This window comes from Phenylobacterium sp. (assembly GCF_041916435.1).
Taxonomy (GTDB): domain Bacteria; phylum Pseudomonadota; class Alphaproteobacteria; order Caulobacterales; family Caulobacteraceae; genus Phenylobacterium.
The window spans coordinates 487,010-716,531 of record NZ_JAYRZM010000002.1 but is presented as its reverse complement, the minus strand read 5'-3'; the positions used below and the strand labels follow the sequence as shown (position 1 = coordinate 716,531).

Below are 229,522 nucleotides of genomic sequence, written 5' to 3'. Positions count from 1 at the left end.
GGTCGGCCACGGCCTGACGGATATGCGGATGGTTGTAGCCGTGGCAGGCGGTCCACCAGCTGGCGATCCCGTCCACAAGTTCGCGGCCGTCCGTCAGGACGATGCGCGCGCCCTCGGTGCGGGCCACGGCCAGGGGCGCGGGCGCAGTCTTCATCTGACAATAGGGCCGCCAGACATGCGCAGCGCCAGCGTCGAACCAATCGGGAGTCTCGATCATGGCCCCCTCTACCAGACTGCCGCTGCGGCGCCTTTTACCTAAGGTAAAGTTAGGGCATATCCCCTGCGTGCAAGCCTCCGACACCCTCACCGCCTTCGCCCGGACCAAGCTGACTGGCCTGGAAGCCCAGAGCCTCCGGCGCCGCCTGATCTCGACCCACAGGCAGGATGGGCTCTGGGTCGAGCGCGAGGGCCGACGGCTGCTGTCCTTCTCCTGCAACGACTATCTGAACCTCTCGCATCATCCGGCCGTGAAAGCCGCGGCCCAGGCCGCCATCGCAGCCCATGGAACCGGCGCCGGGGCGTCTCGGCTGGTGACCGGAGACCATCCGCTGTTCGCGGCGCTGGAGGCGCGGCTGGCCACGCTCAAGGGCGCCGAGGCAGCCTGCGTGTTCGGCTCCGGCTATCTCGCCAACAGCGGGATCATTCCCACCTTCATGCGGGAGGGCGACCTGATCCTGGCCGACGAGTTGGCCCATGCCTGCATCTGGTCCGGAGCCCGTCTCTCCGGCGCCAAGACGGACGCCTTCCGGCACAACGACATGGCCGACCTGGCCGCCAAGCTGTCCACCCGGCCCCGAGGCGGTCGGATCCTCATCGCCACCGACGGGGTCTTCTCCATGGATGGCGACGTGGCGCCCCTGGACGAGATCAGTGCACTGGCCCGGACCCATGACGCCTGGCTGCTCGTCGACGATGCGCACGGCCTGGGCGTGCTGGGTCCCGAGGGGCGCGGCGCGGCCTCCCTGTTCCCTGACGCCCGGGTCGACCTGTCCATGGGCACCCTGTCCAAGGCGATCGGCGGCTATGGCGCCTATGTCTGCGCCACCCGGCCGGTCATCGACCTCCTCAAGACCCGCGCGCGGACCCTGGTCTATTCCACGGGCCTGCCGCCGGCCAATGCCGCGGCCGCCCTGGCCGCCCTCGACGTGATCGCCGCCGAGCCCGAGCGTGTGGCGGCCCCCCTCGCCCGCGCGCGGCGCCTGACCTGCGCCCTGGGCCTGCCCGAAGCCCGAAGCGCCGTGGTCCCTGTCGTGCTGGGCGAGGCCGACCGCGCGCTCGCCGCCGCCCGCGCCCTGGAAGACCAGGGCTTCCTCGCCGTCGCCATCCGCCCCCCGACTGTGCCCGCCGGAACGGCGCGCCTGCGCCTGGCCTTCACCGCGGGCCACACGGAGGCCGATGTCGATCGCCTGGCCCAGGCCCTTCGTCCCCTGTTGGCCGCATGAGCCCCGCCCTCTTCGTCGCCGGCGCCCATACCGACGTGGGCAAGACCTTCTGCGCCTGCGCGCTGATCCACGCGGCGCGGGTCCGGGGCTTCGCGGTCGACGCCCTGAAGCCCGTGGTCAGCGGCTTCGACCCCGGCGACTGGAGCCAAAGCGATCCCGGCCGGCTGCTGACCGCCCTGGGCCGCCCCCTGACGGACCGCACCCTCGACGCCATTTCGCCCCTTCGGTTCCGCGCGCCGCTCTCTCCGCCCATGGCGGCTCGCCTGGAACGCCGAACCCTGTCCCTGGCGCAGTTGGAAGCCTTCTGCCGGGCCGGCCTCGCCCACTCCGCCGCCGACCTGGTGCTGGTGGAGGGGGTCGGCGGGGTCATGAGCCCCATCGCCGAGGACGCGACGGGCCTGGACCTTATGGTGACGCTCGGCCTGCCCTGCCTGCTGGTGGGCGGGTCCTATCTCGGCGCCATCAGCCATACCCTGACCGCGCTGGAGACCCTGCGGTCCCGCGCCGTGCCGGTGACGGCCCTGGTGATCAGCCAGGACGCCGATCCGGCGGCCCCGGACTTCCGCGAGACCGTGGCCAGCATCGCGGCCTTCGCCGGGGAGACCCCGGTGCTGGCGGCGCCCCGGGGCGAGCCGCAGAGTTGGCCGAGCCTGGTGCTGCGATGACCTGGCGTCCCCAGACCCGGCGGGCCTGACCCTGGACCTGCGCGCCCCCTTCGTTCTTCTCGAGGACCGCCTGTCCCCCGCCGCCGGCGGCCGCCTCTATCGCCACCCCGTCGATCTCGTCCGCTGCGACCATCCCGACCAGCTCGACGCCGCCCTGGCCCGTCTGGAGGAGGCCGGCCGCCGCGGCCTGCACGCCGCAGGCTACCTTGCCTACGAGGCCGGCCACGCTATGGAGCCGCGGCTCCAGGGCAGCGCGCGCGCCGATCCCGGCAGGCCGCTGCTGCTGTTCGGTCTGTTCCGGGACGTTTCAGCCCTGTCTGGCCCCGAGCTCGACGCGGCCCTGGCCGGGATCGGCCCGCCGCCGCCGCTCGAGGACCTCCGCCAAGGTCACGACGCCCAGACCCACGGAGCCAAGGTCCGGACAATCCTCGACCTGATCCGGGCCGGCGAGGTCTATCAGGTTAACCTCACCTTCCCCCTAGAGTTCCAATTTACGGGCAATCCTCTGTCGCTCTATGCGGCGCTCCGAACCCGCCAGCCGGTCGCCCATGGAGGCGTCGTGGCTCTGGGCGAGACCACCGTGCTCTCGGTCTCCCCGGAGCTGTTCGTCGAGATCGCCGGCGATTTGGCCACCACGCGGCCGATGAAAGGCACAACCGGGCGAGGCGCCGATCCGGCCGGCGACCGCGACGCCGCACGGGACCTCGCGGCCGACCCCAAGCAGCGGGCAGAGAACCTGATGATCGTCGACCTGCTGCGCAACGACCTGGCGCGCATCTGCAAGCCAGGCTCCGTCAGGACGCCGGCGCGGTTCACGGTGGAGACCTATCCCGGCTTCCACGCGCTGACCTCCACCGTGACCGGGCGCCTGCGGCCGGGGACCGGCCTTCGAGAACGCCTTGCGGCACTATTCCCCTGTGGGTCCGTGGTCGGTGCTCCAAAGATCCGGGCGGCCGAGATCATCGCAGAGATCGAGGAGGCCCCGCGCGGCCCATACACGGGCTCCATAGGTTGGATCTCACCGGGCGGCGACATGGCCTTCAACGTGGCGATCCGCACCGCCGTGATCGGGCCCGACGGCTTCGGCGTCTACGGGGTCGGCGGCGGGATCGTTGCCGACTCCGACCCCGCCCAGGAATATGCTGAAGCCCTGCTCAAGGGTCGGGTCCTCACGGACCTGGCCGCGCCCTACAGCCTGATCGAGACCCTGCGCTGGACCCCGGAGGCGGGCTTCGTCCGCCTCGAACGCCACCTCGACCGGCTTAGGACCTCCGCGCGCCAGCTGGGCTTCCCCTGCGACCCGCCGGAGATCGCGGCGGAGCTCTCGCGCCGGGTGTCGAGCTGGAGGCCGGCGGACCAGCGCGTCCGCGTCCAACTCGCCCGCGACGGCGAGTTGCACATCACCGCCGTCCCTCTGGAGCCACCCCTCGACCGGGTTCTGAGGATTGGCCTCGCCACCGAGACTTTGGACGCCGCGGACCCATTCCTGCGCCACAAGACCACCGTCCGGGCAAGCCATGAACGGGCCATGGTGTCAGCGACGTCGACCGGGCTCGACGAGGTCATCCTGCTGAACCGTTCCGGACGCGTGGCGGACGCTGCCCGCCACACGGTCTTCCTCGCCCGGGACGGCCGCCTGCTGACCCCGCCCGTGACCTCGGGCGCTCTGCCCGGCGTCCTGCGCGCGACCCTGCTCGCCTCAGGCGAGGCCCTGGAAGCCGACTTGTCCGCCGACGATCTGGTCACGGGACAGGTTTATCTCGGCAACAGCCTGCGCGGCATGCAGCCTGCCCAGCTGCGGGACCGATGATCGCAATCTCAGTTTGAGAAGGTCCCAATCCAGCATCACGAATGCGCCATTTGCTGACATTGGGGCCGGGTCGCACAACCGACCTTCGGCCGGTTGTCCAGCCAACGCCCCGGCCTTGCATCGACAAGCAGTGCAGTTCGCCCGTCGGCAATCGCGCTCCGCCGTTGAACGCTGCCGCAACGTAATGTATCTGTTCTGGGTTCGTACCGATTCTCCCCAATCGGCCCTGGAGCACACCCGTTGAAGCATCCCACTTGGTCGGACGCTGAACTTCTACACCACGACTTCGATATCCTCGGACGCCCGGACATCGATCCGGGGCTGAGCAAATCCAAGCCGCACCCCGAGACAGAATTCCGCTTCACACAGTCATACAACATCACCCCGCCTCGGGACCTTCCGAACCGGTTGAAGGTCCAACCCTACGTCTGGTGCTCTCTTTGTCAGGAGGCCACTCACTGGAAAGGGTGGCGCGCCGAGTACGTGGTCGGTGGGCAGACCCGCAGCTGCCTAGTCGGCCAGGACTGCGCTCGCCGGCAAGGCGGCGAAGTGATCAAGATCGCCGCAAATGACTTCGACGCGCGAAAAGCTCGCGCGCTGGTGTTGCGGGACCGGGAGGCGTTGTTGCCAGTGTTGCCTACGGTGCGGGCCGCCCTTGCGTCCTGGAACCAGAGCCCCGGCGTTGCCGCCGTCATGACATGGCGGAATGCGCTCAAGTCGATCGCTGACGGGTTCGCCGCAGACCTGGCTCGGGCCGCTGCCTTGTCGCCTCCGGTAATGATGATCGAGCAGCAGGTACGGGACCTTGCCGCCGAGGAGCGCCGTGACAGGCGTTCCAACAGCCGTCGCGAGGCCGATCCTATCTACCGGGTCGAGCACAAGGTGCTGGCCAGGATTGATGGCGCAGCCCTCTACGCCGGCCCAAACCCCAACGCCCGGATAGCCATGCTCATCGACAAATTGGACATGGCCCATGCGGTCCTGCGCGGACCGAGCGAAGGTAAGCGCACGAAGGAGCTGCGCGATGCGGTGCGTCAGCTGCGCGAGGTGGCCGAGGGCGCGAACGAACTCGCCGGCATCTACAAAGGCGCGGAAAAGGGTCTCGAGGACCGGGCCCTCGACCAGCTTGTCGTCTGGTACAACCATTCTGGCCGCGCGAATGGGTTTCTGACGGGCAAAGGCGGCCTGGCTCGGGTGGGCCGGCAGCTGGTGCTGCGTGTCTTGTACGACGCGTCGCACAAGATCCACGCTCCCGACCCGGCGCCGATCGAACGCCCGGCGATCTTGGGCGCTCTGGAGAGTGCGCTGATGGGCAGAAGCTCCACCATCGGGACTGAACACCTAGCCTGCTGCGCGGACGCTTCAGACTCCTCTTCAGACAGCGGCGGGCAACAATGCCAGTGTTGAGATTTGTCGCTCGCGGCAAGGACGGCTGACGGCGCACGGCGCTCTCGGTCAGCGATGGTTTAGCGCCAACGGCGGACATTCGAATCTGGCCCGGAAGCGGACCTCTAAGCTCCCTGCATCAGCTTGCCGCCGGGCACCTCGGGGGCAAGCGTCAGGTGTGTAGGCTGCGAACGAGGTAACCGCCCAGTGCGGGTCAATGGTCGAGCTTGTAATGGGCCCGCCCGCGTTGGCCCGTCAGGTCCTGGCAAAGGCCGGCATTAGCCGGACAAACATGCCGATCGTCAGCAGTGCGTGGGTATTGCAGAAGCTCTCGAGCTGAAATTCGCACGCCTCGCGATTTGAATTGCTGAGAACTTCCATTGCGTCGAACACCGGCCCCTTCTTTTTGTGGGTGGCGTTTCGTTCAATCAGGGCAAAGGCGGCTTCCGGAGTGACGTGCCCGAACTTTTCGCGGAAAGCGCGGGACCGGATGAAATAGCGGATCGGATCGCCGTTATCGCCTGAGCCGATTTCCGGGTAGCGCGGGTGGGCGGTCACCATGCCGAACACCGCTGCATTGGGATCGCGGTCTTCGATCATGCGCCAGAACGTCGTCGTGAGGGTGTTACCAAACCGCTTTGCAAGCCCGGAGATGGCTTTGAATCCAAGAGCGCTGTCGCGGGCTTCTTGCGCGAACCGGTTCTGCAGGAACAGCATCTGTGCAGCACCGAAGTTGGCCTCAGCTTCGATCGCCGCGTGGCAGGCGGGATCAAGCGTGAACTCGTTGTCCCCGAACAGGAATTGGCGGTGCCATGGGATGAGGCTGTGCCCCACCTCGTGACCCTCGATCCACCGGTGCTTGGGCTTCGGCACCGTCTCGTCGATCAGGATCCGTTTGGTGTCCGGCACCCAGAGCGCCGACAGCTTGGCCTTCGTCACGGCTTCAACCAGCAGCATGGGCCGCGCGAGGATCTGCTTGCCGGCGACGGTCAGCCTAGCGGCGACATCCTGCAGCAGGGTGGTGTTGGCGGTGCTGTAGTAGCCTAGATTGAGGCCGAGCAGGGCGCGGACCTCGGGGAGCTTGAGAGGCGGCTCCGGATTGCCAAGGTCGCTGAGGATGCGTGACACGATCTTGCGGATATCTTCCGCCTCGTAGTCACCCACCCCCTCCCCGCTCATGAGTCAGTTCGCCTGCTTGGTGAGGTACTTTACGTACTCGTTCAGGACGCGCTGCTCCTCGCGACTGAGCTTCGACATGTCGTCGGACTTGGCCGCGAAGCGCATCGCCTCCTCCGCAAAACCCTCATCCCGCGTGACGGCCGCCCCGGACAGCTTGAGAAGCGACCGCTCCGGCACCTTCATCACCGCAGCGAGCTGGTGCACGACTCGAGGCCGAGGCGGCGCTTGAGGGTTCCGCTCAATCTGACGGAGGTCTTCGACGTCGACCCGCGCCCGCCGGGATAGTTCTTCGATCGTCCACTGCTGCTGTCGACGAAACTGGCGGACGAACACGCCAAACGCCGCCAGCAACGCGGGCGCCTGCGGGGCGGCCGTGGCGATGTCCGGGGGAAGGAACATCCCGATCGACTCCAATGCATGGATGAAGGGGCCAGCCTCTGCATCCATGTCTGGATCTGACTCAACCTTGCGGCGGAGCCAGTCTTGAGAAATCAACATTTTCATCATCGCTCCTCTCGCTAGCTGACAAACGCCTGGGCCTGGGCCGAGGTCATTTCAAAATATCGCATGGTGGTCCCGTCGATGCCGAGGTCGGTCATACCGCAGACATCGCGATACCAGGACTCGGCTTGGGGCAAGGCGTGCAGGCCGATCCGGCCCTCGAATTCTTGGTCGAAGCTCAAGCTGATCGCGGCCGCCATGAGAAGCCGCCCGATCCCCTTGAACTGCGGCTGAGCCACGAGACGAAACCGATTCCAGGGCGCCGTCGCCAGCAGATCGATCTCAACCAGGAACTTGCCGCGACCGCTCGCTTCTCGGGCCGTCGTGTCCATGCGGACGAACATCAAGCCCTGCGTCACGTCCTCGGCTTCCACGGCGAAGGAGGTCCAGGACATCATGTCCTGGCGATCCAGCCGCTTCTGCGCCCACTCCCAGTGCGCGTCCTGAAGATTGTGCTCGCCGACCACCTCGAGCGTCAGGTCGCCCTTTGCCCGCAGCTCCGCGAGGCGCGCGTCGAACATCGGCTTCCACTTTTGGGCGAAGTCTTCGACGTGCCGTTCGTCAAGCGACTGCCAGAGCGACACCTCAACCTCCCGCCCTTTCAGGCGGTCCATGAGGAGGTAGGTTCCGAGCCGGTCAGACATGACTCAGCTCAGCACCATCAGCTCGGCTTTCTCCTTGGTGGTCGGGTGCTCGACGAACACCTTCTCGCCGTTCTCTAGCCGCGTGGAGATGGATTGGTAGAGCCGCAGGGCCTGGCGCACCAAGGCGGTCTTCGACAACCCTTTCTCGTCGGCTAGCCGCTCAACCACGTCCATCTCGTGGGCGCTGAGGTTCAGCGTCATCGTTCGTTTCTCATTCATCGGAATCACCAGGGCAAGGAGGCCTCGTAAATGGCGCCGACCACCGCGCCTGTCAACAGAAAATAGCCACGTAATAGCTATTGACTCCATATTTTTTAGCTACTATTTCCACAATCACACTCCCCGAAATAGAGGATCGTTATGGAACCCCAAGCTCCCTCCCGCCCCCCGAACGGCAAAGTCGCCGAGGTCATCATCCACGAGACTGCTCACGTGGAAGCGACCGAACACGACGGCGAAATCGTCATCGACGAGGTCGTCGACATCGAGGTCTACGTCCGCGAGCAGAAGACCGTGCCCCTGGCCCGGGCCTACCGCATCCGGATCGACAAGCCCTACTATGTGGTCGAGGTCCCGAAGATGACGGGCCGCCAGATCCTGGAACTGGCCGGCAAGAATCCGCCGGAGGACTACGTCCTGCGCCAGATCATCCACGGCCAGCCCGTGAAGGTGGAACACAACGCTGTCGTCGACTTCCGCACCCCCGGCGTCGAGAAGTTCAAGACCATGCTCAAGACCGCGCAGGACGGCACCCTCTGATGGCGCGCCGCGACTTCCGACTGCCGGCCGCCGACGAAGCTTTCCTGGACAGCTTGGGGGTCGCTTGGGACGCGGTCCAGGAAGGCGGCGTTCAATGGACCATCCTGCGCCAATACCGGCTCCCGCCGGGCTACATGCCCGAACAGGTCGACGTCGCCATCCAGATCAGCGCCGGCTACCCGGACGCCGCCTTGGACATGGCGTTTTTCCTGCCCCATATCCGGCGGGTCGACGGTCGGCCGATCCCTGCCACCGATGGGCGGGTCGCCGTGCTCGGTGCCGCCTGGCAGCAGTGGTCGCGCCACCGCACCGGGGCCAATCCCTGGATCCCAGGCGAAGACGATCTGGCCAGCCATGTCCACTACATGGACGCTTGGCTCGCCGCCGAATTCGAAAGGGTGCGGTAATGACCAACCGCCTTCGGCTGACCGGCGGCCAGGTCCGCCGCCTCCACGCCCATCTCTTCCAGGACGGAAAGGAAGCGGTCGCCATCGCGCTTTGCGGCCAGCGCCGCGGCGCCGGCCACCAACTGCTGGTCCACAAGCTGATCCTGATCCCGCATGACGATTGTGATCTCAGGACGCCAACGACGGTCGCCTGGTCGACCGACCTGATCATCCCTGCGCTCATCGAGGCCAACCAGCGCGGCTGGAGCGTGGTCAAATTCCACAGTCACCCGGGCGGTTACAACGCCTTCTCCGAACAGGACGACAAGTCGGACGCGGCGCTCTTCCCGTCGATCGCGGGCTGGATCGATCATGACGTTCGCCACGCCAGCGTGGTCATGCTGCCGGACGGCGCCATGTTCGGTCGCACCGTTGACGACCTCGGGCAGTTCCAGCCGATCGAGGCGATCGTGGTGGCCGGCGAGGTCCTGCAGGTCTGGCGCTACGCCGACGTCACTGGCGACGGCCTGATCGTTCCCACCCCGACCTACGCCCTACGTCACGCCCAGGCGTTTGGCGCACTCACCACGCGTCGGCTCGGCGGCTTGACGGTCGCGGTCATCGGGTGCTCGGGCACGGGCAGCATCGTGATCGAACAGCTCTACCGGCTGGGCGTCGGTCGCCTCGTGATCATCGACCCTGACGTGGTCAAGGACCATAACCTCAACCGTATCCTCAACACCACTACGGCCGACGCCCAGGCAAAGCGCCCCAAGGTCCAGGTGATCCACGATGTCCTGGTGAAGGTCGGCCTTGGCCCGGAGGTCTTGCCGATCGCCCGGAGCCTCTACTCGGCCGAGGCCATCCGGGCGGTCGCCGAATGCGACATCGTCTTCGGCTGTGTGGATTCCGCCGAGGCCCGCTACCTGATGAACCGCATCGCGGCTTTCTACGTCCTGCCGTACTTCGACGTCGGCGTGGCCCTGGACGCCGACGACGCCGGCTTGATCACTCAGGTCTGCGGCTACATCCACTACGTCCAACCCGACCTCTCCAGCATGGTCAGCCGCGGCGCGGTATCGATGGAGGACGTGCGGGCTGAGGGCGAGCGGCGGCGTAATCCAGAGCACTATGCTGAGCTACGGCGCGCCGGCTACATCCGGAACGTGAAGGAAGATCGGCCGGCGGTGATCAGCGTCAACACGGTCTTCTCGGGGCTGATCGTCAATGAGTTCCTCGCCCGGCTACACGACTTCCGAGACGACCCGGGCGACCTCTACGCCACCGTGGGCTTCAGCCTGAGCCAGATGGCGCTCTACCCTGAGCCCGAGACCGGAGTCCCTTGCCGGCTGTTCGCGCGTCATGTCGGGCGAGGCGATACCGAGTTGCTGCTCGACATGCCCGAGTTCAGCGCTGAGGCCGACGCGTGATCGGGTTTGCCCGACATCTTGGCCGCCAGGTGTTGGAGCTCTGGCGGGCGTTTCGACCGGCGCTTCCGTGGAGCCGTCGCTATAGGACGCTATTCGTCGAGGACCTGCCCGATCATCTAGAGCGCAAAAGTCTCTACGTTGTCGGGGCGCCGCCCTGCCCGCACTACGCGGCCATGGCCTGCCCGTATCGGCGATGCGCCACGGTCCTGACCATGAACCTATTGCCAGACGACCACCCGCAATGGCGGCTGGCCGTGAACCAGCAAGGTCTACCGACGCTTGCGCCCTCCGTATGGCGCCAGACCGAATGCGGCTGTCATTTCTTCCTTCGCGAGGGACGCATTGACTGGTGTTGACCAGGCGGGCCACCCCCGTCCGTCGAGCACCGGATCTTCCCAAGGTCGCCTACGAGTCAGCGACAGCTGGTCGGGTTCGACTCCCCTAGGAAGTCGAACTTCGCGCACTAGTGCAGACCTTCCCAAGTTCCCTGATGAGCCAGGCCCTGTCACTAAGCCGGCCCGGATCCGCCGCGCGAGTGCTGCGGTGCCAACCTGCTCGGAAACGGACCTCCCCAAGGTCTCCGAAGAGCCCGTCCCCGTCATTCTCAGAAAGTTCGAGCTAGATGCTTGGAAGCGGACTTCTCAATGGACCTCTTTGAGCCCAATCACCACACGAGCAACCGCCGCACGCGGGTAGATGCCGCTGTGCGCCTAGCCGCGATCCGGGGCTGCAGGTAATCTTGGAACGCGGGCGCCGTCGGATGGGCGCCGCTCCGATGCGCCGGGGGCCGTCCCTGGACGGCGGCGGGGGGCGGTGCCGACGCCGCGGGCCTCTGTTCGCACGAGGTTTCCAACGCCCGCCCCCATTCGCAGCCGGACGATCCTCGGCTTGCGGGATCGGCGCGGTTGAGCGAGGATTCCCCCTGCCGGCGCGGTTGCGTCGGCAGGGGCGTGGAAACCCCTGTGCGAATTCGTTGGCTTGTCGCGCCCGATCTGCGGGACCTTCTGGTCGTGCGTCGGCGTCACATCCCGGCCTGACGGCCGGGACGGTGCGCGGCTTTGCGCAGGCTTCCCGCGCGGGGCGGTCCGCCCACTCGCCCCTTCCTTGCGGACCGGGAGCGACGCGATGGCGCGCGCGCAGGACGACGGTGACGGGCCTTCGGGCTCGCTGGAGGGGCTCTATCGGCGTTATTCGGCCTGGCTGGGCCGCAAGCTCCGGCGCCGGTTCGGACAGGCCCTCGGCGAGGAGGCCGAAGATCTCGTCCAGGAGGCCTATCTGCGGATCGCGCCCTACGAGGCGGCCGGCGTGGTGCGCCATCCCAAGGCGCTCTTGCTGCGCGTCGCCAACAACCTGGCGCTCAACCATCTGCGGCGGGTCGGCCGGGCGGGCGGCGCGGCTCTGCGCATTGAAGAAGTCACAGAAAGCGACGAACATGGCCTCGCCGCCAGCCAGGACGAAGCGGTGCTGCTTCAGCAGATCGTTTCGGCCCTGCCGCCGCCCTTGAGGGATGTGTTCGTCTTGAGCCGCTTCGCCGGAATGACCAACCAGGACATCGCCGAGGCCTGCGGCCTTTCGGTGAAGACGGTCGAGTGGCGGATGACCCGGGCGCTGGCGATCGTCACCTTGCGATTGCGCGACTAGGGCCTCGGCCATGTCCTCACCCAATCCGATCCCCGATGAGCGCGCCGTCAAGGAGGCCGCCGCCTGGTTTTCGCGGCTCAACACCCGCTCCGTATCATCGGAAACGCTCGAGGGGTTTCGGCTCTGGCGCCAGGGAGCGGGGAACCGCGAAGCCTATGCGGAAGTGGAGCGCGCCTGGCGACGCTCCACCGCCCTGGAGGGCGGGGCCGAGACGGACGCGGCGGTCGCCGACGCGTTGGCGCGGGGACGCAGCCGCCGCACGGAGGCGACGGCGCGCCGGTGGCGGAGCGCAGCCATGCTCGGCCTGACCCTGGCGCTGGCCGCCACCTTGGGCCTGGGCGTTGCCTGGCAGGCTGGCGCCTTCGGCGAGCGGTACGGCGCCGGCGTCGGCGAACAACGCCTCATCCAGCTCGCCGACGGCTCGCGCATCCGCCTCGACACCAACACCCAGCTCGTCGTGCATCTCTCCGCCCACCTGCGACGGATCGAACTGAAGCAGGGCCAGGCGTTGTTCGAGGTCGCCCATGATGCGAGCCGTCCCTTCGTCGTCGAGGCAGGCGCCGCGAAGGTTCGAGCGCTCGGCACGCAGTTTGACGTGCGGCGCGACGCCACCCACGTTCAGGTCACCCTCCTGGAGGGGCGGGTCGAAGTCAGGCCGGGCCGCCAGCCGGACAATCAAGTCGTGGTCCTGCGCCCGGGCGAGCAGGTGGTCGCCGACGGCGGCCTAGGCGCGCCCAGGTCGATCGACACCGCCGCCACGACGAGCTGGACCGATGGGCGGCTGCTCTTCCACGCCATTCCCCTGCGCCAGGCCATCGCTGAAATGAACCGCTACAGCCGCCGCCAGATCGTGCTCGAGGCGCCTGGGCTCGCCGAGGAATCCGTCTCGGGCGCCTTCGACACCGGCAACATCGACGGTTTCGTGTCGGCGGTGGGCGACCTCCACGGTCTGCGCGCCGAAACCGACGACACGGAAATCCGGCTCGTTCCAGGCAAATCCTAGGCCTCGGAAGAATTTCTCGAACACCTCCAGGGTTAGCCGGGGGTTCCGGTGTCTACCCCTCAGACGCCGAACAACGCATCATCCTGCCCGTCTCCAAGTCGGGCGCGTCGGTGTCTTGAGGGGGAACCACCGACGATCATGTCCCATCGCTTCCGCAATCACCTGTTCGCCTCGCTCGCGGCGCCCGCCCTTTGCCTGTCGCCGATCGCCGCGTCGGCCGCGCAGGCCCAACCGCCCACGACGGCCCCTGCTGCAGCCGAAGCGCTCGTCGCCTTCGACATCCGGGCCGGCGCCCTGGACGCCTCCCTGGTGGCCTTCATGCGCCAAGCCCATGTCCAGCTCATCTACACCGCCCAATCCGTCCGCGGCCGGCGCGCCGCCGCCGTCCAGGGTCGCCTCAGCGCCTCAAGCGCCCTCTCCCGCCTGCTCGCCGGGACCGACCTGGAGGCCCAGCAGGCGTCACCGGGCGTCCTGGTCCTCAAGCCTCGCCCGGCCTCCATATCCTCCGCGCCGGGCTGGGCCGCCCCGCCGCCCGACCCCACCGCTGGCGGCGGGGCGGTGAGCCTCGCCGCAGCGACGTCGTCGGCGCCGGTCGGCGGCTCGGCGCCGCCCAAGACCGAACCGGCTGTGCTCAGCGAGCTCGTGGTCACCGGCAGCTTGATCCACGGCGCGGGGCCCAGCGCGTCCCCCATCGTGACGATCTCGCGTGACGACCTCGATCGCTCGGGGCGCGCGACCCTGGCCGACTACCTGGCCACCCTGCCCCAGAACTTCTCGGGCGCCGTGACGCCCAGCAGCTTCCTCGCGGGCACGGACCGGCTCGGCACCAACAGCATCGTCGCCCAGGGCGTCAACCTGCGCGCGCTGGGCCCATCGGCGACGCTCGTCCTGGTGGGCGGCCGGCGCATGGCCGGCGCCGGCCTCAAGGGCGACTTCGCCGACGTCTCCGCGATCCCCACGGCCGCGATCGCCCGTGTCGAGATCCTGCTCGACGGCGCCTCGGCGCTCTATGGGTCCGACGCCGTGGGCGGCGTGATCAATGTGATCCTGCGCGATGACTTCGACGGCGTGGAGACCCGCGCCCGGGTGGGCGGCGCCGACGACGGCGGGGCCGAGCGGCAGGTCGGCCAGACCTTCGGCCGAACCTGGTCAGGCGGCCACGCGCTCCTGACCTATGAATACTATCACCAAGACCCGCTGGCCTCTTCGGCGAGGCCTTTCACCGCCGACGCCGACCTGCGTTCGCTGGGCGGGACCGACCATCGGCAATTCTACAGCCACCCCGGCAACATCATGCAGCTCGATCCGCTCAGCGGCGTCTATGTGCCCGGCTGGGCCATCCCGCCGGGCCAGGCCGGCACGGGGCTGACGCCAGCAAGCTTCCTGGCCGGCCAGGTCAACCTCGAGAACCAGCGCCAGCGGACGGACATCCTTCCCGACCAGACGCGCCACAGCGTCTACGCCAGCGTCGGACAGGCGCTCGGCGAACACCTCGACTTCAATGCCGACGCCCGTTTCAGCAACCGTGACTTCGCCTACGACCTGCCCGGCGCGGTCAGCCTGCTGACGATCAAGACCAACAACCCCTACTTCGTCTCGCCCAACGGCGCGACCTCGAACCAGATCGCCTACGACTTCACCGATGAACTCGGCCCACTGCACCAGACAGGCTCGTCCAAGAGCCTGGGCCTGACCGCGGGGCTCGACGCCCACCTCGGACGCACCTGGACGCTGGAAGCCTACGGCGCCTACGCCGACGAACTCTCCCGGCGGGCCACGGACCACCGCCTCAACACCCGGTTCCTGTCGGAGGCCCTGGGGACCATCGCCGACGATCCGACCACCCCCTTCAGCACCGCGCGCGATGGCTACTTCAATCCCTACGGCGCGAGCGGCGCGAACTCGGCTGCGGTCCTGAGCTTCATCGGCAGCGGCTGGAATCATACCCGGTTCGAAAGCCAGGTCACGTCAGCGAACTTCAAGGCGGACGGAACCTGGCTCGCCCTGCCGGGCGGCGACCTCAAGGTCGCGGTCGGCGGCCAGGTGCGGTGGGAACGCTTCCAGACCCGGACCGAAAGCCTCGTGTCGAAGGCGACGCCGACGACCACGCTCGAAGGGCCCTACGACCGCACGGTGAGCGCCGCCTTCCTGGAGCTGCGCGCGCCGCTGGTGGGTCCCGGCAACGCCCTGCCGGGCGTCGAGCGGCTGGAGCTGTCGCTCGCCGGCCGCATCGAACGCTACAGCGACGTCGGGGTCACTCGCAATCCCAAGATCGGCGTGCTCTGGGCGCCGGCGGACGGTTGGTCGCTACGGGCCAGCTACGGGACCTCCTTCCGCGCGCCTGCCCTCTCCGACATCTACGAGCTGCAGGACGCCGGCCCGGGCCTCTTGCCCTTTGGCGGGACGAGCAAGCTCGTGCTCCTGCGGGTCGGCGGCAACCTCAATCTCAAGCCCGAAACCGCCAAGTCCTGGACCATCGGCCTCGACGTGGCCCCGCCGCGGGTTCCGGGCCTGAAGGTCAGCCTGACCGGCTTCGACACCCGCTTCGTCGGCCGGATCGCCCAGCCGGTCGCGGACGATATCTACAACGCCCTCTCCAACCCGGTCTATGCGCCGTTCATCCACGCCGTGAACCCTGCAAACCCCGCCGACCTGGCCCTGGTCACCCAACTCCTCGCCCAATCGACTTCGTCCGCGGCGGGCCTCTTCCCGGCCAGCGCCTACACTGCGATCGTCGATGCGCGCTTCCTCAACACCGGGGGCCTGCACGTGAGGGGGCTCGACGCCTCCGTCTACTGGGGCTTCGACGCCGGCCCGGAGCGTTTCGATCTCACCGGCAGCGCCACCTGGCTCGCCGACTACGAGCGGCAGGTCACGCCGACGGCGGCCTGGGTCGAGCTGGCGGGCACAGCGGGCCAGCCCGCGCGGGTCCGCGCCCAGACAGCCGCGACCTGGACCCACCAGGCCTTCGCCACCACCGTCGGCCTGAACTTCGCGGACGGGTCGCGGGATGCGAGCGGCAAACAGGTCGGCGCCTGGACGACCGCGGACCTGCAACTCGCCTGGCGATCCCCGGCCGAGACGGGCTTGACGCACGACCTCGCCCTGATGCTTTCGATCCGCAACCTCTTCGACGCCGATCCGCCCTTCTACGACTCTCCCCAAGGCATCGGCTACGACCCAGCCAACGCCGACCCGCTGCGGCGCGTGATCAGCTTCCAAGTCGCCAAGCGCTGGTAGTCTCATGCCCGGCCGCAGTCTTTCCCGCACCCTTCACCTGGGTCTGGCGGCGCTCGCCATCTTCGGCGCTACGCCCGCCCTGTCGCGTCCTTTCACCCTCGACGACCTCCTGTCGCTGGAGCGCCTGGACCAGGCCCAGTTCACACCGGACGGCCGCAAGCTGGTGATCCAGACCGAGGCCGCCTACGACACGGCCGCGCGGTTCGATTTTGACCAGTTCAGCGCGCCCCTGCTCGGCCGCCTCAAGATCGCCGATGTCGGGTCGGGGCGCCCCGCCCACGACCTGATCGCGCCCGAGCCGGGCGCCGGCTATCTCGCCGGACCGATCTCACCGTCCGGCCGGTCCATGGCTGTTCAGCGCCTCAAGGGCGGCGACTGGGATACGGGTGTCGTCGATCTCGCCACCGGGCAGGCGCGCTGGCTGAAGGTCCCGGCCGAGACCGCCGTCTGGGGGCGCAGCCTCCAGTGGCGCTCGGAGACCCGGCTTATCGCCCTGGCCCTGGCGCCGGGCCAGATGCCGCTGCGGCTGCGGACCATCCGCCAGACGACCGGCCAATTGACAGCCTTGTGGCGGGCGGCGGCGCTGGGCGGGGCGACCACTCGCGAGATCGGAAGCGGCCGCGACCTTAGGGTATGGCCCAAGCCGGTCCAGGTCCGGCTCGCGGAGATCGACGTCACCACGGGCGTTGTCCACGACCTCGCCCGGGGCGCCTTCATCGACTTCGAGCTGTCCCCCGACGGCCGCTATGCCGCCGTTCTCGCCAACACCGAGCCGGAACAGCCTGGCCCCGACGATCTCGTCCGGGTCGGGACACCGGGACGGCGCCGCGTCCTGCAGCTCGTCGACCTCGTGACCGGCGCGGTGAGCGCGCCCCTCCCCGATCGCGACCTCCTCAGCCACCTCCTCGCCTGGTCACCCCGCGGCGATCGCCTCCTGGTCTTCGGGCGCAAGGCCGGCGCCGCCTGGTCGGAGGGAGATTTCCTGACCGTGGACGCCCCCTCCGGCGCGGTGGCGACGCCAGCCCTTGGACGCGCCAGCGCGCAAGTCGACGTCCCCAACGCCGGCGGCGTCAGCGTCGCGCGGGGCGCCTGGATGGGCGATGCGCCTGTCGTGTACGGACACCTGGCCGGCGCGGCGTCCGAGCGGGCCGACTGGATCCGCCTCGGTCACACCCGCGCCGTCAACCTGACCGCTAGCCTTCCGACGGTCCCAGCGCATCTCGCCAGCGCCAACGAGCATCACCTCGACCTGGTCGCGGACGGCGCCCTCTTTCGGATCGACGCGTCCGGCCACGCCGCACGTCTGCTCAAGTCGCCAGGCCTGAAGGAGGTGGCGAGCCCGAAGTTCGGCGACGGGGACCGCCTCGACATCAACGCCCCGCCGGGCGCTGGCGGGTTCTGGGTCCAGGACGGCGCCGTCGCGCGTCACGTCCTCGCCGCCCAAGTCGACCCACCCCTGGCCCTCGGACCAGGCCAACAGCTCATCGCCTCCAGCGATGTCGCCCTGGGGCTGAAGGCGCGCGACGCGCAAGGCGTCACCGAAGTCTCCATCCGCACCTCAACGGGCCTTTGGACGGTCGCGGCGGTCAATTCCCGCCTCGCCGAGGTCGATCCGACCCCCGTCCTGCCGATCCGGCACAACAGCCCCGGCGGTCGCGCCGTCACCAGCTGGCTCTACCTGCCGCCGCCTTTGTCCACGGTGGGCCGCAAGCCACCGCTGATCGTCCTGCCCTACCCGGGCGCCGCCTATGACACGCCGCCTGGACGCTACGCCCCCGACGCCCTCGTCTTCACGCCCAACGCTCGCCTCCTCGCGGCGCACGGTTTTGCGGTGCTGGCGCCGAGCCTGCCGGCGGATCATGCGCCGGGCGAGCCCGCCGAGGGCCTCGCCGATCAAGTCCTCGCCGAGGTCGACGCGGTGCTCGCCCAGGGCCTCGCCGATCGCGACCGGCTGGCCCTTTGGGGCCACAGCTACGGCGGCTATGGCGCGTTGGTGATCGGCGCCGAGACCAATCGGTTCAAAGCGATCATCGCCCAGGCCGCCAAGACAGACCTCGCCGCGGGGTGGGGAGTGATCTCGCCGTTCTTCCGCGCCAATCCGGACGAGGGCCCAATGCTGAATGGCGATATCGGCTGGACGGAGTCCGGTCAGGGCGGCCTCGGGGTCCCACCTTGGCGTGACCCTGACCGCTATCGCCGCAACAGCCCCTTCTTCCTGGCCGACAGGATCCAAACGCCGGTCCTGTTGATCCAAGGTGACCAGGACTTCGTGGCGCTCTCCCAGGCCGAGGCGATGTTCGCCGCCCTCTACCGGCAAGGCCGCGACGCGCGCCTGATGACCCTGTTCGGCGAAGGCCACGTCATCGGCAGTCCGGCCAATGTGCGCGCGATCTACGAGACCGCGCTGCCCTGGCTGGATCGGGCGCTCAATGGGCCGGCCGGTCTCGATGGGGCGCCAAGCAGCGCGCCTAGGGCCAGCGCCGCGCCCATATCTCCATCACCATGAGCTGTTGGATCGCGGCGTAGGCGCCAACGCTGATCAGTTGCTCGGCGGTCAGAGCCGCCTCCAGGGCGGCGCCGTCGAGAAGGCCCGCTTTGGCCAGCCGTCCGTCCAGCAGGAACGGACGCAAGGCGGCCAGGCTTCGGCCGATCGCGCGGCCGTAATGGGCGGTCAGGTCGCCCTTGGCGCGCCGCTCGAGAATGGCCCGAGGCAATCGCTCGCTGAAGGCGCTTCTGGCGAGCGCCCGCCCGCGGCCGCCGGCGGTCAGGACGCTCACCGGCAAGGCCAGGCAAGTCTCCAGGAGCGGCTGAGCCAGCAAGGGGTGCAACTGGTCCGCACGGCGCGCCCGCAAACTCCCCCCATGCGCCGCTTGGGCGTAGGCCAGGGCGCGGATGTGCAAGGCCTTGGCGGGCGGTACGTCGTCGAGGTCCTCCAGCCAGGCGTGACGCGGGCGCCTTGCCGGTGCGCGAAGCGACTTCGCCAACAACGACGAGCCGACCGGCCGCTCCGCGGCGAAGCCGCCGAGCGCCGCGCGGCGCGCCACCGACCAGACCGACTGGCGCGAACCGCGCGCGATCGCCAGCGCCTCGCCCAGCCACCGGCCAGGCCCCGACAAGGCGGCGGAGCCGTCGCACAGGGCCAGGGGCGTCACCATCTGCAGAAAGACCGCATCGCCCCCCTGCCCGGTCATCAGGCTGTCGACGCCGAGTTCGCCGATCAACGCGGCCATGGCGGCGTCATGGGCATGGTCCAAGGCGCTGAGGCTAGGACGCCAATCCAAGGGCTGCGCCGCCAGCGCCTCCAGAGCGTAGGCGAAATCGGACTTCGCCATCTCCGTCACGGCTAAGCCGAGCCACGAGGCGACGCACCGGGCCATCGGCCGCTCATCGCTCTCCGGCTCCGCCGCACGGACGTTGATCCAGGCCGCGACGTCGACGTCGCCATCGCCCGCGCGCGTAAGGGCCGAGGCCACGATCGCGGAGTCCAGCCCACCGGAAAGCTCGGCCGCCAAACGCCCGCTGGCGCGTCCCATCGCGCCGACGCAGCCGTCGACTACGGCCGCCAGCTCGGCGCCATCGTCAATCCTTGGGCGCCCGTCTCGTCGGGCGTCGCGAACCACCTTCGCCGGCGTCCAGAGGCGCAAGGGCGTCCTAGTCGCGGGCCAGAGCGTTCCTGCGGATGTGGCGGCCACCCCCTTCAGCGCCAGGGTGTCGTGGGCTCGAAGCGGCTCCTGCAGCTGGTGCGCCACCTCCTCCCAATCGATGGCGATCGGCGCCGCCAAGCCCTCCGCCCAGGGGCCCGCCCGCGTCGAGGCCACGACATCGACACCCCAGGCGCGCCACCGCACGGCCTCGAGCGCGCCCCCGGGGTCGCGCGCGACGGAGAGGCGATCACCCGCCCGCCATAGGGCGACGTAGCGCCCCCAATAGCAGTCGAAGAGAAGCTCCGTCGCAGCCCGCTCATCACCCGGAAGGCTCAGTTCGCCAGCCGCCGTCCGGAAGGTCGAAGTTTCATAGAGATCGCCAATGACCCAGCCGGGCCTTCCCAGGATCGGGCGGACGGCCAGCGGCCTCGGCGTCTCCAGCGCCAGCATCAAGCCCGGCATGGGTTCCAGGAGTCGCCACGTCGGCGCGCGCCGGGCTTGCTGGCGCACCGCCTCCAGTTTGGACGCCGCCAAGGCGTTGGCGGGATCCCAGGCGAGAACGCCGTAACGCTTCATCGTCACACGACCAGGATCGGGGTGAAGGCGCGAACTCGTTCGCAAGCGTCGTCGAGAACCTCGTCGCCGGCCTGCAACCAGCAATGCGCCTGGAAGGGCCAGGTGCTCACACCAAAGACCCAATGCGCGTCGAAGCCGTCCGCACGCAGGAAGGCCAGCAGCAAGAAGCACCGGTAGAGACACTCCCCCTGGAACGGGATCCAAGGCAACAGGCGCTGGAATTCGGAGACCCGGACCGCGCAGGCTTGGCGATCCGGATTCGGCGCCGGAATGCGCGCCTCTTCGGCGAACCTGACCAAGTGGCGCATCCGCCGGCCCCAAAAGTGAAGCGCGACCACGACGAGCGCGCGCGCCATCAGAACCAGGGCCTTCGCGCTCAAAGGCGCCGGCGCTTCGGCGAGGAGGGTCCGCGTCGGGATCTCAATCGTGTCGGCCCGAGGATCCGCCGGTCCTGTCGAGACCTCGAAGAGGTTCGCTTCCACCAACGCCTCGCCGATTTCACGGTCGGCGGGCTCGAATGACCCGCAGGCCAGACGAACAGCAACCGCGGCGAGGTCCGGAAGGCAGACATAGTCTCCGGTCGGCAGGTCCAGCACCACGAGGTCCGAACCGACCTCGGCGAGGTGGACCTTCGTGAGCGGGCGGTAGGTCATGGCGTTCATCCGGGCTCGACGGGAGACCACCGGCGCCGGCCGGAGCCAGCGCCGGATCGCTTCAGCCCTGCTCGCGGGTGAAATTCGCCAGCTCTAGGCCGACGCCGTCGATGCCCCGCGTGAGGCGCTTGGCGGAGCCGACGCGGATCAGCTTGAACGTCGTGGTCTTGGTCATCTCGATCTCCTTCCTTCGGAGCCGCGATGTCGCGGCCACAAGATGGAGCGCCGCGCGGAACGGACATTCAAACTATATTTTCAATATATTTCTGGTGGTTATGGCCGCCTTCTAAGAGTGGCGCACACGTCGTTCGCGACCGAACAGCGGCGTCTGTGGAAGCGGCGCAACTCCCCGCGCAACTCGCCCCAATCCCCAGCGTCCAACAGCGCGGCCAAGCGCCGAATTTCCGGCTCAACGCCAGCCAGCACCCGAGCTTCGACCCGCCGCGCCGGGCCCAGGCGCGTGGCCAAGGCTTGATGCCACGATCGAAGCGCCATGCGCCCGCTCGCCTTGATGATGCGATCGAGCACCATCTCGGCAGCCGTCGCCAGGTCCGCCATCGACTCTTCCGCCGGATTTTGAGGCGACAATGATGCAACGTCGGCCGTCTTCCCCTTCCGCTCCGCCGTGGCCAAGGAGACTACGGCGAACCCGAGCTGCAGGTGCTCGAGATCATAGAGTTCGGCCAAGTCGTTGGCGTCCAGCCGCGCGCTGAAGAACCCGCGCCCCCGGCGGTCCTCGATGAGACCCTCACCCACCAGGCGCGCCAGCGCCTCGCGCACCGGCGTTGGACTAAGGTCGAGGTCTCTCGCAATGTCGACGATCGCCAGAGGTTGGCCTTGGCCGAAGACTCCGGCCCGCAACCGCTCGCGTAGACTCGCCAGCGCACGTCCGAATGGATCGCCATCCCTGATCAAGCCGTCACCGCAATCACGTGTTGATGTTGACGGGTCAAAAAGTCCGCATCAACGGAAAGCGATCAACAAGAAAAACGCAGAAGTTGGAATTTTTCTTTGAGCATCCAGATCACCTTCGCTTTAATGAATGATTATTGCGTGACCAGCGCAACCTTCTTGCGCTTTCAATATTTGCTTGTGCTCAAAATTTCGCGGGGAGACACTTTCTCTTGCAGATCAACAGGGGTGAAGCGCCTCGACTCAGGATTCTGCCACCAAGGCATTGATCCATCGTCGCGCGCCAGCGAGGTTGCGCCCTTAGACCGGTGCTACCTTTACGCGTTGAGCCCATGTCCCAAGAGCGTCCCCCGGAATCTGCGCGGCGAACCTTCATCGGTCAGGTCCTACGGATGATCCGCCAGGCACGGCGCCTGCGCACACGCGACGTGGGCGCCGCGATGGGTATCGGCCAGCGCACCTACGAGTACCTGGAAGCGGGCAAAACCCAAGCCACCCTCGAACGCCTCAGGCTCTTCGCCGCTGCAACGGGAAGCGACATCAATGGAATAATGGCCGCATACGGAATCGGCTCGGTCGCCTTCGGTCTCCGCGCGGCGGACAACAAGCTCGTCACCGCCTTCCTCATCAGACTCCAGGAATTCGACCAGGACCTGGGCGATGACGTCGCAATTCTCGATGCGGCGTCATGCATCGCCGCCTTCGACGAAGCGTTCCAGCAATTGACCGAGGAGGTGCGCCGGCGGACCGCGGCGCGAGACGCCTTGCGCAAGTTGAATGGTGAATGGCGCGAAGGAGACGACGAAAGCTAGCCGCCCCAGACGCCCCGATCTTAGAGACAAGACTTCGAGCGCCCTCACCAAACCCTGGTCGGCGGCGCGCCCGTACGGCGATCCGATTTGCACGCGCTCACCGCCGCAAATTCGCCGCGCAAAGCGCGCGCCTTCACACCCGAGCTTCGCCCAGTCATTCCTTGGCGGCCTGCCGCCAGCGCGGACGGCAACGCCCGCCAGCGATCGCTCGCCGACTCCGCCGGGCCGATGAACAAGGTTCCGATCTCATGAACACGGCCTTCCTGCTCATGGCCCAATATGATGGTGCGGCTGTCATTCCGGTCCAGTTGGTCTGCCGCGACTACTTTTCTCACCTGACGCCAGCCAAGCTGGTGGCGAAGATTTCGGCCGGGGACATCCCTCTGCCCTTGGTTAGAATCGAAGCCAGCCAGAAGAGCGCCAAGGGCGTCCATCTCCTGGATCTGGCCGCCTACCTGGACCGGCGTGCGGACGCGGCCCGCAAGGAGTTGCGTGATCTCACTCGCTAGTCGCGGCGCGCCTTGACGCGCCGCGCGATGGGGGCTCACGCGCTTGGCGGTTGGGCGCTGTCCGCTTGGACGTTCGCACCGCCTGTCTGGCGCATCGAGGTGGGCCTCGCCGGTCTTCGCGCGCCCGGCGAGGCGGATTGGATCAGCGGCTGTTGGCTGCGCGATGCGCAAGGAAGTCCGCCATCGCCGCCTTCGGCTCACCCCCCTGGGCCGCGGCTTCGAAGGCATCGATCCCAGCAGCGATCGCGGCCCGTAGCGGCAGATCTTCCCAAGAGCGGATAAGGCGCTTCTGAAGGCGCACAGCCTTCGGCGTGCAAGCACCGAGCTGCTCCAGCCACCTGTCGATCACCGCGTCCAAGCCGCCTGGCGGGGCGATGCGTTCGACAAATCCCCAAGCCTGCGCCTCGGCGGCTGTGAACGTATCGCCGAACAGCAGCAGTTCTCGGGTGCGCCCCCACCCGATCAGCTTGGGAAGAAGCGCAGCCTCGACCACCGAAGGAATGCCAAGTCGGACCTCCGGCATGCCGAACACCGCCGTATCGACCGCGGCGCGCACATCGCAGGCGGCCGCAACCTCGAGCCCGCCTCCGAACGTGTAGCCGTTGATGCGCGCAATTGTCGGCGCCGGCAGGTCACGCAGGGCCTCGCAGCAGCGGTGCACGCGCTTGATGAACTGGCGAGCCTCCACCGGGTCCGTGAACCTGGCCATCTCATCGATGTCGGCGCCGCCGATGAACGCCTTCTCCCCGGCGCCTGTCAGCACAAGGGCGCGTAGATCCCCGTCTGCAGCCAAGGCCTCCACGGCCCCGGCAAGGGCCTCCATCAGCGGCGTGTTCATTGCATTGAGCTTTTCGGGACGGTTGATCGTGATCCAAGCCACCCGCCCCGGCGCGTGAGAGATGACATCGACCTGAACAAGATCCTTCGACACGTTCTACGCTCCCGACTTCCTGTCCAACGCGCACGCCACAGTTCGCCGCGTCGCGTCTTCACCTGTGACGCGCCAATCCAACTTTGCGCCCCAGGCAACCGACGTGCTTGCTTCGGCCTCTTCGGCGGCGCCCCTGCCTGAATCCACACCCAGACCCGTAGGTGTTCGCGCGCGCCTCGTTTAGAGGACGCCGGCGAGGCGCCCCCTGATGATCGCCTCCGCCTCGCCGATAATCCGGTCAAGGAGTTGCTGGACGGTCGGAAGGTCGTGGATCAGGCCGACGACCATCCCGCAACTCCAGCCTCCAGCGTCCATCTCGCCGTCCTTCATCACTCGCGGGTAGACCCCAGCCACTTCCGGCGCGATGTCCTGGAAGGTGATGTTCGTCCCCAGGTCCCGCTCCTTTTCGAGCAGGCGCTCCACCCCCGCATTGACCAGCACGCGCTCGGTGTTGCGCAGTGGACGCATGATCAGACGGGTGTCCAGCTCGGTCGCGGCGAGGATGGCCTCCTTCACACGGATGTGGACGGGCGCTTCCTGGGTGGCGATGAACCGAGTGCCCATATTGATGCCGTCAGCCCCCATGGCGAGCGCCGCCACCAGGCCGCGGGCGTCAGCCAGACCCCCGGACGCCACAAAGGGAATCTTCAGCTCGTCAGCCGCACGGGGCAGCAGAATGAAGTTTGGAACATCGTCCTCCCCTGGGTGACCGCCGCACTCGAAGCCGTCGATGCTCAGGGCGTCGACGCCGACGGCCTCCGCCTTGAGCGCATGGCGAACGGAGGTGCACTTGTGGATCACCTTGACGCCCGCCGCCTTAAGCGGAGGCATCCATTTCTGAGGGTTGTTTCCAGCCGTCTCGACGATCTTAATTCCGCCATCGATGATGGCCTGGACGTACCCTGGGTAGTCCGGCGGGTTGACGGACGGCAGGAACGTCAGATTCACGCCGAACGGCTTGTCCGTCAGCGTCCGGCACTTACGAATTTCGGCCGCCAGATGGGCCGGTGTGGGTTGGGTGAGCGAGGTGATCAGGCCAAGGCCGCCGGCGTTCGCGACCGCCGCAGCCAGCTCCGCGAATCCCACGTAATGCATGCCCCCTTGGATGATCGGTCGCTCAATCCCGAACAGTTCCGTGATGCGTGTCTTCAAGCGCCCGCCCTCCCTCTCGCGGCAGCCGGCGCCGCTGCGGGGGCTCCGACGCCGGAACCCTGAACCGCACAAATCAGGATGTCGATCGACATGCTGATTGTCAATTCGGACTTCCGCGGTCGACGACCTGCGCCCCTTGCCCTCAGCTTCAAGGCTCGGCGGTCGAGCTATCCGTCAGCGTTGCGGCCTTCGCGGACCTGGCGCTCGAGGGACAGGATCGACCGACGGGCCTGCTTGAGGATCGCGTCGCTTTGCGCCGTCCCGCGGAAGACCCGTGAAAGCACGAGTGCGCCAACCATGGTGCTCCATGCGGCCAGGGCGGCGTTCTCTGCCTCCAGGCCGCCGCCGAAGGCGTCCGACATGTGCTTGAAGGCAATCTCGGCCCGCTGGCTCATCAAAGCGCGGACCTTGGGGTCATCGGAGCGCGCGACATCTGCTGCGAGCGCGGCAATGGCGCAACCGCCTCCGGTGCGGTCACGGTGCGCCGGGCTAAGATAGGGATTGACGATCGCCTTCACCGATCCGGCCCCGTCTTGAGTGGGGCGGGCATGGTACTCAGCCTCGCCAAGCTCGAGCGCCCGGTCCAAGGCCGCGGCGATAAGATCCGCTCGCGACGGAAAATGGCCGTAGAAGGCGCCATGCGTAAGCTGCGCCGCCCTCATCAATTCGGAGATGCTGACGCTATCGAAGCCGCCTTCGCGCACTTGCGTTGCGGCTGCATCCAGGATGCGTTCTCGGCTTTGAGCCTTCTCGAGCTGTGAGTGTCCCACCGAACTCTCTCCCAATAAGACGGCTTGACATTAGCATGATGACTATCATGTTAATGTTTCTGCATGATAAATAACATGCTGATGTGAATCGATGAAATCGGCCTGCGCCGCCGAAAGTCGCGCAGGTCGCGCACCCCGCCCACTCCGCTTCGTCGGCGCGGCGGTGTAAGCAGGACGAGGGAGATGAATGATGTCGGCCGATGAAGACGCCGCCCCGCAGGGCGGCCGGATCTCCGCTACGCGCGAAGGCCACGTCGAGCGTCTCACCATCTCCAACCCCGGACGGAAGAACGCCCTGACCCAGGTGATGTATCGCGATCTGGCCGATGCGTTACTGGCCGCAGCAAGAACCCCCGAAGTCGCCGTCGTCGTCATCGAAGGGCGCGGCGGCGTCTTCACCAGCGGCAATGACGTTTCCGACTTTAGCGCCGGCCCCAGCGACGGCCCCACTGGGGTGGCGATGTTCCTTGACGCGATCATCGCCTACCCGAAGCCGATCATCGCCAAGGTCGAAGGCCTAGCGATCGGCATCGGCACGACCATGTTGCTCCACTGCGACCTCGTCTATGCGGCCGAGGATGCCCGCTTCCAGCTGCCGTTCGTCAATCTCGGACTGGTGCCGGAGGCGGCCTCCTCCTACCTCTTGCCGCGGCTGATGGGCCAAGCCCGCGCCGCTGAACTCCTGATGTTCGGAGAGATGTTCTCGGCCCAGACCGCGCTTGAACTAGGCGTGGTAACGAGCGTCCACCCGGCTGACGATCTCGCCCGCCATGTCTGCGCGCGCGCCGCCGCCCTTGCGACGAAAGCCCCGAACGCCCTTGAGCGGACGAAGGCGCTACTGCGCAGCCTGCCAGAGGGCGGCGTGCGTGGGCGGATGGCGGAGGAGGCGGCCGCATTTGCGACCTGCCTTGCCGGCTCGGAATTCAAGGAAGCAATCACCGCCTTCCGGGAGAAGCGGGCGCCCGTATTCGCTTCGGTTTGATCTACACTCACCGCCTCGAGATTGGGCGCACAAGCGTCCTGCGCCGATCCTGGAGCCCGACATATGTCTGACCTCGACGCTATGATCGTCTCGCACTACGGACCGGCGCCGCTGGCGACGAGGCCGGCGGATACTGGCGATGCGGATAGCTCTGGCGTTCCAATCGCCGGGGCGGACGAGTTTCACCTGGGAGGCCGCCAAGCGACAGCTGCGGTCGGAGAGGCCCTGGAGTTGGGGCCGGACCATCGCCTTCTCGACATCGGCTGCGGCTTTGGCGGACCCGCGCGCCACTTCTGTGCGAGGTTCGGCTGCGAGGTGGTCGGGCTGGACCTGACGCCCAGCTTTGTCGAGGCCGCGGTGGCGCTTACTCAGCGCGCCGGACTGGCGGGGCGGGTGTCCTTCCATTTGGGAAGCGCTCTGGACCTACCGTTCGAACCTGAAACGTTCGACCGCGTGGTGATGCTCCATGTCGGGATGAACATCGCCGACAAGGTGGGCCTCGCGCACCAGATTCGCCGCGTTTTGGCGCCGGGCGGACGTTTCGCGATCTATGATGTAATGCGCACGGGCGAAGGCGAGGTCGACTATCCCGTCGCCTGGGCGTCGGACGCTCGCATGTCATTTGTCGCGACACCCACGGAGTACAGGCAGGCCTGCGGCGAAGCCGGGCTGACAGTCGTCGACGAACGCTCGCTGCGCGACCAGGTTCTGGCGCAGCTGAAAGCTGGCGCCGTGTCCGCCAGCGTCCCGCCAGGGCCGTTTGGTCCGTCCTTGTTGATGGGCGAGTCTGCGCCACTGAAGCTTCAGAACATGCGCAAGGCGATCGAGGCGGAAATCCTCGCGCCGATCCTGTTGGTCGGGCATGGCGGCTGAAGGCTATCGCGCCGATGCGGCTCGCCACGGCGAACGTCCGATGCGGCTCCAGCGCGCCCTTCCATTGCGGTAGACCCCGCCAACCCGTCGCCTTGAGTTCGGCCTAGCCGGGGGCGAGAGCGCCGATCTCCCCCAAGGCTGGAGAAGCCTCAGCCCGCCTGCGCTTGAATATGGGTTCAACATCGATTGAATGGCGCAGACCGAGCGCGGCGCGGCCGTGCAAGACTCGCCTCTGATCGCAGCGATTGACGACGTGTCGAGTTCTTCGGTCTTGGTCGACAGTCAGACGCGGACGCTGCCGATTTCGTTTGCAGAAATGATCGCGAGCGCAAGTGCGAGGGTGCGTCCGTATCGCTCGAGACTCAAGCCGACCAGCGGTCCAACAACAGTGGATGATCGGCGCAGAAGCGCTCGAACCGCTCCTTGGCCAGAGTTTTGAGCACCTCGGTCGATGCATCGTTCGCCTTGTCGAGCGCCACGCGCTTCTGCTCCTGGGCGTTCAGCTCAACGTCTGCGCGGAAGATTCGGTCGGCCCCCAACACCAAGTCGGCCTGACGGCCAGCAAGGGACATCTGAGCCCGCATGGTTGTGGTCAACAACCGCTTGTCCTTCAGCCAGTCGCGCAGGCCCCAGGCGTTTCCCACCAGATGACCGGGAAGCCGAGCACTGACTTGGGTCGAACCGACCACCAGCATCGTCACCTTGTCACGGGGCCATCCGCGGCCATGAACGGCCTCGACCGCCGCCAACGATTCGGGTGAGTTGGCGATCAGGCCTCCATCTGCATAGAGCCGATGATCGGCGACCTGGGGCGGCAGGAACCAAGGCGCCGCGGAGGTGGCCAGCGCAGCTTCGCGGACGGTCTGTGTCCGTGTCGGATTATTGGGCCCGTTTCCGAACAGGTAGGCTTCGCCGCCCGTCACATTGACCGCCGGGACCAGAACCTGGTGCTGCAGAGTCGACAGCGTCGCATCGCCGAAGATCTGCTTCAGCTTGGCTGCAAGTGGGGCGACGTCGTGCTTGGGCTTTAGGAGGCCAAACCCCGGCCGGCCGAACAGCTGAGGACCAAGCTCGGTCAGCAACTGAGGCAGGTCGGCGGCGTTCATCCCCTTGGCTAGCCCCAGAGCCAGCAGTCCGCCAATAGACGTCCCGGCGATCAGGTCAAAACGCTGGCCAAGCTGGCCGCCGCCGAGACGCGTCTCTAGCCGCGCCAGGAACTCCGCCGCAAATAGGCCAGCGTATCCCCCGCCGCAGATCGCCAGCACCCGACGGTCGGGCTGCTCTAGGTCGGGTAGCTCTTCGCGGTCCATACGTCGTGCTGTCGAAGGCCGGTGACCTGATCGTGCCAAGCTTCGCGCGGAGCAATGTAGTCGAGGTTCTTTTCCAAGGCGACGGCGACGACCGTGAGGTCGTAGGGATTGATACCGGCCGGCAACGCCTTTCCAAGGCTTGCGCGCACCGCGCTCCAGCGTCTGGCCGCCGGCAAGTCGTAGCTATGTAGCCGCGGGCCGAAATCGGCGGGGACCTCCGAGGTGAGCACCTCCACCCAGCGCCGGCGCTGTTGCACATCGACCTTAGCCTCGGCCTGAGCCAGGACTTCACCGATGCTCATCGCAGTCACGTGCAGATGATCCTCGTCTTCACGCCGAGCAAGCCAGTCATGCAGCACAGCATCCTTGGCGATGAATCCACGCAGGGCCTTCGTCCCAAGCAGCAGCTCGCTCACTCCGTTCCGAGCTCCGGCAAGTCATCGAGGCCCGGCAGGGATCCATGCTGCAGGATTGGCATGTCCGTGTCAGAAAGGTTCATAGCAAGGTAGCGCTGCGACAGGCCTTTCGCAGAGGTCGGATCCACGGTCTCCTGGAGGTAGCGGCGTGAAACCACGACCAAGTCATCGCCGTCGCGTTGGACGACCTGCGGTCGCTCACGAGCATCTTCCAGCAAAGTCTTGAAGTGACTGCGCGCCCGGCTGCTCACCCATCGGTCCGGCGTGGAATCGATTATGTGCAACAGGCTCAACGAGGGGCCAAAGTCCGCCGCCCGTCCATGCCATCTGAAGCTCTTGAGTAGCGAGGAATGGGGAACTAGCGGCGCAGGCTCCAGGCTCTCGAACACCCGGGTGATGATCATGGGGCGAAGCTTATTGAGCTTCACCTCCATAATCGCCGACAGGTGCTCGAGCTCTGCGAGCGGCTCGAAATAGTTGATGAGGTCACCCACCTCGCCGCGGTCGACAGCGCAGACATCGAGCCAGTGCAGGTGGCGGCGGCGCTCGCGGGCGATCACGACGACCTTGTACATGCTCCTGGCGGTGCCAAGGACATGGACGCGGTTATGCGTGTGCGAACCCTTGTCCGTGTCCTCGTGCAAACGCACCCACTCGGCCAGGGTCTGGATGAAGTCCTCGGTGACTTCGTCACCGCCCCGCCCAAGGATCTCGAGCGGTTGGCGCTGGAAGGCGATGGTGGGATCGGACATCAGATCCTAGGCGTGGAAGGACAAACGAAGCGTACAAGCTCTTGTGCATATTGTACAACACCGACCCTTCATCAAGGGTTTCCGCTGGCCAGGGATCCGCGCCCTTCGATTCGGCCAATCCGCCCGCGGCATGCGCGCCCTGAAGCGCCCAGGAAAGCCCAGGCGGTCTATCGCGAGCAGGTCCGACCACGGACTGGCTCCAGCCTGCGGGTTCATTTCTCTTTCTGGCGCCGACCAGACGTCACCCGACGAGGCCGTGATTCCTTCTGACCAGCACGAAGGCTCTCCCAGACGACGCTCGCGCCGCACCTTTCCCCTCGTGGGCTCGATCCTTTAGAGCCGAGCTAGTGGACCGTGACGGCTCGACCCGACCTCGGCGCCGACCAGGCGCGCCACAACGTCTCCGCCATCAGACGCTTCGGCGGCGCGCCGCGTCCACCAAGGGCGTGCAGTTCGTTGGGCTCTACGGTCGCCGCCCACGCGGCGGCCAAAACGCCCGGGATCAACCCCGTCTCGTCCGGACTTGCGGGATCGCTCGACCAGTCAAAGGCGATCTCGAACTGTCCAGGCTTGCGTTGGCGAAGGGCGACGTCCGCCGATCGTGACAAGCATTCGACAAAGGCCTCGCCGGCCGCCCAGCCCGCAGGAGGACGCAGCCCCACGCGGATGGCCTTCAGGACCTCCGATTCCAGGGCCGGCTCGCATGCTGCGATCGCGACCAGACCGACCACGGCGTCGAACATGCGCATCGGCGTCGGCCGGGCAAGCAAGGGGATGTAACGATCAGCCAAGTCCGGACCGAAGGCGACGGTCATGCGCGCGCCCACCGCCGTCATCCACAAGGTCCGCTCGCGAACGCACGAAAAGGATGGAGTCCATTCCGGCGAAGGCAGGGTGATCGCCATCTCCCGCATCCACCGCGTCGAAGGTGCGCTGGCCGCCATAAGCGACAGCTGTCCAAGCGAACTCGCCAGGCGCCAGTAGTCGGTGAGCGGCTCCAAGTTCGCCGTCGCGCGCCGAACTGTAAGGCCAGGGCGGATCTCATCGACAAGCATGACAGTCCGCGCCGCAGCGAGATAGGCTGACCGGCTCGCGACGTCAGCGTGAGCGGCGATCGCGGCGAAGTCATTTTGGCCCGACGTCAGCGCCTCAATGCGACGCAATCGGTCCCGCGTCTCAACCTGTCGCGCGCGCGTCCACGCGACCAGAACCGTGTCGCGCGCCAAGCTCTCCGCAAGCGATCCGGACCGGACGCCCGCCGGGGCTCCCGGCGCCGCCGTGAGGGGCGTATCGGGCGCCAACCTGAAGTAGGATCCATCTCGCTCGAACCTTACGACGATGGCTTCTCCGCGGCGTGCGCCAAGCTGGCGGAGGACACGTCGTCGAAAACCGCCGTCGCCTCTCAGCCCCGCCGCAAATCCCACGTAGAGCGCGAGCACCTCAAGGTCATTTTCACGTGCCGCACGGAGCTTCTGCGCGCTGTCTCGGCCGTCCATGTTCTTCGCCCGCCGTCGAATTGAAATGATAATGATCATTTAATGGCTAGGCAGAACACAATCCAGCCTCGGCGGCGACCTAGGCGGTGAGGCGTCGGCAGAAGAAATCAATTGCAAGGCTGACGCGGCGTGGCAGGTGTTCGCGAGCCGGATAGAGCAACCATGCTGCGGTGTCGAAGCTCGCCGGGGCCACCTGGTGCTCGGGGAACAGATCGATCAGCCTTCCACTGGCCACATCCTCTCCGATGAGCCAATCGCCCAGGAGGGCCGGTCCCAGGCCGTCCAGCGCCGCGCGGCGCATCGCTGGGGCCGACGATATGATGAGCGGGCCCTGGACGGGCGCCACGTCAATCGCCCCGTCACTCCGCCGAAACGACCACCGTTGGCGAAAATTTGCGTATGGAAAGAGGATGCAGGCTCGGTCGGCGAGCTCTTTCGGGGAGGCAAGCGCTCCTTCACGATCAACATAGCCAGGGCTTGCGACCACTCGATAGCGCGTCGCGAACAACTTCACGCCGACGACATCGGCCCGGGGGCTGGGCGCCAGGCGCAGGGCGACATCTACGCGGTCGGCGACCAAATCGAGGTTCGCATCCGTAAGCAGCAGCTCCAGTTCAAGTCTCGGAAAGGCTTCGCGAAACTCACGTAGGAGCGGAATGACCCGCGCTTCTCCGAACGCGACCGACGCGGTCACTCGCACACGGCCCACAGGGTCCGATCGGGACGAGCGCACCTCGTCAGCGGCGCGCTCGAGCCCGGCGATGAGGGGGGCGATCCGGGCCAGATAAAGCTCGCCTGCCTGGCTCAAGGCGAGACGTCGCGTGGTTCGGTCGAACAGGCGCACGCCCAGTTCGGCTTCCAGCGCCCCGATGCCGCGCGACACGCTCGAGGGGTCGGCGCTGCGCCTACGCGCGGCGGCGGCGAAGCCGCCAGCCTCGGCCACCTCGGCGAACAGCTTCAGAAGCGAAAGGTCCATTCGCCCACACGTCGCATGAATATCCCTCCCCCTCCACAATTTTCGGGACATATGGCGCGGCGTTCGCATCCATTGATGCGAATTTCACATGACTGGACTGCCGGATCGAGCGTTTTTCCGGTCCATGAAGTTCGCCAGAGAGGGGGTCTCCCCTACGAAAGGACCATGTAGTGTTCACCCTCTACTTCCATACCTCACCGAACCCGATGAAGGTCGCACTCATGCTCGAGGAGCTGGGAACGGGCTACGAGGTCGCACCCGTCGACACGCGGCGCGGCGAACAGCACTCGCCCGACTATCTGGCCATCAACCCAAACGGCAAGACGCCCGCCCTACGCGACGGAGCCGTCACTGTCTTCGACTCCAACGCGATCCTACTCTACCTCAGCGAGAAGACGGGACGGTTCGGCGGGCCGGCCGAGGCGCGTAGCGAGCTGCTGTCCTGGCTCATGTTCGTCGCCACTGGCGTCGGCCCCTTCGGCGGCCAGGCGTTCCATTTCAAGCACGTCGCGCCGCAGAACGACTACGCCACAAACCGTTATGTCCGCGAGTTCCAGCGTCACCTCGAGGTGCTCGACTACAGGCTCTCTGACCGCGAGTATATCGTGGGCGGGGAGTACACGATTGTCGACATGGCCGCCTGGGGCTGGATTCGACTGACCGATTTCGTACTGGACGAAGGGTCGCTGGCGCGCTTCACGAACCTTCAGGCGTGGTTCGACCAGGTTGAGCAGCGCAGCGCGGTCCAGCGCGCCAAGGCCCTCGAGACCCAGTTCAAATTCAAGCAGGAAATGGATGAAGAGAGCCTGCGCGCCCTCTTCCCGCAAAACTACGCCGGTCAAGCCGCGTAAAGATCGCCCGGACTACGCCGAATGCTCCAGGACCAACTTCGCGCCCTTGGAGCGGCCGCAACGGATGTCCCCTTCGCCCGCCAGCCGGCGGGCGAAGGGCCACAATTTTCGCGAGACCGTTCACTCGAGGGTGCTGCGAAACGCACGGTCTGGCGCGGAATCGTTCCGTTCCTGGATCATTCGAGCACGGCAGGCCTCTCTGGAAATCCTGCGACTGTGTCCGCCCTAGGGGAATAATGGCGTATCGAGCCCCCGCCGCACTCAAAAACTCGCGAACTGAACGCGCTGATTGACGGCGACGCTTGGAAGCGGCTGGGCTCACTCGACCTTGGCTTCCCCGTCAAGGTCTGTTGACACCCATCTGCGTCCCTCTTCGAGAAGTCGCGCCGCGGCCGCGTCGTCGAGCAACCGCGAGGTCATCAAGATGCCGGCCATCGCCGCCAGCCGTAGCATCGCATGAGTGTCCGCCTGCTCCTGATCCGGCCCATCATCCCGAAAGACCCTCGCCAAGCGGCGTAGTTCTTGCGGCAGGCCCTGTTGGACCTCAGCAGATGTTCGCGGGAGTTCGCCGCCAAGCGCAGCGAGCGGGCAGCCATGGCCCGGGTCGCGGCGATGAACCATTGCGAGGTACCGAGCGATCCGCTCCTGGAGGTTCGGCGGACGATCGCTCGGGGTCGCCGGCTCGAGCAGGCGGGCGGCGAGCTCGTCAAACGCCGCGTCGAGGGCCGCGGCGAACACCTCGTCCTTGCTCGCGAAATGACGATAGAACCCGCCGTGAGTCATTCCCGCCGCGCCCATGATCTCAGCGATACCGACGTCACCGGCGCCGCCCTTGCGGAAAGCGACCGCCGCCGCGTCAATGATCCGCCGGCGGCTCTCGGCCGCAGCCTCCTTTGAACGTCGCATCAATGACCTCCTGACCGCCTTGACATTTAGATGATGACCAACATCTATCAAGATGTCGATCATCATCTAAATGGAGATATCACATGACCAAACCCTTTCTCGTAACCGGCGCGACCGGCGACACGGGTCGAGAGGTGACACGGTTGCTGCTGGAGCATGGACACGCCGTGCGCGCCCTGGCGCACAAGCACGACGCGCGCTCGGAGGCCCTGACCGCCCTCGGCGCGGAAGTGGTCACGGGCGACCTCCTCGACCTCGACGCCGTCGCCGCGGCCATGGAGGGCGTCGCCGGCGCCTACTTCGTCTACCCCATCCGGCCAGGGATTATCGAGGCGTCGGCCTACTTCGCCCAAGCCGCCAGGGAGGCCGAGGTCGACGCAATTGTGAACATGTCGCAGATTTCCTCGCGTAGGGATTCGCTCAGCGCAGCCGCTCGCAACCACTGGATCGCCGAGCGCGTGTTCGATTGGTCCGGCGTGGGCGTCACTCATATCCGCCCCACCTTCTTCGCCGAATGGTTGCTCTATATTGCGCCGCTCATTCGCAGCGGGGACATGGTGATGCCGCTTGGCGGGCCCCAAGCTCGCCACGCTCCAATCGCTGCCGAAGACCAAGCAAAAGTGATCGTGGCGATCCTGGAAAATCCGGCCGCGCACCGGGGCCAGATCTATCCGCTTTTCGGGCCCGAGGAACTTACCCCCGATCAGATCGCCGAGAAGGTCAGCACGACCCTTGGGCGGCCGGTTACCTATCGCAAGGCCGAGGTCAAGGCCTTCGTGCAAGGGTTCAGACTTGCGCGCGGCGGGGATCCGAACGCACCGATGGACGAGGGCCTGCTCTATCTCATGCAGCACCTGACGGAGGTGGCGAAAGATCACGCCAACGGCCTGTTCGCCGGCCACAATGATGTCATCGAGCGCCTAACCGGCAGCCCGCCGCTGAGCGTCGAGGCCTTCGTCGAAAAGAACCGCGCGGCGTTCGCCTAGAGCGCCGTCGACGCCGTCCGCGCGCGGCCGGGCCACGCGTGGGCGGCGTCTTGCCCGCCGCTAGGGGCCAGCCCCGCGGAAGTCGGTCGCACGCAGCCGCGCTAGAAGGTGACGGTAGACCCTCTGTCGCGGATCGTCGCGTCGCAGGCCGCCCCGCCGCAGGATCATGATTTCCGACATCAGCCCGCTTTGCGCGACAACCTGGCGCCAACCCTCCGCCCGACCGATGAAGGCCGGCAACGCCGCCCGCCCCCCTGCCCTGCGCAAGACGTTTACGGCGCTGGAGACACTGTCGCAGGCCACCGTCGGCGCTTCAGCCCCCTCAAGCTGCGAGCGCGACCAGGCTCCAACGGGCGTATCCGCCATAGCGCCGACATAGCGCACCATCCGGTTTGAGCCTGGCGCATCAAAAAGCCCATAGGCGAAGCTGCCGGCCGACCGCCCCACAAGCGGATCAGCCCCCTTCTGACCGAGGCGCAGAACAATATCCGCCTCGCCGAACCGGGGATCGACAAGCGAAAAGTCGGACCGGATGTCAAGATCCACATCCGGGACTTCCGCAGCCAACGGCTCGACCTGGCCTGGAAGCCAGAACACCGCCAAGCTCTCGACGGTATTGACCCTGACCACGGGCCGGCGAGCCCCATCCGCGGCGCACAGCGCGCCCAGCGCGTCGTCGAGCGCGGCCGCCGGCGCCTGAAGCAAACGAACCGCCTCGCGGCCGAATTCGCTTAAACGATAGCCGCGCCCGTGCCGCACAAGCAGCGGCGCGCCGAGGAAACGCTCGAGCTCGGCGATCTTGCGCGAGACCGTCGCGGGACTGGCGTTGAGCGCCCGCGATGCTGCGCCCAGGCGCTCCGCCTCAGCCACCGCCAAGAACCACCTGGCCAAATCCCAGTCCATCACGCGCCTCACAGCCCCCCTGCAAGGAAGCCCATCACCACTAGAACTGCAAGACTGCCTTGCAGACTTTGCGGATGTCCGCCAGCGCCCCGTCTGCGTTCTATGCCGCCAATAGAAAGCCAGCGCTCGGCCCCAGGGACCGGCCGGCGCGACCGTGGAAGGAACGACAAGATGGGCGATCGGGTGACATTTCAGCTCTCAGGCTCCGTGGCGGTCATCACGCTCGACGATCCGCCCCTCAACCTTTTCGGTGCGGAGCTTATGGCCGACCTCGCCAAGGCGGTTGACGCGGCCTTGGCCTCAAACTGTCGGGCCGCGGTGATCGCAGCGACAGGGCAGACATTCTCTGGCGGCGCGAATGTCCGCATCTTCCAGGGTCGAAACGCCGACCAGGCTCGCGAGATGTTCGCGACCTACCTGCCGGTGGTGCACCGTATCGAGGCCGCGCCATTCCCCTTTGTGGCTGCCGTTCAGGGCCTGTGCCTCGCCGCAGGGCTCGAGTTGGCTTTGGCCTGCGATATGATCATCGCCGCGCAGGGCGCCCGTTTCTCCCAGGTCGAGGCGCTCATCGGCGCGACGACCTTCCTCGGCGGGGCGCAGCGCCTAGCCCTTCGCTGCGGCGATGCGCGCGCCAGGGAGATTGTCTACACGGCCGACGTCTATGACGCGGCGACGTTCGAGCGCTGGAACATCGTCAACCGGATCGTTCCCGACGAGATTCTGATCCAAGAGGCGCTCGAATTCGCAGAGCGGCTGGCGGCCGGTCCCACCCGCGCTCACGCCGTCACCAAGAAGATGCTGCGCGCATTTTGCCGGGAAGGTCTGGCGGCCGCGGACGAGGTCATTCTCACCGACAGCGTGATGCTGTTCGAGAGCGAGGACATGCAGTCCGGTGTCTCTCGCATTCTGGAGCAGGGCGCGCGGAACGCGCGCTATGGCAAGAAGACCTTCAAAGGCGCCTAACATGAACATGCCATCGGAGGCGCCCGGCACTGTCCGCGACCTGATCCTGGCGCGCGCGCGCGAAGCGCCGGACTTCGAGGCCTTTGTCGACCTGGGCCGCAACATTGAAGACCCGGAGACTTGGCGATCATTCACCTGGGCCGAGATCGTCGGCCAGGCCCAAGCCCTTGCAGCCCGCCTGCAATCGGCCGGCCTGCAGCCCGGCGATCGGATCTGCATCTTGGCAGGCGTACGTGTCGAACACGTCGTCGCAGACTACGCCGCCCAACTGATGGGCGGCGTCTCGATCAGCCTCTACGAGACCTTCTCGGACGACCAGCTTCGCGCAGTTCTGGCGATCGCCGCACCGCAGGCGTTTCTCTGCGAGACGCATGATCAACTGCGACGCCTTCACAGCCTGGCGACGGCGCCAGTGACCATCGCACTGGTCATGGACGACGACGCCTGGACGAGCGCCTGCGGGCGCAGCGGCGAGCAATGCGACGCACCGGAGATCACTGCCGATTCGCCATCGACCATCCTCTTCACGTCGGGCACGACCGGACAGCCGAAGGGCGTCGTTCTAAGTCACGGAAACCTGACACATGGCGCGTTGGCGACCGCCCAGGTGCCCGGCTTGTACCCCGACCCGGATTTGTACCTCGCCTACCTGCCGCTGGCGCACATCGCCGAGCGGGGCTGGTCGTTCTACGCCCCGCTGGCGACGCCACGCACAGTGTTTCTCCTGCGTGACATGGCCTGGCTGCCCGCGGCTATGAAGCATGTGCGCCCCACCTTCTTCTTCGGCACGCCTCGGGTTTGGGAGAAGCTCGCCGAGAGTTTGCTGGCGGCGCTGCGCGATCCGGCCGTCGCCGCGCCGCTCCGCCCTGTCGTCGATCGTACGGAGCGCCGTGTGGCGAACGGCGTGGAGCCCGTCGCAACAGACATCAGGGCGCTGGCCCCGCTGCGCACCGCGATCGGCCTCGACCGCTGCGCCGCAAGGGCGTGCGGCGCGGCCCGGCTTGATCCTCGGGTGGGTCGCTTCTTCGCCGCTCTGGGGCTCGGCGTGACCGAGGGCTACGGTCTTTCCGAGACGGCAGGCGTCGCAACGGTTGGGGAGCCCGGCAAAGCGTCGCTGGGGGCTGTCGGCCGTCCGATCCCGGGCGTGGAGCTCCGCTTCGCCTTGGACGGGGAAGTCCTCGTGCGCGGCCCGACCCTGACGCCCGGCTATTTTCGAGACCCTGGCGCGACAGAAGCCCTCTTCGATGCAGAAGGCTGGTTGCGGACCGGCGATCTGGGCGCGCTGGCCGCGGACGGGCAACTGCTGATCACGGGGCGCAAGAAGGAGCTCATCATCACGGCCAGCGGCAAGAACATCCCGCCTGAGCCCATTGAGAGCGAAATCAAGAACCACCCCTACGTCGAACATGCGCTCTTGATCGGCGAGGGCCGCCCTTTCCTCACGGCCCTGATCGTTCTGAGCGACGCCGCCGGCGCCGTCTCGCTCGACGGTGCTGCCGAGGCGCTGCAGGACCATGTTCACCGCATCAATCTGCGCCTGGCCCGCATCGAGCAGGTGAAGCGTTTCGAGATCGTCGTCGGCGCCTGGAGCGTGAAGGGCGGAGAACTCACGCCCACGCTCAAACTCAGGCGGAGCGTCATCGCCGATCGCCACGCGGCGATCATCGAGCGTCTTTATGGAGAACACGTCGCATGAGTGAGCTTTTCAGTGTGTCCGGGAAAGTCGCCCTTGTCACAGGCGGATCCCGCGGCATCGGCGCGATGATTGCGCGCGGTCTCGTGGAGGCGGGCGCCCGCGTCTATATCAGCTCTCGAGATGAGGCCGCCTGCACAGCCATGGCGGCCGAACTTGGCGGCCCCGACCACTGCCGCGCCCTGCCAGCCGACCTCTCCAAGGTCTCAGAGATCGAGCGCATCGCCGAGGCGTTCGGCCGACAGGAAGACGCCCTGAACATCCTCGTCAACAACGCTGGCGCCGTCTGGGGCGCGAGCCTTGAGTCCTTTCCGGAAGCCGGCTTTGACAAAATCATGGCCCTGAACCTGAAGAGCGCCTTCTTCACGGTGCAGAAGCTGCTCCCCTTTCTTCGCAAGGCCGCCCAAAACGACGACCCGGCCCGCATCATCAATATCGGATCGGTCGAAGGCCTGCATGTCCCCACCACGGACACGTTTTCCTATTCGGCCAGCAAGGCGGGCGTCCAGCACCTCACGCGACACCTGGCCGCGCGCCTGGGCCGGGAGGACATCACGGCGAACGCCATCGCCCCTGGCCCCTTCCCGACGCGAATGACCGCCAACATGCCGGAGTTCGACGAGATCGTCGCCGGCCAGGTCCCCCTGCGGCGAGCCGGTCGCCCCGACGACATCGTCGGGACCGTACTCTACCTCAGCTCGCGGGCCGGGGCGTATGTGAACGCCGTAACGCTTCCGCTCGACGGCGGCTGGACAGGCGCGCTCTGAACCGCCGCGCCCCTATCAGAGACACCCCCTATGAACGAAGACCTCATCAGCTTTCAGCTGGACGGCGGCGTAGCGCGCCTGACTCTCAACCGTCCAAGCGCAGCCAACGCCATGAATGTCGCCCTGTGCCAGGCGCTCTGCGACGCGGCGATCCGCTGCGACGAAGATCCACAGGTGCGGGCTGTCCATCTCACTGGCGCGGGCCGCATGTTCAGCGCAGGCGGCGACTTGAGGGCGTTCGCGGAAGACGGGGACGCTGTCGGCGCGTCCTTGAAGCGCATGACCACGTACCTGCACTCGGCTCTGTCGCGTCTCGCACGGATGCGCGCGCCTCTGGTGGTCGCGGTGAACGGGCCCGCCGCGGGCGCTGGACTTTCCCTGGCCATGTTGGGAGACCTCGTCATCTGCGCTCATTCGGCATCCTTCGTGATGGCCTACACGGCCGCCGGGCTGACGCCCGATGGCGGTTCGACCTATCTGCTCCCTAGGCTCGTCGGTCTGCGGCGCGCCCAGGAACTGATCCTAACGAACCGAAAGTTGTCCGCCGAGGAAGCTGTGGCGTGGGGCCTAGCGACGCAGACGGTCGAGGACGAGGCGCTCGCCGACGTTTCTTTGACGGCCGCGCGCCGGCTGGCCGACGGGCCGACCAACGCGTTCGGGGCCGCACGCGCCCTCCTCATGGCAGGCGCCGCAGCCGGCTACGAAAGCCAAATGGAGCTCGAGGCGCGCGCCATCGCCGCAGCGTCAGGGTCCGCAGACGGCCGTGAGGGCATCACCGCGTTCCTGGCGCGACGCACACCGACATTCACTGGACGATAGGGACCACCCCGATGATTGAACGCCTGGAGAAGACCTTCTTGACCGTGGAAGGTCGCAGAATGGCCTGCCATATCCGCGGCGAAGGCAGGCCCATCGTGTTCCTGCATGGAAATCCCACCTCATCCTACCTGTGGCGCGACGTTCTACCGCCCCTCGAGGGCAAGGGTCGTCTCATCGCGCCCGACCTGATCGGCATGGGCGACTCTGAGAAGCTGCCCGACCCTGGACCCGGCGCCTACGACTTCGCCACTCACCGAAAGCACCTCTGGGCGTTGCTGGATCAGGTCGTACGCCCGAGCGAGCCGGTGGTCCTGGTGCTGCACGATTGGGGCTCTGCCCTGGGCTTCGACTGGGCGAACCATCATCGCGACCAGGTAGCGGGCATCGCCTATATGGAGGCGATCGTTCGTCCCTTCGAAGGGTGGCATGAATGGAGCGAGGCGGCCGCGCCCATCTTCCAGGGGTTTCGCTCCGACAAGGGCGAATCCATGATCCTTGACCGAAACCTCTTCATCGAGCGCGTCCTGCCTGGCTCAGTCATGCGCCCATTGGGTCCGGCCGAAATGGAAGAGTATCGACGCCCCTTCGTGCGGCCCGAAGACCGGTGGCCCACCCTGACCTGGCCGCGGCAGTTGCCGATCGCCGGCGAGCCCGCCGATGTCGTGGCCATCGTGGCGGACTATGCCGAGTGGCTGTCCAGGACCGCCGTTCCCAAGCTGTTCGTCAATGCCGAACCAGGCGCCATCCTGACCGGGCCGACACGCGAGTTCTGCCGCACCTGGAAGAACCAGACCGAAGTCACGGTGAAGGGCACGCACTTCATCCAAGAAGACTCAGGGCCCGAGATTGGCAAGGCGATCGAGGGGTGGCTGGACCGGCTGTCAATCTGACCCCAGGCGGCCTGCAAGAGCACGCTGAAGAAGACGCTGGCGCCACGTGCCGCCGAGGGGTTGACTTATGGAATGATCATTATCATTTCATGCGCGAAGCTGATGGAAGAGGCAGACAATGGCGACCTTGGAACTGTATTTTGATTTTCTGAGCCCCTACACATACTTGGCCAGCACTCAGGTCGAAGCGATCGCCTCGCGAACGACGGCCAAGGTGGAATTTACGCCCTTCCAGATCCTTGAGCTGATGAAGCGCGTCGGCAATCGCCCCACGACCCTCGAGTCCGCGAACAAGCATCGATACGCGACGGCGGATCTCCAGCGTTGGGCCGAGCGCTACGGCGTTCCGCTCAACCCCCACCCCAGATTGCGAACGTTCGACTACGATCTTCTGCTGCGTGGTGCGGTGGCGGCCGACGAAGCCGGGATGGCCAGCGACTATGTTCGCGGCGTCTTGCGGGCGATCTGGGGCGAGCCCCGCGACCTTGACAACCTTGAGACGTTTGTCAGCCTACTTGACGAACTAGGTTTGAGCGGCGCTCGGATCGTGGAGCGGGCCTCCGAGGCGGAGGTGGCCGAGCGCTTGGCGAAGAACACCGAACGCGCCGCCGAACGCGGCGCCTTCGGGTCCCCGACCTGGTATGTCGGCGATCAGATGTTCTTTGGAAACGATCGCCTCGACTTCGTCGAGCACGCCCTGGCGACTGCGTAGGAATCGGCGATGACTCAACCCGTCTGCATCATCACGGGCGTCGGTCCTGGCACAGGAACGGCCCTGGCTCGGAGGTTCGCCGCTGGCGGCTATCGCGTGGCGCTCCTTGCGCGCGACGCAGAGCGTCTGGACACGCTGGCCTCGGAAATCGAGGGCGCCAAGGCCTATGTCTGCGACGTCGCCGACGAGGAGCAAGTCGACCGGACGCTCGCCGCCGTCGCGAAAGACTTGGGCCCGGCGAGCGTCCTGATCCACAACGCGGTCAGCGGCGCGTTCGGTTCGTTCCTCGAGCTTGAGCCTTCCGTGCTGGAGCGAAACTTCCAGGTCAATGTCATGGGACTTCTGCACCTGGCGCGCCGCCTGGCTCCGGCAATGACGCAGGCCGGATCGGGCGCGATCATCGTGACCGGAAATACGGCTGCCTATCGGGGCAAGCCGTGGTTCGCACATTTCGCCCCCACCAAGGCGGCCCAGCGCATTCTTTCGGAAGCCATGGCCCGCGAGCTCGGTCCGCAGGGGGTCCACGTGGCCTACATGATGATCGACGCCGTGATAGACGTTCCGTGGACCCGAGAACGGTTCCCCGACAAGCCGGACACATTCTTCATCTCGCCGAGCGCCATCGCAGAGGAGGCATGGCGCATCGTCTTGCAGGATCGATCCGCCTGGTCGTTCAATGTCGAGCTGAGGCCGTTCGGCGAGGCCTGGTAGACGTACTGGTGGAAAGCCGGACTATGACGTCCGTGATTTTGCGGCGGTGGAATGCGGCCTGACGCGCCGTGCTTGATCCATCAAGTACGGTCCGCGCCAGCCCCTTCCCCGGCCGGACAAGACCCCTGGCTGGGGAGCCGCTAGGGCGCCCCACTTGCACGCAGAAGCAGGCTCGAGCGTCCAGTCGCGCAGAGCCGGCCTCTGGCGTCCACTAAGGTCGCCTCCGCGAACGCCAGGCGCGCGCCCAGTGTGACAATCCAACCTTCCGCGCGGACACGCCCTCGCCCAGGGCTTAAGGGCCTGTGGTAGGCCACCTGCAACTCAACCGTTCCATAGCCGCGGCCCTCGTCGAGCCGGGTCTGCAACGCGCATCCCATGGCCGAATCCAGCAGGGCCGCCGCGTAGCCCCCGTGGACCGAACCCAATGGGTTCGTGTGATCCACGGTTGGCTCGCCTTCGAACACCACCCGTCCCGGGTCCGCTGCCACAAGGCGAAATCCAAGGGTCGCGCCCAGGCCTGGGCGGCCAGAGGGCCGCGCAAGGGCAGCCCGCAATCTCGCAAGGCCGGACGTTTCCTCCGGCGCGCCTGCACCCGTCACCCCCTGGCCCTCCTCGACCATCACGCCGGCGCCGGGAAACGCCGCAAGCTCGCCTCCACCTGATCGGCGCGCCGCAGTCTCGCCGCGTGCAGCTCAGCGTCGGGACCAAGATAAGCGAAGTAGAAGTGGGCCTCGGCGGCCTTCGCCTCAGGGTCCAACCCGGCCGGCGGATCGTCCCGAAGGGCGGCAAGGACCCGCAGCCAGAGCACCGCCAGCCATGCGTGCGCGAGCAGCCACAGATAGTCCTTCGCCGCCTGCAGGGCGCTGAAGGGCGCCGTTGTCAGCCGGCCGGCGAGATCCTGCGTGGCCGTCCTCGCCAAGGCGAGCGTCGTCGAAGCCGTCTCAAGACAAGCTGGGTCCAACCCGAGCGTTCGATAGAACTCTAACTCCGCCTCGAGCTCCAAGAGCAGTTCGTCAAGCAGCTTCCCAGAGCCCGCCGGAATCCGCCGCAGCACCAGATCGAGCGCCTGAATGTCGTTGGTGCCCTCATAGATCGGCAGCACCTGGACATCCCTCAGCAGGCCCTCAACTAGGTTGTCACGCATGTAGCCGTGCCCCCCGAGCGTTCGCATCGCGGTCGTGGCGACCTCTACGGCGATCTCGCTGCAAATGGCCTTGGAGATGGGCATCAGCACAGACAGCTTCTGTTCGGCGGCCGCAGCCCGGCGCGCATCAGCGTGATCACAGGCGTCGAGCGCTGTTGCTGCAAGCAATGCAAACATTCGCGCGCTCGAGGTCAGCACGCGCATCCGCAAGAGGTCGCGCCGCACGTTCGGATGCCGGTAGATCGGAACCGGGGCCCTCGCGCCCTCGCCGGTCACATCACGCCCCTGCCGACGTTCGCCCGCGTAGGCCGTGGCGATTTGCGCGGCCATCTCGGCGGCGCCAATCGCCTGGAACGGCGTCCCCACCCGAGCCATTTTCATCATCTGGAACATGCCAGCTAGTCCCTGGCCTGGCGCGGCCACCATCCAGGCCTCGGCCTCGTCAAACACGAGCTCAGCCGTCGCTGACGCATGGAGACCGAGCTTGTCTTCAAGCCTCGCGCATCGAACACCGTTGGGTCGCGACCAGTTCCCAGCCGCGTCCACCGAAAACTTTGGCGCCACGAACAGCCCCAGGCCAGCCAGGCCTGGCGGCCCGCCCGCAACGCGGGCCAGCACGAGGTGGACGATGTTGTCGGTCAGATCGTGGTCGCCGCCCGAAATGAACACTTTCACGCCCGAGAGACGGTAGGTTCCGCCGGCCGCTGGCGTGGCGCTCGTATGGATGAGCGACAGGTCGGTGCCGCAATGCGGCTCCGTCAGGCACATCGTGCCAGCCCAAGCGCCGCTCGCAAGCTTGGCGCGGAAGATGGGATCCAGGCCGGTCTCGGGAAGCGCCCGAAGGACACGGTACACACCGAGACTCAGAATGCCGTAGAGCGCAAAGCCGATGCCGCCGCTGCTCAGGATGTCGTCGGCCGCGAAGGTGAGGCTGATCGGCAGGCCCTGGCCGCCGTCCTCGGTCGCCACGTGAAGCCCGCCCCAGCCCTGCTCCATCAGAGCCTGGTGGGCCTCGCGCAGACCCGGACTGGTGCGGACCTGCCCATTTTCCAGCCAGCATCCTCTCGCATCAGCGGTCCTCGCCAGCGGCGCAACCTGGTCCACCGCAAAGCGCCCCATGCCGTTCAGGACGGCGGCTATGGTGTCGATGTCCAAGATCTGCGATCCCGGCGTCTCCCGGAACTCCTCATGAAGCACCCGGTCAAACAAGAAGAGATAGTCGGCCACCGGCGGCGCGAATTCAGCCATCATTTCCTCCCACACGGCAGGCGATCTCAACGCCCCCGAGTCCGGTCCAAAACGTCGGGTGACGGCCCCACCACCTCCGTCCCCAGGCATATTTGCCTGTCCCTCATCATTTCATGCGGCCGCTGCGGCGACGGCGTGTCGGCCGCACGTCCACACCCGTTCAATCGGAACTATTCGATGCTGGCAAGCGTATTGTGATGATAATCATCATGTTACTGTCGGGAGAACTTGTCCGTGACACCAGGTGGACTGGAGAGCAACGCCTGGACCGTCGCGTGGGCGGCGTGGAGCACGGCCGCCCGCTGGTCCGGATCATGGCAAGCGCGCGCCAGAACGGCCGCACCCAACAGTTCGGCGACGACGCCATAACCGCGCTCACGCCCGTCGGCTCCGCCGAACTCCGCCGCCGCCGCCTGAGCATAACCGCCAATCAGCGCCGAGAAGGCTTCACACGCGAGCCCCCCTTGTCGCGCCAGGTCGGCGGCCGCCAACAGCAGAGGGGTTCGATCCGGGTCCCGCGCCTCCTCAAGGACCTCACGCGCGAAACGCTCCAAGGTCCCAACTGAACCATTGCCGCCAAGGGGGCCGCCTGCGGCTGCAACAACCGCAGCCTCCGCACGCGCGAGAAGCTCGGCTTTGGAACGGAAGTAGGCGTAAAACGCCCCATGGGTCAGACCAACCGATCGCATGAGCGATCCCAGCCTAATCGCCCTCCGCCCTTCGATCAGCGCATCGATCGCCGCTGAAAGGATGCGCTCCCGGGTCCGTTGTTTGTGGTCAGACTCAGAGGGCATCTGCGCCTATCGTCCGGCGCCTTCGACGGCGGAAGATCCGCACATCCGCACGACCCACATCCCGATGCGGCGCGCGCCCTGGCAGGCATGACAGCTCACAATAACACGCCCCTCCCCGCCGCCTTGTCGGCCAGCCTCATTGACATGATAACAATACTTTCATGTCGCCGATCAGACAAGACGGCATCGCCGTCAGTGACAGCGAAGCCGGGTCCTCGCACCGCGCTCGCGATCGTGGTACATACAATGGTGTTCATAATCCAATAGAGGCTTCCATGCGCTACACTCACGAGCACAAGGAGCGGTCCCGGGCCCGAATTCTGCGCGAGGCGTCGCAGGCGTTGCGCCTTGGCGGCCCCGATCGTGTCGTCGTGGCCGACATCATGGCGGCGGCGGGCATGACCCACGGGGGCTTCTACGTTCACTTCAAATCCAAGGACGAGCTCATCGCTCTGGCGATCCAGGACGGCTTTGAGCAGGTCAGCGAACGGTTCGACGCCCTTACCAAGGATCGGGGGCCAGCCGCCGCCTTAGGGGCCTATATCGACGCCTACCTGTCGCAGCAGCATCGCGATCAGCGCGACCAGGGCTGCCCGGCCGCCGCGCTGGCTGGGGACGCCCCGCGACTGAAAGAAGATGCGCGCGGCGCGTTCCAGGCAGGCTTCGAACGTTCGACCATACGGATCTCGCGCTGGCTGGCCGATCTGGGACACGACCAGCCTGACGAGCTCGCGATCTCTGTGATGACCGAAATGATCGGGGCGCTCATGGCGGCGCGCGCCTGTGTCGACGCGCGCGCCTCAGGTCGCATTCTGCGGATTAGCCGACAGGCGCTGCGCGGGCGGCTCGGCTTGATGACGGCCGCCTAGGGCGGCCGTCATCACCGCGCCGCGGCCTAATACTCGGCGCGCAGCGTAACCCCGTAGGCCCTCGGCGCGCCAAGGAAGCCGTCAATGCTCCCCGGCTGCAGCGGCGCGTCATAGAGAACTTGATAATAGTCCTTGTCGAAGAGGTTGTCCGCCCAGAGCTCAACTCCCCATCGACGATCGGTTCGCATGAGCGACACCCTGGCGTTGACGACGGCGAAGCCCTTCTGGATCTTGAGCGGATTGAGATCGGACCCAGTATTGTACTCAGAGAGGTACTTCGCCTCAATCGAAGCCCGGCCCTGGTAGGTCCCGATGGAACGCTCATAGGACCCGGACAGCGCGCCCGAGTAACGCGGCGCCCCGGAAATTCGGGCGCCGGGAAGACGCGTGAAGCCCGGTACGGCGTCCTTGCCGTATTGGCTCACCGCCCAGGTCAGCCCGCCCTGCGCGCTAAGGCCATCCACCGGCGTGTGCCAGAGGAAGTCGAAGTCCGCGCCATAGGATGTGACCTGAGGTATGGACTTCACCACGTAGCTGGCTTGAACGAAGCTGTTGAGCTGGAAGTCTTCGAACTTCGAGTAGAAGCCCGTCAGATTCAGCAGAAGGCTGCGATCGAGCAACGTGTTTTTGGCGCCGACCTCGTAGGTGTCGACGGTCTCAGCCGGAAAGGCGGTGGAGGCGGCCGGGGTGATCGGCAAGGGGCTGGACACCGAAGCCCCCTGGGCGCGGTCCAGATTGTAGCCGCCCGCCTTAAATCCTCGCGCGTACGACGCGTAGACGAGAGTCTCCGGTGATAAGCGGTAGGCGAGCTTCGCCGAGCCCGTCCACTCCTTGTCGCTGCGGCTTTCGCGAACCTGCCGATCGACGAACGCCGGGTTGGACCAGGGCAAGCACAAGTTAGCCAACACCACCCCCGCGTTGCTGGCGCCCACAATGCCGGCGATTTGGCTGCTGCGCCTGAGCGCCGTGGCGCAGCCCACGCCGCCATCGGTGGTGTCCTGGAAGCTGTCCAAGCTCTTGCGCTCGTCGGTGTAGCGCACGCCCAAGGTCAGTTGCAGGGCGTCGCTAATGTGGAGCGTGTTGTTCGTGAACACCGCATAGGACTTGGATTTCTGGTCGTAGCGGTCGGATTGGCCGCCGCCGCCGGCGAAGCTGGCGCCTGGCGCCAGGCCGGTCAGGACCGACACGAAGTTGGCGACGCCGAGCGGCTGAGCGCCGCTCCGCGACAGAACACGACCGAGGTACTGTTCGTAGTCCGCGCCATAGAACCAATTGGAGCTGTAACGCAGTTGCTCGTCAGCGTAGAACGCACCAACCAGGTAGTCCAAACGGGACTGACGACCGGCGAGCCGTAGTTCGTGCGTGTAGGTGGTGAAGCGCGTGGCCGTGCTCCCGTCATCTGGCCGGTGCAAGATGTCTGCGGTCGTGAAGTCGATATCGTTGGCGTTGCGGCTCACCCATTTGCGCCCTGAGCCCACGTAGGTCAGGTCGCCCCAATTGGTCGCGACGTCGGCCTGCAGGGACACGCCGTAATCCTCGGTGTCCTGCGAGGTGGAGCGGTTCAGAAAGGCAACCCGCGAGAAAGGATCCGCCGGCGCCAGAACCGACGGCCGAACGGGGTTGACTGCGTCCAGCAGCGGCTGGGTCGGACCATTGAGAACCTGCACCCCGGCGCAGCAGGATTCATTGCGCTTGGCGTAGTCGCCGATCAGGCGCAGGCGCGTCGTCCCTGGCGTCGCCAGAAGTTGGCCGCGAACCGCATAGTAGTCGCGATCCACGTCGTCGCCCTTGGTCCGCGGGCCTTGTCCGGTGACGACATCGACAAAACCGTCCCGCTTGCCGGCCGCGACCATCAGACTGCCGGCCACGAGGTCCTGCTTGAGCGGCCCTTCCACGAGGAGACGGCCTGTCCGCTCTGAAAAATTGCCAAAGCCCGCCTCCGCACGAGCGCCGAAACTGAACGCAGGCGCGCGCGTGATGACATTGATCAGACCTGCGGTCGCGTTCTTGCCGAAGACCGTCCCCTGGGGCCCTTTTAGGACTTCCACGCGTTCCAGATCGCCCAAGTCGCCGAAGGCCACGCCATTGCGCGGCCGATAGACCCCGTCCACGACGACGCCGACCGACGATTCGAGCCCGGGGTTGTCGCCGACGGTTCCGACGCCGCGAATTCGCGCCACCGTCGCTTGCTCGCCCGAGGTGGCGATGACCTGCAGCCCTGGCGTGAGAACCTGCAACCCCTTGATGTCGGTCACACCCGCATCGCGAAGAACCCGCGACGGCAGGGCCGTCACCACGATGGGCACATCCTGAAGATTTTCGCTGCGCTTCTGAGCCGTGACCACGAGCTCGTCGATAGTCGGCTGGTCTGACGCCGGCTGCGCGTAGGCCGCCGGCGCGATCGCCAGTCCCAGGGCGACCGCCGTTCCGGCCGATTTCAACGTCCTGTCCAAATTCCCCTCCCTCTTTATCGTGGGAGCGCTTTGGTATGATGTTCCTCATGTCATGGTCAAGTCGCAGCGCATTCTCAGCAAATTGTATGTTTCACCCAATTGTTTTAACGCACTTTTTTGATGCACCACCGACGCCAGGTGCAGCCGTAGAATGATGCTTGACATTTCTTTGAAAGCGCGCGACCGCTCAAAATGCCGGACCGGCAGAATTATTGACAATTTCGCCGATTAACCTGACGAATGAAATTGTCGATAATTCTTCGACGTAAACACGATGCGGGAAGACGCCATGTCGAGCCCGCGCAACACGGGAGGCATCCATGAAGTCCAAAGATCGGCGCCGCTTTCGCCATCTGCTCGGCGCATCAGCCGCGTTGGGCGCCCTGCTCTCGGCCGCTACGGCGAACGCAGACGCGACCGCCGCCGCCGCCGCCGCCGCGGGGCCAGCCTGCACCAGCGCGCAGCCATTCTATTGGGAAATCGGCGGGGCGAACGGCGCCCCGCTCGCGTCCGGCCAGGTCGGCGGCAACACCTATGGACGAACCACCGTGGTCGATATCGCCTCAGCGTCGAAGTGGGTTTTCGGGGCGTATGTGCTGCAGCGTTTTGGCGGCGTCCCAAGCGATCCGACCTACGCCAAGGCGTTGGCGATGCAGACGGGCTACAACAATTTCAAAGAAGTGTTGTGCACGAGCTTCCAGACGGTGAACCGGTGCTTCACCATCCTGAACAACGATGCTCACGACGCTAACGCCGACGGGGTCTTCTACTACGCTGGCGGCAACAGCCAGTACCTCGCCGCAACCCCAGGCCTGCTGAATCTGGGGGGCGACACAAGCGGCCCCCTCCTCTCCGACATCAGCGCCTACCTGCAACTCGGGCCAAGCATGTCCTACGGGGCGCCGGCCCTGGCGGGCGGAATGAAGTCCAACGCCCAGGACTACGCCGCCTTCCTGCAACGCCTGATGCCCGGCGCTGCGAACGGCTACGTCATGAAGGACTACCTGACCTATCAGCCGGTCAGCACGACACCCTGCCCTGCCAACGAACAGAACTGCAGCCCGATGGGTACGGTCGCCTGGCACTACACCCTCAATCACTGGGTCGAGGACAATAGCGTCGCGGGGATGACGCCCGACGGGACTGTGATCGGCCCTGGAGACGGCGCGATCTCAAGTCCTGGAGCCTACGGATTCTATCCCTGGCTGCGACAAGGCCCTGGCGGCGCCTGGTACTACGGCATCGTCTCGCGCAAGGGCGCAGCAACGGGTTACCAGCAGAGCGTTCCCTGCGGACAGGCCATTCGCGCCGCGTTCTTCAGCTAGGTCGAATGGCCAATAGCGCAGGGAGTGGCGGCTCAGACCGCCCCAACAAGATCCGGGCCGGCAGCCCGGATAGGGCGGCCCCCGATCGGCGGCCGGCCTTCGTTCCTACCCAAACGCCTGGAGCTCGGACCCATAGGGTCCGAGCTCCCTTTTTGGCGGCGGTCGGTGTGGCGACCTTAATGAGCGCCCCCGTCCACGCCGCATCGCTGGCGGCCCCAGCGCCCGCCCTCTCCCCATCGTCGGTAGAGCTGCGCCTTCAGCGATCCCCGACGGCGGCGGCCGTGACCTCTCTTCTGGCTCTAGACAACGGCGCGACCGTGGAGATCGACCCAAGGGTCGGCGGCGCTGTCACCTTCCTGCCCGGCGGTCAGATCTCACCTCGTGAACTTCCTGCACTGCTCCGGGACGCCCTCCGAGCGGTTCATCTCGACCTTGCAGGTACAACCCACGGCTTCCGTCTGACCCCCGTCGAAAGCGGCGCGGCCGTAGGTCAGCCTGCGCAGGACATCGCCATTGTCGGTCTCGGCCACGCTGGCGCCGATCAGGTGATCGCCCTTATCGCGCCCCTTCTGCGCGGTCACGCCGCAATCTGGCGACCGGCGGGCGCATCAGTTGTGATATTGGCCGGCCACCCCGACGCCGTGACCCGTCTCGCTGAGACGGTCAAGACGCTCGACGCCGAGTGGCTGCAAGGCATGGCGCTCTCGATCATTCCCGTCGACGGTCAGGATCCAGACGCTGTCGTGGCGCGCCTGCGCCAGGCGCATGGCGCCCAAGCCGGACCCATCGGCCTTGAGGTGGAGGCGGTGTCACTCAAGAGCGCCGAGGCTGTTCTTGCGGTCAGCCGAGACCCCCTCATGCTCGATCGCGTCCGGCTCTGGATCGCCCAGCAGCCCCCCCCGCCTCCGCCCGACCTCGGGCGCATCCGAGTGATCCCGCTGCTCAACGCCGACGCAGTCGGCCTGGCCGAGACGGTTCGCAAGCTCATCCGCACGACCCCTGTCTACACTCAGAGCTCACAAGCCCAGATCACGCCTATCCAGCCCACCCCGCCGCCATACGGCACGCCGTACTATCCGCCGCCTGCGCCGGTCGCACAGGTACAAATCAATCAAGCGCAAGCGGCGACGGCCGCGGAAGTGACCGCCGATGCGACGCACAACGCACTGATCGTACGCGCCGACTCGGCCACCTTCGCCGACATCCGCGCCATGGTCGAAGCGCTCGATGCGCCGGTGGATCAGGTCGCCATTGAAGCCACGATCGCCGAGGTCACCCTAAACAACGACTTCAGGTTTGGCGTGCAATGGAACTTCGACGCCGGGCGCAACAGCTTTACACTCGCCGAAACGGGGAGCGGCCAGCCCAGCGCGCTGTTTCCCGGCTTCTCGTGGGCGAATATCGGGCCCTCGGCGCTCTCGACCCTGAACAGCCTAGCCTCCCGAACGAACGTCGAGGTGATCTCCTCGCCGATCATCGTGACCCTCAACAACAAGGAAGCCAGCCTGCAGATTGGTAATCAGGTGCCGATCATCACCCAATCGACCGCCAACGTCACCACCCCGAACGCCAGCGTGGTCAACAGCGTACAGTACCGGGACACGGGCATTACGCTCAAGGTGACCCCACGAATCGGCGCCGGCGAGACCGTCACTCTGGAAATCGCGCAGGAGGCCAGTCAGGTCGCCGCAACCACGACCTCTGGGATCGACTCGCCGACGATCCAGCAACGAAGCTTTCGCAGCACCGTTTCGATTGTGAACGGTCAGACTGTCGCCCTGGGCGGCCTGATCAGCGCCGACCGCACACGCAGCAAGGCAGGAGTGCCCGTCGTTTCCGCCATCCCAGTGCTAGGCGAGCTCTTCGGCCATCGCGCGACCAGCGTACACAGGACTGAACTCATCGTGTTCCTGACGCCACGGATCCTGCGCGGCGAAGGCGACACGGTCGCGATCAGCGAAGAATTGAAGGGGCGACTTGATAGCCTGCGTGCCTCCGACTTCATCCAGGCGCGGACGCCCGGCAAGTGACGCCTTGGGCCGCAGATCACCTTCGCCGAACAAGGCCGTCGAACTCGGCCATGTCTGGCCCCGGAATCTTGGGGGCCCCGTCCAGGTCCAGTAGACGATGCTCGTATCGCGCGAGCCAAGCCGCGCGCTCAGCCGCGTCGATCCGGTTAGGCGCATACACGACAAACGGCTCGACGACCTCCAGTCCGGTGAACGCGAACACGCCGCGATGCAAGGGGTATAGGATGTTCTTGATCGCGCCATAGACGCCACGATCCGAATAGACGTCAGCGCCCCCGCCAACTGTAACCGCGCACATGGCGCGCTTGCCTTTGAGCCGACCCCGGTCGAACCATCGGCCTCCGCCGTAGGCCACGCCGACGGCGAAAACCCTATCGATCCACCCCTTAAGTATGGCCGGCGGTCCCAGCCACCAGATCGGAAACTGCAGGATCAGAACATCGCACCAATCGAGCTTTTCGATCTCCGCCGCGAGCTCGGGCGCAAATCCACCCTCAGCGCTGGCGAGCGCCTCCTCGGCCTGCTGTTTGAGGACGGCTGCGTCGGCGACAGTAGTGAAGTTGCGCCGGTCGGACACAGGATCGAAACCCTGAGCGTAGAGATCGGAGACGACCACTTCATGGCCCGCGGCGCGCAATGTGCGGACGGCCGTGTCGGTCATGGCGGCGTTGAAGCTCTTCGGCTCGTGATGAGCGTGGACGATCAAGACTCGCATGGCCGCCTCAGGCTGCCGCGCCGGGGCGCGCTGCAACACCGCTTGGCGCCGCCAAGATTCGTATCCCGCGCTGCACCGCCGCACGCGCCGCGACGCGATCGAACCAGGCTTTAAGGCGCGCACGCTCATCGATCGCAAACCCCGCCGCCACCGAGGCGTTCAGCCAGCCGAAGATGGAGATGTCCACGATCGAGTACTCGCCTGCGAAATAGTCGCGCCCCGTCAGCATCTCGTCCATCACCGCCTCCAGCCGCGCGCCTTCCGCGGTGAAGCGCTCTACGACGGTCGGCGGTCGCTCCGGCGCGACTTTCGTGAAGTGCGCGCGCTGGCCGAACATTGGGCCGATCGAAGCGGCCTGGAAGAAGAGAAGCTGCAACGCTTCGATTCGCGCATCTGGCGTGCGCGGCATCAGCATGTCCGCCTTCTCCGAGAGGTAGAGAAGGATGGCGTTGGACTCATAGACGACTTGCTGACCATCGCGATCGACGATGACAGGGATCTTGCCGTTGGGATTGAGGCTTCGAAACTCCGCCGAGGCGAGATCTCCCGGCGCCATGCGGCGCACCTCATATGGCAACGCCATCTCCTCGAGCGCGATAGAGATTTTGTGGCCGTTCGGCGTGTTTGCGGCAAAGAGTGTGATCACGCTGAGCTCCATGAAAGGCAGGCGGTAGATATTTATAGAACGATCTGTCCACAAGTGGTCAATCGCTTTGGCGCCATACCGTTCACCCCGAATAATCGACTGCGTTTGGAAACGCTGGCGCAGGACGACCATTTATGGAACGATGCCGTATATGTTGAGAGGCCGCCCGCGCGAATTCGATCCTGACCAGGCGCTTGCCGCCGCTATGCGGCTCTTCTGGGAGAAGGGGTTTGAGGCGACCTCAATGCAAGACGTCGTCGACACTCTCGGGCTGAGCCGGCAGAGCCTCTACAACGCCTTCGGCGACAAGGAAGCCCTGTTTCTGAAGGCGTTGGACCGGTACGACGCCGATATGGGCGGTCAGCTGGTTGCGATCCTGCGCGCCGGCAAAGACCCCGTGGACGCCATCACAGCGATGTTCGCCCGCATCCTGGCGCGGCTCGACGACCCTGCGCTGCCGCGAGGTTGCCTGCTGGTCAATACGACCCTGGAGTGTCCGCTGGGCTCACCGGCGATCACCCAACGGGTTGCGCGCAGCCTCTCGGCTCTGGAGGCCGCGCTTTACGACGTCCTTCGTCAGGGCGATCTTGAGGGGCGATTGAGGCCAGGACAGGACCCCCGCGCACTCGCCCGCTTCTTTGTTGGGCTCACACAGGGAATGGCGGTCATGGCGAAGGTCGCCGGAGATCCGGCTGGGCCCCGTGACGTCGCGTCGAGCGCCCTAAGCCTTCTTCGCTCGGTTGCGCAATAAGTCGAGAAGAGTCGCTTCCATCCCGATCAATTATCGATAATTCTTGCGTCGCGCCAGGAGGGCGCAGTCTCGGGGCGGCCCATGGACAGACGCAGATTCCTTTCCCTTTGCGCGGCTGCCGCCGCGCCTTCAGGACGACTGAGCCCTGCAGGGCTACGCGCTGCGGCGCGTGACGCCTGGCTCTACGCCCTGCCCCTCGTGGAGATCGGCGCGTTCCGTTCCCGGCAATTTGAGCGCGGCGTCACGCCGAACCGGCTCGCGCCGCAAAGACGCCTTTCCACCCCCGCGAGCCGCGACGTGACCACGCCAAACGTCGACACGCTCTACAGCGGCGCCCTCCTGGACCTGCGAAAGGGGCCGATCGCGATCACCTTGCCCGCAACCGGGGCCCGCTACGTCTCCCTGGCGCTCCTTGACATGTACAGCAACAATTTCGCTGTCCTGGGATCGCGGACCACCGGGCCCAACGGCGCCCGCGTCCTGCTCGTCGGTCCGGAACAGCCAGCGCCGGCAGGCGCCCTGCGCTCGCCGACCCCCTGGGTTTGGGCGTTAATCCGCGTGTTCGTCGACGGACCCGACGACCTGGCGGCCGCGCACCAGGTTCAGGATGCCTTCGGCCTTGAGGCTGCCTCAGGCCCGCCGGACTGCGTTTCGGTGGAGCCGAACCTGCGCTCCGGCCCCTGGACGGCCTATTTCCAAGCCGCCCAGGCGCTCATCCTCGAAAATCCGCCACCGGTCACAGACGCCGCCTTTTTCGAGCAGACCGCCTCACTGGGGCTCTCGCCACAGGGCGGCTTCGACGCAGCAAGGTTCACCCCGGCCGAAGCACGTGAGATTGAAGCGGGCGTCGAGGAGGCTCGCGCCCTTTGTCGGAATCCGAGCCTCGGCGTCACACCGATCGCCGGATGGTCCTATCAAGCCGCGAATACTGGCGCCTTCGGCCAAGACTACCGCTATCGCGCGCGCATCGCCCTGTCCGGCCTTGCAGCACTGCCGCAGGCTGAGGCCATGTACATGGCCGCCGTCGCGCCCGACGGCCAAAGCTCATTCGATGCGGCTTCGCGATGGCGGCTAAGTTTCGCGCCAGGCGCAACCCCGCCCGTCGACGCCTTCTGGTCGCTCACCCTCTACGGCCTGACCGCGGACGGCCAAGCGTTCCTGGTGGACAATCCCGCCAGCCGATACGCGATCGGCGGCAGCACGCCCGGATTGACCTTCAACGGCGATGGCTCTCTGGACCTTTGGATTCAGAGCGATGCGCCCCCCCCGGCGCGACGATCGAACTGGCTCCCGGCGCCATCGGCCGGGCGCTTCGGTCTACTCATGCGCGCCTATCTGCCTACAGCGGAGTTTCAGGCGCGCGCCTACGTCATGCCCCCGGTGCGCCGGGCCTAGCCGATCGCTCGACAAATCGTTGACAATTTCGAGCAAGCAGGGGCATACAAAAATTATTGATAATCTGGCGCGGACACGAACCGACGCCGACTTGGGGAAGCGCTACCACGCCGGATGCGTCACATCGACGTCGACCGGAAGCGCGCCCTCGAGATCCATCGCACCGGACCCGAGAGGTCAGAGGGGGGAAGAGACCTATGCCGCTGAATCACCATTCTTATTCGCGCGGCCTGTTGCTCGCAGGCGTCGCGCTCGCTGGCTTGTGCGCCGCCGACGCCGCGGCGGCGGCCGAGGCGCCCGTCCAGATCGAAGAGCTGGTCGTCACCGCTCAAAAGCGCGAGCAAAGCCTGTTGGACGTCGATCTGACGGTGAAGGCGGCGGGCGCTGAGGAGCTGCGGGCCCGACGCGTCGAACAGGTCAAGGATCTGGTTGGGTTCACCGCCAACGTCGACATCAAGGAGAACGCTCCAGGATCGCTGCCCGTCGTCACCATACGGGGGGTGGGACTGAACGACTTCAGCGCCACGAACAATCCGAGCGCCGGGATCTATGTGGACGAAGTCTATCTATCGTCGCTCAGTGTCATGTCCTTCGATCTCTACGACCTTGAACGCATCGAGGTGCTGAAGGGTCCGCAAGGCACGCTCTACGGCCGCAACTCAACAGCTGGCGCGATCAACTTCATCTCGGCGAAGCCAAAGCTCGGCGAGGCGAGCGGTTGGATCACGGGCGATCTCGGAAATTACCAGACCGGCCAGCTCGAGGCGGTGGCGAACCTGCCGATCGGCCAGGACCTTGCGGTGCGCGTCAGCGCCAAGACCATCCAGCAAGACCGCGGATACTGGTTCAATCGCGTGAGCGGCCATGACATCGGTGAGCGCAACATCGCAATGGGCCGGCTCCAGGTGCGCTGGAATCCCGGCCCCCAGGCCGACGTGACTTTCAAGCTCGATGGGCTGGCCTCCAATTCTGAAGCCGGTCAGGGCGCCTTCTTCGGGGCCAAGGACTTCAGCCAGCCGCCGCCCAGGGCGTGCGCGGCGCTTGCGCAGGGGCGTATCGATCCAAATTGCACAGACAACTTCGGCTATCGCGACACCGATAGCGACCCGTTCACCGGCGACTGGTCTGTCAACCCCTACAGCGACATCGCCCAGTACGCCTCCACGCTGCATGGTCAGTTCGACCTGGGCGCCGTGAAGCTGACATCGGTGACCGGCCTGCTGCATTCTGACCGTAAGTCCTTCGTCGACACCGATGCGGGTCCACGCGCCCAATCGGACTTCGCGTCCGACAACAAGGTCGATCAATTCTCGCAGGAAGCCCGCCTCGCCGGCGACGCCGGACGTCTGCAATGGGTGGCCGGCGCCTTTGTCTCGCACGACCACATCCGCGTCTACTCAAACGGCTACCTCGACGCGCTCTTCCGCACCCGTAGTTACGGCCTGGCTGACCAGAAGACCGACTCGGCCGCCGCATTCGCCAACGGAGAATGGGCGCTCTCCGATCAGCTCAAGCTCGTCACCGGCCTGCGGTACACCTGGGAAGAAAAGAGCTATCGCGGCGGCACGACCGACCTCAATCCCTTTGGCACAAGCTGCCTTCTGAGCCGAACCTGCACACCCGGGCCGACCGCGCCGGTGGCGCTGACCAACCAGGACACCAAGATCCGCGACACGAACTGGTCCTGGAAGGTCGCACTCGACTGGAAGCCGGATCCGCTGACCCTCGTCTACGTCAGCGCTTCTCAAGGTGTGAAGTCCGGCGGCTTCTTCTCCGGTTTCACGACGGCGAACTCGTCGCTGGCGCCCTACCGGCCTGAGACCTTGATCGCCTACGAGCTGGGGGTCAAACGCCGAACGGACGATCACCAGCTGCAAGTGAACGCCAGCACCTTCTACTACGACTATAGCGACATCCAGACGTTCGTCCGCGACACGGCTAGCGCCATCGCCGCACAGCGCCTGGGCAATGTCGACACGGCAAAGGTCTATGGCCTGGACCTCGACGCCGAATGGCGTCCGCCCGCCGTCTCCGGCCTGACGTTGGACCTTGGCGTCGGGCTCCTTCATTCGCGACTGGGCGCCTTCGCCAGTTCGGGAGCCCCTGTTCCAGCAGGCAATGAGCTGCCGAACGCGCCGGAGTTCTCCGCCAATTGGTCCGTCCGCTACGAAAGGCCGCTCACAGAGGCGCTCACTGGCAGCGTCCAGGTGGACGGGCGATATTCGGACGCCACGTACAAGGACGCGCTCAACGACCCGCTCATCGCCGCACCCAGCTACAGCGTGTGGAACGCCCGGGTTGCAGTTCAAGGCGGCGCTTGGACGGCGGCGGTCTGGGGCCAGAACATTTTCGACGAGCTCTATGTGACCAGCGGGGTGAACCTCTCCGGTCTTGGCTACGGCTACCGCCTCTATGGCGCGCCTCGCACCTGGGGGGTCAGTCTCACCCGGCGGTTTTAGATCGCCGGCCGCGGGGCGCTTCTGGCAGGAGGGACCATCTAATGCTTCGACGTGATTTTCATCTGACCGCGGGCGCGGCTCTCCTGGCCGCGCCCGCGGCCGCCGCACCAGCGCGCGGCCGGCCAACCCCTCCTGGGGCCCCACGACTTGACCGAAATCGGATGGCTCACCTCGAATCGCGGATCACGGGGCTCGTCGACGCCGGCGCCTTGCCGTGCGCAGCGCTTGTCGTGGTCCAGGATGGCCAGCCGGCGCTGCGGATCGAGCACGGTTTTGCAGACCTAGGGGACAGGCGCGCTATCGGACCGCAAACGCTCTACAGAATCTTCTCGATGACCAAGCCCGTGACGGCGGTCGCCGCGATGCTCCTGGTGCAGGACGGACGGCTGTTGCTCGACGATCACGTTGAACGGCACGTGCCGGAGTTCGCACGGCTACAGGTCGCAAGGCCAGATGGTTCGCTGGAGCCAGCACGGCCGATGACCGTGGAGCACTTGCTCACCCATACTTCGGGCCTGAGCTATAGCTTCAATCCCGACTCCCACGCGGCGCCGTTCTACCGCAAGGCCGGGCTGGAGGGCGGAGCCTGGTCTTCCGCCCCGGACATGACCGGCCTTGACGTGCTGGCCCAGCGCCTCGCAACCATTCCACTCGACTTCCAGCCTGGCACGCGCTGGCAGTACAGCATGGGCCCCGACATCCTAGGACTGATCATTGAAAGGGTCGCTGGGATGTCCTTTGATCGCTTTCTGGCCGAGCGGGTGTTCACACCGCTAGGTATGAGCGACACCGCCTTCGCCATACCCCAAGGAAAGCGTGACCGTATCGCGTCGCTCTACACGCCCGGCCCAAGCGGCCTTAGCAAGCTCCCAGGCGCTGTCGCATCAGTTCCAGAGCGCCCGCCGCTCGCGCCTTCCGGAGGCGGCGGCTTGATCTCAAGCCTCGACGATTATCTGCGCTTCGCACAGATGTTGTGCGACGATGGTGGGGGTCTCCTCGGTCGACCGATCGTCGACCTAATGACCGCAAACCACCTGCGCCCAGACCAGACGGCGGGCCTGGAAGCTGCGGCGCGGTTCGGATACGGCGGATCCGGGGCAGGCTTGGGCTTCGGCCTGGGCGGGGCGGTCGTCGCCGATGTCGCGCAAAGCCATAGCCCAGGCGTGGTCGGGGAATATGGATGGGGCGGCGCCGCAAGCACGACCTTCTGGGTGGACCGGGTCAACCGTATCGTCGTTGTGTTCATGACCCAACTTCTGCCGTCCGGCGCGATCCCCGTTCGCGACCTCCTGAAGGCCATGGTGTACGGGGCGCTCCCAGCCAACTGAACCTGTCGCGCAAAGAGGAGGAGGAATGGTCCACGCCAATAGACGCCAGCTCATGGCGGCGGGACTTGGCGCGAGCGCCGCCAGCAGACCCGGGGCGGCCAAGGCGGACTCATCATCTCTGCGGGCCGGCCTTGAACACTATGTCTCACTTGGATCGAAGGCCTCAGGCGGCCCGGGAGACGAGGCGGCCGGCGCCTGGCTGCAGACGCGGCTGGACCGCCTTGGCTTTTCTACCGAGCGTCGGCTGATCGAAGCGCCTGCTTTCGAGCCGGAGATGGCGAGCCTCTCGCGCGGCTCTTGGCAAGCGCCGATCATCCCCTTGGCGATCGTCCAGCCTACAGGACCGGAAGGCGTGATCGCACCGATCGTCGTAGCGCCGCCCTGGGCGAATGGTGAAAGCTTGGCCGGGCGGATCGCCCTTGTCGTGCTCCCGCACGCTCGGTGGTCAAGCGCCGCCGCCGGGGCCGTTCGGCAACCGATCAAGTCCGCCATCGACGCCGGCGCGGTCGCCGTCGCCCTCGTCACGACCGGCCCCACCGGAGAAGCGATCGCGCTGAACACGGACGGTCGCGAGCCGTTATTCGACAGGCCTGTCGCCAGCCTTGCGCCGCGCGACGCCGCGCCCTTCCTGGCCCCCTCGCCCGAGCCCGGGCGTTTGCTGATCACAGGCCGCAGGTTTCGGCGCCCGGCGTTCAATCTCATCGCCCGTCTGGATCGCGGCCGGTCCTCGTGGCTGGTCGTCTCCACGCCTCGGTCGGGGTGGTTCACCTGCGGTGGCGAACGGGGCCCCGGCGTGGCCGCATGGCTCGCCTTGGCCGAATGGGCGAGCCGGGCCCGGCTAGGCGTCAATCTCGCCTTTATTTGCACGAGTGGTCACGAATACGAAAACCTCGGCGTCGCCAAGCTCCTGGAAGGGGGCGCGCCAGCGCCCTCGCAAACCGCCCTATGGGCCCACCTGGGGGCCAACCTCGCCGCCCGGGACTGGCACGAGACCGCCGCGGGTCTAACACCGCTGCCCAGCCCCGACCCCCAGCGCTTTCTCGTCGGCAGTCCCGAACTTCTGGAGGCGTGCCGTCGCGCCTTCTTAGGGCAGGCCGGCCTCGAACGCCCCTATGCGACGAACGTCGGATCCGCCGGCGAACTCACACAAATCCTGGCAAGCGGCTACGCACGCGTCGTTGGCGTTTTCGGCGCCCACCGGTTCCACCATGTGGCGTCGGACGACCTCAGATGCGTCGACGCGCGCCTGGTGGCGCAGGCCGTTGAGGGTTTCAAGCGACTGATCCGTGCGGCGGTCGCGCAGAGTTAGGTCGACTCTTCAGGGGTTCCGTCCGGTCCGGCTCGTCGACGGCGGGATGACTTCGGCTGCGGCAAGGGCGTCTGAGCCTCGATCGCGGCGCTCACATGGGTCTGGGTGAATCCGATCAATTCACGCGCCGCCCGCTCCGCATCGTCGGGCCGTCCGGCCTTGATAGCCTCCACAGCGACCCTGTAGAGGGCGGCGGAGCTGAGGCCGAGCCCTGGCTGCAGCCGGCTCATGGTCTCGTGCCTGGCGAGATGGTGGAGCCAACGCGCAAGGCGCGCCACCTTCAGCAACATCTCCTGGGCCAAAGGGCTACCGCATTGATCGGAGATGAACTGGCCAAGGACCAGCGAGACGCGCAGGTGTTCGACGGTGTCGTTCGTCTCCCGCACGACCCGTTCATAGCGGCTGGCGAGGGCCTCGAGCCTGACATGAGCCTCAGGCGCGATCCGCTCGGCCGTCAGCCGGCAGACTGCGCCAAATAGCGCCTTCCAAAGTTCATAGACGTCGTGGACGGCATGGAGCTCGACATCGATAACGCGCGCGCCGCGCCAAGGCACCACTTCAACGAAGCCCGCGCGACTGAGATGTCGAAACGCCTCGCGAACCGGACCGTGTGAAACCTCAAAGCGTTCAGCGATCTTGCGCTCGCGAATCCAGGCGCCAGGCTCGAACCGCCAAGCGATGATGTCCTCGATGAGCGCATCGGCGATCTTGCGGTCCAGGGTCGGCCCTTCAGGCCCGTTCTGCGCTTGCACGTGTGTGGAACCAACCTTTGGGATTCGGTGTCAGAAACAAGCAAACACACAAATTATCAATAACACAACGTCCGCAAGCCCTTGCGCGGAGATCGGGCCTGAGTCACTCTGATAATCAGAGTCACATGGAGCCGCGACTATGAGCATCGAAGATCATCCGACGGTTCGACGGATGCGCGCCGCACCCTCCCCCGCCGGGCCGAGCCAATTGTCTGCTGAATGGCTCAAGGCGCTCGCACGGGCGGTCGGCGCAGACGATGTCGGGCTCGTGGAGGTCGAACGACCTGAACTCGCCGATCAGTTGAGCTACATTCGCCAAGTCTATCCTGATACGCGCGCGCTCCTGTCGTTTGTCGTGCGCATGAACCGCCAGCCTGTGCGCTCGCCGGTCCGTTCCGTCGCCAATCAGGAATTCCACGCCGTCTACGACGAAGTGAACGAGGTCGCACGAGAACTGGTGCGTGAGCTGGATGCCGCTGGTGTCGCCGCCTGTAACGCCGTCGCGGCCTTCCCAATGGAAGTCCAGTTGCCCGGTCGGGGGTGGATGGTCGCGCACAAGCCGGTGGCCGTGGCCGCCGGCCTAGGACGCATTGGCGTCCACCGAAGCGTGATCCACCCCAAGTTTGGAAGCTTCGTCCTCCTCGGGACCGTGTTGCTGGGCGTTCCGGTGGACACCTACGATCAGCCCATCGACTACAATCCCTGCCTGGGCTGTAAGCTATGTGTCGCCGCCTGCCCCGTGGGGGCCCTCAAGCCCGATGGCGGTTTTGATTTCGTCACCTGCTACACCCACAACTATCGGGAGTTCCTCGGCAACTTCTCCGACTGGGTGGGCGCGATGGTGGAGTCGAAGGATATGAAGGCCTATCGCGAACGTTTCTCCGACGGAGAAACCTCCTCGATGTGGCAATCCCTGTCCTTCAAACCCGGATACAAAGCCGCCTATTGCATAGCCGTCTGCCCGGCGGGCGAAGAGGTCATCAACCCCTTCCTCGAAGATCGGCCTGGGTATGTCGAAAAGGTCGTGAAGCCGTTGACCGACAAGGTGGAGACCCTCTACGTCCTCCCGGGCTCGGACGCAGAGAGCCATGCCGCCGACCGTTTCCCACACAAGACGGTCAAGCGCGTGGGGCGCACGCTGCGAACGACTTCGGTCGCTTCATTCGTCGCTCAGTTGCCGCTGGCGTTCCAGCGCGGCCGTGCGAAAGGTCTCAGCGCGACCTACCACTGGACCTTTTCCGGCAAGGAGACGGCTTTGGCCACGGTTCAAATCGACAAGCAGCGCATCACCGTCCAGCCGGGTCATCATGGAGAGGCCGATGTTCGCGTCACCGCCGATTCCGAGACTTGGCTGCGGATCATGAACCGCGAATACAAAATCATCACCGCGATCATTCTCCGAAAAGTGCGCGTTAAGGGCGACATGGCGCTCTTTCGCGCCTTTGGACGCTGCTTCCCCGGGTGACAGGCCATGCGTACGAAGAGCTTCAGCGGTATGTCCTGCTCCATCGCCGGCGCGCTCGAAGCGATCGGCGAGCGTTGGGCCTTCCTGATCATTCGGGATCTGTGTCTTGGGTTGAGGCGCTACGACGACCTGCAGGCCTCCACCGGCATCTCCAACAGCAGTCTGACGGACCGACTGACTCACCTTGAGACGCAGGGTCTCGTAGAACGGCGGCTCTACCAGGAGCGGCCTCGCCGGTTCGAGTATCACCTCACGCCAAAGGGGCGCGACCTTTCGGTGGTGATGCTGGCGCTGGCGGCCTGGGGAGACCGTTGGGACGCAGCCGGCAAGGGCGCAGCGCCTGTCGAGTTCTTCGACGTCGAAACGGGCGGCGCGGTGCAGATCAAGGTGGTCGAAGCGGCAAGCGGCGAGCCGGTGCCCACCCATCGGGTGGCGGCGCGGCCTGGCCCAGGCGCAGACGAGCGCGTGCGTTGGCGCATTGAAAGAGGACTGCAGGCCCACCAAGCGCGTTAGGAGCGGCAACAGCAATCTTGCACGTCTCCTCGCTCCAAATTATCAATAATTCATAGTGCAAATCTGGAGTCCGCATGCGCACGCGCCGCCTTGGGGTCGCCCTCGCCATCGCCCTCACACCCCTAGCCGGCCCTTTGCAGGCCGAACCCCTGGGGCTTGGCATGATAGCGCGCACACCGCCGTCATTCGGGGGCGCGCCGCCACCGTCGCCCGACTACAAGGACCCAGCCGCCTGGGCCGCACGACCAGAGACGGCGGACGGCGCAGATGTGACACCGCCGGACGCGGGCGCGGTCAATCGGCAGGCCACGGCCCGGGTCGATGTCTTCTTCATACATCCCACCACGTATCTATCCTCAGATAGCTGGAATGCGCCCTTCGACGCTTCCGGCCGCACCGGCCGCCAGGTTGATGAAGGGGTCCTGCGATTTCAGGCCTCGGCCTTTAACGGAGCCGGAAGGGTGTTTGCGCCGCGCTACCGACAGGCCTCGATCACCGCCTTCACCCACCCCGGCGCCGACAGCGAAGCTGCAATCGACCTCGCCTACCAGGACGTGCGACGCGCCTTCGACGCCTACATCGCCCACGACAACCACGGTCGGCCGTTCATCCTTGCCGGTCACAGCCAGGGTTCGCTTCACGCTATGCGCCTGCTGCAGGAACGCATCGCCGGCACCGCGCTGCAACGCCAGTTGGTGGCGGCCTATCTCGTTGGCTCGTCGTTGCCGGAAGCGATCGAACAGGCCGGGATACCTATCTGCCGCCAACCCGCTCAGACGGGCTGCGTCATCAACTGGAATAGCGTTCGGGCCGGCGCGGGCGATGCGCGCCGTCGTGGCCAAGCTCTGATTTGGCTGGAAGGTCGCTACCAGCCGATCGGGGGGCGACCGCTCGTCTGCGTCAATCCGCTTTCGTGGCGAAAGGACGGCGAGGCGCCGGCCGCGCTCAACTTGGGGGCCCTTCCTGTCCACGGGCCGGGCCAGCCCCTAGAGCACCCGAAGCCTGGGCTGACCGGCGCCCGCTGCCGCGACGGCCTTACTGAGGTGACAATACCCTTGCGCGAACGCGCTGGCTTCTCCGACGCCCTGACCCGCATCGGCAGCTACCACGTCTTCGACTATAATCTCTTCTACATGAACGTCCGGCAGAACGCCGAACTCAGGACCGCTGCGTATCTGCGCCGACAGGCGGCTGGTTCCGGCGGACCCTAGGGTCCGCCGGGAGGGCCTTCACCAGCGATAACGCGCTTGCGCGCCCCACAGGCGCGGCTGGTTAAGACGCCGCGTCGTGGTGAGATCCTGGTAGGTGAAGTAGGTCACATCCGTCGCATTGTTGACATAGAATGACAGCTCGACGTTCTTGAATTCGGCCCCCACTCGCAGGTTGACCAGCTGGAAATCGTCGACCGCAGGGCTTGGACGCGCAAGCTCCTGCACGCCACCCCACTGGGCAGAATAGTCAGCGTGCGCAAAGAGCTGCGCCTGTTGTACGGGAAAGCGATAGTCCAGGCTCGCCGACGCGATCCAGGCCGGAATCTGAGGCAGCGAATATCCCTTGAGCGCGCCACTCTTGACCTCGCCCCCTTGCCGTGAGCCGCCAATTTGAGAGCGGAGGACCCCGGGGCCAAGCGCGAAGCGCCCCGACGCCTCAAGCTCGACGCCCCAGGTCACGCCATCGCCCGCGTTGGTGAGGAAGGTCGTCGGCACCACCGGACAGACTGGATTGGTCGCCCGGCAGCCGTTGTCGGTCTGCACAATGAGGTTCGAGGACTCGTTGCGGTAGCCAGCGAGCGCCACATAGACCGACCTTAAGACAACGCCCTTCAGACCGACCTCGTAGGAGGTGGTGTCCTCCTGATCGTACGACGCAGGGACCGTGACGGGCTGGCGCGGGTCGCCCAGATTGCTGTTGAAGCCGCCGGCCCGATAGCTGCTCCCGGCCTTCGCGTAGAGCTGTAGTTGCGGCTGAAAACGCCAGGCCGCGGTGAGATTGTAGGAGAAGTTGTCGGGCGACTGAGAAGCGTTGAAGTTGAAGGCGGGGCCACCGGCCAACGCGCCGGTCAGGAGGTTGTAGCGGGACGCATCCGCAGTCTTGTGATCGCTGGTGTATCGGCCTTCGCCAGTCACCGTGAGATGCGGTGTCAATTGGAAGCCGAGCGAGCCGTATGCGGCGTAGGACCGGTAGTCGACCACTAGAGGCGATCCGGCCGCCGTCAGGCTGGTGCGGGTGACGGAGTAGCCGTTGCTGCGCTGCCAGAGCAGCTCTGCGCCCGCAAGCCAATCCAACCGCGAATCCAAGGCCGCGCCTGCGAGATGGACATCCTGGCTGATGCTGCGAGTCCTGTCGTTGACGTTGGAGCTGGCGTTCGGGTCCAAGGCTCCCACCACGGTTCCACTCCTGATCAAGGTCAGGGCAAGGTCCGGGTTCACGCCGTCCAGATCGACGAGATAGCTGGTCTTGCGTTCGCGCACCGCGCTGGTCGAGACCAGTCGAGCCCAGCCCATGTCATAGGCCAGGGTCGCAGTCAGATTGTTCAACTGTTGCTTTGAAAAGGGTCCCGCGTTCCACGGATACTCGCGTTCGGGTTGGATGTAGCCCTTCGGAAATCGGGCGCTCGGCAGGATGTAGACTTCATAGGCGATGGCCGGCAGTCGCATCTGCTGGTGTTCGTAGAGCACCGTGGCGTCGACGGGGCCATCGTGCAAACGCAGCTGCGCGCGCGCGCCATAGCCTTGCTGATCATCGAAGTAGACGTGGTTGTAGGGATTGTAAAAGAACCCCTTGTCCTGATCCGTGTAGTCGACGCCAAAGCGCGCGGCGACCTTGTCGCTCAACGCCACATTCGCAACGGCTTGCACCTGGGCGTTGCGATTCTCGACGCCATATTTCACGTCGACATACCCGGTGTCTGCAAACACCGGTTGCGCGGAAACGATGTTAACCGCCCCACCCACGGCGTTGCGACCGTAAAGGGCGCCTTGGGTGCCGCGCAGCACTTCCACCCGCCCGACGTCGAACAAGTCGAGCCGTGTGAAGCTGCGCCCGCCGAGCAGGCCACCGCCGACATAAACCCCGTCCCGATAAAGACCCACGCTCGGGTCGGCGTTGGTCGCGCGCGCGGTGGCGGAGCCGCGAATGGAGACCTCCGAGTTGACCGGAGACGTGGTATTGAAGAACCGCACGCTAGGCTGCCCGGCGAGCAGTTCGGCCGTCGAAGTCGCACCGCCTCTGTCAGAAAGCAGCTGCGCGTCGATGACCGAAGCGGCCGCCGGCACATCGACCAGGCGCTCGTCACGCCGGCGCGCCGTAACCACCACCTCGGCCACAGCCACGCCGGCGCCCTGGTCGGTCGACGGCGTCGCGGTGGCGGCCCAGGCTACGTCGGATCCGGCCAGGATCCCAACCGCGCTCGCCGAGGCGAGCAGTATGCGTGAGTGTGACACGATGTCCCCTCCTGTCTTTTTTATCAATAATTTTGGCTTCATCGTATGAACCGACGACGCGGTCAAGCTCGAAGCTTACGTCTAGCGGTCGCAAATTTTTCAGACTTTAATTGGGGATAGATTCGCTCTCGGGTGGGTGGAAGGGCAGGCGCCGGCGGCGCAAGCCGCGTCACAAATTATCAATCATCCTCAACCACAGCCCCTCGCGCACCTCAGGATCGACCAATAGGCTGATAATTATCATCTTATCGTCAGTGACTTTGGATTCGCCAGCTCGCGCGCGCCCCTCAGAGGAGCCCCACTTCGTGTCGACAGGCCACCCGGAGCATCAGGGCGGCGGCTTCTGCGGCCGGAACCGCTTCGCCCTCAATGGGCCGCTGACGATGGCGCTCAACTGCCATTGTCGAACCTGCCACAAGGCCAAAGCCGCCGCATTGCCAACAGGCGCCCACCCCAGCTGCGGCGACTTCCGCCGGCGATCCGTCAAGGACGATGCTCGCCGCTACGAAAGCTCCGCTGGGGCGGCCCAAACGTTCGGCGCTATCTGTGGCGCACGCCTGATATGGGGGTTCGCGTCCGATCTAGGCGCCTCCGGATTTCCGCTCGCCCTCTCCGATGAGGGACCGGGTGAGCGCCTGCAGATGCAAATGCGCGTGCCTTCAAAGGCGTTGTTGCACGCCATCTGCGACGGGTCTCCCCAGCACGTCGGGCCGCCGCCATCAGATCCCCGACCGCGCGCCCCCGCGACAGCCCGCCCCAATGGACGTGAGGGATCACAGACGTCAGTCGGCGATCTGCCGGGCGCTTGCAAGCACGACCCAGACCACGGCGCCGACGACGTTGACGCCTGCCGCCAGCAGGAAGGCGGAATTGTAGCTGCCCGACACATCGATCAGCCAGCCCGTCACTGCAACGCAGACAAACCCTGGCAGCTGACCGGCGGTGTTGGTCAGCCCCATCAGAACGCCAGCATGCCGCGGCGCCAAGTCGAGGTGGTTGCTGGAATACCCCGCAGTGGTGAGCCCCACGGTCGCCATGAAGGCGCAGAAGAGGCTGACAACGGCCACCGTCGAGTCAGCGTGCGGAAGCGCCAGCAAGACGATCGCGCCGCTCACAAGGCCCGAGACCTGCATAAGTTTGCGCACGAAGGTGAGATTGACGTTGCGCCCTACGAGCAGGTCGGACAGCCAAGCGCCTGCGTGGACAGCCAGAACCATGGCTATCCAAGGCAACGCCGACAGTGCGCCGGCCGCCTCAAGGCCCAGGTGGCGCGTGTCGCGCAGATAGCTCGGCAACCAAGCCAGCACGAGATAGAGCCCCCAGTTGCTACAGAAGTGGTTGAGTACAAGCGCCCACACGGCGGGCGAGGCCAGAAACAGTCCCCACGGCGGTTTGCCTACAGCTGTTGCGGCGCCTGCGACCGGCTCTGGAGGCGAGGCCGGAGCAAACCGCCACCAGGCCAGCACCCAGCCAAGGCCAAGGGCGCCGAACAGGAAGAAGACGCTTTGCCAACCGGCGAGCCCAACAAGCGCGCCCGTTGTCGCCAGTCCGATCAAGGTGCCTATCGGCACGCCGCTCAAGAGGACGGCGACGGCGCGCGATCTTTCCGAAGCGGGTATCCATTGGCCGAAGAGCCGGTAGGCGCTCGGAAACATGGCCCCCTCTCCAAGGCCAAGGGCGACCCGCGCTATCAACAGCACCGGCACAGAGATCGCGGCCGCCGCAGGCGTGAGAAGGGTGACGCTCGACCAGAGGAGCACCGCCATCCCCAGCACGGCGCGGCCGCCGTAGCGACTTGCAAGCCACCCCCCCGGAATTTGAGCCAACGTGTAGCCAATTCCGAAGGCCGCCAAGACGAGCCCCTTCGTCGCAGCGGACCAGCCCAGGCGGTCTTGCATGGAGATGGCGGCCACGGAGATGTTTACACGGTCCAGATATCCAATCACCGCGGCCAAGAAGCAGAAGCCGACAACCGTGAAGCGTTGCGGCCAAACCCTGGCGCGCTTCACGCCCTGCCCGTCGCGCTCGCCAAGCGCAGCCATCACGCGGTCTCGCCCCCGCGCACGAGGCCCAATTTCGCTCCGTTCGCATGAGGCTGGAGCACCCGGACCTCGCTCGCCGCAAGCATGCCGCCCGCCTCACGCATCAACGCGGCCGAGTACGCCGACCGCAGGTGGGCGCGCATCGTGCCGACAGACGCCCACCGCTCGACGGCGAGGAAGCTGTCCGCGCCGAGCGGCGTCTGGATTGGCCCAGCCTCAGACGCGTCGGTGGTCAGTACGATGTCCAAGCAACCTGGCTCGCTCAGGAACGCCTGCACATAGCGGCCGAAGACCTCCAGGAGCTCATTCCTTCGGCCGCTGACCGCTGTGATGGTCGCCACGACAAAGATCACCGCACGCCCCTCCGCTTTTCTGGAGGCTTGATGGAGCAGCGGCCTCCCCACTCTGTCAATCCAAAATTGACTTTGAAGTCATTTAATTTACATCTCACGTCATCCTCGCGCGCCATACGGCCGCGGGCGCGTCGACCTCGGGCATCCGGCGTCGAGCCGTCTCACCAACACAGGAGTCTCGCCGCATGCCGGCCCAGAATTTCAATGGCGTCTTCGAAGGCGTTTCAGTTCTCTGTCTGGCCGAGCAGTACCCCGGCCCGTTCGCCACCATGCTTCTCGCCGACCTCGGCGCTGACGTAGTCCTCGTGGAACGGCCGCGGAGCGGCGATCCGGCGCGCGCCTTCCCGGCGTTCTTCGCAGCCATGGGCCGCAACAAGCGCAGCATTTGCTTGAACTTGAAATCTGAGAGCGGCCAGGCCCAGTTTCTGCAGCTCGCACGCCGCGCCGATGTCCTTCTCGAAGGCTATCGTCCGGGAGTGATGGAACGCCTTGGGCTCGGCTACCCGGCGCTGGCGAAAGTGAACCCGCGCCTCGTCTACGCTTCGATCTCAGGCTTCGGGCAGACCGGCCCCTATAGAGACAGAGTAGCGCATGACCTGTCCTATCAAGCCATCGCGGGGCTTCTGTTCGACAAGGTCGACCGTACGCCGTCGCCGCCCGCAACATCTCTCGGCGATCTGGCAGGCGCGATGTTCGCCGCTTTCGGGATTGCATCGGCTCTCTTCGCACGAGAACGGACCGGGTCAGGTACTTTCATCGACGTCTCGATGACTGACGGACTGGTGTCCTGGATGACGGCCTACCTAGGGCCGGCGCTCAATGGAGAACGCCCATTTGAGATCTTGTCGGAGCCGGCGTACGGCGCGTTCGTGTGCGCCGACGGCAAGGTCCTGACCCTTAGCATCGCGCACGAGGACCATTTCTGGCGCCAGCTCTGCGAACTCTTGGGTCTTGACCATTTGGCGGACCTACAGGGAACCGAGCGGATTGCTCGCGGGATCGAGCTTCGCGGCGTCATCGGAGCGTGGATCGCTAAGCGCCCCCTCGCCAAATGGGCCGAACTCTTCGACAAATATGGGATTCCGTGGTCACCGTTGCATCGCATTGAGGACGTGATCCGCGACCCGCATTTTACGGAACGGGGACTGTTCGTGACCTCGCCCGGGTCGGAAACTCGCGCCGCGCGTCATGTGCGCCAACCCCTCGCCTTCAGCCACTATAGGAGCGTCGTCAATCGTCCCGCCCCTCGTATCGGCGAACATACCGACGAAGTGATAGCGGAATGGCGCAAAAAGCCTGGCGACGGCCCGTACTAGGAATTGACTTCAAAGTCATTTCTTTATATCTCGTCGTCACCTCGAATGACGATGAAAAGGACAGAAGATCTCCACATGGGCGACATCTTGGACCTGAAGGGGCGGAACGCGCTTGTCACCGGCGCTGGGCAGGGCGTAGGCCGGCAAGTGGCGCTGCAATTCGCGGCGCACAATGCGGGCGTTGTGGTCGTAAACGACTTCTACGCCGAGCGTGCGCAAGCGGTCGCCGCCGAAGTCCAGGCTCTCGGGGCGCGCGCGATCGCCGCTCCCTGCGACGTGACCGACTATGACGCCGTGCAGCGGATGTTCACCGACATCAGCGCCCAGATCGGCGCGATCGATCTGCTGGTGAACAACGCCGGGAACGCCGGTCCCACTCAAAGCCCTGCCGAATCAAAGCCGTTCTGGGAGACGGGCCCGCAGGAGTGGAGCAACTGGATGGGGACCAACTTCTACGGCGTGCTCAACTGCTGCCGCGCCGCAACGCCAGGGATGATGGCGCGCAAGTACGGCCGCATCATCACAGTGATCTCTGACGCCGGTCGCGTTGGCGAGCCTCATTTGGCGGTCTATTCCGGGGCGAAAGCCGGCGCCGCGGGCTTCATGCGCGCCCTGGCCAAAGCGGTGGGCCGCGGTCAGATTACAGCAAACTGCGTTGCGCTCGCCGGCGTGAACACACCCGGGGTCGCCGACCTCATGCCGGACGCCGAACACATCAAGCAGATGTTGAAAGCGTACGTGATCCGCCGGTTCGGTGAACCCGACGACGCCGCCAATATGATCCTGTTCTTGGCCTCCGACGCGGCCAGCTGGATCACCGCGCAGACCTATCCCGTAAACGGCGGATATTCAGTCTCGTCCTGAACACAGCATCGCCTAGGACCAAACAATCTAAGCAGGGGAACAACGCTATGGGACGTGTTGAGGGGAAGGTCGCGCTCGTCACGGGCGGTGCGTCGGGCATTGGCGCGGCCAGCGCCATGGCGCTTGCTGGTGAGGGTTCGGCGGTCGTGATCGCCGATGTTGACGTCAAAGGCGGCGAGGCGCTCGTCGCCGAACTCGCCGCGCAAGGCCATGTCAGCGCCTTTGTTCGCCTGGACGTCACCGATGAGGAGAGTTGGCGCACGGCGGTTGAGCAGATTGAGCGACGGTTCCACCGGCTCGACGTACTGGTGGCCAACGCCGGCATCGCGATCTTTGGCCCCACTGAGCAGATGTCGCTGGCCGATTGGAGACGTCAGAACGCCATCAACCTCGATGGTGTGTTCCTATCTGTGAAGAGCTGCGTCGGTCTGATGCGACGCGGCGGTGGCGGCAGCGTGGTCATCATCTCGTCCGTGGCGGGCCTGCAGGGATCGCCTGGCGCCGCCGGATACTGCGCCTCCAAGGGGGGCGTGCGGCTCTTTAGCCGGTCCGTCGCCCTCGAGTACTCCGATCAGCCTGTAGTTCGGGTCAACAGCGTCCATCCCGGTGTCGTCGACACCCCCCTCTGGGACGGCCTCCTGCGGCGGCCGGACACAAACGGCGCCCGCACGGCAAACGTCAACCGCATCGGCGCGCGAGACGCGCCAATGGGGCGCGCTGGGCGCGCCGAGGAAATCGCAGAAGTGGTGTTGTTTCTAGCCTCAGACGCGTCCAGCTACATGACGGGGGCTGAACTTGCCGTAGATGGGGGGATCACCGCCGGTTACCAGCCACGTCGTCCCGCAGCAGCGACCGGATCCTAGCGTCTCGACACCAAGGTCAAGCGAACTGGGGCGAACCTAAAGGGGCCGAGCTCATCCGTCTCATCAAGTTGTTGGCGTCCAGGCGGTCGTCCACATCATCACGTCACATTGAGTCGAACGCTTCTAGCGAGGCACGACTCAAGTGCGCGCATATTGTCTGGGCGACCATTCGCATCAACGTCGCCTGGTTTGGCGCGACTTGGTCGTCAAGCATACCTGCTCACCTTCAGCATCGCGATCAGGCGCCTGATCCCGTATTTCGTCGCACCTTAAGTGGACTGGGCCAGCGTCAGCGTCTTGCACGGGGTAATGGTTACGCCCAACTTCCCGCACCCCCACTTCTATTGGGACTGGCCAACATCACAACGGCCCGGCGCTCAAGCCTCCACCAAAGCCATCAAGCTGGCGGGTTGTAGAGGCTCACCGTTCGCCTCAACTCTCGTCACGGGCGGTTTGGCGCCCATTCGGCGAGCGGCTTTGAAGCCAAGCCGCAACCCCCGCCTCCCGATCGCCGTTGAGCGTGCAAGTGAGTAGGTTCAGCGTCGCGATCTCGATCGCGGCGTCATAGTTTCGCTCGTAACAAGTGTAGAGAGCGCGCTTCATGAGGCCGATCGACCGAGTCGGCCGCCGAGAAAGCAGCTCCGTCCACCCCGCGAGCCGATCGTTCAATTCCTCCATCGTGTAGGCGCTCTCGGTCGCGAGCCCGTAGGCGACAGCCTCCGTTCCAGCGATCGGTTCTCCCGAGAACAGCATGGCAGTTGCCTTGGTGAGGCCGACCAACCGGGGCAACTGATAGCAGCCCCCGGCCAGCCCAAGCTTAATGAACGGGATGCCCAGCTTGGCCTCGGCATGGACTAGTCGAATGTCACCGGCCATAAAGACTTCGAGCCCAGCTCCCAGAACAAAGCCGTGCCCCACGGTGACGACAGGCACGTCGAGGGCTCGCAGATTGCGTACGATTGAGACATAACTCGCCTCGCGCATCCGCATTAGCGGGTCTGTCTTGTACGCCGTCGCACCCATGCCTTTGATGTTGTCGCCGGCACTGAATGCATCACCTTCGCCGCAGAGCACGAGACATTTCGTCGAGCCATCTGCGGCGCAGATCCCGATCGCCCTATTGATCTCGGCGATCATGGGAAAGGTAAGGGCGTTGAGGCGCTCTGGCCGCCTAAGGCTTATCGTTGCAACGCCTTGATCAACCGTCAGGGAAATGTCGTCGAAGCCTTCCTGGGTCATACGCGCGGCCTTGCATTTGGCGTTCGCGCCGCGGCGCCCAGGGCGACCAGCGCGTCGATTTCTGTTGTAGATAGGCCTAGCAGGCTCGCCAAAACTTCATCTGTGTGTTCGGCGAACCGGGGCGCGGGGCGACGAATCCTCCCAGGTGTCTGGTGTAGCCGGTAGGGCAGTCCGGGATACTCCCGCACACCAGCATCTGGGTGTCGAAGCGCCTGTATAAAGCCGCTAGTGCGCAGGGCGGGATCACGGAAGACATCGCCGCCGGAATTCACCGGGGCCGCTGGGACGCCTGCGGCCTGGAGCGTGAAGGCGAGATCATGCTTGTCGAAGTTTTGGGTCCACGACGAGAGCGCTTCAGCTATTGAAGATGATTGGGCGATGCGGCCTTCCAGCGTGTCGAACGCTGGGTCGGCGAGCGCAGCGAGTCGAGTAAGATCGACGAGCGAGCGCCACTGCCGATCCGAGAGAACCGCGATTGCAATCCACTGATCATTTCCAGCACAGGGGAATGCGCCGTGAGGGAATACGCCCTCCCGCGAATTCCCCGAAGGCTGGAACGTTTCGCCGTCCGCGGCCGCCTGCAAGATGTACTCTCCGATCCAATGCATCGCCGCCTCGACCTGGGCGACCTCCACATAGAGCCCCTTGCCCGTGCGATTGCGCTGCGCCAGAGCGGTCAGCACCGCCGCAGCTCCGTGCAGGCCGCCAATCGGATCGAGATAAGCCGGGCCAGTCAGGATCGGCTCGCCATCGCCGTAGCCGATCAGGCTCGCCATGCCGGCGGCCGCCTCCATGGTCTTGCCCATCCCGACATGCGAGGACCACGGACCGGTGTTTCCGAAGGCCGGCATCTCTACCATCACCAGTTGCGGGTTAGCCTTCGAGAGGTCGCCATAGCCCAGCCCGAGTCGGTCAAGCGTACGCGGTGAGAAATTGGCCACCACCACATCGCAGCATTCCGCAAGCCGGCGAGCTATCTCCTGACCCTTGGGATGCTTGAGATTGAGTGAAATTGAGCGTTTGTCATGGTTCTGGGTGTTGAACCACGAATGACGATCATACGGTTTCTGTCCTCCGACACGATCGGGATAGACATTGGGATCGGCGATCTCGCTCGCAGGTCCACGCCAGGAATCCAGCTGAAGCGCATTCTCGATCTTAATGACGTCAGCGCCGAGGAAAGCTAGCGAGCGTGTCGCCATCGGTCCCGCCCAGGCTAGCGTGAAATCCAGCACGCGAATGCCCGAAAGGGGAGCGGCGGATTTTAAGCCCGGGCTGGGCGCCGCTGGACGGGCGGTTGCAGGTGGCCAGTCCATGGCCGCGGCGCTGCCGATCGTTGGCGCCGGCCGGATTTCCGCCTCAGTCGCGACACGGAAGATGGGCCCCAATGCAAATTCGGTTCCGTCTCCGGAGCGGATCTGGCGCCAAAACTTCCTTGCTCGATAATGCTCACATGTGAGGAGATCGGGCAGCGAAAGCGCGCAAGCGGAACTGATCTTGGCTGCCTGCAGCTGATCGACAAGCTCGTGCGCTGACGCCGCCTGCGCCCTCGGCGCCAGCAGCGCGATCGCCGCAGACCAATTCCGTCGCAGCGCGCTTACGCTCGAGAAACGCGGATCGTTTGCGGCTTCAGGTATCCCGAACGTCTCGCAGATGTGTCGCCAGCCTCGTAGCGCGAAAAGGACCAGCCAGCCATCTCGACATTGCAGCTGCGCTAACATGCCCGGATAGCGCTGCCGTGTCGCATAGGTCGTACTGTACGAATACTGGGAGACGAGATTCTGGCCCATTGAAGCGGCCGTCTCAGCGACGCTGACCTCAACACGCTGCCCACTTCCGGTGCTGTCGCGAGCCTGGATGGCCGCCAGGCACGTGATGTAGGCGCTCACGCCTGCGGCGTAGGCGCTCCTGTTCCCGACCCCGTATAGCGGGTAGCCGTCGGGTCGGCCGGTGACGTCCATCACTCCACTCAGGGCCTGATGTATGATCTCCGTCCCGATCCAGTCCCGATAGGGGCCGGCTTCGCCGAAATCCGAAATCGCGCAGACCACGGCGTGGTCGAGCGAAATCGTTGAAACGAAGTCAGATTGCCTAGCGCCGTCCAGGACGATCACGTCGGCCTGCTCAGCCAACTGGCAAACAAGCCCTCGGTCCCCCTCCGAGTTCATGTCCGCCGCGAGGCTGGTCTTGCCACGGTTAATATGCCGGAAGAGAAAGGAGTGACTGGGCGGAGATGCTTTGGCCGCGAATGGGCCAATCTGGCGCGTCGCCGAACCTTCGAGTGGTTCGACAAGCACAACGTCTGCGCCCATGTCCGCAAACAGGCGCGCGCAATATTGCCCGGCGATCGAGGTGCTAGCGTCGAGGATCCGAAATCCGGACAGCGGCGGGGACATGGACGCGCTCAACTGACTGTATCCTCCGCGAACGAGTGTCTGGCAGCGTAGATCGTCAGTGCAGCGCACAGGAGAATGGCTTCGCTGCACGCGAGCGCCCACCGAAGGCCCTCGTTCGGACCCAGCCAATGCGAAAGCGTGTCGCTGGCCAAGCCGATACAAAGGGCGCCAAATCCGAGTCCGATGGCGGTCAGTCCAAAATTGAAGACCGACGACGCCGTAGAGCGGAGGCTTTCCGGGACCAGCCCTTGCACGCTGGCGTAGGCGGGCGGAGCGGCCATCGAAGTGAAAATCTGGTGCGCCAGACTCGCGCCCAGAGCCAGCCAGATATCGGTGGCGAAAACGACACAGAGGAAGCACGGAATCCGCGCCAAACCCGCCAGCGCCTGCACGTCGACATAGGCCCGGATGTCGCGCTTCACGCCCCAATCCGTGATCAGCCCCCCCAAGAGCATACCGACAACGCCCCCTCCCCCTGCAGCGAACCCCAAGGCCAGCCCAAGTGCGCCGGCGGGTCCGACGGACCAACCGGCGAGCTGGTTCCAGAAGACCGCCAATTCGGTGAGGCCGTCATGATGGTTGCGGAAGAAGAACGCGGCTAAGAAAGCCGCCTGTCCGTAGTTGACGAAAGCGACCATCGCACCGCCCATCGCCAAGAGCACGAAGGATCGGTTGCGCGCCAGCATCCGAAGCGCCGGTGCGGTCCCGAGCGCTTGAGCGCCGTCATCGAGAGCGCGCGTGGGAGGGTCACGGAGGGTTAGCCAAGCCACAAGCGCTAGTGGAAGTCCGGGCGCCCCGGCGACTAGAAATGCAGCCCTCCAGCCAAAATGGTCCAACACGACGCCACCGATCAGGAGGCCGAAAAGGCCGCCCAGCGGCATGCCCAGTGAATACAACGCCAAGGCTCGGGTTCGCTTTTCCGGGGGCGCATAGGTCGCCACCAGCGCGTGGGCATTGGGCGTTCCACCTGCTTCGCCGCAGCCCACAAGGATTCTAGAAAGCGCGAGTTGCACCGCGTTCTGGGCCAGGCCGCAGGTCATGGTGAACAGGCTCCAGACCGCCAGCGAGACGATGATGACCGGAGATCGGCGCGTGCGATCGGCGAGGCGGGCCAGGGGAATACTCAAGCCGCTGTAGAGCAGGGCGAACGCCAGTCCCGTTAGAGCGCCGATCTGCCAATCTTTCAGATTGAATTCTGTTCGGATCGACTCTGCGAGGATGTTGATTACCTGCCGGTCCAGATAGCCAAGCAGGCAAACGAGCATGAGCAAGACGAAGACATAGGTGCGATATCGCAAACTTGGCGCTCCATCCCGCAGCCCCCCCTCCGCCGTGTGATCTATAGCCGACATCCAGCCTCCCAAGACGAAGGGCCTCGAAACACAAGCCCGTAGAGCGATCGCGAACTTACATTGGTGTGCGGTTTAGTCAACATGGACGCAACTCTGGTCCGTGGTTCGGCTGGACTTCCGAGTACCGGCGTCTCATGGTCGACCGACCCGGGGGCGGCACGCCGAAGTGATTGAGTCCCGGCAACAGCGGCTTGGGCAGGAGTCGGGGTGACGACGACGACACGTAGCGGGGGTAGCCGAAGCACCGCGCGTTTGGAGGCGCGTCGCTTCCAGTTCATGGATGCCGCCAGCAAGATGATCCTAGAACAAGGCTGCTTGCCGATTTCGCTAGCGGACCTTGCTCGCCGAATCGGCGTCAGCAAGGGGCTGATCTATTCCCATTTCACCGACCAGCACGATCTGCTGAACGCTATCCTGCTCGAACACTTCGAGGCGCTCAATGCCGATGGGATCGACGAAGCTTCGCAAGGAGAGGAGATCGCGTCGGTCGCCGAGTCCTGCGCCTTGATCTATTTTGAGCACACGGCCCTGAACGGCCCCCTGCTTCATACAATCTTGCGCGATCCCTACGCCAGCCAGCGGTTGACCCCGCAGTTGCGGCGACTGCGCGATCGGCCAATGATGCGCATGGCCAGGCTAGCAAGGAAGCAGCTTCACTTGTCTGCTAGCGAGACGATCACCGCACTCAATCTGGTCATGACCATTCCTGAAGAAGCAGGCCGTTGGGTCCACGATCAGAAGATTGACGCGGCCGACGCCCGCTCGCTTTGTCTGAAGCTCGTTCGGGAAGCAGTGCTAGCGCTCACACCCCATTAGTTTCCTCGCCCCTCAGCCATTCTGAATTGCGACCGAAGACCGCCCGGTTGCCAGCCAGAACGATTGCCAACGTCAGCCGTTCCGCCTCTTCCACCGTCGCATTCTGGCGTGCCAGCAAGCGGCCGGCCCGCAGTGAGATCGCAGAAAAAATGCCCGTCGCAACGACTGCGATATCGGGCGCAACGCCATAGGTGGCCGCTAAGCGGTGGCCAATCGCTGACGCCGTCTCGGCCCTGCGCGATCGATAGTCGGTACGCAGGGCCCGCCTTACGTCTGGGTTGTTGATCAGGGTCTGGATCAGCGCGCCTCGCCTGCTCACCTGATGGAGATAGGTCACGATCGAGAGTGTAGTGCGGGCAAGGTCGTCCGAACCTCGATCAACTTCCGACCGTCTCCTGTCGTCGACGGCGGCGAGTTCGCGTTTTGCGAGCGACGCCAGAAGGTCGACAAGACCGCTGAAACAGTTGTGGGCTTGCGCTTCGCTGATCCCAGCTCTTCGCGCGACAATTTTCATCGAGACAGCATGCATCCCCTCCGCGACGACGATGTCCGCCGCGATCGCCATGAGCTGCTCGCGCCGGGCCTCCCGGCTCATCCGCGTACGCGGCCGGCGCGAAAGGGACCGCGTCCGCGCGATTGAGATCGGGTCGCGAAAACCCGGCGGTCCCGGCGTCAAGGGCGGCCGAGGCGGACGCTCGGAGGCCGGCTTCTGCCAATACCCGGGCGGTGGCGAGGGGATCAGCAACCGGTCACAAATCTTGGCGAGGCCAGTTCCGCTGATCCCGAACCGGCGCGCGGCCGGCTTCAGGGGCGCATCCCAAACTAACTGGAACAGCTGTTCCCGCGTTACGGTGATAGCGTCAGCTGCTTCGCGCATGGCGACGTTGAATCCTCACAACCGTAGCCCATTGGCCGCCAAGGGACCGAGGCACGAAATCACGTTGCTGGCGCCGACCTTCGTCAACGCCACGACGCTGCCTCACCGCCAATTCGATGGCGAAGTGTTGGCGCCGGTGTACTTTGAGGCCGCCGGCGCCGCAGTCTTGTCTAGAATTTCCCTTGAAACTGAATTCCAACTCGCCGGAAGGAGTCGGGGCTGAACCATTGGTAGTATCCTTTCGGATTGGCGCTCTGGACAGGCGCAGCGCCGATTACCGCCGCCCAGCGCTCATCCAGCAGATTGCGACCAAATATGGAAATCCGCCAACGCTCGTCGTCGGGTCCAAGACCGATCTCGCCACCCAGCAAACCAAAGGCCTCCTGTACGGTGCCAGGGTCTCCATTGGTCGCGTAGATCACGCTGCTTTGCCAGTTCCAGTCAGCTGAAATGTCGCCTGTGAGCCCACCGACCAGCGATTGCTTGCGATAGTTGACGCCGAGCGAGTAGGACCATTTCGGGGTGCCAGGTAGTCGCTCGCCTTCAGCGTTGAAAATGCGGGTTGATGAAGATGGGTTTAGGGGCGGCGGACCGCATGGCGGTTGGGGCTGACCGACGTAACAGGAGACGCCAGCAAAATCCCCGAACGTTGCATCGGTGTAAGCCAGGGAAGCCGAGAGGTTTAGTTCCGGGATAGGCCGGTATTGACTGGAAAGTTCGAATCCAGCCGTCGTCAAATCACCGGCGTTCTTGATCACAGCTGCCGACTGCGTGGAGTTGATGTCCTGAACCTGTGCTTGAAAGCCCTTGTAGCGGACATGGTAGATGGTCGCGTTGACGAGCCAGCGGCGATCGAGCAGCTCGGAACGAATTCCCGCTTCATACGAAAGCGAAGTTTCCGGGCCGACGCGCTGATCCTGCTGGGGACTACTGACGGTCGTGGCGCTGAAGCCCGGTCCTTTGTAGCCGGAACTCACCGTCGCGTAGAGCATCGTGTCAGCTGCCAGGTCGTACTGTGCGCCAAGGCGCCACGAGACGTTGTCGTTAGTGACTGACTGCCGCAGCCCCGAAATGGGTGGGTTGGTCACTGCGATGCTGCCCGGCGCGAAGGGCTGATTGTCGTAAAGTAGATCAAGATCGTCGTGGGTGTATCTAAGTCCACCGATCAGCGTCAGACGCCTTGTCGGATGCCAATTGCCCTGGGCGAAGGCCGCCTCGCTTTGCGAAGAGACGTGCTGTGCGCGGGCGCTGCTTCGGAGCGTCGTTTGTGGCGTGGGCGAGGTCGCTGGAGGCGTCAACGTCTGAAGATAACCCATCTGGTAGATCGTGCCGTTTGTCCACGCTTGATAATAATAGAGACCGGCGACGAAGTCGAATGGCCCACCGATTGGGGACGCAATTCGCAACTCTTGTGTATTATTTCGATACGATTGAACGGAACCATTGTAGCTAAGATAATTGAACGCCATTTGATCGCCATCGAAGATCGCGCGACCGTGCGATTCCTGCCATCCCGTAATTGACGTTACGTCATAGTCACCCACACTAAAATCTAACGTAAGGGAGGAGCCGTACGATTTGCTATATCCATCCGGCTGGAAGTCCGTCGCGGTGTCAGTATTATTTGGTCCGGCGACCACGCCATAGAGCCTATTTCCATAGTCTGTGATGTAACCCGGCGTGACCACACGCCAACTCGGGACACAACAGAAATTGGGGGCATACGAGTAGGTGCCCGCCAAGATAGCTCTGAACCTGTCGGACGGCCTCCAGAGCAACTTGGCCTGAACGGTCCGGATGTCGGTGGTGTCGACGCCTTCTCCGGTGACACGATTCTTGATAGTTGCATCAAGATGGCGATAGCTGGCACCCACCCGCACCGCGGCGGACTCGCTCAGCGGCACGTTAGCGACCCCCTGGACGAGCGCCTCACCGCGCGCCCCCGCGGCGGCTTTGCCGTAGCCGCCGAATTCCTGAAGGACCGGGTTACGGGTCGTTATCGACACCACGCCAGCGGATGCGTTCTTGCCGAATAGCATGCCTTGAGGTCCACGGAGGATCTCGACATGATCAACGTCAAGCAGGCTCTGTGCGGCCGAAGGGTCGCTTAGAACGACGCCGTCGACGACGGTCGAAACGCTCTGTTCAATGCCGGTTGAAAAGCTACTCGTGCCAACCCCTCGGATACGAAATCCGGAGCTTCGCGGACTCGTGCTCTGGCTATAGCTGACGCTCGGGTCCAGGTAGCGGAGTTCCTGCAGCGTATCGACATGAGCCGCGGCTAGCCTCTCGCCGCTCACCGCAGTGATCGCTAGAGGAACGTCCTGGACGTTCTCCGCCCGCTTCTGCGCAGTGACGACCACGGTCTCAATCTCGTGTGTGGCCGGCTCCGGCGGCTGTTGCGCCGCCGCAGTGGAACTCGAGGCTATGGCTATCAGCGCGCAGGCTGCGCAGCCCGCCAGCAAATGGCGCTTGCTCGTCATCGCTTCCCCCTCAACTGGGTTTCCCCTCTTGATTGCCCATTCCTCCCGGGCCGAGCCTCTCTATCATAATTGGTTTTCGGGTCAATTGCTATTGGTGTACAGTTAAGTCCTGCAGTTTGAGCCCCGTGTAGGACCTGCACGCAGGCGTCCGGCACGCCTACGTGGCAGCTCCAACTGGCCTGCGACGGGCCCCTGGGACGTGAAGGCGAGTGGGATCAGTCAGCGGCCGAATTGATCAATGACGCGACCGTCGCTCGCCCATCTGAAATTCCGCAGGCCCCGCGGCAACAACAAACACCACCGAAAAGACGTTCGCATTGGCCCCTTGGAGCGACGGTAACCACAGCATCAGTGACAAACGCCACGGCGACTTCGAAAGCTCAAAGATTTCTTAGGCGGTCGGACAGGAATCTCCTTAGCGACACGCAGGCATCAGTCAGGTGAGATCTACCGCCATCAACATGTCGCGCAATAGGGCCGCGCTCAACTTGGGCGTAATTTGCGTGGCGGCGACCACCATCATCACTGTGTCGGCGCATGCACCCTGCACCTGCCACCTGTCGCCCGTTAGCCCGCCTTTACTGCAAGGCCTGTTGGTCTCTCAGCGCGCGCGCTCATCTAATGCGCCTAGTTTCGACACGACCTGACGAGGGCTTCGGCCTGGCGGCATATGACCGGCCTCTGCGGCAGGCGTGCTCAGCCGGCGACCGCAGCCACGATCAGCCGCCGTGGATACGGACGTACTCCGACGTGGCTGCACGCTGCGGCACAAGCCCGTTCTCTGGCGCGCTCGGGTCCGCATAGCCCACCGAAATCCCACAGAGCAGCGTGTGGGCCCGATCCGCTCCAAGGAAGCGCGAGACGCTTGGGCCATAGAACGCCCAGGCTCCCTGCGCGCAGCTGTCGACGCCGTTTGCCTTCAGAACAAGGAGAAACGTTTGCAAGAAGGCGCCAACGTCGATCCAGAAGTGGGGGCCCATCTGTCGGTCGATGTAGAGGAAGACGCCCATGCCAGCGCCGAAAAAGTCGTAGTTCCTGTACAGTTGGCGCTTTCGCCCAGCTCTGTCCTCGCGCGCCAAGCCCAGCAAGGCATAGAGCTCCTCGCCATTGCGAAAGCGCCGCTGTGCGTAGGGCGCTTTCAGCTCCCGAGGATAATGAAAACCCGTCCCCTCGCCCTGCGGCGCATCGGCCAACCGCTCGAGCATCAAGGCCTTCAGATCGGCGATAGCATGCCCCATAACCACGTGAGCATGCCAGGGCTGCATGTTGCTGCCCGAGGGGGCCCAGCCAGCCTGCATGAGGGCGTCCAACACGAGGTCCAAGGGCGGCGGATCGGCGCGGAAAGCGCGCACCGACCGGCGAGCTGCGACCAATTCACGGATTGCCGAAGCTGACACGCCGATGGGTGAGCCGAAAGCCGCGCTCGTCGCTGGAGTCCCCTCGTCCAACATCCGCCCCTAAAACTTCGTGCCGAACGTCACGCCGTACATGGGCGGTGCCGCGGGCAACGTGTAGAACGACGAAGAGACGCCGCCGGAGCCGAAGACGACCGCGTTGGCGAGGTTGGTGCCCCAGACCTTCACGTTCCAGGCTTCGTCCGGCGCGGTGAGGCTCAGCGAGGCGGAGACCTGATGATAGGCCTTCTGTTTGAGTTGATTGTCCGAGTCGAAGAAGAAGCCGCTATTGTAGTTGTCCGAGGCGTTCAGCGTCATCCGGCCAAAGCGCGTATCCCAGCCGTACTCACCCGAGATATTGGCTACGAACTTCGGTGCGCGCTGCAGGCGGTAGCCGCTGAGATCGCAAGTGAGGGTCGTCACGCCGCCGATCTTGTTATTTAGCGGCTTTGGCTGACAGTTCGACGGGATCGAACGCAGCGGGTTGGGCGCCGCGAACTGACCAGTGGGAAAATCGGTGTACTTCGCATCGAGGTACTCCGCCGAGACGTTCAGCCGGAGGTTGTCAGTGACCAAGGCGGCCACGTCGACGTCGAAGCCGTCGATCTTCGCCTTAGCGGCGTTGTAAGTGAAGATCCCGATGACCGGAACAGCCACCGAGGTCCTCAGCTGGATGTCGTTGTAGTCATAGTGAAAACCGGTGAGGTTCAGACGCAGCCGATTGTCCATAAGCTGTGACTTCACGCCAATCTCGTAAGCATCCACCACTTCCGGATTGACGGGGGGGTTGGCGAACGATGTCGCGTTGTAGAGCCCAGCCTTGAAGCCGCGGTTGTAGGACACATATCCGAGCACGTTGTCGCCGAAATCATGGTCGAGCGAGAGCCGCCAGGTGACACGCTGCCAGCTCTTCTGCGGCGGCAACGTCTGAGCCGGCCCCACTCCCTTGTCGGTGATCCCACCTATCCGCTTCTCATCGTGGGTATAGCGAAGCCCTGCGGTGAGGCGCGTGCCCTCGAACACCGTTTTCGTCGCTTGGGTGTAGGCCGCGTAGGATTTGGTGTGAATGATCGCGTTGATCGAGGCCGCGAACACTTCGTCCTGGTAGTTGATCAGGGAATAGTCGTTGTTGTCGTCCAGATAGAAGCCGCCAACGATCCACTGGAAATCCTGCCCGCTCGGGGCCTGCAACTGGATCTCGGCTGATCGAGTATCGATGGCGGCGGGCGTCCTCAGGATCGTGGCGGGAAAGTTTCCCGGATTGGGAAGTCCCGACGTCGAGGTCTGAGCGAACAACAGGTTCTGATGGAACGCGCTTATGGCCACGTTACCAGACAGGATCGCCCAATCGAGATCCTGGCGCACTTTCAAAGCGCCGATGGAAAAACGCGACGTACTCGTTCCGTCGACCCGGGCCGACACCTTGCGCGATCCGAGGAAGGTGGTCACCTGGTCGGGCGCCAGGGCGCCTGGCGCGATCTGAAGATTGGCGCCCTCACCGCCGCTGTAGCGGTCGTAGATGAGGTCGAGAACAACGTCTGTCCTTTCCGTAGGAGTCCAGCGCCACTTGTTCTGCAGGGTGTAGGAAGTCTCCTCCAGCACCCGATTGCCGGTGTAGACATTGCGGACATAGCCGGTGGCTCGATTCTTACCGGCGATCGCGAAGTTGGTTGAAAGCTCATCCGTCAGCGGCTTGTTGACGTAGAGTCGGCCGCTAAGGGTGTTGTAGCTCGCATAGCCGACTTCAGCGCGGCCGCCGAACTCACGACCGGGATCACGGGTCACGACCTGAACCACGCCGCCGGTCGTGTTTCGGCCGAACAGGGTTCCCTGCGGCCCCTTCAGGACCGAGATCTGCTCGATGTTGTTGAGATTGAACACGCCGGCGGCCGGCGTGCTCACGTAAACGCCATCAATGTAGGTGGCCACAGGCGACTCAGCGCCGCCGGTGATCGCTGTCGACTGCCCGACGCCGCGCAGATAGACGATGCCGTTGCCCAGGTTCTTGTTGGCGACGAACCCCGGCACCAACCTTGCCAGGTCAAGCGTGCTGGTGGCGCCGGCCGCTGCGACTTCGCGCTCAGTAACGACCGCCACCGTGATCGGCACCTTCTGCAGCGTCTCAGAGCGTTTCTGAGCGGTCACCACCAGCTCCTCGAGCTGGGGCCCGTTCGCCGCATCATCGCCGACCGCCGACTGCGCCCAGGTGGGGCCCGCCACGATCGACGCGGCGCCGCAAAGCATGATCATCCGAAGTCGCACGTTCATTTCCCCCTTTATGTATCCTTGGCTGGGAGAGCGATCGCCCTCCACCCCGCCCTTTCGACGAGTGCGACGAAACCACTATTCCCGTGACTGACTTACGTCAACAGTTTTCTGACTCTAAAGTCATTCTTTCTATACGCAGAGTTACACCGGGGCTTCGCCGCGCGCCATGCGCGCAGGCACGCGAGGGCGCTACGGCCGCCGAAGTGCGGATAGGGTTCTGCTAAATCGCGCGGTCGCGACCCTGCCAGTAACGCGCACGCACCTCGCGGCGCAGGGTCTTGCCAGCGACGTTGCGCGGGATGCTCGGCCAGATGTCGACGCTCTTGGGCGCCTTCAGGCTTCCGAGCTGGGCCTTGCAGAAGGCGAGGAACTCCACACTGTCGAGCGCGCATCCCGGCTTGAGCTCGACCGCGGCCAGCACCGCCTCGCCCCACTTGTCGTCAGGCACGCCGACGACGGCGCAGTTCTGGATCATGGGGTGGGCCAGTACGGCCTGCTCGATCTCGCCGGGGTAGAGATTATATGCGCCGCTCACGATCATGTCGCTCTTGCGGTCCACGACATAGACATAGCCATCGGCGTCCTTCACACCGATGTCTCCCGTATGATGCCAGCCGAATGCGCGGGCAGCCTCCGTGGCCTGCGGATTGTCGTGATAGTGCGACAGCAGGATTTCGCTCCTGATGACGATTTCCCCCTCCGCGCCTGGCGGCAGCAGCGCTCCGCCCTCCCCCATGATCTCCACCCGAGCGAGCGGCGACTCGCGCCCAGCTGCGGCGATCCTGTGCGCCAGCGCGGGATCAGCGAGGATCTCGGCATGATCCTTGGCGGTCAGAACCGTAGCCATCAGCAACGCTTCGCTCTGCCCGTAGAACTGAGTCATCACCGGCCCAAACAACGCCGCTGCCTCGCGCAGCTTGGTCACGGACATCGGCGCCGCTCCGTAGACGACGTAGCGCAATGAGCTGTAGTCTCTCCCACGCGCGCCGTCGGCCGAGAGCATCATGTAGATGAGTGTCGGAGGAAGGAAGACGACCGAAATCGCCTCCTCCTCTATCATTCTGGCGACCAGTTCGGGATCTGCCGATGGCGCCAGAATATTCTCGGCGCCGAGCGCAAGCAGGGTCCAGTGATAGACCCCCGCAGCATGCGCGAGAGGCGCCACCACCAAATGGCGGGGCGGCTTCTCGAACGGCAGAACCATGTTGCAGTTCGCTACGGCCGCCTCGAAGCTTCGATTCGTATGCACGACTCCCTTCGGCGTTCCGGTCGTTCCACTTGTGGTCAGGATGAAGACCGGATCGTCCGGCCGCCCCTCAGGAAGCGGATCGACCGCCCCATATAGCGGCGACAGCCATCGCTCGAGGCTCTCGAACCCGGGGATCGCCATGTCCATGCAAATCAATCGCCGAGCGCAGCTTTCATCCTCCGCCAGGAGCTTAGCGTGATCCAGGAGCGAGCTGTGAAAGAACACCAACCTGATGTCCTGGACGCGCGCCTGAAGCAGAGATTCATCAGGGCGGTTTCGATAGTTCATCGGCGCACACACGCCTCGCGCGCGCAGAATTCCATACTGGCAGCAGAAAACCATCGGATGGTTCGGCGATAGAATCGCAACGCGATCTCCCGCCGCAAGGCCCTCCCGAAGCAGACTCGCCGCAAGCCGGCGCGACGCCTCAGCCATCTGCGAATAGCTGTATGAAACCCCGCCCCCCGAGACGAGCGTATTGTCTGGGTAGCGCGCTGCCCCCCGGTCCAGAAAGTCGATCGCCAGCACGCCTTACCTCGCATCCCCATCGGTCCGGCCGCGAGCCCCGCCGCTCAGGGAGGAGCGTCCCATCCGCCGGGACAAGCAGGCGAAGCCCGCGACCTGGCACATTCGTTCAACTATCTGACTTCAAAGTCAACCGAGTTTCGCCGACGCAGGGCGCTGTCGGCTTCGGCCATGACTGCCCTGGGTGGACATTTGAATGACTTTCAGGTCATATGAGGGGCGTCGGGGGCGGCGCATGGATGAGCGAACACGCCGCCCCAACAACGTTTTTTTCACGAGTGATTTGAGAACCTATGGCCCGATGGAAGAACGCGCTCAACACGAGCGACGAGATCAACAGACTGAAGCGCGAGGCCGTGATCCGCGAGTCAGGGCGCATTTTCAGCCGGCGCGGTTACCACAACTCATCACTCGAGGACGTCGCCAAGTCGCTCAAGGTGTCCAAAGGGACGCTCTATAACTACGTCACCGACAAGGAAGAAATTCTATACGAATGTCACAAGGTGGCGATGGATATCGCCGAGCAGGCCTTCGAAGTCGGAGCCCACGAAGGGGCCGACGGCGCATCGAAGTTGCGATCCACCTTGCGCAATTACATTGCTGTCTTGCACGACGAACTCGGGGCTTGTGGCGTAATCACCGAAATCGATGGCCTGAAGCCGAACCATCGCAAGGAAATTGTTCAGCGGCGCGATGAACACGAGCGACGGTTTGTCGCCCTCCTGGAGGAAGGCGTCGCGGACGGCTCGCTAAGGCCGGTCGACGCGAAGTTGGCGGTCTTCACCTTCCTTGGGGCGGTGAACGCGATCCCGCGCTGGTATTCCCCCAAAGGCAGACTGACGAACGAGCAGATCGCCGACGGCGTGGTCGACATCCTCCTGGGCGGCCTGGCGAACACCGGCGTGTCCGCAGCCAACCCTGCGCCAGGACGTCGAAAATCGGTGACCGCCCGCGCAACCTAAATATATGGAAAACTGACTTTCTAGACCACCCTATTGACTCTTAGGTCAATCGACGCGCAGGTCTTGTGCTGCGCGGGCGACGTCCGCTGCGCCCGCCAGCGAGGCTGACATGATCGAGCTCTACTATTGGACCACACCCAACGGCCACAAGATCACGATCTTCCTCGAGGAGACGGGGACCCCGTACAAGATCGTGCCGGTGAACATCAGCCGCGGGGAACAGTTCGCGGCTCACTTCCTGCAGATCGCCCCCAACAACCGAATTCCAGCAATCGTCGATGACGCGCCCGACGACGGGCGCGCGCCGATCGCCCTGTTCGAGTCAGGCGAGATCCTGCTCTACCTCGCGGAAAAGACAGGCAGTCTGCTGCCCAAGACGCTCCGGGGACGACATGAGACCCTGCAGTGGCTCTTCTGGCAGGCTGCAGGGCTCGGGCCCATGGCCGGTCAGACGCACCACTTCTTGCACTACGCGCCCGAGCGCATCGACTACGCGATGCAACGCTACACGCAAGAAACCAATCGGCTCTATGGCGTGTTGGATCAACGCTTAGCGGATCGGCAGTTCATCGCCGGCGATGAATTCACGATCGCTGATATCGCCGCCTACCCCTGGATTCTCCCAGACGTCCAGGGTCAGGACCTCGATGCGTTCCCACACCTGGCCCGCTGGCGCCAGAACATCCGAGAGCGCCCGGCCGTCAAGCGCGCTTACGCCCTGTCGAAGACGATCAATACGCAGCCAACCGTCAACGACGCGCAGGCGCGAAAAGTCCTTTTCGGTCAGACGGCGGCAGGTCCGCCTGCCGCCAGCGAGGCCTAGACGATGGCGACAGTCCTGTTTGATCTCGCTGCATCCGACCCTGCTGTACGGTTTAGCCCCTACTGCTGGCGCATTCGGCTGGCGCTGGCGCACAAGGCGGTGAAAGCCGAAACGTTGGCGTGGCGCTTCACCGACAAGGAGGCGATCGCGCCATCTGGACAGACCACGGCGCCCGTACTCGTGGACAACGGCCGCTGGATTGGGGGAAGCCTACAGATCGCCGACCACCTCGAAGCCGCCTATGCGGACGCTCCCACACTTTTTGGCGGCCCCACTGGAAGAGCCCTGACTGAGTTCTTCCACAGTTGGGCCGACGCGGTTCTCCTTCCCGGCGTCTTCAGTCTGATCGCGCTCGACGTCCTACAGCGGCTGGCCCCTCAGGACCAACCCTACTTTCGGGCCAGCCGTGAGCGCTTCCTTGGAACGTCCATCGAAGTCTACGCCTCCGCGCGTGACACTCGTATCTCGGGCGTGCGTGAGAGCTGGCGCCCGCTTCGCCAAGCGCTCAGACGTCAGCTGTTTCTGGGCGGCGAGGCTCGACACTATGCCGACTACATCGCGTTCGCCGCCTTTCAGTGGGCGCGGTGCATGAGTCCATACGCGGTCATGGACGACACAGACCCCCTCGTCGACTGGCGCGAGCGGATGCTGGACCTGCATGACGGCCTAGCTCGCAGTGCGGCCACGCTCGGCGCCTAGCCAGGCTCTACAAGAGCCGGCCGGCCCATTTCCTCGACAGCAATCGCGGTCGCCATGAGAACGAGCAGAGACAAACGACGAAAGGTGATTGACTTTGAATTCAGTTCATTGAATCGTTGGTCATTCGCTGGACGGGGGATTTGGCATGAACTTCGAGGACGTCGCCTATGAGAAGAAAGGCGCCGGAGCCTGGATTCGCCTTAGACGGCCTGAAGGGCTGAACGCCCTCACACCAAGGCTCGTCGAAGAATTCGAAAAGGCGCTCGACGACGCTCAAGCGGACGCGACCATCAAGGCGGTCGCCGTCACCGGAACAGGGCGCGCCTTTTGCGCCGGGGCGGACCTCAAGTTCCTTGGCGAATTGCCCAAAGCCGATCGTGAGGCGGCGACGGCCGCCTTCCTCCGGCGCGTTCTGGATCTGCTGGTGCGCATCGAGCGCTTTCCGAAGCCGACCATCGCTGCGGTGAACGGCCTCGCCACAGGCGGGGGCCTGGAACTCATCCTGTGCTGTGATCTGGCGATCGCCGACCCAAACGCCAGGCTCGGGGACGGCCACGCAAACTTCGGCCTGCTCCCGGGCGGCGGCGCGTCGGTGCGCCTACCGCGCAAGATCGGCCCTACCCGCGCCAAGTACCTGTTCTTCACAGGAGAACTCCTGCCAGCCGAGCCCTTGCTGGCGGCTGGGCTGCTCAATGAGATTGCACCGCCCGGCGAGCTTGACGACGCGGTGGAACGGCTCTTCGCGAAACTCGCGAATAAGAGCCCGCTTGGCCTTCGGCGCATGAAGGAGCTTGTCGACGACGGCCTTGAACAGCCCCGAGACGTCGCCCTTCGGGCCGAGCTGACCCTTGGGGGCCTGCATGCGCTCAGCTTCGACATGCAAGAGGGTCTTGCGGCCTTCAACGCCAAGCGCCCGCCTCAGTTTCGCGGCTGCTGAGCGGCCATGTCGAAAGCGACCGCCGGCCGACCGCAACCGCGCTCGAAACGCCGGGCGCGCACGTCAAATCAAAGGAGATTTAGGTGACCTTAGAGACGAAAGCCGACGCTTCGGGGCGCGCTTCTGGCGTACTCTACCGTTCGCGACCGGAGCCGACTGGGCTGCCAGACGCTGAATACGAAGCGTTCAAGAAGAAGTTCTTTGAAGCCATCTGGCGCGACCTCGACCCCCTGGAACAGGAGATCGAGGACAACGAGCACGTCCCACATGAAATCGTGGACCCGCTACTGCGCGACATGGGCGCCTTCGGCCTGATGATCCCGCGTCGGTTTGGCGGCATCGGCCTGTCCACCACTCAGTACATGCCAATCCTTGCTGAGCTGTCCAAAATCCAGGGCGGCATCCGCGTGCTCGTGCACGTGCACAACTCAGTGAGCCACGGACTGCTCGAGATCGCTTCGGAGGCGCAGCTGCAGGCGCTGATGCCGGACGTCGCCCAAGGCTACAAGTCCGTCGCCTTCGGCCTCACCGAGCCAGATCATGGCTCGGGAATGGACATCGGCACCCACGCTGTGCGCGACGGCGACGACTATGTGATCAACGGACGCAAGTGGCTGATCACCAATTCGGACATCGCCACCCACTTCATGATTATCGCCAAGACTGACCCGTCGGCCGGCGCCGCAGGCATCAGCAGCATTCTCGTGCCGAGGGAAACCCCTGGCATGACCATCACGCCGCTACCGGAGACGATGGGATGCAAGGGCGGCGAACACGGACAGATCGACCTCGTCGACGTCCGCGTGCCGGTCAGCAACATCATCGGCCATGAGGGCGAAGGGCTGACCCAAATGGAGGAAGTCCTCGAGATCAGCCGGGTCTTCATCGCCGCCACGTCCCTGGGGACGGCCGAGCGCGCCCTGGAGCTCTCCCTCGCCTTCGCAAAGCAGAGAAAGACGTTCGGCAAGCCCCTCGCGAGCCGGCAGGCGATCCAACGCTACCTCGCTGAGATGGGCACCGACATCTACGCCCTGCGGGGAATGATCGCTGATGCAACTGCGAAGTGGGATCAGGGGAGACGCATTCCCGCCGAGGCGTCCATGTGCAAGCTCTTCGGCCTCGAGGCGGTTGGCCGCGTGACAGATCGGGCGCTCTTGACCCATGGCGGCATCGGCTACACCCGCAAGTATCCAATTGAGCGCCTCTATCGCGACGCCCGCCTGAACTGGCTGGAGGAAGGCCCCCCCACAATCCAGATGGCCGTGGCCGCCCAGACCTTCCTCAACGGCTATCGGTGGGACGCATGACCATGCCGAATTGCAGCGGCAAGGTCGCGCTTGTAGTCGGCGGCACGCGCGGCATTGGCCGCGCCACGGTGCTTAGTCTCGCCCAGTCCGGAGCGAGCGTGATCGCCGCGGGACGTTCCACGCAGGCGGCCGAGGCGGTTGCCGCGGAAGCCGCCACACTTGGCGTGCCCGCATGCGCTCTAACTCTTGATGTGGCCGACCCGGCTCAGTCGGAGCGCGCCGTCGCCGACGTTGTCGATCGCTTTGGGCAGCTCGACATCCTCGTCGCCAACGCCGGCGTCAGTCCCTATTGGACCCGATCCGAGCGCGTCACACCCGAGATGTGGGACGAGGTGATGGCGGTCAACCTGCGGGGAGCCTTCTTCGCTGTTCAGGCGGCAGGCCGTCGTATGCTGCACCAGGGTTCAGGCAGCATCGTCAGCGTCTCATCGGTCACGGCGATCGTCGGGGTGACGCGGGGCCTGCCCTATGTCTCGACCAAGGGCGGTCTCGACGCCATGACTCGGTGCCTCGCCCTCGAATGGGCCGACCGGGGCGTGCGTGTGAACGGCGTCGCGCCTGGCTACATCGAAACCGACATGACCCATGGCATGCGCGAGAACGATGCGCTTCGCCAGTCGCTGCTCGATACGGTGCCCATGGGACGCTTTGCTCAGCCTGACGAGGTCGCGGCCATGATCACCTTCCTGGCCTCCGATGAGGCTTCCTACGTCACCGGTCAGACCCTCATCGTCGACGGAGGCTTCGCGGCTGGTCGCGACTCCTCCCCCAAGCGCGCGTCCTAGGCGCGGGAGCTTCCAATGACAAAGATCTACGTCGTTGGCGTCGGCATGACGCCATTTGGCCGCCATGCCGACAAGTCGGTCAAAGACCTGACCCGTGCGGCTGTCGCCGACGCTCTGGCCGATGCAGGAGCGACAATGTCGGACGTGCAAAGCGCGTTCTTCGCCAACACGTCACAAGGAGCGCTCGAAGGCCAGTTCATGGTCGGCGGCCAGATCGCCCTACGCGCCATGGGCTTCGAGTCCATTCCGATCACCAACGTCGAGAACGCCTGCGCAAGCGGCAGCACCGCATTCCACCTGGCTTGTGCTTACCTCAAGGCCGGCATGGCCGAGGTCACGCTTGCGGTAGGCGTCGACAAGCTTTTCCACCCCGACAAGTCAAAGGTCGCGACGGTCTTCGACGGCGCCTGGGACGTCCACGACGTGCCCAATATCGTACACACCCTGATGGAACTCGGAACCGGCGTCGAGGCGCCGCCCGACCGCCTCGAGCCGGCGGGCCCGCGCAGCGTCTTCATGGATGTCTACGCGGCGTTGGCCAAATCGCACATGCGTCGCTACGGCACCACCGAACGCCAGCTGGCCGCCGTCTCCGCCAAGAACCACCGTCACTCAGTCTTCAACGCGCGATCTCAGTACCAAATGGACATGAGCATCGATGACGTACTCGCCGCCCGCATGATCTCATGGCCTTTTACGCTGCCGATGTGCTCGCCGATCAGCGATGGCGCAGCCGCAGCCATTCTCTGCACCGAGTCCGCGCTCGCCCGTTTTGGATCGAACCGCGCAATTGAGGTGCTGAGCAGCGTCCTGTGCTCCGGCAGCGACCGCAGCGCCGACGAGCCCGAGCAGCACCTATGCAGGACGGCGGCGCTAAGGGCGTACGAACAGGCGGGTCTCGGGCCTCGCGACATCGGCGTGGCCGAGGTCCACGACGCCTCGGCTTTCGCCGAACTGGTGCAGACCGAAAACCTCGGCTTCTGCGAGATCGGCCAGGGCGGTTGGCTCGCCGAGCGTGGCATGACGAGTCTGGGCGGGCGCATCCCGGTCAACCCTTCGGGCGGGCTGGAGTCCAAGGGCCACCCGATCGGCGCCACCGGCTTGGGCCAGATCTTCGAACTGGTCGGACAACTGCGTGGCGAGGCAGGGCGCCGGCAGGCGGCGGGCGCGCGGATTGCGCTCGCCGAAAACGGCGGCGGCTTCCACGGTATCGAGGAGGCCGCCGCCACCATAACCATCCTCGCGCGGTGACGCGTGTCGGACGCCTTCCCCATGGCTGAGCCAAGCGTTCTGATCGAACGCCCCTTCCCCGGCGTGGCGCGCATCCGGCTTGCCCAGCCTGAACGGATGAATGTCATCGACCTACGCATGCGCGATGACCTTCTTGCAGCCGTTCAGACCGTGCTCAACAATCCGGAGGTGCGCGCGATCATCCTGACCGGCGAGGGCGGCAACTTCTCCGCCGGCGGCGATATCGAATGGATGCGGCGAATGGCCCCCTCGGCGTTTCGGGCTTACCACCGCGACACCATCGCGATCGCCCGCCTGCTTGCGACGGCCGACAAACCAACCATCGCCGCCATCGAAGGGGTGTGCATTGGCGGGGGGGCGGGTTTTGCCCTGTGCTGCGACTATGTCCTCATGGCCCAAGGTGCGCGATTTGGGATGCCCTTCCTGCGCATCGGCCTGGTCCCCGACATGGGCTCATTTCACCTATTGGCTAGGCGTCTTGGACTTCAGGGCGCCCGGAGGTTCATCTTCGATGGAGCGATTCTGGGGGCGGCAGAGGCTGCTCGTCAGGGACTAGCCGATCATGTTCACGCCGACGACGCCGTGCAGGACGAAGCCGAAGCGCTGGCGCTGCGCTTGGCCGCGATGCCTCGTTTGGCGTTGGCCCAGACCAAATGGTTGATGGGAAGGGCCGAAGTCAACTTCTCAAGCTTCCTGGAGGATGAGTTGCAGGCGCAGGCGCCCTGCCTTGGCGGCTCCGAATTCCTCGAAGGCTGCACCGCCTTCCTTGAGAAGCGGCCGCCGAAATACTAGCCGCTTCGACGCTCGCAGCAGGTCGAGGTCTTGCCCTCCCCGACTTCATGGCGCCATCGTGCAGCATCGCGCTCCAACACAGCGACTCTGTCGGCCAAATGGCCGTACCCGCCGGCGCCCTCCATGGCCAGCAGGAACTCCGCTCCGACCTGCCAACAACGCTTGATGAGTGCAATCAGCTTGGACACGCCGCTTCTCCAACATCCATGGACGACTATGGAATGATATATATCATTCTATGAACTAGCAAGCCGCTCGGCGCCAGCGAGCGTTCGTTCGACAGGCCGATCCGTGGTGCGTGTCGGCCCTCCTATGCGGGACCGGGGGCGGCTTCGACTGCTGCGGCGCGGAACCTCGCCAGATGTTCACGGCTGAGCGCTACAGCTGCACGCGCCGCATCTACGGCGCCTGTCGACATGGAGTCCACGACGCCCCTCTGGAAGGAGGGGCGCTCCTGAACGCGAGCCCACCATGCGTCGAACGTATCGTCACGCTCCGCCAGGTCGAGCAGACCCAAAAGCTGCATTCTGGCGATGAAAGGAGCCAGCGCGATGTCGGCAAGACTGAGCTCGTCGCCCGCCAAGAAGTCCGCCTCGCGCACAGCCCGACTCGCATGTTCGCGGAGTCCGAACAGGGTCTTGAACGCGTAATCTGCTTCGGGCGCCTCGAGCCCATATTCGATCACACTGCGACGAACGGCGCGACGCCGCGGATCCGCAATCGCCGCGTATTGCGCTTCGCGTTGCGCTGGCGTCTGACTCTGGTACAGACGCCGCATCACGATCGCATAGGTAAGCACGCCGAGGCTTTCCAGCGCGTCGTCTGTCAACCTCAGCCAGTAGTTCATCCTGGCGCGCGCGAGCGCGCTCGCGGGTCGGAGCGGGGGTCCAGAGAACGCATCCTCCACATAGTTGAGGATGACACTCGACTCGATGATTACGGCCCCCTGGTGAGTGATCGTCGGCACCACGCCATTCGGGTTGAGACGACGATACCAGTCGCTCGCCAGATCCTCTCTCCCGATCACCTTATCCTCGAAGGAGACGCCCTTTTCGTGGAGCGCCATCAACACCTTGGCGGCGCAGGTGGCGCCAGGAAATCGGTAGAGCGCAAGCATGGATCCCTCCGCGTCCGAGACCTTGTCACTTGACAAGTCTGCCGACACCCTGCCATGAGACTTGTCAATTGACAAGGATGCCCGAGTATGGATGAAGCGTCGAATGGCGAGTTCGATCCGGGGGTGAGTGAGGGCACGCGGGAGCGGTTACTGCGGGCCGGCGCCGCCGCCTTCGCCGAGCTGGGTTATCACGCCGCGAGCACGCGCCTGATCGAGGGCGCAGCGGGCGTGAAGCGCAACTTGATCAGCTATCATTGGGGGTCAAAGGATGCGTTCTGGCGGGCCTGCATTGACCGCATGTTCAACGCACTAGGGTGCGACCTGGATATCGCCCTGCGGAAGGCGGAGCGTGCCAGCGCCGATGAGGGCGTGGAGCCGCTCCGTAGATTTGTCAGCGCCTTTGTTCGCGCCAGCGCCGCACATGCGCAGGTGCACAGCATCATGCTTGACGAAGGCAAACGCGACGAAAGTCGCCTCCGCTGGATCGTCGAGCGCCATGCTGCTCCCTTCTACGCGCGGGTCGCGTCGATATTTGATCGTGCGCGAGCTCTCGGCGCCACGCCTCACATGGACGTCGCAAGCTTCTACTACACCCTCGTGGGCGCCAGCAGCTTCTTCACGATGGCCCCGGAGCGCCGGTTGCTGACCGGACAGGGGACCCTCACCCCCGAGACGATCGACCGCCATGCCGAGTCCGTCGCGCGCATGCTCATCCGCAACGCGGAAGATACCGCTTAAATCTCGCCCAATGGAGCGCCGTTGATCGTGAACGCACCCAACGCTGAGGCCCAACTCATCTCCCCGATCAAGCTGGCGCACGTCGTCCTTCGGACAGGTCAAGCCGAGTCCGTCGTGGCCTGGTACTGCACGGTGCTGAATGCGAGGGTCGTCCTTTCGAACCCGATGATCAGCTTCCTGACCTATGACGACGAGCATCACCGCGTAGCGATCATTCAAAGGCCGGGGGTGACGCCGGCCCCGACCTCAAGCGCGGGGCTGGAGCATGTCGCTTTCACCTATCGCGGCGCGGACGAACTCTTCGCCACCTACGAACGACTGGCGAGCCAGGGGATCCGACCTTACTGGACGATCAATCACGGGCCGACCCTGTCCTTCTACTACCGCGATCCGGACGGCAATCAGGTCGAACTTCAAATAGACCTCTTTGACACTGACGCCGCGCTCGCGGCCTGGTTCGTGCGCAGCGATTTCGCCGCCAACCCAATCGGCGTGAAATTCAATGCGGACGATCTGATCCGCCGCTATCGTGCTGGCGAGCCGGCGCGGTCTCTTTTTGAGCGCCCTTTGATCGATCCAGCCCAAGTGCCCGCCCAACTGCCGGCGGGAAACGCCAACCTAACGCCGACGCCAATCGGTTGATGGACGCGAACCCATGTCCTTGTCATTCGAATTGTCCTGCGTCCGGCGGCCCAAGTTATGCGATTTAGACAAGAGCCGCCGGAGCCTATTCCGGCGTGAGAATGCCATCCGCCCCCTCGCCGATATTATCCTCTCATCAGCCCGACCAATTGTGCGTGGTGCGGAGCGGCGCTGTCTCCAAGCGCCTTAACATAGGTCTCCGACGAGCGCGCCAGGATTACCTGCGCATACGACGGGCGTGCCCGGACCCTGTCGAACCAAGCCGCTGCGGCAGGAGCGTCTTCGAGCAGACCGAACCACGCGATCCGATTTACGATTGGCGTCATTGCAGCGTCAGCCAGACTGTACTCCTCGCCGGCCAACCACGGCTGGGATGAGTTGGTCGCTTCAAGACGGTTCAGCATGCCCCCAAGCGCCTTCATAGCATCCGGAATCTGGGAGGCCTCCAACCCGTTCTCTACAACATCGCGCCGACGTTTACGGCGCACAGGATCAGGGATGGTCGCGTAGGACGCTTCTCGCGCCTCTGGGCTCATTGACAGATATCGCCGGCGGGCCGCCAGCGCATATGTCAACGCACCGAGCGCCGGATGGTAGACTTCATCAACGAGCTTCATCCACATGTTCATGGCGGCTCGATCACGGGCTGCACCAGGGCGAAGCTTTGAACCAGAGAACTCGTCCTCGATGTAGTTCATGATCACACTGGACTCAATCAATACTAGATCGTCGTGAAGGAGCGTCGGAACGACTCCGTTGGGATTGAGGTGTAGATATTCAGGTTGCACCAAAGCGTCCCGCGAGACAATCTCCTCAACATATTCGACACCCTTCTCGGCAAGAGTCAGCCTAACTTTTGCGCCACAAATTGCTTCGTTGAAGTGATACAATTTCAACATTATGCGCCTCCCGCTTGGTCACTAAACATAGACGCAACATTACTTCTTACGATCTTGCCGACGGCATTTCGAGGTAGAGAGTCGACTTGGTGCACTACTTTTGGCGCCTGTACAGATCCGACCAGCGACTTCGCAAAGCCTATGATCTCGTCTGCTGACGCGACCGCGCCCTCGCGCAAGACCACGGCGGCCTCTACTCGCTCGCCCCACTTCTCATCGGCCAGGCCGAAAACGACGCACTCGGACACTGCCGGATGTCGAGCAAGCGCCTGTTCCACGTCGCTCGGATAGACGTTAAAGCCGCCAGTAATCAGCATCTCCTTGGAGCGCCCCTTGATGAACAAGTACCCGCGCCCATCCAGGTAGCCGAGGTCGCCGGTGTGCAACCAACCACCGCGGGTCGCCTCAGCCGACAGGTCGGGGTTGTCCAGGTACCCATTCATGACCAGATCCCCCCGAATGCAGATTTCGCCGATCTCGCCCTCGGGCACGTGCCCTCCATCGGCGCCAATGATCGCGACGCGATTCATCCGACCCGGGCGCCCGACTGACCCGATCGCTGTCGGGTCAGCTAGATCCGCAGCCGTGCCAAGGGCGATGGTTTGCGGCGCCTCAACTTGGCCATAGGCCACGTCAATTCTGTCCCCAAACACTGACTGCGCTTCATGAATCTTCTCGGTCGCCATCGGCGCCGCTCCATAGCTGATGGCGCGCAATTGGTCGTAGTCGCGGCGCGTCGCCGATGGGTCGGCGAGCAAGTTGTAAATCACTGTCGGCGGCAGAAAGCACCGAGTGACGCCGCGCCGCTCCAACGCCTCAAGGATCGGTGAGGCAGCTGGCTTTTTCAGCAGAATGTGGCGCCCGCCGACGGCCAGGATTGGAAGAATGTAGACCCCGGCCGCGTGACTCAATGGGGCGGCCACGAGGTTCACTTCGTCTCGATCGTAGCCATAGGCGGCTTGCAGGTTTGCGATGGCCGTCGCGCCAGCGCGATATGATTGCATCACGCCCTTCGGCGCACCCGTGGAGCCACCCGTGTACTTAATCGCTTGAAGGTGAGCGAGACCGACGCCGCACTCACGAGGACGCCTTCCGGCCGACTGACGCAACCAGCCCGCCACGCTCTCGCGGCCAGGCCGGCCTGACGCCGCCCCGATCAGTAGCGGCGCAAGGGTGGCGTCAAAGAGATCGACGCAATCCTCATCTGCAATGACCAGCGCTGGCCGCGACGCATCGATCAGGCGATTCAGATCAGCAGATGAGCTGCGCGGGTTGAGCGCGATCCACGTGTTTCCTGACGCGTAAATCGCCAGGATCGAAATCAGGTGCTCGATCGTGTTGTGCCCACAGACCGCAATACGCGACTGCCGCTCCGGCACCCTATCTTGTATGGCGCTCGCAAGCGCGTCGACCGCGCGCGCAAGTTCGCGGTGTGTAAGCCGGCGATCTCCAGCCTCCGTTTCCACAGCGACTTGGTCGGCGGCGACCCATGCGCCCCGGTATAGACAGTCAATTGGGAACATTTCACCTCGCAGACAATCATGTATATTGCATGCAATCTTGCGAGGTGCAACTCGATCAGTCTGAGGCAGACGGCCTGCCTATCGGACGAGCTTCAAGACCGGGAAGTTGGCGGCGTCCGCCTCGTGCAGCCTCTCCAACAGGGCGCGCAGGTTCGAACGACCGTCGCGGACGTGCTGCTTCATTGTGGCCTCGGCGCGCTCAGGATCCCGCGCCATGATGGCCTCGTAGACCAGCCTATGCTGCGTCTGCGCCTTGCGAATGACGTCAAGTTGGACATCAAGCCGATCATAGGTGCCTGCGAACGTGCGCGCCGATGCGAGGGGCACAGCGTCCAAGCGGCCGACAAAATCAATCAGCACAGGATTGTCTGCAGCTTCGACGATCATGCCGTGGAAATCGCCGTTGATCTCGCTCCAAGTGCGAATGTCCTTGTGATCGAGTTCAGTCTTAAGCAGAAGCCCGTCGACCTGTAACAGACAGGACTCCAGGCTGCGCTGCTGGCGCTCGGTTAATCCCCTGCGAGCCGCCAAGCCCGCCGCCAAGCCCTCCAACTGTTCGCGCACCTCTACGGCAGCGACAATGTGGTCAATCGAAAACTGGCGAACCACAAAACCACGGTTGGGGTTGTACTCAAGCAGCCCCTCCTTTGCGAGCTCGGTAAGGGCCAAACGCACAGGCGTGCGAGACACGCTCAGCTGATCTGCGAGCGCCTTTTCGCGCAGCTTTTCGCCAGCGGCGAATTCCCCCTTCATCAGCAGCTCGCGAAGCTGCGCGATGGCGCTCTCAGTTTGCGTGGACACTCTTCAATCTACCCCAATTTTCGAAGTAATGCATGCATTTGCCCCTTGTGTGCAAGCACCCGGCCGCAGACGCCGCGTGGGAAAGCGCCCTCTGTATCTTTCGGCGCACCTCCTGCCCTTTGCGACCAGACGCGCCCTTGGCTCCCTCGCCAATCTTCCACGTAACGGCCAACGGCGTCCCCACGTTTTTTGCATGCATTTTTATTGAAATGATGCCATTTTGCATATTGCGCGCATTGTTTGCGCGCGTAGGCAATGTTTGCGGAATGAATGGGGGATGTCCTGTTGGAAGCGCAAGTTTACCCGGTAGTGATTGTCGGCGCCGGACCGGTGGGGCTCACAGCATCCTTGCTCCTGTCAGCGCTGGGCATCGAGCACCTGGTGGTTGAGCGTAGCGACCGCCTGCATGCGGCGCCCCAGGCGCACGTCCTGAAAACACGGACTTTGGAGATCTTCCGCACCTTGGGAATTGCGGACGTCGTGCATGCGCGCGCAACGCCGCGCGAGCAGCTTCGGTACATCAATTGGTTCTGGCGACTGACGAGCCCGATGATCGCGTCCCTGGATCTGTCGTCAGCGCGCTTGGGCGATTGGCTCGATGCGATCAGCCCAACGCGCGCCGCCAATTTACCTCAAGATGAGCTCGAGGAGCTGCTCGCGGAGGAAGTGACGCGACGACGCACCTCGATCCTGTTCCAGACCGAATGCACCAGGGTTGAGACCGGTGACCGGGCCGCGACGGTCACTCTGCGGGACCTGCGCACTGGCGAATTGAGAAACGTCACGGCGGACTATGTGCTGGCCGCCGATGGCGCTGGAAGCATGTTGCGACGCCAAGCCGGTATCGAGATGGTCGGCCCGACGGCCATCGCTCACTTTATCTCGATCTACTTTCACTCCGACCTCAGTCAATGGTTGGCGGATCGTCCAGCCAATGTGAACTGGTGTCTCAATCCAGACGCCACCGGCTCGCTCATCGTGCATGCGATGGCCCGTCGATCGGTTTTCATGTACCCGTATGACGCGGAGCTGGAGGGGCCGGCGGACTTCGACGAACCGCGTTGTCGAAGGATACTTGCAAGCGCGATCGGCGACGACGCCCACCCCGTCGAGATCAAAGCAATTGGAAACTGGACGATGACCGCCCAGGTCGCGGAGCGCTACCGGGCAGGTCGCTTGTTCCTCGTTGGCGACGCCGCACATCGATTTCCGCCGACAGGCGGCCTTGGGCTGAATACCGGCGTCCAGGACGCCTTCAATCTTGTCTGGAAGCTCGCCCTGGTAAGAGCCGGCTTGGCCGGTGAGGGCTTGCTCGACACCTACGAGGCGGAGTGTCAGCCGGTGGCGAAGGCGAATTGCAGTCAAAGCCTAAGCAACCAGCTTCGCAATGAGGGCGTCGCCGAAGCCCTCGGGTTGAATGGTGATCGGGAGCACGCCCTCGCCGCGTTCGCCGCATTGGACACACTGGGACCATCGAGCGAGGCCCTGCGTCAGAAGATCCAGGCCGCCGCCAACGACCAGGCGCCACACTACATCTCGTTTGGCTTGGACCTTGGGTATGTCTACGAGAACGGCGCGGTCATTCCTGACGGGTCGGAACGATCGTGGGCTGGAAGCACTGAGTACATTCCAAACACGAGGCCCGGCGCCCGCTTGCCCCACACATGGGTTGAACAGAACGGCGAACGCCTGTCGATCCACGACCTGCTGGCCTACGACCGCTTCACCCTACTCGCAGGCGAAGCCGGCCATGGCTGGATCGCGGCTGCGAAGGGAGCGGATTGGCCGCTGAAGGTGGCCCTCGTCGGCGCCGGCGCGTCGATTCATGATCCCCACGGGCAGTGGGCCGAACTGCGGGGGCACAGTCCGACCGGCGCCTTGCTGGTGAGGCCGGACGGGCATGTCGCCTGGCGCGTAGACGAGATGCCGCGCGACCCGACCTTGGCCCTCCGGACCACATTCCAGACAATTCTGCGCAGCTCTGAGAACGCCGCCCGCGTCGCATGACGCGGACGGCTCAAACGCGCCAGTCGAGGACCAGCTTGCCAAAGTGCAGGCTGGCCTTCATCCGCGCATGGGCGGACTCAACGTCATCGACGGGAAAGACCTGGTCAACCACGGCCGTCACGCGCCCTGAAGCGATCAACGGCAAAACGTTCGCCTCGACGTCCCTGACCACCTCGCCCTTGGCCGCAGGGCTCCGGGCGCGCAATGTTGAAGCCGTGACGGTCAAGCGGCGCTGCATCATCATCCGCAAGTTCGCTTCGCCCGTGGCACCGCCACTCACCGAAATGACGGCAAGCCGGCCATCGGCCGCAAGCGCCTCAAGATTGCGACCAAGATAGGGCCCGCCCACCATGTCAAGAATGACATCGACGCCCTGCCCGTCGGTGAAGGCGCGCGCTGCGGCGACGAAATCCTCCTGGGTGTAGATCGCGGCCGCGTCCGCGCCGAGCGCCAGACACCGGTCGCGTTTTTCAGCGGTTCCGACGGTGACGATCACACGATGGCCCAAAGCCTTCGCGATCTGGATCGCCATCACCCCGATGCCGCTACCTCCACCGTGAACGAGAAGGGTTTCCCCGGACGTCAGCCGCCCCCGACGCCAGATGTTATCCCATACCGTACAGGCGCTCTCGAGAAGGGCGGCCAACTGCGGCAAGGAGAGGTCGGCCGGGGCGGCGGCGGTCTGCACGGCAGGCACCGAGCAGAACTCAGCATAGCCGCCGCCGGCCAGCAGGGCGCAGACGACGTCGCCGACCTTTCGGTTCGTCACGGCCTCTCCTACCGCAACGACCACCCCTGCAGCCTCAAGTCCTAAGATGTCGGACGCGCCCGGCGGCGGCGGGTATCGGCCCTCACGCTGCGAGATGTCGGCGCGATTGACGCCAGACGCTGCGACATGCAGCAACACCTCGTCTGCGCCAATGGCCGGCAGCTCACGTCGCCCGAGTTCGACTTGGCCCGCGACGACCTCCACGACCCTCATGCTGTCGGGAAGGCGCACTACGCAGCCTCCGCCACGCAGGGGTTGTTCAGCAGGCCAATCCCATCGATCTCAACCTCCACGACATCGCCTGGCTTTAGGAACCGCGGAGGCGTTCGCGCATGGCCCGCCCCGCCGGGAGACCCCGTGGCGATCACATCTCCTGGATAAAGTGGCGTGAAGCTGGAGATGTAGGCGATCAGTTCAGAGATTGGATAGGTCAGGTCCGCAGGGGTCCCGGTCTGGTAGACCTCGCCGTTCAGGCGGGTGGTCAGCGTCGCCTTCGAAAGATCGGGAACCTCATCGACGGTCGTAAGCCAAGGACCGAAGCCTGCTGACGCCGGGAAGTTCTTACCGGCGGTGAAATGGCGCGTGTGGCGCATGAAGTCGCGCGCGCCGCAATCGTTATAGCAGGAGTAGCCTGCGACATGCTCCAAAGCGCGTTCCACCGGAATGCGCCAGCCACCGGCGCCCATAACCACGGCGAGCTCTCCTTCAAAGTCGAATTCCTGCGTCGCGCCGGGAATGACCAGGGGTTGACGATGACCTACCTGACTGTCCGCGAACCGCGCCATCAGATGCGGAAAGGCAAGCTTGGGCCGCCCTTGCGCGATCCTGTCCGACTCATAGTTGAGCAGGACCAGGAAGATCTTCTCTGGGTTGGGCACCACCGGCGCGAACTTCACGTCGCTCAGGCCAAAGTCGGTTTCCGCCGACGCCAGCGACGAGAGTCTAGCTATCCAATCTCCCGCAAGGAGCCCCCGTAGATCCTTTGGCGCGTCAGGCATGTGCGCCGCCACATCCACAACGCCGTCTCCTTTGATCACGCCGACAGCCGTCCGGCCGCCGGCGACGTAAGTCACCAGACGCATGCGTCCTCCCCTTAGGTGAAATGCGCCGAGCTCAAACCCGGCGACCGGCTCAGGCCAGCTCGAGCTCGGGCTTCAATACGTCCTTGGTCAGAAGGCGTTGATAGTCGCGATAGAGCTGCGCCTGATCCACAGCGTATCCGATGTGGTTCTCCTCGAACTCCTCGGACATCTGGTGACCGTTCTCGATCGCTTCTTCCATCGTTGGAAAAGCTTCGTACCAAACCTCGAAATTGTTGCCCTCAGGGTCGGAGAAGTAGATTCCAACACCCGTCCGATGGTCGACCACCCGTTCGATTTCGACTCCGGCGTCAACCAAGCGGCCATAGGCCCTCACCCACGACTCGTAGTCCTGAAAGTCCAGGCAAACATGGTGCATGCCCAGCCCCCGGCTACGTGGCGTTCCGGGCGGCGCCGGCAAGAGCGCGATATCGTGGTGTTGGTAGCCAAAGCTGAGCGTGGCGAAGCGGCCGGCGGCTCGCTTCATGACCCGCATGCCAAGCGCGCGCGTAAAGAACGCGATGGCCGCATCGAGGTCGCCGACGGTCAAACCGATGTGGGTTATGCGTGCTGTAGGCCACTTCATGACGATATCTCCTGCACCAACGCGGTGGTGGGAACGAACTCGGGTTCATCGACGACGTCGTTAACCAGTGCTCCGACGCCGTCGACGGTAACGTCAATCCGGTCGCCGGCATGCATCCAGAGCGGCGGCGTACGGCGCGCACCCACCCCCGAGGGAGTTCCTGTCGCGATCACATCGCCCGGCGCTAGAGTCGTGATTGTCGAGAGATAAGACACCAATTCCGGCAGGCCATAGATCATGAGGCTGGTCGAAGTCTGTTGAACGACCGCACCGTTTAGCCTCGTCACAAGGGTCATGGCGTTCCACTGGGGCGCCTCGTCGCGAGAGACGATCCAGGGGCCGATGGCCCCCGTTCTTTCGAAGTTCTTCCCGGCGGTCACCGAGTGCTTTTGAAAGTCGCGAACGCTGCCATCAAGGAAACAGGTGTATCCAAAGACGTGGTCGAGCGCGTCTTCGGTGGAGATGTGACGCCCAGCCTTGCCGATGACCGCGGCGAGTTCGCCTTCGTAGTCGAACTGCTCCGACACCTTTGGGCGCCAGAGGCTGTCACCGGGACCTGCGAGAGACTCACGAGTTCGCGTAAAAACCGAGGGCCGTTCCGCTGGGTCGCGCGCCACCTCGGCCACATGAGCCTGGTAGTTCAGGCCGATGCAGAAGAACCGCCCCCGCACGATTGGGGCCAACACTTGGACCTGGTCCAATCGCACACGCGGCGCGCCGGGATCCTCCACCAGGGTCGCTGGCGTCCCAACAACGAAACTGGCGCAGTCGGCTCCAGCCACAGGGACGATCTCGTCGCCCTCGAGAAGCCCCACCTTCTCATCTGCCCCCAAGCGATACCGAACAATCCGCATCGGACCTCCCCCATGTTGGGTGGATCGTACGGTCATGTGCGCGCGCCGTCAATTGAATGCATGCATTATTGCATTTCGCACGCACATGAAGCAGGTTGGCCAAAATGGGGAGCTGAGACGTCCAGATGGCGATCGAACTGGAAGCGCGCGCCGCCGCGCCGACTGATGTGAGACCTCCGCGCCATTCAGGCGCCTACCTGACCTATGTGGTCGTCCTTCTCGCGGTGGTGAACGTCTTTAACTTCGCGGACCGGACCGTGATTTCGGTCCTCATGCCGGCGATGAAGGTGGAGTTGAGTCTCAGCGACACCCAGTTGGGCGTCCTGTCCGGGTTCGCGTTCGCCATATTCTACGCCACGCTTGGAATTCCGATCGCAGGTCTGGCCGACCGCTCGATCCGCCGCAACATCATCTCCGCGGCCCTCATCATCTGGAGTTCGATGACCGCGATTTGCGGTCTCGCGCAAAACTTCTTCCACCTGCTGGCCGCCCGCGTGGGCGTGGGCGTGGGCGAGGCCGGCTGCCTGCCTGCGTCGCATTCGGTGCTTGGAGACTACTTTCCGCCGAAGCAACGCTCAGGCGTGCTTGCGATTCATACGGCAGGCAGCACGGTCGGCATGATGGCCGGCCTAATGATTGGTGGCTGGCTGGTCTCCAGGTTTGGATGGCGCGAGACGTTCATTCTCGTGGGCGCGCCGGGGATTGTGCTAGCCATAGTCGTGCGCCTGACCCTGAAGGAGCCGGCGCGAGGCGGCCATGACACACCGTCGCAGTCCACTGCGGGGGCCGCCGAGCCGTCGACACTTCTCGGTCTGATCAAATCGCGCCCATCATATATCCACCTGGCCATGGTGTTTGGAGGCGCGGGGTTCGTCGCGTTCGGCCTCCAGCAATGGTTGCCTTCATTCTACGTGCGCTCATATGGCATGAGCATCGCCCAAGTTGGCCTGGTGTACGGCGCCGTGAGTGGTCTCGCCTCAACGGTCGGCGCGCTTGGCGGCGGCTATGTCGGCGACCGGCTCCTGCAGCGTGGCGCGTTGATTGTGATCACCTACGCCGCTGGTTGCTACGCCTTGGCGTTCCTCTTCAAAGTCGCCCTTTTGACCAGCAACTCTGCAGGCCTCTCGCTGACTTTCAACTTCTTCTCCAGCCTGTTCGGCCTGGCCGCACATGGACCTGTATTTGCGCTGATTCAGGGGGTGACGCCCCCTCGGCTGCGAGCGCGCGCCGCCGCCCTGCTGACCTTGCTCACCAGTCTCATTGGCACGGGCGCCGGGCCCTTCTTCATCGGGCTGATGAGCGACCTCTACGCGTCGTCGGGACCGGAATCGCTGCGCCACGCGCTCCTGTGGTGCAGCGCTTTCGCCTTATGGCCGATCGTGCATTTGGTGCTCGCGCGCCGGACCATAGAGGCGGACATCAAGGCGTAGGTGCGAGAGCACGCCCATCAGACCTGAGCCGACGACGGGCGCCTAGACGTGGCGACGCCGCCCCCTCGTCTACAGAACAAGCGTCAAATGACTAGCTGGGCGGCGACGGCGTAGGCGTTAGCGTCGCTGTCGCCGTCGCAACCAGCCTTTCCTGGCCCTCGACCAGAGCGAACACGTCGGCAGCGCCAACGCTCATCCGCCGCCCGTTGCGCACCGCGCGCCCGCGGACGATGAGCGTGTCGCCAACAGCAGGCGCTAGGAAGTGGACGTTGAGCTGGCCCGTCACATTGGCTCCGCCCACAGATGCACAAGCCCATGCGCAACCAAGGTCGGCGATGAAGGCCACCACGCCGCCGAAGACGAATCCTGCATATTGCTGCACCGTCGGCGTGATCGGTATCCGCAGTTCGCAGGCGCCGTCAGCGCAGGTCAGCACCTCCCCGCCAAGGACCTCAGCAAAGAGGCTGCCTCTGATGCTCTGACGGATTCGTTCGAGGCTTGTCGTCACAACGTCAGGCCGCCGGCTGTGCACGAAAGGTCGTCGCGCCGCCAAGCTCTTTGTAGCTCCAACCAGTTTCGGTTCTCACGCACACGGCGCGATAGTCCGCCATGAGGACTGGAGCCGCAGCGGGATAGGGCGGCGGGCCATCCTTGGCTGCGCGCGACGAGAAAGCACTCAGATAGTAACTGCACACGGCGCTCCCATCCTCGCGCAGTTCGGCCTCCAAATTGGTGATAAGGTGGCGCACGAAGAGACCGGCGGGGCGTTCGAGAAGCGCCGCTTCTATGTCTGCGCCGCCCTCCCGCCAGCGTCCACCGCGATTCCAACGGCAGTCGGTGGTGACCAGCCTCAGCAATCCCCCGTAGTCGTTGCGATCCAAAGCGCCCCAAAAGCGATGCGCAAGCTGCGCAAGCTCGCCGTACGTCGTCGCGTCAATCATGCGCGAATTCCCCCTAGCTCCGCTGAGCACCCTTGATCTCCTAACGCAAAATGCATAGAACTTCAACTATTGCATGCATTTTGGAGCTACGATGAGTTCGTCGCCGCCACCCGCCCCCCAGCTCGATGATCGCTATGACCTGAACCAGCCCAGAGTGCTCCTGAATGGGATGCAGGCGATTGTGCGCCTGTTGCTGGAGCAGCATCAGCGCGATCGATCCGCCGGAATCTCGACCGGCGGCTTCGTATCCGGCTATCGCGGGTCCCCTCTGGGTCGATTGGATGCGGAGCTCTGGGCGGCCGGGTCTCAACTGGCCACGCGCGACATCCACTTTCAGCCCGGCGTCAATGAGGAGCTGGCCGCGACGGCCATCTGGGGGGCGCAGCAAACCGGACTAGTCGGTGCGGCGCGCGTCGATGGCGTTTTCGGGCTTTGGTACGGCAAAGGACCCGGCGTCGACCGGTCAGGCGACGTCTTCAAGCACGCAAACATGGCCGGGACGGCCCCAAACGGCGGCGTCCTCGCCATCGCCGGTGACGACCACGGCGCAAAGTCCTCCACGATCGCTCATCAGAGCGAACAGGCCTTTGTGGCGGCCATGATGCCCGTCCTTGCGCCCTCCGACCTGCAAGAGCTCGTGGAGTTCGGGCTCGTCGGCTTCGCGATGTCTCGCTATTCCGGTTGTTGGGTCGGCATGAAGGTCACGACCCAACTTGCCGATTCAAGCGGCTCAATTGCGGGCATCTCAGCGCGGCCTACCCTTCGCGCGCCCGACGTTGACGATCGGCCCGCAGGCGGGCTTGGGATTCGGTGGCCCGAGAATAAGCAGGATATGGAGGCCCGACTGGTCGGCCCGAAGCTCGCGGCGGCGAAGGCGTTCGCGCGAGCCAACCGGGTGGATCGCGTGGTCTGGAACGGCCAGCGATCGAAGCTGGGTCTGATAACCGTCGGCAAAGCACATAACGACCTCCTTGACGCCTTGCGGATCGCCGGAATCGACGAGGATGAGGCGCAAGCACTGGGGCTCGCCGTCTACAAAGTCGGCATGCCATGGCCGCTAGAGCCAGAAGGCGTTCTCGCCTTCGCCAACGGGTTGGAGCGGATCCTGGTCATCGAAGAAAAGCGAGCGCTCGTCGAGCCCCAGCTCAAGGCGCTCCTGTATGCGCAGATGCCGGAAGGCCCGCGTCCGCTGATCATCGGCAAGTTCGACGCAGCAGGCCAGGCCTTGCTTGCCTCTCACGGCGAGCTTTCACCTGAAGACTTGGTGCGCGCCCTTCGTGAGTTGATCCCAGACCTGAAAGCCGCCCCGGAACATGCTCCGCGCCAGGCGCCGGCCCTGCCAGATCTCTTGGTGCGAAAGGAATTCTTTTGCGCCGGCTGCCCGCACAATAGATCGACGCAGGTCCCCGAAGGGTCTGTCGCCCTGGCCGGGATCGGCTGCCACACAATGGCCAGCCGAATGCCAGATCGACACACCGCCACGGTCTGCCAGATGGGCGGCGAAGGTGCGGCCTGGATTGGCCAAGCGCCCTTCGTGGACCGCAAGCACGTCTTCCAAAACCTGGGCGATGGCACATACTTCCACTCTGGCCTACTTGCCATCCGTGCGGCGATCGCCGCGCGAGTGAACATCACCTACAAGATTCTGTTCAATGACGCCGTAGCCATGACCGGCGGCCAGCCCGTCGACGGAGTTCTGGGGGTAGAACAGATCTGCGCGGAACTCGCGGCCGAGGGGGTCAAACGCATTGTGATCGCTACCGACGAACCGGAGCGGCCACGGCGATTGCCGACCGGCGCAACCGTGCATCCACGTCAAGAACTCGACGCCATTCAGCGTGAACTCCGTGACGTCGAAGGCGTCAGCATCCTAATTTTCGAACAGGTCTGCGCGGCCGAAAAACGCCGCAGACGCAAGCGCAAACTGCTGCCGGAACCGCCCAGTCGCCTCTTCATCAACGAGCGTGTGTGCGAGGGCTGCGGCGACTGCGTCAAGGCGTCCAGCTGCATCGCGGTAGCTCCGGTCGATACGCCGCTCGGCCGAAAGCGCGCTATCGACCAATCCGCGTGCAACAAGGACTTCTCGTGCGTCGAAGGATTTTGTCCGAGCTTCGTGGAGGTCGAGGGCGCACAGCCGCGCAAGGCGGACGCCAGTCGGGTGCGGCGTTGGTTGGCGGACCGCCCGCCCCTGCCCCAGCCCGCCCGCGCCCGCATCGAGACCACCAAGCGTATTCTCATCACGGGAATCGGAGGCAGCGGCGTTGTGACGATTGGCGCCGTGGTCGCCATGGCCGCTCATCTGGACGGGCTTGAGTGCGCGGTCCTGGATATGACCGGCCTGGCGCAGAAGAACGGAGCCGTAGCAAGTCACTTGACGCTTGCCGCGCGACGTGACGCCATCGGAGCGGTGAAGATCGGAGTTGGCGCAGCCGACTACCTGATCGCGTGCGATGCGGTCGTCGCCGCCGCGCCCGAGCACTTGAAGCTGTCGAAGAGGTCGGGCGCGGCAGCCGTGGTCAATGCGGATGTGGCGCCGACCGCCGGCGTAATTTTTGATCTTACCGCCAGAATGAACGACGGAGCGTTGATCGATCGCATCGCCAGCGCACTGGGCGGGGATGCGGTCGCCTGTTGCGCCGCAACGGGTCTCAGCCGCAAGCTCCTCGGCGACGCGGTCTTCGCCAACATGCTCATGCTTGGGTTCGCCTGGCAGAAGTCCGCACTGCCGGTCTCTCATGAAAGCTTGGCGACCGCGATCCGGCTGAATGGGGCCGCGGTCGAGACCAACCTTACCGCCTTCGAACTTGGCCGTCGGTTGGCCCACGAAGGGACGACTGGCATGGCGGAGTTGGAGATCGACACCCGACCGAAGCCGGCGGCCGAAAGCGCCGAGGTCGTCGACAGCCGGCGAAGAGACTTTCTAGTCGCCTACCAGAACACCACGTACGCTGCACGCTACTGTGATCGGGTCGCCCGGATCGCTGCGATCGACACGGCGCTCGCTCGTGTCGCCGCGGATGCGCTCTTCAAGCTGATGGCGATCAAAGACGAATACGAAGTCGCACGCCTCTACACAGACGGGGTTTTCCGCCGCACTCTCGATCAGGAGTTCACGAGCGTCGGTCGGGTCCGACTGCACCTCGCCCCACCGTTACTTGCCCCGCGCGACCGCGCAACGGGACACCCTCGCAAGATCGCCTTTGGGCCATGGATCTTTCCGGTGTTGTCAATTCTCGCACGCTTCAAACGTCTTCGGGGCACGCCGCTGGATCCATTTGGATGGACGAACGAGCGCCGTACGGAGCGTCGTCTTCTCGCCGAATACGAAGCGCTGCTTGATGAACTTACGCCTAACCTCTGCGCGGGGCCGCGCGACATCGCAACCGCCCTGTTGGCGCTGCCATCCGAAGTCCGCGGATTTGGCCATGTGAAGGCGGCGGCCATCGCGCGTCATGAGAATGAGAAGACGAGGTTGCTAGCGCTCTGGCGCGAGAAAATCAGCCCGGGGAAACTCAAGGGCCGGGTTGCTGAGCAAATGGCGACCGTCTGAACACATTGCGGTCGCAACACTAGCGGGAGGACGATGGCATCCCAGCCGACGTGGGTCTCAGCATGAAGGGCGCTCGCTACAATCCGCCAGGCCAAATGCAGCTAAGCCCGGAGCAACATGCGGTCCATGCAAGGATCGCCGCGGGCCCACGCGGCCGGGTCCTCGCACCGCATCGATTGCTCTTGGCGAGCCCCAAGCTCGCCGATCTCGCGCAGGAGCTTGGCGCGTTCCTACGCTACAGTACATCGCTCGAGCCCAGGTTCTCTGAGCTGGTCATCTTGGTCACAGCCAGTCACTGGAAGAGCGGATACGAGTGGGCGCACCACGTTCCTCTCGCCCGAGCGGCAGGAGTTCCCGAACCCGTTATCGCAGCGATCGGCAGTGAATCCCCAATTGACCTGGCTGATCCTACGATGGCGGCCGTACTAAATGCTTCGCGAACGCTCCTTCAAACTGGGGCGTTGGACGACGCGAGTTTCGAAGGCCTACGCGAGGCGCTCGGCGACTGCGGCGTTGTCGAGGTGGTCGGACTGCTCGGCTACTACTCGATGCTCGCGATGCTGATGAACACCTACGAGACGCCAGTAGACGCTCCAGACTAACTCGGCATCCGAACCAGTTGCACTTTGGGCACGCCGGCCCGGAAGCGGCGGACGAAATCAGCCACGTCAATCTCGACTCCCGACGGATTGGCTCGATAGGCCTCCGATTGAAAGTAGGCGAGATAGTCTCCTTCGGTATCGAAGTTCGACGCAGAGAGCTCGACGCGATTCCCATCCGGGTCATGATAGTAGAAGCTCGTGCCGGGCCCATGATTGGCCGTACGAAAAGGCTTCACGCCCAATCCCAGCAACAGTTCGTAGCGGGACACCAGGTCCGCCATCGAAGCGTTGCGGAACTGCATGTGGTCAAGCCCCGGATCGCGATCAGGTTGATCGTCCAAATCCAGAATCTCGAACAAGCCAAACACCTGTGTGTAAGGGTGATCCAGGTGCAGGCGAATGAAGCAGATGCGGCGGTCGCTAGCGCGTCCAAGAGCCCTCAACTGGGCGTCGGACTGATCAGAAGGCGGCGCGCGTTCGAAGAAGGGCGATACGCCCAGCACCAAGGTGTACCAGTGCTTCATCTCCTCGAAATGCGCTGTCTTCAGCACCGTCTCACTAATTCGCAGCGGCGCGAGCGCCCGCGCGGCGAGTTGCACGTCCTTCGGAATCTCCAGCCAACTCACAGCGCCCTCATTGCTCGCATAGTGGTCGATGAATCCGAACTCGTCGCGCCGCGCAGCCGCTCCCATAGCACTAGCGGAACCGCGGGCGGCTCATCGCCGCGCCAGGCCACATGCCCGTCCGGTCGGACGATCGCCAGGGCGGCTCCATACACCGCCTGTATGGCCGGGTCGGCGAGCAAATGGCAGTGGCAAGGCACGCCACACTCGTTGGCGGCCTGGACCAACGCCTCGGCCCCGCCCGGCGTCGCCCCGAGGTCTAGGACAACGAACCCACGCCCAAACAAATCTAAGGTGGATCTTCCGTCTGGAAGCCAAACATGCGGTGCTCGCGCGCCGGGATAGCCGGTCTGTGTGTAGCTAGTCACTTCCATGGGCGGCCGCGGGCCCGGCTCATCGCTGCAGATCGGCGAGGCGTCGTAACGATAGCCGATGTGGATCCCAATTGACTGCCACTCGCGCGCCATCAATCCAGCGACGCGCTCGCCCACCACTCGCCGCACGCGATCCCCTGCTGCGTCAGCCGCAAGCAGGTCAGGATCGGCCGACGCCTTCCCCATTCGACCGAGGTTCGCAGTTGCTTCTTCCATTGCCCGACGTGCGACAGGCCGGCGTTCGATGTCATAGCTGGCCAACAGGCCCTCGCCGCCCCAGCCCTCAAGGCATGCCGCCAACTTCCAGGATAGGTCGACCGCGTCTCCAATTCCCGTGTTCATCCCATACCCACCGGTGGGGGACATCTGGTGTGCAGCATCGCCCGCAAGGAAACACTGTCCTCGCCGATAGGTCTCGGCGAGAATCTCGCGGCGGGTCCAAGGAACGGCCGAGAGGACGTCGTATGGGAGCCGCGCGCCGAATGCCTTTAGGACCGCCGCGTTGATGTCGGCGTCTGACCAGCTTCGACGATCGCCGCCGCCGATGAGCGATAGCCGCCACACGTCGCGCCCGTCGATCGCCACCAGGCTCCCCCACAGACCTTTTGGGTCAATGAGAACATATCGGTAGGCGCGCCTGCCCTGGATCGCAGCCGTAAGCGCGGGGCTGCGTATGAGGACATTCATGCTGTAGCTGAGCGCGTCGCGCCCTTCGACGCCGATCCCCAATGCCCGACGGATCGGGCTTCCGGCGCCATCACAGGCCACTAAATAGCGCGCGACAACCTCAATGGTTCGGCCCCGCGCGAGGTCCTCGACTTGAGCGATCACTCGATCGCCCATATCGCGAAAATCCGCCAGCCGGTGGCCGAGCCTAAGGTCGACGGTCGGCTGTTCGCGCACCGCCCGCATCAGCACCGGATCGAAGAAGTTCTGAGGACATCGCTCCCGCTTCGTCGGGCTGTAGGGAGCAATTGGCTCTTGCGCCATGCAAGGACGAAAGTCGCGCTTCAGCTCGTAGCCGAGGACGCCGGTCGAGTAGACGATGTCCTGCGGATGATCCTGCGGGAAGCCTGCCGCTCTGACACGATCAGCGATGCCCCAACGCCGGCAGAACTCCATCGTGCGGACGTTGACCATATCCATCTTCGGCTGACCGACACTTCCGTCGGCCTGCTCCACCAGGGCAACGTCAACGCCGCGCCAGCCGAGATCAAGCGCCAGCGCCAAACCGACCGGACCGGCGCCGACCACCAGCACCTGAGACACCAAGCTCTCTAGCTCGCTGCCGAACGAATTGCTGCCGTCTTTCAGGTTCCGCCCACGATTCTGATGGGACCGCGCAGTCAACTTCTGATCTCCCCCTAAAAGCGTGCGCTCGCTTGGAGGGCCACCGTGCGTGGCGGGTCGAGGACTTGGATGCGACCGTCTGGTCCGGTGCCGCCTAGCGAATTCGCGATCGGGTTCGAGCTCGTAAAGGAGAAGGTTTGTTCGTCGGTAAGATTGCGGCCGACCACGGCGACTTCCCATCTGGCGTCGTGGGCGCCAATTCCTATGCGCAGATCCAGCTTCGCCGTTGCGCTTTGCACCGCCACCGGATCATTGACTGACGAGTAGCGCGCGCTAGACGCGAAGCGCAGATCCACACTCCCGAAGAGATCCACATCGCCCGCAGCAGGACGGCGCCAGTCAAGGGAAGCGTAGCCGCTCCATTTCGGCGCGTATGGCAGCGACACGCCGTTGTAGTTGCAGGTGTTGGGCTTCGTTCCGTCCGGTGTCTGCTGCAGCGCGCACTGACCGTCCGTGAAATCGGTGAAGGCCGAGTCCAGGTAGGCCATTGAAGCATTTAGTGTAAGTGGCGCGGCGATCCTCCAGGATCCGTCGACCTCGACCCCGCGGCTGCGGGCCGCCCCGGCATTGCGCGTGACGAAGCTCAGTGTCGTCGCAGTTGGGTCAAGCGTCGTGAGCTGCAGGCCAGTATAGTCGGTCCAGTACGCGTTGACATTCAGGAAGGCCGCACCGTCTAGCAGGTTAAACTTGCCGCCAGCTTCGAAGGAGCGTGAACGCTCCGGCCCCACCTGGAACGTTGAGGGCTTCGCGCCGGCGATGGAACCTTGGAACGCGCCTCCTTTCGACCCTCGCGCGACTGAAGCATAGAGCATAACTGCAGGCGTCACATTCCACTGGACAACAAGTGATGGATCGAAGAGCCCTTCGCTCATTGAATCCGGGAACGCGATTGTCGTAACGCCTACTCCCGAAAGCGCGCCGGCCCCGGTGATGTTGCGATAGGTCGAGTCCTTATCCTCTTGGGTGTACCGCAGGCCAAGAAGCGTCCTCAGCCTATCTGAGACCTGCAAAGTGCCTTCAGCGAACACCGAAGCGACCTTTGTTTTTTGGCTGAAGTACCGGCGCGTGCTCCCGGCTTGGTTGGCCACCGGTACGCTCGCCTGGGTGAGATCTTCGTCGGCCACATGGTAGTAGGCTCCTACGATATAGCTGAAGCGATCTTCGCTCGGAGAGCTAAGTCGGATTTCCTGCGAGACCTGCTGGAAATTCTCGGCAAAACGCGAGTAGAAGATGTCCGGAGTATAATAGTCGGAATCTAAGCCAATCTCACTGTCGTAGGCGGAAAATCCGGTGACGCCTGTCAGAGTGAAGTCACCAAAGCGTCGATCAAAACGCACGACAGCGTTATAGTTATTGACGTCGTCCTCTTCCGGACCAATCCGGCTACCCGCTTGACGCGTCCGATCCAACACGATGCCGTTCGCGCGCGAGATAGTCTGAAAGGGTTGGCCCTCAATCCTTCTGTACGAATATTCAAGCTTACCGAACAGGTCTAGCGTGTCCCGCGAATAGTCGGCAGAGGCCCGCAAGACCAGGCTCTTGGGCCTGGGGTCGTCGGTTCCCGTGACGGTGTTGTGCAGATATCCCTTATTCTGCGTCTCGTATCGCCCCGCTAGGCGAACGCCGACACTTTCGCCAAGCGGCCCCGAAACTACGCCCGTAACAGCGGTCCGTTGATACTCGAAGTCCTCTTCGGCGCTGGCTGTCGCCTCGAACGTTCGAGTCGGACGGGCCGTGACCACAACAATCGCACCTGCACTTGTGTTCTTGCCGACCAGCGCTCCCTGCGGTCCACGCAGCACCTCGATCTGTTTGACGTCGAAAAACGGCGCGGTGAACTGCTTAGGGCGTCCGACATAGACGCCGTCCAGATACATTGAGACGGCCTGTTCGAACGAGAGGCTCCCCGTGCTCGAACCGATGCCTCGCATCGTGATGATTGGGATCGCTGGCGTATCGGAAATTTGCAAGTTGGGAACGTAGTCGTCGAGTTCAGTGAACTCTGAAGCGCCGCTTGCCGCCAGCTTCTGCCCTTCGATCACCGAAACGGAGATCGGCGTGTCGTGCAACGTCTCGTCGCGCTTGGTGGCGGTGACGACCACCTCGTCCACTTGCGTGGACCGCGTCGAATCCTGCGCCTTGCCCACGCTAGGAGCACAAATCACCGCGGCAGTCATAAGCGCTGCCTTAAAGCCGTATCGCCCCATGCAATCCTCCCCACACGGCCACTTATCGAGCCAGAGGTCAAATGCATGCATTTTTTTATTTAATATGCAATCCTATATTTCCATGCACAACGAGCCGACCCAATTGCGCTTGGAGTGGCGGGCGCTGCGCCCGCTGAGACCATTTTCGTCACCTCTCCTTCGGCATGTCAGCTACTGACGATTCGAGATGCACCCATGGTCCTGTGGGTGGTAGGGGCCGATGCCGCGCTCGCCGCCGCCCAGCTCGTCAGCCAGCCGCCTTAGGCGGAGCGATAGACCCCTTGCCTCAGCGAACTACTGGAGCATCCAACTGATACTCGCACCCACCATGCGCGGCGGAGCCCAGTAGCCGATGCTCTGCGGTTCAGTCGCACCGAACGGGCTGGAGGCGCCCGGGTATGTCAGCCGCGCCGTCCGGTAATGCTCGTCGAACAGGTTGCTGACGAAGGCGGTCGCCCGGTATGGCCCTCGCGAAAGTGAGGCGCGCAGATCGACGGTGACGTAAGCCGGTTCACGATTGCCGGCGGACAGCCGGGTTTCCCCAGGCTCAAAGAAGAACGAGGACGTGTAGGCCGCGCTCCCCCTCACCTGCAGGGCCAGGTCATCTCCCAGGTCACGGTCGTACTGGACACTGGCGTTGAGCGTAGTCTTTGGCGAGCGCACCATGGCCGTGCCAGAGAAGTCCACGCCAGGCCCGAACACGTACCGATCATATCGCGCGTCGAGATAGGCGTAGCCCAGGTTCACCAGCCAGCCCGCTCCGGGCCGGGCCGTCACTTCCACCTCGGTGCCCTTGATCGTGCTGGCCGCGGCGTTGGAGATGACATTGGAGGCCCCGCCCCCGGGGATCGCCACCAGGCGCTGCACCTGAAGGTTCTTGTAGTCGTTGTAGAAAAGCGAGCCGTTCAGGACGAGCGCGCCGCCCAGCCAGCGCGTCTTGGCGCCGAGCTCATAGTAGCTGACTTCCTCGGGATCGAAGATGCGGGCTGCGAGCGTCGGATCGGTGACAGCCCACTGGAACCCGCCGCTCTTGTAGCCATGGCTAGCGGTGACGAAGACCATCACGTCGTGCGTCGGCTTCCAGTCGATCGTCAGGCGAGGATCCGTGGAGGTCCAGGTGCGATCAAGCGGGACCGCGAAGGGCTGCGCAAGGACCGGAAGGCCGGCATGGTCGGTCGCGCCAGTGTAGAGGCCCTCCTTGTGGTCCCTGGAGTACCTGAGGCCTGCCGTGACGCTGACGGTGTCGGTCACACGTACCGTGGCCTGGCCGTACACGGCAGCGCCATCCACATCGCGGTCCAGCGTCGCGTCGTTGGTCACGGATTCGAGGCCCGCCAGGCCGCTGAAGCGGCCCACCAGCACCGGCAGGCTGTCCGCGCCCCACACAAACCGATCTGTCCGCACGGCCTCGTCCCGGTAGACATAGACGCCGGCAAGCCAGTCGAGCCGGCCGCCAAAAGACCAGCGCGCAGCCGGATCGGACACGATCCTCAGCTCCTGGGAGAGTTCCCGGGATCGTTCGAACGTCACCTGCTCCAGCACTGAAAGCGGCGTCGAGTCCACGTCGGCGTCCTCGAACAAGCGGGAGCGGCGATAGGCGCTGATGGAAGTCACCGTGGCGTCGTCACCCTTCCATTCCGCACGGAGAGAAACCTGGTCGATGTTGCGGCGGACCGGTGAGTCGAGGTTGTAGGCTTCGGACAACCGGTCGCGGGTGAGTTGGGGCAAGCCGACGAGCGGACTGCGCAGGAACACGTCGGGTCCCTCGGACTCGCCCTGCTGTCCCGGCGACCGGTCTCGCAGGATGTCGGCCGTGAGCACCGCGCTGAGACGATCGCTCGGTGCGAACCGAAGCTTGCCGCGCACCCCAAGCTGGTCGAGTCCCAGCGCACCCTTTCCAGTGACGGTGTTCACGACATATCCGTCACGCTTTACGTAGAAGGCGGATATCCGGCCGTCGAGCTTGCCTGGAACCAGGGCTCCATTCAGATAGCCCTTAGCGTTGTAGGCCCCGTAGTCGCCTCCCCCCACCTCGAGGTTCGCAGCGATCTCGCTGGTGGGGTCCGCGGTAACGACCGAGATGGCGCCGCCGATCGTGTTGCGCCCATAGAGCGTGCCCTGCGGCCCTTTCAGAACCTCGATCCGGTCAATGTCAGCGATGTTCGACAACGATCCCGAAGCACGTCCGACATAGACGTCGTCGAGAAAGACACCGACCGAGGGGTCGGATCCTATGTCGATCTGGCGGGTGCCGATGCCGCGCATATAGATCTGCGGCTTGCTGGGCGCGAAGGCTCCCACGTTCAGGCCGGGCGTCAGCCTCGCCAGCTGGTCGACCTGTGTCAGGCCGGCGGCCCGGATCGCCTTGCCGTCGAAGGCTTGCATCGTCACCGGGACGTCCTGCAGCCGCTCGCTGCGGCGCTGCGCAGTGACCACGACCTCTTCGACCTGGCCAGCCACCGGGTCCTCCGCGCGGGCCGATGTGGCGCACATCAAGGTCGAAAGCGCCAGAAGGCTGGCGCCGCTCAGAGTCTTGGCAGTCATGGTTTCCCCGTGAAAACAAGTTGGGTCGACGCCGCCGGCGACGGCGTCGTGGTTGCTGGTTCGGATTGCGTGGTGGCCGCTTGGGCGCGTCGGCGCCCAGGCTTCAGCCGGCGTCAGGACGAGGCTGAGGAGATCGGCCCAGCGCGCTGGCAGGCATTTGGATTCATCCAGGTTTCCTCCCGCGGCTCGCTTCAGGATCAGGCCGCGATTTGCGTTTCAGTTGTTGCTTCAAGAGCGCGAGGAGGCTCGCCTCGCGCCCACCGGGCGAGCGGCGGTGTCAGGTCGGGATCGGCTTCCAAAAAATGGACCCGGTGCGCCGGGCCCTGGCCGCTGCGCCGTGGTCGTCTGCCACCGCGGCGTAGAGACGGTCCCGGCGGCCGTTCATCGCAGGCGCGTAGCAGCGCCGGCAGAACTCCTGGGTCTCGACGATGCGCCCGCCATGATCGACCCGGAAGATCCTGGCGGACCCCGCATCGGCGAACCACAGGCTGTCGGCCGACGCGGCGCAGCTGCCGTCCGGCCAGGTCCCCGAAACCGGCGCCACGACCCGCGCACCGGTCGCGAGCTCGAAGATCGACACCCGCTCGCCGAAGGTCTCCGGCACATAGAGCCGCCGCTCGTCGAGCGACAGGCTGATCCCGTTGGGAAACCGGATGTCGTCTTCGAACAGCACCTCCTGCCTCAGGTCCGGCGCGACCTGGATGATGTTGCCAGAAGGACGTGGCTCCTCGGCCCGCAGTTCCGAGCCGATGGTTGCGACATAGGCGACGCCGTCGCGGCTGACGCACAGTCCATTCGGCCGCAGGCGGGCCAAGCGGGAAACGTCCGCATAGGTCGAGGACGAGGCCCCCTGCGCAGCGATTGCGACCACGCGGCGGCCCTGCACATCCACGACGAGCAGGGTCTCGTCAGGGAGCCACCCCAGCCCGCCTGGCGTGAAGTCGAGCGCGATGCGCCGCATCTCGCGCCCTTCCTCATCCACGGCCAAGATCTGGTTCGCGCCCGCGTCGATGAACCAGAGGAGGTCCGCCCGCCACCTGGGCTCCTCGGGAAAGGCAAGGCCCCCCACGAGCAGCTCTGCAGGTCCGCCAACATGAATTGCTGCGTCGGTCATGGCGCACGCAGGGCGTTCAGGACAAAGGCGGTCGTGGTGTAGTGGCCGACCAGGACCAAAAGCTCGAGGATCAGCTCGACGCTGAAGAGCGTCGCAAGTCGGTCCCAAAGCCGGTCATCGACCGTGGATGACCGGTGAAGGGCGTCCGCCAGGTCGACCACCGCGTCCCACCTTGGGTCGGGCCAGGCCTCAGCGCCGCCGTTCTTCCAGCTCGCGAGCATTGCCTCAGGAAGCCCGGCCGCAATCGCCGCCGGGCCGTGGCTGCGCCACTCGTAGTCGCAGCCGGTGTTGTGGGCGACGCGCAGGATCGCCAGCTCGCGGAGATCGGACGGCAGCTCGCCGTTCGTGAGCAGCTCCGAGCCCAAGGCGAGCCAACGCCGATAAAGCCGGGGATGATTGGCGATCAGCCGCTGGCCGACCGAGGGCGGAGCGCCGTAGTGGCGAGCGACCCCCGCAAAGAGGCTCGCGAGGGGATCGTCGACGATGTCTGGGGAAACCGGGGCGATCCGAGGTCCCGCTGTGCCCAGGGCCTCCGCGGTCACGATGCACCGCCCTGGAGTTGCTCGACCAGGGTGAGCCGGTCGTAAATCACGTGCTGGTCGACGACGCGGCCGTCCACGATCCGGTATCGCGCCACATAGGGACCCGACACCCGGACGCCTGTCGGCGCGAGCGTTTGGCCGCCCGGCAAGGCCAGCGGGCCGGAGTGGAGGCCGGACATGATCGCGAAGTCCACGATCTCGTCGCCGTCGACGAAGCGGCGGGTGGTCTCCACCTCGTTGTCGCTGAAGGCGTTCAGCCAGACGGTCTCGGCGACGACCCGGGCGGCCTTGCCGCTAAGCTCGACGCCGGGGGCCCGGTAGGAGACATCCTCGGCCCAGTAGCGCGCGATACCGTCGAGGTCGGACAGGCGGAACGCGGCGTGCATGGCGTCGACCACTTCGGCGGGGGTCGGGACGGGATCGGTCATGGAAAGCTCCGGGTGCAAGGACGCGCTGGTGCGCGGAAAGAGGGGATCGCGCCTGACACAGGTCAGGACTTCTGTGGGGTGAGGGATGTCGGATAGCGGTCGCCCACGATGGCGTCGGCGGGCGCGGCCCGGTCGATCTCGGCCAGATCATCAGCGCCCAGCGAAACACTGAGCGCACCGACGTTTTCCTCAAGCCGCTCTATCCGGCGGGTGCCCGGGATCGGCACAACGTGCGCACCGCGCGCCAGGACCCAGGCCAGGGCGAGTTGGGCCACGGTGCAGCCCTTCTGCGCCGCGATGGCGGCGAGGCGATCCACGACGGACAGGTTCTGTTCGAGGGCGCCCGGCTGGAAGCGCGGCAGGATCGTGCGGAAATCCGCGCCCCGGAAGTCTTCCGGCGACCTGTAGGCCGCGGTCAGCAGGCCCCGGCCCAGCGGCGAAAACGGTACGAACAGCGCTCCAAGGTCGGCGCAGGCGTCGACTACCGCCTCCACGTCGGCGCCACGGGTCGACAGCGAATATTCGCTCTGGACCGCGGCGACCGGATGGACGGCATGGGCTTGGCGCAGTTCATCGACCGTCACCTCGGAGAGGCCGATGTGGCGGATCTTGCCGGCCTCTACCAGGCGGGAGAGCTCGCCGATGCTGTCCTCGATCGGCGTCACGCCATCCAGCCGATGAAGGTAGAAGAGGTCGATCGCCTCGATGCCCAGGCGCTGCAGCGACGCCTCGCAGGCGCTGCGGATATAGCCTGGACTGGTGTCGCGCCTCTGGTCTGCCGGCCTCTCGCCGCGCACGATCCCGCACTTGGTGGCGATCACCACCTTGTCCCGATTGGCGACGACGAAACCGCCGATGAGGCGTTCGTTCTCGCCGCGTCCGTACATGTCGGCGGTGTCGAGGAAATTGACGCCGAGTTCCAAGGCGCGCGCCAGCACCCGCTGGGCCTCGCCTGGATCGCTTGCCCCATAGAACTCCGACATGCCCATGCAGCCCAGGCCGAGGCGGGATACCGTGAGCGAAGTCTTGGACGTTGCGGTCTGCATGGGAGTCTCCTGGAAAGGCGTCAGGCCGTCACGGCCAGGACGATTTTGCCGACGACGGCGCCGGCCTCGAGATCACGGTGGGCCTGCGCCGCCTGGGCGAGGGGTACGGTGCGCGCAATGAGGGGGTGCAGGCGTCCGTCTGCCGCGTGGTCGAAGACCTCTCGCAGGTCGGACACGAAGCGCTGGCGCCGGCGGGCGTGCTCGATCGTGCTGACGTAGGAGACGACCCGCGGGCCGCCGAGGACGCGCATGGCCGCCAGTGAAAGGATGGTCGGCAGCAGGCCGAGCGCACGTTTGCGCCCGCGGGCGACGGCGCCGGCGACACCAAAAAGGATGATCTTGCCGTGGCGCTTCGCCATCCGACGCGAACGCCACAGGTGCGCGCCGCCGATGCCGTCGAGCGCGGCATCGGCGCCAGTGGATCCCAGGAGGCGCCGGACCTCGGCAGCGGCGTCCTTGCGGCTCGAGTCGACGGCCAGGGCGCCGTTCAGCCGGACCGCCTCGAGCTTGCGGGCCGAGGCCAGTCCGACAGCCTGGATCCCGAAGGCCCTGGCCAGGTCCAGGACTGCGGCGCCGACACCGCCCGCCGCGCTCGTGACCACCAGCGACTTTCCGCGCTCGAGGCCGCCGGCATGGCGGATCATCTGGATCGCGGCGCCGTAGTTGAGCACCAGCCCAACGGCGGCCGTGTCGTCCAGGGCGTCGGGAATGCGGATGAGCGCATCGGCCCGGGCGCAGACCGCTTCGGCGTAGCCGCCATATTCCACGAAGGCCGCGACGCGGTCGCCGATCGCCCAGTCGCGGACGCCCTCTCCCAGCGCCGCAATGCGACCCACGACGTCATAGCCAGGCGTGAAGGGGGGCCGGCGCGCCCCCGCAAGACCCTGGCGACGCAGAGTATCACCGAACGCCACCCCGGCTCGCGTCGTCGCGATCCGGACCTCCCCCGGACCGGGCTCAGGCGCCTGCCGATGCTCCAGGGCCAGCGCGTCGGCGCCGCCATAGGCCTTTACCACGATCGCGCGCATCGCCGTCAACCGGCCGCCAGATGCTCGACGAACCAGTCCGTCGCCACCGCCCCGGCGAGCTCGGCCCCCTCCCCCTCATAGACGGCGTAGTGGCCACCCGGCACCTCCAGCAGACGCTTCGGCGCCTGGGCGCGGCCGTAGGCCTCCCGGATCAGGTCCGGTGGCGTCCAGCGGTCTTCGGTCGCCAGGATCATCAGCAGAGGGCGAGGCGAAATCCGCTCCACCGACTTGGCGGGCGCGTGTTCAAGGATGGCCTCGAAGGAGCTCACAGCCACCTCGTTCACCCAGGCCGGCGCGACGGTGGCCTGCGCATGCAGGAGCCAATCATAGGTCTCCTGGTCGACCTGCATGGCTGGCCCCTGCCCAGGCGGCAGCGCATTGGGGATGTAGACTTCCCCGCCCTCCCGCGCCCGCCGCACCCGCTCCTGAACGGCCAGTTGCTGGAAGGCTTCGAACTGCTCCGATGAGGTGACCTGCCGGGCGTTGGCATAGAGGTCCATGGCGCCGACCTGGCTCACCACCGCCTTCACGCGGGGATCGTAGGCGCCGACATGCAGCACATGGCCGCCGCTGAAACTCGTGCCCCAGAGTCCAAGCCGGTCGGCGTCGACCTCCTCTTGCAGGGACAACCATGTCAAGGCGCTCCGGTAGTCTTCCATCTGGTCGCGCGGGACGATCCTGTGGCGCGGCGCGCCTTCGCTGGCGCCGAAGCCGCGGTAGTCGAAAAGCAGCGCCGCGACCCCGGCCTCGGCGAAGCGACGTGCGAATTGCTCCAGGTACATCTCCTTCACCGCGCCCATGCCGTGGGCCATGGCCACGGCGGGGAGCGGGCCGCGCGCGCGCGCATCGCTTGGCAGGAAGAACCAGCCCGCGCAGGTCGCATCGGCGCTGGAAAAGGTGACGTCTCGGCGTTCGACGGCCATGCGGCGCGCTCCAGGTCAGGTGTGGGAAAGGTTCAGGCGAGGCGGCCCTGCGCGCGAAACCACGCGATCTCGTCGCGCAAGGTCTCGGCGACCGGACGGAAGGTCAGGCCCAGCTCGCGCTCGGACTTGGCTGGATCAAACCGGGTCCGCTCCGCCTCCCGAAGCATCAGGCGGACTGTGGCCAGGCTCAGCAGGGTGGGCTTGCCGGTCAGGCGCGCCATCGCCTCGCTGATCGTCGCGATCAGCAGGAGCAGGGCTGGGGGGAGTTTCCCCTTGGGCGCTGGAACCCCGGTGACCTGCTCATAGACCTTGAGCAGCTCGTCCATGGTCATGTGGCGGCCGGCCGCCAGGTAGCGCTCGCCCCGGCGGCCCCGTTCAGCCGCGGCGACCATGGCCCGCGCAACGTCCCGCGCGTCGACGACGGAGAAGGTGCCTGGGGCGATGCCCGGAAGCTTGCGGTTGACGAAATCGAGGGTGACCTGCCCCGCCGACGTCGGGCCGGCGTCCCCAGGGCCATGCATCCAGCCGGGGAGAACAAAGCTGATATCGAGGTCGAGATGAGCCTTCATCGCCTCGAAGGCGACCTCGTCCGCCAGGATCTTGCTTCGGTAGTAGTCGTCGGCCTTGGCGATCGGGCGCACCATGGTCTCATTGATGACGGCGCCGCGCGGTCCATCGAGGACCGCGATCGAGCTCGTCATGACTGCGCGGCGCACGCCCGCGTCGTAGGCGGCCGACAGGAGGTTTCGGGCGCCGTCGATATTGGTGGCCTGCAGCTCCTCCCAATGGTTGCCTCCGGTGTAGCTGTCCCGGAAATGCGCCGCGGTGTGGAACAGGACGTCCACGCCGGCGAGCGCCGCGGCGAAACCCGGCACCGCGAGCATGTCGCCTTCCACGATCTCCAGGCCCGACAGGCCCTGGAACTGCCGCTCCGCCTTGGCGCGTGACCTGGCCAGGGCCCTCACGCGGACGCCGCGTCCCAGCAGCTCGCGAACGAGGTTGTTGCCGAGCAAGCCGGTCGCGCCCGTCACAAAGACCGTACCTGCACCGTTCACCGCTCCACTCCCATAGCAATCGCTTTCTGGATTTCGATTGCTTCGCCACCTATTCGCTTGCGATCCGGATTGCAACTGCTATTTCACTTCCATGGCCACGCCACGGAAACGACTGACCCGCGAGGAAAGCCAGGCGCAGACCCGGGAACGGATCCTGGATGCGGCCCGGGCGGTGGTGGCGCGCAGCGGTTTTGCAGGGGCGTCGGTGCGCGATATCGCCGAGGAGGCCGGGTACACCCAGGGCGCGCTCTACTCGAACTTTTCCGGCAAGGAGCCGATCATGCTGGAGCTCCTGCGCCAGCATATGCGCGAGGAAGCGGAGCTTCTCCGCTCCATCGTGGAGGGTTCGGATGGCGCCTCGGCCCTCGCACGTCTCAGGGACTGGGCCGCGACACTGAACGCAGACGTGGACTGGTCGATGCTGGCGCTGGAGCTGCAGCTGCTGGCGCACCGGTCCCCGACGTTCGCTGCGGAGTACGAGGCGGTCCACGAGGCCCATGCCGAGGAGCTGGGGAGCATCGTCGCCGGGTTCTACCGTTCGCTCGGGCGCGAGCCCCAGCTGGACCCGCGCGAGCTGGCCGCAGGCTACATGGCGCTTGCGCACGGCCTCGCTTTGCAGCGACGCAAGGACAGCGAGGCTCCGGCGGGGCGGCTGATCATGACGTTCGTGGAAGCCCTGCTCGCCACCGCAAAGCCCGTTTGAACTAGTTTCGTTTCGGCGAAACGAGCGCCAGACTGAGGCGCGCGCGTCGAAGCCGCCCTCGTGCGTCGTGACACGAGATGATCGCGCTTGAAACGCGGGTGGCTGCAGCGGATAGGCCTCGATGCCCACTGGCCCAACCGGACCGACACCCAGGGTCGTACGCCTCCGGGCGCGAACTAACGCGGTTAGGAACTCATCGGCCGGAGCTCGTAGCCCCCCACGCCATCCCGCAATGCCTAGTACTGCATTCGGTACAGCATTCGCTCACGGAGCAAACCTTAAGCATTGGAATTTCTTATATTTCCACTCTTGCCCCGCCCAATCCATCATGGGCGCCACAGAGAGTCTGCGAGGCAACATCATGTTTTTATTTGGTATTTTTCTTCCGATCCGTCCAAACGAATTTGGGCCGACACATCAGCCTCGAACACATTTCTTCCTATTTATCAAATTATTGACTCCGACCTGAGGCGACATCGCCCACACGCCCCTGCACGCTGCGCTACGCCGTCATCTGGCGCGGTACTGCAATGTCGTACCGTCAGCAATGACGTTGTACTGCCGCCCACCACGCGGTCGACCACCGTTCGCACCCAATACAGAAACCGGTCACGCAATCGAGGCGCGGGGCCTCTGCTCGCCACCCACGCTTCGCGGGCGCGCGGCTTCGGCCGTCGAACCTATTCATGATCTGGTTGGTCGATCCGGCAAAAATGTCGGCGACACCCTCGCCACGCTGACAGCATCAGCCTGGGAGATCCTCGTTGTAGAGCGCGTTGATCAGTTGCGGCAGGGTCTCCGCTTTCCGCACCGCGGCCTGCAACTCGCCGAGCAATTCTTGTTCATCCCGCGGCGGCCCGGCCTCACCTGCGATGACCTCGTCGTCGCGCCAGTCATCCGGGTTGGCCGCAATCGAAGCGCATACTCGCTCCTTCAGGTCGACAAGCGACAAGGCGGGTTCTTCAACGATCTCCTGCGAGATCCGGTGCACCGATTGCTGTAGAAGGAACCGCAGAACCCGCTCCCAGAAACCGCGTGTGACGCCAAGGTCTTCCACGCGAACGATGCGCCAGCATCGGCCCGCACAGTCGGCCAACAGCATTCCCTGGCGCGAGCCATACTCTAGGTCCCATGAGGTGCAGGTCGAGAAGCCTTCCTCATCCAGAAAATAGTCGAGGCGTTCTCGTCCCGGCATCGCATGGCGGCCCACATCAGGGGCGAATGCGAGGACAGGAAACGCCAATGGCGTCGAGGTCATTTGTGTTGGTCTGATTGGGCTTTCACCGCCGCCGCCGGATGGCCTGCGGCGGTCACGGCGCCGACCTTGGACCAGGCCGGTGTGCCGTGCCAGTACCGCTCGGCGACATTGAACTGTGGCTTACCCTTGTAGGATCCGGTGATCCGCCCGTGAACTTCCGGGCTCGGCATCGGCTTGATGTTCCACGGCTGGTTCTTGATCGCGTCTGGAACCTGCTTCCCCCAGCCCTTCTGAGGGATCGCCCAATGATGTCCGTGCTGACCGGGCTCCAAGAAGCCTTTCTCGCCCATCCACGGGCGAACCTCCCTCTTCCAGCCGTAAGGCGCCTTCTTGGCCAAGTCCCTGGCCACGTAGAACCCACCCTTCGCGATTCCCTTTGCGATCGATTCAGCCAGGAACAGATCCGACGCCGCAAGCGCACCGTTCAGCGCCGCGCCTGCATAGTCGCCCTCCTGAAGATCCGCGACGGCCTCGCGCCCCGAACCCCAGACAGGGATGAGCGACTCCGCAAATCCAGGATGCCCGACCGAATTACGCGGCGCAGTCGTAGCCGCCTCCGCACGCCCCCTTTTCAGGCGCTCTTGGCGGATCATCTCATCGTAGCGCTCGCCATCAGGGTCTGGAACAGAGCGCGGCTCGCCGCGTGGCGTACTCGCCATCAACCACCTCACTATGCGGATTAGGGCATTGGACCGCGCCGAAGCGGCGACGCGCCCGGGCGCATGGCCTGCGCCGCTCATGATCCTGTCGCAAATAGCTACCGGCGGCGCACTCTGCGCATCGCCCCTGCTATGCGCGCCATTCCAATGGCGAAGCTGCCTCTCCGACGACCCGTTGAGCCATCGCAGCCGCTGACGGCGCGGTGCTCCGACACCGGATCAGTCCATCCCCAGGACGGCCGCCCGGCGCGGTCGGCCCGCGCCGCGGCTAGTTCTCCGCCGCCTGGTGGTGCAACTCCAGGCCCACGGCGCTGTTGCGGCAGAAGCCCTTCCAGGTCGCGCCCGGGCCGCCGGGGCTGACCGTGTCGTAGTCGGTGATCGCCGCCGGCCAGGCGCCCTCGCCGCCTTGCACCACGTCGGTGTCCAGATAGGCCGAACGGCTCTCGTCGCCCTTCGTCTCCCGATCGAGGAAGGCGGTGATGAAGTGCTGGTCGACGCCCATGATGCGGTCCTTGCGCCAGACCGAGTCCTCGAACCAATGGAAGTCGAACAGCCGCTCGCGCATCTGCGGCGGCGCGGCGCTCATGCCGATGCTGTGGCCGGCGTTCTGATAGACCAGCAGATAGCGGTCGCTGCGCCTCGCCTGGTCGTAGACCGGGCGGACTCCGTCGGAAAAGCCCACGGTGGCGTCGTGGTCGCCGCCGATGACCATCAACGGCGCGGTGATCCCCGACAGCCCCTTGGCGCCCCAGGCGCCGAACCGCACCCCCGCCGGCGAGATCGCCACCACCGCCTTCAGCCCCTTGATCGCCAGCTCGCCCTGCCGGGCCCCGCCCTGGGCGTAAGGCAGGAGCGCGCCGCCGGGCACGGCGCGCACCAGGGCGCCCTGCGGGTCCAGGCCGCCGCCGGCGACGATCAGCACCCCGTAGCCGCCCATGGAATAGCCGATCAGGGCCACGCGGGACGGATCGGCGCTCGCCAGCCCCGGCGCGCCGGCCCCGGCCCGCGCCTGCAGGGTCTGGGCGACGAAGGCGATGTCCAGGGGGCGGCGCAGCATCGGCTCGGCGAACTTGGTGCGGTCGGAAATGTCCGGGTCGTTGTGGTGGATGGCCGCGACCACATAGCCCTTGGAGGCCAGGTTCTCCCCCAGCCAGCTCATCGCCTCCGGCGTGTTGCTGTAGCCGTGGGACAGGATCACCAGGGGAAATGATCCCTTGGCCTCGGCGGCGTCGCGCACAGCGATCCCCGGCACGGTGAAGGCCGCCGGCCCGCGGGGCGGCTGGCCCGGCAGCGCGCCCGCATAGGTCACCGCCTTGGCGTCCTTGGCCGGAACCGCCGGGTACCAGATCTCCACCGGCAGCACCCGGTCCTTCACGGCGCCCGGCGCGCCCAGGACGTCGACCTGGCCCGGCTGCGTCAGGGTGATGGAGCGCACCCCCACGCCATAGGGCCCAAGGCGCGCCAGCTCCGGCGCGTCGACGCTCGGGCGGCTCGGGGCGCTCTCCCCGGCCTGGGCGGCGGTAGAAAGAGCCAGGCTCAGGACGAGGGCGGACAAGACGCGGATCATGGACGGGACTCGGGGCGGCGGGGCGAAGCTCGCGCGTCATAGCCGCCGATTGTCGCGGTTGTGCGAAGCCGGCCCGCCGGCTGCGACGCCGCGAACGCCTTTGAAGTTTCGCCCGCGGGCGCTAAGCACCGCACCTGCACGATCGCCCGACAGGAGACCGGTCTTGGACGAAGACTTCCGCCGCGCCGCTTTGAGCTACCACCAGAATCCGCGCCCGGGGAAACTGTCGGTGGAGCCTACCAAGGCCATGGCCACCCAGCGCGACCTGGCGCTGGCCTATTCGCCGGGCGTCGCCGCCGCCTGCGAGGCGATCGTCGACGATCCGCTGACCGCGTCGGACTACACCGCGCGCGGCAACCTGGTGGCGGTGATCACCAACGGCACGGCGGTCCTGGGCCTGGGCGCCATCGGCCCGCTCGCCGCCAAGCCGGTGATGGAGGGCAAGGCGGTGCTCTTCAAGAAGTTCGCCGGCATCGACGTCTTCGACATCGAGGTCGACCAGACCGACCCCGACAAGTTCGTCGAGATCGTCGCCGCGCTCGAGCCCACCTTCGGCGGGATCAACCTGGAGGACATCAAGGCCCCCGAGTGCTTCGAGATCGAACGTCGCCTGCGCGCCAAGATGAACGTGCCGGTGTTCCATGACGACCAGCATGGCACCGCCATCGTCTGCGCCGCGGCCGTGCGCAACGGCCTGCTGTTGCAGGGCAAATCGCTGGAGAGCGTCAAGCTGGTGACCTCCGGCGCGGGCGCGGCGGCCATGGCCTGCGTCGAGCTGCTGGTGCGCATGGGGGTCAAGGCCGAGAACGTCACCCTCACCGACATCGACGGCGTGGTCCACGCCGGCCGGCCGAACCTGCCGGCGCACATGGCGCCCTACGCCCGCGAGACCAACGCGCGCAGCCTGCCCGACGTCTTGCCTGGCGCCGACGTGTTCCTGGGCCTGTCGGCGCCGCGGGTGCTGAAGCCCGAATGGGTGCCGCTGATGGCGGACAAGCCGCTGATCATGGCCCTGGCCAATCCCGAGCCGGAGATCCTGCCCGAACAGGTGGCCGCCGTCCGCTCCGACGCCATCGTCGCCACCGGCCGCTCGGACTATCCGAACCAGGTCAACAACGTCCTGTGCTTTCCCTTCGTGTTCCGCGGCGCGCTCGACGTGGGCGCCAGCGAGATCAACGAGGAGATGAAGATCGCCGCGGCCGAGGCCATCGCCGATCTCGCCCGCGTGGAGGTCTCCGAGGAGGTGGCCGCCGCCTATACCGACGCCGCCGCCAACTTCGGCGTGACCTACATCATCCCCAAGCCGTTCGACCCGCGCCTGATCCTGGAGATCGCCCCGGCGGTGGCCAAGGCGGCGATGGACTCGGGCGTCGCCACTCGGCCGATCGCCGACTTCGAAGCCTACCGCCGTGAACTGGAGCGCTACGTCTACCGCTCCGGCCAGCTCATGCGCCCGGTGTTCGCCCAGGCCCGGCGCGAGATGCGGCGCGTGGCCTACGCCGAGGGCGAGGACCCGCGGGTGCTGCGCGCCGTGCAGACGGTGGTCGACGAGGGGCTGGCCCGCCCGGTGCTGGTGGGCCGGCGCGCCGCGATCGAGGAACAGGTGCGCGCGCTCGGCCTGCGCCTGGCCGTGGGCCGCGACGTGGAGGTGTTCGACGCGGCCGCCGATCCCGAGGCGACGGACGCCCTGGCCCAGGCCTACGCCCGGCTGGTGGAGCGCCGCGGCGTGCCCCACGCCGGCGCGGTGCGCCGGGTGACGAACCGGCCGACCGTGGCCGCCGCCATGCTGCTCAGCCAGGGCCGCGTCGACGGCGCGCTGGTGGGCGGCGGCGGCGACTGGTGGGAGCATTGCACCTACGCCCTGCCGATCATCCGCCCGCGTCCGGGCGTGAACCGCATCTACGGGCTTTCGGCGCTGATCCTGCCGCGCGGCACGGTGTTCATCTGCGACACCCACGTCAACGTGGACCCCACGCCCGAACAGATCACCGAGGCGGCGATCCTGGCGGCCGAGGCGGTGCGCAACTTCGGCCTGACGCCGGCGGCGGCCCTGCTCTCCCACTCCAGCTTCGGCTCGTCCAACTCGCCCTCGGCGCGGAAGATGCGCCAGGCCCTGGCGATGATCCACGCGCGCGACCCCGGCCTGGTGGTCGACGGCGAGATGCACGCCGACGCGGCTCTCAGCCGCGCGGTGCGCGCCCGCTATGTGGCCGAGAGCCCGCTGACCGGGACCGCGAACCTGCTGATCATGCCCAGCCTGGACGCGGCCAACATCGCGCTCACCCTGCTCAGCGCCGCCACCGACGCCCTGCAGGTGGGCCCGCTGCTGCTTGGCCTGGAAAAGCCGCTGCACGTGCTGCAGCCCACGGTCACCGCCCGCGGAATCGTCAACATGACCGCCCTGGTGGCCTCCGAACGGGCGCGCAACGGCTCGGCCGCCTGAGCCCGACCGGAGATCACGACGAGTTCATTGCCGCCGGGCGCCGTCCCCGGTCATAGAGCCGGAAGCTGCGAACCCCTCTCAGGAGTGCTCCCATGGCCGAAGCCACGGTCGTCATCGGCGAGACCCGCTACGCCGCCTCGATCATCACCGGCGCGCACGCCCTGCGCGCCGACGAGCCCGCCGCCGCCGGCGGAGCCGATGCGGGCCCGGCGCCCTACGACCTGCTGCTGGCGAGCCTGGGCGCCTGCACCGCCATCACCCTGAAGATGTACGCCGAGAAGAAGGGCTGGTCGCTGCGCGGCCTGCGGGTCGACCTGCGCTTCCGCCACGGCGAACCGCGCGGCCGGGTCGAGCGCGTCCTGACCCTCGACGGCGACCTCGACGAGACCCAGGCCGCGCGCCTGGCCGAGGTGGCCGAGCGCACGCCCGTCACCCTGACCCTGAAGGCCGGCGTCGACATCCGCACGCGCCTGGCGCCCGGCGAAGGCCACGCCCAGGCCCTGCTGGACGAAGCCCTCGACGAGTCCTTCCCGGCCAGCGACCCGCCCAGCATCACCCGGCCCCACGACCTGGACGACGAACGTTGACCAAGGTCGCCCTGGTCACCGGCGCCGGCAGCGGCATCGGCCGCGCCGCCGCCCTGGCGCTGCACAAGGCCGGCTACGCCGTGGCGCTCGCCGGCCGTCGCGCCGAGGCCCTGGCCGAGACCGCCGCCCTGGCCGAAGGCGGCGCCGAGCGGCTGCTCGAAGTTTCGGCGAACGTGGCCGAGGCGGCCCAGGTGGAGGCCCTGTTCGCGGCCGTGCGCGAGCGCTTCGGCCGGCTGGACGTCCTGTTCAACAACGCCGGAACCGGCGCCCCGCCCGTTCCGCTGGAGGACCTGTCGGTGGAGGCCTGGAAGCGGGTTGTCGACGTCAACCTCACCGGCGCGTTCCTCTGCACCCAGGCGGCGTTCCGCATCATGAAGGACCAGGATCCGCGCGGCGGGCGGATCATCAACAACGGCTCGATCTCGGCGCACAGCCCGCGCCCGCGCTCGGTCGCCTACACCGCCACCAAGCACGCGATCACCGGCCTCACCAAGTCGACCTCGCTGGACGGGCGCGCCTACGACATCGCCTGCGGCCAGATCGACATCGGCAACGCCGCCACGCCGATGACCAAGGCCATGGCCGCCGGCGTGCCCCAGGCCGACGGACGGATGGTCCCCGAGCCGGTGATGGACGTGGCCGCCGTCGCCGACGCGGTGGTCTTCATGGCCGGCCTGCCGCTGGAGGCCAATGTCCAGTTCATGACCGTGATGGCCACGAAGATGCCGTTCATCGGCCGCGGCTGACGCCCGCCGGGTCGACAGTCACGTCTCCGTCACGCTACCCCTGGGCCAAGGCGCGGGCCGGCGAGTCCGCATTGGTTGTGCGGGGGGAGGCCCAGTCTTGAAATCCATCATCGTCGCGTTCGGCGCCTGCCTGCTCGCTTCCCCGGTCCTGGCCCAGTCGGCGCCGCAGCCCCTGCCCATGCCGGCGCCCATCGCCGCGCCGAAGGACACGCCCTATCCCGGAACCCTGAAGCTCTTCGTCGACGCCACCGACCTGGAGCACCGCATCTTCCAGGTGCGCGAGACCGTGCCGGTGGCCGGCCCGGGCCCGATCACCCTGCTCTATCCGGAATGGCTGCCGGGCAACCACTCACCGCGCGGGCCGATCAAGGACCTGGCGGGCCTGATCGTCACGGCCGGCGGCCAGCGGCTGGAGTGGACCCGCGATCCGGTCAACGTGTTCGCCTTCCACATCGACGTGCCGGACGGCGTCAAGGAACTCGACCTTCAGTTCCAGTTCCTCTCGCCGACGGCGACGAACCAGGGCCGCGTGGTGATGACGCCGGAGATGCTGAACCTGCAGTGGAACGCGGTGGCGCTCTATCCGGCCGGCCACTTCACGCGCCAGATCACGGTCGAGCCCAGCGTGCGCCTGCCGGCCGGCTGGTCGTTCGGCACGGGGCTGGAGACCGCCTCGACCAGCGACGGCGTGACCGCCTTCAAGCCGGTGTCCTTCGAGACCCTGGTGGACTCGCCGATGTTCGCCGGCCGCTGGTTCAAGCGCATCGACCTGGATCCGGGCGGCCGCTCGCCGGTGAACATCAACATCGTCGCCGACGGCCCCGAGAACCTGGACATCAGCGCCAAGGAGATCGCGGCCCACCGCGCCCTCGTCGTCCAGGCCGACAAGCTCTATGGCGCGCGGCACTACGACCACTACGACTTCCTCCTGGCGCTGACCGACCGGATGGGCGGCATCGGCCTGGAGCACCACCGCTCCAGCGAGAACGGAACCGAGCCCGGCTACTTCACCGACTGGGACAAGATGGCGCCCGAGCGCGACCTGTTGCCCCACGAGTACACCCACTCCTGGAACGGCAAGTTCCGCCGGCCGGCCGACCTTTGGACGCCGACCTACGCCACGCCGATGCGCGACAGCCTGCTGTGGGTCTACGAGGGCCAGACCCAGTACTGGGGCTATGTGCTGGCGGCGCGCGCGGGCCTGCTCACCCGCCAGGAGACGCTCGACGCCATCGCCCTGACGGCGGCGGCCTACGACACCCGCGTCGGCCGCTCCTGGCGCGCCCTGGAGGACACCACCAACGATCCGATCATCGCCCAGCGCAAGCCGATCGGCTGGGTGAGCTGGCAGCGCAGCGAGGACTACTATTCGGAGGGCCAGCTCATCTGGCTCGACGCCGACACCCTGATCCGCGAGAAGACCGGCGGCAAGCGCTCGCTCGACGACTTCGCCAGGGCGTTCTTCGGCGTCGACGACGGCGACTGGGGCGTGAAGACCTACCAGTTCAAGGACGTCGTCGAGGCGCTGAACGCCATCGTCCCCTATGACTGGGAAGGCTTCCTGAAGACGCGGCTGGACGGCCACGGCCCCGGCGCGCCGCTGGACGGGCTGGCGCGCGGCGGCTACCGGCTGGTCTACACCGACGAGCCCACTGGCTACTTCCGCGACCGCGAGGCGCTGCGCAAGCTCACCGACCTGACCTATTCCGTCGGCATGGCCCTGGCCAGCGACGGCCACCTGCGCGCTGTGCAGTGGGAGGGGCCGGCCTACAAGGCGGGCCTGGCGGTGGGCGACCAGATCGTGGCGGTCGACGGCCTGACCTACAGCGCCGAGCGCCTGAAGACCGCGATCAAGGGGGCCAAGGGCCCCGCCGCGCCCATCCAGCTCATCATCAAATCGGACGACCACTACCGGGTGGTCGAGGTCGCCTACCACGACGGCCTGCGCTACCCGCGCCTGGAGCGCATCGACGGGACCCGCGACCGCCTCGGCGAGATCCTGACGGCGAGGAAGTAATCTTTTCAGTCAGGTAGCGAAGATGCTCCCCCTCTGGGGGAGCTGGCCCGAAGGGCCTGAGGGGGACTGCAACCTGCCGGCTGTAGGGAAACGCTAGGCGCGACTCCGCCGACTACGCTCCCCGCGATCTTTGAGGGGCTAAAGTCCCCCTCAGTCGCTCCGCGACAGCTCCCCCAGAGGGGGAGCATCTTTGAGCTCGGCCAGCGCCTCTACGCCGCCAGGCCCTGCAGGCGGGCGGCCCAGTCGCGGACCTTCTCGGGGCCGCCGAGCAATTGGCGGTCCTGGCCGATCCGCTTGAACCAGTAGTGCAGGCCCAGGAGGTCGGTGATGCCGATGCCGCCGTGCACCTCGGTCGCCGTCCTCGCCACGAAGCGGCCGATCTCCGACAGGTGCGCCTTGGCGTGGGCCGCGGTCAGCGAAGCCTCGGCCGGCAGCGCGTCGAAGGCGTAGGCGGCGTACCAGACCAGCGCGCGGGCCGGCTCGATCTCGGCCGCCATCTCGGCGCACAGGTGCTTGACCGCCTGGAACGAGCCGATCACCCGGCCGAACTGCTTGCGCTCCTTGGCGTAGGCCACAGCCTTCTCCAGCATGGCGTCGGCCGCGCCGAGCGCGTCGGCGGCCAGCATCGTCCAGCCGGCGTCGCGCATCGCCTCCAGCGCCCCCGGCCCCGTCAGCGGCTCGGCCGGCGCGTCGTCCAGCACCAGTTCGCCGATGCGCCGCGTCAGGTCGATGGAGGGCAGGTTCTCGCAGGCGACGCCGCCCGCGCCGGCCTCCACCAGATTGAGGCCGCCGGCCCTGTCGGCGACGATGAAAAGGTCCGCCCCGGGCCCGTCGAGCACGAACATCGAGCGGCCCGACAGGCGCCCGCCGCTCGCGCTCACGCCCGCGCCATCGCGCGCCCCGGCGATCGGCTCGCTGATCGCCACGCCGGCCACGACCTCGCCGGCCGCGAGCTTCGGCAGCCACCTGGCCTTCTGCGCCTCGCTTCCGCCACGCATCAGCGCAAGCGGCGCCAGCACCGCCGAGCCCAGGAACGGCGCGGGAGCCACGGCGCGGCCCAGGGCCTCGGCCGCCAGGGCCGCCTCCATCAGGCCAAGGCCGAGCCCGCCATGTTCCTCGGGGATCATCAGGCCGGGCAGGCCCATGTCCGCCAGGCCGGCCCACACGTCGGCGGCCACCATCTCCTCGTCCGCCGCGAACCGGCGGGCGCGCTCCAGCGGCGCCAGGGCCTCCAGCGCGCGCGTGACGCTTTCCTGCAAGAGCTTCTGGTCTTCGCTCAATCCGAACCGCATGGCCGCCCCCTACTTCGCCTTGGCGCTCGGCTCGCGCGGCATGCCGAGGCCGCGCTCCGAGATGATGTTCTTCTGGATCTGGGCGGTGCCGCCGCCGATGATCAGGCCCAGGTCGAACATGTAGTTCCACTGCCAGGAGCCCTTGGCGCGCAGGTGCGGCCCGTCGCCATAGAGGATCCCCAGTTCGCCCAGGGCGTCGATGGCCATGGCCGCCAACTGGTGGTTCAGCTCGCAGCCCAGCAGCTTGACGATCATCGCCGCCAGGCCAGCCGCCTCGCCGGTGATCTGCGAGGTCAGCACCCGCAGGCCGTTGAACTTCATCGCCAGCACGCGGGCCTGGAGCTGCATCACCCGGTCGCGCAGCACCGGATTGTCGATCAGCCGCTGGCCATCGACGGTCTCGGTGCTCATCAGCTCGATGATCGCCTTCAGCCGGCTCTCGGCGGCGTTGGGATCGCCCAGCATGCCGCGCTCATGCTTCAGGGTGGCGTTGGCTACGAACCAGCCGCGCCCGCGCCCGCCCACCACCGCGCTCTGCGGCACGCGCACCTCAGTGAAGAAGACCTCGTTGAACTCGGCGCCGCCGGTCATGGTCTTCAGCGGCCGCACTTCGATGCCCGGCGTGGTCATCGGGAACAGGATGTAGCTGATGCCCTCGTGCTTGGCCGCGTCCGGCTCGGTGCGCACCAGGCAGAAGATCATGTCCGCCGCATGGGCCGTGGAGGTCCAGATCTTCTGGCCGGAGATCAGGAAGTCCTCGCCGTCCTCCACCGCCTTGGTCTGCAGCGAGGCCAGGTCCGAGCCCGAGCCCGGCTCCGAATAGCCCTGGCACCAGACGATGTCGCCGCGCAGGGTGGGCGCGATCCAGCGCGTCTTCTGCTCCTCGCTGCCCACTTCCAGCAGGGTCGGCACGAGCATGGAGATGCCCTGGCCAGAGAGGCCGCGCGGCGCGCCGGCCTCGATGAAGGTCTCGGCGATGATCCGCGACTTCAGGATGTCGGGCTCGGCGCCGTAGCCGCCGTATGCCTTCGGGATGGTCCGCGCCGCGTAGCCGTGCTCGATCAGGAGCTTCTGCCAGGCCTTGGCCGCCTCGCGCGGCCGTTCGGCCGCCACCACCGCCTGCCAGGCGTCGCGGTGGCTTTCCAGGAAGTCGCGCACCTCGGCGCGGAAGGCTTCCATCTGCGGCGTCAGCTTCAGGTCCATGGGCTCCTCCGGCCGGGTCTGGCGTCCGGCTGCGCGCAAACCAAGCCCAAAGCCCCCCGCCGCGCAACGGCGCCCCGACGTCAGCCTCACGGGTTTTCTCGCACGGTGCGGAAGGGGCTGGCCGCACCGCGCCGCGCCGCTAGGCTGGCCGCGAAGAGAGGAAGCTCCCATGCCCCGCCTGCGCATCCTGGCCGTCGTCGCCGCCCTCGCCCTCAGCGCCTGCGGCAAGGGCGCCGCCGATCCCTTCGTCGGCTTCGGCCCTGACCCGAAATTGCCGGCGCCGGACCACAACCTGGTGCCGACGCTGAACGCGGCCAAGGCGGTTGGCTGGCCCAAGGGCGCCGGGCCAAGGGCGCCGGAGGGCTTCGTCGTCACCCGCTTCGCCGGTCCGCTGATCCACCCGCGCTGGCTCTACGTCCTGCCCAACGGCGACGTGCTGGTGGCCGAATCCAGCACCGAGCCGGTCGACCCGAAAACCATCACCGATCGGGTGGCCAACAGCCTGCAGCGCCGCGGCGGATCGCTGATGCAGAGCCCCAACCGCATCCTTCTGCTGCGCGACGCCGACGGCGACGGCGTGGCCGAGACCCAGTCGGTCTATGCGACGAACCTCAAGCGCCCCTCGGGCATGGCCCTGGTGGGCGACAAGCTGTTCGTGGCCGAGGACGACGCCCTCGTTCGGCTCACCTGGACGCCCGGCCTGACGCAGGCGCCCGCCCCGCCGGTCAAGGTGGCCGACCTGCCGGGCGGGCCGATCAACCATCACTGGGTCAAGAACGTCATCGCCTCGCCCGACGGGACCAAGCTCTACGTCGCCGTGGGTTCGAACTCGAACATCGCCGAGAACGGCATGGAGAACGAGACCGAGCGCGCCGACGTGCTGGAGATGAATCTCGACGGTTCGGGCCGGCGCGTCTTCGCCTCGGGCCTGCGCAATCCCAACGGCCTGGCCTGGCAGCCCGTCACCGGCGTGCTCTGGGCCGCCGTCAACGAGCGCGACATGCTGGGCGACGATCTCGTCCCCGACTACATGACCGGCCTGAAGGACGGCGCCTTCTACGGCTGGCCCTACAGTTACTTCGGCCAGCACGTGGACGATCGGGTGAAGCCGCAGCGGCCCGACCTCGTGGCCAAGGCGATCAAGCCCGACTATGCGCTGGGCCCGCACACCGCCTCGCTCGGCCTGGCCTTCTACACGGCGAACGCCTTCCCGGCGCGCTACCATGGCGGCGCGTTCGTCGCCCAGCACGGCTCGTGGAACCGCGAGCCGCTGAACGGCTACCGCGTGGTCTTCATCCCCTTCGCGAACGGCGAGCCCTCCGGCCAGCCGCAGGTGTTCCTCTCCGGCTTCCTCAACGCGAAGGACGAGGCCCAGGGCCGTCCCGTGGACGTGGCGGTGGATTCCCGCGGCGGCCTCTTGGTCACCGACGACGCGGGCAAGATGGTGTGGCGCGTGGCGCCGGCGGGGTCCTAGACCCGCCCCGTCACCGGCACGAGCGCGCCGGTGACCGCGCCGGCCTTTTCCGAGGCCAGGAACAGCATCACCGCGGCCAGGTCGGCCGGCTTCACCCACGCCGCGAAATCCGCGTCGGGCATGTCGGCGCGGTTGGCGGGGGTGTCGATGATCGAGGGCAGGACGGCGTTCACGGTCACGCCGTCGGCCTTCAGCTCCTCCGCCAGGGCCTCGGTCAGCTTGTGCACTCCGGCCTTGGCGGCGGCGTAGGCGCCCATGCCCGTGGCGGCCTTCACCGCCCCGTCGGCGCCCACGTTGACGATGCGGCCGGCGGCGCTGCGGCGCAGGTGCGGGATCGCCGCGCGGCTGGCGTTGGCCGTGCTCTCCACGTTCATGCCGAAGAGCCTGCGCCAGCTGTCCGGCGAGCCGCCTTCCAGCGTCTCCCAGCGGAAGCCGCCGGCGATGTTCAGCAGGACGTCGATCCCGCCGAACCGCTCGGCCACGGCGTCGACGGCGGCCTGGGTCGCCGCCGGATCGGTCAGGTCCACGCCGCCTTGCGCGAAGGCGTCAGGCCCGCAAGCCTCAATGAGGCCCGCCGGCGGCGTGGCCGCGAAATCGATGAGGGCCACGCGAGCCCCCTCTTCCGCCGCCGCCCAGGCGACAGCGGAGCCGAGCGCGCCGAAAGCGCCAGTGACGACGACGACGCGCCCGCTCATGACGCCTTAGAGACGCTCGACGATGGTCACGTTGGCCAGGCCGCCGCCTTCGCACATGGTCTGCAGGCCCCACTTGCCGCCGCGCGCTTCGAGCACGCCCAGCAGGGTGGACATCAGCTTGGTCCCGGAAGCGCCGAGCGGGTGGCCGAGCGCGATGGCGCCGCCGTGAGCGTTGATCTTGTCGCGATCGACGCCCAGCGTCTTCATGAAGGCCACCGGGACCGAGCCGAAGGCTTCGTTGACCTCGAAGGCGTCGATGTCGTCAACGCTCATGCCGGCGCGCTTCAGGGCCAGTTGGGTGGCCGGGATCGGCGCTTCGAGCATGATCACCGGGTCGTGGCCCAGCAGGGTGAGGTGATGGATGCGGGCGATCGGCTCCACGCCCAGCGCCTTCAGGCCCTTCTCGTTGCAGATCATCACGCCGGAGGCGCCGTCGCAGATCTGGCTGGAGGTCGCGGCGGTCAGGCGCCCGCCCTCGCGCAGCAGCTTCACGCCCTTGATGGCGTCCAGGTTGGCGTCGAAGCGGATGCCTTCGTCGACCGTGTGCATCGACTTGGCGCCGTCCGCGTCAGCGATCTCGACGCCGACGATCTCGTTCTTGAAGGCGCCGGCCTGGGTCGCGGCGATGGCGCGCTGGTGGCTCTGGTAGCCGTACTCGTCGATCTCGTCCTTCGTCAGGCCGTACTTCTCGGCCACCATCTCGGCGCCCATGAACTGGCTGAACTGGATGTTCGGATAGCGCTCCTTCATCCGCGGGCTCATCGAGGTGCCCATGCCTTCCTTGGCCGGCAGGATGGCCGGCAGGCCCATCGGCACGCGGGTCATGCTCTCGACGCCGGCGGCGATCACCACGTCCTGGGTGCCGCTCATCACGGCCTGGGCGGCGAAGTGCATGGCCTGCTGCGAGGAGCCGCACTGGCGGTCGACGCTGGTGCCCGGCACGCTTTCCGGCAGCCTGGAGGCCAGCACCGCGTTGCGCGCGACGTTGGTGGACTGCTCGCCGGCCTGGCCGACGCAGCCCATGATGACGTCCTCGATCAGAGCCGGATCGGCGCCGGTCCGGTCCATCAGGTTGTTCAGGACCTGGGCGGCCAGATCGACCGGATGCCAGTCCTTCAGCTTGCCGCCCTTGCGACCGCCGGCCGTCCGCGTGGCCGCAACGATATAGGCTTCGCCCATTGCTCCGCTCCCTTGCGAAAGTGCGCCTCACGCGCGTTGCGCACAGCATGTATGCAGGCGCCGCAGGGTAAGCCAACGCCGATCACAAATCGTGATCCGACAGCGGTTTGCGCCCGCCCGCTCTAGACCGGCAACAGCTCGCCGGGCCGCGTCGCGTCCAGCCGGAAGGTGGCCGGCAGCACGCGGGGGTCGGGCTTGTGCAGGTTCAGCGCCTTGGCCCCCCGCGCCAGGGCGAACTTGCCAAGGGTGATCGGGCTCACGCCCGGCTGGATGTGCGGCTTGGCGCCCAGCCGGCGGCGCAAGACGCCGTTGGCGTAGATCACATTGGCCCGCATCAGCGCCTCGGGCGTCATGAACTCCACCGAGAGCGACACGTTCAGCATCGGCCCGTTGGTGATCCGGTGCGGGGCGTTCTGGCGCCACGTCACCATGCGTCCGGGCGTCAGCTCGTGGGCCTCGGCCTTAGCGTCCCAGGCCGGGTCGAAGGCGAACTGCTCGGCGGTCTCGCGCAGGACGATCTTCTCCAGCGCCTCGTCGCTGACGAACGGTTCGGCCACCGGATAGACCAGCACCTGCTTGACCCCGCGGATCTGCCACAGGGACACCAGCGCCACGTCCAGGTGGTAGAACACCTGGGCGTCCGCCGAGGAGATCAGGAGCCCAAGGTCGCGCTTGAAGGTCTTCAGCCCCGGCGCGTGGGCGGCCTTGTCGGCGAAGATCTCGTCGCACAGCTCGGCGTAGGCCGGGATGTAGGCGTTGGCTTCGCGCAGGTTCAGCCAGATGCGCCCGGTCATCGCCGCCTGGAACAACTGCTCGCCGGTCAGGTCGCCGGCCACGCCCTTGCGCCAGGTCTCCCAGGCGACCGGGTCCTGGCCCATGGTGAACACGCCCAGCCGTTCGCGCGGATAGCGGTCCAGGGCCTCGATCAGGCCGGCGTCGGAGAACATCGGCCGTTCGTGCAGGCCGTGGGTGAAGGTCAGGTTCTCGTGGGTGAAGGCCCTGCCCTTCTCCGGCGTCCAGTCGGTGATCACGCTCATGGCTGTCTCCTAGACCGTGCGCCGGCCGTAGAACTCGATCTTGAAGGGCCCCCACCAGAGCGTCTTGCCCAGGCCCCGGGCGGCCCGGTCCAGGGTGAAGGCGAAGTCCGGGGCGCGGACCATCCACTTGAACGCCGCCAGCGCGCCGAACACGCCGGCCTGCACCAGGCCCTGGGCCATCCATCCGGCCACGCCCAGCCGGTCCGGCGGGTCGGCGGCCGCGCAGTGGGACGACGGGCCCTGGCCGTAGGCGAAGGCGCGCGGGATCGCGTACTTCAGGGTCAGCCGCGCGGGCACGGGATCTTCCCACACCCAGGCCTCGGGCGCCCAGGCGAAGCGCTTGCCGGCGGCCTTCATCTGGCCGAACAACAGGTCGTCCTCGCCGCCGATGTGGTTGCGGATCGCCGAGAACGGCCGCTGCGGGTCCGGCAGGGCCGAGCGGCGCAGGAAGCTGTCGCCGCAGCCGTAGTAGTGGTCGATGACGCCCGGCTCGGCCGGCCCCTCCCGCGAGAAGAAGCGCTCCAGATAGGCCCGGTGGCGCACCTGGCCCTCCGGCGCGCGCCCGCGCACCGGGCCGAACACCACGTCGGCGGCGTATCGGGCCTGGGCGTCGATCAGCGCCGAGAGCCAGCCGGCCGGCGCCTCCTCGTCGTCGTCCAGGAAGGCGATGAACTCGCCGCCCGCGCGCGCCATGGCCGCGTTGCGCGCATTGGCGACGCCGGGCTCGGGCTCATGCACGTAGATCACCGGGAACGGCGCGCCGGCGCCGAGCGCCTCGACAGCCGGCTGGGCCGAGGGGACCGCGTCGTTGTCCACGACCACCAGCTCCAGCCCGGCCGGGTCGACGCCCTCCTGGGCCAGCGCCGAGCGCAGCGCCGTCGCCAGGCCGTCCAGCCGCCGCTGGGTGGGGATGATGATGCTGATGCGCGGCGCCATGCGGTCACACGAGCTCCGACTCGCCCGGCGCGCGGCGCGCCCTGGCGGCGATGGCCAGGGCCAGGCCTCGCGCCCGGCCGGCCAGGGAGAGCTCCGTCGTGGCGATGATGTCGAGCCGGCGGCGCAGGCTGGCGGCCGCCCCGTCGCGGTTGGCGCCGGCCATCGCCCAGGCGGCCTCGGCCATCCGCGCCCCGCGCCCGGCGGCCGTGTCGGCGGTGGCCACGCCATCGGCCGTCGCCCGCGAGGACAGGGCGTAGGGCCGCTTGTAGTGCTCGTGGCCGCCGGCCAGGTCGTAGACCTTCAACCCCGCTCCCGGCATGGCGGCGATGGCCTTCAGGAAGAAGAGCTGGCCCGGCGACCAGGCGCCCATGTCCGGGTCGGTCGAGGCGATCCAGGGATGGAAGACTTGGCCCAGGCGCACGCCGAACTGCCCGGCCATCAGCCGCCCGCCCGCGTAGAGGCCGATCATCAGGCCTTTGAACTCGCCCTCGCGCCGGGCGAACAGGTCGTCGAGCAGGCCGCGCGTCCACTCCGCGCCCAGGAAGTCGTGCAGGCCCGTGCGCTGCAGTTGCGCGCGCTTCCAGGCGATCAGCTTTTCGAAGCTCTCCTGCGAGACGTCCGGCGCGGCGACGACCAGTTCGCCGACCTCCCGCTCCAGCTTGCTCATCAGCCGCCGGTAGTTCTTGAAGCGCTTGGGACTTTGGGCGCGCAGGGCTTCCAGATAGTCCTCGGCCGTCCCCTCCAGGGCGATGACGAAGCCCTGCGAGCGGCCGGTCACGCCCGAGGCGAAGATGTCGAAGGGATCGACCAGTCCGGTGAAGCGATAGGCCGCCAGCCCCGCGGCCGCCAGGGCCTGGCCGGCGTCGAGGGGCCCCTCGCTGACCAGGCCGTGGTAGTCCGACAGCGGCGCGCCGATGGGCCGGGCCAGGCCGCCGGGCCGCAGATGGTGGGCCAGGAAGCCGATCGCGCGTCCGTCGCGCCGCCAGACGGCCACCCGCGCGTCGGCCCGGGCGCGTCCCACCGCCAGGGCGAAGTCCGGGCCCATCAGGGGCGAGTCGAAGGCGGGCTGGGCGGCGCACATGGCCCGCCAGGCGACGACATCCTCGGCCGGGAGGTCGGCGGGGTGATGGCTTTCTGCGATCATCATCGCGCCAAGCTTAACGCCCGCAGGTTATGGAATTATAGATCGCCGAACGTTTCTTCGCTGATTTCGGGAGCTTAGGGCCGCCCCTTCAGCCGAAGGCCGACCCCACGATCCGCTCGAGCCAGGCCTGGTCCACCGCGTCGAAGGCCGCCGGCCTTTCGGAGTCCACGTCAAGCACGGCGATCAGCGCGCCCTCGGCGTCCTTCACCGGCACCACGATCTCGCTGGCCGAGCGGCTGTCGCAGGCGATATGGCCGGGAAAGGCGTGCACGTCGGCCACCAGTTGGGTGCGTCCCGTCTGCGCCGCCGTCCCGCAGACCCCGCGCCCGAAGGCGATCCTGAGACAGCCCAGGCTGCCCTGGTAGGGGCCCACCACCAGTTCGTCCGGCTTCTGCGGATCGACCACGTAGAAGCCGGTCCAGAAGTAGTGTTCGAAGCTGTTCGCCAGCATGGAGGCCACCGTGGCCATGCGCGCCACGCGGTTCGGCTCGCCGTCCAGCACGGCGGCGATCTCCTCGGCCACGGCGGCGTAGCGCTCGGCCTTGGCGGCCGGCAGCTCCAGGTCGTTGAAGGCTTCAGCCATGTCCCGCCCCGGCGCTCACGCCGCCTCCACGAAGCCCTTCCAGGTGGCCATGTAGTTCACGAAGGCCGGCCCCAGGCCCTCCTGAGCCAGGTATTCGCGCGTCACCGGGATGGAGACCGCCTGGAAATCCGGGTCGGCCGCGACGCGCTTGGGGAAGTCGTGGTGCAGGATCGCGCCCCGGCCGATCAGCACATAGTCCACCCCCGCCTCCAGGCAGGCCGCGGCGGCCCGCGCGCCCATGATCTTGCCGGCGACGCCCAGGCGCACGCCGTGGCGCGGCAGGTCGGCGAACCAGCTCGTCAGGTCGCGCCCCTTGAACGCCTCCTCCTCCGGCTCCTTGCGCACGTCCCACAGCGACATGTCCAGGAAGTCGATCGCCTGCTCGGCCATCAGTTCGCCGGCGAGTTGGCGGATCTCGCCGATCTGCACGCCGAAGCGCTCCGGCGACAGGCGCAGGCCGATCTGGAAGTCCGGCCGGCAGCGCGCGCGGATTCCGGCCAGGATTTCGCGGACGATCCGGGCGCGGTTGTCCAGCGAGCCGCCCCACTTGTCCGTTCGCCGGTTGATGGTCGGGCTGAGGAACTGGCAGAGCACGTAGCCGTGCGCGCCGTGCACCTCGACGCCGTCGAAGCCGGCCTTGTCCGCCCGCTGGGCGGCGAGGATGAAGTCCTCGACCAGCGCGTCCACCTCGTCCCCGGTCAGGGCCCGCGCGCCGGTCTCGGCGTCGTCGGACGGGCAGACCGGGTCGGTCCCGATCAGGTCCTTGGGCGAGCGCATTCCGGCGTGGTGAAGCTGGACCGCCGCCAGGCTGCCCTCGGCCTTGATCGCCGTGGCCAGCCGCGTCAGCCCCTCCAGGTGGGCGTCTGACCAGACGCCGAGCTGGCCCGGAAAGCCCTGGCCGGTGCGCTGGACGTGCGCCGCGCAGGTCATGGTCAGGCCGAAGCCGCCCTTGGCCCTCAGCGTCAGCCACTTGAACTCGTCGTCCGACAGCACGCCGTCGGGATGGCTCTGCAGGTTGGTCAGGGGCGCCAGCATCATCCGGTTCTTCATGGCCGGACCGTGGGCGAAGCTGAGCGGATCAAACAGGCTTGGGGCGGGCGATGCGGCCATGAAGACGTCCTCGGCGGCGGTTGCTGCGCGCTGCGGTCCAGCGCAGGCGCACCATGCCGCGAGCGCGCCGGCCGCACACGAAAGTTTTTCTGAAAAGACCCCGACATCGGCCGCGCGAGTTCCTCGCTATGCACGCGCCGCTCTGTCTCAACTACAAGTTTTTGCTCGCTAAACTGGGGCGTAGCCGCCCCGCGCGCACCCTGCCCGGGCGGAGCGCCCGCCGGCGCGCGGCGCGCACGGCCCGATCAAGCGCGACCATGGTTAAATACTACGTCGCTGATTTGAAAGACTATTGTCCGTCGAAACCTTCGCCGTTCAGCAGGCGACTCACCGTTCGCCTCAAACCGCACACGGTCTTTCAAGACCAGGATTTGCGACGTTTCGCCACGCCCACGGGCAAAGCAGATTTACTCAACCTTAATGCGCTCCTTTCAATCGTAGATCGTCATGTGAACCAAGCGTTTTCTCTGTAGATCGAATTGCCCCATGGTATCGCGCGCATCCAGTCCGAATTCTTTTAGAATTGAATTCTCTGGCGACCTGACCATTCGGTCGATCACGGAGAATTACGAGCGCCTGCGCGAGGCCGTGAAGGCGCACGACGCAGTTGCGGCGGACATTTCCGACGACGCCGAGTGCGACCTGACGTTTGTTCAACTGTTCGAATCCGCCCGGCGCTCGGCCGCCGAGGGCGGAAAGACGTTCCGCCTGACCCGCCCGGCGGCGGGCCGGCTGCTCGAGACGCTGCAACGCGGCGGCTTCCTGAGCGACGCCGACGCGGATCGTCGCGACTTCTGGTCTTCGCAATCGGGGGATTGAAGATGGCGTCAATTCTGACGGTGGACGACTCCGCAAGCATTCGCCAGGCGATCAAGATCGCCCTGACGGCCGACGGGCATCAGGTCACCGAGGCCGCCGACGGCGCCGAGGGGATCGCCAAGGCCGACTCCCAGCCGTTCTCCCTGATCATCACCGACCTGAACATGCCGGTGATGGACGGGCTGACGATGATCCGCCAGTTGCGCGCCAAGCCGGCGCACACGGGCGTGCCGATCATCTTCCTGACCACCGAAAGCGACTCCGACGCCAAGGCCCAGGCCAAGGCGGCCGGCGCCACGGGCTGGCTGACCAAGCCGTTCGATCCCGACCAACTGGTGCGCATCGTCAAGAAGGTGCTGGCGTCATGAGCCACGACGATCCCGCGGCGATCTTCCGCCAGGAAGCCCAGGACCTGCTCGAACAGATCGAGCTCGGCCTGCTCGACCTGGCGGGGCGCCCGGGCGACCGCGATCTGGTCGACGCCGTCTTCCGCGGCCTGCACACCCTGAAGGGCTCCGGGGCCATGTTCGGCTTCGACGCCCTGGCCGCCTTCACCCATCACTGCGAAACCGCCTTCGACAAGGTGCGCAAGGGCGAGGTCGCCGCGACGCCGGAGCTGGTCTCCGCCGTGCTGGCCGCCCAGGACCACATGCGCGCCCTGGCTGAGCAGCGCGAGACCGCGGACGGTCAGGACGAGGCGTTGCTCGCCGCCCTGCACCGGGCCGTCGACGCGGCGGCGGGCGGCTCGGCGCCGGCCGCCGAGGCCGACGGCGTCGCCGTCTGGAAGATCCGCTTCAAGCCCGCGGCCGACTCCCTGGCCAACGGCACGCGCCCCCTGCCCCTGCTCGACGAGCTGCGCGAGCTGGGCGAATGCAAGGTGCGCGCGCTCACCGGCGAGGTGCCCGCGCTCGAGGCGCTGGTCCCCACCGAATGCCACCTCGGCTGGGAGGTGCTGCTCAAGACCGACCAGCCCAAAAGCGCCATCGAGGACGTCTTCATCTTCGTCGACGACGGCGATCTGACCATCGAGCCCGTCGCCGCCGAGGCTGAGACGCAAGCCGAGGCCGAGCCCGGAGAAGCGTCCTCCGCGCCGGCCGCCCAGCAGGCCCAGGCCGAGCCGGCCGCGGCCGAGACCAAGGCCGCCGGCCGCGGCGGCGAGACCATCCGCGTGCCGGCCGAACGGCTCGACGAGCTGATGGACCGAGTCGGCGAGCTGGTGATCGCCCAGTCGCGCCTCAAGCAGGTCTCCTCGGCCAGCGACGAGCCGGAGCTGCGCGCCGTCTCCGAGGAGATCGAGCGCCTGGCCGCCGAGTTGCGCGACACCATGATGGTGGTGCGCATGGTGCCGATCGCCCAGTTGTTCGGCCGCTTCCGCCGCCTGGTGCACGACCTGGCCCGCGACACCGGCAAGGCCATCGAATTCGCCACCGACGACAAGGGCGCCGAGCTGGACAAGACCGTGATCGAGCGCCTCGCCGATCCGATGGTCCACCTGATCCGCAACGCCGCCGACCATGGCCTGGAGACGCCGGAAGCGCGGCTTGCGGCCGGCAAGTCCGAAGCCGGCACGATCACCCTTTCGGCCCGCCAGTCGGGCGCGGAGATGATCATCACCATCGCCGACGACGGGCGCGGCGTGGACCTGGCCCGCGTGCGCGCCAAGGCCGAGGACGCCGGCCTGATCGCCCCCGACGCGGCGCTGTCCGACCACGAGGTGATGCAGCTGATCTTCCAGCCCGGCTTCTCGACGGCGCAGACGATCACCAGCCTGTCCGGCCGCGGCGTCGGCATGGACGTGGTCAAGCGCACCATCGAGGGCCTGCGCGGCACGATCGAGATCACCAGCCAGCCCGGCCAGGGCTCGCAGATTTCCCTGCGGATTCCGCTCACTCTGGCGATCATCGACGGGCTCCTGGTGCGCGTCGGGACCGGGCGCTACGTGATCCCGCTGGCCGCCGTCGAGGAATGCGTCGAGCTGTCCGTCGAGCAGGACATGCGCTCGACCGGACGCAGCCTGATGACCCTGCGCGACAGGCTGATCCCGTTCCTCCGCCTGCGCGAGCTGTTCGACACGGGCACGCCGCCCGACCAGCACCAGAAGGTGGTGATCGTCTCCACCGGCGCCGAGCGCGTCGGCCTGACGGTCGACCAGATCCTTGGCGACCACCAGACGGTCATCAAGTCCCTGTCCGGCTTCCACACCGACGTGGCGACCTTCTCGGGCGCGACGATCCTGGGCGACGGCGGCGTCGCCCTGATCCTGGACGTGGCCCACCTGGTCGCCGCCGGCCAGCGGCAGGAGGCGCAACTGCGCGCGGCGGGCTGATGAGCAAGGGCGAAACGAGCATGGACCAGGCGCACGGAGGCGAGGCCTTGCAGGTGCTGACCTTCGACCTTCACGGCGAGACCTTCGCCCTCGAGGCCGGCGTGGTGCGCGAGGTGCTGGACCTGGCGCCGGAAACGGCGGTGCCGGGTGCGGCGCCCTTCGTCGCGGCCGTGATCAACTTCCGCGGACGGGTCATCCCGCTGGCGGACCTGCGCGTCGCCTTCGATCTGGAGCGCTCCGCGCCCACGGCCGACAGCCGCATCGTCGTGATCGAGCACGAGCTGGACGGCGAGCCGACGCTCGTCGGCCTGCGCGCCGACAAGGTGCACGAGGTCACCACGATCGACCCGGCCGAGACCGAGGAGGCGCCGCGCGTCGGCCTGCGCTGGCGCACCGACTTCATCCGGGGCCTGGCCCGGCGCCGCGGCGACGTGATCGTCGTGCCGGACCTGCACCAGATCTTCGAAACACGCGGCGGCGCACGTGGCGCTGTCGTGCACTTGAACCAGTCATGATCGGCCAAGGGGGGACGACATGCGTTTCACGATTAAACTCAAGCTCTACATCGCGTTCGCGGCGGTAATCGCGCTGCTGATCGCGGCGGCCGCCTTCGGCGTCGTCAGCCTCGGCGCGTCCAACCGCGAGACCGACGCCCTGGTGAAGGGGCCGGTGACGCGCCTGCAGGCCGCCGAGCAGCTCAACATCCACCTGCTCAACGTGGTCCGCACCGAAAAGAACATCGTGCTGGTCGACGAGCGCTCCGCGGAAAAGGAGTACGAGGCCCGCATCGCCCGTGAGCGCGCGGCGTTCGACGCCCTCCTGAGCAAGACCGAGACGATCGTCGCGCCCCAGGACAAGCCCAAGTGGGACGCCCTGGGCTCGGCCTGGGCGCGCCTGATGGACGTCCACGGGCGGGTCTACGAACTGGACCAGGCCGGCCGCAACCAGGAGGCCGCCGCCCTGTCCATGGGACAAGGCCGTGAAGCGGTCGAACAGGCCACCGCCGCCGTGCAGGCCCTGGTGGCGATGGAGCAAGGCCAGCTCGACGCCGCCGGCGAAAAGGCCGACGCGGACTACGCCCGCACCCGCGGGCTGCTGATCGGCCTGGCGGTGCTTTCGCTGGTGCTCGCCGCCGGCGCGGCGACCTGGATCGCGCTGACCGTCAGCCGCGGCCTGGCCAAGATCGCCGCCATGGCCCAGGCCGTGTCGATCGGCGACCTGGAAAGCAAGGTCACGACCACCGCCAACGACGAGATCAAGGACGTCATCGACACCGTCGAGGTGATGACGGCCAACCTGCGCGTCACTGCCAAGCTGGCCGACTCGATCGCCGACGGCGACTTGATGGTTCAGCCCAAGCCCTTGTCCGACAAGGATATGTTGGGACACGCCCTGGCCCGCATGGTCGATCGCCTTCGCGGCGTTGTGGCCGACGCGATCGCCGCCTCGGAGAACGTCTCGTCCGGCAGCCAGGAGCTGTCGGCCGCCGCCGAGCAGGTCAGCCAGGGCGCCACCGAGCAGGCCTCCTCGGCCGAGGAAGCCTCCGCCTCGATGGAGGAGATGGCCTCCAACATCAAGCAGAACGCCGACAACGCCGCCCAGACCGAGAAGATCGCCCGACAGTCCGCCAAGAGCGCCGAGACCAGCGGCGAGGCCGTCAGCCGCGCCGTCAACGCCATGGAGACCATCGCCGAGAAGATCACCATCGTGCAGGAGATCGCCCGGCAGACCGACCTTCTGGCCCTGAACGCCGCCGTCGAGGCGGCCCGCGCCGGCGAGCACGGCAAGGGCTTCGCCGTCGTCGCCTCCGAGGTGCGCAAGCTGGCCGAACGCAGCCAGACCGCCGCCACCGAGATCGGCGCGGTCTCCACCGAGACCGTCAAGGCCGCCCAGTCCGCCGGCGAAATGCTCGCCGCCCTGGTGCCCGACATCCGCAAGACCGCCGAACTGGTCGCCGAGATCAGCGCCGCCTGCCGCGAGCAGGACATCGGCGCCTCGCAGATCAACGAGGCCATCCAGCAGCTCGACAAGGTCACCCAGCAGAACGCCTCGGCCTCCGAGGAGATGAGCGCCACTTCGGAAGAGCTCGCCGCCCAGGCCGAAGAGCTCCAGGCCTCCATCGCCTACTTCAAGACCGACAGCGCCGGCGCTCGGAAGGCTCCGGTGGTGCGCATGCCCGCCAAGGCCGCCGCGCCCAAGCCCGCCGCCACGGTCGCGGCCAAGCCGGCCGCGCCGGCGGCCCGGCCGAAGCGCAACGTGGTCGCCGCTCAGCAGGCCAGAGCCCAAGGCTTCGCCCTGGACCTGTCGCAAGGCGGCGCCGACGCCGAGGACGACGATTTCACCGACTACTGACGCTGACATTCATGGGGGAACAGGATGATGCGTTTCACGATCAAACTTCAGCTTGGCTTGGCCTTCGGCCTGCTCATCGTCCTGCTTCTGGCCGGCACATTGTTCGGCATCGACAGCTTGTCGCGCACCAATGGTGAAATGAACGCCCTGGTGAACGGCCCGGCCCTGCGCCTGGAGGCCGTTCAGCAGATGCACACCGCGCTCCTGGAAGTGGTCCAGGAGGAAAAGAACCTGGTGCTCTCCGACGACCCGCGCGAGACCCGCAAGCTGGAAGCGGCGATCGACACGGCCAAGGCCTCGTTCGACGAGGCCCTCTCCCGCGGCCAGGCGGTCGTCACCGATCAGGACCGGGGCCGCTGGAACGCCCTGGCCAAGATCTGGGAGCGCTATGCCACCGTCGACGAGCAGATCCGCAACCTCGACGATCAGGGCAAGACCCGTGAGGCCATGGCGCTGTCCATGGGCGAGAGCCGCGAGCTGGTGAACCAGACCGACGAGCACGTCCAGGCGCTGGTGGCTCTGTCCAAGACCGAGTTCGCCGAGGCCACCGCCCGCGCCGAGGCCGACTACAAGAACGTGCGGATGCTGATGATCAGCCTGACCGCCGTCTCGCTGCTGATCGGCGTCGGCGCCGCGGTCTGGATCGCCCTGCGCGTGAGCAAGGGCCTGGCCGGCGCGGTCTCGACGGTCCGCGCCGTGTCCGAGGGCGACCTGACGCGCACCGCGATCATCACCACCCGCGACGAGATCGGCGAGCTGCTGAGCCATGTGAACGTGATGGTCGATCGCCTTCGCGGCGTTGTGGCCGACGCGATCGCCGCCTCGGAGAACGTCTCGTCCGGCAGCCAGGAGCTGTCGGCGGCCGCCGAGCAGGTCAGCCAGGGCGCCACCGAGCAGGCCTCCTCGGCCGAGGAAGCCTCCGCCTCCATGGAGGAGATGGCCTCCAACATCAAGCAGAACGCCGACAACGCCGCCCAGACCGAGAAGATCGCCCGGCAGTCCGCCAAGAGCGCCGAGACCAGCGGCGAGGCCGTCAGCCGCGCCGTCAACGCCATGGAGACGATCGCCGAGAAGATCACCATCGTGCAGGAGATCGCCCGGCAGACCGACCTTCTGGCCCTCAACGCCGCCGTCGAAGCGGCCCGGGCCGGCGAGCACGGCAAGGGCTTCGCCGTCGTCGCCTCCGAGGTGCGCAAGCTGGCCGAACGCAGCCAGACCGCCGCCACCGAGATCGGCGCGGTCTCCACCGAGACCGTCAAGGCCGCCCAGTCCGCCGGCGAGATGCTCGCCGCCCTGGTGCCCGACATCCGCAAGACCGCCGAACTGGTCGCCGAGATCAGCGCCGCCTGCCGCGAACAGGACATCGGCGCCTCGCAGATCAACGAGGCCATCCAGCAGCTCGACAAGGTCACCCAGCAGAACGCCTCGGCCTCCGAGGAGATGAGCGCCACTTCGGAAGAGCTCGCCGCCCAGGCCGAGGAGCTCCAGGCCTCCATCGCCTACTTCAAGACCGACAGCGGCTCGCATGCGGCTCGCCGGCCCGTCATGGCCCACGCGCCGGCGGCCCAGCCCGCGCGCAAGCCGGTCGCGGCCAAGACGCCCGCCAAGGCGCCGGCCCGTCCTGCTGCGGCCTCCCACCCGGTCGCCGCCCAGCAGGCCCGCGCCAAGGGCTTCGCCCTGGACCTGTCGCAAGGCGGTCCGGACGACGACGACGCCGACTTCCGCGAGTACGCCTGATGGCCGCCAACGAAGCTCAGTTCGTCACCCTCGGCCTCGGCTCGGAGATCTTCGCGGTCCCGGTCGAGCTGGTCCGGGAAATCCTCGACTACGCCGCGCCCTTCTCCATTCCGGAGGGCCCGGCCTACTTCCTGGGCCTGACCGACGTGCGCGGCCGGGCGACGCCGACGATCGACCTGCGGCGCAAGCTCGGCCTGCCGCCGGTCGAGCCGACGCTGGCCACGCGCATCCTGGTGCTGGACATCCCGGTGGGCGGCAAGCTCCTGTCCCTGGGGCTGGTGGCCGACCGGGTGATCGAGGTGGTCGCCTTCGCCGAGGACGAGGTCGGCCCGCCCCCGGAGATCGGCGTGCCCTGGCGCTCGGAATACATCCGCGGCGTCGTGCGCCGGGACGACGGCTTCATCGTGCTGTTCGAGCTGGCGCGCCTGTTGACCAGCCAGGAAGCGGCGGCCCTCACGGCGGACGCCGCCGCATGAGCGCCCAGCCCCTGCTGGTCGACGACGAGGTCCCGCACGCGACGGGCCTTTCCACCTCGAACTTCAACCGCCTGGCCAAGCTGATCCACGGCTACAGCGGCATCAAGATGCCGCCGACCAAGCGCACCATGCTGGAGGGCCGCCTGCGCCGGCGCATGCGCGCGCTCGGCAAGGCCTCGCTGAACGACTACTGCCGCCACGTGTTCGACGACGGCGGGCTGGACGCCGAGCTGGTGCACCTGATCGACTCGGTCACCACCAACAAGACCGAGTTCTTCCGCGAGCCCGCCCACTTCATCTTCCTGACCCAGCGCGGCCTGCCCGAGCTGACGGAGCGCGGGCGGCGCAAGCTGAAGGTCTGGAGCGCGGCCTGCTCCACGGGGGCCGAGCCCTACACCCTGGCCATGGTGCTGGAGGAGCATCGCCGCGCCACCCGCGGCGGCGACTACTCGATCCTGTGCACGGACCTGTCCACCCAGGTGCTGTCCCTGGCGCTGGCGGGCGTCTTCCCCACCTCGATGATCGAGCCGGTCGATTTCGAGCTGCGCCGACGCTACCTGTTGCGCGGCAAGGGGCCCCGCAGCGACCAGGTGCGCATCATCCCGAGCCTGCGCGCCAAGCTGTCGTTCGCCCGGCTCAACCTGATGGACGAGGCCTATCCGGTCGACCGCGACATGGATATGGTCTTCTGCCGCAACATACTGATCTACTTCGACAAGCCTACGCAGGCGGCGGTGCTGCGGCGGCTGTGCGAACATCTCCGCCCGGGAGGCTACCTGTTCCTCGGCCACTCCGAATCCATCGTCGGCCTCGACCTGCCCGTCACCCAGATCGCCAACACCGTCTTCCAACGCCGCTAGAGCCGTGCCCGTCTCCCGCAAGATCCGCGTCCTGATCGTCGACGACTCCGCCACCGTGCGCCAGACCCTGGCGTCGATCCTGGAGTCGGACCCGCAGATCGAGGTGCTGGGCGTCGCCTCCGATCCCTATGTCGCCGCCCGCCGCATCCGCGACGAGATCCCCGACGTCATCACCCTGGACGTCGAGATGCCGCGGATGGACGGCATCACCTTCCTGCGCAAGCTGATGGCGCAGCACCCGGTGCCGGTGGTGATGTGCTCGTCCCTGGTCGAGGACGGCTCGGAAACGCTGATGCAGGCGCTCGAGGCCGGCGCCGTCGACATCATCCTCAAGCCGAAGATCGACGTCGCCGAGCACCTGGTCGAGGCCAAGATCCGCATCTGCGACGCGGTCAAGGCCGCCGCCGTCGCCCGCATCGAGCGGCGGCGCGGCGCGCCCCCTGCCCTGTCGCCCGTGCGCTCGCCCGAGAAGAAGCTCACCGCCGACGCCATGCTGCCGCCGCCCAGCGGCCGCGCCATGGCCCGCACCACCGAGACCATCGTCTGCATCGGCGCTTCCACCGGCGGCACCGAATCCCTGCGCGAGGTGCTGGAGGCCATGCCCGTCGCAGCACCGGGGATGGTGATCGTCCAGCACATGCCCGAGACCTTCACCGCCTCCTTCGCCCGCCGCCTGGACAGCCTGTGCGAGGTGGACGTCAAGGAGGCCGAGGACGGCGACGCGGTGCTGCGCGGCCGCGTGCTGATCGCGCCCGGCAACATGCACACCATGGTCGAGCGCAGCGGGGCGAACTACTACGTGCGGGTCAAGAGCGGCCCGCTGGTCTCGCGCCACCGCCCCTCCGTCGACGTTCTCTTCCGCTCCGCCGCGCGCTCGGCCGGCTCCAACGCCGTGGGCGTGATCATGACCGGCATGGGCGACGACGGCGCCCGGGGGCTGGAGGAGATGAAGAACGCCGGCGCGCGCACCATCGCCCAGGACGAGGCGACTTCGGTGGTGTTCGGCATGCCCAAGGAGGCCATCGCCCGCGGCTGCGTGGACCGCATCGTCGGCCTGCCGCAACTGGCCCAGGAAATCCTGCGCGCGGCGGCCCGCTGACCGGGCCGGCGCCCGCGCCCTAGGCCAGGCCCTGGGCGAAGGCGCGGTGCACCTCGCGCTCGCTGGCCATGGTGTAGGTCTTGGCGATCGTCTCCATCACCTCGCCCAGCGGCTCGGCGATGTCGTCCACGTGCGGGGCCTCGCCGCCGCCGAGCTCGGCCATCGCCGACGCGGCTTGGCGGATGATCGAGCCGATCTCGCCATGGAAATCGAGCCGCGCGGCGGCGCTGCGCAGGGCCTCGACCACGGCCTCGCCCTGGGCGGCCAGCTCCGCCAGGTCAGCCTCGACCGCCTCGCCCACGCCGTGCAGCCGCGCGCCGGCCTCGGACAGGGCCGCGTCGGCGCCGTCCGTGCCGCCTTCCAGCGCGTTGCTCGCCGCGAGCGTCTCGGCCTCGTGCGACATGCCCTCCAGCGCGCCGAGGGCCTGCTGGGAAAAGGTCTCCATGTGGCCCGCGTGCTGGCGCAGCTCCACGGCGATCACCGCCAGCGGCTTGCCCGGATCGCCGATGCGGCTGCACTTGAGCGTGGCGTTGAGCGCCATCTGCTGGACGTCGGTCTTGATCGACAGGAGGTCGGCGACCTTGGCCGTCAGCTCGCCCGCGGCCGCGGCGGCCGACCGGCCCACCTCCAGCGCGGCCTGGTCGGCGGTCGCCAGCCGCCCCACCAGCTCCAGCGCCTGGCCTACGTGGGCCTCCATGCGCTGCAGGAAGCTGTCGCCGTCACCCGCGCGGCCGAAGGCCAGGTCGCGCAGCCGCAGGATCTCGGCGGCGTCGGCCGCCATGCCGGCCATGTTGGCGCCGATGCGCGCCACGTCGCGTTCGAAGTCGTCCGCCGTCGCGCCGAGCTGGGCGGCCAGCATCCGGTAGACGAACGCCTCCAGCCGGCCCATGGCCTCGGCCGGCAGCGGGCCGGCCTGCGCTGCGGTCTGCAACGCCTGCTGAACATGCTCGATGCGCTGGCGGGTGATGTCGCCCACCTGCATCGCGGCCAGCACGCCGCCCGCCTTCTTCTGAACCTCGCGCGCCAGCGCGCCGACGTCGGCCGCCGCCTGGGCGATCCGCCCGTGGTGCTCGACCATGTCCTGGGCGCTGGCCCTCAGGCCGTTGGGCACGCTCGGCACCAGGCCTTCGCAATGGCGCGCCAGGTCGTGCTCCTGCGAGAGCGCCTCGGCCAGGTCGTCGCAGAGCCGGCAGAGGGCGGCGTCGAACGCGCCGAGCGCGCCGCGGCCATGCTCGATCCGGTCCTGCACCTCCTGGGTGAAGACGTCGAACTCGCTGCGCGCGGCGGCGATGCCGCCCGCGGTGATCTTGATGTTGATGGCGTAGGTGCGCAGGTACGCCAGCGCCCGCCGCATGTCGTCGATGCAGCCGCCGAGCTCGGCGCCGACGCCGGTCATCCGCTGGATCAGCTCGCGCCGCGCGCCGTGCCGCTCGGGCAGCGCCATCAGCTTGTCCGCCGCGCCGTGCAGTTCCCCTGTGGTGGCCTCCACCGTCGTCGGCTCCAGGGTGTTGGCCAGCGCTTCGAGCGACCGGATGAGCTTGCTCACCCCGTCCACCGCTTGCGACAGCACGTCGCCAGCCGCCAGGAAACGGCCCTCCACCGCCCGCCGCGCCGCATCGAGCTCGGCGTTGATCTGGGCGTTGTCCAAGGCGGCGGACGCAAACTCGTCCGCCAGGGCAAGAGAGGATCTGAAAGTCATTGCACCGCCGTGTTACGCGACTGCCCCCTTATGCCCGGCGATGTCCAAAGGTCAGGTAAAGGCGAAGGCTGTTCAGGGGCCGGCGCCTGCGGCGAATTGAGCGGCGTCAAGGGCGCGCGGCCCGTCTCGGAGAATGGTGTTCTCCATGATGATCCGTTCCGACCCTCCGCACGCGCGCGTCGTCGGCGCGCCCCGGCCGAGGAGGCGCCGATGCCCCTGAAGAACCACCCGCTGCGCGCGCGGGTCGTCTCCGAAATGCACATGCGCCGCATGCCGCCGCTCGGCGCCGGCGTGCAGATGATCCAGGTGGTGCGGCTGGTGGAGCCCACCGACCGCGAGGCCGAGTTCGCCCACGTGACGGCCATGCCCGGCGTCGACGCCGGGGCGCTGAGCCTGGACGACCGCCATGTCAGCGGCCACGCGCCGGGCGGCGCCGAGTTCCTCTGGGAGCGCCACAGCGAGGCCTCCACCATGACGGCCATCCTGCCCCATCGGCAGGCCAATCCCTTCGCCGGCGAGGTCGGCGACGAGGACGCCCTGGCCTGGCTGGCCGGCGCGCCGGGCCAGGTGGTGCGCGCCGTGCGCGTCGGCGTCGTCGGCGACGAGGAGGAAGCCGCCCGGATCGCCGGGACGCTGGAGTTCAGCGAGCCGGACCTGGTGAGCTGCACGATCGGCGCGGCGCGCATCTGGTCCGACTACCGCATCCATGACGACGGCTTCGGCCGCCTGCTGGTCGCCGCCGGGGACGTGACGCCGGCCGACCTCGGCCGGCTGGTCCAGCGGCTGCAGGAGCTGGGCAACTATCGCAACCTTGCCCTGCTGGGCCTGCCGGTGGTGCAGGCCGAGGCGCCGGCCCTGGCGGCCCTGGAGGCTGAGCTCGTCGACATCTCCCGGCGCCTGGCCACCGGCGCCGCGGACAAGGCCCTGCTGGACGAGCTCTGCGCGCTGTCGGCGCGCGTGGCGGCGGTGATCGACGCCACGGCCTTCCGCATGAGCGCGACGGCGGCCTACGCCCAGATCGTCCAGGACCGGCTGGACGGGCTGGAATGCGGCTGTATTCCCGGCTTCCAGAAGCTCGACGACTTCATCGACCGGCGCCTGTTCCCGGCCACGCGCACCTGCGCCTCCTTCGTCGCTCGGCTGGAGTCGCTGGCCGTGCGCATCGAGCGGGCCACCTCGCTGCTGCGCACCCGTGTGGAGATGGCCGTGCAGGCCCAGAACGTGGAGCTGCTGCGCTCCATGGAGCGGACCGGCGCGCGGCAGCTTCGCCTGCAGCATCTGGTCGAGGGCCTGTCGGTTGTGGCGGTCAGCTACTACGCGCTGTCCTTGATCGCCTACGTGATCCGCGCCCTCGCCCCGGCCATGGGCGTGGAGATCGACCTGGTCGAGGCGCTCGCCCTGCCGGTGGTTCTGGCCGTGGTCTGGATCTACCTGCGCCGCCGGGTCAAGCGCATCCACGGCGAGGACGACGAGCACGCATAAAGAAAGGGCGGCCCGGGATGCCCGGACCGCCCTCGTCAGGCTGGAGATAGGTTCAGTCGGCCGATCAGGCGAACTGGTTCATGGTGTTGTCGGCGCCGGCGGCCTTCAGGGCCGCTTCGCCGGCGAAGTATTCCTTGTGGTCGTCGCCCATGTCGGAGCCGGCCATGTTCTGGTGCTTCACGCAGGCGATGCCTTGGCGGATTTCCTGACGCTGGACGTTCAGGACGTAGCCGAGCATGCCGGCGTCGCCGAAGTATTCCTTAGCCAGGTTGTCGGTCGACAGGGCCGCGGTGTGGTAGGTCGGCAGCGTGATCAGGTGGTGGAAGATGCCGGCGCGCTTGGCGCCGTCCGCCTGGAAGGTGCGGATCTTCTCGTCGGCTTCGGCGGCCAGGGCGGTGCCGTCGTACTCCACGCTCATCAGGTTGGCGCGGTCGTAGGCGGAGACGTCCTTACCGGCCTTGGCCCAGATGTCGAAGATCTGCTGACGGAAGTTCAGGGTCCAGTTGAACGACGGCGAGTTGTTGTAGACCAGCTTGGCGTTCGGGATGACTTCGCGGATGCGGTCCATCATGCCGGCGATCTGCTCGACGTGCGGCTTCTCGGTTTCGATCCACAGCAGGTCCGCGCCGTTTTGCAGCGAGGTGATGCTGTCGAGCACGCAGCGGTCTTCGCCCGTGCCTTCGCGGAACTGGAACAGGTTGGACGGCAGGCGCTTCGGACGCAGCAGCTTGCCGTTGCGGTTCAGCACCACGTCGCCGTTCTTGGCGTTTTCCGGGGTGATTTCTTCGCAGTCCAGGAAGCTGTTGTACTGGTCGCCCAGGTCGCCCGGCGCATTGCTGACGGCGATCTGCTTGGTCAGGCCCGCGCCCAGGGAGTCGGTGCGGGTGACGATCACGCCGTTGTCGACGCCCAGCTCGAGGAAGGCGTAGCGGACCGCGCGGACCTTCTGCAGGAAGTCCTCGTGCGGCACGGTGACCTTGCCGTCCTGGTGGCCGCACTGCTTTTCGTCGGACACCTGGTTTTCGATCTGGATGGCGCAGGCGCCGGCCTCGATCATCTTCTTGGCCAGGAGGTAGGTCGCCTCGGCGTTGCCGAAGCCGGCGTCGATGTCGGCGATGATCGGAACGACGTGGGTCTGGAAGTTGTCGACCTGGTCGATGATCGCGTCTTCCTTCTTCTTGTCGCCGGCGGCGCGCGCGGCGTCCAGATCACGGAAGAGCATGCCCAGCTCACGGGCGTCGGCCTGGCGCAGGAAGGTGTAGAGCTCTTCGATCAGCGCCGGCACCGAGGTCTTCTCGTGCATCGACTGGTCCGGCAGCGGGCCGAACTCGGAGCGGAGCGCCGCGACCATCCAGCCGGACAGGTACAGGTACTTCCGGTCGGTCGACTTGAAGTGCTTCTTGATCGAGATCAGCTTTTGCTGGCCGATGAAGCCGTGCCAGCAGCCCAGCGACTGGGTGTAGTTGGCCGGGTTCGCATCGTAGGCCGCCATGTCCTTGCGCATGATGTCGGCCGTGTACTTGGCGATCTCCAGGCCGGTCTTGAACCGGTTCTGCAGGCGCATGCGCGCCACGGACTCGGCGTTGATGCCGTCCCAGGTTCCGTTCTTGCTCTTGATGAGCTGGCTCATCTCGATGATGTGGTCTTGATAGGCCATCTGATGCGTCCTCGATCAGGCGGGGGGAGGTTTGACCGGCGACCTACACCCCGCGCCACGGCCGTGTGGAGTCGCCGCGAAGTTCAGATGTCGAACTTTACAGGAAATGCGTGTAAGGTTGTAAGGAATTGACTTTTCGCGAGTGAGGCGAAAATGCCGTCCGAACGACGCCTATACGTCGGCCCCAGCCTGCGGCGGCTGCGCCGCGACCTCGGCCTGACCCAGGCCGACATGGCCTCCGACATGGAGGTCTCGCCGTCCTACATCGCCCTTCTGGAGCGCAACCACCGCCCGTTGAGCGCGGAAATGCTGCTGCGCCTGGCCCAGACCTACAAGATCGACGTGGCCTCGCTGGCCGGCGAAGGCGGGGCCGAGGAAGCGGCCCGGCTGCAGGCGGTGCTGAAGGACCCGATGTTCGCCGACATCGACGTGCCGGCGCTGGAGACCGCCGACATCTCCACCAACTTCCCGGGCATCGTCGACGCCCTGCTGCGCCTCTACACCGCCTACCAGGAGGAGCAGCTCGCCCTGGCCGACCGCGGCGCCGAGGCCCGCTCCACCGGCGCGCGCAGCACGGACGCGCCCGATCCGGTGGCCGAGTCCCGCCGCTTCCTGGCCGCCCGGCGCAACAGCTTCCCCAGCCTCGACGACGCGGCCGAGCGCCTGGCCCAGGCCATCGGCGGCCACGAGAACATCTTCGGCTACCTGAAGTCGCGCCACGGCCTGCGCGTGCGCCGCCTGCCCTCCACCGTGATGGTCGGCTCGGTGCGCCGGCTCGACTACCACCGCAAGGAGGTGCTGCTGGACGACGGCCTCGACACCGCCAGCCAGATGTTCCAGCTCGCCCTGCAGATCGCCTACCTGGAAATGCGCGAGGAGGTGGACGCGGCCCTCGGCGGAGGCGCCTTCGCCACCGAGAGCGGCGAGCGCCTCACCCGCCGCGCCCTGGCCAGCTACGCGGCGGCGGCGATCCTGATGCCCTACTCCGCCTTCGCCCGCGCCGCCGAGACCCGGCGCTACGACCTGGAGGCCCTGGGCCGCCAGTTCGGCGCCAGCTTCGAGCAGGTGGCCCACCGCCTGACCACCCTGCAGAAGCCCGGCCAGGAGCGGGTGCCGTTCTTCTTCATCCGCGTCGATCCGGCCGGCAACGTCTCCAAGCGATTGGACGGGGCGGGCTTTCCCTTCGCCCGCCACGGCGGCGGCTGCCCCCTCTGGACCGTGCACCAGGCGTTCCGCACCCCGCGCGAGATCGTCACCCAGTGGCTGGAGCTGCCCGACGGCCAGCGGTTCTTCTCCGTCGCCCGCACGGTCACGGCCGGCGGCGGCGCCTGGGGCGCGCCGAAGGTGGAGCGGGCCATCGCCCTCGGCTGCGCGGCCGAGCACGCCCACAAGCTGATCTACACCCAGGACGGCCCGGGCCCGGACTCGGCCACGCCGATCGGGGTCACCTGCCGGCTTTGCCACCGCACCGAATGCACCGCCCGCTCGGCCCCGCCGATCGGCCGCCAGATCCTGCCCGACGACATCCGGCGCACCAGCACGCCCTTCGGATTTTCCGACAACTGAGGCGCCCGGCGGCGCCCGCGCTGCGTCCTGCGCGCGCCTTGGACCAAGTATCTCGCCGCGAAAGAATCTGCGGCCTGGGGACTTCAAAAGCGCGCGTTTCCGTGCAGTAAAGCGCGCCCATGACAAGGCTGGTCGCGGCGGCGGCAAGCCCCCGAGGCACCTTTTCGAAAGATTGGTACGCGAATGGACCTGACGAGCGCCCTTTCCGTCGACGACCTTCTGCACGGCTTCGTGGAGCAGGAGCTGCTGCCCGGCACGGGCGTGGCGCCCGCGGCCTTCTGGGCCGCCCTGGAGACGGTGCTGGCCGACTTCACGCCGAAGAACGCCGCCCTCCTAGCCCGCCGCGACGAGCTGCAGGCCCTGATCGACAAGTGGTGGATCGAGCGCAAGGGCAAGCCCTTCGACGTCGCCGAGGAAACCGCCTTCCTGCGCGAGATCGGCTATCTGCTGCCTGAACCCGCCGACTTCGCGATCGGCACCACCGGGGTCGACCCGGAGATCGCCAAGATCGCCGGCCCGCAGCTCGTGGTTCCAGTTTCGAATGGACGGTACGCCCTGAACGCGGCCAACGCGCGCTGGGGCAGCCTCTATGACGCCCTCTACGGCACTGACGCGCTGGAGCCGCCGGCCGCCTCCAAGGGCTACGACCCGGTCCGCGGCGGCAAGGTGATCGCCTATGCGCGCGCCCTTCTCGACAGCGTCGCGCCGCTTTCGGCCGGCTCCCACGCCGACGCGACGGCCTATGCGATCGCGGGCGACGCCCTGGCCGTCGCCCTGAAGGACGGCTCCACCGCCGGCCTGGCGAACCCGGCCCAGCTCGCCGGCTGGCGCGGCTCGGCCGAGGCGCCCGAGGGCGTGCTCCTGAAGCACAACGGCCTGCACATGGAGATCCAGGTCGACCGGTCGCACAACATCGGCAAGGACGATCCGGCCGGCGTCGCCGACGTGCTGGTGGAATCGGCGCTCACCGCCATCCAGGACTGCGAGGACTCCGTCGCCGCCGTCGACGCCGAGGACAAGGTCGGCGTCTACCGCAACTGGCTGGGCCTGATGAAGGGCGACCTGGCCGCCACCTTCGCCAAGGGCGGGCGCACCGAGACCCGCCGCCTGGAGGCCGACCGCACCTACGCCGCCCCCGCGGGCGGTTCGCTCACCCTGAAAGGCCGCAGCCTGCTGCTGGTGCGCAACGTCGGCCACCACATGATGACCGACATGGTCCGCCTGAACGGCGGGCCGGTCTACGAGACCGCCGTCGACGCCCTGATCACGGTCGCCGCGGCCATGCACGACATCAAGGGCGCGGGCCGCAACAGCACGACCGGCTCGGTCTATGTGGTGAAGCCGAAGATGCACGGCCCCGACGAAGTGGCCCTGGCGGTTCGCCTGTTCGACCTGGTCGAGGACGCCCTCGGCCTGGCCCGCAACACCGTCAAGATCGGCATCATGGACGAGGAGCGCCGCACCAGCGCCAACCTCAAGGCCTGCATCTTCGCCGCCAAGGACCGGGTGGTGTTCATCAACACGGGCTTCCTGGACCGCACGGGCGACGAGATCCACACCGCCATGGAAGCCGGCCCGATGATGCGCAAGGACGCCATCAAGGCCGAGCCGTGGCTCACCGCCTACGAGAAGCGCAACGTCGAGATCGGCCTGGCGGCGGGCTTCCCCGGCCACGCCCAGATCGGCAAGGGCATGTGGGCCGCCCCCGACATGATGAAGGACATGCTGGCGGCCAAGATCGGCCACCCCAAGGCCGGCGCGAACACGGCCTGGGTGCCCTCGCCCACCGCCGCCACGCTGCACGCCCTGCACTACCACCAGGTCGACGTGCCGGCCCTGCAGACGCAGATGGCCGCCGCGCACGCGAAGACCGGCACGGACGAGCTACTCACCCCGCCGCTGGCCAAGTCCAACTGGAACGGCGCCGACATCCAGCAGGAGCTGGACAACAACGCCCAGGGCATTCTCGGCTACGTGGTGCGCTGGATCGACCAGGGCGTCGGCTGCTCCAAGGTGCCGGACATCCACGACGTCGGGCTGATGGAAGACCGCGCCACCCTGCGCATCTCCAGCCAGCACATCGCCAACTGGCTGCACCACGGGGTCTGCACCGAGGCGCAGGTGCGCGAAACCTTCGCGCGCATGGCCAAGGTGGTCGACGCCCAGAACGCCGATGACGCGGCCTACACCGCGATGAGCCCGGACCCGGCCGCCTCCATCGCCTACCAGGCGGCGCTGGACCTGGTGTTCGAGGGCCGCATCCAGCCCAACGGCTACACCGAGCACATCCTCACGCGCCGCCGCCGCGAGCGGAAGGCGCAGGTCGCCGGCGCCTGAGGCGCCGGCCCCGGCCGATCCACCCGGCCGGTCGGCCCGGTCAGTCCGTCTGGGGCCCCAGGATCGGCTGATCGGCCTCCTCGCCGCCGTCCAGGTAGTCCTCCAGCGAATAGCCGAGCTGGTTCAGGGCGTCTTCCAGGTCCTCGCTGAACAGCGGGTGCTGCAGCACGTAGCGCGCCGCTTCGGACCTGGGGATGCGGCGGGCGTCGTCGCGGGCCGCGGCCCAGTCGTCGAAGGTGTAGTCGCCGCGGCCGATCCAGCTCAGCGCGATCAGGTCCAGCCGCTCGTCCTCGTTGAGGTCGTTGACCGCCTCCGACAGCTCCTCGGTGGTGGCGTCGTCGGCCTGGAACTCCAGCACGTCGATATCCTGGTCGTCGGTGGGATTCGACGCGTCGTCCGGATCGACCTCCTCCTCCTTGGCCTCGAACTCGCGGGCCTTCAGGACAATGAAATACGCCGTCTCTGGATTGAGGGTCAGTTCAGGATCTAGTTCCGGCACGCGCACCTCCCTGCATTCTATCGGGCCAATCTTCCCCTCATCCGGCGAGGGGCATTGACCTTCGTCAAGACCGCGCCCGGGCCGCGCCGCGCCGCCCGAAGCCCGCTCAGCGGGCGCACGCTCCCTGCTCCGGCGCGCATTCGCCAAGCGGCGTGGCCGGGCCGCCGGCGGAGCGGAACACCGTGCATCCCTTCAGTCCCCGGTCGAACGCCTGATCGTAGATGTCCGCGAACGCGGCGAAGGGAAGGTCCGGCGCGACGTTCACGGTCTTGGAAATCGCGTTGTCGACGAAGGGCTGCAGCGCCGCCTGCATGTCCAGGTGCGCGGCGATCGACAGTTCGTGTGCGGTGACCATCGCCGGCGGCTCGCCCGCCGTGTCGCCGCGCGTGCGCCGCCAGAGCGCCAGCGCCGGATCGACCAGCCGGAACTCCCGCGGCGCGCCGTCGCGCCCCAGGATGCGGCGCATCTGGGTCCTGGCGTAGATCGGCTCCAGGCCCGTCGAGACCGCCCCGGCCACCAGGCTGATCGAGCCGGTCGGCGCGATGGCCAGCAGGTGGCTGTTGCGCAGGCCGTGGTCGGCGATCTGGCGGCGGATGTCCGGCGGCAGGGCCGCGGCGAACTCGCCGCCGAGATATCGTTCGGCGTCGAACAGCGGAAACGGCCCCTTCTCGCGCGCCAGCGCCGCAGAGGCGCGATAGGCCGCGTCGCGGATCGTGCGCATGATCTCGCCGGCCAGCGATAGCGAGGCGGGCTCGCCGTAGCGCAGGTTCAGCATCACCAGGGCGTCGCCCAGGCCGGTCAGGCCCAGGCCGACGCGCCGCGACGCCAGCGCCGCCGCGCGCTGCGGCTCAAGGGGATAGGCCGACAGGTCGATCACGTCGTCCAGGAAGCGCACGGCCGTGGCGGCGGCCCGCGCCAGGGCGTCCAGGTCGAGCCGCGCCTCATCGGCGAACGGCGCGCGCACGAAGACGGGCAGGTTCAGCGAGCCCAGGTCGCAGGCGCCGTAGTCCGGCAGCGGGATTTCGCCGCACGGGTTGGTCACCGCGATCCGCTCGCGCCAGCCAAGGGCGTTCGCCCGGTTGATCCGATCGACGAACAGGACGCCCGGCTCGCCGGTCTCGAAGGCCGAGCGCAGGATGCGGTCCCACAGGTCCCGCGCCCGCACCACGCCCGCCTCCGCTCCGGCGACGCCGCCGGCCCAGGGCTCTCCCGCGGGAAACCGCAAGGTCCAGTCGGCGCCGGCGCGGACGGCGGCCATGAAGTCGTCGCTGATCGCGATCGACAGGTTGAAGCGCGAGAGCGCCCCGGGCGCGGCCTTGGCCTCGGCGAAGGCGGCCACGTCCGGGTGGCGGCAGCTCAGGGCGCCCATCATCGCACCCCGGCGCGGCGCGTCGGCCAACAGGCTGCGGCTCGCCGCGTCCCACAGCTCCAGGTAGGCGACGGGACCCGGCGAGGCCGGACGCCCGGTTCCCCGCGGCGGAACCGCCGACAGGTCGATCCCCACGCCGCCGCCGGCGCGCAAGGTCGCCACCGTCTCGCCCAGCGCCGAGAGCGCTTCGCCGAGATCGGCCCCCGGCCCCGGCAGGACGAAGCAGTTGAACAGCACGGCCTCGGGGTCCGCTCCCGCGCCGGCCGCGATGCGCCCGCCCGGCAGGAAGGCGAAGCCGTCCAGCGCCTCGCCGAAGCGCGCGGCCCAGGTCTCCGGATCGGCCTCGACCGAGGCGACCGCGCGGGCCATCCGCCGCCAGGTGTCGGCGACGTCCTCCTCGCCGTCCCGCCGGTACTTGGCGCGCCAGACGAAGTCGGCGGCCTCGCGATTGAACGCCGGCGCGGCGCGCGGGCTCATGCGGCGTCGAGGCGGCGACCGTCCCGGCGCTTCACGGGCCGGCGCTTCGAGCGCAGCACCAGGCGCCTGGCGCTTTGCACCTCCACCTCCCCGAGCGCCTCGAGCCGGCTGAACGTCCGGCTGAGGGTCTCCGGCGTCAGGCCGAGGAAGTCGGCGATGTCGCGGCGGCTCATGGGCAGTTCCAGCCGATCGTCGCCGGTGCTGATCGAGCCCTGGGCGGCGGCCCAGCCGAGGAACCAGCGCACCCGGCTCTCGGCGCTGGCGTGGCACAGGCCCATGACGTGGGTGGCGAAGCCCGACGCCAGGTCGCATAGCGCCGAGGCCATGCCTACCGCCGCGCCCGAGCCGAACGCGCCGGCCTGCGAGAGCGAGGCGTGGAAGCAGGTCATGTCGGTGCGCACCACCGCCTCGGCCGCCACGCGCCGGGTCGGATCGCACTGCACGCCGAAGATGTCGCCGGGCAGCAGGAAGGCCAGGATCTGCCGGCGGCCGTCCTCGCGGTTGACCTGCAGGCGGACGCAGCCGGTCTCGATCTGGTAGAAAGCCGAGGCCGGCTCGCCCTCATCGTAGATGACCCGATCCTTGGGCGCCGAGATGCGCCACCGGTTCACCCCCTCGAAATCGCGCCCCTGAGCGGCCACGGCCGTCCTCCCACTCAAGCAACCAGAGCCAATTCGTTCGAGCAGCAATATGCATCTATCGTGGGCAGGTTCCGCGACGGAGTGCAAGCTCACGCCAAAGGCGAGTCGAATTGGCGGCCAACCGGAGCGCGAGTTGACCGTCGGAAGGGCGGATAGGGACGACGCGTTCAGCGCGTCTCGTCGAAGTCCTCGTCGGACATCAGGATGTCGTAGACCTCGGCGGCGACGCCGGAGAGCGGCGCGCCCTCCTGCCCCACCTCGTCCTGTCCGCTCGCCCAGGCGATGGCGGCGGCGAGGTCCCGCACGGTGGGCTTGGCCTCGAGGATGGCGTTGAGCTTCCAGTCGACCAGGTCGCCGCAGTGGTGACGCACCTCGTCCGCGCCGGCCGCCGGTGACTCGTCTTGTTCAGCCATGTCCGCTTCTCCCGCCCGGAGGGCGGCCTCGATCAAGACAGGACCACGCGACGCCGCCTTGACCGCGATCAAGTCGGCGCCGTCGCACCCGTTCCGCCATGCAGCGCGCGCCTCCAGCGAGCTGCGAGGTCTAAACCCCAACCGCATGTTTCGACGGGAAAATCTGGCCCGCCCGCAATGGACGGCCTAGGCCGCCGTGGGGAACACCGTGACCACCTGAAGCCCCGGCCGCGCGTCGCACAGCGACAGTTGCGCGCGATGGCGCATGGCCACCGCCGCGGCGATCGACAGGCCCAGTCCGCTGCCGGGCGTGCTGCGGCTGGCCTCCAGCCGGCCGAACGGCGCCAGCGCGGCGGTGTGCAGATCGGCCGGCACGCCGGGCCCGTCGTCGGTCACCGACAGCCGCGGCCGGCCCCCGGCCTCGTCCACGTCCAGCGTGATCCGCGTGCCGGGCGGGGTGTGCCGCATGGCGTTCTCCAGGAGATTGGCCACGAGCTGGGCCAGGAGGTCGGCGTCGCCGGCGACCTTGGCCTCGCCCAGCCGCGTCTCCAGGAAGCGGCCGCTCTCCTCGATATCGGGCCGGAACGCCTCGGCCACGCGGGCGGCCACATCGGCCAGGTCGGTCGTGCCCGGCAGGGCGCCGGCGCTTTCGATGTCGGCCAGTTGGAGCATGGCGTCGAAGGTGCGCAGGATCTCGGCCAGGTCGCCGTCGATCTGCCGCACGGCCTCGGCCAGGTCGGGCCGGTCGGCGGCGGCCGTCTCCAGCCGCTCCAGGCGATGGCGCACCCGGGTGAGCGGCGTGCGCATGTCATGGGCCACGTCCGTGGTCACCTGGCGCACGCGGCCGACCAGCCGCACGATCCGGTCGAGCATGCCGTTGAAGTCCCGCGCCAGGTCGTCGACGTCGTCGGTCTTCGCGCTCCGCCGCAGGGGCGCGCGCACCTCCAGGTCGCCCGCCGAAACCAGGGCCGCGGTGCGCGCCAACTGGTCCACGCGCCGCCAGGTGCGCCGGGCCAGGAGGTAGGAGGCGCCGAGCGCCAGCAGCACGCCGGCCCCGCCGCACAGCCACAGCGCCCGCGCCACGGCCTGCATCTGCCGGCGCTCCACCGCCTGGTCCTGGCCCACCGACAGCCACGAGCCGTTCGGCAGGCGCTGGGTGTAGGTCAGGATCGTCCCGCTCTCGCCGCTGGCCACGTCGCGCCAGCCGGCGCCGGTCAGCGCGATGCGCGGGTCGCCCTCGATCAGCCGCCCGTCCGGGGCGGCCAGGCTGTATTCGAAGCCCCGCCACAGCCGCGCGCGCTTGCGGATGGTGTGCGGCAGGTGGTCCGCGCCCTTCTGGCGCCACTCGTCCACCATGGAGGCGGCCTCGCCCTGCACCTGGCGGCGCACGCCCTCCTCGTTCAGCCGGGCGATGGCGGCCTGGGTGAGCACGCCCGCCACGCTGAAGGCCGCCACCATGATCAGGGCCTGCAGGATGATCTGGCGCACGCCGCTACGCCGCCAAAAGTCGGCCGGCGACCAGCGCCGCGCGGCGCGGTCAGCCGCCGATGACATAGCCCGCGCCCCGGATGGTGCGGATCAGCGGCTCGCCGCCGGCGCGGTCGATCTTGCCGCGCAGACGGCTCAGGTGAGTCTCGACGATGTTGGTCCGCGGGTCGAAGCGGAAGCCCCAGACCTCTTCCAGCAGCATCTTGCGGGTGACCGGCTGGCCGAGGTTGAGCAGCAGGAACTCCAAGAGCCGGAACTCCAGCGGCTGCAGGTCGATGACCGCGCCCGCGCGCCGCACTTCCCGCTGCACCCGGTCCAGGGTCAGGTCGGCGAACTGCAGCAGCGTGGCCGGCCGCGCGTTGGTGCGCCGCCGCCCCAGCGCCTGCACCCGCGCCTTCAGCTCGGCGAAGGCGAACGGCTTGACCAGATAGTCGTCGCCCCCCGCCTCCAGGCCCGCCACCCGGTCGGCCACCGCGCCCAACGCCGTGACGAACAGGGCCGGCGCGTCCACGCCCAGGCCGCGCAATTCACGCAGCAGCGACAGCCCGTCCTTTCCGGGCAGCATCCGGTCGATGATCAGCACGTCGAAGGCCCGCCGCCCGCCCAGCTCCAGGGCCGCCGGCCCGTCGGCGGCGACGACCACGTCGTGGCCCGCCTCGACCAGGGCCTCGCGCACGTGCTCGGCGGCGGCCTCGTCGTCTTCCACGATGAGCAGGGACAGCGGCGGCGGGGGCGCGACGCCGCCCGTCGGCGGCACGGAAACGCGCATCTGCGGGGCCTTCATGTCGAAGCGAACCAACAGTTTGAGACCGCGCGGTTTTCTTCACAAGACGCGCGAACATTGAGATATCTCAACATCGGCGACGGTTTTGCGACAGCGCCGCGGCGCCCGAAAAATCGAAACCGGCGCAATGACTTAGGGCGCTGACGCAAAAGCATCAAAGTCCCGCAACATTTCCTTCACTTGCTTGGCGCGGCCCGCGGCGGTGTCTCCCGGCGACTTTCGAATTGGGGGATGACATGTCGATTTGTTCGCGGGCCGCGCGCCTCACCCTGCTGGCGACTGGATCCAGCTTCGCCCTGGCTCTCGCCGCCCTGGCCGCCCCGCAGGCGGCGTTGGCGGCGGAGGCCGCCGCCGACGCCGCCGGGCCGCTGTCGCCCGACGCGCCCGAACTGGAGCAGGTGCTGGTGACCGCGCCCAAGGGTTCGGCCGCTTCGGGCGCGCCGGCCACCGCGCCGCTGGATGCGGTCGAGCCGACGGCCATGATCACCCGCACCTTCATCGAGGACTCGGTCGCCGACACCTCCGACTACACCGGGGTGCTCGTGATGACGCCCAGCCTGTCGGGCGTGAACAACAACGGCCCGGGCCTGAGCGAGAAGGACGCGGTGATCCGCGGATTCGGCGACGGCGAATACAACGTCACCTACGACGGCATCCCGTTCGGCGACACCAACGACCCGACGCACCACACCACCGCCTACTTCCCGGCCTCGACGATCGGGGCGGCGCAGGTGGACCGCGGTCCCGGCGAGGCCGGCGACCTCGGCCAGGCCACCTTCGGGGGCTCGTTCAACCTGTTCTCGCGCAGCCTGACCCCTGACCCGTATCTGCAGCAGAAGCTGACCGTGGGCAGCTGGAACACGCGCAACGTGGTCACCACGCTGCAGAGCGGCGAGCTGGACAAGCTGCACGGCACGCGCATCACCGCCAACTTCCAGGAACTGTGGAGCGACGGCTACCTCGACTATTCCAAGGTCCGCGAGTTCAACCAGTTCCTGAAGTTCGAGACGCCTCTCACGGACCGTCTCACCCTGACCGCGCTGGTCGAGCACAACGAAGGGCGCATCCACGAAGCGGACGGCAACGGCGCGACGCTCGCCCAGGTGGCCGCCTACGGCAAGACCTTCGCTCTGAACAACGATCCGACCTCGCCGGCCTACTACGGCTACAACACGATCACCAAGGAGACCGACTTCGAGTACGTGCGGCTCAAGGGCGACCTGGACCACGGCTTCGGCTTCGAGAACACCCTCTACACCTACGCCTACAAGAACAGCACGATGTCGGCGACCGACGTCACCCAGAACGCGGCGGAGGTCGCCTCGGGGACCTATCCCAGCGACGCGGTCGGCACCAAGGCCGGGCCGGCCGGCAACCTGGACATCGCCGGCTACGACAAGCTCAACCAGTACCGGGTCTACGGCGACATCCTCCGCGGCTCCAAGGACTTCTCCTTCGGCCAGCTGCGCGGCGGGGTCTGGTACGAGACCGCTTTCACCAACCGCCACCGCTTCGACCTGGACCGCACGCTCGGCCTGCCCAATCCGATCGAGAAGGCGCCGGCCACCGGCCCGGTCCCGCCGGCCGACATCCAGTTCCTGGAGCACTCCAAGTGGTTCCAGTACCAGGTCTTCGCCGACTTCGAATGGCGCCCGACCGCCCAGCTCACCGTCACGCCGGGCGTGAAGTACATGAGCTTCACCCGCAAGGTGAGCGCGCCGGTGGGCTCGAAGACCCGGCTCGTCGGCGACTCCAGCACGGCCACCTTCGAAAAGACCCTGCCGTTCCTGACCGCCAACTACCGCATCGCCGACAACTGGTCGGCCTACGCCCAGTACGCCAAGGGCTTCCTGGTGCCGCCGCTGAAGGTGTTCTACGTGCCTGACGCCGAAGGGCACGGTGGGCTGAAGCCCCAGCAGTCGACCAACTACCAGCTCGGCACGGTGTTCAACACCGACCGGCTGACCCTGGACGGCGACGTCTACTACATCGAGTTCACCGACAAGTTCGCCAAGGTCGGTCCCAAGTCGGACCCCTACTACACCAACCTGCCCGGCACGACGGTCTACAAGGGCGTCGAGGGCCAGGTGAGCTACGCGGCGACCGAGGGCCTGGTGGTGTTCGTCAACGGCTCGGTCAACTCGGCCAAGGACGACACGCACAAGCAGATCGCCAACGCCCCGCAATGGACCGCCGCCGGCGGCGCCGTCTACAAGGACCACGGCTGGTCGGTGTCGTTCATCAACAAGTTCGTCGGGCCGCAATGGGCCGACGACGGCGAGCCGGCCGACTACAAGATCAAGGCCTTCAACACCACCAATCTGGTCGTCGGCTACGACTTCGGGCGCATCAAGGCGCAACTGGGCGTCTACAACCTGTTCGATCACAAGGACGTCACGGACATCAGCATCAATGATGGTCCGACCGCGAACCCCTTGGACAACCACGATCAGTACTTCTTCCAGCCCGAGCGGAGCTACCAGTTCACCCTGCGCGCCACGCTCTGAGCCGGCCTTAACCCATCCCCCTCCTGGCCGGGCGCGCGCGTCGCGCCCGGCCGTATTTTCGAGATACGCCATGCGCCGCCGCTCCCTCGCCTACGCCGCCGCCCTCGCCGTCCTGGCCTGCGCGCCGGCTCTCGCCCAATCCCCGTCCTCGCAGATGGACGCCCCGCCGCCGGCCGCCTATCCGGGCAAGATCCTGAAGGCGGAGGACGTCGATCCGCGCGGCCTGCTGCCGCCGCCGCCGGCCGAGGGCTCGGCCGCGCAGAAGGCCGAGCTCGCCGAGCTGCACCAGATCCAGGACAGCCGCACCCCGTCCGAATTCGCCCTCGCCGAATGGGACAACATCCACGAAGACCCCTCGGCCTTCGCCCCCACGCTCGGGCCGAAGTTCGACATGGCCGAGCTGCCGGCCACGGCGCGCCTCCTGGAAATCGTCGAGCATGAACAGTCGGCGGCCAAGAAGCTGGCCAAGGCCGAGTTCCATCGCCCCCGTCCCTGGGTCGTCGATTCCACGGTGGTCGGCTGCGACCACAGCGACGACAAGCCCAACACCTCCTATCCCAGCGGCCACACCACCATGGCCTTCACGATGGCGGTGGTGCTCTCCGACCTGATGCCGGAGCGCTCGCAGGACATCTTCGCCCGCGCCTCGGAATACGCCCACGACCGCATGGTCTGCGGCGTCCACTTCCGCAGCGACATCGTCGCCGGCCAGGCGTTCGGCACCGCGATCGGGGTGCAACTCGTCCACGCGCCGGAGCTGCAAGGCGAGCTGGAGGCGGCCCGCCAGGAGCTGCACGCCGCCGGCCTGGCCAAATAGCGGCCCCGGCCCGGGATCTGCTTGTCGTGAAGACAGGGCGGGAGCGCGTCGGGCGCCCCGCCCTTTTTTCGTCAGTCCGCCTTCGCCAGGGCGACGGCCGAGGCGCGGAACGCCTCCAGGCCCTCCGGCTCGGCGCCGACGACCTTGCCCGCCTCGTCGTAGCGGCGCAGGCGGATCGCCGGCTCGACGAACGGCTCCTTCAGGAAATCCTCGGCCTCGGCCTCGGTCATCGGCCCGCCCTGCAGGGCCAGGCTCTGCACCGAGGCGCGGCTGAGCTGCTCGAAATAGCCGGGCTCCCTGGCCGCCAGGTAGCGCTTGGCCGCCACGTGCAGGCGGATCGGCTCGGTCACCTCGGGGCCGAAGGCGCGCGCCAGATAGCCGGCGCCGATGTCCTCGTGGCGGTCGTCGAGGCCGCGGTCGGCCGCGTCCTCGCCGAGCTTCTGCATCAGGTGGCCGATGTCGTGCAGCAGGGCGGCGATCACCAGGGCGTCGTCGGCGCCGTCCAGGCGGGCGTGGTGGGCCGTCTGCAGGGCGTGCTCAAGCTGGTTGACGTCTTCGCCGTAGTGCAGGTGGCCGTGCTGGCTGAGAAGCGAAAAGACTTGGTCGATGAAGGCCTCAGCCGGCGTTGGCGTCATTCTGTATCCATGAACTGAAGGTTGCGGGCGGCCGCCACGTGTCGGCGGCCAGGTCTAAAGGCGCATCCGGCCGATCGCCGGATCGGTGCGGCTGGATCGGCCGGTCTCCAGGTGGCCGGCGTAGCGGCGCACGAACCCCGGATCGTCCGTCAAGGTCAGCGTCAGGTCGTACCAGTGGTCGCTGGCCGACAGGTCCCAGACCGAGGCGGTCTGCCCGCCGGAGCGGGCGGCCAGGCGCCGGCGCGCCTCGCCCTCCACCAGCGGATAGTCGCCGGCCATCTCCACGACGGCCGAGGCGCGCCCCGGACCGCTGTGCGAGAGGGTCAGCACCAGGCGGCGGGCCTCGTCCATGCCGGCGCGCACGCGCGGCTGGGGCCGGCGCGCGTCCCCGGCGAAGCGGCGATAGAAGCCGTTCGGCCCCTGCACGGTCAGGTCATAGGCGCCCGCCCCGTCGGCGCCGTTCCACTGCCCCGCGGCGTAGCGCTCGCCCGCGCCGATCGTGAAGCGCCAGGGCCCGGCGCGGTCGGTGTTGTCGAACACCTGGAAGACCGCGCCGCTCGCCCCCGCGTTGACCATGTCGATATAGGCCCGCCCGCCCTCGATGCGCAGGTCGCAGGCCAGGTCGTAGGGCAGCGGCCGGGCCATGCGCTGCGGCCCTTCCTGGCTCGCCGCCTCCTGCGCCGCCGGAATGCGCAGGCTCGGCGCGGCCTTGGACCGGGCGACGCGGGCCATGTAGTCGGCCGTCTGCGGCAGGGTCAGGTCCGTCCAGTCCTGGTTGGGCGCGGCGAAGTCGAAGGCCGAGGTCAGGTCGCCGCACACCGCGCGCCGCCACGGGCTGATGTTCGGCTCCATCACGCCGAAGCGCTTCTCCAGGAACTTCAGGGTCGAGGTGTGGTCGAACACCTCCGAGCAGACGAAGCCGCCCCGGCTCCACGGCGAGACGACGATCGCCGGCACGCGGATGCCCAGGCCCAGCGCGTGCGGGCCCTTCAGATCCTCATAGCCCTCGCCGGCGCCGTCTCCGTAGTCCTTGGCCTCGCCGGCCGTGGAGACCGTGCTGAAACCCTCCTCGGGCCGGATCGGCGGCATCGGCGGCAGCATATGGTCGTAGAAGCCGCCGGCCTCGTCGTAGTTCACGATGAAGACGGTCTTGGCGAACACCTCCGGATTGGAGACCAGCGCCTCGATCAGGCCGGCGCAGACGTGCTCGCCCTTGGAGGGCTCGGCGCGCGGGTGCTCCGACAGGTCCGCGGCCGTGACGATCCAGGAGACCTGTGGCAGCCGGTCGGCGGCCACGTCGGCGCGAAAGGCTTCCACCAGTTGCTCGCCGTCCGAGCGGGTGCGGTCGGGGCCGGTCTTGTCTTCGGACACCCAGGAGCGGCCGCACGTGTAGAACGGCGAGTCCTTGGCGCAGGGCCGGAACGGCTTGAACACCGACAGGATGTTGTCGCCGAAATTGTCGTACTCTTGATAGACCTTCCAGGTGATCCCGGCCGCCTGCAGGCGCTCGGCGTAGGTGGTCCACTCGTGCGGGCCGTGGGCCATCGGCCGGTCCTCGGCCATGTCGGCGCTGGGGGTGTCGTCCTCGCCGTAATTGCTCATCTCCGGATCGCCGCCGACGGTTCCGCCGCCGTTGCAGCCGGTCCACAGGTGCAGCCGGTTCGGATAGGTCTGGGTCAGCGTCGAGCAGTGGTAGGCGTCGCAGATCGTGAAGGCGCTCGCCAGGGCGTGGTAGAACGCCAGGTCGTCGGCCTTGTAGTAGACCATCCGCTTGTGCAGTTCGCCCGAACGGCCCCAGCGGTCGTAGCTTCCGCCGTTGACGATCATCGAGGCTTCCTTGTGCCCCTGCTCGGAGCCGTCCACCGTGTAGGCGTTGGTGGCGCGGGAATCCCCGTAGAACGGCGCGACGAAGCCGTCCGGGTGCTCGCGGCTCGGCTGGCGCCACACCGAGGCGCCGCCCGGCAGCCGCTGCGGCCTCGGGTCGCCGAAGCCGCGCACCCCGTTCATCGTGCCGAAGTAGTGATCGAACGCGCGGTTCTCCTGCATGAAGATCACCACGTGCTCGACGTCCTTGATCGTGCCGGTCACGTGGCGCGCCGGAATGGCCAGCGCCTTGCGCACGCTGGCCGGCAGCAGGCCCAGGGCCGCGCCGGCGGCCGCGCCGCCCGCGGCGGTTCGAAGAAAGCTGCGACGGTCCGTGCTCATGGCCTGCGCCTCGCCGTAAGTGAGTTGCATTTTTTGGTATAGACCAATCCCAACAACCGACACACGAAGGTTTCGTGAAACGTGCGCGACGGGGCCGTGGCGCCTGCGCCGTAGGCGGCCCCGGCGCCTTGACCGCCCTGCCCGGCCTTCGCATCTTGGGGCGTCGGCGGACTCGGCCGCCGGCCCTTGCGAGACTTGCCCTCTATGCCGCCCTCCAAGGGCGCTCGCCTTCCCCCGCGCACGGGGTCGGCCGGCGGCCTGCACTACCTGAACATGCGCGACTACATCGCCGCCCGCATCACCGCGGGCGAGCTGAAGCCGGGCGGGCGCCTGCCGTCCGAGCGCGACCTGCAGGCCGGCGCGGGCGTGGCCCGCGGCACGATCCGCGAGGCCCTGTTCCAGCTCGAGGCCGAGGGCGTCATCTACCGCAAGGACCGCAGCGGCTGGTACGTCTCCCCGCCGCCGGTGGTCTACGACCCCACCCGCTGGGACGGATTCATGTCCTACGTGAAGGCGCAGGGCCGCTCCCCCTCCACCGAGACCCTCAGCAAGACCGCGATCACCTGCGACGCCGAGCTCGCCGAGGTGTTCGGCAAGCCGGTCGGCTCGCCGATCTACCTGATCCGCCGCCGCCGCTACGTGGACGGCCGGGCCGTCCTGGTCGAGCGCATCGCCGTGGATCCGTCCATGGCGCCGGGCGTCCTGGCGCATGACCTGGACCGCTCCCTCACCTCGATCCTGAAGAGCGCCTACAACATCTCGGTCGCGCGCAACCGCGTGGAGATGCAGCCCTGCGCCCTGATCCGCGAGGAGGCCGAGGCGCTCAGGGTCAAGTCAGGCCTGCCCGGCCTGAGCGTCATTCGCACCAGTTACGATGCACAGGGCCGCGTCGTGGAGTTCGACCGCGAATTCTGGCGCCACGACGCCCTGAAGATCAGCGTAGACATCGGCCTGTCCTGACCGGTGCGGCGTCATCCAACCGCCATCGACTTGGACTAGACCAATCCGGAACATGGCAGGGGGATGGACGTGGACAACGGGTTGAAGGCGCGCCTGTCGCGGGCGCATCCGGCGGTTTTCGTGATGTTCGCCGGCCTGGCGGGGTTCTGCGCCTACTTCTCCATGTACGCGTTCCGCAAGCCGTTCACCGCCGCCACCTTCGAGGTGGTGCCCGGCTGGCACTTCGCCCTGGACTACAAGATCGCCCTCGTCATCGCCCAGGTGGCCGGCTACGCCCTGTCCAAGCTGATCGGCGTGCGGGTGATCTCCGAGATGGGCCCGCGCTGGCGCGGCCACGCCATCCTCGGCCTGATCGGCGCGGGCTGGCTGGCCCTGATCGGCTTCGCCCTGATCCCGCCGCCGTGGAACGTGACGATGCTGTTCCTCAACGGCCTGCCGCTGGGCATGATCTGGGGCCTGGTGTTCAGCTACATGGAGGGCCGGCGCACGTCGGAGGTGCTGGGCGCGATCCTTTGCGCCAGCTTCATCGCCTCCTCCGGCATCGTGAAGTCGATCGCCAAGTTCCTGATGGAGCAGCACCATCTCAGCGAATTCTGGGCGCCGGCGGCCACCGGCGCGCTGTTCCTGCCGTTGCTCGCCGTCTCGGTCTGGGCCCTGGAGCAGATCCCGCCCCCCAGCCCCGCCGACGAGGCCGAGCGGGTGCACCGCGCGCCGATGCACCGCCACGAGCGCCGCGCCTTCCTGGCGGCCTACGCCCCCGGCATCGTCACGCTGGTGATCGGCTACGTCGTGCTCACCGCCTTCCGCGACTTCCGCGACAACTTCGCCGCCGAGATCTGGACCGCCCTGGGCTATGGCGAGGCCTCCAGCGTGTTTTCCGCCAGCGAGTTGCCGGTGGCCCTGGTGTCGCTGGTCGTCCTCGGCGGGCTGATGGTGGTGCGCGACAACCTGCGGGCCCTGTTGGCCATGCACCTGGTGATCCTCCTGGGCTTCCTCCTGGTCGGCGCCTCCACCTTCGCCTTCCACCTGCACCTGCTCAGCCCGCTCGCTTGGATGATCCTCAACGGCGCGGGCCTCTACATGGCCTACACCCCGTTCAACGCCATGCTCTTCGACCGGCTGATCGCCTACAGCGGGCGCGTGGCGACGGCGGGCTTCCTGATCTACGTGGCCGACGCCTCCGGCTACCTGGGCAGCGTCGCGGTGCTGCTCTGGCGCAACTTCGGCGCGGTCTCGCTGGACTGGCTGCAGTCGTTCGTGTTCGGCGCCTACGCCGTCAGCCTGACCGGGGCGGTCTGCACCCTGGCCTCCGGCGCCTACTTCGCCCGCCACTATGTGCGCCGGCCGCTGAAGCCCGCCCTCGCCGCCGAATAAGGCAGGCGTTGGCGCGCCCCGGCGCGGTGTCGTAAGGCTGCGCCATGGCTCGTCCCCTCAACATCGTCTTCCTCGATTCCGACACGATCCGGCCCGAGGTGAAGCTGCGCGCGCCGAACCTGCCGCACGCCTTCTGCGCCTACTCCTCCACAGCGCCGGACGAAGTCGCCGAGCGCATCGCCGAGGCCGACGTCGTCATCACCAACAAGGTCCCGCTCACCGCCGGGACGATCGCCGCCGCGCCGCGCCTGAAGCTCGTGGCGGTGGCCGCCACCGGCTACGACGTGGTCGACGTGGCGGCCTGCCGCGCCAGGGGCGTCGTCGTCTCCAACGTGCGCGACTATGCGAGCGCCAGCATCACCGAGCACGTCTTCGCCCTGATCTTCGCCCTGCGCCGCAACCTGATCGGCTACCGCGACGCGGTGGCCGCCGGCCGCTGGCTGGAGGCCGAGCAGTTCTGCTTCTTCGACTATCCGATCGAGACTCTGTCCGGCGCGACGCTCGGCGTCATCGGCGCCGGCGCCCTGGGGACCGCCGTGGGCGAGACCGGCCGCGCCCTCGGCATGAAGGTGGCCTACGCCGGCCGCAAGGGCGAGCCGCCCGCCCCCGGCCGCACGGACTTCGCCGAGCTTCTGGCGACCAGCGACGTGATCAGCCTGCACTGTCCGCTGACGCCGCAGACGCGCGGCCTGATCGGCGAGGTCGAGCTACGCGCCATGGCCCGCCGGCCGATCCTGATCAACACCGCCCGCGGCGGCGTGGTCGACGAGACCGTGCTCGGCCGCGCCCTGGAGGAAGGCTGGATCTCCGGCGCCGGCTTCGACGTGGCCACCGCCGAGCCGCCGCCGGAAGACCATCCGCTGATGCGCCTGATCGGCCGCCATGACTTCATCCTGACGCCCCACGTGGCCTGGGCCAGCCGCGAGTCGGTGCAGGCCCTGGTCGACCAGGTGATCGACAACATCGAGGCCTTCGTGGCGGGCGCGCCGCGCAACCGGGTCGCCTAGGCGGCCAGGCCGAGCGCCGCCGAAAGCTTGCTCCAGAGCGCCTCGTCGAAGCCCTCGTCCGGCGCGGCCTGTCCCATCCGCACGACGATCAGCCGCTGGCCCGGCGAGATATAGAGCTTTCGGTCCAGCGCCCCCAGGGCCGCGACCAGGTCGGCCGGCGCCGACGGGATCAGCGGCCCCTCCACCCGGCGCGCCAGCGGCCGCACCGCGTAGTCGCCGCCGTTCAGCCACCAGAGCCGGCCATAGGCCGGGTTCGCCGGCGAGCGCGTGAACAGCGCCTTCAGGCCCGCCTCGGAGACGACCCGCTCGCCGGTCGGCGCGCGCCCGCCGTCCAGCACGAGCTGGCCGAGCCTTGCGATGTCGCGCGGGCTGCTCACCAGCCCCTTGGGATTGCCCACGTCGCCGAAGCCGGCCGGCCGCGGACGCCAGGCCGTGTCCGACATTCCGGCCGGGACCGTGAGCCAGTCGCGGGTGACGGCCTCCAGCGGCGCGCCCGCCACGGCCGAGACCACCTTCTGGGTCACCGCATAGACGGGCGTGTTGTAGAGGAAGACGCTCGCCGGCGGGGCCGCGTAGCCGAAATCGACGCCCAGGCCCGAACTCATCGTCAGCACGTCGAGCACGCGGATCCTCGCCTCGTCGTCCGCCGGCGCCTTGGACCACCCGGCGCCCAGGATGTCGGACACCGGCCGCTCGACGTCGAGCAGCCCCCTGTCCTGCGCGATCGCCGCCAGCACGCCGACGAAACTCTTCTGCAGGGACGCCACGTCCTCCAGCAGTTCCCCGGCCTCGTTGGTCTCATAGGCGAAGGCCGCCCGAAACGTCTCGGCCTCCGGCGGCGCGGGCCAGTTGCGCCGCGCCAGCACCTGGCCGTCGCGGATCACCAGGAAGCCGGTGGTCTTCTGGCCCTGCGCATAGTCCAGCACGGCCTGCATGGCCTCGCCCCGCGCGAGCGGCCGCCCGGCCTCGGGAAGGGATGTCATCCTGGCGTTCCTCCTGCCGCCCATTATCGCCGCCCGGCGCGGCGGCGACAGCCCCTCGGCCCAATTCGAACAGGAGGCGGGCGGCCGAAGCCGCCCGCCGAAGTCGGGGAAGGACGCTAGAACGACTTCTTGACGCCGACCTGGATGGTCCGGCCCAGCGGATTGGCCGTCCATGGATCGTAGCCGAACTCCTCCTGGGCCGGCGGCGGATCGCGGTCGAACAGGTTCTCCACCGTCGCGGTGAAGGCCAGGTCGTCGCTGAACGCCAGGCGATAGGTGAAGTCCACCGTGATCCACTCGCGGCCGTTCTCGCCGTACTGCACGCCGGGCCGCTCGTCCTTCACGGCCGAGACGTAGTTCACGCCGAGGCGGAAGTTGTGGCGGTCCAGGCGGTAGTTCGCGCTGAAGTTGGCGCGCCACTTCGGCGCGGCCTGGGCGAAGGTGGCGAAGTTCAGCGTGCCCAGCCGATCGTCGCCGGTGGAGATCACCACACCATCCAGCTCGGTGGCGCCGGTCCGCAGCTCGGTGATCCGGGTCGCGGTCACGTTCAGCGACAGGTCGCCCGCCGCCAGCGGCATGTCGTAGTCCGCCTGGATGTCGAAGCCGTTGGTGGTCTGGCCCGGCCCGTTGCCGTAGCGCGTCGAGATCGACGAGAACGCGCCCACAGCGCTCATCCCCACCACGCAGGGCGTGTTGAAGGTCACCCGGTTGAGCAGCGGCTGCACCGCCGGATCGCAGGTGGTGGTGACGCCGCCCGCGCCGTTGAACACCAGGTCGGCGATCTGGTTCGGATCGGCGATCTGGCCGATCTGGTCCTGCGTCCGGATGTCGAAGTAGTCGATGATCAGGCGGAAGTCGTGATCGGGCGAAAAGCCCCGGCTGCGCCAGATCGCGCCGATGTTCCAGGACTTGGCCGTCTCCGGCTTCAGGTTGGAATCGGTGATGAACTGCGCCGCCAGCCAGTTGCCGCCGGCCACGGTGTAGTTGCGCGCGGCGATGGTCACCGCGCCGGGAATGACGCTGATCGGCGGGGTCTGGTAGTTCGTGCCGTAGGAGCCGCGCAGGGAGAGCGGGCCCCACACGTGCCACTTGCCCGCGATCTTGTAGACCGTCGCGCCCAGCCCGCCGGAAAACTCCTCGTGCCGGGCGGCGAGCTGGAAGTTCAGGTCGTCGAACACCGGGATCTCGAGCTCGCCGAACACCGAGTACTGGTTGCGGTGCGCGCTGTCCGGCGGATTGGGCGCGAACAGCACGAACGGGCCCGGCGCGTCGGGCGTGCAGCCGCGGAAGTTCGGATCGGTGGTGGCCGCCGGATTGGCGTCCAGGTTCGAGGAACCCACGCCGTTGGCGCTGGTCGTGCCGTGCGGCCAGGCGCACTCGACCGTGCCGTTGTAGAGCGGGTCAGGGATCGACTCGCTGGTCTTGAAGTAGCGGAGCTGGCCGCCGAGCGCCCAGCCGACGTCGCCGCCCGGCAGGTGGATTCCCGCGCGGCCGTCGAACACCAGGTCGGTCGTCAGGCTGCGGTTGGTGGTCTCCGTGGCCCGCGGATCGAACATCCAGCGGGTCAGCTCCGCCGAGTTCTCGCTGCCGGCCACGTAGTTGGGGTTGCTCAGGTTGCGCACCGGCTGGCCGGCGAAGGAGCTGGAGAACGGGTTCCACCACATGCATCCGTTCTGCCCGGCCGCCGCCGGGTTCTGGGTGCCGAAGCGCGTCGGGTCCAGGTCCGCGGCGTGGCAGTTGGGGCCGCCGAAGCCGTTGAGCGCTTCCTGCACCCGATAGCCGATGGTGTCCGGGTGCGTGTTGTAGGAGACCGATTCGTTGTAGGTGACCGCGAAGTCGTAGCCGATCCCCTTGGCCAGGCCGGCCCAGTCGCCGAACTGGCCCTTCAGCCCGCCCGACACCCGCCACACCTTGTTGTCGATCCGGTCGGGCACGCCGAAGCCGTCGCCCCCGCCCAGGGCCGAGTTGCCGCCGTGCGCCAGCAGCCGGTAGGTGACCGGCGTGAAGCCCGACGCCCCGACGACGCCGTTGGCGGCGGCGAAGGCCGCGGCGTAGGGATTGGTGATCGGCACATAGAGCTGGAAGGTCGCCCCGGGCGCCAGCGCCGGGCCGCGGATCATCGGCTGCGAGGGCGATCCGAACACCTGCGGCACCGTCACCTGGCCGTAGGCGACCTCGCCGTGGAACTCCATGTCGTCGGTGATCTTGGCGTTGAGCTGGGCGTAGGCCCGGTAGGTGTCGGTGTTCTCCACCAGATTGTAGTAGGGGATGTAGTTGTAGGCGCAGGTGTAGGCGTTGTCGTAGCGCCCGCCCACCGCCGCGCAGCTCGCCGGCGTGAAGTCGGAGACCAGGCCCAGCGGCGCCCCGAACTCCCCGTTCGCCGTGGCGCTCGGCACGGCCGGCAGCGCGCCGCGCGGCGCCCATCCGGCCAGGTTGGTGAACGTCGACCACGGCGCGGGGTTGTAGCCGGGCTTCGTCGGATCGAGCGAATTGTGGGTGAAGTCGCGGTCCAGCGCGTGCAGGCGCGAGCGGTGCTCATATTCGGCCGACCACATGAAGTTCACCGGCCCGTCGCCGACGCCGCCCAGCACGCCCGCCGAATAGTCGCCGTCCGAACCGTCGACGTACTTGTACTGCGCCTGCATCTCCAGGCCGACGAAATGGTCGCGGGTGATGAAGTTGACGACCCCGCCGGTCGCGTCGGCGCCATAGGTCACCGCCGCCCCGTCCTTCAGAATCTCCGTGCGCGCCAGGGCGATGGAGGGAATGTTCGAGGTGTTGGGATCCATGCGCCGGCCGTTGAGCAGGATCAGGGTCTTGTCCGACCCCAGGCCGCGCAGGTTGTAGTTCACCGAGCCCGTCAGCGCCGGTCCGCCGAAATAGTAGGACTCGCCGGTCGTCGGCCCCGAGATCGTCAGGCTCTTGGCGAACTCCAGGGCGGTCGGCGAGCCGCGCTCCTCGAGTTGCTGGCGTGAGAACACCTCGACCGGCAGCGCGGCGTCCACCGGCGTGCCGCGGATCAGCGAGCCGGTGACCACCACCTCCTGCACCTGCGACACGGCCTCGGACGCCTGCCCTTTCGGGGCCGCGCCGGGCGGGTTCGCCTCCTGGCCCCAGGCCGGCAGGGCGACGCCCGCCAGGCAAAACAGAATCGCGGCGCGCGACGCGCCGTGGAACGCGAGCTTCATGGCTTTCCTCCCCAGTCGATGGAGCCCTGTTTGAACTCACTCTTGTGAGAGTGAACGTCTCGCAACAAACCGACTTCGTCAAACGGTTATTCACGCGAGCATGAGTGAATGGCCGACAGCGCCGGCGAAGCTGCGCCCCTCTCCGGCCGACGCGGAAGCCAGGCGGCCAGGCTCGGGCGCAGGCGCCCGCCAGGCGCGCGCCCTGCCCTCAGGCGTCCGCCCGCACGCCGCGCTTGATGATATTCACTAAGGACTTAGTCAGTATTGACAGTGCGCCGGATAGCCTCCAGCTTCTCGCCACGCGCCGAGGCGCGGCCGGGACGGTTCAAGGCCGCCCACGTCCCCTTCCCTCGCCTTCCTCCCCGCAGGTTCATGCAGTCCTACGCCCTCACGGTAGACAAGTTTCTCGACCACGCCGCCAAATGGCGCGGCGACGGCCAGGTCGTCACGGCGGACGCCGGCCAGGTCGCCGGCCGAGTCGGCTACGCCGAGCTGAGGACGCGCGCCAATCGCCTGTCCGGCGCGCTCGCGGCGCTGGGGCTGCGCCTCGGCCAGCGCATCGGCTCCCTGGGGTGGAACACCCAGCATCACCTGGAGATCTACTACGCCGCCATGGGCGCGGGGCTGGTCTGCCACACGCTCAACCCGCGGCTCTCGCCCGCCCACCTGGCGGCGATGATCGACGAGGCCGAGGACAGGGTGCTGGCGGTGGCTTCGAACCTCGCGCCCCTGGCCGCCGAGCTCGTCCGCGCCTGCCCCGGGATCGAGCAGGTGATCGTCATGGACGGCGGCGAGCCGTCCGCCCCTGAATTCACCGCTCCCGGCGTGCAGGTCTGGGCGCACGAAGCCCTGCTGGCCGCGCACGGCGCGCCCGTCGACTGGGGCGGCTTCGACGAGGAGAGCCCGGCGGGGCTCTGCTACACCTCGGGCACGACGGGCGCGCCCAAGGGCGTGGTCTACACCCATCGCTCCAACTACCTGCACACCCTGCGCGCGCTGCAGGCCGACGCCTTCGCGATCACCGGCGCCGACGCCGTCCTGGCGGCCGTGCCCATGTTCCACGCCAACGGCTGGGGCCTGCCCTTCGCCGCGCCGGCCGTCGGGGCCAAGCTGGTCCTGCCCGGCCGCCACACCGACGGCGCGAGCCTGGCGTCGCTGATGCGCCAGGAGGCCGTCACGGTCGCCGCCGGCGTGCAGACGGTGTGGCTCGGCGTGCTCGACCACCTGGACGCCGCCGGCGGCGAGCTGCCCGACCTGCAGCGGGTGATCATCGGCGGATCGAGCTGCCCGGACGCCCTGATCCAGCGGATGGAAGAGCGGCTCGGCGCGCGGGTGCAGACCAGCTGGGGCATGACCGAGCTGTCGCCGCTGGGCACGGTGTCCCCGCCCGGCGCCCCGGCCTCGGCCACGCGCACCGCCGGCCGCCCGCCCATGGGGCTGGACCTGAAACTCACCGACGCCGACGGCGCCGCCCTGCCGCAGCAGCGCGGCGTGGTCGGCCACCTGAAGGTCAAGGGCCAGAGCGTCGTCGACCGCTACTTCAAGGCCGAGACCGGCGCCCTGGACGCGGAGGGCTACTTCGACACCGGCGACCTGGCCAGCATCGACGAGACCGGCGCCCTGACCATCCGCGGCCGCTCCAAGGACCTGATCAAGTCCGGCGGCGAATGGATCAATCCGACCGAGATCGAGGAGATCGTCGGCCAGCATCCCGCCGTCGGCCAGGTGGCGGTGATCGGCCGCGCCGATCCGAAGTGGGGCGAGCGGCCGGTGCTGATCGTGGAGCCGCGCCAAGGCGGCTCGGTGGACGCCGCCGCCCTGCTGCGCGACCTGCGCGGCAAGGTTCCCGACTGGTGGCTGCCCGACCGCTTCGCCCAGGTCGCCGCCATGCCGCTGGCCGCCACCGGAAAGATCGACAAGATAAGGCTGCGCACCGACTACGCAGACGGCCGAATCCCTGCGCAGGATCTGGGACGCTGACGGATCTGGCTGGGCTGATCCGTCCCGACGGTGCTAGGTAGGGCTCGATGTCTGAAGGTTCGACCGCGAAACGCCCTCGCCGCAAGAAGGCCGAGCAGCGCGCAGAGACCATCGAGCAGATCCTCGACGCCGCCGAGTATCTGTTTTCCAAGAACGGCCTGTATGGCGTGACCCTGCGGGACGTGGCCCAGCGGGTCGGCGTGCACACCACGCTGCTGCACTACTATTTCGACGACAAGCAGCGCCTGTTCGAGGAGGTGTTCGCCCGCCGCGCCGGGGTGACCAGCGGCCGGCGCATGGCCGCCCTGGAGAGCTACGAGGCCGAGGCCGGCGACAAGCCCACGGTCGAGGGCGCGCTGCACGCCTTTCTGGACACCGACCTCGACCTCTATTTCGAGGGCGGCGAGAGCTGGATGAACTACGCCGCCTTCTGCGCCCGGGTCAGCAACACCAAGGAGGGCGCCGAGCTGATGGACGTCCACTTCGACCCGGTGGTGCTCAAGCTCGTCGGCATCCTCAAGCGCGCCCTGCCCGACTACGCCGACGAGGACATCTTCTGGGGCTACCACTTCGTCACCGGCGCGCTGATGAACACCTTGGCCCGCACCGGACGGATCGACCGCCTGTCCGGCGGGCTCTGCCATTCGGACGACTTCCCGGCGGTCAAGCGGCGCATCGCCCGGTTCATGGCGGCCGGCTTCCTGGCCCTCAGGGCCTGAGCGGCCGCGCCCGGCTCAGCCGCCCGCCCGCTCCGCCGCCCCCTCGCGGGCCAGGATCCGCGCCAGCCAGAGGAAGAGCGCGATCGCCAGGCCGTAGAACGGCAGCAGGGCGTAGTAGGCCAATTGCAGCGAATGCTCGGGGTGGCTCGGCCGCAGCGCGTCGCTGATCGCGCCGACCAGCGTCGGCCCCACGCCCATGCCGATCAGGTTCATCACCAGCAGCAGCAGCGCCCCCGACAGCACCCGCTGGTTCGGCGCCACCTCCTCCTGCACCAGCGCCACCGACGATGACAGGTAGAAGTGGTTGAGCAGCGTCGGCCCGATCAGCATCGCCAGCGCCAGCGGCCAGCGCGGCGCCCAGATGAAGCCGACGAAGAACGGAACCGCCAGCGCCAGCGACGCCGCCGGGATCAGCGCATAGGCCGGCTTCGAGCGCCGGGCGAAGCGGTCGATCGCCCAGCCCGAGGCGTACATCCCCGCGCTCATGCCCAGGCCAACCAGGAGGGCGAGGTAGACGGCGATCTCGCTGAGGCTCATCCCCTTCTCGCGGATCAGGAACAGCGTGGTGAAGTTGCCCGCGCCATAGGTGACGATCTGGGTGGCGCCGCTGGCCAGCGCGGCCAGCAGCAGCGCCGGCCGCGAGAAGAAGCCGGCCACCGTGCGCTTGAAGCCGGCCGCCGCCTCAGGCGCGGCGTGGGCCTGCGGCGCGTCGAGCCCGCCGCGCGGGGGCTCGCGCACGATTACGAGCACCATCACCGCGGCGAACACCCCGACCGAGCCCAGCACGACGAAGGCGTCGCGCCAGCTGTAGGCGGCGGCGATCGAGGCGCCGAACGCCACCCCCAGCGCCTGGCCGATCGGCGGTCCCAGGTTGAACAGGCTGAGCGCCGTGCCGCGCCGGCCGGACGGGAAATAGTCGGAGATGATCGCATAGGACGGCGGCACGCCTCCGGCCTCGCCGACGCCGACGGTCATCCGCGCCGCCACGAGCTGCGGATAGGTCCTCGCCAGGCCGCAGGCCATGGTCGCCACGCTCCAGATCGCGCAGGCGGCGGCGAGCACCCTGGCCCGGTTGGTCCTGTCGGCCAGCCAGCCCACCGGAATGGAGATGAAGCAGTAGAACAGGGCGAAGTAGAGCCCGCCGATGCGGCCCAGTTGCCCGTCGCTCAGGTGCAGGCTGTCCTGGATCGGCTTGGCCAGGATCGACAGGAGCTGCCGGTCCAGGAAGTTCAGCACGTAGACGAAGCAGAGCATGCCCAGCACGAGCCAGGCCCGCGCGCCCGTCGAATCCGGGCTCCGCGCCTCGGCGGCTGGCGTCCCTGGCGCGAACTCCCGCCCGGCGGCGTCGTCCATCGCCGTCCCTCCCCTCTCCTCACGCCGAACTTCGCCGGCGACGTCGCGCGAGCATGCCGTCGTCACGTCGCGAGCGTCAACACTCACTATCGCGTGCGTGAATATTATTCAGGTGGAGAGAGGACAGGCCGCCACGGCGATGCGCCGGGGCCGCGTCAGTCGCGCGTCTGTCCGCCGACGGCCGGCCCGTGCGCCGACAACGAGAACAGCGCCGCCAGCTCCGGCGGGCGCTCCGCCCCCAGGGCCCAGTCGGCGATGTTGCGCCCCAGCACCGGCCCCATCTTGAAGGCGTGGCCGGAGCCCGCCCCCGTGATCCAGGCGTTGGACCACTGCGGGTGCTTGTCGATGATGTAGTGGTTGTTGTCCGAGTACTCGGTCTGGCACACCCGCGCGGCGACGACAGGCTGGCCGACCAGGCCCGGCAGGCGGCGCGCGACATAGTCCTTCACCTGCTCGGCCAGGAACGGCGTGGGCATGCGCTCGCCGTCGTCCGGATCCATCGCCGTGTCCGGCAGCCGCGCGGCGATCTTCGTGCCGTAGTCGATGTCCGCGGCGGTGTAGGCCAGCGGATCGGCCAGGTTCGGGAAGTGCTCCCAGCGGTAGCGCCGGTCGTGCGGCGGCGAGCCGATGTAGAAGATCTCCCGCCGCGGCACGCGGATGCGGTCGCCCAGGAGCTCGGGAAACACCTTCGGCAGCCACGGCCCACAGGCGAAGATGAACAGACCCGCGCTGAGCGGCTCGTCGTCCACCAGGATCTGCGAGAGCTTGCCGCCGGCGGCGGCCCCCGGCCGGGCGTGGCCGACACGCACGGTTCCGCCCTTGGCCTGGAAGGTCTCGGCCACGGCGATCATGCTCTCGCGCGCCTTCACCGCGCCGGACTTCGGCTCGAAGATCACCGTCTCAGCGTCGTCGTAGCGCACCTGCGGCCAGCGGGCGTGCGCCTCCTCGGGCGTGAGGATCTCCAGCGGCAGGCCCAGGCGCTCGAAGATCGGCTGCTGCGCCGCCAGGGCGGCGGGCGAGACGACCCGCAGGCTGCCGTTGGCGTAGATCACCCGCCGGCCGAATTCCTCCTGGCGCTGATGCCACAGGTCGAAGGCCTCGCTGGCCCAGCGCGTGTAGATCTCGCGGTCGCCGTAGGAGGCGCGGATCAGCCGGCTCTCGTCGCCCGAGGCGGCCCGCGGATTGCCCGGCCCGTACAGATCCACGAGCGTCGTGCGCGCGCCGCGCTCCACCAGCTCCAGCGCGGTCCAGCCGCCGAAGGCGCCCGCGCCGACCACCACGACGTCGGGCAGGTTGCGGCTGATCGCCGGCGGCTTGCGGCTCGCCGCGGCGGCGGGCGCGGCGATCGCGCCGGCCAGGGCCCCGGTCAGGATCGCGCGACGGTCGGGTCCGGTCCGGCCCATGGCTTCACCTCGTCTTCAGGCGCCGCGCGCCCCACAGGAAGTAGACGGCCAGGCCCGCCAGCGACCACACGGCGAAGAACACGTGCGTGGTCCGCGGCAGGCTCCAGAACAGGTAGAGGCAGCCGGCGACGGCGGCCGGCCCGATCAGCCAGGGCGCCGGCGCGCGGAACAGCCGCGGGGCGTCCGGCGCGGACCGGCGCAGCACCAGCATGCACACCGCCACGGCGATGAAGGCCACCAGCGTGCCGGCGTTGGCCAGGGCGGCGATCTCGTCCAGCGGGATGAAGGCCGCCAGGGCCGCGACGATCGTCGCGGTCAGCGCCGTGATGCGCACCGGCGTGCCCGTGCGCGGGCTCACCTTGGCCAGGGCCTGGGGAAACAGGCCGTCCCGGGCCATGACGAAGAAGATGCGGCTCTGGCCGTAGAGGAACGCCAGGATCACCGTCGGCAGCGCGATCACCGCGGCCGCGGCCACCAGCGCGGCGGCCCAGCCCGAGCCGACCGACCGCAGGATGAGGGCCAGCGGCTCGGGGCTGTTGGCGAATTCGGTGAAGCTCAGCGCGCCCACCGCGGTCGCCGCCACGCCGACGTAGATCAGGGTGCAGACCACCAGCGAGCCGATGATGCCGATCGGCAGGTCGCGGGCGGGCTTCTTGGCCTCCTCCGCCGCCGTGGAGACCGCGTCGAAGCCGTAGAAGGCGAAGAAGATGATGGCCGCGGCCGCCATCACACCGCGCTGCGCCCCGCCGTCCGCGTGGCCGGCGAAGCCATAGGGCATGAACGGCTCGAACCGCGCCGGATCGAAGTGCGGCAGGGCCACGGCGACGAACAGCGCCAGGGCCACGATCTTCACCACCACCAGCACCGCGTTCAGCGTGGCGCTCTCGCGCGTGCCCAGCATCAGCAGCCCGGCCACCACCGCCACGATCAGCACCGCCGGCGCGTTGACGAGGCCGCCGGCGTGCGGGCCGGCGATCAGCGCCGTCGGCAGGTCCACGCCCAGCGAGGCGGCGAAGCCGGCCGCATAGCCCGACCAGCCCACCGCCACGGCGCTGACCACCAGCGAGTACTCCAGGATCAGGCTCCAGCCGACGATCCAGGCGATCAGCTCGCCCAGGGCCACGTAGCTGTAGGTGTAGGCGCTGCCCGAGGCCGGGATCATCGCGGCCACCTCGGCGTAGGCCAGGGCCGCGCAGGCGCAGATCACCCCGGCGATGACGAAGGACAGCACCACCGCCGGCCCCGCCAGCCCCGCGCCTACGCCCACCAGGGTGTAGATGCCCGTACCCACCACCGCGCCGACGCCCAGGGCCATCAGGTGCCACCAGCTCAGGGTCGGCTTCAGCCGGTGGTGCTCGGCCACGTGGTCGAGGCCCATCGGCTTGCGCCGGTTCCAGTTCTTCACGCTGTCCTCCAGACCCGTCCGCGACGCGGCTAGATGTGCTCGTAGAAGCCGTAGTCGCGCTGCTGCAGGTCGTTCACGGCGCGGAAGGCCTGGTCGAACGCGGTCTGCATGGTGCTGACGCCGCCCGCGTCGGTGTTGGCGATGGCGATCCGCCCCCAGGGCTGGCGGGCCACCACCGGCGGCGGGAAGGCGCCGGGCTCCAGCGGCGGGTCGAACAGGTCGTTGCGGCCGGTGGCGAAGCCGTGCGGCCAGCGGTTCACCGTGATCGCCACGATGTCGCGCGCCGGATCGAAGCTCGTGCCCCTCAGGACCCGCGCGCTGAGGTCGCGCACCTGGCGCTCGAACACCTCGAACGGCGCGCCCAGCAGGCCGTGGCGCACGGCGCGGAACTGGTCGTCCGCGGGCGTGCCCGGCTCGGGCGTGGCCTCGCCGCACAGGGCCTGCAGCATCGTCGGATTGGCGCAGATCCCCGAATTGCCGCCCGTGCTGAAGCTGACGATGATCGGCTCGGACGGCGACAGCGACGGCGTCGTCGGCCCGAAGAAGCGCGGCGAGGACAGGCCCATGCGCCCGTAGAAGCTGTTGGGCGCGGTCGCGCCGGTCAGGCCGGCCTCCTCGAACGCCTTCCAGTTGCGGAACATCACGTTCGTGGCCTGGTTGGCCGCCCGCACGGCGGTGCGCAGGGCCGTCTTCTGCACGTCCGGCAGCTCGGGGCAGATGAACGCCGAGACGTTGTTCATGCAGGCCAGGACGACGTTGGCCGCCTTCACCGAATAGGCCTTGCCGCCGTTGAGGTAGCTGACCAGCACCTCGCGCGTGTCGGGCTCCAGAAGGTGCGGCTTCGCCCCCAGGTGGCGCACGTTGTAGACGATGCTGCTCTGGCGGATGCGCGTGGCGTTGGAGGGCCGGTCGAGCACCGTGTAGTCGGTGCGCTGGTCGGCGATGTCGATGAAGCTTCCCGCCGGCAGGGCGTCGGGGATCAGCGAGCGCACGATCAGCCGCGCCACGTCGGAGTTGCCGCCCGGCAGGGTGTAGTCGTCGGCCCGCGCCTCCGCGCCCTCGGGCGACTTGTCGGGACGGGTCAGGCCCAGCCCCTCGAAGCCCGGCTTGTGGCGGAAGAAGGCGAACCAGGCGCTGGCCATGTCGTTGCCCAGGCACCAGACGCCCTGGGTGAAGAACAGCGCCTCCTCGGAGAGCTTGGCCACGTTGAGCAGGTAGTCGCGGTAGCTCATCGACTGCAGGGCCGCGATCTTCTGCTCGCTCGACATGCCGGCCATGTAGTCGGTCTTGCCGTTCATCAGCTTGTCGAGGTCGGCGCGCAGCCTGGCCGACATGGGCGTCTTGGCCAGGAACTCGGGCGTCGGCCGGGACAGGTCGCCCTTGACCAGCCGGTCGCGGCCGTAGACCTCCTTGGGGAAGAACACGCCGCCGCCCATGCCGCGCGAGCGGTAGAGGTCGCCGTCGGTTTGGTCCTTGGGCGAGCCCTTGGCGATCTCCAGGTCGTTGATGATCGACTTGGCCTCGGCCGACCAGTCGGACGGCGAGACCAGGTAGGCCGAGCCGCCGTTGGCGATCAGCCGCTTGCCCTCGTACTCGAACTCGTTGCGCTGGGCGTGGCCGCCGAAGCCTTCCAGGTTGTCCAGCACCAGGATCTTGGCCTTGGGCCCGGCCTGCTTGCGGAAGAAATAGGCCGAGGCCAGGCCGCTGAGGCCGCCGCCGACCACCACCAGGTCGTAGACCTCCCCGGTGCTCTCGCCTTCCGGCGGGCTCTGGCCCGCCCAGGCCAGGGCGTGCACCGGCTCGAACGAGCCGGGATGGAAGCCGCGCATGCCGTGCCGCAGCGGCGGATAGACCGCGGCCGAGTCGCTGGCCGCCAAGGCCAGGCCCGCCTGCCCGGCCACGCCGATGGCGCCGGTCAGCGCCGCAGCCCCGTAGACGAAGTCGCGCCGTGAAATGGCGCGCCCCATCCCCAATTCACGATCGTCGCCCTTCACCGCAACTCTCCTCGCAATCAAAACCTGGCTTGGGGGCGGTCGCCGCCGAGGCCCGCCCGGAACGCCAGCCGGCGCCCGGCGGAGGAAACTCCACGGGCGCCGACCGACGGGGTCAGTTCTAGAAGTTGTAGGTGATCCGGCCGTAGTAGAAGCCGCCCTGCCAGTCCACCGGACCATCGACGTAGAGCCGCCCGTTGGTCTGGTCGATCACGTTGATGGCGGGGTAGTTGTCGAAGATGTTCCGCCCACCGATGGCGAAGCTGAGCTTCTCGTTCATCTTGTACTCCACCTCCGAGTCCCACTGCACTTCGGTGTCGTACTTCTGGATGGCGTTGCCAGAGGCCGTCGTCTGGCGCTGGTAGGGCCCGAAGACGTTGGCGCGCAGCATGGCGGTGACCGGCCCGATCTCGTGGGTGAAGGTCACGTTCGCCCTCCAATCGGGATTGTTGTTCTCGAAGTTGAAGACCGAGACCTTGTTGAAGGTGACGGTGGAGATGTTCACCTTCCGGATCTTGTAGGAGTTGTAGTTGAAGCTGCCGACGATCGAAGTCGTTTGGCCGTTGTCCCACAGGTAACGGTAGGAGCCGACCACGTCGACGCCCTTCACCCGGCTGTCGAAGGCGTTCTGGAAGAAGTTCACCCGGTCGATGGTGCCGGCGCCGGCGATGCCCGCCGCCACCATCGCCGCCTCGATGGCCGGCGTCACGGTGATCTGCGAGGTGGCGTAGATCTGGTCCTTCAGGTCGATCTGGTAGGCGTCCACCGTCACCGTCAGCCTGGAGAACGGCGTGAAGGTCAGGCCGACCGAATAGTTGGTCGAGGTCTCCGGGCCGAGCGGCTTGGCGCCGAGGTAGACCGACACCGGATTGCTCGCCGGATAGAGGCCGATGTTCAGCGGCACGCCCCCGCTCGTCGAGATCTGCGTCTGGGTCATGTTGAGCTGGCCGGCCGTGGGCGCCCGGAAGCCGCTGCCGATCGAACCGCGGACGGCGATGGCGTCGGTGATCTGGAAGCGCGTCGCCGCCTTGGCGATGACCTTGGAGCCGAACGACTCGTAGTTCTCGTAGCGCGTCGCCAGGTCCACGAACCAGCGATCGGTGACGTCGGCCGCGCCTTCCAGGTACACCGAGTAGCTGGAGGTGGACCAGGTGCCGCTCACGTCGGGGCTCAGGCCGGTGATGCCGTTCGAGCCCGGCTGCAGGATGTTGTAGACCGGATCGGACGCGCTGGCGCAGTTGATGCCGGCGTTGGTCGGCGCGCCCGAGCGCAGGGTGCGCAGCGAGAAGTCCGATTCATCCGTACAGAAGTCGAACGGGTCGGGCGTGGACCAGGTGCCGCCCGTGTAGGAGTTGGGCTCGCCCGGCTGGATCTCGAAGGTTTCCTTGCGGTACTCCGCGCCGAAGTTGACCGACAGCGGCTTGGCCAGCCAGTCCAGCGGCGTCTCGTAGACGAAGTCGGCGTTGGCCGCGAATTCGCTGGAGATGTAGGAGCTGGCCTCGAAGTGCAGCGGCGAGTCCGGCCCCATCGACGGGTTGACCGTGTTCACCATCGAATAGGCGATCTTGTCCCAGCCGTAGCGCAGGCCGACGTCGGCGCTCAGGGATTGCCCGCCGGACAGCTCGCGCTTGGTGCGATAGCCGCCGGCCGCGCTCCAGTCGGTCACCTTGCCGGAGAAGTCCGGCCGCAGGCCGCCCGGATAGAGGTCCTTGAAGCGCCATTCGGTGCCGTCGGACAGGCGGATCGGATTGTCCATCACCTGGTGGCCGGCGCCGGGCACGCGGTAGGTCGCCGCCGCCGTGCCCTTGGACTTCGAATAGTTGGCGAAGCCGTAGAGTTCGCTGTCGGCCGACAGGTCGATGCCGGAATTCACCACGAACCGCAGGTCGTCCTCGATCGGCTTGCCGACCCGTTCCAGCGGCTCGCTGAGGTTGCCTACCGCGGCGCGGAAGACCGGATTGGTTGCGTATTCGTCGACCGCGTTCCAGGAGCTGGACGTGAACTGCGCCGAACGGATCGTGCGGTCGCCCTTGTGCCACTGGCCGGAAATATTGATGAAGCCGTGATCGGTAAGCGGCAGGCCGATATTGCCGGCCACCAAGTAATCGTCGCCGTCGCCCTGATAGTATTGGCCGCCCTGCGCGATGAGCGAACCGCCCGAGCTGGCGTCCTTGAGGTTGAAGTTGATCACGCCGGCGATCGCGTCGGAGCCGTATTGCGCCGCGGCGCCATCGCGCAGCACCTCCACCGACTTGATGGCGATCGACGGGATCACCGCCGCGTCGGCGGCCTGCGAGCCGTAGCCGCTCACGCCGACGCTGGCGGACTTGTGCCGCCGGCGCGAATTGACCAGCAGCAGGGTCTGGTCGGCGGCCAGGCCGCGCATGGTCGGCGCGCGGATGAAGGTGTCCGACGTGGTGTTCGCCGCGCGCCGCACGGAATAGGACGGAACCAGCGTCTGCAACACGTTGAGCGTGTCGGTCTGGCCCGCGCGCTCGACCTCGTCGGCGCTGAACACGTCCACCGGCACCGGCGAGTCCGTCACCGTCCGGGGCTGACCGCGCAGCCCGGTCACCACGACCTCATCCAGGTCGGACGATGCGGTCGTCGCGCCCGAAGTCGTCTGCGCGAGGGCCGAACCGGCCGCGAACAGGGCGAGCGGAAGTACAGTCGAGGCCATATAAGCTTTGCGAATAGCGCGAGCCATCAAATCATCCCCCTTGTGCGATCAATCCCCCAATCGGCGGCGGGCAAGGTTATTTACTTGGGCCCGAGCCATTTGAAGATTTGCTCCAACACTCGAAGCGTAACACAACCTTCACGTCCACATAGGGCCTTCTAGGTGTCTACTTGACGTTCTCGAAAATTCGACACGTTCTTCTGAAAACTGACATGCCAGCGATACGATCTACCGTGAAATCGGGCCGGATTCGGCGGCGCCGGAGCCCCCCAGGAAATCTGCTTGCGGAATAGGCGCCCCGCCCTCGCGCACGCCGCTTTTTGACCGCGCGTCAAGTTGCGGACAGCCGGCCGCGACGCGTCGCCGGAGGCGTCGCGGACCGTGGATTTTCAAGGGATGGGCGCGAACGCCCGCGGGTCGCCGCCTCGCCCGGCCTCAGCCGCGCGACAGCATCTTGACCGGCGCGTGGTTGCGCGCGAGCGGGCTCTTGATCACGATGTAGGAGAAGTACTTGGCCACGCCGATGTTGCGCTCGAGAATCTTCTCGATGACTTCCTGGTAGTGCGTGACGCTACGCACGTAGAACTTCAGGAGATAGTCGAAGCCGCCGCTCACGAGGTGGCATTCGACGATCTCCTCGAAATCCTGGATTCCCTGCTCGAACTTCATGAAATCCGGCAGGCGGTGGTCGCTGAGCGTCATGGAGGTGAACACGATCTGGACCGAGGCGAGCTTGGCCAGATTGATGAACGCCCCGTAGCCGGTGATATAGCCGCCGTCCTCGAGCCGCTTGACCCGCGCAAGACAGGGACTCGCCGAAAGCCCGACCCGATCCGCAAGTTGAGCGTTCGTCATCCGGCCGCTCTTCTGCAGTTCGGCCAGGATGTTGATGTCGATGCGGTCGAGTTTCGGCGGCTTGATCATGACGTTAGGCGAACTCCGCAGACCTACGCGACTCCAGCGCGGAGCGCCTCCTGGTGAGCCTTGGCGAGGTCGGCCATCGACGTGAAGTGGAAGTCGTACTTCGGCGTCTCCCCCGGCGGCCGCGTGGCGCCGAAGCCTTCCTGGCTGTGCCGCCGGTGGATCCAGCAGTTGGCGATCCCGTGCCGGTTGGCCGGCTTGTGATCATGGAACAGGCTCTCGGCGGTGTGAAGCAGATCGGCTTTCTTCAGCCCCAGGTCGCCGATGTGGTTGAGCATGTACTCGAAATTGGCGTCGGCCGGCTTGTAGCTGCCGATGTCTTCGGCGGTGTAGATCGCGTCGAACACCACGCCCAGCTTCTGGTTGCTGTAGCCAAACGTACGGTTGTCGACGTTCGAGAGAATGATGAGCTTGTAGTATTTCTTCAGGTACTGCAGCGCGCCCGGCGAGTCCGGGAAGGCCGGCCAGTCGCGCACGGACAGCCCGTAGGCCTCGCACTCGTCGACGGTGACGCTCACGCTCCATTCCTCTGCCAGCCGCTTGTAGACCACCGGCAGCAGGTCCCGATAGAGCCGCGTCGGCGTCTGCGCCTGCTGCTCGGATTCGTGGCGGGCGTGGGCCTCGAGGATCTGGTCGCGCGTCAGCGGCCGGTCGGCCCGCGACACCAGCGACGACAGGGCCTCCACCATGCCGGTCTCCCAGTCGATCAGGGTGCCGTAGCAGTCGAAGGTGAGGGCCTTGAAGTCAGTCAACCGCATCGCGGATCTCCTTGATGTCCAGCACGTCGTCGAGCGTCTTCTTGAAGCGCGCGACGATCAGCTCGATCTCCTCGGGCGTGCACGACAGAGGCGGCGCGAAGCCGGCGACTCCATCCGCGAACGCCCGGAAAATCAAGCCGTTCTCATAACCCTTGGCCGCCAGGCGGTCGGGAAGACGCAGGTCCGCCGGCGGCTTCGTCTTGCCCGCCTTGCTGACCACCAGCTCCACCCCGGCCAGCAGCCCGCGCGAGCGCACGTCGCCCACCAGCGGGTGGTCGGCCAGCGCCGCGAGCCCCTGCTCGAACGCCGGCGCGACGGCCTGGCCGTTGGCCAGCACCCCCTCCTCCGTGTAGAGCCGCAGCACTTCCAGGCCGACGGCGGCGCTGACCGGATGGCCGGAATAGGTGAAGCCGTGGCCGATCGCCGAGCCCTTCGGGGCCCCGTCGGCCATGGCGCGGTAGACGCCCTCGGACAGCAGCACCGCGCCCATCGGGCTGTAGCCCGCGGTCAGGCCCTTGGCCATGGTCATCAGGTCGGGCGTGACGTCCTCGTGCTCGCAGCCGAACAGCGGCCCGGTGCGGCCGAAGCCGGTGATCACCTCGTCGGCGACGAACAGGATGTCCAACTCGCGGCAGGTCTCGCGCATCGCCTTCAGCCAGCCGCGCGGCGGCACGATCACGCCCGCCGAGCCCTGGATCGGCTCGCAGAAGAAGGCGGCCACGCGCTCGGCCCCGATCTCGGCGACCTTGTCCTTCAGCGCCGCGACCGAGCGGGCGATGATCGCCGCCGGATCGTCCGGCGTCGCGTCGCGATAGGGATAGGGCGCGGCGATGTGATGCTGGGTGGCCACCGGCACGTCGAAGTTCTGGTGGAACGCGGGCAGGCCGGTCACGCCGGCGCCGGTGCTGGACGAGCCGTGATAGCCGCGGTCCAGCGCGATCACGTGCTTCTTCTCGGGCCGGCCGGTGACGTTGGCGTGGTAGCGGATGAAGCGCAGGGCGCTGTCCACCGCGTCGGAGCCGCCCAGGGTGAAGTAGACGTGGTTCAGGTCGCCCGGCGCCAGCTCGGCGAGTCTGGCCGCCAGCCGGATCGCCGGCTCGCTGCCGAAGTGGAAATAGCCGGTGGCGTAGGGCAGCTTGGCCATCTGGGCGGCGGCGGCCTCCACCACGCTCTGCCGTCCGTAGCCTACGTTCACGCACCACAGGCCGGAGAAGGCGTCCAGCAGCGTCCTTCCCTCGCGGTCCTTCAGATAGACCCCCTGCCCCGACTCGATCACCGTCACGCCGCGGTGCTCATGCCCGGTCCAGGAGGTCACCGGGTGGATCAGGTGATCGCGGTCGAGCTCGATCAGGGAATTGATACGCATCCATCTTCCTCGGTGCTGGAACATGGACAGGCTACCGGCGCGGGGCCTTTCGCAGGGGCCGTATTCGCGGTTCCGGCCGCGCGCCTGCGCCGAAAGCGGCGGCGGGCGCAGCAGAATCTGCCGGCCCGCGCGCAAGCCCCTAGGCGAGGGCCTCGGCGACCGCCCGGCCGCACGCGGCGGTGTCGGCCGCGCCGCCCAGGTCGCGCGTGCGCAGCCCCGGCTCGGCCAGCACGGTCTCGATCGCCTGCACGATGGCGTGGGCCGCCTCGGCCTCGCCCAGGTGCTCCAGCATCATCGCCGCCGACCAGATCTGGCCGATCGGATTGGCCACGCCCTGGCCGGCGATGTCGGGCGCCGAGCCGTGGACGGGCTCGAACAGCGAGGGCATCGAGCGGTCGGGGTTGATGTTGCCGGACGGGGCGATGCCGATGGTGCCTGTGCAGGCCGGGCCCAGGTCGGACAGGATGTCGCCGAACAGGTTGGAGGCCACCACCACGTCGAAGCGCTGCGGGTTCATCACGAACTGCGCCGCCAGGATGTCGATGTGGTACTTGTCCACCGCCACGTCCGGATAGGCCTTGGCCATGGCTTCGACCCGCCCGTCCCACCAGGGCATGGTGATGGCGATGCCGTTGGACTTGGTGGCCGAGGTCAGCTTGCGGCGCGGCCGCCGCTGGGCCAGGTCGAAGGCGTAGGCCAGGATCCGGTCGACGCCGTGGCGGCTCATCACCGTCTCCTGCAGCACCACCTCGCGCTCGGTGCCCGGGAAGGCGACGCCGCCGACCGCGGAGTATTCGCCCTCGGTGTTCTCGCGCACGATCATCATGTCGATGTCGCCCGGCTTGCGGCCGGCCAGCGGGCACGGCACGCCGGGCATCAGGCGCGCGGGCCGCAGGTTGACGTAGAGGTCGTACTCGCGGCGGAACTGGATCAGCGAGCCCCATAGCGAGACGTGGTCCGGCACGGTGTCGGGCCAGCCGACGGCGCCGAAGAAGATCGCGTCGACCGCGCCGATCCGCGCCTTCCAGTCCTCGGGCATCATCACGCCGTGCTTGGCGTAGTAGTCGCAGCTGGCGAAGTCGTGCCACTCGGTCCTGATCTCGAAGCCGAAGCGCTTGGCCGCCGCCTCCAGCACGCGCACGCCTTCCGGCGCCACCTCTCGGCCGATGCCGTCGCCTGGAATGACGGCGATGCGATAGCTGCGTTGCGAGGTCATCGGGCCTCCTACTCCTGATCGAGGGCGAGCTTCAGCCCCGCCCAGTGGAACGACTTGATCTCCAGGTACTCTTCGAGCCCCTCGACCCCGCCCTCGCGGCCGAGGCCGGACTGCTTGACCCCGCCGAACGGCGCCATCTCCATGGCGATGGTCCCGGTGTTGAGCGCCACCATGCCGAATTCGAGCGCCTCGGCCACCCGCCAGGCGCGGTTCAGGTCGTTGGTGTAGAAATAGCTCGCCAGGCCATAGGGCGTGTCGTTGGCCAGGGCGACGGCCTCGGCCTCGGTCTTGAAGGCGAACACCGGCGCCAGCGGGCCGAAGGTCTCCTCGCGCGCCACCTGCATGGACGCCGTCGCGCCGACCAGCACCGTCGGGCGGGCGAAGCGCGTCGGATCGAGCTCGCCGCCCCCCGCCACGCCGGCCACCTGCGCGCCCTGGGCCAGGGCGTCGTTCAGATGGGCCTCGACCTTGGCGGTGGCCGCCGCGTTGATCAGCGGTCCGATCGTCACGCCCTCGGCCGTCCCCTCGCCCATGCTCAGCGCCGAAACGGCCTTGCTCAGCACGGCCACGAAGCGGTCGTGGATGCCGGCCTGCACCAGGATGCGGTTGGCGCACACGCAGGTCTGGCCGGCGTTGCGGAACTTGCTGACCATCACCGCCTCGACCGCCAGGTCCACGTCGGCGTCGTCGAAGATGATGAAGGGCGCGTTGCCGCCCAGCTCCAGGCTGAGCTTCTTGATCTGGTCGGCGCACTGGCGCATCAGCAGCGCCCCCACGCGGGTCGACCCGGTGAAGGACAGCTTGCGCACCGTCGGGTTGGAGGTGAGCTCGCCGCCGATCGCCTCGGGCCGGCCGGTCACCACGCTCAGCACGCCCGGCGGCAGGCCGGCCAGCAGCGCGAGCCGCGCCAGCGCCAGCGCGGTGAAGGGCGTCAGCTCCGACGGCTTGACCACCATCGGGCAGCCCGCCGCCAGGGCCGCAGCCGCCTTGCGGGTGATCATCGCCGCCGGGAAGTTCCACGGCGTGATCGCCGCGGCCACGCCGATCGGCTCCTTGGTGATCAGGATGCGGCGGTCGGCGGTCGGCGCGGGCGCCGTGCGGCCCGCCACCCGGCAGCCCTCCTCGGCGAACCACTTGATGAAGCTGGCCGCATAGCGGATCTCGCCGGCCGCCTCGGCCAGCGGCTTGCCCTGCTCGGCCGTCATGATGCGGGCCAGGTCGTCGACGTTGTCCAGCACCAGCCGCCACCAGCGCTCCAGGATCTGCGACCGCTCGCGGGCGGGCATGCGCCGCCAGGCGGGGAACGCCTTGGCCGCCGCCTCGATCGCCGCCCGCGTCTCCGCGGCGCCGCAGTCGGGCGCCTGGCCCACCGTCTCGCCCGTCGCCGGGTTGAGCACCCGCACCACCGCATCGCCCGTCGGCGGCGCCCAGGCCGCGCCGATCAGGGCGTGGTCGACGAAGATGTCCGGATCGGCGAGACCGGGAAGGCCCGCGCCCGTGCGGGCTCTGAGCGTGGTCGTCATCGCATTCCTTCAGTTGCCCCGGCCCCGCGGGCCGCGTCCGCCGCCGGGCGGACATTCGGCCAGACGCTGAGGCCGCGGCGCGACATCCGCCAGTCCGCCCGGAGGGCGCTGCGCCGCCGATTCATGCGAAATGCGGGCGGCTTGCGCGACAAACTGCCGTGGTCGGAGCAAGAGCGGCGCGGAACTTCGGAACGAGCACGGTTATGCTGGCGGCGCCGCGCCCCGTTCCCCCGCCGCGCCGGGAACGCGGCCCGGCGCCTGCAGTCTGGAGCGTTTGCATGTCCAAGGCCCCCGCCGATTTCTCGTCCTTCGCCGCCCTCGACATCCGGGTCGGCGCCATCGTCTCGGCGGTTCCGGCCGACACCCGCAGCCCGACCCTGCGCATGCAGATCGACTTCGGCCCCGAGATCGGCGTGAAGGTCTCGTGCGGGGCCTACACCAGCTACGATCCGGCCGCCCTGCCGGGCAAGCTGGTGCTGGCGGTGGTCAACTTCCCGCCGCGCCGGATGGGCCCTGAGGTCTCCGAGGTGCTGGTGCTCGGCGTTCCCAACCCGGCCGGCCCGGGCGCGGTGTTCCTCACGGTGGACCGCCAGGCGCCCAACGGGGCCGAGGTGTTCTGAGCCGGCGGCGGGGCGCGCAGCAGGGACTGTCGCCGGGCCCGAGCGATGCGGCAGATGCCGCCCGCCGCCGGGGCCAGATCGGCGCCTCTTGCGGACGCGGCCGTGCGATCCCTGGACCGTCGGGCCGATACGACAGGGCCCGGAGCATCCGAAACGCCAAAGGTCATGAGGTCCGACATGCGCGCCCGTCTCGCCACCGCCCTGCTCGCCGCCGCGCTCTCCATGGGATGGACGGCCGCCTCGGCGGCTCAGCCGGCGCCGCAGCCGGCCGGGCCCGCCGCCCACGCCAACGCCCAGGAACTGGCCCCGGCGGCCCTGCTCGGCGCCTGGAAGGCGGACGTGGCCGCCTCCAGCTACGCCGGCGAGCCGCCCCAGGCCAACATCCGCACCTTCAGCTTCACCCAGGACGGCAAGGTGCTGGTCACCAGCACGACCCGCAACAGCAAGGGCCGCGTGGCCATGCTGCATTGGGCCGTGCAGCTGGACGGATCGCCCTCGCCGGAGTTCACCGACTACAACGGCTCCACGCCCACCAACGTCGTGGCCCTGCGCATGGCCGACGAAACGACCTTCAACCTGACGGTCTGGCGCCACGGCAAGGTCACGCTGACCGGGGTGATGAAGCTGTCGGCGGACGGCCAGACCCTCACCTACACCTACGGCGGCGAGGGCCGGAACAACACCATCATCTATCGCAAGTGGGACATGGCGAGCTGAGGTCGGACGGACGCGGACGGGCGGCGACGACGACGATCTCGACCTTGCTGCCCGGCGCGGCCAGCCGCGCCTCGCTGATCGATCTGGCCGGGGCGTCCCGCCCGCCGATCCAGGCGTCCCAGACCTCGCTGAACGCGGCGCAATCGCCCATGTCGGCCAGCCGGATCGTCGCCATCAGGATCTTCGACTTGTCGCTGCCGGCCTCGTCCAGCAGCGTCTCCACGCGCTCCAGCGCCCCCTGGGCCTGGGCCTTCAGCGGCAGGCCCGGCTCGCCGGTCTGCCCCGAAAGGTAGATCGTCCCCTCCCAGATCACCGCCTGGCTGGCGCGCTGGCCGGCGTACAGCCGCTCGGGCCCGCCCCGCGCCCCGGCGCTCGCCGGCCCGGTCCCGACCAGATGCGGATAGGACCGGGCCGGACCCGGCGCGGAGGGCTTGCGCCGAAGGTTCACGAGCCCGCCTTCGCCAGGAACTCGATGATCTCGTGGCGGTCGTGCTTGTCGGGCACCGAGATCATCATGCGCGTGCCGGGCGCGAACTTGCCGGGCGCGGCCAGGAAGTCGCTCAGGGCCTCGGCCGTCCACGGCCGCTCCAGCTTCTTGATCGCCGGCGAGTAGCGATAGGTCGGGTCGGCCCCGGGTTTGCGGTCGACCACGTTAGCGAGATTGGGGGCCATGATCGACCGCGCCCCGGGGATGACCTGATGACAACTGGCGCACCGCTGCTTGAACAGCCGCTCCCCCCTCGACGGCGACGGCTCGGCCTGGGCCGAGACGCCCGCGCAGGCGGCGGACAGGACGACCAGGGCGAAGGCGACGCCTGAGGCGGCGGACGGGCGGGTCATGCTGCGGGCTCCAATTGCTGGCGCCGACGCCGCGGCCTGAGCCGCCCGTCGGCGATCCCAAGCCTAGAGCGCGCGTCAGAGCCGCCGAAAGGCGCGGCCCGCCCCCTCACGCGCTCGAATCTGGCGAAGGCGCGGGGCCCTTCGGCAGATGCTGCGGCCGCGCCCGGACCGCCGGCCCGGATCAGGTCGCCGCGCGCCCGGCGATCGTCTGGCGCCGGGCTTCCTGCGCCAGCGGGTCCAGGTCGTTCCGCCCCGCCTCCCCGACCACCGAGAAGCCGACGCCGTCGTCGGCCCAGGCGTAGCTCTCGGTGCCTTCGGCGCTGCGCCGGCGCATCGCCGCGGTCTTGTCCACCTCCATCGGCCGCACCAGCAGGGCCACCCGCGCCCCGGCGCGGTTCTCGTAGAGGAACATCCCCGCCGGCCCATGCGGCGTCGCCACCAGCCGCCCGCCCAAGAGGCGGAAGCCGGACCGGCCCAGGTCCGGAGCCTGCACCTTGCGGCCGATCCGCTGCGACACCCAGCGGTCCAGCAGGCCGCGGTCGGAAGCCGGTATCTCGATCGGCCGCATGGCGTCGGGCGCGTAGACCGCGTAGCTGACCGCCGCCTCCTGGGCCAGGGCGTCGATCCCGCGCCCGGGCGGCTGGCTGAAGCCGCGCAGGCCCCATCCGGCCGTCCCGCCGACCAGCAGCAGGGCGCAGGCGGCCGCCACGGCCCGCCATTGCAGCCCGCCCCAGCCGGCGGCGTCGCGGGCGGCGAGCGTGCGCACGTTGAGCCGTGCGGGCGTCGCCTCCTCGGCCACGTCGGCGAAGGCCGAGCGGATCGCCTGCCGCTGCGCCCGATAGGCCGCCACCCGCGCCGCCGCGTCCGGATGGCCGGCCAGCCAGGCCTCGACCTCGGCCTGGCGCGCGGCCGCGAGCTGGCCGTCCACCAGGGCGTGCAGGTCGTCCTCTGTGATGGGATGAGCGCTCACTTGACGATCCTCAGGGCTGGCCGGTCGGCTTCCGCCTCGCCGTCCAGCAGTTGCCTCAGCCGTTCGCGGCCGCGCGAGAGCCGCGACATCACCGTGCCGATCGGCGCGCCGGTGATGGCCGCCGCCTCGGCGTAGCTCACGCCCTCCAGCGAGACTAGGAGCAAGAGCTGGCGCTGGTCCTCGGGCAGGCGGTCGAGCGCGGCCATCAGGTCGCGCCGGCGCATGGCCCCCTCCTGTTCCGGCGGCTGCGCCAGGGCGGCCGCCTCGTTCTCGTCGAGCGGAAGGTGCACGCCCCGCCGCTTGCGGCTCTTCATGCGGTTCATGGCCAGATTGTGCAGCATGGTCAGCATCCAGGCCCGCGTGCCGGCGTCGCCGCGCCGCTGGCGCCAGCGCGTGATCGCCCGTTCCAGGCAGTCCTGCACCAGGTCGTCCGCCGCCTCGCGGTCGCGCATCAGCGCGCGGGCGTAGCGGCGCAGCGCCGGGATCAGCGGCTCGATCAGCTCGATCATGTCCGGCGCGGGCTTCATGCCCGGAATGGACAGCACGCGCGGGCCGATTATTCCATCGCCAAGAATTTTTCCCCGCGCCGGGAATATCCGCGCTTCGGGACTGTCCTACCCGGCGTCGCCCCGCAGGAGCCCGCCCGGATGCAGCGCCCAAGACCCCGCCTTCGAACCCTCGCGGCCATCGCCGCGGCGCCCGTCGCCCTGATCGCCGCCTTCGCCTGGGCGGGCGGATGGATCGGCCCCAAACGGGTCGGCGGCGCCGACATCGCCGACGCGCTGCAGTTCAACGCCGGCCCCCATCCCGGCTATCGGCGCGCCCACGCCAAGGGCCTTTGCTTCACCGGCCGCTTCGAGGCGAGCGGCGCGGGCCAGGCCCTGTCACGGGCGGCGGTCTTCGCGCCGGGCGTCTATCCGGTGGTCGGCCGCTTCTCCACCGGCGGCGGCAATCCGCTGGCGACGGACGGCCGCAACGTCTTCCACGCCATCGGCCTGCAGATCACCGCGCCGGACGGCGAGATCTGGCGCATGGCGATGGACCACACGCCGATCTTCCCGGTGGCGACGCCCGAGGCGTTCATCGAGCTGCAGCGCGCCACCAGGCCCGACCCGGCCACCGGCAAGCCCGATCCGGCCGTGATGAAGGCCTATCTGGCCCGCCATCCGGAGACCAAGGCCTATCAGGACTACCTGGCCAAGGCGCCGCTGCCGGACAGCTTCGCCAACGGGACCTACTACAGCATCGACGCCTTCCGCTTCACCGACCGGGCGGGCGCGACGCGCACGGTGCGCTGGTCCTTCGCGCCGCAGACGCCGCTGCAGGCGCTGGACAAGTCCAAGCTGGCGCAACTGCCGACCGACTACCTGTTCGACGAGATCCGCACGCGCCTAGCCCACCGGCCCGCCCGCTGGACCATGCGCGTCGCCGTCGCCGCCCCCGGGGACGTGACGAACAACGCCACCATCGCCTGGCCCGCCGATCGCCGCACCGTGGACGCCGGCGTGCTGGTGATCGACCAGACCCAGCCGGAAGAGACCGGCGCCTGCCGGGACATCACCTTCGATCCGACCATCCTGCCGGGCGGCGTGGCGCTGTCCGACGATCCGCTGCTGGCCGCCCGCGCGGCCGCCTATTCCTCATCCTTCCGCCGCCGCGCGACGGAGACGCCCGGCCCGAGCGCGGTCGGCCAAAGCCTGGGAGCCCGCTGATGCCGACCCGTTTCCCGCTGGCCCTCAGGCTGCTGCACTGGGCCATGGCCGCCCTGGTGCTGGCGATGCTGCTCATCGGCGTCGGCATGGTCTCCACCGCCGGCCCCGCCTACAAGACGCTCCTGGCGCTGCACCGGCCGATCGGCTTGGCGCTGCTGGTCCTCGTTCTCCTGCGCCTCGGGCTGCGCCTGGCCACCCACGGTCCCGAGCTGCCCGCCGACCTGCCCGCGGCGGTGAAGTTCGTCGCCAAGGCCTCGCACTGGCTGCTCTACGCGGCCATGATCGCCATGCCGCTGATCGGCTGGAGCATGCTGTCGGCCGGCGGCTATCCGGTGCAGATCGCGCCCGGCGTGACCCTGCCGGCGATCCTGCCGCAGAACCTCGGCCTGTTCGGCCTGCTGCGCACGGCCCACACCTTGATCGCCTTCGCCTTCTTCGCGCTGATCCTGGGCCACCTGACCGCCGCCCTGGTCCACGGCTTCGTCCGCCGCGACGGGGTGCTCAGCGCCATCGGCTTCGCCCCGCGCGGGCGCTAGGGGCGCCCCGCCAAGCGGCCGTCAGGCGACGATGTGGAAGCCGCCGTCGACGTATTCCACATTGCCCGTCAGCGGCGCGGCCGCGTCGCTCGCCAGGAAGGCGGCGAACTTGCCCACGTCGTCGATGCTGACGAGCTGGTGCTCCGGCGCGCGGGCGCGCGCCCGCTCCATCAGCTCGTCGAACCGGTCGATCCCCGACGCCGCGCGGGTCTTCAGCGGGCCGGGCGACAGGGCGTGCACGCGGATGCGCGAGGGCCCCAGCTCGGCGGCCAGGTAGCGCACCGAGCTCTCCAGCGCCGCCTTCACCGGCCCCATGAGGTTGTAGTCCGACACCACCTTCTCCGAGCCGTAGAAGCTGACCGTGAGCAGGCAGCCGCCATCGGCCATCAGGGGCTCGGCCAGCCGCGCCATGCGGATGAACGAGTGGCATGACACGTCCATCGCCATCGCGAACCCCTCGGCCGAGCAGTCCACGACCCGCCGGTGCAGGTCCTCCTTCGGCGCATAGGCGATCGAGTGCAGCACGAAGTCGAGGCCGCCCCAGCGCCGCCGGACCTCGTCGAACGCCGCCTCCAGCTCGCCGTCGCGGCGCACGTCGCAGGGCACGATGATCGGGCTTTCCAGCGCCTCGGCCAGCGGCCGCACGAACGGCTCGGCCTTGTCGTTGAGATAGGTGACCGCCACCTCCGCCCCGGCCTCGCGAAACGCCCGCGCGCAGCCGTAGGCGATGCTGTGCTCGTTGGCGATGCCCACCACCAGCCCGCGTTTTCCGTCCAGCATGACGCGGCCTCCGCGGGGCGGTCAGTCGGCGGCCAGCCAGCGCGCGATCGCCGGCCAGTCGTCGCGCAGCACCCCGTGGCCCATGAACAGGCCGATGTGGCCGCCCTTGGCCAGGGCCTTCCTTATGTCCTTCGAACCCAGCAGGTGCTCGGCGGCGAACACCTGGGCCGGTGGGGTGATGTCGTCGCTTTCCCCAGCCAGCAGATAGGTCGGGCAGGTCACGTCCTTCAGGTCGAGCTTGCGGCCCAGGCCGACGAACGTGCCCTTCGCCAGCCGGTTCTCCTTGAAGAGCTGCTGCACGGCCTGCAGGTACCAGGCGCCGGGCAGGTTGAGCGTGCACTCGTACCAGCGCTCGAAGGTGTTGAACCGCTCGATGTAGCTGGGATCCTCCACGTGCTCGTAGAGGTCCACGAACTTTTCCACGTACTGCTTGGCCGGGTGCATGTTCTTGAACCCTTCCAGCATGTAGCCCCCCTTCAGCAGGCCGTCGCCGGACTGCACCAGGCTCTCGTAGAACCGCATGGGGGTGTTGTGGGCCATGGTCTTGATCGCCCCGTCCCCCGCGTTCGTGTCGATGGGCGAGCCGGCCAGCACCAGGCGGCGCACCTTGGCCGGGAAGCGGGCGGCGTACATGGCCGCGGCCCATCCGCCCTGGCAGAGCCCCACCAGCGAGACCTCGCCGCCCAGCTCGTCGACGCAGACGTTGATCTCGGCCAGGTAGTTGTCGATGTCGTAGTCGCGCATCGCCGGGGTGGCGCTTTTCCAGTCGACCGAGATCACCCGCGCGCAGCCGTTGTCCATGAGGGTCGAGACCAGGCTCTGGCCGGCGTGGAAGTCGGCGATCACCGAGGTGTGGCCGGCGTAGGGCGGCAGCACCAGCACCGGCGCCCCGTCCCCGCGCGAGAAGTCGCGCAGCTTCAGCGTATGCAGCTCCAGCGCCACCTTGTTGGGCGTCGCCCATTCGGGCGGCTTGCGCTCGATCTGGGTCTTCTCGATCTCCTCCAGGTAATCGAGGTTGCGCTGGCTGAAGTTCAGCGCGTCCTTTTCCGCCTCCAGGGCCAGGCCGAACGGCCAGAACATGGGCACGCCGACTTCGGGGAAATGATGGGCGTCGGGGAAGGTCTTGGGCATGGGCTCACCGTTTCAGAAGGTCCCAGGTGTGATGGGCGATCATGTGGTCCTCGTCGGTCGCCACGGCCCACACCGCGACGCGCGCCTCAGGACCGTTCAGCCGCCCCTCCCCCCTCGCGTTGGCCTCTGGATCCAGGCTGACGCCGAGCCACTGCAGGCGCGCGCAGACCCGCGCGCGGATCTCCGGCGAGTGCTCGCCGATGCCGGCGGTGAAGACGATCCCGTCCAGCCCCCCCATGCTGGCCGCCAGCGCGCCGATCTCGCGCACGATGCGGAAGACGAACAGGTCCACCGCCTCCCCCGCCCGCGGGTCGTCGCTGGCCAGGAGCTCGCGCATGTCGCTGCTGACCTGCGAGACCCCCAGCAGGCCTGAGCGCTTGTAGAGCACCGTCTCGATCTCGCCGGGGGTCAGGGTCTGGGCCAGATAGAGCACGGCCCCCGGATCCAGCGCGCCGCAGCGGGTGGCCATCACCAGCCCGTCCAGCGCCGTGAAGCCCATGGTGGTGTCCACGCTGCGTCCGCCGGCGATGGCGCAGAGGCTGGCCCCGGCCCCCAGGTGGGCGGCCACCAGCCGGCCCTCCACGAGCTCGGGCGCCAGTTCGCGCATCCGCCCGACGATGAATTCGTAGGACAGGCCGTGGAAGCCGTAGCGCTTCACGCCCTTGGCCTCCCATTCCCGCGGCAGGCCGAAGCGGTCCACCTCCGGCGCGTGGCCCCGGTGGAAGGCCGTGTCGAAACAGCCGACCTGGGCGATGTCCGGCCGAAGCGCGGCCACCGCGCGGACGGCGGCCAGGTTGTGCGGCTGGTGCAGCGGCGCCAGCGGCGTCAGCGCTTCCAGCTTGGCGATCGTCGCCGGGTCCAGCCGCGCCGGGGCGGCGAATTCGGACCCGCCGTGCACGATCCGGTGGCCGGCCGCCGCCAGCCGGTCGCCGCCGAGATGGCTCTGAGCCCAGTCCAGCAGTTCGCCCAGCAGTTCCTCGTGGCTGAGGCCGGCGCCGGACGCCCAGCGCCGCTCGGCCACCGCTCCGTCCTCGGCGCGCGCGACGAAGTGCGGGGCGACGCCGATCCCCTCGATCTGGCCGTCCGCCGTGCGGCGCAGGGCGCCGTCCGACCACTCGAAGATGCTGAACTTCAGGCTCGACGAGCCCGCGTTCAGGGTGAGGACGGCGTCCGTCATCGGATGGCCGGCTTCACCGCCAGCATGTCCTGCCGCGACATCAGGACGGCCACGGCGCAGGAGGCGATGCGCGTGCGCTCGGCGTCGGCGCGGCTGGTCAGGATGATCGGGATACGCGCGCCCAGCACCACGCCGGCGGCGTCCGCGTGGGCGATGAAGGTGAGCTGCTTGGCCAGGATGTTGCCCGACACCAGGTCCGGCGCCACCAGGATGTCGGCCGCGCCGGCCACCGGCGAGACGATCCCCTTTTCGGCCGCCGCCTCCTTGCTGATCGCGTTGTCGAACGCCAGGGGGCCGTCCAGCACGCCGCCGGCGATCTGGCCCCGGTCGGCCATCTTGCACAGGGCGGCCGCGTCGATGGTCGACTGAAGCTTCGGATTGACCGTCTCCACCGCCGACAGGATCGCCACCTTCGGCTGCTCGATCCGCATCACCCGCGCCAGGTCGATGGCGTTCTGGACGATGTCGCGCTTGGTCTCCAGGTCGGGCGCGATGTTGATCGCCGCGTCGGTGATCAGGAGCGGACGCCCGAAGTCGGGCACGTCCATCAGGAAGACGTGGCTGATCCGCCGCTCGGTGCGCAGCCCGGTGTCGTCGGCCACCACCTCGTGCATCAGCTCGTCGGTGTGCAGCGCGCCCTTCATCACCAGCCCCGCCTGGCCCTCACGCACCAACGCGACGGCGCGGGCGGCCGCGGCGTGGCTGTGCGCGACCGGCTCCAGGCGATAGCCGGAGATGTCCAGCCCGGCCTCCTCGGCGGCCTGGCGTATCTTCGCCTCGGGGCCCACCAGGATGGGGTCGATGAGCTTCAGTTGCGCCGCCTCCACGGCGGCCCCGAGCGATAGCGCGTCGCACGGATGCACCACCGCCGTGGCCACCGGCGTTACGCCGTCGCATCGCGCCAGCAGCGCCGTGTACCACGCATGATCGTTGGGCCTGGCCGGCCGGCCGTCAGTCGCCATCACCAACACGCCTTGGCTTCCGAAGGGAACGGCGCGGACCATAGCACGCTCGCAGCGGCTGGATTTGCTGCATCGCAAAAAATTCTTCTTTGCAATGCGATGGCCGTCCGTCGGCGGCGCGCGCCTAGTCCCGGGCGAGCATCGCCCGCAGCTCGGCCTTGGCCACCTTCTCCAGGGTCGATCTGGGCAGGCTGTCGACCAGGCGGATCACGTGCGGCTGCTTGAAGCCCGCCAGCGCCTTGGCGCAGGCCGCCGCGATCGCCTCGGAAAGGTCGGCGCCGTGCCCGGCCTGGGGGATGACGAAGGCCGCCGGCGCCTCGTCCAGCATCGGATGCTTCATGGCCACCACGGCCACTTCGGCCACGCCCGGCACGGCCGCGATCACCCGCTCGATCTCCGAGGCCGCCACGTTCTCGCCGCCCACCTTCAGCATGTCCTTGGCCCGGTCGGCGAAATAGAGATAGCCGTCCTCGCCCAGCCGCACCCGGTCGCCGGTGATGAACAGGCCGTCCGGCCGGAACGCCTTGGCCGTGGCCTCCGGATCGCCCGCGTATTCCAGGAACAGCGAAACCCCGCGCTGGCCGCCGACGAAGAGGTCGCCCACCTGGCCCGGCCGCACCGGCTCGCCGGCCTCGTCGAGCACGTGGATCTCATAGCCTGGCGCCGGCCGGCCCATCGACATGGGCGCGTCCTTGCGGTGCGCCGAGCCGACCACGCCGTGGGCGATGGTCTCGGTCATGCCCCACCAGCCGATGGTCTTGACCCCGAACACCTTGTCCCACGCCGGCTCGCAGATGGCGTTGCCGAAGAAGCGGTAGGAATGCCGCTCCGGGATCGGCTGCGTCGCCAGCGCCTTGACGCAGAACGGCACCACCGAGGTCCAGGTCGCCCCGTGCTTCAGCGACACCGGCCAGAAACGCGAAGCCGAGAAGCGCGGCTGCAGGATCACGCTCGCCCCCGCCCAGAGCGAGGCCAGCACCGAATAGGCCTGGGCGTTGGTGTGGAACAGCGGCAGGTGCGCCAGGTGCACGTCCTCGGCGCGCAGGTCCTCGTGCGTGGCGCACATCTTGGCCCCCCAAAGGGCGTTGGCGTGGGTCCAGAGCACGGCCTTCGGCCGCGCCGTGGTCCCGGATGTGTACTGGATGCCGAAGTGCGCCCACGGATCATGCCCGCGCCGGGCCAGGGCGTCCGGATCGCCGTCGATCGCCGCGAACGGCTCGAAGCCGGGCGCGTCGCTCAGCGGCGGCGCGCCGTTGTCGGTCTCGGTGACCGCGCGCCACTTCAGTTGCGGGGCGGCCGCGGCCACCAGGCCGGCGAAGCGCGGCTGGGTGATCGCCCCCACCGCGCCGCTGTGGCTGGCGAAATAGGCGATCTCGTCCTCGGCGGACTTGGCGTTGGTGGTCACCGCCACGGCGCCGGCGTAGGCGCAGCCCAGCCAGGCGATCACCGACTCCGGACAGTTGTCCAGGTGCACCAGCACCCGCTCGCCGGTCTTCACCCCGCGCGCCTGCAGTCCGGCGGCGAAGCGGCGGATCGTCCGGCCGAACTCGGCGTAGCTCCAGCTCCGTCCCTCGCCCTCGAAGGGCTCCCAGATCAGGAACGGATGCTCGCCCCGGCGCTCGGCCTGCTCGTCGATCAGGGTGCGGATGTCCATGCCCTCGAAGGGCGTGAGCGGGCGCGGGCTCAATGCGGGGCTCCTGAGGGAAGGGTCGTGGCGTAGACGCCCTGGCGGACGATCTCGTCGCTGGCCTGGGCGGCGATCAGCTCGGCCTCCTGCGGCGCAACGCCGAGGCCGCGCAGTAACAGGGCGCACATCTGCTGGGACAGGCTCACCGCCAGGCTGAGCGTCGGCTCCTGGGCCACCCGCACCAGCGCCATTTGCGCCACGCCCAGCACGAAGAGCACGCCCGTCTCCAGGGTGGAGACGGTGAAGCGCCCGGAAGCCAGGCCCTTGGCGATGTCGTCCACCAGCCCCCGGTTCAAGGGCGCGCTCAGCGAGGTGTGGCCGCTGTAGATTCGCACCAGCACGCGGGCCGGCTCCGGCTCGTCGACGGCGTAGCGCAGGTAGATGCACACGGCCCGCGCCATGCGCCGCGCCGCGTCGGTCTCGTCTGCGTTGGCCCGGTCGACGGCGGTCTCGATGCTGGCGCGGATCTGCCCGGAGATCGCCCGCACCAGCGCCTCGCGGTCGGTGAAGTGATTGTAGAAGCTGCCCTTTCCGACATCGGCCGCCTGGACGATGTCGTCCACCGTCACCGCGTCGACGGGGCGCTCGCTGAACAGCCTCCGGCCCGCGCCGATCAAGGCGGCGCGGGTCCGCTCCGCCCGTGGGTTGCGCCGCGCGCCGTTCGTCATTTCCAGCGACTCCGTTCCAGGCACTGTCACGCCCCGGACAATGGCCGCCGCGGCCGCCTGCGCAAAGGGCTTCACGCAGCTCGCCGCAGGGGATTGAGCGCCTCGCGCCAGGCCGCGGCCAGGATGGCCGCCGATCCGGTCCCGAAGACGTAGCGGTCCGGCCGCACCAGCACCGCCTCGCCCTGGTGGCCGTCGAGCCAGGCCGCCACCTTCGCGCGGAAGGGCGCCAGGGCCTCGCCGTCCAGGTCGAAAACGCGCACGCCCTCGATCGCCGCCGGCGCCCGCGAGATCAGCCACGGCCCCTCGCCGAGCACGTCGTCCAGCCGCGCCGGCCGCGCGCCCTCGCCGACGCAGGGCTGCGGGAACATGGTCCCGGCGCCGGGCGAGCCCGCCAGCACGCAGCCCGCCGCGAACGGCGCGGCCTGCATCGGCGGCAGGGCCCCGCCGCCGCGCTCGCGCTGGGCCAGCATCTGCGCGTCGCGCGCCGCCGCCGCCTCGCGATCCAGGGTGCAGACCACCCGTCCCATGCCGATGGCCAGGGCGATCAGGGCGCGCACGTGCGGGTCGCGCTCGGTCTGGTAGCTGTCCAGCAGCGCCTCGTCGGCCACGCCCGCCAGCACCGCCTGGAGCTTCCAGGCCAGGTTCGCCGCGTCGCGCAGGCCCGAGCACATGCCCTGCCCGGCGAACGGCGGGGTCTGGTGCGCGGCGTCCCCGGCCAGCAGCACCCGCCCGGCCCGCCAGCGGTCGGCCACCAGCCCGTGGAAGCGGTAGACCGCCTTGCGTTCGATCGTGACGGGCCCGCAGTCCCAGGGCGCGATCAGCCGCTCGATCAGCGCGTCGTTCAGCATCGACTCGGGCGTTTCGCCCGGCAGCAGCATGAACTCCCAGCGGTGGCGGCCCGGCCCACCGAGGACGCAGGTGGTCGGCCGCTCCGGATCGCACACCTGCAGGTTCACGCCCGGCGTGCGCGCGCCGGCCTCCACCCTGGCGTCGACCACCAGCCAGGGCTCGTCGAACTGCAGGTCGTCCAGCCCCGCCCCGATCGCCTCGCGCACCAGGCTGCGGGCGCCGTCGCAGCCCACCAGCCAGCGGGCGCGGATCGTGGAGCGTTCCCCGTCCGGGCCGACCGCCGTCGCGCTGACGCCTTCGCCGTCCTGGCTCAGCCCATCGAAGCACCAGCCCAGGCGCACGTCGGCGCGCTCGGACGTGGCCAGCACGTCGCGCAGCGCCACCTCCAGGCTCGGCTGGTGGAACATGTAGCCCGAGGCCCAGCCGGAGGGCGTGCTCGGCGCCGGCTCCAGCCGCATCAGGAGCGCCCCGTCCGCCGCGCGGAACTCGTAGGCCGGCGTCTCGCGCGCGTGGCGGCGGACCTCCTCGGCCACGCCGAGTTGCTGGAACAGGCGCATGATCTCGTGGTCGAAGTGCACCGCCCGCGGCAGCGGATAGACCGCGGTGTCCTTGTCGATGGCGATCACGTCGATCCCCTGGCGCACCAGCAGGGCCGCCATGGCCGCGCCCACCGGGCCCAGCCCGACGACCAGCACGTCGCAGTCGAAAGCCTGATCCGCCATCCTAGGCCTCCGCCTCGCAGGGGTTGTCGATCGCGCCCAGGCCCTCGATCTCCACGCGCACGTGGTCGCCGGCCTTCAGGAACTGCATCGGCTTCATCGCCGCACCCACCCCGCCGGGGGTGCCGGTGTAGATCAGGTCGCCGGGCTCCAGCGTCATGGCCTGTGACAGGTGCTCGATCTGATCCCAGACGTTGAACACCAGGTGGCGGGTGTTGGACTCCTGGCGCACCTCGCCGTTCACCAGGCAGCGGATCGACAGGGCGTGGGGGTCCGGCGCCTCGTCGGCCGTGGTGATCCAGGGGCCGAACGGGGCGTGGGTGTCGAACGACTTGCCCAGCACCCACTGCGGCGTGCGGTGCTGCCAGGCGCGCTCGGTGGCGTCGTTGCCGCAGCAATAGCCGAACACCGCGCCCGGCGCGTCGGCCTTGGAGATGTGCCGCCCGCCCCGGCCGATCACCGCCACCATCTCGGCCTCGTAGTCCAGGGCCTGGGAGACCTTGGGAACCTCGATCGGGTCGAACGGCCCGTTGGCCGCGGTGGAGGCCTTGGAGAACCAGATCTGGTGCTCGGGCGTCCCCATTTTGCTCTCGGCGATGTGGTCGGCGTAGTTCAGGCCGATGGCCATGATCTTGCCCGGCCGGCGGATCGGCGCCTTCAGGCGCACCTGGTCCAGGGCCAGCGCCCCCGCCCCGGCCGCGGCGATCGCGCGGACCTCGCCTTCGACCTTCGGCCACTCGGCGATCAGGTCGATCATCTCGGCCGGCAGGCCCGGCGCGGCGGCGGCCAGAGGAATGATGCGGTCGTTCTCGACGACGCCGAGCTGGGCGCCGGCGCCGGCGTCGAATGTGGCGAGCTTCATGTGGGACGGGTCCTTCAGGCCATGGTGGGCGGCGCCGGCGGGCCCCATTGCACGCCGAGCAGGTCTTCCAGGGAGGCGACGTTGGAGCCGTCGGCCGCGGTGAACAGGTCGCCGTCGGTCCAGTGCTCCAGGGTGTGGCCCCAGGGGTCGCGCCAGTAGTCGAACACCTGGCTGCCCAGGATGTGGCGGCCCACGCCCCACTCGGCGTGGCGCCCGGCGCCCTTCAGCCGCTCGTGGCCGCGCATCAGGTCGTCCAGATCGGCCACCTCGAAGGCGGCGTGGTTGAACCCCGCGCCCTTGGGGCTCTGCGCCAGGAACAGGGTGTGGTGGTCGGTGGGCGTGTCGCCCCGGTCGCAGCGCATGAAGGCGCCCAGGGCGAAGTCCGGCCCCAGCCGGATCTCGTCGGAGGTGATGAAGCCGAAGCGCGCCTTGTACCAGGCCTCCGAGGCGCGGAAGTCGGCCACGTTCAGCACCACGTGGCCCAGCCGCAGCACGCAGGCCGGCCCCGCGGCGATGCGCTTGGCCGCGCGCAGGCGGTCGTGCTCGGCGCCCTGGTTCCAGGGCTGCGGCGCCGGAACCGGCAGCGGCTCGGCCGGCGCCTGGCCGGCGACCACCTCCACCCGATGGCCGTTGGGGTCGGTCAGCACCGCCAGCTTGCCGCCGCCGGGCGCGTCGAAATCGTCCACCGCCACGCCCTCGGCCCTGGCCAGGGTCTCCAGGTCGGCGAGGCTCGCCGCGCGCAGGCCGACCGCGGCGAAGCCCGCCTCGCCCAGCTCAGTGATGTGCGCCACCGGAGCGCGGCCCGCGCCGCGGGCGCAGAGCCGGCCGGCCCGGCTTTCGACGATCGTAAGGCCGAAGTCCTCGAGGAACGCGCGCATCTCCCCGAGGTCCGGCGCGCGGAAGCGGACGTGCGAGACGTCCTCGACCCGAATGATGCCCATGGCGTCGCCACCCTTTAGTTGACTATTTCGTCAGATTATGGCGCGCACGCTCCCAACACGCAAGCGGGGCCGTGAAAATCTAGACTCGGCCTAATTTTCAAAGGCGATTCGACGCGTCGACGCCACGGCGCGAAGCCGGAGCTCAAGGATATCTGACTAATTCGTCACAACGAGCCGGCGCGACGGCCGCCGGCGGGATGCGCTCAGTGATTGGCGAGCGGATAGAGCGTCAGCAGGGTCATGCGGCCGTTGACCGGGAAGCGCCGGATGAACACGCCCCGCCCCTTCGCCTGGCCAGCCTGGATGGCCGCGACCGCGGTGTCCACATCACGCAGGTCGCTCATGCTCAGCCACGGCGCCTGCGGCGGCCCGTCGTTGCGGCAACAGTGCGCCCCGTAGATCGTCGTGTCGGCCGGCATGGCCGCCAGCAGCCGCGCGGCCGTGGTCCGATAGGCCGACAGGCTGGAATCCGGCAGGAAGACGTAGAGCGAGGTCGGGTAGATCAGGTCGCCGGTGAACAGCAGCTTGCGCTCGGGGTCATGGATCGACACCGACGTCGCCGTATGGCCGGGCGTGAGCAACACCTGCACGCGCCGTCCGCCCAGGTCGATCCATTCGTCCGGCTTGACCCATTGCGTCGGGCGGAACACCGGCCCGTCCGAGCCGATGTACTGATAGCGGCCCAGCCGCACCACGCCGTCCTTCTCGCGGGCGCGGGTCTGCGGCGTGTCGATCAGGGCGATCGAGGTGAAGTGCGAAAGCCCGTTGGTGTGGTCGAAGTGAAGGTGGCTGGGGATCACCGTCACCGGCAGCTTCGTCAGGCGCGAGAGCGCCTGGTGGATGTCGCGGCGCGTCGCGCCCGCGTCGATCAGCAGCGCCCGGCTCTGGCCGACCAGCAGGTACTCGTAGTTGTCCGGCGCGTCCTGCGGCTCGCCGATCGCCCAGGTGTCCGGCGCGATCTGCTGGACGCGCCAGTAGCCGTCGATCACCTCGCCGAGCGGCGCGCCAGGCCTGGGCCGGAACGACGCGGCGTTCTGCGTCGGCGGCATGAGGCTGACGTGCAAGTCCCGCTCGAAGACGATGAACAGCTCGGTGAACAGGTAGGGCGCGAACGTCACGCACAGCCCGATCAGCGCCGCGACCGCCGCGCCGAGCCACAGGGCCAGCCTCCTCCGCTTCATCGAGCGGCTCCCTTCACGGATGCGCCAGCTTCGGCCAGGGCCGCCTCCAGTTCGCCGAGATAGGGCAGATAGCTGCGGATCGCCGCCAGCGAGCGATCGTGGATCGGCTCGCGCACCTGGGAGGCGCTCGCCGTCATCACCGGCGCTGCGCCGGCGGCTTCCGTCACCGCTTCAGGCGGCAGGCCGATACGCCCCAGCACGCGGGCGACCACCGCGTTCGGCGCGCCCACCAGGTCTTCGTAGCTCAGCTCGATCAGCCGCTCGCCCAGCGCTTCGCGCCAGTGATCCATCAGCCGCAGATAGGCGCCGTAGTAGCGGCCGAGCTCGGCCAGGTCGTAGGAGAACGGATACGCCTCGTCGAACAGGGTCTTGTAGATCGCCATGCAGGCGTCGATCGGCGTGCGCCGGATATGGACGATCCGCGCCTGCGGCAGCGCCCGCGCGATCAGGCCGGCGTAGAGGAAGTTGATCGGCAGCTTGTCGGTGAACCAGGCCCGCTCGTCGCGCAGGGGACGAACCGCGTCCAGATAGGCCCGGCCGATCGCGGCAGGGTCGACCTCGCGCGCCGCGCGGATCAGCGCGTCCTTGTCGGCGGGCGGCGCCGGCCGGCTCTTCAGCACCGCGCCGACCACCGCCGAGCCGAAGCTCTGCAGCTCCCCCAGCGGCTGCACCTGCGAGTGGCGGCCGATCAGGCTCTCCAGCAGCGTCGAGCCGGCGCGCGGCATCCCCAGGATGAAGATCGGCCCGGCGCCGGCCGCCCCCGCCCTGCCCGGCCGGCACCATTCGGCGTCGAACACCTCGCCGATCAGGTCGACGGAGGCGGCGTCGGCGGCAACGTCGTAGCGCATCCGCGCGCGGCGGGCCTCGGCCCCGCGCCTGAAGCTGGCGAAGGCGCCGGCGAAATCGCCCAGGTCCTCCAGCTCCTTGCCGAGCGCATAGGCGAGCTGGGCCTGCGGCTCGCCGGCCGGGGCCCGGGCGAGCGCGGCCTTCAGGGCCTCCACGTGGTTGCGCTCCGCCGTCTGCCGGCGCAGTTCGGAGCGGTTGCGCCAGGCCGGCCAGTCGGCGGGAAGGCGCGCCAGCAGGCGGTCGTAGGCGTCCTCGGCCTCGTTCGCCCGGCCCATGAAGCGCGCGGTGGCGGCCAGGTTGTGCAGCACCGACGGGTTGTCCGGCGCGAGCTCCGCCGCCCGGCGGAACACCTCATAGGCCTCTGCGGGCCGGTGGCAGAGGGTGAAGCTTAGCCCGGCCAGCTCCATCGACATCAGGTCCAGCCCCGCCGGCGCCGACATGCAGCGCCTGGCCGCGCGCAGCGCCTCGTCGAAGGCGCCCGCTAGGCTGTGGGCGTAGGCCGTCAGCGCGAGCGCCGCCGGCGCGCCCTGCTGCTCGGCCGGCAAGGCCGCCAGCACCGCCAGCGCCTGGCCCGGGCGGCGGGCCTGCAGCAGGCGCAGCGCCTCCCGCGCCGCGGCGGCGAGGGGCGGGTTCGGAGGTGTCGCCGCGGCCGTCATGCGTTCCTGCGCCGCCAGGCTCCCAGGTCTTTCGAACGACAGAACCAGCCGCCGCCCCGGCCGGCAAGGCGCGGGCCGGTCAGCCCGCCTCAGTCCAGCATTGCAGCGCGATTTCGCGCAGTTGCTGCGCTTCCTCCCAGCGGTCGGACAGCTCCCTGCCCTCGGCGTCGGTGATGGCGTACTCGCGCGGCCCCAGTTCGCACAGGAAGACGCAGTCCTCGCTGTCCGGATTGCGCGCGCGCCAATAGCGGAAGCCGTCCCGCCACCAGCCCTTGAACAGCTCCAGCCACTTCGCAGTCTGCGGAAAGTGCAGCGGAAGCTGGATCTGCTGGCCCGAGGCGACCCGGCCCTGGAACGATGCGGAGCGCTCCAGCACCCGGTCGAACTGGCCCCTCAGTTGCGACGAGAGCGGCAGGTAGAGCTCGCGGTCGACGGCGTAGTGCGACAGGTCCGCGCTGAACTCCATCTCCGGGATCGCGTCCATCAGTTGCAGGGCGATGTAGAGGTCGTTGGTGATGCAGTGCCGGTGGGTCTCGAAGTGCAGCTTCATGCCCTCGGCCTCGGCGATCGCCAGCCACTGGCGCACCACCGGGATCATGCCGGCGATGGTCACCGGCGTCACCGAGCCGACCACGACCACGAACGGCGAGTCGATCTCCTTGGCGAAGTGGATCGCCGGGCGGATGTCCTCGATGCTCCGCGGAAAGGCGGTGACCAGGCCCCTCAGCCCCGTGCGGGCGTACTGCGGAACCACCTCCCAGGCCTTGTCCAGCGGCAGGGCGCCGAGATCGACGGACATGCCGTCGAAGCCGGCGGCCTTCACTTCGTCGAAGCGCTCCTCGTAGCTGCGCTCGGGCGTGTCGGGCAGGCGTTGCTCGCTCGCCCACAGCGATTGGTAGATCAGAAGCCGGCTCACTACGCGCTCCCTATGCCGCCGTCTTGTCGGCGATCGGGGCGTTCGCCGCCGGGGCGGTCCGCGTCAGCCCCTCGCCCACCCAGACCTTGTCGTCCGGATGCTCCGCCTCGGGCTTGTCGCGCAGCGCCTTGATCACGGCGATCTGGAAGCCGAGGTAGGTCATGGTCGCCGGCTTCAGGCCGTTGGCCGTGAAGGCGTCGTGGTGCAGGTCCTTCAGGCGGTAGAACGGCACCGACGGATAGGCGTGGTGCGCGGTGTGGTACTGCATGTTCCAGCACATCCAGCGCATGAAGGCGTTGGTCCTGGTGCTGCGAGTGTTCTCGAAGATGTTGGCGTCGTGCGGCATGCCCACATGCTCGATCAGGTTCTGGATCTGGTGGGCCCACTTGGTCACCGCCAGCGGCCCGATCCAGTAGAGCAGCACCGCCCAACTGCGGAACGCGACCGACGCGGCGATGATCGCCACCCAGAGCGCCAGGGTCACCCGCGCTTCCAGGATCACCTTGTCGCGGTTCTTGCCGCGGACGTAGGGCTCGGTGGGGCCGCCGAACGCGGCGCCGATGATCATGCCGGGGAAGCGCCGCACCAGCCAGAAGCCGGTCAGGCCGATCAGATAGCTGCGCAGGGTGTAGGTGGGCCGATAGAGTTCGCCGTCCTCGCGCCACTTCTGCGTATAGCGATGGTGCGCGAAGTGCTGGATCTGGTCGCGGTCGCGCGGGTGCAGGGTGATGAAGCCGAACAGCCGGCCGAAGAACTCGTTCAGCCCCGGCGACTTGAACACCGTCGAATGGCTGAACTCGTGCTGGCCCGCGTAGAGGTAGTTCAGCAGCACCCCGTGGGCGAAGAACGGCAGCGCCACCCAGGCCGTGCCCAGGGTCGCGTGGATGCCCCATCCGGTCAGGGCGATGGCGCCCAGGTGGCTGACCACCTGCATCCAGCCGCGCAGGTCCGACTTTTCCGATAGTTCCTTCAGTCGTTCTGACGACACCATGCCGCGCGGACCGAACACCTGATCCATGGACCGACCCCTTCAAGCTGAATATCTGAGCAACATGCGGTAAGCGCCGCCGCTCATAAATCCGAGAAAGCTGAAGCCCGCTTCAGCGTCTACTCAACGATCGCCGGCCCGCCGACCGGATAGACTTTGAACGCCTCGGAAAGCGCGCCGACGAGTTCTCGAGTGCTGGGGGCGGGCTTCACTGATTTCAGCGACATCAAGTAGAACGTGCTCTGGCGCAGGTAGAGGTCCGGCCGAAGCGCGCGCAGATCTCCGCTTTCCACCCATCTGCGCGCGTAGTGCGGCGGCACGAAGCCCAGGTCGACGCCGGCCAGGATCACCAGGATCAGGCAGTCCAGGTTGTCGGCCTGTGCGCCGCCCGGCGGCGCGCCGGCGGCCAGGCCGTGGGTGAAGGAGACCACCGGATATTCGGCCACGCGCTGCGGCGTCAGCTCCTCGTCCGGCACGGCGAACAGCGGATGGGCGCGCCCGCAGTAGAGAAGCTGGTCTTCGACGAACAGCTCGGCCGCGTCCAGTTCGGGCACCGGACGCGCCAGCACCGAGATGCCGACCTGGGCCGTGCGGTCGAGCACCGCCCGCTCGACCTCGGAGGCCGACCCCGACTGGATGCTGATCTGCATCAGCGGGTGCTTCTGGCGGAACTGCCGGATGGCCGAGATCATCGGTTCGGCGGCGATGGAGCCGAGGTTGTCGATCACCGCCAGGTTCACCCGCCCGGTGAGCTGGGTGGCCGCCCCCGCCACCTCGGCGGAGAAGGCGTCCAGGCTTTCGAACAGCGTGCGCGCGGCGCGGTGCACCAGCTCGCCCTGGGCCGTCAGGGCGAAGCCCGCCCGGCCCCGCTCGCACAGCCGCACGCCGAGCCGCTGCTCCAGGCTGGACATGTCCACGCTGATCGCCGACTTCGACTTGTTCAGCGCCACCTCGGCGGCGGCGAACCCGCCGTTGTCGGCCACCGCCATGAACACCCGCAGCAGGCGCAGATCCATATCGGACACCGCCTGCGGCGCGCGCGACAGCCGCATGGCGCCCGGCTCGCGGCCGGCGGCGGTCTTGTCGGGCGGCGGGTCTGTCACGGCGTCGATCGCCCTCACCTGGTTCATTTCAGTTGCAGCGCCCCGACCGGCGCGGACGCGGCGGCCCGGCGCTGGGTGGACACGTGGGCGTAGTACACCAGCCCCAGGCTCAGCACCGCGACGACCGACGACCAGTAACCCATCGCCGGAAAGCCGCCGCCCGACAGCAGCATCAGCGAGGCGATGCTGGGGGTGATGGCGCTGCCCACCGCGATCACGCCCCGCGACAGGGTGATCAGCCGGCCGGTCGCGTCCATCGCCACCATCAGCCCCTGATAGAAGGGCTGGGCGAACAGCAGGCAGAAGCCGCCCAGGTTCAGCCCGATGAACAGGACCGTCGGATTGGCCGGCGCGCCCATCATCGGATCGGAGATCGCCAGGCCGATGAAGGCGAAGGCCAGCACCGGCATCCGCCCGAACCGCACCCCGATCATCCGCGCCACCACCGGGCCGATGGCGGTCCAGACGGTGACCCACAGCATCATGTGGACCATCTCGTTGTAGGTGATCCCCAGCCCCTCGCCGATCCGCTCGACGAAGATGAAGATGGCGTTGCCGGCGACGCCGAAGCCGACCACCCCGGCCAGCAGCGCCAGGCCCGGGACGCTCACGCCGAAGAAGGCGGAAGGCGCGGCCTGGGCGTGCGCCACGGCCGGATCCGGCAACGGATCGGTCTGCGCCAGCGGTCTGGTCTGCACGCCCGCGAGCAGGGGCAGGACCAGCGCCGGCAGGGCGGCCAGCGCCCAGAAGATGCCGTCCTTGCCGACCATGGGCGTCAGCAGCGGCGCGGCGACGAAGACGGCGACCGCCCCGGAGGTGATTCCGATCGCGATCATGGCGAAGCCCCGGTCCGGGTCGGCGCGCCGGGCGACCAGCACCGCCACCACCACATTGACCAGCGCCTCGCCGAGGCCGGCGGCGAGCCGGGCCGGGATCAGCACGCCGGGGTCATGGGCGATCAGGGTCACGGCGTTGCCGCCGCCCACCAGCAGCAGCCCCAGGGCGATGGTCGCCCTCGGCCCCAGCTTGCGCACCCGCGGCGCCAGGGCGAACGACAGCAGCGCGCAGCTCATCAGCTGCGCCGTGGCCACGAAGCCGACCTGCGCGTCGCTCATCCCGTGGTTGGAGACCAGCGCCGCGACGATCAGGGGCATCACGAAGCCCGTCAGGTCGCACGCCATGGCCATCGCCATCAGCGACAGAATTTCGAAGCCTGAACGACTAATCCGCATGGGCGGGACCTTTCACGGGCTACGGCGCCAGGATTTCAACGACGGGCCGCGTCTCGAACCTTTCGATGGGCCGGGGCGGCCGTTGCGCGCCGGGCGCAAGATGGGCGGGCGCCGCGACACGCGCGGCGCCCAAGATCAGTGCTGCCAAGGGGTGCGGCGCCGATCGGTCAGTTGAACGCGTAGGCGAACCGCAGCCCCACGGTGAGCGGCCGCGACAGGCGGTTGTTCTTGGCCCGCACGTCGTAGCGCTGCAGGTTCTGCGAGGAGAGCACGCCGCGCGCGTTGGTGATGTTGTCCGCGTAGAGCGTGAACCGGTACGGCCCGCGCTCCATCCCCACCTGGCCGTTGAGGATCGCGAAGCCCGGCAGGTTCACGTTCGACGACGGCGTCAGCGAGGTCGTCATGCTGCTGCGGTAGCTGACATCGCCGTGCACGAAGAGCTTCAGGTCGTCGTTGAAGTCGTGCTCGTAGTCGGCGCCGACGCTGGCGGTGTGGTGCGGCGTGCCCGGCAGGACCGTGCCCGACGAGCCGTAGACCGTCCCGGCCACCTCGATCGGCGCGGTCAGCTCGGCCTTGTTGTAGCCGTAGGTGGCCGTCAGCCGCAGCGCCGGGTTCACCTGGAAGCGGGCCTCCAGGTCCACCCCGCGCGAGCGCGCGCCCTCCCCGTTGACCGCCGCCGGGAACGAGCCGTTCGGCGTGCTCACGTTGACCTGCGGGTTCTTCCACTCGACCCAGTAGACCGCGCTGGAGAATTCGAAGCGCCCGCCGATCCGGCCCTTCACGCCCGCTTCGTAGTTGTCGACGGTGTCGGGGCTGAAGAACTGGAAGTCCGGGCTCTCGGCGAACGGGCCCATGGTCGGCACGCCGTTGGCCCCGCCCCGCCGCTCGCCCTGCGAGAAGGTGAAGTAGGCCAGGTAGCCCGGCATGAACTTGTAGGCGGCGTTGAACTTCCACAGCGCCTTCTTGGTGATCTCGCGCTCGGAGCCGTAGGTGGCGCCCAGGGGATCGACCTGGTCGGTGGCGCAGTAGAAGCCGCAGATCGGCAGGGCGTTGATGGCGCTGATGTCCAGCGTCTGGCGGAACACGCGCACGCCGCCGGTGAGCTGCAGCTTGTCGGTGACCTGGTAGCCCAGCTCGCCGAACAGGGCCGTGTCCTTGAAGTGAATCTTGCGGTCGAAGATGTAGCCGAGGTCGGTGCCGGTGTTCCAGACGCCGATCGCGTTCTCATACACCGTGAAGCCGCGCATGAAGTCCTGCTGAACCAAGTGGTTCACCTGGTCCATGAAGAAGGCCCCCACCGAATAGGTCAGCGGCCCTTCGGACTTGGAGACCAGCCGCACCTCCTCGATGAACGCGGTGTCGCGGTAGTCGCGCTGGCTTTCGAGCAGCAGCCGCGGATAGCCCTGATAGAAGAAGCCCAGGCTCTTCTGGTAGAAGCCGGAGCTGTCGTTGACGCTGTGGCTGGTCTGCTTGTAGCCCGAGGTCACCGAGGTCAGCGTGGCGAAGCCCAGGTCGTAGCTGGCCTCCAGCGATCCCACGTCCACGTCGCGCGTCAGCGGCTGCAGGATGAACGCGCCGGTCTCGTACTCGCCGAAGGTGGTCGGGAAGGCGCTGTCGAAGTTGTCGTTCTGGAACGGCGGATCCGACTGCGAATTGGCCACCGAGAACGAGCTCGGCCCGGGGCCGCCGGGATAGCTGTCCTGGCTCGGCCCGTCCGAATGCTCGTGCTGGCGCTGATAGGTGAACAGCGCGCTCCAGCGGTCGCCCTGGAACAGCAGCATCGGGCGCACATAGGCCAGCTCGCCGTCGTCGACGCCCTTCTTCGAGGTGGACAAGGGCAGGCTGTGGGTCGGATCGCTGGGGTCGGCCAGCACCGGATTGCCGCTGGAGTCGACCTTGTAGAGGTGCGGGGCGTTGATGAAGCCCTTGTCGAAGGTGTAGCCCGCCGCGATCCGGAAGCCGACGTGGTCCGAGATCGGCTGGTTGAACACCGCGTCCACCGAATAGTTCGGCGCGGTCGCATGGTGGGTCCAGCTCGTGTCGGCGTTGAGGCTGGCCGAGCGGCCGCTCAGGTCCGGCTTGTTGAACAGCACCCGCACCGTGCCGGCGATCGAGGCGTCGCCGTAGAGCGTCGCCTGGGGCCCGCGCAGGACTTCGACGCGCTCCACGTCCGCCAGGTGCAGGTTCACGAAGCTCGGCGTCTCGTTGACGTAGACCGACACGGCCGACTGGGTGCTCAGCGGCGAGTCGCCGCCGGTGCCGTTGATGGAGTCCAGGTTCAGCCCGTGCAGGATGAAGCTGTTGGTGGCGCCGCCGTCGCGCAGGCTGACGCTGTTGTAGACGAGCCCCGGCACCGCGCGCGTCAGGTCGCGGAAGTCGCTGACGCCCTGCCGGCTCAGGTCCGCCCCGGTGAGCGCGGAGATGTCGATCGGGGTCGTCAGCGCCGTGCTTTCGCGGCGCGCCGCCGTGACGACGACTTCACTCAGTTGGCCGCTCTCGGCGCTCTCGGCCGCCTCGTCCGCATGGGCCAGCCGCGGCGCGGCCGCGACGTCCAGCGCGGCGAGCAAAGCGATGCCGCTGACAAGGCCGCGGGCGCGAAGCCCCGCCGATAGCCTCGACTTTCCATTCATCTCCGTCTCCAGTTCTCTGCGGCGTGGCGCGCAGCCAACAGCTCCCCCTGACCGCCACCGGCAGGCGACGGCTCCAAGTCTCGATGACTTGTGCGTGTGTTAAGACTTCTGGTCTGGAAGTATCGCGATTGCGGCGCGCCGCGTTGCTTCCGTCATGGGGCGGCCCTTAACGCGAACCATGACGCACCCGCGAGCGACGCAAACTTTAGACGTAGCGAAATTGAACTTTCGCTCTAGATCAACAATACGACCCGTCCAGACGTATGGCGCGTGATCAAGGACAACCTCAAAGCTGCACCCCCAACGAATACCAACGTTACGACATCGACTTACGCGACATCCCGCACTTCACGAGAAGTGATATTGAGAGTTGCTCCCGAAATTTGAGGAGCCGCCATCATTATCTTTTCGGCCCAAGCTAAATTCGGCTCATTGCTACGACTTGTGCAAATCGTAACACCGCGGCGCCTCGCGGCTACGCATGCGGAAGGCGCGCGAACGGCCGCGCGAGGCGGCACGAACCCCTTGGAATTTCGGCAAGAAGCCCGACCGTCGGCGCACGGGAAAGCGCCCGGCGCGGCGGCGCCCGGAGCGCCCCGCGAGCGGGCGGTCAGAGCGCGCCGGCGGTCTTGGCGCCGGGCGCGTGCAGCGGCGGCAAGAGGCTCCGCGTCGCCACCAGCGTGAGCTGGCGCACCGCCCTGACGGCCCGCAGGGAATCGCAGAGCTGCTCCAGGCGCCTGCTCGTGCCCTGCACCAGCAACACCTCCAGCGACTGGTCCTCCTCCAGGAACACGCGCTGCGACGAGATCACCTCGGGCAGGAACGCGGCCTGCACGCGCATGAGGCCATGGCTCACCCGGTCGCTTTCCTTGCGGTAGATCAGGGTGATGGCGCCGGCCAGCAGGTCGTCGGCCTCGCCGCCCTCCCCCTGCGCCAGTTCGTGACGGGCGAGTTCGGCGATCATCTGCGAGCGGCTGGGCGAGCCGCGCCGGGCCACCATGTCGTCGAGCTGACCCAGGAGCCGCCAAGGCAGGCTGATCGCGATCCGTGCGGTCTGCGAGCCCTCGCCTGTCCTGGCGGGCTCGGCCCCGCCTGCGGGCCGGTCGTCCGTTTCGGCTGAAGCCCAGTTACGCAAGGCCGCCTCTCCCGTCGGCCAGGCGCATCGCCCGGCCTCGAAGCCAAGGATTGTCGCGTCCGCGGCCGGCTGCGCGCGCCGGACAGCCGGCGCGGCGCTTCTTGTGCGGACGGATGGAACAGCGGGCGGGCCCGCGGGGCGCCCGGCCGGCCGGTCAGACCAGGCGGGGCGTCGCCGCCTCGGCCGCCGGCGCTTCGTACTCGTTCACCGCCTTGCGCTTGAACGGGTTTTCCTTGTGGATCGGGAAGTCGATCGTCAGCTCGCCCCGGCAGATCCGCTTGCGCAGGTGCTTGGCGCCATTGACGCTGAAGCCCGCCAGGTGATCGCCGGCCACGATCTTGTTGTACATCGGCGGGTTCTCCGCCGAGACGAACTGCGGCAGCGGCTCCACCACGGTGTGGTAGTCGACGGCGAAGAACAGCGGGATCGAGAAGCGTTCCTGGCCGGTGTTCACCACCCGGTGCTGCGTGGCCTTGAAGCGGCCGTTGGTCCAGCCCTCGATCATGTCGCCCACGTTGACCGTGAAGGTTCCCGGGATCGGCGGGGCTTCGATCCATTCGTCGGCGGCGTTCATCACCTGCAGCCCCGGCCCGGCCGTGTGCAGGATGGTGAAGCATTCGAAATCGGAGTGCGCGCCGATGCCGAGGTTGTCGTTGTCCATCGGCTTGTCGTTCGGCGGATAGTGCAGCAGCCGCAGTTGCGAGGGCGCCTTGGTCGTCAGCTTGGCGAAGAAGTCCTCGGGCAGGTTCAGCGCGATGGCGAAGGCGCGGAACAGTTGCCGCCCCACCTCGGTGACCGCGTCGTAATAGGCCATCACCTCTTCGCGGAAGCCGGGGATCCAGTCCGGCCACTGGTTGGGCACCAGCATCAGGTTGCCGGCCCGGAAGTCCGGATCGTCCTCCGGCAGCTCCAGGGCCACGTCGAACGCCGCGTGCAGCCGCGGCTTGGTCAGGTAGTCGTGCTCGGGGCTCGGCTCGACCAGGCGGTAGAGCTCCGGATCGCCGTCGTCGTCCTTGTCGCCGTCCGGCACCCAGCCGCGGGTGCCCGGCGAGTTGGAGACGTGCACCGCCTGCTTCTGCTCCTTTGGCGAATAGTGGAACTGGCGCGACAGCTCGTAGGTGCGCTGGATCAGCGCCTCGGGGACCCCGTGATTCTTGATGTAGAAGAAGCCGTCGCGCTCGCAGGCCTCGGCGATCTTCGCGACGGTGGCCGCCAGCGCCGCCTCGTCGCCGCCACGCAACGCGGAAATGTCGATCACCGGGATCGTGTCGACGGCCGTCTTCCTGGCGCCCATGTGCGTGGTCGCCGGCTCGTTCCGATCCATGTCTTGCACGTCAGCACTCATCGCGGTCTCCAAGACCTCTCAGACGCCCACGATGATGCTCGCGCACTTGCTCCTGTCACGAGCTTGGACCGCAGACGCCTCCCAGGCCGCCGTTTTTCACACGTAATGCACACCCCTCATTCAGTCGGCGCCGGCCGGGCGAACATTCCCCGACCGCCTAAACACCCGACATCAGAGTTGTTTCATGTATATAGCCGCAAAGCCTGCGGTCTAAATTAGGTTATTGTTCAAACGAACTTTAGGGTTTCAAGAACCGACTCCACGCCCGCGCGGCGGTGCTTGCGCCGCCGCGCCGCCCGTCCGCATCGGGCGCGCCCACGCCAGCGGCCGGCGGCGCGTGGAAGGGGGCGAAAGGGGAGTGTCTGGGGGCCTGGAAACGAGCCCCCGGTCGTCATGTCGATGACGTGCGCGGCCGTCGCGGACGCTGCGGCCTGGGAGCCCGCGCCGCATCGCGGCCATGCGCCGAAGCGCCGCCGGGCCCTGGTCGAGCCGGCGCTGGATGTCGGTCGTCCCGTCGCTGTCGTGGGCGGCCGCCGCCGCTGCGGCGGCCCGCCCCCCC

197 protein-coding genes (1 of these 197 only partly in view) are annotated in these 229,522 nt (G+C 67.4%); 83 read left to right on the top strand and 114 right to left on the bottom strand.

Annotated features, from left to right (window positions below):
• Positions 1-217: the 5' portion of an adenosylmethionine--8-amino-7-oxononanoate transaminase gene (locus tag ACE3TA_RS08180; protein ID WP_374572384.1), read on the bottom strand. 1,049 nt of this gene lie to the left of the window's left edge; only the first 217 of its 1,266 coding nucleotides appear in the window; it begins with the start codon at positions 215-217; its stop codon lies off the left edge, out of view.
• 67 nt (positions 218-284) lie between these two features.
• Between ACE3TA_RS08180 and bioF the strand changes: the two genes are divergently transcribed.
• The 4 genes from bioF (at position 285) to ACE3TA_RS08160 (ending at position 5,324) form a co-directional block, all read left to right on the top strand.
• A complete protein-coding gene (bioF, locus tag ACE3TA_RS08175; protein WP_374572382.1) occupies positions 285-1,442 on the top strand; it encodes an 8-amino-7-oxononanoate synthase in 1,158 nt (385 codons plus the stop codon).
• The gene (gene bioD, locus ACE3TA_RS08170; protein ID WP_374572380.1) at positions 1,439-2,107 is read left to right on the top strand and encodes a dethiobiotin synthase; all 669 of its coding nucleotides are present in this window, start codon (positions 1,439-1,441) and stop codon (positions 2,105-2,107) included. The genes bioF and bioD overlap by 4 nt, the downstream gene beginning before the upstream one ends.
• A 1-nt stretch (position 2,108) precedes the next feature.
• Positions 2,109-3,917 (top strand): aminodeoxychorismate synthase component I, encoded by a 1,809-nt coding sequence (pabB, locus tag ACE3TA_RS08165; protein ID WP_374572406.1) that lies wholly within the window; start codon positions 2,109-2,111, stop codon positions 3,915-3,917.
• Between the two features lie 240 nt (positions 3,918-4,157).
• On the top strand, positions 4,158-5,324 hold the full coding sequence (locus tag ACE3TA_RS08160; protein ID WP_374572378.1) for a hypothetical protein: 1,167 nt from the start codon (positions 4,158-4,160) through the stop codon (positions 5,322-5,324).
• A 234-nt stretch (positions 5,325-5,558) separates the two neighbouring features.
• Here ACE3TA_RS08160 and ACE3TA_RS08155 read toward each other — a convergent pair whose 3' ends face one another.
• From ACE3TA_RS08155 to ACE3TA_RS08140, 4 genes are read right to left on the bottom strand one after another with little or no spacing between them, the layout of a single operon-like run.
• A complete protein-coding gene (locus ACE3TA_RS08155) occupies positions 5,559-6,467 on the bottom strand; it encodes an ImmA/IrrE family metallo-endopeptidase (RefSeq protein ID WP_374572376.1) in 909 nt (302 codons plus the stop codon).
• 18 nt (positions 6,468-6,485) lie between these two features.
• The gene (locus ACE3TA_RS08150; RefSeq protein WP_374572374.1) at positions 6,486-6,986 is read right to left on the bottom strand and encodes a helix-turn-helix domain-containing protein; all 501 of its coding nucleotides are present in this window, start codon (positions 6,984-6,986) and stop codon (positions 6,486-6,488) included.
• Positions 6,987-7,000: 14 nt separating this feature from the next.
• Positions 7,001-7,627 (bottom strand): hypothetical protein, encoded by a 627-nt coding sequence (locus ACE3TA_RS08145; RefSeq protein ID WP_374572372.1) that lies wholly within the window; start codon positions 7,625-7,627, stop codon positions 7,001-7,003.
• Between the two features lie 3 nt (positions 7,628-7,630).
• Positions 7,631-7,828 carry a ribbon-helix-helix protein, CopG family gene (locus ACE3TA_RS08140; RefSeq protein WP_374572370.1) on the bottom strand — a complete coding sequence of 66 codons (198 nt, stop codon included), beginning with the start codon at positions 7,826-7,828 and terminating at the stop codon, positions 7,631-7,633.
• A gap of 231 nt (positions 7,829-8,059) precedes the next feature.
• Here ACE3TA_RS08140 and ACE3TA_RS08135 point away from each other — a divergent pair, with 231 nt between their 5' ends.
• From ACE3TA_RS08135 to ACE3TA_RS08100, 8 genes are all read left to right on the top strand, one after another.
• Positions 8,060-8,386: a multiubiquitin domain-containing protein gene (locus ACE3TA_RS08135; RefSeq protein WP_374572368.1), complete on the top strand. Its 327-nt coding sequence runs from the start codon at positions 8,060-8,062 to the stop codon at positions 8,384-8,386.
• Positions 8,386-8,793 carry an E2/UBC family protein gene (locus ACE3TA_RS08130; RefSeq protein WP_374572366.1) on the top strand — a complete coding sequence of 136 codons (408 nt, stop codon included), beginning with the start codon at positions 8,386-8,388 and terminating at the stop codon, positions 8,791-8,793. The genes ACE3TA_RS08135 and ACE3TA_RS08130 overlap by 1 nt, the downstream gene beginning before the upstream one ends.
• Positions 8,793-10,202, top strand: coding sequence for a ThiF family adenylyltransferase (locus ACE3TA_RS08125; RefSeq protein ID WP_374572364.1), 1,410 nt, complete (start codon positions 8,793-8,795; stop codon positions 10,200-10,202). The genes ACE3TA_RS08130 and ACE3TA_RS08125 overlap by 1 nt, the downstream gene beginning before the upstream one ends.
• A gap of 173 nt (positions 10,203-10,375) precedes the next feature.
• Positions 10,376-10,558, top strand: a complete 183-nt coding sequence (locus ACE3TA_RS08120) for a DUF6527 family protein (protein WP_374572404.1) — start codon at positions 10,376-10,378, stop codon at positions 10,556-10,558.
• 769 nt (positions 10,559-11,327) lie between these two features.
• Positions 11,328-11,843 (top strand): RNA polymerase sigma factor, encoded by a 516-nt coding sequence (locus ACE3TA_RS08115; RefSeq protein ID WP_374572362.1) that lies wholly within the window; start codon positions 11,328-11,330, stop codon positions 11,841-11,843.
• Between the two features lie 10 nt (positions 11,844-11,853).
• Positions 11,854-12,846 (top strand): FecR domain-containing protein, encoded by a 993-nt coding sequence (locus ACE3TA_RS08110; protein ID WP_374572360.1) that lies wholly within the window; start codon positions 11,854-11,856, stop codon positions 12,844-12,846.
• Positions 12,847-12,984: 138 nt separating this feature from the next.
• Positions 12,985-16,086 (top strand): TonB-dependent receptor domain-containing protein, encoded by a 3,102-nt coding sequence (locus ACE3TA_RS08105; RefSeq protein WP_374572358.1) that lies wholly within the window; start codon positions 12,985-12,987, stop codon positions 16,084-16,086.
• A 163-nt stretch (positions 16,087-16,249) separates the two neighbouring features.
• Entirely contained in the window at positions 16,250-18,592 is a 2,343-nt protein-coding gene (locus ACE3TA_RS08100; RefSeq protein WP_374572356.1) for a prolyl oligopeptidase family serine peptidase, read from the top strand.
• Here ACE3TA_RS08100 and ACE3TA_RS08095 read toward each other — a convergent pair.
• The 3 genes from ACE3TA_RS08095 to ACE3TA_RS08085 form a co-directional block, all read right to left on the bottom strand.
• On the bottom strand, positions 18,555-20,306 hold the full coding sequence (locus ACE3TA_RS08095; protein WP_374572354.1) for an asparagine synthase-related protein: 1,752 nt from the start codon (positions 20,304-20,306) through the stop codon (positions 18,555-18,557). The genes ACE3TA_RS08100 and ACE3TA_RS08095 overlap by 38 nt on opposite strands.
• A gap of 2 nt (positions 20,307-20,308) precedes the next feature.
• Positions 20,309-20,959 carry a lasso peptide biosynthesis B2 protein gene (locus ACE3TA_RS08090; protein ID WP_374572352.1) on the bottom strand — a complete coding sequence of 217 codons (651 nt, stop codon included), beginning with the start codon at positions 20,957-20,959 and terminating at the stop codon, positions 20,309-20,311.
• Between the two features lie 273 nt (positions 20,960-21,232).
• Positions 21,233-21,874 carry a GntR family transcriptional regulator gene (locus ACE3TA_RS08085; RefSeq protein WP_374572350.1) on the bottom strand — a complete coding sequence of 214 codons (642 nt, stop codon included), beginning with the start codon at positions 21,872-21,874 and terminating at the stop codon, positions 21,233-21,235.
• A gap of 329 nt (positions 21,875-22,203) precedes the next feature.
• Between ACE3TA_RS08085 and ACE3TA_RS08080 the strand changes: the two genes are divergently transcribed.
• Both ACE3TA_RS08080 and ACE3TA_RS08075 read left to right on the top strand, forming a co-directional pair.
• A complete protein-coding gene (locus ACE3TA_RS08080) occupies positions 22,204-22,683 on the top strand; it encodes a helix-turn-helix domain-containing protein (protein ID WP_374572348.1) in 480 nt (159 codons plus the stop codon).
• A 248-nt stretch (positions 22,684-22,931) separates the two neighbouring features.
• The gene (locus ACE3TA_RS08075) at positions 22,932-23,192 is read left to right on the top strand and encodes a pyocin activator PrtN family protein (protein ID WP_374572346.1); all 261 of its coding nucleotides are present in this window, start codon (positions 22,932-22,934) and stop codon (positions 23,190-23,192) included.
• 142 nt (positions 23,193-23,334) lie between these two features.
• On the opposite strand, the gene ACE3TA_RS08070 is transcribed toward ACE3TA_RS08075, so the two are convergent.
• The 3 genes from ACE3TA_RS08070 to ACE3TA_RS08060 all read right to left on the bottom strand — a co-directional run bounded on the left by ACE3TA_RS08070 (position 23,335) and on the right by ACE3TA_RS08060 (position 26,045).
• Entirely contained in the window at positions 23,335-24,123 is a 789-nt protein-coding gene (locus ACE3TA_RS08070; RefSeq protein ID WP_374572344.1) for an enoyl-CoA hydratase, read from the bottom strand.
• A gap of 180 nt (positions 24,124-24,303) precedes the next feature.
• A complete protein-coding gene (locus tag ACE3TA_RS08065) occupies positions 24,304-25,275 on the bottom strand; it encodes an NAD(P)H-dependent flavin oxidoreductase (RefSeq protein WP_374572342.1) in 972 nt (323 codons plus the stop codon).
• Between the two features lie 167 nt (positions 25,276-25,442).
• On the bottom strand, positions 25,443-26,045 hold the full coding sequence (locus ACE3TA_RS08060; protein ID WP_374572340.1) for a TetR/AcrR family transcriptional regulator: 603 nt from the start codon (positions 26,043-26,045) through the stop codon (positions 25,443-25,445).
• A gap of 190 nt (positions 26,046-26,235) precedes the next feature.
• Between ACE3TA_RS08060 and ACE3TA_RS08055 the strand changes: the two genes are divergently transcribed.
• Both ACE3TA_RS08055 and ACE3TA_RS08050 read left to right on the top strand, forming a co-directional pair.
• Entirely contained in the window at positions 26,236-27,027 is a 792-nt protein-coding gene (locus tag ACE3TA_RS08055; RefSeq protein WP_374572338.1) for an enoyl-CoA hydratase-related protein, read from the top strand.
• A gap of 63 nt (positions 27,028-27,090) precedes the next feature.
• Positions 27,091-27,900 (top strand): cyclopropane-fatty-acyl-phospholipid synthase family protein, encoded by an 810-nt coding sequence (locus ACE3TA_RS08050; RefSeq protein WP_374572336.1) that lies wholly within the window; start codon positions 27,091-27,093, stop codon positions 27,898-27,900.
• A 362-nt stretch (positions 27,901-28,262) separates the two neighbouring features.
• Here the strand turns inward: ACE3TA_RS08050 and ACE3TA_RS08045 are convergent, their stop codons facing one another.
• From ACE3TA_RS08045 to ACE3TA_RS08025, 5 genes are all read right to left on the bottom strand, one after another.
• Entirely contained in the window at positions 28,263-29,210 is a 948-nt protein-coding gene (locus ACE3TA_RS08045; protein ID WP_374572334.1) for a CBASS cGAMP-activated phospholipase, read from the bottom strand.
• The gene (locus ACE3TA_RS08040; protein WP_374572332.1) at positions 29,183-29,626 is read right to left on the bottom strand and encodes a PIN domain-containing protein; all 444 of its coding nucleotides are present in this window, start codon (positions 29,624-29,626) and stop codon (positions 29,183-29,185) included. The genes ACE3TA_RS08045 and ACE3TA_RS08040 overlap by 28 nt, the downstream gene beginning before the upstream one ends.
• Positions 29,623-30,378 (bottom strand): hypothetical protein, encoded by a 756-nt coding sequence (locus ACE3TA_RS08035; protein WP_374572330.1) that lies wholly within the window; start codon positions 30,376-30,378, stop codon positions 29,623-29,625. Before ACE3TA_RS08035 ends, ACE3TA_RS08040 begins: the two co-directional genes overlap by 4 nt.
• Before the next feature lie 344 nt (positions 30,379-30,722).
• Complete coding sequence (locus ACE3TA_RS08030; RefSeq protein ID WP_374572328.1) at positions 30,723-31,913, bottom strand: hypothetical protein; 1,191 nt, start codon at positions 31,911-31,913, stop codon at positions 30,723-30,725.
• A 40-nt stretch (positions 31,914-31,953) separates the two neighbouring features.
• A complete protein-coding gene (locus tag ACE3TA_RS08025; RefSeq protein ID WP_374572326.1) occupies positions 31,954-32,850 on the bottom strand; it encodes a LysR substrate-binding domain-containing protein in 897 nt (298 codons plus the stop codon).
• Positions 32,851-33,020: 170 nt separating this feature from the next.
• On the opposite strand from ACE3TA_RS08025, the gene ACE3TA_RS08020 reads away from it, so the two are divergent.
• The gene (locus ACE3TA_RS08020; protein ID WP_374572324.1) at positions 33,021-33,701 is read left to right on the top strand and encodes a glutathione S-transferase family protein; all 681 of its coding nucleotides are present in this window, start codon (positions 33,021-33,023) and stop codon (positions 33,699-33,701) included.
• 318 nt (positions 33,702-34,019) lie between these two features.
• Here the strand turns inward: ACE3TA_RS08020 and ACE3TA_RS08015 are convergent, their stop codons facing one another.
• Positions 34,020-34,673 (bottom strand): TetR/AcrR family transcriptional regulator, encoded by a 654-nt coding sequence (locus tag ACE3TA_RS08015; protein WP_374572322.1) that lies wholly within the window; start codon positions 34,671-34,673, stop codon positions 34,020-34,022.
• 17 nt (positions 34,674-34,690) lie between these two features.
• Here ACE3TA_RS08015 and ACE3TA_RS08010 point away from each other — a divergent pair, with 17 nt between their 5' ends.
• On the top strand, positions 34,691-35,593 hold the full coding sequence (locus ACE3TA_RS08010) for an NmrA family NAD(P)-binding protein (RefSeq protein WP_374572320.1): 903 nt from the start codon (positions 34,691-34,693) through the stop codon (positions 35,591-35,593).
• Between the two features lie 60 nt (positions 35,594-35,653).
• On the opposite strand, the gene ACE3TA_RS08005 is transcribed toward ACE3TA_RS08010, so the two are convergent.
• Positions 35,654-36,496: a LysR family transcriptional regulator gene (locus ACE3TA_RS08005; protein ID WP_374572318.1), complete on the bottom strand. Its 843-nt coding sequence runs from the start codon at positions 36,494-36,496 to the stop codon at positions 35,654-35,656.
• A gap of 171 nt (positions 36,497-36,667) precedes the next feature.
• Here ACE3TA_RS08005 and ACE3TA_RS08000 point away from each other — a divergent pair, with 171 nt between their 5' ends.
• From ACE3TA_RS08000 to ACE3TA_RS07970, 7 genes are all read left to right on the top strand, one after another.
• The gene (locus ACE3TA_RS08000; protein WP_374572316.1) at positions 36,668-37,459 is read left to right on the top strand and encodes an enoyl-CoA hydratase/isomerase family protein; all 792 of its coding nucleotides are present in this window, start codon (positions 36,668-36,670) and stop codon (positions 37,457-37,459) included.
• 1 nt (position 37,460) lies between these two features.
• Entirely contained in the window at positions 37,461-39,155 is a 1,695-nt protein-coding gene (locus ACE3TA_RS07995) for a long-chain fatty acid--CoA ligase (protein WP_374572314.1), read from the top strand.
• Positions 39,152-39,919 carry an SDR family oxidoreductase gene (locus tag ACE3TA_RS07990; protein ID WP_374572312.1) on the top strand — a complete coding sequence of 256 codons (768 nt, stop codon included), beginning with the start codon at positions 39,152-39,154 and terminating at the stop codon, positions 39,917-39,919. Before ACE3TA_RS07995 ends, ACE3TA_RS07990 begins: the two co-directional genes overlap by 4 nt.
• A gap of 30 nt (positions 39,920-39,949) precedes the next feature.
• Positions 39,950-40,738 carry an enoyl-CoA hydratase/isomerase family protein gene (locus ACE3TA_RS07985; RefSeq protein ID WP_374572310.1) on the top strand — a complete coding sequence of 263 codons (789 nt, stop codon included), beginning with the start codon at positions 39,950-39,952 and terminating at the stop codon, positions 40,736-40,738.
• 11 nt (positions 40,739-40,749) lie between these two features.
• Entirely contained in the window at positions 40,750-41,628 is an 879-nt protein-coding gene (locus ACE3TA_RS07980; protein ID WP_374572308.1) for a haloalkane dehalogenase, read from the top strand.
• A gap of 118 nt (positions 41,629-41,746) precedes the next feature.
• Entirely contained in the window at positions 41,747-42,340 is a 594-nt protein-coding gene (locus ACE3TA_RS07975) for a 2-hydroxychromene-2-carboxylate isomerase (protein WP_374572307.1), read from the top strand.
• 9 nt (positions 42,341-42,349) lie between these two features.
• Positions 42,350-43,051: an SDR family NAD(P)-dependent oxidoreductase gene (locus ACE3TA_RS07970; protein ID WP_374572305.1), complete on the top strand. Its 702-nt coding sequence runs from the start codon at positions 42,350-42,352 to the stop codon at positions 43,049-43,051.
• A 140-nt stretch (positions 43,052-43,191) separates the two neighbouring features.
• Here ACE3TA_RS07970 and ACE3TA_RS07965 read toward each other — a convergent pair whose 3' ends face one another.
• The 3 genes from ACE3TA_RS07965 to ACE3TA_RS07955 all read right to left on the bottom strand — a co-directional run bounded on the left by ACE3TA_RS07965 (position 43,192) and on the right by ACE3TA_RS07955 (position 46,237).
• Complete coding sequence (locus ACE3TA_RS07965; protein WP_374572303.1) at positions 43,192-43,671, bottom strand: PaaI family thioesterase; 480 nt, start codon at positions 43,669-43,671, stop codon at positions 43,192-43,194.
• The gene (locus tag ACE3TA_RS07960) at positions 43,671-45,443 is read right to left on the bottom strand and encodes an acyl-CoA dehydrogenase family protein (protein WP_374572301.1); all 1,773 of its coding nucleotides are present in this window, start codon (positions 45,441-45,443) and stop codon (positions 43,671-43,673) included. The genes ACE3TA_RS07965 and ACE3TA_RS07960 overlap by 1 nt, the downstream gene beginning before the upstream one ends.
• Positions 45,444-45,655: 212 nt before the next feature.
• Positions 45,656-46,237 (bottom strand): TetR family transcriptional regulator, encoded by a 582-nt coding sequence (locus ACE3TA_RS07955; protein WP_374572299.1) that lies wholly within the window; start codon positions 46,235-46,237, stop codon positions 45,656-45,658.
• 275 nt (positions 46,238-46,512) lie between these two features.
• On the opposite strand from ACE3TA_RS07955, the gene ACE3TA_RS07950 reads away from it, so the two are divergent.
• Complete coding sequence (locus ACE3TA_RS07950; protein WP_374572297.1) at positions 46,513-47,106, top strand: TetR/AcrR family transcriptional regulator; 594 nt, start codon at positions 46,513-46,515, stop codon at positions 47,104-47,106.
• 26 nt (positions 47,107-47,132) lie between these two features.
• Here the strand turns inward: ACE3TA_RS07950 and ACE3TA_RS07945 are convergent, their stop codons facing one another.
• Positions 47,133-49,559 (bottom strand): TonB-dependent receptor, encoded by a 2,427-nt coding sequence (locus tag ACE3TA_RS07945; protein WP_374572295.1) that lies wholly within the window; start codon positions 49,557-49,559, stop codon positions 47,133-47,135.
• Positions 49,560-49,879: 320 nt separating this feature from the next.
• On the opposite strand from ACE3TA_RS07945, the gene ACE3TA_RS07940 reads away from it, so the two are divergent.
• Positions 49,880-50,884, top strand: coding sequence for a hypothetical protein (locus tag ACE3TA_RS07940; RefSeq protein ID WP_374572293.1), 1,005 nt, complete (start codon positions 49,880-49,882; stop codon positions 50,882-50,884).
• Positions 50,885-51,165: 281 nt separating this feature from the next.
• On the top strand, positions 51,166-52,914 hold the full coding sequence (locus ACE3TA_RS07935) for a secretin N-terminal domain-containing protein (protein ID WP_374572291.1): 1,749 nt from the start codon (positions 51,166-51,168) through the stop codon (positions 52,912-52,914).
• Positions 52,915-52,930: 16 nt separating this feature from the next.
• Here the strand turns inward: ACE3TA_RS07935 and ACE3TA_RS07930 are convergent, their stop codons facing one another.
• Both ACE3TA_RS07930 and ACE3TA_RS07925 read right to left on the bottom strand, forming a co-directional pair.
• A complete protein-coding gene (locus ACE3TA_RS07930; RefSeq protein ID WP_374572289.1) occupies positions 52,931-53,629 on the bottom strand; it encodes an NAD(P)H-dependent oxidoreductase in 699 nt (232 codons plus the stop codon).
• A 7-nt stretch (positions 53,630-53,636) separates the two neighbouring features.
• Positions 53,637-54,407: a glutathione S-transferase family protein gene (locus ACE3TA_RS07925; protein WP_374572287.1), complete on the bottom strand. Its 771-nt coding sequence runs from the start codon at positions 54,405-54,407 to the stop codon at positions 53,637-53,639.
• A gap of 19 nt (positions 54,408-54,426) precedes the next feature.
• Between ACE3TA_RS07925 and ACE3TA_RS07920 the strand changes: the two genes are divergently transcribed.
• From ACE3TA_RS07920 to ACE3TA_RS07900, 5 genes are all read left to right on the top strand, one after another.
• The gene (locus ACE3TA_RS07920) at positions 54,427-55,026 is read left to right on the top strand and encodes a TetR/AcrR family transcriptional regulator (protein WP_374572285.1); all 600 of its coding nucleotides are present in this window, start codon (positions 54,427-54,429) and stop codon (positions 55,024-55,026) included.
• A gap of 81 nt (positions 55,027-55,107) precedes the next feature.
• Positions 55,108-56,421: a DUF1254 domain-containing protein gene (locus tag ACE3TA_RS07915; RefSeq protein ID WP_374572283.1), complete on the top strand. Its 1,314-nt coding sequence runs from the start codon at positions 55,108-55,110 to the stop codon at positions 56,419-56,421.
• 197 nt (positions 56,422-56,618) lie between these two features.
• Positions 56,619-58,880, top strand: coding sequence for a TonB-dependent receptor (locus ACE3TA_RS07910; protein WP_374572281.1), 2,262 nt, complete (start codon positions 56,619-56,621; stop codon positions 58,878-58,880).
• Between the two features lie 161 nt (positions 58,881-59,041).
• Entirely contained in the window at positions 59,042-60,208 is a 1,167-nt protein-coding gene (locus tag ACE3TA_RS07905) for a serine hydrolase domain-containing protein (protein ID WP_374572279.1), read from the top strand.
• Between the two features lie 25 nt (positions 60,209-60,233).
• Positions 60,234-61,517, top strand: coding sequence for a hypothetical protein (locus tag ACE3TA_RS07900; protein WP_374572277.1), 1,284 nt, complete (start codon positions 60,234-60,236; stop codon positions 61,515-61,517).
• Here the strand turns inward: ACE3TA_RS07900 and ACE3TA_RS07895 are convergent.
• Positions 61,514-62,269, bottom strand: a complete 756-nt coding sequence (locus ACE3TA_RS07895; protein WP_374572275.1) for a GntR family transcriptional regulator — start codon at positions 62,267-62,269, stop codon at positions 61,514-61,516. The two genes, ACE3TA_RS07900 and ACE3TA_RS07895, sit on opposite strands and share 4 nt — an antisense overlap.
• Before the next feature lie 139 nt (positions 62,270-62,408).
• Here ACE3TA_RS07895 and ACE3TA_RS07890 point away from each other — a divergent pair, with 139 nt between their 5' ends.
• The 3 genes from ACE3TA_RS07890 to ACE3TA_RS07880 all read left to right on the top strand — a co-directional run bounded on the left by ACE3TA_RS07890 (position 62,409) and on the right by ACE3TA_RS07880 (position 65,458).
• A complete protein-coding gene (locus ACE3TA_RS07890) occupies positions 62,409-63,734 on the top strand; it encodes an SCP2 sterol-binding domain-containing protein (protein WP_374572273.1) in 1,326 nt (441 codons plus the stop codon).
• Between the two features lie 6 nt (positions 63,735-63,740).
• A complete protein-coding gene (locus ACE3TA_RS07885) occupies positions 63,741-64,247 on the top strand; it encodes a winged helix-turn-helix transcriptional regulator (RefSeq protein WP_374572271.1) in 507 nt (168 codons plus the stop codon).
• Positions 64,248-64,321: 74 nt separating this feature from the next.
• Entirely contained in the window at positions 64,322-65,458 is a 1,137-nt protein-coding gene (locus tag ACE3TA_RS07880) for a DUF3089 domain-containing protein (protein ID WP_374572270.1), read from the top strand.
• 18 nt (positions 65,459-65,476) lie between these two features.
• Here the strand turns inward: ACE3TA_RS07880 and ACE3TA_RS07875 are convergent, their stop codons facing one another.
• From ACE3TA_RS07875 to ACE3TA_RS07865, 3 genes are all read right to left on the bottom strand, one after another.
• Positions 65,477-67,756, bottom strand: a complete 2,280-nt coding sequence (locus ACE3TA_RS07875) for a TonB-dependent receptor (RefSeq protein ID WP_374572268.1) — start codon at positions 67,754-67,756, stop codon at positions 65,477-65,479.
• Between the two features lie 716 nt (positions 67,757-68,472).
• Positions 68,473-69,732: an MFS transporter gene (locus ACE3TA_RS07870; RefSeq protein ID WP_374572266.1), complete on the bottom strand. Its 1,260-nt coding sequence runs from the start codon at positions 69,730-69,732 to the stop codon at positions 68,473-68,475.
• A complete protein-coding gene (locus ACE3TA_RS07865; protein ID WP_374572264.1) occupies positions 69,732-70,085 on the bottom strand; it encodes a putative quinol monooxygenase in 354 nt (117 codons plus the stop codon). The genes ACE3TA_RS07870 and ACE3TA_RS07865 overlap by 1 nt, the downstream gene beginning before the upstream one ends.
• 185 nt (positions 70,086-70,270) lie before the next feature.
• Here ACE3TA_RS07865 and ACE3TA_RS07860 point away from each other — a divergent pair, with 185 nt between their 5' ends.
• From ACE3TA_RS07860 to ACE3TA_RS07850, 3 genes are all read left to right on the top strand, one after another.
• A complete protein-coding gene (locus ACE3TA_RS07860; protein ID WP_374572263.1) occupies positions 70,271-71,401 on the top strand; it encodes a CaiB/BaiF CoA transferase family protein in 1,131 nt (376 codons plus the stop codon).
• Positions 71,402-71,476: 75 nt separating this feature from the next.
• Positions 71,477-72,265 carry an SDR family NAD(P)-dependent oxidoreductase gene (locus ACE3TA_RS07855; protein WP_374572261.1) on the top strand — a complete coding sequence of 263 codons (789 nt, stop codon included), beginning with the start codon at positions 71,477-71,479 and terminating at the stop codon, positions 72,263-72,265.
• A gap of 47 nt (positions 72,266-72,312) precedes the next feature.
• Positions 72,313-73,128, top strand: a complete 816-nt coding sequence (locus tag ACE3TA_RS07850; RefSeq protein ID WP_374572258.1) for an SDR family NAD(P)-dependent oxidoreductase — start codon at positions 72,313-72,315, stop codon at positions 73,126-73,128.
• Positions 73,129-73,560: 432 nt separating this feature from the next.
• Here ACE3TA_RS07850 and ACE3TA_RS07845 read toward each other — a convergent pair whose 3' ends face one another.
• The 3 genes from ACE3TA_RS07845 to ACE3TA_RS07835 are packed head-to-tail and all read right to left on the bottom strand — an operon-like array spanning position 73,561 to position 78,061.
• Positions 73,561-74,367 carry an enoyl-CoA hydratase/isomerase family protein gene (locus ACE3TA_RS07845; protein ID WP_374572256.1) on the bottom strand — a complete coding sequence of 269 codons (807 nt, stop codon included), beginning with the start codon at positions 74,365-74,367 and terminating at the stop codon, positions 73,561-73,563.
• On the bottom strand, positions 74,364-76,763 hold the full coding sequence (locus ACE3TA_RS07840) for a CaiB/BaiF CoA transferase family protein (RefSeq protein WP_374572254.1): 2,400 nt from the start codon (positions 76,761-76,763) through the stop codon (positions 74,364-74,366). The genes ACE3TA_RS07845 and ACE3TA_RS07840 overlap by 4 nt, the downstream gene beginning before the upstream one ends.
• 8 nt (positions 76,764-76,771) lie before the next feature.
• Positions 76,772-78,061 (bottom strand): spinster family MFS transporter, encoded by a 1,290-nt coding sequence (locus ACE3TA_RS07835; RefSeq protein ID WP_374572252.1) that lies wholly within the window; start codon positions 78,059-78,061, stop codon positions 76,772-76,774.
• 261 nt (positions 78,062-78,322) lie between these two features.
• On the opposite strand from ACE3TA_RS07835, the gene ACE3TA_RS07830 reads away from it, so the two are divergent.
• Positions 78,323-78,931: a TetR/AcrR family transcriptional regulator gene (locus ACE3TA_RS07830; protein ID WP_374572250.1), complete on the top strand. Its 609-nt coding sequence runs from the start codon at positions 78,323-78,325 to the stop codon at positions 78,929-78,931.
• On the opposite strand, the gene ACE3TA_RS07825 is transcribed toward ACE3TA_RS07830, so the two are convergent.
• The 5 genes from ACE3TA_RS07825 to ACE3TA_RS07805 form a co-directional block, all read right to left on the bottom strand.
• A complete protein-coding gene (locus ACE3TA_RS07825) occupies positions 78,918-79,808 on the bottom strand; it encodes a TetR/AcrR family transcriptional regulator (protein ID WP_374572248.1) in 891 nt (296 codons plus the stop codon). The genes ACE3TA_RS07830 and ACE3TA_RS07825 overlap by 14 nt on opposite strands.
• Positions 79,809-79,978: 170 nt before the next feature.
• The gene (locus ACE3TA_RS07820; protein ID WP_374572246.1) at positions 79,979-82,291 is read right to left on the bottom strand and encodes a TonB-dependent receptor; all 2,313 of its coding nucleotides are present in this window, start codon (positions 82,289-82,291) and stop codon (positions 79,979-79,981) included.
• Between the two features lie 719 nt (positions 82,292-83,010).
• Positions 83,011-83,739: a nitroreductase gene (locus ACE3TA_RS07815; RefSeq protein ID WP_374572244.1), complete on the bottom strand. Its 729-nt coding sequence runs from the start codon at positions 83,737-83,739 to the stop codon at positions 83,011-83,013.
• Between the two features lie 9 nt (positions 83,740-83,748).
• The gene (locus ACE3TA_RS07810) at positions 83,749-85,953 is read right to left on the bottom strand and encodes a TonB-dependent receptor (RefSeq protein ID WP_374572242.1); all 2,205 of its coding nucleotides are present in this window, start codon (positions 85,951-85,953) and stop codon (positions 83,749-83,751) included.
• A gap of 220 nt (positions 85,954-86,173) precedes the next feature.
• Complete coding sequence (locus ACE3TA_RS07805) at positions 86,174-87,730, bottom strand: class I adenylate-forming enzyme family protein (protein ID WP_374572240.1); 1,557 nt, start codon at positions 87,728-87,730, stop codon at positions 86,174-86,176.
• A gap of 290 nt (positions 87,731-88,020) precedes the next feature.
• On the opposite strand from ACE3TA_RS07805, the gene ACE3TA_RS07800 reads away from it, so the two are divergent.
• The 8 genes from ACE3TA_RS07800 to ACE3TA_RS07765 all read left to right on the top strand — a co-directional run bounded on the left by ACE3TA_RS07800 (position 88,021) and on the right by ACE3TA_RS07765 (position 95,283).
• Entirely contained in the window at positions 88,021-88,689 is a 669-nt protein-coding gene (locus ACE3TA_RS07800; protein WP_374572238.1) for a TetR/AcrR family transcriptional regulator, read from the top strand.
• A gap of 109 nt (positions 88,690-88,798) precedes the next feature.
• On the top strand, positions 88,799-89,512 hold the full coding sequence (locus ACE3TA_RS07795; protein WP_374572237.1) for a glutathione binding-like protein: 714 nt from the start codon (positions 88,799-88,801) through the stop codon (positions 89,510-89,512).
• Positions 89,513-89,515: 3 nt separating this feature from the next.
• Positions 89,516-90,211, top strand: coding sequence for a glutathione S-transferase N-terminal domain-containing protein (locus tag ACE3TA_RS07790; protein ID WP_374572235.1), 696 nt, complete (start codon positions 89,516-89,518; stop codon positions 90,209-90,211).
• Between the two features lie 145 nt (positions 90,212-90,356).
• Positions 90,357-91,148, top strand: coding sequence for an enoyl-CoA hydratase/isomerase family protein (locus ACE3TA_RS07785; RefSeq protein ID WP_374572233.1), 792 nt, complete (start codon positions 90,357-90,359; stop codon positions 91,146-91,148).
• An 83-nt stretch (positions 91,149-91,231) separates the two neighbouring features.
• Positions 91,232-92,455: an acyl-CoA dehydrogenase family protein gene (locus tag ACE3TA_RS07780; RefSeq protein ID WP_374572231.1), complete on the top strand. Its 1,224-nt coding sequence runs from the start codon at positions 91,232-91,234 to the stop codon at positions 92,453-92,455.
• Positions 92,452-93,240 carry an SDR family NAD(P)-dependent oxidoreductase gene (locus ACE3TA_RS07775; protein WP_374572229.1) on the top strand — a complete coding sequence of 263 codons (789 nt, stop codon included), beginning with the start codon at positions 92,452-92,454 and terminating at the stop codon, positions 93,238-93,240. Before ACE3TA_RS07780 ends, ACE3TA_RS07775 begins: the two co-directional genes overlap by 4 nt.
• A gap of 15 nt (positions 93,241-93,255) precedes the next feature.
• Positions 93,256-94,491: a thiolase family protein gene (locus ACE3TA_RS07770; protein ID WP_374572227.1), complete on the top strand. Its 1,236-nt coding sequence runs from the start codon at positions 93,256-93,258 to the stop codon at positions 94,489-94,491.
• Positions 94,492-94,512: 21 nt separating this feature from the next.
• A complete protein-coding gene (locus tag ACE3TA_RS07765; RefSeq protein WP_374572225.1) occupies positions 94,513-95,283 on the top strand; it encodes an enoyl-CoA hydratase/isomerase family protein in 771 nt (256 codons plus the stop codon).
• On the opposite strand, the gene ACE3TA_RS07760 is transcribed toward ACE3TA_RS07765, so the two are convergent.
• On the bottom strand, positions 95,280-95,471 hold the full coding sequence (locus ACE3TA_RS07760; protein WP_374572223.1) for a hypothetical protein: 192 nt from the start codon (positions 95,469-95,471) through the stop codon (positions 95,280-95,282). The genes ACE3TA_RS07765 and ACE3TA_RS07760 overlap by 4 nt on opposite strands.
• Before the next feature lie 122 nt (positions 95,472-95,593).
• Complete coding sequence (locus ACE3TA_RS07755) at positions 95,594-96,400, bottom strand: glutathione S-transferase family protein (protein ID WP_374572221.1); 807 nt, start codon at positions 96,398-96,400, stop codon at positions 95,594-95,596.
• Positions 96,401-96,487: 87 nt separating this feature from the next.
• Here ACE3TA_RS07755 and ACE3TA_RS07750 point away from each other — a divergent pair, with 87 nt between their 5' ends.
• Together ACE3TA_RS07750 and ACE3TA_RS07745 are read left to right on the top strand one after the other, a co-directional pair.
• The gene (locus tag ACE3TA_RS07750) at positions 96,488-97,138 is read left to right on the top strand and encodes a TetR/AcrR family transcriptional regulator (protein WP_374572219.1); all 651 of its coding nucleotides are present in this window, start codon (positions 96,488-96,490) and stop codon (positions 97,136-97,138) included.
• 27 nt (positions 97,139-97,165) lie between these two features.
• Positions 97,166-97,780, top strand: a complete 615-nt coding sequence (locus ACE3TA_RS07745) for a VOC family protein (RefSeq protein ID WP_374572402.1) — start codon at positions 97,166-97,168, stop codon at positions 97,778-97,780.
• Positions 97,781-97,905: 125 nt separating this feature from the next.
• Here ACE3TA_RS07745 and ACE3TA_RS07740 read toward each other — a convergent pair whose 3' ends face one another.
• The 3 genes from ACE3TA_RS07740 to ACE3TA_RS07730 all read right to left on the bottom strand — a co-directional run bounded on the left by ACE3TA_RS07740 (position 97,906) and on the right by ACE3TA_RS07730 (position 101,003).
• Entirely contained in the window at positions 97,906-98,679 is a 774-nt protein-coding gene (locus tag ACE3TA_RS07740) for a glutathione S-transferase family protein (protein ID WP_374572217.1), read from the bottom strand.
• The gene (locus ACE3TA_RS07735) at positions 98,679-100,202 is read right to left on the bottom strand and encodes a class I adenylate-forming enzyme family protein (RefSeq protein WP_374572215.1); all 1,524 of its coding nucleotides are present in this window, start codon (positions 100,200-100,202) and stop codon (positions 98,679-98,681) included. Before ACE3TA_RS07735 ends, ACE3TA_RS07740 begins: the two co-directional genes overlap by 1 nt.
• Before the next feature lie 78 nt (positions 100,203-100,280).
• Complete coding sequence (locus ACE3TA_RS07730) at positions 100,281-101,003, bottom strand: GntR family transcriptional regulator (protein ID WP_374572213.1); 723 nt, start codon at positions 101,001-101,003, stop codon at positions 100,281-100,283.
• Between the two features lie 285 nt (positions 101,004-101,288).
• On the opposite strand from ACE3TA_RS07730, the gene ACE3TA_RS07725 reads away from it, so the two are divergent.
• A complete protein-coding gene (locus tag ACE3TA_RS07725) occupies positions 101,289-103,010 on the top strand; it encodes an FAD-dependent monooxygenase (RefSeq protein WP_374572211.1) in 1,722 nt (573 codons plus the stop codon).
• Positions 103,011-103,020: 10 nt separating this feature from the next.
• Here the strand turns inward: ACE3TA_RS07725 and ACE3TA_RS07720 are convergent, their stop codons facing one another.
• From ACE3TA_RS07720 to ACE3TA_RS07705, 4 genes are read right to left on the bottom strand one after another with little or no spacing between them, the layout of a single operon-like run.
• Complete coding sequence (locus tag ACE3TA_RS07720) at positions 103,021-104,010, bottom strand: NAD(P)H-quinone oxidoreductase (protein WP_374572209.1); 990 nt, start codon at positions 104,008-104,010, stop codon at positions 103,021-103,023.
• On the bottom strand, positions 104,010-104,861 hold the full coding sequence (locus tag ACE3TA_RS07715; RefSeq protein WP_374572207.1) for a fumarylacetoacetate hydrolase family protein: 852 nt from the start codon (positions 104,859-104,861) through the stop codon (positions 104,010-104,012). The genes ACE3TA_RS07720 and ACE3TA_RS07715 overlap by 1 nt, the downstream gene beginning before the upstream one ends.
• A gap of 49 nt (positions 104,862-104,910) precedes the next feature.
• On the bottom strand, positions 104,911-105,444 hold the full coding sequence (locus tag ACE3TA_RS07710; protein ID WP_374572205.1) for a VOC family protein: 534 nt from the start codon (positions 105,442-105,444) through the stop codon (positions 104,911-104,913).
• Positions 105,441-106,298 carry a fumarylacetoacetate hydrolase family protein gene (locus ACE3TA_RS07705; protein ID WP_374572203.1) on the bottom strand — a complete coding sequence of 286 codons (858 nt, stop codon included), beginning with the start codon at positions 106,296-106,298 and terminating at the stop codon, positions 105,441-105,443. The genes ACE3TA_RS07710 and ACE3TA_RS07705 overlap by 4 nt, the downstream gene beginning before the upstream one ends.
• Before the next feature lie 125 nt (positions 106,299-106,423).
• On the opposite strand from ACE3TA_RS07705, the gene ACE3TA_RS07700 reads away from it, so the two are divergent.
• Positions 106,424-107,728, top strand: a complete 1,305-nt coding sequence (locus ACE3TA_RS07700; RefSeq protein ID WP_374572201.1) for a spinster family MFS transporter — start codon at positions 106,424-106,426, stop codon at positions 107,726-107,728.
• A 91-nt stretch (positions 107,729-107,819) separates the two neighbouring features.
• On the opposite strand, the gene ACE3TA_RS07695 is transcribed toward ACE3TA_RS07700, so the two are convergent.
• Positions 107,820-108,236, bottom strand: coding sequence for a PaaI family thioesterase (locus ACE3TA_RS07695; protein WP_374572199.1), 417 nt, complete (start codon positions 108,234-108,236; stop codon positions 107,820-107,822).
• 4 nt (positions 108,237-108,240) lie between these two features.
• Positions 108,241-108,669 carry a nuclear transport factor 2 family protein gene (locus ACE3TA_RS07690; protein WP_374572197.1) on the bottom strand — a complete coding sequence of 143 codons (429 nt, stop codon included), beginning with the start codon at positions 108,667-108,669 and terminating at the stop codon, positions 108,241-108,243.
• Between the two features lie 91 nt (positions 108,670-108,760).
• On the opposite strand from ACE3TA_RS07690, the gene ACE3TA_RS07685 reads away from it, so the two are divergent.
• On the top strand, positions 108,761-112,219 hold the full coding sequence (locus tag ACE3TA_RS07685) for an indolepyruvate ferredoxin oxidoreductase family protein (RefSeq protein ID WP_374572195.1): 3,459 nt from the start codon (positions 108,761-108,763) through the stop codon (positions 112,217-112,219).
• Between the two features lie 182 nt (positions 112,220-112,401).
• Complete coding sequence (locus ACE3TA_RS07680; protein ID WP_374572193.1) at positions 112,402-112,821, top strand: carboxymuconolactone decarboxylase family protein; 420 nt, start codon at positions 112,402-112,404, stop codon at positions 112,819-112,821.
• On the opposite strand, the gene ACE3TA_RS07675 is transcribed toward ACE3TA_RS07680, so the two are convergent.
• From ACE3TA_RS07675 to ACE3TA_RS07625, 11 genes are all read right to left on the bottom strand, one after another.
• Positions 112,818-113,447, bottom strand: a complete 630-nt coding sequence (locus tag ACE3TA_RS07675; protein ID WP_374572191.1) for a VOC family protein — start codon at positions 113,445-113,447, stop codon at positions 112,818-112,820. The two genes, ACE3TA_RS07680 and ACE3TA_RS07675, sit on opposite strands and share 4 nt — an antisense overlap.
• Positions 113,444-115,087 (bottom strand): FAD-dependent monooxygenase, encoded by a 1,644-nt coding sequence (locus ACE3TA_RS07670; RefSeq protein ID WP_374572189.1) that lies wholly within the window; start codon positions 115,085-115,087, stop codon positions 113,444-113,446. The genes ACE3TA_RS07675 and ACE3TA_RS07670 overlap by 4 nt, the downstream gene beginning before the upstream one ends.
• 95 nt (positions 115,088-115,182) lie before the next feature.
• Positions 115,183-117,345, bottom strand: a complete 2,163-nt coding sequence (locus ACE3TA_RS07665; protein WP_374572187.1) for a TonB-dependent receptor — start codon at positions 117,343-117,345, stop codon at positions 115,183-115,185.
• A 324-nt stretch (positions 117,346-117,669) separates the two neighbouring features.
• Positions 117,670-119,919, bottom strand: a complete 2,250-nt coding sequence (locus tag ACE3TA_RS07660) for a TonB-dependent receptor (RefSeq protein WP_374572185.1) — start codon at positions 119,917-119,919, stop codon at positions 117,670-117,672.
• 277 nt (positions 119,920-120,196) lie between these two features.
• Complete coding sequence (locus ACE3TA_RS07655; RefSeq protein ID WP_374572183.1) at positions 120,197-121,033, bottom strand: SMP-30/gluconolactonase/LRE family protein; 837 nt, start codon at positions 121,031-121,033, stop codon at positions 120,197-120,199.
• Complete coding sequence (locus ACE3TA_RS07650; protein ID WP_374572181.1) at positions 121,030-121,575, bottom strand: carboxymuconolactone decarboxylase family protein; 546 nt, start codon at positions 121,573-121,575, stop codon at positions 121,030-121,032. Before ACE3TA_RS07650 ends, ACE3TA_RS07655 begins: the two co-directional genes overlap by 4 nt.
• Positions 121,572-122,003 carry an ester cyclase gene (locus ACE3TA_RS07645; protein WP_374572179.1) on the bottom strand — a complete coding sequence of 144 codons (432 nt, stop codon included), beginning with the start codon at positions 122,001-122,003 and terminating at the stop codon, positions 121,572-121,574. The genes ACE3TA_RS07650 and ACE3TA_RS07645 overlap by 4 nt, the downstream gene beginning before the upstream one ends.
• Before the next feature lie 62 nt (positions 122,004-122,065).
• Complete coding sequence (locus ACE3TA_RS07640; protein ID WP_374572177.1) at positions 122,066-123,049, bottom strand: aldo/keto reductase; 984 nt, start codon at positions 123,047-123,049, stop codon at positions 122,066-122,068.
• A gap of 20 nt (positions 123,050-123,069) precedes the next feature.
• Positions 123,070-124,077: a zinc-binding dehydrogenase gene (locus ACE3TA_RS07635; RefSeq protein WP_374572175.1), complete on the bottom strand. Its 1,008-nt coding sequence runs from the start codon at positions 124,075-124,077 to the stop codon at positions 123,070-123,072.
• Positions 124,078-124,082: 5 nt separating this feature from the next.
• Positions 124,083-125,000, bottom strand: coding sequence for an alpha/beta hydrolase (locus ACE3TA_RS07630; RefSeq protein ID WP_374572173.1), 918 nt, complete (start codon positions 124,998-125,000; stop codon positions 124,083-124,085).
• A 32-nt stretch (positions 125,001-125,032) separates the two neighbouring features.
• Positions 125,033-126,055 carry an SDR family oxidoreductase gene (locus ACE3TA_RS07625; RefSeq protein WP_374572171.1) on the bottom strand — a complete coding sequence of 341 codons (1,023 nt, stop codon included), beginning with the start codon at positions 126,053-126,055 and terminating at the stop codon, positions 125,033-125,035.
• A 91-nt stretch (positions 126,056-126,146) separates the two neighbouring features.
• Between ACE3TA_RS07625 and ACE3TA_RS07620 the strand changes: the two genes are divergently transcribed.
• A complete protein-coding gene (locus ACE3TA_RS07620) occupies positions 126,147-126,758 on the top strand; it encodes a TetR/AcrR family transcriptional regulator (RefSeq protein WP_374572169.1) in 612 nt (203 codons plus the stop codon).
• 745 nt (positions 126,759-127,503) lie between these two features.
• Here ACE3TA_RS07620 and ACE3TA_RS07615 read toward each other — a convergent pair.
• From ACE3TA_RS07615 to ACE3TA_RS07605, 3 genes are all read right to left on the bottom strand, one after another.
• The gene (locus tag ACE3TA_RS07615) at positions 127,504-128,016 is read right to left on the bottom strand and encodes a hypothetical protein (RefSeq protein ID WP_374572167.1); all 513 of its coding nucleotides are present in this window, start codon (positions 128,014-128,016) and stop codon (positions 127,504-127,506) included.
• Positions 128,013-128,675: a hypothetical protein gene (locus ACE3TA_RS07610; RefSeq protein WP_374572165.1), complete on the bottom strand. Its 663-nt coding sequence runs from the start codon at positions 128,673-128,675 to the stop codon at positions 128,013-128,015. The genes ACE3TA_RS07615 and ACE3TA_RS07610 overlap by 4 nt, the downstream gene beginning before the upstream one ends.
• Positions 128,676-128,943: 268 nt before the next feature.
• Positions 128,944-130,230, bottom strand: a complete 1,287-nt coding sequence (locus ACE3TA_RS07605) for an alpha/beta hydrolase family protein (RefSeq protein WP_374572163.1) — start codon at positions 130,228-130,230, stop codon at positions 128,944-128,946.
• A 175-nt stretch (positions 130,231-130,405) separates the two neighbouring features.
• Here ACE3TA_RS07605 and ACE3TA_RS07600 point away from each other — a divergent pair, with 175 nt between their 5' ends.
• From ACE3TA_RS07600 to ACE3TA_RS07585, 4 genes are all read left to right on the top strand, one after another.
• Positions 130,406-132,685, top strand: a complete 2,280-nt coding sequence (locus ACE3TA_RS07600) for an NADP-dependent malic enzyme (protein WP_374572161.1) — start codon at positions 130,406-130,408, stop codon at positions 132,683-132,685.
• A gap of 92 nt (positions 132,686-132,777) precedes the next feature.
• Positions 132,778-133,272 (top strand): OsmC family protein, encoded by a 495-nt coding sequence (locus tag ACE3TA_RS07595; RefSeq protein WP_374572159.1) that lies wholly within the window; start codon positions 132,778-132,780, stop codon positions 133,270-133,272.
• Positions 133,269-134,018, top strand: a complete 750-nt coding sequence (locus ACE3TA_RS07590) for an SDR family oxidoreductase (RefSeq protein ID WP_374572157.1) — start codon at positions 133,269-133,271, stop codon at positions 134,016-134,018. Before ACE3TA_RS07595 ends, ACE3TA_RS07590 begins: the two co-directional genes overlap by 4 nt.
• Positions 134,019-134,115: 97 nt before the next feature.
• Complete coding sequence (locus tag ACE3TA_RS07585; protein WP_374572155.1) at positions 134,116-136,035, top strand: M61 family metallopeptidase; 1,920 nt, start codon at positions 134,116-134,118, stop codon at positions 136,033-136,035.
• Between the two features lie 209 nt (positions 136,036-136,244).
• Here the strand turns inward: ACE3TA_RS07585 and ACE3TA_RS07580 are convergent, their stop codons facing one another.
• Positions 136,245-137,327 (bottom strand): acyl-CoA dehydrogenase family protein, encoded by a 1,083-nt coding sequence (locus tag ACE3TA_RS07580; protein ID WP_374572153.1) that lies wholly within the window; start codon positions 137,325-137,327, stop codon positions 136,245-136,247.
• 9 nt (positions 137,328-137,336) lie between these two features.
• The gene (locus ACE3TA_RS07575; protein WP_374572151.1) at positions 137,337-138,530 is read right to left on the bottom strand and encodes an acyl-CoA dehydrogenase family protein; all 1,194 of its coding nucleotides are present in this window, start codon (positions 138,528-138,530) and stop codon (positions 137,337-137,339) included.
• Between the two features lie 169 nt (positions 138,531-138,699).
• On the opposite strand from ACE3TA_RS07575, the gene ACE3TA_RS07570 reads away from it, so the two are divergent.
• A complete protein-coding gene (locus ACE3TA_RS07570) occupies positions 138,700-140,004 on the top strand; it encodes a sorbosone dehydrogenase family protein (protein ID WP_374572149.1) in 1,305 nt (434 codons plus the stop codon).
• On the opposite strand, the gene ACE3TA_RS07565 is transcribed toward ACE3TA_RS07570, so the two are convergent.
• The 7 genes from ACE3TA_RS07565 to ACE3TA_RS07535 all read right to left on the bottom strand — a co-directional run bounded on the left by ACE3TA_RS07565 (position 140,001) and on the right by ACE3TA_RS07535 (position 146,688).
• Complete coding sequence (locus tag ACE3TA_RS07565; protein WP_374572147.1) at positions 140,001-140,699, bottom strand: SDR family NAD(P)-dependent oxidoreductase; 699 nt, start codon at positions 140,697-140,699, stop codon at positions 140,001-140,003. The two genes, ACE3TA_RS07570 and ACE3TA_RS07565, sit on opposite strands and share 4 nt — an antisense overlap.
• A 6-nt stretch (positions 140,700-140,705) precedes the next feature.
• The gene (locus ACE3TA_RS07560) at positions 140,706-141,878 is read right to left on the bottom strand and encodes an acetyl-CoA C-acetyltransferase (protein WP_374572145.1); all 1,173 of its coding nucleotides are present in this window, start codon (positions 141,876-141,878) and stop codon (positions 140,706-140,708) included.
• A 122-nt stretch (positions 141,879-142,000) separates the two neighbouring features.
• Positions 142,001-142,915, bottom strand: a complete 915-nt coding sequence (locus ACE3TA_RS07555) for a hypothetical protein (protein WP_374572143.1) — start codon at positions 142,913-142,915, stop codon at positions 142,001-142,003.
• Between the two features lie 9 nt (positions 142,916-142,924).
• Positions 142,925-143,851, bottom strand: coding sequence for a glycosyltransferase family 2 protein (locus tag ACE3TA_RS07550; RefSeq protein ID WP_374572141.1), 927 nt, complete (start codon positions 143,849-143,851; stop codon positions 142,925-142,927).
• A gap of 4 nt (positions 143,852-143,855) precedes the next feature.
• The gene (locus tag ACE3TA_RS07545; protein ID WP_374572139.1) at positions 143,856-144,995 is read right to left on the bottom strand and encodes a GNAT family N-acetyltransferase; all 1,140 of its coding nucleotides are present in this window, start codon (positions 144,993-144,995) and stop codon (positions 143,856-143,858) included.
• Between the two features lie 88 nt (positions 144,996-145,083).
• Positions 145,084-145,578, bottom strand: a complete 495-nt coding sequence (locus ACE3TA_RS07540; RefSeq protein ID WP_374572137.1) for a GAF domain-containing protein — start codon at positions 145,576-145,578, stop codon at positions 145,084-145,086.
• Positions 145,579-145,593: 15 nt separating this feature from the next.
• Entirely contained in the window at positions 145,594-146,688 is a 1,095-nt protein-coding gene (locus ACE3TA_RS07535) for an NADH:flavin oxidoreductase (protein ID WP_374572135.1), read from the bottom strand.
• A 486-nt stretch (positions 146,689-147,174) separates the two neighbouring features.
• On the opposite strand from ACE3TA_RS07535, the gene ACE3TA_RS07530 reads away from it, so the two are divergent.
• The 9 genes from ACE3TA_RS07530 to ACE3TA_RS07490 are packed head-to-tail and all read left to right on the top strand — an operon-like array spanning position 147,175 to position 156,357.
• A complete protein-coding gene (locus tag ACE3TA_RS07530) occupies positions 147,175-147,507 on the top strand; it encodes an STAS domain-containing protein (protein WP_374572133.1) in 333 nt (110 codons plus the stop codon).
• Positions 147,508-147,509: 2 nt separating this feature from the next.
• The gene (locus ACE3TA_RS07525; protein WP_374572131.1) at positions 147,510-147,875 is read left to right on the top strand and encodes a response regulator; all 366 of its coding nucleotides are present in this window, start codon (positions 147,510-147,512) and stop codon (positions 147,873-147,875) included.
• On the top strand, positions 147,872-149,833 hold the full coding sequence (locus ACE3TA_RS07520; protein ID WP_374572129.1) for a chemotaxis protein CheA: 1,962 nt from the start codon (positions 147,872-147,874) through the stop codon (positions 149,831-149,833). The genes ACE3TA_RS07525 and ACE3TA_RS07520 overlap by 4 nt, the downstream gene beginning before the upstream one ends.
• Positions 149,833-150,348 carry a chemotaxis protein CheW gene (locus ACE3TA_RS07515; protein WP_374572127.1) on the top strand — a complete coding sequence of 172 codons (516 nt, stop codon included), beginning with the start codon at positions 149,833-149,835 and terminating at the stop codon, positions 150,346-150,348. The genes ACE3TA_RS07520 and ACE3TA_RS07515 overlap by 1 nt, the downstream gene beginning before the upstream one ends.
• A 19-nt stretch (positions 150,349-150,367) precedes the next feature.
• Positions 150,368-152,185 (top strand): methyl-accepting chemotaxis protein, encoded by a 1,818-nt coding sequence (locus tag ACE3TA_RS07510; protein WP_374572125.1) that lies wholly within the window; start codon positions 150,368-150,370, stop codon positions 152,183-152,185.
• Positions 152,186-152,212: 27 nt separating this feature from the next.
• Positions 152,213-153,922: a methyl-accepting chemotaxis protein gene (locus ACE3TA_RS07505; RefSeq protein ID WP_374572123.1), complete on the top strand. Its 1,710-nt coding sequence runs from the start codon at positions 152,213-152,215 to the stop codon at positions 153,920-153,922.
• Positions 153,922-154,398, top strand: coding sequence for a chemotaxis protein CheW (locus tag ACE3TA_RS07500; protein WP_374572121.1), 477 nt, complete (start codon positions 153,922-153,924; stop codon positions 154,396-154,398). Before ACE3TA_RS07505 ends, ACE3TA_RS07500 begins: the two co-directional genes overlap by 1 nt.
• Positions 154,395-155,258 carry a protein-glutamate O-methyltransferase CheR gene (locus tag ACE3TA_RS07495; protein WP_374572119.1) on the top strand — a complete coding sequence of 288 codons (864 nt, stop codon included), beginning with the start codon at positions 154,395-154,397 and terminating at the stop codon, positions 155,256-155,258. Before ACE3TA_RS07500 ends, ACE3TA_RS07495 begins: the two co-directional genes overlap by 4 nt.
• Before the next feature lie 4 nt (positions 155,259-155,262).
• Positions 155,263-156,357 (top strand): chemotaxis response regulator protein-glutamate methylesterase, encoded by a 1,095-nt coding sequence (locus tag ACE3TA_RS07490; RefSeq protein ID WP_374572117.1) that lies wholly within the window; start codon positions 155,263-155,265, stop codon positions 156,355-156,357.
• Between the two features lie 19 nt (positions 156,358-156,376).
• Here ACE3TA_RS07490 and ACE3TA_RS07485 read toward each other — a convergent pair whose 3' ends face one another.
• Entirely contained in the window at positions 156,377-158,056 is a 1,680-nt protein-coding gene (locus ACE3TA_RS07485) for a hypothetical protein (RefSeq protein WP_374572115.1), read from the bottom strand.
• A 210-nt stretch (positions 158,057-158,266) separates the two neighbouring features.
• Between ACE3TA_RS07485 and ACE3TA_RS07480 the strand changes: the two genes are divergently transcribed.
• Complete coding sequence (locus tag ACE3TA_RS07480) at positions 158,267-159,538, top strand: DUF3422 domain-containing protein (RefSeq protein WP_374572114.1); 1,272 nt, start codon at positions 158,267-158,269, stop codon at positions 159,536-159,538.
• A gap of 64 nt (positions 159,539-159,602) precedes the next feature.
• Here ACE3TA_RS07480 and ACE3TA_RS07475 read toward each other — a convergent pair whose 3' ends face one another.
• Entirely contained in the window at positions 159,603-161,195 is a 1,593-nt protein-coding gene (locus tag ACE3TA_RS07475) for an isocitrate lyase (protein ID WP_374572112.1), read from the bottom strand.
• Positions 161,196-161,348: 153 nt separating this feature from the next.
• On the opposite strand from ACE3TA_RS07475, the gene ACE3TA_RS07470 reads away from it, so the two are divergent.
• Positions 161,349-162,761 carry a short-chain fatty acyl-CoA regulator family protein gene (locus ACE3TA_RS07470; RefSeq protein WP_374572110.1) on the top strand — a complete coding sequence of 471 codons (1,413 nt, stop codon included), beginning with the start codon at positions 161,349-161,351 and terminating at the stop codon, positions 162,759-162,761.
• 183 nt (positions 162,762-162,944) lie between these two features.
• Complete coding sequence (locus ACE3TA_RS07465) at positions 162,945-165,098, top strand: malate synthase G (protein ID WP_374572108.1); 2,154 nt, start codon at positions 162,945-162,947, stop codon at positions 165,096-165,098.
• A 40-nt stretch (positions 165,099-165,138) separates the two neighbouring features.
• Here ACE3TA_RS07465 and ACE3TA_RS07460 read toward each other — a convergent pair whose 3' ends face one another.
• The 6 genes from ACE3TA_RS07460 to ACE3TA_RS07435 form a co-directional block, all read right to left on the bottom strand.
• Entirely contained in the window at positions 165,139-165,597 is a 459-nt protein-coding gene (locus tag ACE3TA_RS07460) for a DUF3775 domain-containing protein (RefSeq protein ID WP_374572106.1), read from the bottom strand.
• Positions 165,598-165,703: 106 nt separating this feature from the next.
• The gene (locus tag ACE3TA_RS07455) at positions 165,704-167,443 is read right to left on the bottom strand and encodes an adenosylcobalamin-dependent ribonucleoside-diphosphate reductase (RefSeq protein WP_374572104.1); all 1,740 of its coding nucleotides are present in this window, start codon (positions 167,441-167,443) and stop codon (positions 165,704-165,706) included.
• Positions 167,440-168,084 carry a cyclic nucleotide-binding domain-containing protein gene (locus ACE3TA_RS07450; protein WP_374572102.1) on the bottom strand — a complete coding sequence of 215 codons (645 nt, stop codon included), beginning with the start codon at positions 168,082-168,084 and terminating at the stop codon, positions 167,440-167,442. The genes ACE3TA_RS07455 and ACE3TA_RS07450 overlap by 4 nt, the downstream gene beginning before the upstream one ends.
• A gap of 167 nt (positions 168,085-168,251) precedes the next feature.
• Positions 168,252-168,497 carry a hypothetical protein gene (locus ACE3TA_RS07445; RefSeq protein ID WP_374572100.1) on the bottom strand — a complete coding sequence of 82 codons (246 nt, stop codon included), beginning with the start codon at positions 168,495-168,497 and terminating at the stop codon, positions 168,252-168,254.
• A 186-nt stretch (positions 168,498-168,683) separates the two neighbouring features.
• Entirely contained in the window at positions 168,684-169,985 is a 1,302-nt protein-coding gene (locus ACE3TA_RS07440; RefSeq protein WP_374572098.1) for an ATP-binding protein, read from the bottom strand.
• A 49-nt stretch (positions 169,986-170,034) separates the two neighbouring features.
• The gene (locus ACE3TA_RS07435) at positions 170,035-170,706 is read right to left on the bottom strand and encodes a response regulator transcription factor (RefSeq protein ID WP_374572400.1); all 672 of its coding nucleotides are present in this window, start codon (positions 170,704-170,706) and stop codon (positions 170,035-170,037) included.
• 299 nt (positions 170,707-171,005) lie between these two features.
• On the opposite strand from ACE3TA_RS07435, the gene ACE3TA_RS07430 reads away from it, so the two are divergent.
• Positions 171,006-173,276, top strand: a complete 2,271-nt coding sequence (locus ACE3TA_RS07430) for a TonB-dependent receptor (protein ID WP_374572096.1) — start codon at positions 171,006-171,008, stop codon at positions 173,274-173,276.
• A 70-nt stretch (positions 173,277-173,346) separates the two neighbouring features.
• Positions 173,347-174,093 carry a phosphatase PAP2 family protein gene (locus tag ACE3TA_RS07425; RefSeq protein ID WP_374572094.1) on the top strand — a complete coding sequence of 249 codons (747 nt, stop codon included), beginning with the start codon at positions 173,347-173,349 and terminating at the stop codon, positions 174,091-174,093.
• A gap of 71 nt (positions 174,094-174,164) precedes the next feature.
• Here ACE3TA_RS07425 and ACE3TA_RS07420 read toward each other — a convergent pair whose 3' ends face one another.
• Together ACE3TA_RS07420 and ACE3TA_RS07415 are read right to left on the bottom strand one after the other, a co-directional pair.
• Entirely contained in the window at positions 174,165-174,728 is a 564-nt protein-coding gene (locus ACE3TA_RS07420) for a phosphonate degradation HD-domain oxygenase (RefSeq protein ID WP_374572092.1), read from the bottom strand.
• Between the two features lie 54 nt (positions 174,729-174,782).
• Positions 174,783-176,933 (bottom strand): phosphocholine-specific phospholipase C, encoded by a 2,151-nt coding sequence (locus ACE3TA_RS07415; protein ID WP_374572090.1) that lies wholly within the window; start codon positions 176,931-176,933, stop codon positions 174,783-174,785.
• 204 nt (positions 176,934-177,137) lie between these two features.
• Here ACE3TA_RS07415 and ACE3TA_RS07410 point away from each other — a divergent pair, with 204 nt between their 5' ends.
• The 3 genes from ACE3TA_RS07410 (at position 177,138) to ACE3TA_RS07400 (ending at position 180,274) form a co-directional block, all read left to right on the top strand.
• Positions 177,138-177,893: a UTRA domain-containing protein gene (locus ACE3TA_RS07410; RefSeq protein ID WP_374572088.1), complete on the top strand. Its 756-nt coding sequence runs from the start codon at positions 177,138-177,140 to the stop codon at positions 177,891-177,893.
• 63 nt (positions 177,894-177,956) lie between these two features.
• Positions 177,957-179,267, top strand: a complete 1,311-nt coding sequence (locus ACE3TA_RS07405) for a DUF5690 family protein (RefSeq protein ID WP_374572086.1) — start codon at positions 177,957-177,959, stop codon at positions 179,265-179,267.
• A 44-nt stretch (positions 179,268-179,311) separates the two neighbouring features.
• Positions 179,312-180,274, top strand: a complete 963-nt coding sequence (locus ACE3TA_RS07400) for a D-2-hydroxyacid dehydrogenase (protein ID WP_374572084.1) — start codon at positions 179,312-179,314, stop codon at positions 180,272-180,274.
• Here the strand turns inward: ACE3TA_RS07400 and ACE3TA_RS07395 are convergent.
• Together ACE3TA_RS07395 and ACE3TA_RS07390 are read right to left on the bottom strand one after the other, a co-directional pair.
• A complete protein-coding gene (locus ACE3TA_RS07395) occupies positions 180,271-181,257 on the bottom strand; it encodes a serine hydrolase domain-containing protein (RefSeq protein ID WP_374572082.1) in 987 nt (328 codons plus the stop codon). The two genes, ACE3TA_RS07400 and ACE3TA_RS07395, sit on opposite strands and share 4 nt — an antisense overlap.
• Before the next feature lie 116 nt (positions 181,258-181,373).
• The gene (locus ACE3TA_RS07390) at positions 181,374-184,445 is read right to left on the bottom strand and encodes a TonB-dependent receptor domain-containing protein (RefSeq protein WP_374572080.1); all 3,072 of its coding nucleotides are present in this window, start codon (positions 184,443-184,445) and stop codon (positions 181,374-181,376) included.
• A gap of 372 nt (positions 184,446-184,817) precedes the next feature.
• Here ACE3TA_RS07390 and ACE3TA_RS07385 point away from each other — a divergent pair, with 372 nt between their 5' ends.
• Entirely contained in the window at positions 184,818-186,425 is a 1,608-nt protein-coding gene (locus tag ACE3TA_RS07385; RefSeq protein ID WP_374572078.1) for an AMP-binding protein, read from the top strand.
• Between the two features lie 47 nt (positions 186,426-186,472).
• Positions 186,473-187,144, top strand: coding sequence for a TetR/AcrR family transcriptional regulator (locus ACE3TA_RS07380; RefSeq protein WP_374572076.1), 672 nt, complete (start codon positions 186,473-186,475; stop codon positions 187,142-187,144).
• A gap of 15 nt (positions 187,145-187,159) precedes the next feature.
• Here the strand turns inward: ACE3TA_RS07380 and ACE3TA_RS07375 are convergent, their stop codons facing one another.
• The 10 genes from ACE3TA_RS07375 to ACE3TA_RS07330 all read right to left on the bottom strand — a co-directional run bounded on the left by ACE3TA_RS07375 (position 187,160) and on the right by ACE3TA_RS07330 (position 201,760).
• The gene (locus ACE3TA_RS07375; RefSeq protein WP_374572074.1) at positions 187,160-188,497 is read right to left on the bottom strand and encodes a spinster family MFS transporter; all 1,338 of its coding nucleotides are present in this window, start codon (positions 188,495-188,497) and stop codon (positions 187,160-187,162) included.
• 155 nt (positions 188,498-188,652) lie between these two features.
• Complete coding sequence (locus ACE3TA_RS07370; protein ID WP_374572072.1) at positions 188,653-189,900, bottom strand: NAD(P)/FAD-dependent oxidoreductase; 1,248 nt, start codon at positions 189,898-189,900, stop codon at positions 188,653-188,655.
• Positions 189,901-189,904: 4 nt separating this feature from the next.
• Positions 189,905-191,305: an amino acid permease gene (locus ACE3TA_RS07365; RefSeq protein ID WP_374572070.1), complete on the bottom strand. Its 1,401-nt coding sequence runs from the start codon at positions 191,303-191,305 to the stop codon at positions 189,905-189,907.
• Positions 191,306-191,334: 29 nt separating this feature from the next.
• Complete coding sequence (locus ACE3TA_RS07360; protein WP_374572068.1) at positions 191,335-193,299, bottom strand: NAD(P)-binding protein; 1,965 nt, start codon at positions 193,297-193,299, stop codon at positions 191,335-191,337.
• 118 nt (positions 193,300-193,417) lie between these two features.
• Positions 193,418-196,003: a TonB-dependent receptor plug domain-containing protein gene (locus tag ACE3TA_RS07355; RefSeq protein WP_374572066.1), complete on the bottom strand. Its 2,586-nt coding sequence runs from the start codon at positions 196,001-196,003 to the stop codon at positions 193,418-193,420.
• Between the two features lie 408 nt (positions 196,004-196,411).
• Positions 196,412-196,900, bottom strand: coding sequence for an Lrp/AsnC family transcriptional regulator (locus ACE3TA_RS07350; RefSeq protein WP_374572065.1), 489 nt, complete (start codon positions 196,898-196,900; stop codon positions 196,412-196,414).
• A gap of 23 nt (positions 196,901-196,923) precedes the next feature.
• Positions 196,924-197,655, bottom strand: a complete 732-nt coding sequence (locus tag ACE3TA_RS07345) for a haloacid dehalogenase type II (protein ID WP_374572063.1) — start codon at positions 197,653-197,655, stop codon at positions 196,924-196,926.
• Positions 197,642-199,021 (bottom strand): aminotransferase class III-fold pyridoxal phosphate-dependent enzyme, encoded by a 1,380-nt coding sequence (locus tag ACE3TA_RS07340; RefSeq protein ID WP_374572061.1) that lies wholly within the window; start codon positions 199,019-199,021, stop codon positions 197,642-197,644. The genes ACE3TA_RS07345 and ACE3TA_RS07340 overlap by 14 nt, the downstream gene beginning before the upstream one ends.
• Positions 199,022-199,160: 139 nt before the next feature.
• A complete protein-coding gene (locus ACE3TA_RS07335) occupies positions 199,161-200,237 on the bottom strand; it encodes a tartrate dehydrogenase (RefSeq protein WP_374572058.1) in 1,077 nt (358 codons plus the stop codon).
• A gap of 8 nt (positions 200,238-200,245) precedes the next feature.
• Positions 200,246-201,760 (bottom strand): NAD-dependent succinate-semialdehyde dehydrogenase, encoded by a 1,515-nt coding sequence (locus ACE3TA_RS07330; protein ID WP_374572057.1) that lies wholly within the window; start codon positions 201,758-201,760, stop codon positions 200,246-200,248.
• A 278-nt stretch (positions 201,761-202,038) separates the two neighbouring features.
• On the opposite strand from ACE3TA_RS07330, the gene ACE3TA_RS07325 reads away from it, so the two are divergent.
• Positions 202,039-202,380 (top strand): tRNA-binding protein, encoded by a 342-nt coding sequence (locus ACE3TA_RS07325; protein WP_374572055.1) that lies wholly within the window; start codon positions 202,039-202,041, stop codon positions 202,378-202,380.
• A gap of 177 nt (positions 202,381-202,557) precedes the next feature.
• Positions 202,558-203,097, top strand: a complete 540-nt coding sequence (locus ACE3TA_RS07320) for a hypothetical protein (protein WP_374572054.1) — start codon at positions 202,558-202,560, stop codon at positions 203,095-203,097.
• Here ACE3TA_RS07320 and ACE3TA_RS07315 read toward each other — a convergent pair.
• From ACE3TA_RS07315 to ACE3TA_RS07300, 4 genes are all read right to left on the bottom strand, one after another.
• Positions 203,066-203,545 (bottom strand): RidA family protein, encoded by a 480-nt coding sequence (locus ACE3TA_RS07315; RefSeq protein ID WP_374572052.1) that lies wholly within the window; start codon positions 203,543-203,545, stop codon positions 203,066-203,068. The genes ACE3TA_RS07320 and ACE3TA_RS07315 overlap by 32 nt on opposite strands.
• The gene (locus tag ACE3TA_RS07310; RefSeq protein ID WP_374572050.1) at positions 203,542-203,937 is read right to left on the bottom strand and encodes a cytochrome c family protein; all 396 of its coding nucleotides are present in this window, start codon (positions 203,935-203,937) and stop codon (positions 203,542-203,544) included. Before ACE3TA_RS07310 ends, ACE3TA_RS07315 begins: the two co-directional genes overlap by 4 nt.
• 181 nt (positions 203,938-204,118) lie before the next feature.
• On the bottom strand, positions 204,119-204,907 hold the full coding sequence (locus ACE3TA_RS07305) for an anti-sigma factor (RefSeq protein ID WP_374572048.1): 789 nt from the start codon (positions 204,905-204,907) through the stop codon (positions 204,119-204,121).
• Entirely contained in the window at positions 204,904-205,452 is a 549-nt protein-coding gene (locus ACE3TA_RS07300) for an RNA polymerase sigma factor (RefSeq protein WP_374572046.1), read from the bottom strand. Before ACE3TA_RS07300 ends, ACE3TA_RS07305 begins: the two co-directional genes overlap by 4 nt.
• A gap of 102 nt (positions 205,453-205,554) precedes the next feature.
• On the opposite strand from ACE3TA_RS07300, the gene ACE3TA_RS07295 reads away from it, so the two are divergent.
• Both ACE3TA_RS07295 and ACE3TA_RS07290 read left to right on the top strand, forming a co-directional pair.
• A complete protein-coding gene (locus ACE3TA_RS07295; protein ID WP_374572044.1) occupies positions 205,555-206,619 on the top strand; it encodes a catalase family peroxidase in 1,065 nt (354 codons plus the stop codon).
• Positions 206,619-207,155: a cytochrome b gene (locus ACE3TA_RS07290; RefSeq protein ID WP_374572042.1), complete on the top strand. Its 537-nt coding sequence runs from the start codon at positions 206,619-206,621 to the stop codon at positions 207,153-207,155. Before ACE3TA_RS07295 ends, ACE3TA_RS07290 begins: the two co-directional genes overlap by 1 nt.
• A 21-nt stretch (positions 207,156-207,176) precedes the next feature.
• Here the strand turns inward: ACE3TA_RS07290 and fabI are convergent, their stop codons facing one another.
• The 18 genes from fabI to ACE3TA_RS07200 all read right to left on the bottom strand — a co-directional run bounded on the left by fabI (position 207,177) and on the right by ACE3TA_RS07200 (position 228,963).
• On the bottom strand, positions 207,177-207,935 hold the full coding sequence (fabI, locus tag ACE3TA_RS07285; RefSeq protein ID WP_374572040.1) for an enoyl-ACP reductase FabI: 759 nt from the start codon (positions 207,933-207,935) through the stop codon (positions 207,177-207,179).
• A 21-nt stretch (positions 207,936-207,956) separates the two neighbouring features.
• Positions 207,957-209,066: an alpha/beta fold hydrolase gene (locus tag ACE3TA_RS07280; protein ID WP_374572038.1), complete on the bottom strand. Its 1,110-nt coding sequence runs from the start codon at positions 209,064-209,066 to the stop codon at positions 207,957-207,959.
• Positions 209,067-209,070: 4 nt separating this feature from the next.
• On the bottom strand, positions 209,071-210,243 hold the full coding sequence (locus tag ACE3TA_RS07275; protein ID WP_374572036.1) for an acetate/propionate family kinase: 1,173 nt from the start codon (positions 210,241-210,243) through the stop codon (positions 209,071-209,073).
• Positions 210,240-211,205, bottom strand: a complete 966-nt coding sequence (locus ACE3TA_RS07270; RefSeq protein ID WP_374572034.1) for a bifunctional enoyl-CoA hydratase/phosphate acetyltransferase — start codon at positions 211,203-211,205, stop codon at positions 210,240-210,242. Before ACE3TA_RS07270 ends, ACE3TA_RS07275 begins: the two co-directional genes overlap by 4 nt.
• A 124-nt stretch (positions 211,206-211,329) precedes the next feature.
• Positions 211,330-212,892 carry an AMP-binding protein gene (locus tag ACE3TA_RS07265; RefSeq protein ID WP_374572032.1) on the bottom strand — a complete coding sequence of 521 codons (1,563 nt, stop codon included), beginning with the start codon at positions 212,890-212,892 and terminating at the stop codon, positions 211,330-211,332.
• Entirely contained in the window at positions 212,889-213,560 is a 672-nt protein-coding gene (locus ACE3TA_RS07260) for a TetR/AcrR family transcriptional regulator (RefSeq protein WP_374572030.1), read from the bottom strand. The genes ACE3TA_RS07265 and ACE3TA_RS07260 overlap by 4 nt, the downstream gene beginning before the upstream one ends.
• Positions 213,561-213,631: 71 nt before the next feature.
• Entirely contained in the window at positions 213,632-215,131 is a 1,500-nt protein-coding gene (locus tag ACE3TA_RS07255; RefSeq protein ID WP_374572028.1) for a bifunctional 3-(3-hydroxy-phenyl)propionate/3-hydroxycinnamic acid hydroxylase, read from the bottom strand.
• 1 nt (position 215,132) lies between these two features.
• Positions 215,133-215,990: a fumarylacetoacetate hydrolase family protein gene (locus ACE3TA_RS07250; protein ID WP_374572026.1), complete on the bottom strand. Its 858-nt coding sequence runs from the start codon at positions 215,988-215,990 to the stop codon at positions 215,133-215,135.
• 14 nt (positions 215,991-216,004) lie between these two features.
• Positions 216,005-216,931, bottom strand: coding sequence for a VOC family protein (locus tag ACE3TA_RS07245; protein ID WP_374572024.1), 927 nt, complete (start codon positions 216,929-216,931; stop codon positions 216,005-216,007).
• Between the two features lie 203 nt (positions 216,932-217,134).
• Entirely contained in the window at positions 217,135-218,112 is a 978-nt protein-coding gene (locus ACE3TA_RS07240; RefSeq protein ID WP_374572022.1) for an MBL fold metallo-hydrolase, read from the bottom strand.
• On the bottom strand, positions 218,109-219,614 hold the full coding sequence (locus ACE3TA_RS07235; protein WP_374572020.1) for a sulfotransferase: 1,506 nt from the start codon (positions 219,612-219,614) through the stop codon (positions 218,109-218,111). The genes ACE3TA_RS07240 and ACE3TA_RS07235 overlap by 4 nt, the downstream gene beginning before the upstream one ends.
• A 79-nt stretch (positions 219,615-219,693) precedes the next feature.
• On the bottom strand, positions 219,694-220,530 hold the full coding sequence (locus tag ACE3TA_RS07230) for a sugar phosphate isomerase/epimerase family protein (RefSeq protein WP_374572018.1): 837 nt from the start codon (positions 220,528-220,530) through the stop codon (positions 219,694-219,696).
• A 10-nt stretch (positions 220,531-220,540) separates the two neighbouring features.
• Entirely contained in the window at positions 220,541-221,548 is a 1,008-nt protein-coding gene (locus ACE3TA_RS07225) for a fatty acid desaturase (protein WP_374572016.1), read from the bottom strand.
• 89 nt (positions 221,549-221,637) lie between these two features.
• Positions 221,638-222,648, bottom strand: a complete 1,011-nt coding sequence (locus ACE3TA_RS07220; RefSeq protein ID WP_374572014.1) for a LysR family transcriptional regulator — start codon at positions 222,646-222,648, stop codon at positions 221,638-221,640.
• Positions 222,645-223,853: an MFS transporter gene (locus ACE3TA_RS07215; protein WP_374572012.1), complete on the bottom strand. Its 1,209-nt coding sequence runs from the start codon at positions 223,851-223,853 to the stop codon at positions 222,645-222,647. Before ACE3TA_RS07215 ends, ACE3TA_RS07220 begins: the two co-directional genes overlap by 4 nt.
• A gap of 167 nt (positions 223,854-224,020) precedes the next feature.
• Positions 224,021-226,483 (bottom strand): TonB-dependent receptor, encoded by a 2,463-nt coding sequence (locus ACE3TA_RS07210; RefSeq protein WP_374572010.1) that lies wholly within the window; start codon positions 226,481-226,483, stop codon positions 224,021-224,023.
• A gap of 610 nt (positions 226,484-227,093) precedes the next feature.
• Complete coding sequence (locus tag ACE3TA_RS07205) at positions 227,094-227,618, bottom strand: CopG family ribbon-helix-helix protein (protein ID WP_374572008.1); 525 nt, start codon at positions 227,616-227,618, stop codon at positions 227,094-227,096.
• 154 nt (positions 227,619-227,772) lie between these two features.
• Positions 227,773-228,963 (bottom strand): isopenicillin N synthase family dioxygenase, encoded by a 1,191-nt coding sequence (locus ACE3TA_RS07200; protein WP_374572006.1) that lies wholly within the window; start codon positions 228,961-228,963, stop codon positions 227,773-227,775.
• Positions 228,964-229,522 lie beyond the last annotated feature (559 nt).

What these genes read in the sequence shown, in the direction of transcription:
- bioD (WP_374572380.1), top strand. Translation starts at nt 1,439, where the DNA reads ATGAGCCCCGCCCTCTTCGTCGCCGGCGCCCATACCGACGTGGGCAAG.
- ACE3TA_RS08150 (WP_374572374.1), bottom strand. Translation starts at nt 6,986, where the DNA reads ATGAAAATGTTGATTTCTCAAGACTGGCTCCGCCGCAAGGTTGAGTCA.
- ACE3TA_RS08145 (WP_374572372.1), bottom strand. Translation starts at nt 7,627, where the DNA reads ATGTCTGACCGGCTCGGAACCTACCTCCTCATGGACCGCCTGAAAGGG.
- ACE3TA_RS08140 (WP_374572370.1), bottom strand. Translation starts at nt 7,828, where the DNA reads ATGACGCTGAACCTCAGCGCCCACGAGATGGACGTGGTTGAGCGGCTA.
- ACE3TA_RS08130 (WP_374572366.1), top strand. Translation starts at nt 8,386, where the DNA reads ATGGCGCGCCGCGACTTCCGACTGCCGGCCGCCGACGAAGCTTTCCTG.
- ACE3TA_RS08125 (WP_374572364.1), top strand. Translation starts at nt 8,793, where the DNA reads ATGACCAACCGCCTTCGGCTGACCGGCGGCCAGGTCCGCCGCCTCCAC.
- ACE3TA_RS08120 (WP_374572404.1), top strand. Translation starts at nt 10,376, where the DNA reads ATGGCCTGCCCGTATCGGCGATGCGCCACGGTCCTGACCATGAACCTA.
- ACE3TA_RS08115 (WP_374572362.1), top strand. Translation starts at nt 11,328, where the DNA reads ATGGCGCGCGCGCAGGACGACGGTGACGGGCCTTCGGGCTCGCTGGAG.
- ACE3TA_RS08110 (WP_374572360.1), top strand. Translation starts at nt 11,854, where the DNA reads ATGTCCTCACCCAATCCGATCCCCGATGAGCGCGCCGTCAAGGAGGCC.
- ACE3TA_RS08105 (WP_374572358.1), top strand. Translation starts at nt 12,985, where the DNA reads ATGTCCCATCGCTTCCGCAATCACCTGTTCGCCTCGCTCGCGGCGCCC.
- ACE3TA_RS08095 (WP_374572354.1), bottom strand. Translation starts at nt 20,306, where the DNA reads ATGAAGCGTTACGGCGTTCTCGCCTGGGATCCCGCCAACGCCTTGGCG.
- ACE3TA_RS08090 (WP_374572352.1), bottom strand. Translation starts at nt 20,959, where the DNA reads ATGACCTACCGCCCGCTCACGAAGGTCCACCTCGCCGAGGTCGGTTCG.
- ACE3TA_RS08080 (WP_374572348.1), top strand. Translation starts at nt 22,204, where the DNA reads ATGTCCCAAGAGCGTCCCCCGGAATCTGCGCGGCGAACCTTCATCGGT.
- ACE3TA_RS08075 (WP_374572346.1), top strand. Translation starts at nt 22,932, where the DNA reads ATGAACACGGCCTTCCTGCTCATGGCCCAATATGATGGTGCGGCTGTC.
- ACE3TA_RS08055 (WP_374572338.1), top strand. Translation starts at nt 26,236, where the DNA reads ATGTCGGCCGATGAAGACGCCGCCCCGCAGGGCGGCCGGATCTCCGCT.
- ACE3TA_RS08050 (WP_374572336.1), top strand. Translation starts at nt 27,091, where the DNA reads ATGTCTGACCTCGACGCTATGATCGTCTCGCACTACGGACCGGCGCCG.
- ACE3TA_RS08045 (WP_374572334.1), bottom strand. Translation starts at nt 29,210, where the DNA reads ATGGACCGCGAAGAGCTACCCGACCTAGAGCAGCCCGACCGTCGGGTG.
- ACE3TA_RS08035 (WP_374572330.1), bottom strand. Translation starts at nt 30,378, where the DNA reads ATGTCCGATCCCACCATCGCCTTCCAGCGCCAACCGCTCGAGATCCTT.
- ACE3TA_RS08030 (WP_374572328.1), bottom strand. Translation starts at nt 31,913, where the DNA reads ATGATCATTATCATTTCAATTCGACGGCGGGCGAAGAACATGGACGGC.
- ACE3TA_RS08025 (WP_374572326.1), bottom strand. Translation starts at nt 32,850, where the DNA reads ATGGACCTTTCGCTTCTGAAGCTGTTCGCCGAGGTGGCCGAGGCTGGC.
- ACE3TA_RS08015 (WP_374572322.1), bottom strand. Translation starts at nt 34,673, where the DNA reads ATGATGATCGACATCTTGATAGATGTTGGTCATCATCTAAATGTCAAG.
- ACE3TA_RS08010 (WP_374572320.1), top strand. Translation starts at nt 34,691, where the DNA reads ATGACCAAACCCTTTCTCGTAACCGGCGCGACCGGCGACACGGGTCGA.
- ACE3TA_RS08005 (WP_374572318.1), bottom strand. Translation starts at nt 36,496, where the DNA reads ATGGACTGGGATTTGGCCAGGTGGTTCTTGGCGGTGGCTGAGGCGGAG.
- ACE3TA_RS08000 (WP_374572316.1), top strand. Translation starts at nt 36,668, where the DNA reads ATGGGCGATCGGGTGACATTTCAGCTCTCAGGCTCCGTGGCGGTCATC.
- ACE3TA_RS07995 (WP_374572314.1), top strand. Translation starts at nt 37,461, where the DNA reads ATGAACATGCCATCGGAGGCGCCCGGCACTGTCCGCGACCTGATCCTG.
- ACE3TA_RS07990 (WP_374572312.1), top strand. Translation starts at nt 39,152, where the DNA reads ATGAGTGAGCTTTTCAGTGTGTCCGGGAAAGTCGCCCTTGTCACAGGC.
- ACE3TA_RS07985 (WP_374572310.1), top strand. Translation starts at nt 39,950, where the DNA reads ATGAACGAAGACCTCATCAGCTTTCAGCTGGACGGCGGCGTAGCGCGC.
- ACE3TA_RS07980 (WP_374572308.1), top strand. Translation starts at nt 40,750, where the DNA reads ATGATTGAACGCCTGGAGAAGACCTTCTTGACCGTGGAAGGTCGCAGA.
- ACE3TA_RS07975 (WP_374572307.1), top strand. Translation starts at nt 41,747, where the DNA reads ATGGCGACCTTGGAACTGTATTTTGATTTTCTGAGCCCCTACACATAC.
- ACE3TA_RS07970 (WP_374572305.1), top strand. Translation starts at nt 42,350, where the DNA reads ATGACTCAACCCGTCTGCATCATCACGGGCGTCGGTCCTGGCACAGGA.
- ACE3TA_RS07965 (WP_374572303.1), bottom strand. Translation starts at nt 43,671, where the DNA reads ATGGTCGAGGAGGGCCAGGGGGTGACGGGTGCAGGCGCGCCGGAGGAA.
- ACE3TA_RS07960 (WP_374572301.1), bottom strand. Translation starts at nt 45,443, where the DNA reads ATGGCTGAATTCGCGCCGCCGGTGGCCGACTATCTCTTCTTGTTTGAC.
- ACE3TA_RS07955 (WP_374572299.1), bottom strand. Translation starts at nt 46,237, where the DNA reads ATGCCCTCTGAGTCTGACCACAAACAACGGACCCGGGAGCGCATCCTT.
- ACE3TA_RS07950 (WP_374572297.1), top strand. Translation starts at nt 46,513, where the DNA reads ATGCGCTACACTCACGAGCACAAGGAGCGGTCCCGGGCCCGAATTCTG.
- ACE3TA_RS07940 (WP_374572293.1), top strand. Translation starts at nt 49,880, where the DNA reads ATGAAGTCCAAAGATCGGCGCCGCTTTCGCCATCTGCTCGGCGCATCA.
- ACE3TA_RS07930 (WP_374572289.1), bottom strand. Translation starts at nt 53,629, where the DNA reads ATGCGAGTCTTGATCGTCCACGCTCATCACGAGCCGAAGAGCTTCAAC.
- ACE3TA_RS07925 (WP_374572287.1), bottom strand. Translation starts at nt 54,407, where the DNA reads ATGGTCGTCCTGCGCCAGCGTTTCCAAACGCAGTCGATTATTCGGGGT.
- ACE3TA_RS07920 (WP_374572285.1), top strand. Translation starts at nt 54,427, where the DNA reads ATGTTGAGAGGCCGCCCGCGCGAATTCGATCCTGACCAGGCGCTTGCC.
- ACE3TA_RS07915 (WP_374572283.1), top strand. Translation starts at nt 55,108, where the DNA reads ATGGACAGACGCAGATTCCTTTCCCTTTGCGCGGCTGCCGCCGCGCCT.
- ACE3TA_RS07910 (WP_374572281.1), top strand. Translation starts at nt 56,619, where the DNA reads ATGCCGCTGAATCACCATTCTTATTCGCGCGGCCTGTTGCTCGCAGGC.
- ACE3TA_RS07905 (WP_374572279.1), top strand. Translation starts at nt 59,042, where the DNA reads ATGGCTCACCTCGAATCGCGGATCACGGGGCTCGTCGACGCCGGCGCC.
- ACE3TA_RS07900 (WP_374572277.1), top strand. Translation starts at nt 60,234, where the DNA reads ATGGTCCACGCCAATAGACGCCAGCTCATGGCGGCGGGACTTGGCGCG.
- ACE3TA_RS07890 (WP_374572273.1), top strand. Translation starts at nt 62,409, where the DNA reads ATGAGCATCGAAGATCATCCGACGGTTCGACGGATGCGCGCCGCACCC.
- ACE3TA_RS07885 (WP_374572271.1), top strand. Translation starts at nt 63,741, where the DNA reads ATGCGTACGAAGAGCTTCAGCGGTATGTCCTGCTCCATCGCCGGCGCG.
- ACE3TA_RS07880 (WP_374572270.1), top strand. Translation starts at nt 64,322, where the DNA reads ATGCGCACGCGCCGCCTTGGGGTCGCCCTCGCCATCGCCCTCACACCC.
- ACE3TA_RS07870 (WP_374572266.1), bottom strand. Translation starts at nt 69,732, where the DNA reads ATGGCTGCGCTTGGCGAGCGCGACGGGCAGGGCGTGAAGCGCGCCAGG.
- ACE3TA_RS07860 (WP_374572263.1), top strand. Translation starts at nt 70,271, where the DNA reads ATGCCGGCCCAGAATTTCAATGGCGTCTTCGAAGGCGTTTCAGTTCTC.
- ACE3TA_RS07855 (WP_374572261.1), top strand. Translation starts at nt 71,477, where the DNA reads ATGGGCGACATCTTGGACCTGAAGGGGCGGAACGCGCTTGTCACCGGC.
- ACE3TA_RS07850 (WP_374572258.1), top strand. Translation starts at nt 72,313, where the DNA reads ATGGGACGTGTTGAGGGGAAGGTCGCGCTCGTCACGGGCGGTGCGTCG.
- ACE3TA_RS07845 (WP_374572256.1), bottom strand. Translation starts at nt 74,367, where the DNA reads ATGACCCAGGAAGGCTTCGACGACATTTCCCTGACGGTTGATCAAGGC.
- ACE3TA_RS07840 (WP_374572254.1), bottom strand. Translation starts at nt 76,763, where the DNA reads ATGTCCCCGCCGCTGTCCGGATTTCGGATCCTCGACGCTAGCACCTCG.
- ACE3TA_RS07825 (WP_374572248.1), bottom strand. Translation starts at nt 79,808, where the DNA reads ATGCGCGAAGCAGCTGACGCTATCACCGTAACGCGGGAACAGCTGTTC.
- ACE3TA_RS07820 (WP_374572246.1), bottom strand. Translation starts at nt 82,291, where the DNA reads ATGACGAGCAAGCGCCATTTGCTGGCGGGCTGCGCAGCCTGCGCGCTG.
- ACE3TA_RS07810 (WP_374572242.1), bottom strand. Translation starts at nt 85,953, where the DNA reads ATGAACGTGCGACTTCGGATGATCATGCTTTGCGGCGCCGCGTCGATC.
- ACE3TA_RS07800 (WP_374572238.1), top strand. Translation starts at nt 88,021, where the DNA reads ATGGCCCGATGGAAGAACGCGCTCAACACGAGCGACGAGATCAACAGA.
- ACE3TA_RS07795 (WP_374572237.1), top strand. Translation starts at nt 88,799, where the DNA reads ATGATCGAGCTCTACTATTGGACCACACCCAACGGCCACAAGATCACG.
- ACE3TA_RS07790 (WP_374572235.1), top strand. Translation starts at nt 89,516, where the DNA reads ATGGCGACAGTCCTGTTTGATCTCGCTGCATCCGACCCTGCTGTACGG.
- ACE3TA_RS07785 (WP_374572233.1), top strand. Translation starts at nt 90,357, where the DNA reads ATGAACTTCGAGGACGTCGCCTATGAGAAGAAAGGCGCCGGAGCCTGG.
- ACE3TA_RS07775 (WP_374572229.1), top strand. Translation starts at nt 92,452, where the DNA reads ATGACCATGCCGAATTGCAGCGGCAAGGTCGCGCTTGTAGTCGGCGGC.
- ACE3TA_RS07770 (WP_374572227.1), top strand. Translation starts at nt 93,256, where the DNA reads ATGACAAAGATCTACGTCGTTGGCGTCGGCATGACGCCATTTGGCCGC.
- ACE3TA_RS07765 (WP_374572225.1), top strand. Translation starts at nt 94,513, where the DNA reads ATGGCTGAGCCAAGCGTTCTGATCGAACGCCCCTTCCCCGGCGTGGCG.
- ACE3TA_RS07755 (WP_374572221.1), bottom strand. Translation starts at nt 96,400, where the DNA reads ATGCTTGCGCTCTACCGATTTCCTGGCGCCACCTGCGCCGCCAAGGTG.
- ACE3TA_RS07750 (WP_374572219.1), top strand. Translation starts at nt 96,488, where the DNA reads ATGGATGAAGCGTCGAATGGCGAGTTCGATCCGGGGGTGAGTGAGGGC.
- ACE3TA_RS07740 (WP_374572217.1), bottom strand. Translation starts at nt 98,679, where the DNA reads ATGTTGAAATTGTATCACTTCAACGAAGCAATTTGTGGCGCAAAAGTT.
- ACE3TA_RS07735 (WP_374572215.1), bottom strand. Translation starts at nt 100,202, where the DNA reads ATGTTCCCAATTGACTGTCTATACCGGGGCGCATGGGTCGCCGCCGAC.
- ACE3TA_RS07715 (WP_374572207.1), bottom strand. Translation starts at nt 104,861, where the DNA reads ATGCGTCTGGTGACTTACGTCGCCGGCGGCCGGACGGCTGTCGGCGTG.
- ACE3TA_RS07710 (WP_374572205.1), bottom strand. Translation starts at nt 105,444, where the DNA reads ATGAAGTGGCCTACAGCACGCATAACCCACATCGGTTTGACCGTCGGC.
- ACE3TA_RS07705 (WP_374572203.1), bottom strand. Translation starts at nt 106,298, where the DNA reads ATGCGGATTGTTCGGTATCGCTTGGGGGCAGATGAGAAGGTGGGGCTT.
- ACE3TA_RS07700 (WP_374572201.1), top strand. Translation starts at nt 106,424, where the DNA reads ATGGCGATCGAACTGGAAGCGCGCGCCGCCGCGCCGACTGATGTGAGA.
- ACE3TA_RS07690 (WP_374572197.1), bottom strand. Translation starts at nt 108,669, where the DNA reads ATGATTGACGCGACGACGTACGGCGAGCTTGCGCAGCTTGCGCATCGC.
- ACE3TA_RS07685 (WP_374572195.1), top strand. Translation starts at nt 108,761, where the DNA reads ATGAGTTCGTCGCCGCCACCCGCCCCCCAGCTCGATGATCGCTATGAC.
- ACE3TA_RS07665 (WP_374572187.1), bottom strand. Translation starts at nt 117,345, where the DNA reads ATGACTGCCGCGGTGATTTGTGCTCCTAGCGTGGGCAAGGCGCAGGAT.
- ACE3TA_RS07660 (WP_374572185.1), bottom strand. Translation starts at nt 119,919, where the DNA reads ATGACTGCCAAGACTCTGAGCGGCGCCAGCCTTCTGGCGCTTTCGACC.
- ACE3TA_RS07655 (WP_374572183.1), bottom strand. Translation starts at nt 121,033, where the DNA reads ATGACCGACGCAGCAATTCATGTTGGCGGACCTGCAGAGCTGCTCGTG.
- ACE3TA_RS07645 (WP_374572179.1), bottom strand. Translation starts at nt 122,003, where the DNA reads ATGACCGATCCCGTCCCGACCCCCGCCGAAGTGGTCGACGCCATGCAC.
- ACE3TA_RS07640 (WP_374572177.1), bottom strand. Translation starts at nt 123,049, where the DNA reads ATGCAGACCGCAACGTCCAAGACTTCGCTCACGGTATCCCGCCTCGGC.
- ACE3TA_RS07635 (WP_374572175.1), bottom strand. Translation starts at nt 124,077, where the DNA reads ATGCGCGCGATCGTGGTAAAGGCCTATGGCGGCGCCGACGCGCTGGCC.
- ACE3TA_RS07630 (WP_374572173.1), bottom strand. Translation starts at nt 125,000, where the DNA reads ATGGCCGTCGAACGCCGAGACGTCACCTTTTCCAGCGCCGATGCGACC.
- ACE3TA_RS07620 (WP_374572169.1), top strand. Translation starts at nt 126,147, where the DNA reads ATGGCCACGCCACGGAAACGACTGACCCGCGAGGAAAGCCAGGCGCAG.
- ACE3TA_RS07615 (WP_374572167.1), bottom strand. Translation starts at nt 128,016, where the DNA reads ATGACCTCGACGCCATTGGCGTTTCCTGTCCTCGCATTCGCCCCTGAT.
- ACE3TA_RS07610 (WP_374572165.1), bottom strand. Translation starts at nt 128,675, where the DNA reads ATGGCGAGTACGCCACGCGGCGAGCCGCGCTCTGTTCCAGACCCTGAT.
- ACE3TA_RS07595 (WP_374572159.1), top strand. Translation starts at nt 132,778, where the DNA reads ATGGCCGAAGCCACGGTCGTCATCGGCGAGACCCGCTACGCCGCCTCG.
- ACE3TA_RS07580 (WP_374572153.1), bottom strand. Translation starts at nt 137,327, where the DNA reads ATGCGGTTCGGATTGAGCGAAGACCAGAAGCTCTTGCAGGAAAGCGTC.
- ACE3TA_RS07575 (WP_374572151.1), bottom strand. Translation starts at nt 138,530, where the DNA reads ATGGACCTGAAGCTGACGCCGCAGATGGAAGCCTTCCGCGCCGAGGTG.
- ACE3TA_RS07570 (WP_374572149.1), top strand. Translation starts at nt 138,700, where the DNA reads ATGCCCCGCCTGCGCATCCTGGCCGTCGTCGCCGCCCTCGCCCTCAGC.
- ACE3TA_RS07565 (WP_374572147.1), bottom strand. Translation starts at nt 140,699, where the DNA reads ATGAGCGGGCGCGTCGTCGTCGTCACTGGCGCTTTCGGCGCGCTCGGC.
- ACE3TA_RS07560 (WP_374572145.1), bottom strand. Translation starts at nt 141,878, where the DNA reads ATGGGCGAAGCCTATATCGTTGCGGCCACGCGGACGGCCGGCGGTCGC.
- ACE3TA_RS07555 (WP_374572143.1), bottom strand. Translation starts at nt 142,915, where the DNA reads ATGAGCGTGATCACCGACTGGACGCCGGAGAAGGGCAGGGCCTTCACC.
- ACE3TA_RS07550 (WP_374572141.1), bottom strand. Translation starts at nt 143,851, where the DNA reads ATGGCGCCGCGCATCAGCATCATCATCCCCACCCAGCGGCGGCTGGAC.
- ACE3TA_RS07545 (WP_374572139.1), bottom strand. Translation starts at nt 144,995, where the DNA reads ATGATCGCAGAAAGCCATCACCCCGCCGACCTCCCGGCCGAGGATGTC.
- ACE3TA_RS07540 (WP_374572137.1), bottom strand. Translation starts at nt 145,578, where the DNA reads ATGGCTGAAGCCTTCAACGACCTGGAGCTGCCGGCCGCCAAGGCCGAG.
- ACE3TA_RS07535 (WP_374572135.1), bottom strand. Translation starts at nt 146,688, where the DNA reads ATGGCCGCATCGCCCGCCCCAAGCCTGTTTGATCCGCTCAGCTTCGCC.
- ACE3TA_RS07530 (WP_374572133.1), top strand. Translation starts at nt 147,175, where the DNA reads ATGGTATCGCGCGCATCCAGTCCGAATTCTTTTAGAATTGAATTCTCT.
- ACE3TA_RS07525 (WP_374572131.1), top strand. Translation starts at nt 147,510, where the DNA reads ATGGCGTCAATTCTGACGGTGGACGACTCCGCAAGCATTCGCCAGGCG.
- ACE3TA_RS07520 (WP_374572129.1), top strand. Translation starts at nt 147,872, where the DNA reads ATGAGCCACGACGATCCCGCGGCGATCTTCCGCCAGGAAGCCCAGGAC.
- ACE3TA_RS07515 (WP_374572127.1), top strand. Translation starts at nt 149,833, where the DNA reads ATGAGCAAGGGCGAAACGAGCATGGACCAGGCGCACGGAGGCGAGGCC.
- ACE3TA_RS07510 (WP_374572125.1), top strand. Translation starts at nt 150,368, where the DNA reads ATGCGTTTCACGATTAAACTCAAGCTCTACATCGCGTTCGCGGCGGTA.
- ACE3TA_RS07505 (WP_374572123.1), top strand. Translation starts at nt 152,213, where the DNA reads ATGCGTTTCACGATCAAACTTCAGCTTGGCTTGGCCTTCGGCCTGCTC.
- ACE3TA_RS07500 (WP_374572121.1), top strand. Translation starts at nt 153,922, where the DNA reads ATGGCCGCCAACGAAGCTCAGTTCGTCACCCTCGGCCTCGGCTCGGAG.
- ACE3TA_RS07495 (WP_374572119.1), top strand. Translation starts at nt 154,395, where the DNA reads ATGAGCGCCCAGCCCCTGCTGGTCGACGACGAGGTCCCGCACGCGACG.
- ACE3TA_RS07485 (WP_374572115.1), bottom strand. Translation starts at nt 158,056, where the DNA reads ATGACTTTCAGATCCTCTCTTGCCCTGGCGGACGAGTTTGCGTCCGCC.
- ACE3TA_RS07480 (WP_374572114.1), top strand. Translation starts at nt 158,267, where the DNA reads ATGCCCCTGAAGAACCACCCGCTGCGCGCGCGGGTCGTCTCCGAAATG.
- ACE3TA_RS07475 (WP_374572112.1), bottom strand. Translation starts at nt 161,195, where the DNA reads ATGGCCTATCAAGACCACATCATCGAGATGAGCCAGCTCATCAAGAGC.
- ACE3TA_RS07470 (WP_374572110.1), top strand. Translation starts at nt 161,349, where the DNA reads ATGCCGTCCGAACGACGCCTATACGTCGGCCCCAGCCTGCGGCGGCTG.
- ACE3TA_RS07465 (WP_374572108.1), top strand. Translation starts at nt 162,945, where the DNA reads ATGGACCTGACGAGCGCCCTTTCCGTCGACGACCTTCTGCACGGCTTC.
- ACE3TA_RS07455 (WP_374572104.1), bottom strand. Translation starts at nt 167,443, where the DNA reads ATGAGCCCGCGCGCCGCGCCGGCGTTCAATCGCGAGGCCGCCGACTTC.
- ACE3TA_RS07445 (WP_374572100.1), bottom strand. Translation starts at nt 168,497, where the DNA reads ATGGCTGAACAAGACGAGTCACCGGCGGCCGGCGCGGACGAGGTGCGT.
- ACE3TA_RS07430 (WP_374572096.1), top strand. Translation starts at nt 171,006, where the DNA reads ATGTCGATTTGTTCGCGGGCCGCGCGCCTCACCCTGCTGGCGACTGGA.
- ACE3TA_RS07425 (WP_374572094.1), top strand. Translation starts at nt 173,347, where the DNA reads ATGCGCCGCCGCTCCCTCGCCTACGCCGCCGCCCTCGCCGTCCTGGCC.
- ACE3TA_RS07420 (WP_374572092.1), bottom strand. Translation starts at nt 174,728, where the DNA reads ATGACGCCAACGCCGGCTGAGGCCTTCATCGACCAAGTCTTTTCGCTT.
- ACE3TA_RS07415 (WP_374572090.1), bottom strand. Translation starts at nt 176,933, where the DNA reads ATGAGCACGGACCGTCGCAGCTTTCTTCGAACCGCCGCGGGCGGCGCG.
- ACE3TA_RS07410 (WP_374572088.1), top strand. Translation starts at nt 177,138, where the DNA reads ATGCCGCCCTCCAAGGGCGCTCGCCTTCCCCCGCGCACGGGGTCGGCC.
- ACE3TA_RS07405 (WP_374572086.1), top strand. Translation starts at nt 177,957, where the DNA reads ATGGACGTGGACAACGGGTTGAAGGCGCGCCTGTCGCGGGCGCATCCG.
- ACE3TA_RS07400 (WP_374572084.1), top strand. Translation starts at nt 179,312, where the DNA reads ATGGCTCGTCCCCTCAACATCGTCTTCCTCGATTCCGACACGATCCGG.
- ACE3TA_RS07395 (WP_374572082.1), bottom strand. Translation starts at nt 181,257, where the DNA reads ATGACATCCCTTCCCGAGGCCGGGCGGCCGCTCGCGCGGGGCGAGGCC.
- ACE3TA_RS07390 (WP_374572080.1), bottom strand. Translation starts at nt 184,445, where the DNA reads ATGAAGCTCGCGTTCCACGGCGCGTCGCGCGCCGCGATTCTGTTTTGC.
- ACE3TA_RS07385 (WP_374572078.1), top strand. Translation starts at nt 184,818, where the DNA reads ATGCAGTCCTACGCCCTCACGGTAGACAAGTTTCTCGACCACGCCGCC.
- ACE3TA_RS07380 (WP_374572076.1), top strand. Translation starts at nt 186,473, where the DNA reads ATGTCTGAAGGTTCGACCGCGAAACGCCCTCGCCGCAAGAAGGCCGAG.
- ACE3TA_RS07375 (WP_374572074.1), bottom strand. Translation starts at nt 188,497, where the DNA reads ATGGACGACGCCGCCGGGCGGGAGTTCGCGCCAGGGACGCCAGCCGCC.
- ACE3TA_RS07370 (WP_374572072.1), bottom strand. Translation starts at nt 189,900, where the DNA reads ATGGGCCGGACCGGACCCGACCGTCGCGCGATCCTGACCGGGGCCCTG.
- ACE3TA_RS07355 (WP_374572066.1), bottom strand. Translation starts at nt 196,003, where the DNA reads ATGGCTCGCGCTATTCGCAAAGCTTATATGGCCTCGACTGTACTTCCG.
- ACE3TA_RS07350 (WP_374572065.1), bottom strand. Translation starts at nt 196,900, where the DNA reads ATGATCAAGCCGCCGAAACTCGACCGCATCGACATCAACATCCTGGCC.
- ACE3TA_RS07345 (WP_374572063.1), bottom strand. Translation starts at nt 197,655, where the DNA reads ATGCGGTTGACTGACTTCAAGGCCCTCACCTTCGACTGCTACGGCACC.
- ACE3TA_RS07340 (WP_374572061.1), bottom strand. Translation starts at nt 199,021, where the DNA reads ATGCGTATCAATTCCCTGATCGAGCTCGACCGCGATCACCTGATCCAC.
- ACE3TA_RS07335 (WP_374572058.1), bottom strand. Translation starts at nt 200,237, where the DNA reads ATGACCTCGCAACGCAGCTATCGCATCGCCGTCATTCCAGGCGACGGC.
- ACE3TA_RS07330 (WP_374572057.1), bottom strand. Translation starts at nt 201,760, where the DNA reads ATGACGACCACGCTCAGAGCCCGCACGGGCGCGGGCCTTCCCGGTCTC.
- ACE3TA_RS07325 (WP_374572055.1), top strand. Translation starts at nt 202,039, where the DNA reads ATGTCCAAGGCCCCCGCCGATTTCTCGTCCTTCGCCGCCCTCGACATC.
- ACE3TA_RS07320 (WP_374572054.1), top strand. Translation starts at nt 202,558, where the DNA reads ATGCGCGCCCGTCTCGCCACCGCCCTGCTCGCCGCCGCGCTCTCCATG.
- ACE3TA_RS07310 (WP_374572050.1), bottom strand. Translation starts at nt 203,937, where the DNA reads ATGACCCGCCCGTCCGCCGCCTCAGGCGTCGCCTTCGCCCTGGTCGTC.
- ACE3TA_RS07295 (WP_374572044.1), top strand. Translation starts at nt 205,555, where the DNA reads ATGCAGCGCCCAAGACCCCGCCTTCGAACCCTCGCGGCCATCGCCGCG.
- ACE3TA_RS07290 (WP_374572042.1), top strand. Translation starts at nt 206,619, where the DNA reads ATGCCGACCCGTTTCCCGCTGGCCCTCAGGCTGCTGCACTGGGCCATG.
- fabI (WP_374572040.1), bottom strand. Translation starts at nt 207,935, where the DNA reads ATGCTGGACGGAAAACGCGGGCTGGTGGTGGGCATCGCCAACGAGCAC.
- ACE3TA_RS07280 (WP_374572038.1), bottom strand. Translation starts at nt 209,066, where the DNA reads ATGCCCAAGACCTTCCCCGACGCCCATCATTTCCCCGAAGTCGGCGTG.
- ACE3TA_RS07275 (WP_374572036.1), bottom strand. Translation starts at nt 210,243, where the DNA reads ATGACGGACGCCGTCCTCACCCTGAACGCGGGCTCGTCGAGCCTGAAG.
- ACE3TA_RS07270 (WP_374572034.1), bottom strand. Translation starts at nt 211,205, where the DNA reads ATGGCGACTGACGGCCGGCCGGCCAGGCCCAACGATCATGCGTGGTAC.
- ACE3TA_RS07260 (WP_374572030.1), bottom strand. Translation starts at nt 213,560, where the DNA reads ATGACGAACGGCGCGCGGCGCAACCCACGGGCGGAGCGGACCCGCGCC.
- ACE3TA_RS07255 (WP_374572028.1), bottom strand. Translation starts at nt 215,131, where the DNA reads ATGGCGGATCAGGCTTTCGACTGCGACGTGCTGGTCGTCGGGCTGGGC.
- ACE3TA_RS07250 (WP_374572026.1), bottom strand. Translation starts at nt 215,990, where the DNA reads ATGAAGCTCGCCACATTCGACGCCGGCGCCGGCGCCCAGCTCGGCGTC.
- ACE3TA_RS07245 (WP_374572024.1), bottom strand. Translation starts at nt 216,931, where the DNA reads ATGGGCATCATTCGGGTCGAGGACGTCTCGCACGTCCGCTTCCGCGCG.
- ACE3TA_RS07240 (WP_374572022.1), bottom strand. Translation starts at nt 218,112, where the DNA reads ATGAAGCGGAGGAGGCTGGCCCTGTGGCTCGGCGCGGCGGTCGCGGCG.
- ACE3TA_RS07235 (WP_374572020.1), bottom strand. Translation starts at nt 219,614, where the DNA reads ATGACGGCCGCGGCGACACCTCCGAACCCGCCCCTCGCCGCCGCGGCG.
- ACE3TA_RS07225 (WP_374572016.1), bottom strand. Translation starts at nt 221,548, where the DNA reads ATGGATCAGGTGTTCGGTCCGCGCGGCATGGTGTCGTCAGAACGACTG.
- ACE3TA_RS07220 (WP_374572014.1), bottom strand. Translation starts at nt 222,648, where the DNA reads ATGAACCAGGTGAGGGCGATCGACGCCGTGACAGACCCGCCGCCCGAC.
- ACE3TA_RS07215 (WP_374572012.1), bottom strand. Translation starts at nt 223,853, where the DNA reads ATGCGGATTAGTCGTTCAGGCTTCGAAATTCTGTCGCTGATGGCGATG.
- ACE3TA_RS07210 (WP_374572010.1), bottom strand. Translation starts at nt 226,483, where the DNA reads ATGAATGGAAAGTCGAGGCTATCGGCGGGGCTTCGCGCCCGCGGCCTT.
- ACE3TA_RS07200 (WP_374572006.1), bottom strand. Translation starts at nt 228,963, where the DNA reads ATGAGTGCTGACGTGCAAGACATGGATCGGAACGAGCCGGCGACCACG.